The sequence below is a fragment of the Pseudomonas sp. LTJR-52 genome, from assembly GCF_003691465.1.
GTDB classification, from domain to species: Bacteria; Pseudomonadota; Gammaproteobacteria; order Pseudomonadales; family Pseudomonadaceae; genus Chryseomonas; species Chryseomonas luteola.
Genome location: NZ_CP033105.1, coordinates 1203486 through 1433502, shown reverse-complemented (window position 1 = coordinate 1433502; position 230017 = coordinate 1203486). Strand labels below are relative to the sequence as shown.

Annotated in this window: 210 protein-coding genes, 3 tRNA genes, 3 rRNA genes, 3 pseudogenes and 2 riboswitches (1 of these 221 running past the window's edge); of the genes and pseudogenes, 89 read left to right on the top strand and 130 right to left on the bottom strand. The window is 56.5% G+C overall.

Annotation, left to right across the window (positions count from 1 at the left end; translation table 11 throughout):
- Positions 1 to 25: 25 nt before the first annotated feature.
- Positions 26 to 973 carry a serine O-acetyltransferase EpsC gene (gene epsC, locus EAW52_RS06535; RefSeq protein WP_122041849.1) on the bottom strand — a complete coding sequence of 316 codons (948 nt, stop codon included), beginning with the start codon at positions 971 to 973 and terminating at the stop codon, positions 26 to 28.
- Positions 974 to 1177: 204 nt separating this feature from the next.
- Here epsC and sseA point away from each other — a divergent pair, with 204 nt between their 5' ends.
- The gene (sseA, locus tag EAW52_RS06530; RefSeq protein WP_122041848.1) at positions 1178 to 2029 is read left to right on the top strand and encodes a 3-mercaptopyruvate sulfurtransferase; all 852 of its coding nucleotides are present in this window, start codon (positions 1178 to 1180) and stop codon (positions 2027 to 2029) included.
- A 569-nt stretch (positions 2030 to 2598) separates the two neighbouring features.
- The gene (locus EAW52_RS06525) at positions 2599 to 3882 is read left to right on the top strand and encodes an OprD family porin (protein ID WP_122041847.1); all 1284 of its coding nucleotides are present in this window, start codon (positions 2599 to 2601) and stop codon (positions 3880 to 3882) included.
- A 55-nt stretch (positions 3883 to 3937) separates the two neighbouring features.
- Here the strand turns inward: EAW52_RS06525 and pcaC are convergent, their stop codons facing one another.
- The 7 genes from pcaC to EAW52_RS06490 form a co-directional block, all read right to left on the bottom strand.
- Positions 3938 to 4348 carry a 4-carboxymuconolactone decarboxylase gene (gene pcaC, locus EAW52_RS06520; RefSeq protein WP_010795464.1) on the bottom strand — a complete coding sequence of 137 codons (411 nt, stop codon included), beginning with the start codon at positions 4346 to 4348 and terminating at the stop codon, positions 3938 to 3940.
- Positions 4349 to 4359: 11 nt separating this feature from the next.
- Positions 4360 to 5148 (bottom strand): 3-oxoadipate enol-lactonase, encoded by a 789-nt coding sequence (pcaD, locus tag EAW52_RS06515; RefSeq protein ID WP_122041846.1) that lies wholly within the window; start codon positions 5146 to 5148, stop codon positions 4360 to 4362.
- Between the two features lie 10 nt (positions 5149 to 5158).
- On the bottom strand, positions 5159 to 6529 hold the full coding sequence (locus EAW52_RS06510) for a 3-carboxy-cis,cis-muconate cycloisomerase (RefSeq protein WP_122041845.1): 1371 nt from the start codon (positions 6527 to 6529) through the stop codon (positions 5159 to 5161).
- A 15-nt stretch (positions 6530 to 6544) separates the two neighbouring features.
- A complete protein-coding gene (locus EAW52_RS06505) occupies positions 6545 to 7834 on the bottom strand; it encodes an MFS family transporter (protein ID WP_122041844.1) in 1290 nt (429 codons plus the stop codon).
- Between the two features lie 256 nt (positions 7835 to 8090).
- Positions 8091 to 9296 carry a 3-oxoadipyl-CoA thiolase gene (gene pcaF / locus EAW52_RS06500; RefSeq protein WP_073449465.1) on the bottom strand — a complete coding sequence of 402 codons (1206 nt, stop codon included), beginning with the start codon at positions 9294 to 9296 and terminating at the stop codon, positions 8091 to 8093.
- A 254-nt stretch (positions 9297 to 9550) separates the two neighbouring features.
- The gene (locus tag EAW52_RS06495; RefSeq protein ID WP_122041843.1) at positions 9551 to 10891 is read right to left on the bottom strand and encodes an MFS transporter; all 1341 of its coding nucleotides are present in this window, start codon (positions 10889 to 10891) and stop codon (positions 9551 to 9553) included.
- Positions 10892 to 11099: 208 nt separating this feature from the next.
- Positions 11100 to 11945: an IclR family transcriptional regulator gene (locus EAW52_RS06490; protein WP_010795470.1), complete on the bottom strand. Its 846-nt coding sequence runs from the start codon at positions 11943 to 11945 to the stop codon at positions 11100 to 11102.
- Positions 11946 to 12157: 212 nt separating this feature from the next.
- On the opposite strand from EAW52_RS06490, the gene EAW52_RS06485 reads away from it, so the two are divergent.
- Entirely contained in the window at positions 12158 to 13078 is a 921-nt protein-coding gene (locus tag EAW52_RS06485) for a dihydrodipicolinate synthase family protein (RefSeq protein WP_019364291.1), read from the top strand.
- Here EAW52_RS06485 and EAW52_RS06480 read toward each other — a convergent pair.
- The 10 genes from EAW52_RS06480 to pcaQ all read right to left on the bottom strand — a co-directional run bounded on the left by EAW52_RS06480 (position 13075) and on the right by pcaQ (position 23229).
- The gene (locus EAW52_RS06480) at positions 13075 to 13836 is read right to left on the bottom strand and encodes an AraC family transcriptional regulator (RefSeq protein ID WP_218567939.1); all 762 of its coding nucleotides are present in this window, start codon (positions 13834 to 13836) and stop codon (positions 13075 to 13077) included. The two genes, EAW52_RS06485 and EAW52_RS06480, sit on opposite strands and share 4 nt — an antisense overlap.
- A 99-nt stretch (positions 13837 to 13935) precedes the next feature.
- On the bottom strand, positions 13936 to 15201 hold the full coding sequence (locus EAW52_RS06475) for an FAD/NAD(P)-binding oxidoreductase (protein WP_122041841.1): 1266 nt from the start codon (positions 15199 to 15201) through the stop codon (positions 13936 to 13938).
- Positions 15198 to 15434: a 2Fe-2S iron-sulfur cluster-binding protein gene (locus tag EAW52_RS06470; protein ID WP_019364288.1), complete on the bottom strand. Its 237-nt coding sequence runs from the start codon at positions 15432 to 15434 to the stop codon at positions 15198 to 15200. Before EAW52_RS06470 ends, EAW52_RS06475 begins: the two co-directional genes overlap by 4 nt.
- Positions 15431 to 16567 carry an FAD-binding oxidoreductase gene (locus tag EAW52_RS06465; protein ID WP_122044740.1) on the bottom strand — a complete coding sequence of 379 codons (1137 nt, stop codon included), beginning with the start codon at positions 16565 to 16567 and terminating at the stop codon, positions 15431 to 15433. Before EAW52_RS06465 ends, EAW52_RS06470 begins: the two co-directional genes overlap by 4 nt.
- Positions 16568 to 16572: 5 nt before the next feature.
- The gene (locus EAW52_RS06460) at positions 16573 to 17505 is read right to left on the bottom strand and encodes a 4-hydroxyproline epimerase (protein WP_122041840.1); all 933 of its coding nucleotides are present in this window, start codon (positions 17503 to 17505) and stop codon (positions 16573 to 16575) included.
- Positions 17506 to 17761: 256 nt separating this feature from the next.
- Entirely contained in the window at positions 17762 to 19471 is a 1710-nt protein-coding gene (locus EAW52_RS06455) for a subtype B tannase (RefSeq protein ID WP_122041839.1), read from the bottom strand.
- A 321-nt stretch (positions 19472 to 19792) separates the two neighbouring features.
- Positions 19793 to 20851: a cell division protein ZapE gene (zapE, locus tag EAW52_RS06450; RefSeq protein ID WP_122041838.1), complete on the bottom strand. Its 1059-nt coding sequence runs from the start codon at positions 20849 to 20851 to the stop codon at positions 19793 to 19795.
- Positions 20851 to 21453: a protocatechuate 3,4-dioxygenase subunit alpha gene (pcaG, locus tag EAW52_RS06445; protein WP_122041837.1), complete on the bottom strand. Its 603-nt coding sequence runs from the start codon at positions 21451 to 21453 to the stop codon at positions 20851 to 20853. Before pcaG ends, zapE begins: the two co-directional genes overlap by 1 nt.
- A 10-nt stretch (positions 21454 to 21463) precedes the next feature.
- A complete protein-coding gene (gene pcaH / locus EAW52_RS06440; RefSeq protein WP_010795480.1) occupies positions 21464 to 22186 on the bottom strand; it encodes a protocatechuate 3,4-dioxygenase subunit beta in 723 nt (240 codons plus the stop codon).
- 107 nt (positions 22187 to 22293) lie between these two features.
- Positions 22294 to 23229, bottom strand: a complete 936-nt coding sequence (pcaQ, locus tag EAW52_RS06435) for a pca operon transcription factor PcaQ (RefSeq protein WP_122041836.1) — start codon at positions 23227 to 23229, stop codon at positions 22294 to 22296.
- Between the two features lie 126 nt (positions 23230 to 23355).
- On the opposite strand from pcaQ, the gene yidD reads away from it, so the two are divergent.
- The 8 genes from yidD (at position 23356) to EAW52_RS06395 (ending at position 27912) form a co-directional block, all read left to right on the top strand.
- Positions 23356 to 23610, top strand: coding sequence for a membrane protein insertion efficiency factor YidD (gene yidD / locus EAW52_RS06430; protein WP_122041835.1), 255 nt, complete (start codon positions 23356 to 23358; stop codon positions 23608 to 23610).
- A gap of 120 nt (positions 23611 to 23730) precedes the next feature.
- Positions 23731 to 24228: a hypothetical protein gene (locus EAW52_RS06425; RefSeq protein WP_122041834.1), complete on the top strand. Its 498-nt coding sequence runs from the start codon at positions 23731 to 23733 to the stop codon at positions 24226 to 24228.
- A gap of 243 nt (positions 24229 to 24471) precedes the next feature.
- A complete protein-coding gene (locus EAW52_RS25875) occupies positions 24472 to 24609 on the top strand; it encodes a hypothetical protein (protein ID WP_019364279.1) in 138 nt (45 codons plus the stop codon).
- A gap of 58 nt (positions 24610 to 24667) precedes the next feature.
- On the top strand, positions 24668 to 24796 hold the full coding sequence (locus EAW52_RS26360) for a hypothetical protein (RefSeq protein WP_256680748.1): 129 nt from the start codon (positions 24668 to 24670) through the stop codon (positions 24794 to 24796).
- A 161-nt stretch (positions 24797 to 24957) separates the two neighbouring features.
- Positions 24958 to 25455, top strand: coding sequence for a hypothetical protein (locus EAW52_RS06415; RefSeq protein WP_122041832.1), 498 nt, complete (start codon positions 24958 to 24960; stop codon positions 25453 to 25455).
- Positions 25456 to 25687: 232 nt separating this feature from the next.
- Positions 25688 to 26191, top strand: a complete 504-nt coding sequence (locus EAW52_RS06405) for a hypothetical protein (RefSeq protein ID WP_256680747.1) — start codon at positions 25688 to 25690, stop codon at positions 26189 to 26191.
- An 83-nt stretch (positions 26192 to 26274) separates the two neighbouring features.
- Positions 26275 to 27417: a hypothetical protein gene (locus tag EAW52_RS06400; RefSeq protein ID WP_122041829.1), complete on the top strand. Its 1143-nt coding sequence runs from the start codon at positions 26275 to 26277 to the stop codon at positions 27415 to 27417.
- Positions 27418 to 27534: 117 nt separating this feature from the next.
- On the top strand, positions 27535 to 27912 hold the full coding sequence (locus tag EAW52_RS06395) for a hypothetical protein (protein WP_256680746.1): 378 nt from the start codon (positions 27535 to 27537) through the stop codon (positions 27910 to 27912).
- A gap of 14 nt (positions 27913 to 27926) precedes the next feature.
- Here EAW52_RS06395 and EAW52_RS06390 read toward each other — a convergent pair whose 3' ends face one another.
- The 15 genes from EAW52_RS06390 to EAW52_RS06320 all read right to left on the bottom strand — a co-directional run bounded on the left by EAW52_RS06390 (position 27927) and on the right by EAW52_RS06320 (position 40270).
- The gene (locus tag EAW52_RS06390) at positions 27927 to 28352 is read right to left on the bottom strand and encodes a DUF1810 domain-containing protein (protein ID WP_010795489.1); all 426 of its coding nucleotides are present in this window, start codon (positions 28350 to 28352) and stop codon (positions 27927 to 27929) included.
- Between the two features lie 5 nt (positions 28353 to 28357).
- Positions 28358 to 28513, bottom strand: coding sequence for a hypothetical protein (locus EAW52_RS25870; RefSeq protein WP_010795490.1), 156 nt, complete (start codon positions 28511 to 28513; stop codon positions 28358 to 28360).
- Between the two features lie 77 nt (positions 28514 to 28590).
- Complete coding sequence (locus EAW52_RS06385; RefSeq protein WP_019364270.1) at positions 28591 to 29487, bottom strand: MurR/RpiR family transcriptional regulator; 897 nt, start codon at positions 29485 to 29487, stop codon at positions 28591 to 28593.
- Positions 29488 to 29706: 219 nt separating this feature from the next.
- Positions 29707 to 30240: a hypothetical protein gene (locus EAW52_RS06380; protein WP_162997600.1), complete on the bottom strand. Its 534-nt coding sequence runs from the start codon at positions 30238 to 30240 to the stop codon at positions 29707 to 29709.
- A complete protein-coding gene (locus EAW52_RS06375; protein ID WP_122041827.1) occupies positions 30206 to 31000 on the bottom strand; it encodes an SDR family NAD(P)-dependent oxidoreductase in 795 nt (264 codons plus the stop codon). Before EAW52_RS06375 ends, EAW52_RS06380 begins: the two co-directional genes overlap by 35 nt.
- 98 nt (positions 31001 to 31098) lie before the next feature.
- Complete coding sequence (locus EAW52_RS06370; protein WP_122041826.1) at positions 31099 to 31407, bottom strand: hypothetical protein; 309 nt, start codon at positions 31405 to 31407, stop codon at positions 31099 to 31101.
- Between the two features lie 367 nt (positions 31408 to 31774).
- Complete coding sequence (locus EAW52_RS06365) at positions 31775 to 32182, bottom strand: DUF3301 domain-containing protein (protein ID WP_122041825.1); 408 nt, start codon at positions 32180 to 32182, stop codon at positions 31775 to 31777.
- Between the two features lie 253 nt (positions 32183 to 32435).
- Positions 32436 to 33185: a type III pantothenate kinase gene (locus tag EAW52_RS06355; protein WP_122041824.1), complete on the bottom strand. Its 750-nt coding sequence runs from the start codon at positions 33183 to 33185 to the stop codon at positions 32436 to 32438.
- Entirely contained in the window at positions 33175 to 34131 is a 957-nt protein-coding gene (birA, locus tag EAW52_RS06350; RefSeq protein ID WP_122041823.1) for a bifunctional biotin--[acetyl-CoA-carboxylase] ligase/biotin operon repressor BirA, read from the bottom strand. The genes EAW52_RS06355 and birA overlap by 11 nt, the downstream gene beginning before the upstream one ends.
- A gap of 62 nt (positions 34132 to 34193) precedes the next feature.
- A 5S ribosomal RNA gene (rrf, locus tag EAW52_RS06345) occupies positions 34194 to 34309 on the bottom strand.
- 118 nt (positions 34310 to 34427) lie between these two features.
- Positions 34428 to 37318: ribosomal RNA gene (locus EAW52_RS06340) — 23S ribosomal RNA — on the bottom strand.
- Positions 37319 to 37568: 250 nt separating this feature from the next.
- Positions 37569 to 37644 (bottom strand) — tRNA-Ala (locus tag EAW52_RS06335).
- Positions 37645 to 37650: 6 nt separating this feature from the next.
- Positions 37651 to 37727: transfer RNA gene (locus EAW52_RS06330), tRNA-Ile, on the bottom strand.
- Between the two features lie 98 nt (positions 37728 to 37825).
- Positions 37826 to 39362: ribosomal RNA gene (locus EAW52_RS06325) — 16S ribosomal RNA — on the bottom strand.
- The 16S, 23S and 5S rRNA genes sit together here with 2 tRNA genes alongside, the layout of an rRNA operon.
- A 506-nt stretch (positions 39363 to 39868) precedes the next feature.
- Complete coding sequence (locus tag EAW52_RS06320) at positions 39869 to 40270, bottom strand: hypothetical protein (RefSeq protein WP_122041822.1); 402 nt, start codon at positions 40268 to 40270, stop codon at positions 39869 to 39871.
- Positions 40271 to 40587: 317 nt separating this feature from the next.
- On the opposite strand from EAW52_RS06320, the gene EAW52_RS06315 reads away from it, so the two are divergent.
- The 4 genes and pseudogenes from EAW52_RS06315 (at position 40588) to EAW52_RS06300 (ending at position 44078) form a co-directional block, all read left to right on the top strand.
- Positions 40588 to 41385, top strand: coding sequence for an outer membrane protein OmpK (locus tag EAW52_RS06315; RefSeq protein WP_122041821.1), 798 nt, complete (start codon positions 40588 to 40590; stop codon positions 41383 to 41385).
- A gap of 105 nt (positions 41386 to 41490) precedes the next feature.
- A pseudogene (locus EAW52_RS06310) lies at positions 41491 to 42021 on the top strand (TetR family transcriptional regulator C-terminal domain-containing protein); the annotation flags it as partial.
- Positions 42018 to 42608 carry a YigZ family protein gene (locus EAW52_RS06305; protein ID WP_122041820.1) on the top strand — a complete coding sequence of 197 codons (591 nt, stop codon included), beginning with the start codon at positions 42018 to 42020 and terminating at the stop codon, positions 42606 to 42608. The pseudogene EAW52_RS06310 and the gene EAW52_RS06305, both read left to right, overlap by 4 nt.
- A gap of 261 nt (positions 42609 to 42869) precedes the next feature.
- The gene (locus EAW52_RS06300; protein ID WP_122041819.1) at positions 42870 to 44078 is read left to right on the top strand and encodes an ammonium transporter; all 1209 of its coding nucleotides are present in this window, start codon (positions 42870 to 42872) and stop codon (positions 44076 to 44078) included.
- Between the two features lie 381 nt (positions 44079 to 44459).
- Here EAW52_RS06300 and EAW52_RS06295 read toward each other — a convergent pair whose 3' ends face one another.
- On the bottom strand, positions 44460 to 45563 hold the full coding sequence (locus EAW52_RS06295; RefSeq protein ID WP_122041818.1) for a calcium:proton antiporter: 1104 nt from the start codon (positions 45561 to 45563) through the stop codon (positions 44460 to 44462).
- Between the two features lie 331 nt (positions 45564 to 45894).
- Between EAW52_RS06295 and EAW52_RS06290 the strand changes: the two genes are divergently transcribed.
- Positions 45895 to 46842, top strand: coding sequence for an adenosine deaminase (locus EAW52_RS06290; protein ID WP_122041817.1), 948 nt, complete (start codon positions 45895 to 45897; stop codon positions 46840 to 46842).
- A gap of 70 nt (positions 46843 to 46912) precedes the next feature.
- Positions 46913 to 47704 carry a histidinol-phosphatase gene (hisN, locus tag EAW52_RS06285; RefSeq protein WP_122041816.1) on the top strand — a complete coding sequence of 264 codons (792 nt, stop codon included), beginning with the start codon at positions 46913 to 46915 and terminating at the stop codon, positions 47702 to 47704.
- A gap of 7 nt (positions 47705 to 47711) precedes the next feature.
- Here the strand turns inward: hisN and EAW52_RS06280 are convergent, their stop codons facing one another.
- On the bottom strand, positions 47712 to 48632 hold the full coding sequence (locus EAW52_RS06280) for a LysR family transcriptional regulator (RefSeq protein WP_074822670.1): 921 nt from the start codon (positions 48630 to 48632) through the stop codon (positions 47712 to 47714).
- Positions 48633 to 48725: 93 nt separating this feature from the next.
- Here EAW52_RS06280 and EAW52_RS06275 point away from each other — a divergent pair, with 93 nt between their 5' ends.
- The 4 genes from EAW52_RS06275 (at position 48726) to EAW52_RS25865 (ending at position 53680) form a co-directional block, all read left to right on the top strand.
- Positions 48726 to 49019 (top strand): putative quinol monooxygenase, encoded by a 294-nt coding sequence (locus tag EAW52_RS06275; RefSeq protein WP_010795508.1) that lies wholly within the window; start codon positions 48726 to 48728, stop codon positions 49017 to 49019.
- A gap of 10 nt (positions 49020 to 49029) precedes the next feature.
- Complete coding sequence (locus EAW52_RS06270) at positions 49030 to 50049, top strand: zinc-binding alcohol dehydrogenase family protein (protein ID WP_122041815.1); 1020 nt, start codon at positions 49030 to 49032, stop codon at positions 50047 to 50049.
- A 149-nt stretch (positions 50050 to 50198) separates the two neighbouring features.
- Positions 50199 to 53432, top strand: a complete 3234-nt coding sequence (locus tag EAW52_RS06265; RefSeq protein ID WP_122041814.1) for an EAL domain-containing protein — start codon at positions 50199 to 50201, stop codon at positions 53430 to 53432.
- Positions 53433 to 53509: 77 nt separating this feature from the next.
- Complete coding sequence (locus EAW52_RS25865; protein WP_010795511.1) at positions 53510 to 53680, top strand: hypothetical protein; 171 nt, start codon at positions 53510 to 53512, stop codon at positions 53678 to 53680.
- Between the two features lie 5 nt (positions 53681 to 53685).
- Here the strand turns inward: EAW52_RS25865 and EAW52_RS06260 are convergent, their stop codons facing one another.
- On the bottom strand, positions 53686 to 54864 hold the full coding sequence (locus EAW52_RS06260) for a Bcr/CflA family multidrug efflux MFS transporter (RefSeq protein ID WP_122041813.1): 1179 nt from the start codon (positions 54862 to 54864) through the stop codon (positions 53686 to 53688).
- Positions 54865 to 54993: 129 nt separating this feature from the next.
- Here EAW52_RS06260 and EAW52_RS06255 point away from each other — a divergent pair, with 129 nt between their 5' ends.
- Positions 54994 to 55626, top strand: a complete 633-nt coding sequence (locus EAW52_RS06255; RefSeq protein ID WP_010795513.1) for a TetR family transcriptional regulator — start codon at positions 54994 to 54996, stop codon at positions 55624 to 55626.
- Here the strand turns inward: EAW52_RS06255 and EAW52_RS06250 are convergent.
- Entirely contained in the window at positions 55605 to 55802 is a 198-nt protein-coding gene (locus tag EAW52_RS06250) for a heavy-metal-associated domain-containing protein (protein ID WP_122041812.1), read from the bottom strand. The two genes, EAW52_RS06255 and EAW52_RS06250, sit on opposite strands and share 22 nt — an antisense overlap.
- Before the next feature lie 167 nt (positions 55803 to 55969).
- Between EAW52_RS06250 and EAW52_RS06245 the strand changes: the two genes are divergently transcribed.
- The 4 genes from EAW52_RS06245 (at position 55970) to cyoB (ending at position 61572) form a co-directional block, all read left to right on the top strand.
- Positions 55970 to 56503 carry a cytochrome b gene (locus EAW52_RS06245; RefSeq protein ID WP_122041811.1) on the top strand — a complete coding sequence of 178 codons (534 nt, stop codon included), beginning with the start codon at positions 55970 to 55972 and terminating at the stop codon, positions 56501 to 56503.
- Positions 56504 to 56554: 51 nt separating this feature from the next.
- Positions 56555 to 58954 (top strand): heavy metal translocating P-type ATPase, encoded by a 2400-nt coding sequence (locus EAW52_RS06240; protein ID WP_218567922.1) that lies wholly within the window; start codon positions 56555 to 56557, stop codon positions 58952 to 58954.
- Entirely contained in the window at positions 58951 to 59361 is a 411-nt protein-coding gene (gene cueR, locus EAW52_RS06235; protein ID WP_122041809.1) for a Cu(I)-responsive transcriptional regulator, read from the top strand. Before EAW52_RS06240 ends, cueR begins: the two co-directional genes overlap by 4 nt.
- A gap of 186 nt (positions 59362 to 59547) precedes the next feature.
- Positions 59548 to 61572 (top strand): cytochrome o ubiquinol oxidase subunit I, encoded by a 2025-nt coding sequence (gene cyoB, locus EAW52_RS06230; RefSeq protein WP_122041808.1) that lies wholly within the window; start codon positions 59548 to 59550, stop codon positions 61570 to 61572.
- A 76-nt stretch (positions 61573 to 61648) separates the two neighbouring features.
- Here the strand turns inward: cyoB and EAW52_RS06225 are convergent, their stop codons facing one another.
- The 5 genes from EAW52_RS06225 to EAW52_RS06205 form a co-directional block, all read right to left on the bottom strand.
- A complete protein-coding gene (locus EAW52_RS06225; RefSeq protein WP_019364929.1) occupies positions 61649 to 62512 on the bottom strand; it encodes an oxaloacetate decarboxylase in 864 nt (287 codons plus the stop codon).
- A 146-nt stretch (positions 62513 to 62658) separates the two neighbouring features.
- On the bottom strand, positions 62659 to 63288 hold the full coding sequence (locus tag EAW52_RS06220; RefSeq protein WP_073449899.1) for a phosphatase PAP2 family protein: 630 nt from the start codon (positions 63286 to 63288) through the stop codon (positions 62659 to 62661).
- Between the two features lie 166 nt (positions 63289 to 63454).
- Positions 63455 to 64192 (bottom strand): ABC transporter substrate-binding protein, encoded by a 738-nt coding sequence (locus EAW52_RS06215; protein WP_122041807.1) that lies wholly within the window; start codon positions 64190 to 64192, stop codon positions 63455 to 63457.
- On the bottom strand, positions 64189 to 66105 hold the full coding sequence (locus EAW52_RS06210; RefSeq protein WP_256680745.1) for a GGDEF domain-containing protein: 1917 nt from the start codon (positions 66103 to 66105) through the stop codon (positions 64189 to 64191). Before EAW52_RS06210 ends, EAW52_RS06215 begins: the two co-directional genes overlap by 4 nt.
- Positions 66096 to 66854: an ABC transporter substrate-binding protein gene (locus tag EAW52_RS06205; RefSeq protein WP_122041806.1), complete on the bottom strand. Its 759-nt coding sequence runs from the start codon at positions 66852 to 66854 to the stop codon at positions 66096 to 66098. The genes EAW52_RS06210 and EAW52_RS06205 overlap by 10 nt, the downstream gene beginning before the upstream one ends.
- 186 nt (positions 66855 to 67040) lie before the next feature.
- On the opposite strand from EAW52_RS06205, the gene ada reads away from it, so the two are divergent.
- Together ada and EAW52_RS06195 are read left to right on the top strand one after the other, a co-directional pair.
- Entirely contained in the window at positions 67041 to 68102 is a 1062-nt protein-coding gene (gene ada / locus EAW52_RS06200) for a bifunctional DNA-binding transcriptional regulator/O6-methylguanine-DNA methyltransferase Ada (RefSeq protein WP_122041805.1), read from the top strand.
- A 25-nt stretch (positions 68103 to 68127) separates the two neighbouring features.
- Positions 68128 to 68367 carry a hypothetical protein gene (locus tag EAW52_RS06195; protein ID WP_010795525.1) on the top strand — a complete coding sequence of 80 codons (240 nt, stop codon included), beginning with the start codon at positions 68128 to 68130 and terminating at the stop codon, positions 68365 to 68367.
- 31 nt (positions 68368 to 68398) lie between these two features.
- On the opposite strand, the gene bfr is transcribed toward EAW52_RS06195, so the two are convergent.
- The 6 genes from bfr to EAW52_RS06165 all read right to left on the bottom strand — a co-directional run bounded on the left by bfr (position 68399) and on the right by EAW52_RS06165 (position 73308).
- A complete protein-coding gene (gene bfr, locus EAW52_RS06190; RefSeq protein WP_010795526.1) occupies positions 68399 to 68890 on the bottom strand; it encodes a bacterioferritin in 492 nt (163 codons plus the stop codon).
- A 44-nt stretch (positions 68891 to 68934) separates the two neighbouring features.
- Positions 68935 to 69828 carry a PA4780 family RIO1-like protein kinase gene (locus EAW52_RS06185; protein WP_122041804.1) on the bottom strand — a complete coding sequence of 298 codons (894 nt, stop codon included), beginning with the start codon at positions 69826 to 69828 and terminating at the stop codon, positions 68935 to 68937.
- A gap of 94 nt (positions 69829 to 69922) precedes the next feature.
- Positions 69923 to 70876, bottom strand: a complete 954-nt coding sequence (locus tag EAW52_RS06180; protein ID WP_122041803.1) for a biotin-dependent carboxyltransferase family protein — start codon at positions 70874 to 70876, stop codon at positions 69923 to 69925.
- A complete protein-coding gene (locus EAW52_RS06175) occupies positions 70873 to 71553 on the bottom strand; it encodes an allophanate hydrolase subunit 1 (RefSeq protein ID WP_122041802.1) in 681 nt (226 codons plus the stop codon). Before EAW52_RS06175 ends, EAW52_RS06180 begins: the two co-directional genes overlap by 4 nt.
- Positions 71550 to 72296, bottom strand: coding sequence for a 5-oxoprolinase subunit PxpA (locus EAW52_RS06170; RefSeq protein WP_010795530.1), 747 nt, complete (start codon positions 72294 to 72296; stop codon positions 71550 to 71552). The genes EAW52_RS06175 and EAW52_RS06170 overlap by 4 nt, the downstream gene beginning before the upstream one ends.
- 97 nt (positions 72297 to 72393) lie before the next feature.
- The gene (locus EAW52_RS06165; protein ID WP_019364920.1) at positions 72394 to 73308 is read right to left on the bottom strand and encodes a LysR family transcriptional regulator; all 915 of its coding nucleotides are present in this window, start codon (positions 73306 to 73308) and stop codon (positions 72394 to 72396) included.
- Between the two features lie 359 nt (positions 73309 to 73667).
- Here EAW52_RS06165 and EAW52_RS06160 point away from each other — a divergent pair, with 359 nt between their 5' ends.
- The 3 genes from EAW52_RS06160 to pcp are packed head-to-tail and all read left to right on the top strand — an operon-like array spanning position 73668 to position 76004.
- Positions 73668 to 74399: a DUF969 domain-containing protein gene (locus tag EAW52_RS06160; protein ID WP_010795532.1), complete on the top strand. Its 732-nt coding sequence runs from the start codon at positions 73668 to 73670 to the stop codon at positions 74397 to 74399.
- A gap of 4 nt (positions 74400 to 74403) precedes the next feature.
- On the top strand, positions 74404 to 75354 hold the full coding sequence (locus tag EAW52_RS06155; protein WP_122041801.1) for a DUF979 domain-containing protein: 951 nt from the start codon (positions 74404 to 74406) through the stop codon (positions 75352 to 75354).
- Positions 75355 to 75362: 8 nt separating this feature from the next.
- The gene (gene pcp / locus EAW52_RS06150) at positions 75363 to 76004 is read left to right on the top strand and encodes a pyroglutamyl-peptidase I (protein ID WP_074822501.1); all 642 of its coding nucleotides are present in this window, start codon (positions 75363 to 75365) and stop codon (positions 76002 to 76004) included.
- 58 nt (positions 76005 to 76062) lie between these two features.
- Here the strand turns inward: pcp and EAW52_RS06145 are convergent, their stop codons facing one another.
- A complete protein-coding gene (locus EAW52_RS06145; protein WP_122041800.1) occupies positions 76063 to 76914 on the bottom strand; it encodes a DUF1989 domain-containing protein in 852 nt (283 codons plus the stop codon).
- Positions 76915 to 77082: 168 nt separating this feature from the next.
- On the opposite strand from EAW52_RS06145, the gene EAW52_RS06140 reads away from it, so the two are divergent.
- The 6 genes from EAW52_RS06140 to EAW52_RS06115 all read left to right on the top strand — a co-directional run bounded on the left by EAW52_RS06140 (position 77083) and on the right by EAW52_RS06115 (position 82749).
- Positions 77083 to 78444, top strand: a complete 1362-nt coding sequence (locus EAW52_RS06140) for an MATE family efflux transporter (RefSeq protein ID WP_122041799.1) — start codon at positions 77083 to 77085, stop codon at positions 78442 to 78444.
- Positions 78445 to 78618: 174 nt separating this feature from the next.
- Positions 78619 to 79653, top strand: coding sequence for a sensor domain-containing diguanylate cyclase (locus EAW52_RS06135; protein ID WP_122041798.1), 1035 nt, complete (start codon positions 78619 to 78621; stop codon positions 79651 to 79653).
- A 71-nt stretch (positions 79654 to 79724) separates the two neighbouring features.
- Positions 79725 to 79865 carry a hypothetical protein gene (locus EAW52_RS06130; protein ID WP_162997549.1) on the top strand — a complete coding sequence of 47 codons (141 nt, stop codon included), beginning with the start codon at positions 79725 to 79727 and terminating at the stop codon, positions 79863 to 79865.
- Between the two features lie 131 nt (positions 79866 to 79996).
- Entirely contained in the window at positions 79997 to 80524 is a 528-nt protein-coding gene (locus EAW52_RS06125; RefSeq protein ID WP_010795539.1) for a hypothetical protein, read from the top strand.
- A gap of 473 nt (positions 80525 to 80997) precedes the next feature.
- Positions 80998 to 82047 carry an acyltransferase family protein gene (locus EAW52_RS06120; RefSeq protein ID WP_122041796.1) on the top strand — a complete coding sequence of 350 codons (1050 nt, stop codon included), beginning with the start codon at positions 80998 to 81000 and terminating at the stop codon, positions 82045 to 82047.
- Positions 82048 to 82161: 114 nt separating this feature from the next.
- Positions 82162 to 82749, top strand: coding sequence for an O-methyltransferase (locus tag EAW52_RS06115; RefSeq protein WP_010795541.1), 588 nt, complete (start codon positions 82162 to 82164; stop codon positions 82747 to 82749).
- 47 nt (positions 82750 to 82796) lie between these two features.
- Here the strand turns inward: EAW52_RS06115 and EAW52_RS06110 are convergent, their stop codons facing one another.
- From EAW52_RS06110 to EAW52_RS06080, 7 genes are all read right to left on the bottom strand, one after another.
- Positions 82797 to 83204: a hypothetical protein gene (locus EAW52_RS06110; protein ID WP_010795542.1), complete on the bottom strand. Its 408-nt coding sequence runs from the start codon at positions 83202 to 83204 to the stop codon at positions 82797 to 82799.
- Positions 83205 to 83362: 158 nt separating this feature from the next.
- Positions 83363 to 84373, bottom strand: coding sequence for a class 1 fructose-bisphosphatase (locus EAW52_RS06105; protein ID WP_010795543.1), 1011 nt, complete (start codon positions 84371 to 84373; stop codon positions 83363 to 83365).
- Between the two features lie 123 nt (positions 84374 to 84496).
- Complete coding sequence (gene glgX, locus EAW52_RS06100; protein WP_122041795.1) at positions 84497 to 86596, bottom strand: glycogen debranching protein GlgX; 2100 nt, start codon at positions 86594 to 86596, stop codon at positions 84497 to 84499.
- Positions 86597 to 86654: 58 nt separating this feature from the next.
- Positions 86655 to 89093 carry a glycogen/starch/alpha-glucan phosphorylase gene (locus EAW52_RS06095; RefSeq protein ID WP_122041794.1) on the bottom strand — a complete coding sequence of 813 codons (2439 nt, stop codon included), beginning with the start codon at positions 89091 to 89093 and terminating at the stop codon, positions 86655 to 86657.
- A gap of 187 nt (positions 89094 to 89280) precedes the next feature.
- Positions 89281 to 91215: an esterase EstP gene (gene estP / locus EAW52_RS06090; protein ID WP_122041793.1), complete on the bottom strand. Its 1935-nt coding sequence runs from the start codon at positions 91213 to 91215 to the stop codon at positions 89281 to 89283.
- 133 nt (positions 91216 to 91348) lie between these two features.
- Positions 91349 to 92161: a bifunctional DNA-formamidopyrimidine glycosylase/DNA-(apurinic or apyrimidinic site) lyase gene (mutM, locus tag EAW52_RS06085; protein WP_010795547.1), complete on the bottom strand. Its 813-nt coding sequence runs from the start codon at positions 92159 to 92161 to the stop codon at positions 91349 to 91351.
- A gap of 30 nt (positions 92162 to 92191) precedes the next feature.
- A complete protein-coding gene (locus EAW52_RS06080) occupies positions 92192 to 93016 on the bottom strand; it encodes an HDOD domain-containing protein (RefSeq protein ID WP_372238906.1) in 825 nt (274 codons plus the stop codon).
- Positions 93017 to 93230: 214 nt separating this feature from the next.
- Here EAW52_RS06080 and EAW52_RS06075 point away from each other — a divergent pair, with 214 nt between their 5' ends.
- Both EAW52_RS06075 and EAW52_RS06070 read left to right on the top strand, forming a co-directional pair.
- Positions 93231 to 93770, top strand: a complete 540-nt coding sequence (locus EAW52_RS06075) for a type 1 glutamine amidotransferase domain-containing protein (protein WP_010795549.1) — start codon at positions 93231 to 93233, stop codon at positions 93768 to 93770.
- Positions 93771 to 93928: 158 nt separating this feature from the next.
- On the top strand, positions 93929 to 95122 hold the full coding sequence (locus EAW52_RS06070; protein WP_122041791.1) for a class I SAM-dependent rRNA methyltransferase: 1194 nt from the start codon (positions 93929 to 93931) through the stop codon (positions 95120 to 95122).
- A 39-nt stretch (positions 95123 to 95161) separates the two neighbouring features.
- Here the strand turns inward: EAW52_RS06070 and EAW52_RS06065 are convergent, their stop codons facing one another.
- Together EAW52_RS06065 and EAW52_RS06060 are read right to left on the bottom strand one after the other, a co-directional pair.
- Positions 95162 to 96067: an AEC family transporter gene (locus EAW52_RS06065; RefSeq protein ID WP_122041790.1), complete on the bottom strand. Its 906-nt coding sequence runs from the start codon at positions 96065 to 96067 to the stop codon at positions 95162 to 95164.
- Positions 96068 to 96145: 78 nt separating this feature from the next.
- Entirely contained in the window at positions 96146 to 96916 is a 771-nt protein-coding gene (locus EAW52_RS06060; protein ID WP_122041789.1) for a CPBP family intramembrane glutamic endopeptidase, read from the bottom strand.
- Between the two features lie 129 nt (positions 96917 to 97045).
- Between EAW52_RS06060 and EAW52_RS06055 the strand changes: the two genes are divergently transcribed.
- Complete coding sequence (locus EAW52_RS06055) at positions 97046 to 98311, top strand: Hsp70 family protein (RefSeq protein WP_122041788.1); 1266 nt, start codon at positions 97046 to 97048, stop codon at positions 98309 to 98311.
- Between the two features lie 119 nt (positions 98312 to 98430).
- Positions 98431 to 98886: a GyrI-like domain-containing protein gene (locus tag EAW52_RS06050; RefSeq protein ID WP_162997599.1), complete on the top strand. Its 456-nt coding sequence runs from the start codon at positions 98431 to 98433 to the stop codon at positions 98884 to 98886.
- Positions 98887 to 98895: 9 nt separating this feature from the next.
- Here EAW52_RS06050 and EAW52_RS06045 read toward each other — a convergent pair whose 3' ends face one another.
- The 3 genes from EAW52_RS06045 to EAW52_RS06035 all read right to left on the bottom strand — a co-directional run bounded on the left by EAW52_RS06045 (position 98896) and on the right by EAW52_RS06035 (position 101669).
- Positions 98896 to 99183, bottom strand: coding sequence for a PAAR domain-containing protein (locus EAW52_RS06045; RefSeq protein ID WP_328296304.1), 288 nt, complete (start codon positions 99181 to 99183; stop codon positions 98896 to 98898).
- A gap of 71 nt (positions 99184 to 99254) precedes the next feature.
- A complete protein-coding gene (locus EAW52_RS06040; protein ID WP_122041786.1) occupies positions 99255 to 100466 on the bottom strand; it encodes an N-acetylmuramoyl-L-alanine amidase in 1212 nt (403 codons plus the stop codon).
- A 318-nt stretch (positions 100467 to 100784) separates the two neighbouring features.
- Positions 100785 to 101669 (bottom strand): triacylglycerol lipase, encoded by an 885-nt coding sequence (locus EAW52_RS06035; RefSeq protein ID WP_122041785.1) that lies wholly within the window; start codon positions 101667 to 101669, stop codon positions 100785 to 100787.
- A 183-nt stretch (positions 101670 to 101852) separates the two neighbouring features.
- On the opposite strand from EAW52_RS06035, the gene osmE reads away from it, so the two are divergent.
- The 3 genes from osmE to EAW52_RS06020 all read left to right on the top strand — a co-directional run bounded on the left by osmE (position 101853) and on the right by EAW52_RS06020 (position 104314).
- Complete coding sequence (gene osmE, locus EAW52_RS06030; protein WP_010795560.1) at positions 101853 to 102185, top strand: osmotically-inducible lipoprotein OsmE; 333 nt, start codon at positions 101853 to 101855, stop codon at positions 102183 to 102185.
- A gap of 70 nt (positions 102186 to 102255) precedes the next feature.
- Positions 102256 to 103005, top strand: a complete 750-nt coding sequence (locus tag EAW52_RS06025) for a Mut7-C RNAse domain-containing protein (RefSeq protein ID WP_122041784.1) — start codon at positions 102256 to 102258, stop codon at positions 103003 to 103005.
- Between the two features lie 13 nt (positions 103006 to 103018).
- Complete coding sequence (locus EAW52_RS06020) at positions 103019 to 104314, top strand: GDSL-type esterase/lipase family protein (protein WP_122041783.1); 1296 nt, start codon at positions 103019 to 103021, stop codon at positions 104312 to 104314.
- 8 nt (positions 104315 to 104322) lie between these two features.
- Here the strand turns inward: EAW52_RS06020 and EAW52_RS06015 are convergent, their stop codons facing one another.
- From EAW52_RS06015 to EAW52_RS05990, 6 genes are read right to left on the bottom strand one after another with little or no spacing between them, the layout of a single operon-like run.
- A complete protein-coding gene (locus tag EAW52_RS06015) occupies positions 104323 to 104772 on the bottom strand; it encodes a type IV pilin protein (protein WP_122041782.1) in 450 nt (149 codons plus the stop codon).
- 3 nt (positions 104773 to 104775) lie between these two features.
- The gene (locus EAW52_RS26355; RefSeq protein WP_256680744.1) at positions 104776 to 108768 is read right to left on the bottom strand and encodes a pilus assembly protein; all 3993 of its coding nucleotides are present in this window, start codon (positions 108766 to 108768) and stop codon (positions 104776 to 104778) included.
- Positions 108765 to 109373, bottom strand: a complete 609-nt coding sequence (locus EAW52_RS06005; protein WP_122041781.1) for a PilX N-terminal domain-containing pilus assembly protein — start codon at positions 109371 to 109373, stop codon at positions 108765 to 108767. Before EAW52_RS06005 ends, EAW52_RS26355 begins: the two co-directional genes overlap by 4 nt.
- Positions 109370 to 110092: a PilW family protein gene (locus EAW52_RS06000; protein WP_122041780.1), complete on the bottom strand. Its 723-nt coding sequence runs from the start codon at positions 110090 to 110092 to the stop codon at positions 109370 to 109372. The genes EAW52_RS06005 and EAW52_RS06000 overlap by 4 nt, the downstream gene beginning before the upstream one ends.
- Before the next feature lie 2 nt (positions 110093 to 110094).
- Positions 110095 to 110679: a type IV pilus modification protein PilV gene (pilV, locus tag EAW52_RS05995; protein ID WP_256680743.1), complete on the bottom strand. Its 585-nt coding sequence runs from the start codon at positions 110677 to 110679 to the stop codon at positions 110095 to 110097.
- Position 110680: 1 nt separating this feature from the next.
- Entirely contained in the window at positions 110681 to 111190 is a 510-nt protein-coding gene (locus EAW52_RS05990; protein ID WP_162997598.1) for a GspH/FimT family pseudopilin, read from the bottom strand.
- Positions 111191 to 112103: 913 nt separating this feature from the next.
- Between EAW52_RS05990 and ilvD the strand changes: the two genes are divergently transcribed.
- The 3 genes from ilvD (at position 112104) to EAW52_RS05975 (ending at position 117593) form a co-directional block, all read left to right on the top strand.
- On the top strand, positions 112104 to 113942 hold the full coding sequence (ilvD, locus tag EAW52_RS05985; RefSeq protein WP_122041779.1) for a dihydroxy-acid dehydratase: 1839 nt from the start codon (positions 112104 to 112106) through the stop codon (positions 113940 to 113942).
- Between the two features lie 343 nt (positions 113943 to 114285).
- The gene (locus EAW52_RS05980) at positions 114286 to 116937 is read left to right on the top strand and encodes an EAL domain-containing protein (protein ID WP_256680815.1); all 2652 of its coding nucleotides are present in this window, start codon (positions 114286 to 114288) and stop codon (positions 116935 to 116937) included.
- 86 nt (positions 116938 to 117023) lie between these two features.
- Positions 117024 to 117593, top strand: coding sequence for a hypothetical protein (locus EAW52_RS05975; RefSeq protein ID WP_122041777.1), 570 nt, complete (start codon positions 117024 to 117026; stop codon positions 117591 to 117593).
- Positions 117594 to 117614: 21 nt separating this feature from the next.
- Here the strand turns inward: EAW52_RS05975 and EAW52_RS05970 are convergent, their stop codons facing one another.
- Positions 117615 to 118241 carry a DedA family protein gene (locus tag EAW52_RS05970; protein WP_122041776.1) on the bottom strand — a complete coding sequence of 209 codons (627 nt, stop codon included), beginning with the start codon at positions 118239 to 118241 and terminating at the stop codon, positions 117615 to 117617.
- A gap of 317 nt (positions 118242 to 118558) precedes the next feature.
- Here EAW52_RS05970 and EAW52_RS05965 point away from each other — a divergent pair, with 317 nt between their 5' ends.
- On the top strand, positions 118559 to 119935 hold the full coding sequence (locus tag EAW52_RS05965) for a nucleobase:cation symporter-2 family protein (RefSeq protein WP_122041775.1): 1377 nt from the start codon (positions 118559 to 118561) through the stop codon (positions 119933 to 119935).
- 108 nt (positions 119936 to 120043) lie between these two features.
- Entirely contained in the window at positions 120044 to 120526 is a 483-nt protein-coding gene (locus tag EAW52_RS05960) for a metallophosphoesterase family protein (protein WP_010795569.1), read from the top strand.
- A gap of 9 nt (positions 120527 to 120535) precedes the next feature.
- Here EAW52_RS05960 and EAW52_RS05955 read toward each other — a convergent pair whose 3' ends face one another.
- The 3 genes from EAW52_RS05955 to EAW52_RS05945 all read right to left on the bottom strand — a co-directional run bounded on the left by EAW52_RS05955 (position 120536) and on the right by EAW52_RS05945 (position 123508).
- Positions 120536 to 122026 (bottom strand): NCS1 family nucleobase:cation symporter-1, encoded by a 1491-nt coding sequence (locus EAW52_RS05955; RefSeq protein WP_122041774.1) that lies wholly within the window; start codon positions 122024 to 122026, stop codon positions 120536 to 120538.
- A gap of 391 nt (positions 122027 to 122417) precedes the next feature.
- Complete coding sequence (locus EAW52_RS05950; RefSeq protein WP_019364887.1) at positions 122418 to 123038, bottom strand: TetR/AcrR family transcriptional regulator; 621 nt, start codon at positions 123036 to 123038, stop codon at positions 122418 to 122420.
- Positions 123039 to 123103: 65 nt separating this feature from the next.
- A complete protein-coding gene (locus tag EAW52_RS05945; protein WP_010795573.1) occupies positions 123104 to 123508 on the bottom strand; it encodes an acyl-CoA thioesterase in 405 nt (134 codons plus the stop codon).
- 186 nt (positions 123509 to 123694) lie between these two features.
- Positions 123695 to 123790, top strand: a riboswitch (S-adenosyl-L-homocysteine riboswitch).
- 69 nt (positions 123791 to 123859) lie between these two features.
- Between EAW52_RS05945 and ahcY the strand changes: the two genes are divergently transcribed.
- From ahcY to EAW52_RS05930, 3 genes are all read left to right on the top strand, one after another.
- The gene (gene ahcY, locus EAW52_RS05940; RefSeq protein WP_010795574.1) at positions 123860 to 125266 is read left to right on the top strand and encodes an adenosylhomocysteinase; all 1407 of its coding nucleotides are present in this window, start codon (positions 123860 to 123862) and stop codon (positions 125264 to 125266) included.
- Positions 125267 to 125383: 117 nt separating this feature from the next.
- Positions 125384 to 126232 carry a methylenetetrahydrofolate reductase [NAD(P)H] gene (gene metF, locus EAW52_RS05935; RefSeq protein WP_122041773.1) on the top strand — a complete coding sequence of 283 codons (849 nt, stop codon included), beginning with the start codon at positions 125384 to 125386 and terminating at the stop codon, positions 126230 to 126232.
- 147 nt (positions 126233 to 126379) lie between these two features.
- Entirely contained in the window at positions 126380 to 128320 is a 1941-nt protein-coding gene (locus tag EAW52_RS05930; protein ID WP_122041772.1) for a DEAD/DEAH box helicase, read from the top strand.
- An 85-nt stretch (positions 128321 to 128405) separates the two neighbouring features.
- Here EAW52_RS05930 and adeC read toward each other — a convergent pair whose 3' ends face one another.
- From adeC to EAW52_RS05900, 6 genes are all read right to left on the bottom strand, one after another.
- Complete coding sequence (adeC, locus tag EAW52_RS05925) at positions 128406 to 129926, bottom strand: AdeC/AdeK/OprM family multidrug efflux complex outer membrane factor (RefSeq protein ID WP_122041771.1); 1521 nt, start codon at positions 129924 to 129926, stop codon at positions 128406 to 128408.
- 2 nt (positions 129927 to 129928) lie between these two features.
- Entirely contained in the window at positions 129929 to 133066 is a 3138-nt protein-coding gene (locus tag EAW52_RS05920; protein WP_122041770.1) for an efflux RND transporter permease subunit, read from the bottom strand.
- A gap of 14 nt (positions 133067 to 133080) precedes the next feature.
- Positions 133081 to 134295: an efflux RND transporter periplasmic adaptor subunit gene (locus tag EAW52_RS05915; protein WP_122041769.1), complete on the bottom strand. Its 1215-nt coding sequence runs from the start codon at positions 134293 to 134295 to the stop codon at positions 133081 to 133083.
- A 383-nt stretch (positions 134296 to 134678) separates the two neighbouring features.
- Positions 134679 to 135257 carry a YceI family protein gene (locus EAW52_RS05910; protein WP_026003820.1) on the bottom strand — a complete coding sequence of 193 codons (579 nt, stop codon included), beginning with the start codon at positions 135255 to 135257 and terminating at the stop codon, positions 134679 to 134681.
- A gap of 30 nt (positions 135258 to 135287) precedes the next feature.
- A complete protein-coding gene (locus tag EAW52_RS05905) occupies positions 135288 to 135836 on the bottom strand; it encodes a cytochrome b (RefSeq protein WP_010795581.1) in 549 nt (182 codons plus the stop codon).
- A gap of 196 nt (positions 135837 to 136032) precedes the next feature.
- Positions 136033 to 137607, bottom strand: a complete 1575-nt coding sequence (locus EAW52_RS05900; RefSeq protein WP_122041768.1) for a flavin monoamine oxidase family protein — start codon at positions 137605 to 137607, stop codon at positions 136033 to 136035.
- Positions 137608 to 137738: 131 nt separating this feature from the next.
- On the opposite strand from EAW52_RS05900, the gene EAW52_RS05895 reads away from it, so the two are divergent.
- Positions 137739 to 139142, top strand: coding sequence for an adenosylmethionine--8-amino-7-oxononanoate transaminase (locus EAW52_RS05895; RefSeq protein WP_122041767.1), 1404 nt, complete (start codon positions 137739 to 137741; stop codon positions 139140 to 139142).
- A 56-nt stretch (positions 139143 to 139198) separates the two neighbouring features.
- Here EAW52_RS05895 and trxB read toward each other — a convergent pair whose 3' ends face one another.
- Complete coding sequence (gene trxB, locus EAW52_RS05890; RefSeq protein ID WP_122041766.1) at positions 139199 to 140161, bottom strand: thioredoxin-disulfide reductase; 963 nt, start codon at positions 140159 to 140161, stop codon at positions 139199 to 139201.
- A gap of 178 nt (positions 140162 to 140339) precedes the next feature.
- Positions 140340 to 140939: a peroxiredoxin gene (locus EAW52_RS05885; protein ID WP_010795585.1), complete on the bottom strand. Its 600-nt coding sequence runs from the start codon at positions 140937 to 140939 to the stop codon at positions 140340 to 140342.
- 236 nt (positions 140940 to 141175) lie between these two features.
- On the opposite strand from EAW52_RS05885, the gene cysZ reads away from it, so the two are divergent.
- The gene (gene cysZ / locus EAW52_RS05880) at positions 141176 to 141946 is read left to right on the top strand and encodes a sulfate transporter CysZ (RefSeq protein WP_122041765.1); all 771 of its coding nucleotides are present in this window, start codon (positions 141176 to 141178) and stop codon (positions 141944 to 141946) included.
- A 28-nt stretch (positions 141947 to 141974) separates the two neighbouring features.
- Here cysZ and EAW52_RS05875 read toward each other — a convergent pair whose 3' ends face one another.
- Together EAW52_RS05875 and EAW52_RS05870 are read right to left on the bottom strand one after the other, a co-directional pair.
- Positions 141975 to 142457: a glutathione peroxidase gene (locus EAW52_RS05875; RefSeq protein ID WP_010795587.1), complete on the bottom strand. Its 483-nt coding sequence runs from the start codon at positions 142455 to 142457 to the stop codon at positions 141975 to 141977.
- A 126-nt stretch (positions 142458 to 142583) separates the two neighbouring features.
- Positions 142584 to 143069 carry a peptidylprolyl isomerase gene (locus tag EAW52_RS05870; RefSeq protein WP_010795588.1) on the bottom strand — a complete coding sequence of 162 codons (486 nt, stop codon included), beginning with the start codon at positions 143067 to 143069 and terminating at the stop codon, positions 142584 to 142586.
- Here EAW52_RS05870 and EAW52_RS05865 point away from each other — a divergent pair.
- Both EAW52_RS05865 and EAW52_RS05860 read left to right on the top strand, forming a co-directional pair.
- Positions 143038 to 143338: pseudogene (locus EAW52_RS05865) on the top strand (DUF3565 domain-containing protein). The gene EAW52_RS05870 and the pseudogene EAW52_RS05865 overlap by 32 nt on opposite strands.
- Before the next feature lie 109 nt (positions 143339 to 143447).
- A complete protein-coding gene (locus EAW52_RS05860) occupies positions 143448 to 144377 on the top strand; it encodes an acyltransferase (protein ID WP_122041764.1) in 930 nt (309 codons plus the stop codon).
- On the opposite strand, the pseudogene EAW52_RS05855 reads toward EAW52_RS05860, so the two are convergent.
- Together EAW52_RS05855 and EAW52_RS05850 are read right to left on the bottom strand one after the other, a co-directional pair.
- Positions 144359 to 145145 (bottom strand): annotated as a pseudogene (locus EAW52_RS05855) (MBL fold metallo-hydrolase). The gene EAW52_RS05860 and the pseudogene EAW52_RS05855 sit on opposite strands and share 19 nt — an antisense overlap.
- A gap of 63 nt (positions 145146 to 145208) precedes the next feature.
- Positions 145209 to 145793, bottom strand: a complete 585-nt coding sequence (locus EAW52_RS05850) for an ACP phosphodiesterase (protein WP_122041763.1) — start codon at positions 145791 to 145793, stop codon at positions 145209 to 145211.
- A gap of 82 nt (positions 145794 to 145875) precedes the next feature.
- On the opposite strand from EAW52_RS05850, the gene EAW52_RS05845 reads away from it, so the two are divergent.
- From EAW52_RS05845 to EAW52_RS05835, 3 genes are all read left to right on the top strand, one after another.
- Positions 145876 to 146841 (top strand): 2-hydroxyacid dehydrogenase, encoded by a 966-nt coding sequence (locus EAW52_RS05845; RefSeq protein ID WP_122041762.1) that lies wholly within the window; start codon positions 145876 to 145878, stop codon positions 146839 to 146841.
- A 29-nt stretch (positions 146842 to 146870) separates the two neighbouring features.
- Positions 146871 to 147866 carry a class I SAM-dependent methyltransferase gene (locus tag EAW52_RS05840; RefSeq protein WP_122041761.1) on the top strand — a complete coding sequence of 332 codons (996 nt, stop codon included), beginning with the start codon at positions 146871 to 146873 and terminating at the stop codon, positions 147864 to 147866.
- A 56-nt stretch (positions 147867 to 147922) separates the two neighbouring features.
- Positions 147923 to 148068: riboswitch (yybP-ykoY riboswitch) on the top strand.
- Positions 148069 to 148105: 37 nt separating this feature from the next.
- The gene (locus EAW52_RS05835) at positions 148106 to 148690 is read left to right on the top strand and encodes a TMEM165/GDT1 family protein (RefSeq protein ID WP_162997597.1); all 585 of its coding nucleotides are present in this window, start codon (positions 148106 to 148108) and stop codon (positions 148688 to 148690) included.
- Between the two features lie 70 nt (positions 148691 to 148760).
- Here EAW52_RS05835 and EAW52_RS05830 read toward each other — a convergent pair whose 3' ends face one another.
- The 4 genes from EAW52_RS05830 to EAW52_RS05815 all read right to left on the bottom strand — a co-directional run bounded on the left by EAW52_RS05830 (position 148761) and on the right by EAW52_RS05815 (position 150827).
- Positions 148761 to 149582 (bottom strand): M48 family metallopeptidase, encoded by an 822-nt coding sequence (locus tag EAW52_RS05830; RefSeq protein ID WP_122041760.1) that lies wholly within the window; start codon positions 149580 to 149582, stop codon positions 148761 to 148763.
- A gap of 117 nt (positions 149583 to 149699) precedes the next feature.
- On the bottom strand, positions 149700 to 150317 hold the full coding sequence (locus tag EAW52_RS05825; protein WP_122041759.1) for an SOS response-associated peptidase: 618 nt from the start codon (positions 150315 to 150317) through the stop codon (positions 149700 to 149702).
- A 67-nt stretch (positions 150318 to 150384) separates the two neighbouring features.
- Complete coding sequence (locus tag EAW52_RS05820; protein ID WP_122041758.1) at positions 150385 to 150645, bottom strand: DUF2007 domain-containing protein; 261 nt, start codon at positions 150643 to 150645, stop codon at positions 150385 to 150387.
- Entirely contained in the window at positions 150645 to 150827 is a 183-nt protein-coding gene (locus EAW52_RS05815) for a CPXCG motif-containing cysteine-rich protein (RefSeq protein WP_122041757.1), read from the bottom strand. The genes EAW52_RS05820 and EAW52_RS05815 overlap by 1 nt, the downstream gene beginning before the upstream one ends.
- A gap of 159 nt (positions 150828 to 150986) precedes the next feature.
- Between EAW52_RS05815 and EAW52_RS05810 the strand changes: the two genes are divergently transcribed.
- The gene (locus EAW52_RS05810; RefSeq protein ID WP_010795599.1) at positions 150987 to 152153 is read left to right on the top strand and encodes a 1-acyl-sn-glycerol-3-phosphate acyltransferase; all 1167 of its coding nucleotides are present in this window, start codon (positions 150987 to 150989) and stop codon (positions 152151 to 152153) included.
- A 51-nt stretch (positions 152154 to 152204) separates the two neighbouring features.
- Here EAW52_RS05810 and EAW52_RS05805 read toward each other — a convergent pair whose 3' ends face one another.
- A complete protein-coding gene (locus EAW52_RS05805; protein WP_010795600.1) occupies positions 152205 to 152789 on the bottom strand; it encodes a YajG family lipoprotein in 585 nt (194 codons plus the stop codon).
- 153 nt (positions 152790 to 152942) lie between these two features.
- On the opposite strand from EAW52_RS05805, the gene EAW52_RS05800 reads away from it, so the two are divergent.
- Complete coding sequence (locus EAW52_RS05800) at positions 152943 to 153380, top strand: acetyltransferase (RefSeq protein ID WP_122041756.1); 438 nt, start codon at positions 152943 to 152945, stop codon at positions 153378 to 153380.
- Positions 153381 to 153427: 47 nt separating this feature from the next.
- On the opposite strand, the gene EAW52_RS05795 is transcribed toward EAW52_RS05800, so the two are convergent.
- The 3 genes from EAW52_RS05795 to EAW52_RS05785 form a co-directional block, all read right to left on the bottom strand.
- Positions 153428 to 153715 (bottom strand): PA4642 family protein, encoded by a 288-nt coding sequence (locus tag EAW52_RS05795; RefSeq protein WP_010795602.1) that lies wholly within the window; start codon positions 153713 to 153715, stop codon positions 153428 to 153430.
- A 90-nt stretch (positions 153716 to 153805) separates the two neighbouring features.
- A complete protein-coding gene (locus EAW52_RS05790; RefSeq protein ID WP_122041755.1) occupies positions 153806 to 154282 on the bottom strand; it encodes a WbuC family cupin fold metalloprotein in 477 nt (158 codons plus the stop codon).
- Between the two features lies 1 nt (position 154283).
- A complete protein-coding gene (locus EAW52_RS05785; protein ID WP_122041754.1) occupies positions 154284 to 154841 on the bottom strand; it encodes a hypoxanthine-guanine phosphoribosyltransferase in 558 nt (185 codons plus the stop codon).
- 175 nt (positions 154842 to 155016) lie between these two features.
- On the opposite strand from EAW52_RS05785, the gene upp reads away from it, so the two are divergent.
- A complete protein-coding gene (gene upp / locus EAW52_RS05780) occupies positions 155017 to 155655 on the top strand; it encodes a uracil phosphoribosyltransferase (protein WP_122041753.1) in 639 nt (212 codons plus the stop codon).
- 2 nt (positions 155656 to 155657) lie between these two features.
- Positions 155658 to 156923 carry a uracil-xanthine permease family protein gene (locus EAW52_RS05775; protein WP_256680742.1) on the top strand — a complete coding sequence of 422 codons (1266 nt, stop codon included), beginning with the start codon at positions 155658 to 155660 and terminating at the stop codon, positions 156921 to 156923.
- 45 nt (positions 156924 to 156968) lie between these two features.
- On the opposite strand, the gene hemH is transcribed toward EAW52_RS05775, so the two are convergent.
- Both hemH and EAW52_RS05765 read right to left on the bottom strand, forming a co-directional pair.
- Positions 156969 to 157994 carry a ferrochelatase gene (hemH, locus tag EAW52_RS05770; protein WP_122041752.1) on the bottom strand — a complete coding sequence of 342 codons (1026 nt, stop codon included), beginning with the start codon at positions 157992 to 157994 and terminating at the stop codon, positions 156969 to 156971.
- Entirely contained in the window at positions 157991 to 158899 is a 909-nt protein-coding gene (locus EAW52_RS05765; RefSeq protein WP_122041751.1) for a TIGR01777 family oxidoreductase, read from the bottom strand. The genes hemH and EAW52_RS05765 overlap by 4 nt, the downstream gene beginning before the upstream one ends.
- Before the next feature lie 176 nt (positions 158900 to 159075).
- Here EAW52_RS05765 and EAW52_RS05760 point away from each other — a divergent pair, with 176 nt between their 5' ends.
- The 4 genes from EAW52_RS05760 to phrB all read left to right on the top strand — a co-directional run bounded on the left by EAW52_RS05760 (position 159076) and on the right by phrB (position 163577).
- On the top strand, positions 159076 to 160062 hold the full coding sequence (locus tag EAW52_RS05760) for an NAD(P)/FAD-dependent oxidoreductase (RefSeq protein ID WP_122041750.1): 987 nt from the start codon (positions 159076 to 159078) through the stop codon (positions 160060 to 160062).
- A gap of 161 nt (positions 160063 to 160223) precedes the next feature.
- Positions 160224 to 161195 carry a DUF523 and DUF1722 domain-containing protein gene (locus tag EAW52_RS05755; protein ID WP_122041749.1) on the top strand — a complete coding sequence of 324 codons (972 nt, stop codon included), beginning with the start codon at positions 160224 to 160226 and terminating at the stop codon, positions 161193 to 161195.
- Between the two features lies 1 nt (position 161196).
- Positions 161197 to 162144, top strand: a complete 948-nt coding sequence (locus tag EAW52_RS05750; RefSeq protein ID WP_256680741.1) for a MerR family transcriptional regulator — start codon at positions 161197 to 161199, stop codon at positions 162142 to 162144.
- Positions 162141 to 163577 carry a deoxyribodipyrimidine photo-lyase gene (phrB, locus tag EAW52_RS05745; protein WP_122041747.1) on the top strand — a complete coding sequence of 479 codons (1437 nt, stop codon included), beginning with the start codon at positions 162141 to 162143 and terminating at the stop codon, positions 163575 to 163577. The genes EAW52_RS05750 and phrB overlap by 4 nt, the downstream gene beginning before the upstream one ends.
- Positions 163578 to 163621: 44 nt before the next feature.
- On the opposite strand, the gene EAW52_RS05740 is transcribed toward phrB, so the two are convergent.
- The 6 genes from EAW52_RS05740 to hemA form a co-directional block, all read right to left on the bottom strand.
- Positions 163622 to 164146 carry an acyloxyacyl hydrolase gene (locus tag EAW52_RS05740; protein WP_019364858.1) on the bottom strand — a complete coding sequence of 175 codons (525 nt, stop codon included), beginning with the start codon at positions 164144 to 164146 and terminating at the stop codon, positions 163622 to 163624.
- A gap of 89 nt (positions 164147 to 164235) precedes the next feature.
- Positions 164236 to 165030: a glutamate racemase gene (gene murI / locus EAW52_RS05735; RefSeq protein ID WP_122041746.1), complete on the bottom strand. Its 795-nt coding sequence runs from the start codon at positions 165028 to 165030 to the stop codon at positions 164236 to 164238.
- A complete protein-coding gene (locus tag EAW52_RS05730; RefSeq protein WP_122041745.1) occupies positions 165020 to 165778 on the bottom strand; it encodes a molybdopterin-synthase adenylyltransferase MoeB in 759 nt (252 codons plus the stop codon). Before EAW52_RS05730 ends, murI begins: the two co-directional genes overlap by 11 nt.
- Entirely contained in the window at positions 165772 to 166602 is an 831-nt protein-coding gene (prmC, locus tag EAW52_RS05725) for a peptide chain release factor N(5)-glutamine methyltransferase (protein ID WP_122041744.1), read from the bottom strand. The genes EAW52_RS05730 and prmC overlap by 7 nt, the downstream gene beginning before the upstream one ends.
- 1 nt (position 166603) lies before the next feature.
- Positions 166604 to 167686 (bottom strand): peptide chain release factor 1, encoded by a 1083-nt coding sequence (gene prfA, locus EAW52_RS05720; protein ID WP_122041743.1) that lies wholly within the window; start codon positions 167684 to 167686, stop codon positions 166604 to 166606.
- Positions 167683 to 168951, bottom strand: a complete 1269-nt coding sequence (hemA, locus tag EAW52_RS05715) for a glutamyl-tRNA reductase (RefSeq protein ID WP_122041742.1) — start codon at positions 168949 to 168951, stop codon at positions 167683 to 167685. The genes prfA and hemA overlap by 4 nt, the downstream gene beginning before the upstream one ends.
- A 133-nt stretch (positions 168952 to 169084) precedes the next feature.
- Here hemA and EAW52_RS05710 point away from each other — a divergent pair, with 133 nt between their 5' ends.
- The 8 genes from EAW52_RS05710 to ychF all read left to right on the top strand — a co-directional run bounded on the left by EAW52_RS05710 (position 169085) and on the right by ychF (position 175958).
- Positions 169085 to 170815: a tetratricopeptide repeat protein gene (locus tag EAW52_RS05710; RefSeq protein ID WP_122044732.1), complete on the top strand. Its 1731-nt coding sequence runs from the start codon at positions 169085 to 169087 to the stop codon at positions 170813 to 170815.
- 26 nt (positions 170816 to 170841) lie between these two features.
- Positions 170842 to 171435: a lipoprotein insertase outer membrane protein LolB gene (gene lolB / locus EAW52_RS05705; protein WP_372238905.1), complete on the top strand. Its 594-nt coding sequence runs from the start codon at positions 170842 to 170844 to the stop codon at positions 171433 to 171435.
- Positions 171432 to 172280, top strand: coding sequence for a 4-(cytidine 5'-diphospho)-2-C-methyl-D-erythritol kinase (gene ispE, locus EAW52_RS05700; RefSeq protein WP_122041740.1), 849 nt, complete (start codon positions 171432 to 171434; stop codon positions 172278 to 172280). Before lolB ends, ispE begins: the two co-directional genes overlap by 4 nt.
- Positions 172281 to 172311: 31 nt before the next feature.
- Positions 172312 to 172386 (top strand) — tRNA-Gln (locus EAW52_RS05695).
- 44 nt (positions 172387 to 172430) lie between these two features.
- On the top strand, positions 172431 to 173372 hold the full coding sequence (locus EAW52_RS05690; protein ID WP_019364854.1) for a ribose-phosphate pyrophosphokinase: 942 nt from the start codon (positions 172431 to 172433) through the stop codon (positions 173370 to 173372).
- A 107-nt stretch (positions 173373 to 173479) separates the two neighbouring features.
- The gene (locus EAW52_RS05685) at positions 173480 to 174097 is read left to right on the top strand and encodes a 50S ribosomal protein L25/general stress protein Ctc (RefSeq protein WP_010795623.1); all 618 of its coding nucleotides are present in this window, start codon (positions 173480 to 173482) and stop codon (positions 174095 to 174097) included.
- A 152-nt stretch (positions 174098 to 174249) separates the two neighbouring features.
- Complete coding sequence (gene pth / locus EAW52_RS05680; RefSeq protein WP_010795624.1) at positions 174250 to 174834, top strand: aminoacyl-tRNA hydrolase; 585 nt, start codon at positions 174250 to 174252, stop codon at positions 174832 to 174834.
- Positions 174835 to 174857: 23 nt separating this feature from the next.
- The gene (ychF, locus tag EAW52_RS05675) at positions 174858 to 175958 is read left to right on the top strand and encodes a redox-regulated ATPase YchF (RefSeq protein WP_019364853.1); all 1101 of its coding nucleotides are present in this window, start codon (positions 174858 to 174860) and stop codon (positions 175956 to 175958) included.
- A gap of 79 nt (positions 175959 to 176037) precedes the next feature.
- Here ychF and EAW52_RS25860 read toward each other — a convergent pair whose 3' ends face one another.
- The 19 genes from EAW52_RS25860 to iolC all read right to left on the bottom strand — a co-directional run bounded on the left by EAW52_RS25860 (position 176038) and on the right by iolC (position 196675).
- Positions 176038 to 176214 (bottom strand): hypothetical protein, encoded by a 177-nt coding sequence (locus EAW52_RS25860; RefSeq protein ID WP_162997596.1) that lies wholly within the window; start codon positions 176212 to 176214, stop codon positions 176038 to 176040.
- Between the two features lie 244 nt (positions 176215 to 176458).
- A complete protein-coding gene (locus EAW52_RS05670) occupies positions 176459 to 177238 on the bottom strand; it encodes a type IV pili methyl-accepting chemotaxis transducer N-terminal domain-containing protein (protein ID WP_010795628.1) in 780 nt (259 codons plus the stop codon).
- Between the two features lie 303 nt (positions 177239 to 177541).
- The gene (locus tag EAW52_RS05665; RefSeq protein ID WP_122041739.1) at positions 177542 to 177781 is read right to left on the bottom strand and encodes a hypothetical protein; all 240 of its coding nucleotides are present in this window, start codon (positions 177779 to 177781) and stop codon (positions 177542 to 177544) included.
- A 155-nt stretch (positions 177782 to 177936) separates the two neighbouring features.
- Positions 177937 to 178959 carry an ABC transporter permease gene (locus EAW52_RS05660; protein WP_019364849.1) on the bottom strand — a complete coding sequence of 341 codons (1023 nt, stop codon included), beginning with the start codon at positions 178957 to 178959 and terminating at the stop codon, positions 177937 to 177939.
- A 101-nt stretch (positions 178960 to 179060) separates the two neighbouring features.
- Positions 179061 to 180629, bottom strand: a complete 1569-nt coding sequence (locus EAW52_RS05655) for a sugar ABC transporter ATP-binding protein (protein ID WP_372238886.1) — start codon at positions 180627 to 180629, stop codon at positions 179061 to 179063.
- A 62-nt stretch (positions 180630 to 180691) separates the two neighbouring features.
- Positions 180692 to 181603, bottom strand: a complete 912-nt coding sequence (locus EAW52_RS05650; protein WP_122041738.1) for a sugar ABC transporter substrate-binding protein — start codon at positions 181601 to 181603, stop codon at positions 180692 to 180694.
- Between the two features lie 415 nt (positions 181604 to 182018).
- Positions 182019 to 182180 carry a hypothetical protein gene (locus EAW52_RS25855; RefSeq protein ID WP_162997595.1) on the bottom strand — a complete coding sequence of 54 codons (162 nt, stop codon included), beginning with the start codon at positions 182178 to 182180 and terminating at the stop codon, positions 182019 to 182021.
- Positions 182181 to 182243: 63 nt separating this feature from the next.
- On the bottom strand, positions 182244 to 183179 hold the full coding sequence (locus EAW52_RS05640; RefSeq protein ID WP_122041737.1) for a sugar ABC transporter substrate-binding protein: 936 nt from the start codon (positions 183177 to 183179) through the stop codon (positions 182244 to 182246).
- A gap of 27 nt (positions 183180 to 183206) precedes the next feature.
- Positions 183207 to 183419: a hypothetical protein gene (locus EAW52_RS05635; RefSeq protein WP_122041736.1), complete on the bottom strand. Its 213-nt coding sequence runs from the start codon at positions 183417 to 183419 to the stop codon at positions 183207 to 183209.
- 224 nt (positions 183420 to 183643) lie between these two features.
- Positions 183644 to 184666 carry a Gfo/Idh/MocA family protein gene (locus EAW52_RS05630; protein ID WP_122041735.1) on the bottom strand — a complete coding sequence of 341 codons (1023 nt, stop codon included), beginning with the start codon at positions 184664 to 184666 and terminating at the stop codon, positions 183644 to 183646.
- 141 nt (positions 184667 to 184807) lie between these two features.
- Positions 184808 to 185665: a sugar phosphate isomerase/epimerase family protein gene (locus EAW52_RS05625; RefSeq protein ID WP_122041734.1), complete on the bottom strand. Its 858-nt coding sequence runs from the start codon at positions 185663 to 185665 to the stop codon at positions 184808 to 184810.
- 62 nt (positions 185666 to 185727) lie between these two features.
- Positions 185728 to 186738 carry a Gfo/Idh/MocA family protein gene (locus EAW52_RS05620; protein WP_122041733.1) on the bottom strand — a complete coding sequence of 337 codons (1011 nt, stop codon included), beginning with the start codon at positions 186736 to 186738 and terminating at the stop codon, positions 185728 to 185730.
- Between the two features lie 95 nt (positions 186739 to 186833).
- Positions 186834 to 188771: a 3D-(3,5/4)-trihydroxycyclohexane-1,2-dione acylhydrolase (decyclizing) gene (gene iolD, locus EAW52_RS05615; protein WP_122041732.1), complete on the bottom strand. Its 1938-nt coding sequence runs from the start codon at positions 188769 to 188771 to the stop codon at positions 186834 to 186836.
- A gap of 90 nt (positions 188772 to 188861) precedes the next feature.
- Positions 188862 to 189704 carry a TIM barrel protein gene (locus EAW52_RS05610; protein ID WP_122041731.1) on the bottom strand — a complete coding sequence of 281 codons (843 nt, stop codon included), beginning with the start codon at positions 189702 to 189704 and terminating at the stop codon, positions 188862 to 188864.
- Positions 189705 to 189754: 50 nt separating this feature from the next.
- Positions 189755 to 191257, bottom strand: a complete 1503-nt coding sequence (locus EAW52_RS05605) for a CoA-acylating methylmalonate-semialdehyde dehydrogenase (protein WP_122041730.1) — start codon at positions 191255 to 191257, stop codon at positions 189755 to 189757.
- A 76-nt stretch (positions 191258 to 191333) separates the two neighbouring features.
- Positions 191334 to 192800 (bottom strand): sugar porter family MFS transporter, encoded by a 1467-nt coding sequence (locus EAW52_RS05600; RefSeq protein ID WP_122041729.1) that lies wholly within the window; start codon positions 192798 to 192800, stop codon positions 191334 to 191336.
- A 145-nt stretch (positions 192801 to 192945) separates the two neighbouring features.
- Complete coding sequence (gene iolB, locus EAW52_RS05595; RefSeq protein ID WP_122041728.1) at positions 192946 to 193755, bottom strand: 5-deoxy-glucuronate isomerase; 810 nt, start codon at positions 193753 to 193755, stop codon at positions 192946 to 192948.
- An 11-nt stretch (positions 193756 to 193766) separates the two neighbouring features.
- Complete coding sequence (gene iolE / locus EAW52_RS05590) at positions 193767 to 194678, bottom strand: myo-inosose-2 dehydratase (protein ID WP_122041727.1); 912 nt, start codon at positions 194676 to 194678, stop codon at positions 193767 to 193769.
- A 53-nt stretch (positions 194679 to 194731) separates the two neighbouring features.
- Positions 194732 to 196675: a 5-dehydro-2-deoxygluconokinase gene (gene iolC, locus EAW52_RS05585; RefSeq protein ID WP_122041726.1), complete on the bottom strand. Its 1944-nt coding sequence runs from the start codon at positions 196673 to 196675 to the stop codon at positions 194732 to 194734.
- Between the two features lie 319 nt (positions 196676 to 196994).
- On the opposite strand from iolC, the gene EAW52_RS05580 reads away from it, so the two are divergent.
- Entirely contained in the window at positions 196995 to 198140 is a 1146-nt protein-coding gene (locus EAW52_RS05580) for a DUF1624 domain-containing protein (RefSeq protein WP_122041725.1), read from the top strand.
- A 58-nt stretch (positions 198141 to 198198) separates the two neighbouring features.
- Here EAW52_RS05580 and EAW52_RS05575 read toward each other — a convergent pair whose 3' ends face one another.
- Complete coding sequence (locus EAW52_RS05575; RefSeq protein WP_010795645.1) at positions 198199 to 198714, bottom strand: dihydrofolate reductase; 516 nt, start codon at positions 198712 to 198714, stop codon at positions 198199 to 198201.
- Between the two features lie 106 nt (positions 198715 to 198820).
- Here EAW52_RS05575 and EAW52_RS05570 point away from each other — a divergent pair, with 106 nt between their 5' ends.
- Both EAW52_RS05570 and EAW52_RS05565 read left to right on the top strand, forming a co-directional pair.
- A complete protein-coding gene (locus EAW52_RS05570; RefSeq protein ID WP_122041724.1) occupies positions 198821 to 200218 on the top strand; it encodes a DUF2868 domain-containing protein in 1398 nt (465 codons plus the stop codon).
- A gap of 72 nt (positions 200219 to 200290) precedes the next feature.
- Positions 200291 to 201670, top strand: coding sequence for a DUF3482 domain-containing protein (locus tag EAW52_RS05565; protein WP_122041723.1), 1380 nt, complete (start codon positions 200291 to 200293; stop codon positions 201668 to 201670).
- Between the two features lie 3 nt (positions 201671 to 201673).
- On the opposite strand, the gene EAW52_RS05560 is transcribed toward EAW52_RS05565, so the two are convergent.
- Complete coding sequence (locus EAW52_RS05560) at positions 201674 to 202627, bottom strand: LysR family transcriptional regulator (RefSeq protein ID WP_074822273.1); 954 nt, start codon at positions 202625 to 202627, stop codon at positions 201674 to 201676.
- A 163-nt stretch (positions 202628 to 202790) separates the two neighbouring features.
- On the opposite strand from EAW52_RS05560, the gene EAW52_RS25850 reads away from it, so the two are divergent.
- The gene (locus EAW52_RS25850; RefSeq protein ID WP_159435093.1) at positions 202791 to 202943 is read left to right on the top strand and encodes a hypothetical protein; all 153 of its coding nucleotides are present in this window, start codon (positions 202791 to 202793) and stop codon (positions 202941 to 202943) included.
- 64 nt (positions 202944 to 203007) lie between these two features.
- A complete protein-coding gene (locus EAW52_RS05555; protein WP_122041722.1) occupies positions 203008 to 205212 on the top strand; it encodes an FUSC family protein in 2205 nt (734 codons plus the stop codon).
- Positions 205213 to 205276: 64 nt separating this feature from the next.
- Here EAW52_RS05555 and EAW52_RS05550 read toward each other — a convergent pair whose 3' ends face one another.
- Positions 205277 to 206071, bottom strand: coding sequence for a thymidylate synthase (locus EAW52_RS05550; RefSeq protein WP_010795651.1), 795 nt, complete (start codon positions 206069 to 206071; stop codon positions 205277 to 205279).
- 386 nt (positions 206072 to 206457) lie between these two features.
- Here EAW52_RS05550 and tkt point away from each other — a divergent pair, with 386 nt between their 5' ends.
- From tkt to EAW52_RS05530, 4 genes are all read left to right on the top strand, one after another.
- Positions 206458 to 208551 (top strand): transketolase, encoded by a 2094-nt coding sequence (gene tkt, locus EAW52_RS05545; protein WP_122041721.1) that lies wholly within the window; start codon positions 206458 to 206460, stop codon positions 208549 to 208551.
- A complete protein-coding gene (locus tag EAW52_RS05540) occupies positions 208551 to 211373 on the top strand; it encodes a bifunctional transaldolase/phosoglucose isomerase (protein WP_122041720.1) in 2823 nt (940 codons plus the stop codon). Before tkt ends, EAW52_RS05540 begins: the two co-directional genes overlap by 1 nt.
- A 25-nt stretch (positions 211374 to 211398) precedes the next feature.
- A complete protein-coding gene (gnd, locus tag EAW52_RS05535; protein ID WP_010795654.1) occupies positions 211399 to 212376 on the top strand; it encodes a phosphogluconate dehydrogenase (NAD(+)-dependent, decarboxylating) in 978 nt (325 codons plus the stop codon).
- 90 nt (positions 212377 to 212466) lie between these two features.
- A complete protein-coding gene (locus tag EAW52_RS05530; protein WP_122041719.1) occupies positions 212467 to 213279 on the top strand; it encodes an HAD family hydrolase in 813 nt (270 codons plus the stop codon).
- Between the two features lie 46 nt (positions 213280 to 213325).
- Here the strand turns inward: EAW52_RS05530 and EAW52_RS05525 are convergent, their stop codons facing one another.
- The 8 genes from EAW52_RS05525 to EAW52_RS05490 all read right to left on the bottom strand — a co-directional run bounded on the left by EAW52_RS05525 (position 213326) and on the right by EAW52_RS05490 (position 222889).
- Positions 213326 to 214219, bottom strand: coding sequence for an ABC transporter permease subunit (locus EAW52_RS05525; RefSeq protein ID WP_010795656.1), 894 nt, complete (start codon positions 214217 to 214219; stop codon positions 213326 to 213328).
- Positions 214216 to 215112, bottom strand: a complete 897-nt coding sequence (locus tag EAW52_RS05520) for an ABC transporter permease subunit (RefSeq protein WP_010795657.1) — start codon at positions 215110 to 215112, stop codon at positions 214216 to 214218. Before EAW52_RS05520 ends, EAW52_RS05525 begins: the two co-directional genes overlap by 4 nt.
- Complete coding sequence (potA, locus tag EAW52_RS05515; protein WP_122041718.1) at positions 215109 to 216263, bottom strand: polyamine ABC transporter ATP-binding protein; 1155 nt, start codon at positions 216261 to 216263, stop codon at positions 215109 to 215111. Before potA ends, EAW52_RS05520 begins: the two co-directional genes overlap by 4 nt.
- A gap of 175 nt (positions 216264 to 216438) precedes the next feature.
- Positions 216439 to 217509 carry a polyamine ABC transporter substrate-binding protein gene (locus tag EAW52_RS05510; protein WP_051370210.1) on the bottom strand — a complete coding sequence of 357 codons (1071 nt, stop codon included), beginning with the start codon at positions 217507 to 217509 and terminating at the stop codon, positions 216439 to 216441.
- 450 nt (positions 217510 to 217959) lie between these two features.
- Entirely contained in the window at positions 217960 to 219057 is a 1098-nt protein-coding gene (locus tag EAW52_RS05505; protein ID WP_122041717.1) for a polyamine ABC transporter substrate-binding protein, read from the bottom strand.
- Positions 219058 to 219274: 217 nt separating this feature from the next.
- Positions 219275 to 220645 carry an aspartate aminotransferase family protein gene (locus EAW52_RS05500; RefSeq protein WP_122041716.1) on the bottom strand — a complete coding sequence of 457 codons (1371 nt, stop codon included), beginning with the start codon at positions 220643 to 220645 and terminating at the stop codon, positions 219275 to 219277.
- A gap of 46 nt (positions 220646 to 220691) precedes the next feature.
- Entirely contained in the window at positions 220692 to 222050 is a 1359-nt protein-coding gene (locus tag EAW52_RS05495; protein WP_122044730.1) for a glutamine synthetase family protein, read from the bottom strand.
- Positions 222051 to 222136: 86 nt separating this feature from the next.
- The gene (locus EAW52_RS05490) at positions 222137 to 222889 is read right to left on the bottom strand and encodes a gamma-glutamyl-gamma-aminobutyrate hydrolase family protein (RefSeq protein WP_122041715.1); all 753 of its coding nucleotides are present in this window, start codon (positions 222887 to 222889) and stop codon (positions 222137 to 222139) included.
- A 279-nt stretch (positions 222890 to 223168) separates the two neighbouring features.
- On the opposite strand from EAW52_RS05490, the gene EAW52_RS05485 reads away from it, so the two are divergent.
- The 5 genes from EAW52_RS05485 to EAW52_RS05465 all read left to right on the top strand — a co-directional run bounded on the left by EAW52_RS05485 (position 223169) and on the right by EAW52_RS05465 (position 228754).
- Positions 223169 to 224545 (top strand): glutamine synthetase family protein, encoded by a 1377-nt coding sequence (locus EAW52_RS05485; protein WP_074822246.1) that lies wholly within the window; start codon positions 223169 to 223171, stop codon positions 224543 to 224545.
- Positions 224546 to 224688: 143 nt separating this feature from the next.
- Entirely contained in the window at positions 224689 to 225744 is a 1056-nt protein-coding gene (locus EAW52_RS05480; protein ID WP_122041714.1) for an extracellular solute-binding protein, read from the top strand.
- Positions 225745 to 225889: 145 nt separating this feature from the next.
- Complete coding sequence (locus tag EAW52_RS05475; protein WP_122041713.1) at positions 225890 to 226552, top strand: TetR/AcrR family transcriptional regulator; 663 nt, start codon at positions 225890 to 225892, stop codon at positions 226550 to 226552.
- Between the two features lie 219 nt (positions 226553 to 226771).
- Entirely contained in the window at positions 226772 to 227881 is a 1110-nt protein-coding gene (gene aguA, locus EAW52_RS05470) for an agmatine deiminase (protein WP_122041712.1), read from the top strand.
- 192 nt (positions 227882 to 228073) lie between these two features.
- Positions 228074 to 228754: a type 1 glutamine amidotransferase domain-containing protein gene (locus EAW52_RS05465; RefSeq protein WP_122041711.1), complete on the top strand. Its 681-nt coding sequence runs from the start codon at positions 228074 to 228076 to the stop codon at positions 228752 to 228754.
- A 99-nt stretch (positions 228755 to 228853) separates the two neighbouring features.
- Here the strand turns inward: EAW52_RS05465 and EAW52_RS05460 are convergent, their stop codons facing one another.
- Positions 228854 to 230017, bottom strand: partial view of an OprD family porin gene (locus tag EAW52_RS05460; RefSeq protein ID WP_208825586.1) — the 3' portion only. 147 nt of this gene lie beyond the right edge of the window; 1164 of the gene's 1311 nt are visible here — the last part of the coding sequence; its start codon lies beyond the right edge, outside the window; it ends in the stop codon at positions 228854 to 228856.

Here is a 230017-nt window from a genome sequence, read left to right as displayed (position 1 = left end):
AGCGTTAGCCTGCCGAGCGACACCTTTACTGATCGCTGTTGGAGCATCCTTGCAAGTTGGCCTGGGTCACGTTGCTGAACGCCGGAACACTACGCGTCAGCCAGACATTACCGCCAATGGTGGAGCCTTTTCCGATAGTGATGCGTCCCAGAATGGTCGCGCCGGCGTAGATCACCACATCGTCCTCGACGATCGGATGACGTGGATGCCCTTTTTGCAGATTACCGGACTCATCGGCCGGGAAGCGCTTGGCACCTAAAGTCACTGCCTGATAGATCCGGACCCGCTCGCCAATGATGGCTGTCTCACCGATAACCACGCCGGTACCATGATCGATAAAGAAGCTGGGGCCGATCTGCGCCCCTGGATGGATATCGATACCCGTGGCTGAATGAGCCAGCTCTGCAATCATGCGCGCCAGTAGCGGCAGGTCCGAACGATAGAGCTGATGCGCCAGACGATGGTAGATAACAGCCAGGATACCGGGATAGCACAGCAGCACTTCATCCACACTGCGCGCGGCCGGATCGCCCCGGTAGGCTGCCAGCACATCGGTATCCAAAAGACGGCGTAGATCAGGCAATGCCAAAGCAAAGTCCTGCACGATGCGCTGCGCCGGGTCTTCGACCAAGCATTCAGGCATCCCCCGCTGTCGGGCGGTATAGCACAGCTCCAGCCGCACCTGCCCTAACAGAGCATTGAGCGCACGGTCCAGCACGTGCCCTACGAAAAAGTCTTCGCTTTCCGCACGTAAGTCACTGGGTCCTAGACGGAGCGGAAACAAGGCGCTACAGAGCGACTCAAGGATCTCGCTCATTACCGCTCGCGAAGGCAGTTCACGGCTGCTCAGTTCTCGCGTTCGGCCATGCTGGCTACGCCATTCGTTACGAGCGTCATGCAGCTCATCTACGATTCGTTCCAGTTGCCAGTTGATCCCCGGGGCTTTACCCCGCACCGCATTTGAATCGCTCATTACCACGTTCCTGGAAAAAGAACCGGCGCGGGCCGGTCCTGGGTTCGACAATAAAACGTTGCGGCTGATCGAGCGCGCCCCAACGCCTGTTCGTACCTTACCGCATCGCCTGCCCGATCGGATAGGATGGGGACAGACCTGCCAACGCCGCACCGCCTGGCGTCAAGGCAACCATAAGTGGAACATTCATACAGGAGAACTCTTATGACGTTTGGCCCCCTGGTCAGTACCGAGTGGCTTGCCAACGCATTGGGCAACAAAGACCTGGTGATATTCGATGCCAGTGTCTACCTGCCTAACGAGTCGAAACATGCACGCGCCGAGTATGAGGCTGCTCACTTACCTAATGCTCGCTTCTTCGATATCGAAGAGATTTCGGATCAGGACACGACACTGCCGCACATGGTGCCCTCTCAGGGTCGTTTCGCCCGGCTGGTAGGTGAGCTGGGGGTCAACAACCAGTCCCGCGTTGTGGTTTATGACCAGAAAGGGTTGTTTTCAGCAGCGCGTGCCTGGTGGATGTTTCGCCTCTTCGGCCATGATCAGGTCGCAGTGCTCGATGGAGGCCTTCCCAAGTGGCAGAGCGAACATCGACCTGTAGAACAAGGCCCGGCACCTGTCGTACCGGCCCAGACGTTCGAAGCCACATTCCATGCCAGAATGCTACGGGGCCTGGGCGATATCCAGGCCAACCTCGACAGCCGCCTCGAACAGGTACTGGATGCGCGCGCGGCCAATCGCTTCGAGGGGTCGGTGCCCGAGCCGCGTGCAGGCCTGGCCTCCGGGCATATTCCAGGTAGCGCCAGCCTGCCTTATACCGACCTTCTCAATGCTGACGGCACGTTCAAGGATGTCGATACGCTCCGCGCGCGCTTTGCACATGCGGGTGCGGATGGCTCACGATCAGTGGTTACCAGTTGCGGCAGCGGCGTGACAGCAGCCGTTCTTCTCCTGGGACTGGCAGTGGCAGGCCTACCGGAAGGGGCCCTGTACGACGGCTCCTGGACAGAATGGGGCTCACGCCCAGATACCCCCAAAGCGACAGGACAGGCTTGAGCATTCCTGCGGTATCGCTCCTCTGACGGTACCGCCCCACCACCGCGGCGTAGGCTCCAAAGATTATTCTTTAGTCTAATAGACGCCTTTTCTAGGGTCTCGACCAAGACAGATCTTCTTCCCTGAGCCACGCTGTTTCAGGGCTCGGCCGCTTATGTGCTACTTAAAAGTGTTATCAGGCATACAGTTAAGCCATTTGTCTCATACGGTCTTTCAAGTGCGATAAACGAACAAATGGCTATTGCTTTAGGTAGCGAATCGATAGCATTATCGCGGCACGTCATCGTACAACCCTGGCCTTAAGGCACAAGGGTGAATTCCACAATAAATTTAATAATGGAATAACCTGAATGTTGAAGATCGCACCCTGCACGGCCTTATCTTCCCCACCCGATATTCCCCCCTCTTCCAGATTTCGCGGAGGCGTTTGCGCGTCCGCTTAGGTTCGGCTGCCTATTCAGGCCGGACATGAAATGCCCTGAGGATCAGGGCCTCTCCGCCTCTGATAAATCAATCCGTAAGAGATTGCGCTCAGGTGCGGCACCATTACTCATGGGAGTACAACAATAATGACCCTTCGCTATCTCTCTGTTCCTGCGTTTATCGGACTCACACCGCTTGCGCTGGCCTTGGCGTTACCGATGGCTGCTCATGCCGAAGGTTTTCTGGAAGACGCCAAAGTCAACGTGATGACCCGCAACTATTATTTCAATCGGGATTTTCGTAATAGCAGCAATATTCAGCAGAGCAAAGTCGAAGAATGGGGCCAGGGTTTCATTATGACGGCAACCTCGGGCTACACGCCGGGCGTTGTAGGTTTTGGTCTGGACCTGACCGGGCTCTATGGGATCAAGCTGGATAGCGGTCGGGGCCGCGCTGGCACTCAATTGCTGCCGGTACATGATGATGGGCGTGCCGCGGATGATTTCGGTCGTTTGGGCGCTACCTTCAAGGCTCGCATTTCCAAGACTGATCTGTTGTTAGGCGAATTGATGCCTAACGTACCCGTGCTTCGCTTTAACGATGGTCGCCTGCTTCCTCAGACATTCCGCGGTGCGACACTGACCTCCAAGGAACTGGACGGCTTCACGTTCTATGCTGCGCAGATTCGCCAGGTGAGCCTGCGTAACTCCTCTAACATGGAGGATCTGTCCATCACGACCGGCGGTGCCCGTCAGATTCGTGCAGCCTCTTCGGATCGCTTCAATTATGTAGGGGGTGAATACACCTTCAACGAGAAGCGCACCATGGTTGGCGTATGGCACGCGCAGTTCGAAGATGTCTACAAGCAGAACTTCTTCAACCTGACCCATACCCAGAAGTTCGGAGACTGGAGCCTGGGCGCGAACCTGGGTTACTTCACCGGTGAAGAGGAAGGCCAAGCGCGCGCGGGCAACCTGGACAACAAACTCTTCACTGGACAGTTATCCGCCGGTATTGGCGGCCACAAGTTTACCGTGGGTTATCAGCGCGTCAGCGGTGATAACGGCTGGCTGAGCGTTAACGGTTCCAGCGGCGGCAGTATCGTAAACGACATGTTTACCCAGAGCTTTGACAATGCCAAGGAACGCTCGTGGCAGCTGCGTTACGACTACAACTTTGCTGCTATGGGTATTCCGGGTCTGGCCTTCATGGCACGTTACGGTCATGGTGACAACATCTACGTCAACGCTGCCAATGATGACGGCTCGGAATGGGAACGTAACTTCGATGTGGCCTATACCTTCCAGAGCGGCCCGCTCAAGGACCTGAACATGCGTTGGAGAAACTCCATGGTTCGTCGCGACTATGGCAGCAACAACGATGTCGACGAGAACCGCCTGATCTTCAGCTACCCGATCTCGATTCTGTAAGCGCCAGGTCGATACAAAAAGCCCGTCTTTCGACGGGCTTTTTTTAACGCCTTGCCTACTGCCCTTCATATTGAGTTTGGCGCGACTCCACGCCCAGCTCATCCCATACCGACTCGGCCAAATGGAAGGTCGCGTTGGCCGCTGGGATACCGCAATAAATGGCGCTCTGCATGATCACTTCCTTGATCTCGTCGCGCGTTACACCATTGTTGGCAGCGGCGCGCAGATGCAGCTTGAGTTCTTCGCTCCGGTTCATCCCAATCAGCATGGAAATGGTAATCAGGCTACGGGTATGCCGCGGCAGGCCCGGACGGGTCCAGATATCACCCCAGGCATGCCGGGTGATCATCTCCTGAAACTCCTCGTTGAATGGCGTGAGCTTTTCCAGGCTGCGATTCACATGGGCATCGCCCAATACCGCGCGACGGACCTCCATGCCCTTTTCATAACGTTCGCGTTCGTCCATCTCGAGATCTCCTAAGCCGTCAGGAAAGCCAGAACACGGCGACTGAATGCTTCGCCGGCCTGTACATTGGAAAGATGCGCAGCATCGAATTCCGCATACTCGGCATTCGGAATTTGAGCCTGCATGTAGTGACCGTCGGCCGGTGTGGTGACGGCATCGTGCGTACCCGCCACGATAAGCACCGGAACGGTGACGGCCTTGAGATGCTCACGAAAATCACCGTCACGCACGGCAGCACAATTGGCGGCATACCCTTCTGGCGAGGTAGCTGCGAGCATGTCGGTAATGCGCTTGACCTTGGCTGGCTCTGCCTGAGAGAACTCAGGTGTAAACCAGCGCCCAATAGAGGCATCACGCAGATTGACCATGGCCGCCTGGCCGCCCTTCAAAACCGTATCAATACGGTCATTCCAACCGTCTGCCGTTCCGATCTTGGCGGCGGTATTACAGATAACGACACGCTGGATACGGTCACTGGCGTTTACTGCCAGCCACTGCCCGGTCAGTCCACCCATGGACAGTCCACAGAAAAAGGCTTTCTGAACCTTGAGCGCATCCAGCAGCGCCAAGACGTCATGGCCCAATTGCTCAATGGTGTACGGACCGGGCGTAACGGTGGAGCCGCCGTGGCCCCGTGTGTCATAACGCAGTACGCGAAAATGCTCGGTAAAAGCGGGAACCTGGTCATCCCACATATGCAGGTCAGTGCCCAGCGAGTTGGACAGTACCAGAACCGGCGCGTCTTCACGGCCATCGAAACGGTAATTCAGTTCGCCCTCGGCGAGTTGCACAGTTGGCACAGGAATCCTCCTAGCGAGCAGACGTCAGTGAATGGTGTTCGGCACAGGCGCGTTCTACCCAGGTGCGGGCCTGCCCCAAGTAGTGCGCAGGATCGAGCAGATGATCCAGCTCATCGGCAGACAGCTCGGCGGTCACGGTCTCGTTCTGCCCGAGCGCCTCACGCAGGTGGCATTTCTGCTCGACCGCACGACGGCAGCACTGCTCGACCAGCTGATGCGCCTGCTCACGGCCGACACGTTGGCTAAGGGTAATGCTGACAGCCTCGGCCAGTACCAGTCCGTGGGTCAGCTCCAGGTTTGTGCGCATGCGTTCGGCATCAACCTCCAGCCCTTCGGCTACCAGCAACGCCTGTTCCAGCGCACCCGCAGTCAGGCAGAAGATATCAGGCAGGGTGTCCCATTCGGCATGCCAGAGACCCAGGCTGCGCTCGTGTTCCTGAGGCATGGCTGCGAACATGGTGGCGACAAGGTTAGGAATGCGGGTCGCAGCGCTGATCAGGACTGCCGCGCTGACCGGATTGCGTTTGTGAGGCATGGTCGAGGAACCACCCCGCCCCAGCCCGGCCGGCTCGAAAACTTCCGCCGCTTCTGTCTGCATCAACAGGGAAAGATCACGCCCCAGCTTGCCGAGGCTTCCGGCAATCATGCCGCACACACTGGCGGCTTCTACCAAGCGGTCCCGCTGGGTATGCCAGGGTTGATCAGGCAGTGTCAGGTCAAGTTCTTTAGCCAACGCCTCGGCGACCGGCATGGCCTTGTCACCGAGCGCCGCCAGTGTGCCCGACGCCCCACCGAACTGCAGCACCAGAACACGCGGCTTGAGCTCAGCCAGCCGTTGGCGATGACGGGTAATTGCGCCTAGCCAGCCGGCAATCTTCATACCCAGCGTGACGGGCGTTGCATGCTGCAGCCATGTCCGTCCGGCCAAGGGCGTGTCTACATAGCGCTGAGCCTGTTTGGCCAGGGCATCAGCCAAGGCAGCCAGACCGTCTTCCAGCAGCGCGAGGGCTGCGCGGACCTGCAGCACAAGCCCAGTATCCATGACGTCCTGACTGGTGGCGCCCATGTGCACATAGCGCTCGGCCTCGGGGCTTGTACGCTTGATTTCACGTCCCAGTGCCTTGACCAGCGGAATGGCCGAGTTGCCGCTGCTCACGATGGCCTGCTGCAACTCGGCAAGGTCATAGGCCTCGGCGCGGCAAGCCGCCTCGATCGGTGCGACGGCATCCTTGGGAATCAGGCCGACCGCGGCTTCGGCTCGCGCCAGGGCGGCTTCGAAATCCAGCATGCCCTGCAGGCGCCCGCTATCACTGAAGACATCACGCATCGCAGCCTGGGTAAAGTAGGCATCGAAGAGCTGATGGGTCGGACGCTGACTCATATGCATTTATCCTTGTTAGTGATCGTCATGCAGATAGCTGGCTCTGCGCGGCAGGCGCAGGCTTACCAGGAAGGCTACTACCAGCATGCAGGACACATAGATGTAGAAGAGATTCTCATGCCCCATGGCTTTGAAGTTCAGCGCAACGAATTCGGCCGAACCGCCAAACAAGGCATTGGCTACGGCATAGGAGAGCCCTACCCCTAGCGCACGCACCTGTGGCGGAAACATCTCGGCTTTTACCAGGCCACTGATCGAGGTGTAGAAACTTACAATGGCCAGCGCGAGAATGATCAAGCCAAAGGCAATGACCGGGCTGGTCGTGGTTTTCAGAGTTAGCAGGATGGGATAGGTACACAGTGCGCCGAGCGCACCGAACCACAACATGGAAGCGCGGCGGCCGATACGGTCAGACAAGGCACCGAACAGCGGCTGCATCAGCATGTACAGGAACAGCGCACCGGTCATGATGCCGCTGGCCGTCTTGGCATGCATGCCTACGGTGTTGACCAGGTACTTCTGCATGTAAGTTGTAAAGGTATAGAAAATCAGCGAGCCACCGGCGGTATATCCCAGCACAGTGAAAAACGCCGCCTTGTGATGTTTGAACAGAGCCGACAGCGAACCCGCCTCTTTGGCGGCACGGCTTTCTGCCGTCGTAGTTTCCTCAAGCGAGCGACGCAGCAACAGCGAAATCACGGCAGCAACCGCACCCACTGCAAAAGGAATACGCCAGCCCCAGGCACGCAGCTCATCTTCGGACAAGACCTGCTGAAGGATGACCACCACCAGCACCGCCAGCAACTGTCCGCCAATCAGCGTCACATACTGGAACGAGGCATAAAATCCGCGCTTACCCTTTAGCGCCACCTCACTCATATAGGTTGCAGTAGTGCCGTATTCACCGCCGACCGACAAGCCTTGGAAAAGTCGCGCCATGAGCAGAAGAAGCGGCGCCCAGAAGCCAATGCTGTCGTAGGTGGGCAGGCAGGCAATCACCAGTGAGCCGGCGCACATCATGAGCACGGAGATCATCATTGACGTACGCCGCCCATAACGGTCGGCTACCCCACCGAAGATCCAGCCACCGATGGGTCGCATCAGAAAGCCTGCGGCAAATACACCGGCAGTGTTAAGCAGTTGAACGGTGGGGTCGTCTGAGGGGAAAAACGCGTGAGCAAAATAGATGGAGCAAAAGGAGTAAACGTAAAAGTCGAACCACTCGACCAGGTTGCCGGATGAGGCGCCGACAATGGCGAAGATTCTTTTACGACGCTCTTCCAACGTATAGGAACTGGTAGTCATTCGATCCGCTCTTGTCATTGAAATAGCAATAATCCGGCACGCAATCGATCCTGACGTGCCGGTGAATGACCCTACAGAGGGCAGCCTTTGCCCTGTCGCAGGGTGTGCCGCCTACGCGTGACGGATTCGCAGGCCTTGGTGAGACATGTCCTTTTACAATTCTCTCCTTTGCAAAGCCGCAAATCCTTCGCGCTGGCGCAGATCACCCTTATTCCTCATCAGCGCCCCGTTGTACGAGGCGCCCAAGACATTGACCTCAAACGCGCTCGACTGCCAGCGCCAGACCTTGTCCAACCCCAACACACATGGTCGCGAGCCCCAGCTGCTTGTTGGTCTTTTCCAGCCAATGCACGGTAGTCATGACCAGGCGTGCACCACTCATCCCCAGCGGATGACCCAGTGCAATGGCGCCGCCCTGCGGATTTACTTTTTCACTGTCGTCCGGTAATCCCAAGCCGCGCACTACCGCCAGGGCCTGGCTGGCAAAGGCCTCGTTCAGCTCAACCACATCGAAGTCTTCAATGGTTTTCCCCAGACGAGTCAGCAGCTTTTGCACCGCCGGCACTGGGCCGATTCCCATGACACGTGGCGCAACGCCGCCACTTGCCATACCGAGAATGCGGGCGCGAGGCTTGAGGCCATACTTCTGCACGGCCTCGGCCGAGGCGATGATCATGGCCGCAGCGCCGTCATTCACACCCGAGGCATTACCCGCCGTGACGGTCTTGTCGGGCCCATTGACGGGCTTGAGCTTGGCCAGCATCTCCAGCGTGGTATCAGGGCGTGGATGCTCGTCCTTGTCGACGATCGTCTCGCCTTTCTTGTGGACGATTCGCACCGGCACGATTTCTTCGGCAAAGAAGCCGCTCTCCTGGGAAGCCGCCGTGCGCTGTTGGCTGCGCAACGCAAAGGCATCCTGATCGGCCCGGGAAACATTGTGATCCTGCGCGACATTGTCTGCCGTTTCCGGCATGGAATCGGTACCGTACTTCTGTTTCATCAATGGGTTCACGAAGCGCCAGCCGATGGTGGTGTCTTCGATCTTCTGTCCGCGGGAAAACGCAGTGTCCGCCTTGCCCATCACGAACGGAGCGCGGGACATCGATTCCACACCGCCGGCAATGGCCAGCTCCATCTCACCTGTGGCAATGGCGCGGTAAGCCGTCCCTACAGCGTCCATTCCCGACGCGCAAAGGCGGTTCAAGGTAACGCCCGGTACGGTTTCCGGAAGGCCTGCTAATAGAAGCGCCATACGCGCCACGTTACGGTTATCCTCGCCCGCCTGGTTGGCGCAGCCCATGAATACCTCATCGACTTCCGCCCACTGCACTCCAGGGTTGCGCTCCATCAGCGCCTTGAGCGGAATAGCCGCCAGATCATCGGCACGGACGCTGGACAGCGCACCGCCAAAGCGTCCAATAGGTGTACGAACGGCATCGCAGATGAATACATCACGCATCATGAGTCTCCTGATACCGCTCCTGGTCGGGCCGATGGCCCATGGGTAAGGAGGCGGTGTGACGGTCATGGCAGCACCTGAAATCGAGGGTGCCAGCTACCTGGGTCGTACTCGCCCGGACGGAAGACCAGGCGAGTGATGTTGAACGGAACAGTAAGCCGCAAGGCTGTAAGCAGACAATCCGATAATCGAATCTACGGTCGATTATCGAACACGTTTATCTATTCCCGTATGCGGTTGCGTGAATCGAAAAGGCCTTATGACGCATCAGAATGACTGACGATACCCTTGATCACTACAGCCGCCGTAGCCAGCGCAGCAGGCACCACCAGCGCAGTCAGCACCTGCTCGAAATTCCATCCCAGCCCCAGTAGAGTGGCCCCCATCCAGGCCCCCAGAATGGCACCGAAGCGTCCGATACCCAGCATCCAGGACACCCCTGTGGCACGACCCTGGGTCGGGTAGAAGCGCGCCGCCAGTGAAGGCATGGCGGACTGCGCACCGTTGATGCACATCCCCGCAACCAGTACCAGCGTAGCCAGCAACGTCACGTGACCCAGGCTCTGCCCGACACAGTACGCAAAGACACCGGCGAGCAGGTAAAACGTGCCAATGACCCAGTGCGGATTGACCCGGTCCATCGCCCAGCCCACGGCTACCGCGCTAAGCACGCCACCAAACTGGAACAGGGCTCCGATGAATGCAGCCTGCTCCATACTTGCCCCGCTGTCGCGCATCAGGGTAGGCAACCAGCTTGTCAGCAGGTATACGATGACAAGTCCCATGAAGTAGGTCAGCCAGAGCAGCACCGTGCCCAGCCCACACGCCTTGGAGAAAATAACGGCAAAGACATTGCGCGCCTTGACTGTGCGCTGCTCTGGTACGCTGAACTCCCTGGCCTGCTGCACGATACTTGGGCCGATGGGCAGCAAGGCCTTGCGAATCCGTGCCACGCCCCGGTTATGCACCACCAGATAGCGGGCCGATTCCGGCAACCACAGCAGCAGCACCACTGCCAGAGCTATCGGTAGCAAGCCCCCGAGCAACAGCAGGCTATGCCAACCGAACGCCGGAATCAGCTTGGCAGAGATGAACCCGCCACACGCCATGCCCAAATTGAAACCACAGAACATGCTGGTTACCAGTAACGACTTGAGCCGCTCCGGGGTGTACTCAGACAGCAGCGTCGTGGCGTTCGGCATGGCGGCGCCTAGGCCAAGGCCGGTCAGAAAACGCAGGATCACCAGTTGATCCACCGTACCGCTGTAGGCCGAGATCACGCTGAAAAATCCAAAGATGGAAACGGCAGCAACCAGGACGACTTTACGGCCGAAGCGGTCCGCCAACGGTCCCGAGCCCAACGCACCAAACACCATCCCAACCAGGGCAGCGCTCATGACCGGTCCAAGGCTTGCTCGATCGATACCCCAGTCCTGGGTCAACGCCGGCGCGATAAACCCCATGGCAGCAGTGTCCAGGCCATCCAGGAAAACGATCAAAAAGCACAACACCACGATTCGCCACTGATAGCGGCTCAGCGGCTGGGCATTGATAAACGTCTGAACATCAAGCGTCGAATTGGTCGAAGACCCCGTCATGACAAGGCCCTCAGCATCCACGAACCGAAAGAAAACGCATCGGGGCGATGCGCATGCACCATCCCGTTCACGGGAGAAATCATGCAGAACATAGGCGGACTCTGTTGTTTTTATCAGGCGTGCCGGCTGGCAACGTGCCTCTACCCTACGGAGCAGCCACGTACTGCACAATTCGATTAACGGCTAAAGGTTCGATTAACGAACAGTTTTAGTGAAAGAGCTTGGAGCTGAGTTCCTGGCTGGCCTTGAGTAAAAGAGGGAGGAAGCGGCGCTCCAGCTCCTGCCGGGTAATACGGCTAGCATGGGTGCCCACGTTCATGGCAGCCATGACCTGACCGGAGGCATCCAGTACCGGTACGGCCAATGAACGGAGCCCGACCTCCAGTTCCTGGTCAACGACGCACCAGCCTTGCTGCCGGATCTGCTCGAGACAGGGCAACAGCTTTTCTGGCGTATGCAGTGTGCGACTGGTCTTGATCTGCAGGTCAGCACGCTCGAAGTAATCCTGAAGGGCAGCATCATCCAGAGCCGCCAGCAGAATACGGCCCATGGAGGTGCAGTAGGCCGGAAGCCGGCTGCCAACGCTCAGATCGACCGAAATCAGCCGCAGCGGTGTAGCGGACCGGGCGATGTACAACACCTCATCCCCCTCAAGCGTGGCGACGGAGCAGGCCTCATGCAGCTGCTCGCTCAGGCGATCCAGAATGGGTTGGGCGGTGAGCGCCATGGGCGTGGATGACAGATAGGCATGGCCCAGCGTCAGCACCTTGGGTAATAGTGAATAGGTCCGTCCATCGGTGGTCACGTAGCCCAGCTTCATCAACGTATGCAGGCAACGCCGAACCGCCGCACGGGGGATCTCGGTTCGGTGGCTGATCTGTGCAATGGTCAGATGCCGCTTGCGCTCCTGAAAGGCATGGATCACAGCCAGGCCACGTGCAAGGGACGTCATGAAGTTTGGATCGCCCGTAAAGGCCTCGATCCGCTTGGCCGGCGATGCAATGATAGGCGGTGCGCCAAAGCTGTGAGGGTCACGCGAATTCGAGTTATCCATGATCTCTGCCCGGCCGCTGTCTGATTTGGCCGATTATCGAAGCATCTGATCGATAATCGCAATACGACAAACGCAGTCTTGTTCGTTTATAGGCCACTTACAGATCGTCACTGTGCCGATTTCGTCCTCGCACCTAGGGAAAAATCTCAAGCCATAAGAACAGTAGCGGTTCACCCTGTAGGCATCTGTCTATTGCCAAAGGGATAACGACCATGGGGCATCAAGCGATCAACTGGCGCGGCGTCTTTCCGGCTGTCAGCACTCAGTTCAAGCCTGACTTTTCTCTGGACCTGGACGCCACTCACCGCGTGATCAGCAATCTCGTGGCGGATGGTGTGTCCGGGCTTGTAGTGTGCGGCACCGTTGGAGAAAACACTTCGCTTACCACGACGGAAAAGCTATCGGTCATCGAGACCGCCAAGGCCGCGGCGGCCGGACGCGTACCCGTGATTGCCGGCGTAGCCGAGTTTACTACCGCCTTCGCACAGAAGATGGTTAACGAGGCGCGCTTTGCTGGCGTGGACGGTGTGATGGTTATGCCCGCGCTAGTCTACTCTGCCAAGCCCCACGAAACCGCCATGCACTTTCGCAGCGTTGCGACTTCGACCGATCTTCCGGTCATGGTCTACAACAATCCGCCGGTGTACAAGAACGACGTTACGCCGGACATCCTGGCCTCGCTCAAAGACTGCGAGAATATCGTCTGCTTCAAAGATTCCTCAGGTGATACTCGCCGCTTTATTGACCTGCGCAACGCTGTGGGTGATCGCTTCGTACTCTTTGCCGGCCTGGATGATGTAGTGCTCGAAAGCATTGCTGTAGGGGCCGTCGGCTGGGTATCCGGCATGTCCAATGCGTTTCCCAGGGAAGGCGAAACCCTGTTCCGCCTCGCCATGCAAAAGCGTTTCGACGAAGCCCTGTCGCTCTATCAATGGTTCATGCCCCTGCTACATCTGGACGCCCGCCCTGACCTGGTCCAGTGCATCAAGCTCTGCGAAGAGATACTAGGCCGTGGTTCAGCCGTCACCCGCCCTCCTCGCCTGAGCCTCGAAGGGGCTGCCCGTGATGAAGTGAAAGCGATTGTGGACAACGCGCTGACCCAACGTCCTGCGCTGCCTGACGTCGGGCTTTAAGCTGCGTCGCTGGCAGCCTGCCGAAACTGCCGGGGCGTGAGTCCCGTCAGCGTCTTGAACTGGCGGCTAAAGGCGCTGTGATCGGTGTAGCCGCACTGCAAGGCAATATCGGTGATCGGCATCGTCGTCCCCAGCAATTGAGAGGCTTTTTCCAGACGCACCTTATGGATCATCTGGCGGGGCGTGAGATGAAAGATCCGCTTGCAATAGCGCTCCAACTGAGCCACGGAAAGCTCTGCGATGGCGGTCAGCTCTGCCAGTGCGATCGGACGGGTGTAATGGGCACGAATGTGTTTATCGACCGCTGCAAGCCGTTGATACGCCGGGTGGTTATCCTGCGCGGCTTGCAAGTCATAGGAAATGCCAGCCATGCCCAACACCTGCCCTGAATGCCCTTTCAAGGGCAGCTTGTAGGTCAGACACCACCCTGGCTCACGACCGTTGTAAAAATGCAGCTCAAGCTTGTCCTCGATGATCGCTCCGCGAAGCACCTCGTGGTCCTGCTCGGTATAGAGCGGTCCTAGATTCGCCGGAAAGACCTCAGCGGACGTCTTGCCCAAGAGAGGCGCAACCGTCTTGAACCCACACCGTCTCGCCAACGTCAGGTTGGCCAAGAGGTAACGTGCGTCTAGATCCTTAATAAAGAAGACCACATTGGGAATCGCATTGAGAAGCGGAGCAATCAGCGCAACGCTGTTAAGCAAGGTTTCTAAGTCTTCAGGGCGCTCTGCGGCAAGCCCCTCACACCAGGCTGTCATCTGCTCAGGGGCAAAACCTGGAGCCTGCCTGTCGCGTTCGGCTATAGGAGACATCATCTGAAGCATGAGCACCTCTTATGAGTGGTGGCGCGAATGCGCTCAGGATATATCCGTCTCTGAGCATGCCATAAGCGTCTCGACCCGTGCAGGGACCAACGGAATACGGGGCTCCGGCAAGGCCCAGCCAAACAATTCGCGAGCCGCCGTGCCACAGACACGCCCTTGGCAGGCTCCCATACCGCACCGGCTCTGAAGCTTTGCCGCATCCCATCCTTGCTCTCCCACCAGAGCAGACAGGGCGACATCCTCGCAGCGGCAAATCAGCGTATCCGCACGGGCCAGTTGCCTGACCTCAGGTCGCAATCTGAAATGCGCTTGCACATGTCGGGCAAACCGCTGCCAACGCTCGCGACGTGTAAACAGAGTCTCTGCCTGTTCAACCTTGCCAATAGCAGCCAATCCGGCGATTTCGCCCTCGATCAACGCCAACTCACTACCACCAACGCCTGTACATTCACCGGCCGCATAGAGACCTGTCTGACTCGTCTGCTGATAGCGATCGACCGCTACAGCATCACCCTCAAGCTGACACCCCAGATGACTCGCCAGTCCAGTATTGGGCACCAGACCAAACCCACAGGCCAGACGCGTACAGGGTACGACCTTATCATGGCCACCCTGGCGAATACGCACAGCCTCCAGACGATTATCCCCCAGGGCCTCAACGACATAATTCGCCCAGCGGTAGTGAGTCGAGAGCAACCTGAATGCCTGGGTGAGCTTGTCAGGCCAGCGCAGCAACCCGGTACCGAACGATATAACTTGCTGACGGGCCGCCTGTTCATAGACGCCTGTAAGCACAGCGCCGGCTGCTCTGGCCGTTCCGGCAGAAGCCAGCAATAACGGACCGCTTCCCGCTACCACCAGCCGCTCACCTACCACAGGTGCGCCCCCTTTGATCAAGGCCTGCAACGCTCCGGCGCCCGTCACGCCGGGTAATGTCCAGCCCGGAAACGGCAACAGCAATTCCCGTGCGCCACAGCACAGGATCAATTGCCCATAGTCCAGCCGGCAACCTGACTGTGCATCCTCCAGTAACAAGGCCCCTGGTGCCAACGCAGCTACGATGCGCGTTCCTGCCAAGTACCGAACATTAGGCTGAGATAAAACCTTTCGATAACTCTGCGCCGATGCAGGTAGTACCACCCCTGGCCCGTCGCGCCATATCTGCCCGCCTAGCCGGGGGTTATCATCGATGACCACAATGGAGCGCTGGCTGGTGGATGCAGCCCTGGCCGCTGCCAGACCTGCCGGCCCAGCGCCTACGATAGCAATATCGCAAGACAGCCTGCTCAGCCCCGTCATACCGTACGCTCTACCTGCATGCCCTCACGGCACAGCGTCTGGCAGGCCAGCTGCCGGCGACCGTCAATCGTTACCCGACATTCCTGGCAAATACCCATTCCACAAAACGGTGCACGTGGCTGACCTGTGCAGGACAGCCGTGCCACCGGTGATTCGCTCAATGCCAGCAAGGCGGCAACCGTCAGTCCGCCCGTAACGACTATAGGTTGCCGGTCGAGATACACCGTGATCATGCCGTTGCCTCCTGGGTAGTGGAAGCCGCATTTACAAAGCGCTCAGGCCGGAACGGAGTGGAATCGAGAGGAAGCGCCTCACCCAGTAACTGAGCAGCGATCATCCGTGCACTGGCCGGTGCGGTGGTAACGCCCAGCCCTTCATGGCCCAGCGCCAGCCATAGGCCCGGTTGACCAGGATATTGTCCGAGCAAAGGCAAACCATCCGGTGTTGCAACACGAAAACCTGTCCAGCTGCGAATGGCATTCAACTCGCCCAAGGCGGGTAAGTAATGCTGTGCACGCGTGAGCATACGACCTAGCACATCGAGCTCGACGCGCTTATCCAGGGTATCGAATTGTCGGGATGAGCCGATCAGCAACTGTCCTGTAGGCCTTGGCTGCACATTGAACGCGACGGAGGTTCCATCACTGGCGTGAGCGCTGGCAGCATACCCAAGCTCCACCAGTTGATGGGTGACACAGGCGGGGTATCGATCTGTAATCAGTAAATGGCCTTTCTTCGGCCTTAACGGCACCTCCGGGAGTAACCGGCAGGCACCCAGCCCATTGGCAAGCAGAATAGCGGGTGCCGTCATCCAGAGACCATCGCTCAGACATAACCGATTACCCTCGACCCGGATGACCTCCTCCTCCTGAACGGTGATTCGATTGCCGTGCTGGCCGAGCAGCCAGCGCGCGGTTGCCGGAGCGTAGAGGATCCCGTCGTCACCCACCTTCAGCGCACCTGCCAGATCAGAGCGCAGCATCGGCTCTAATTGCCGTAGCGAAGAGGCAGTGACCCAACCCGACTGAACGCCATGCTCAGCCAGCCTGGCTTGCTTTGCCTCTGCTAACGCGCACTCATCATCGTTCGCCGCCAGCCACAGTGTCCCGCAGTTACGATAGGCGCATGCTTCAGGCAAGCGCTCACGCAACGCATTCCAGAGCTCTATGGAATAATGACTGAGCGCAAGCTCGGCAGGATTGTCATCCATGGCAACCAAGTGGCCCATCCCCACGCCGGTAGCACCACCGCTTCGATTGTCGATGACCCGAACGCACAAGCCTCGGGCAGCCAATTCATAGGCACACATAGCCCCTACGATACCGGCTCCCACGATAACGATATCTGCTGCAGCGGTGCGTGCCAGAAAGCTCACAGCCGAATTCCCCAGGCGAAGGGATCAGCCTCATCAATCAATAACGTGGCCTCGGCGCTGATATGGGCAGTGCCTCGAATAGTGGGAATGATCCGCTCCCCTTCCCACGCATAACTGGCTTCGAAAAGGCTGCCGATTACGCTGGCCTGCCGCCAGAGCTCACCCGGCTGCAGATGCCCATCCGCAGCAAGGCAGGCAAGTTTGGCGCTGGTTCCTGTCCCGCAGGGCGAGCGGTCATAGGCTTTGCCTGGGCAGAGCACAAAATTGCGGCTGTCCGCGCATTCATCGCCTCCAAACAGCTCGATGTGATCGATCACACCGCCGTTTTCGCCGCGTACGCCTTGCGCCTCAAGCGCCTGCCGTACTGCCCAGCTGTACTCGGTCAGCGCGTCGAGATTGCCGCTGTTCACCTGCAGGCCATGATCGGCAATTAGATAAAACCAGTTGCCACCCCAGGCAATGTCACCCCTCACTATGCCCAGGCCGGGCACCTCCAACGGAACATCCTTGCGATAGCGGTACACAGGTACATTACGCACACTGACGGAAAGGTCCTCATGCAGCGTTGCCTCTACTGTCCCTACAGGGGTCTCGATCCGGTGCCGCCCTACGTCGATCCGACCGAGATGATAAAGCGATCGCACCAGCCCAATCGTGCCGTGCCCACACATCCCCAAATAGCCGGAGTTGTTGAAAAAAATAACGCCGGCGCAGGCCTCAGGATCGACCGGCTCGCACAGGAGCGCACCCACCAACACATCGCTCCCACGGGGTTCAAGCACGCAAGTAGCCCGCCAGTCATCATATTCATGCCGCAACAGTTTCAACCGCTCCGCCATGGAGCCTTTCCCCATATCGGGAAATCCCTCAATGACCAAACGAGTCGGCTCACCGCCCGTGTGGGAGTCGATGACCTGGATACGTCTCATGGCGCCACCTCCGCAAAAGAGGCTTACAGCGTGGCGTGTCAACGCAAAATCGGCTTGGTGTTTTTCGCTCGGCGGGAGGACGAAATCAGCACAATTGACTGAGTGATATACAGGAGCGGCACGTCTGTCTTGTCTAACCGTATTAATGAACTGCTCCGCCATAAAGACGGAGCAGTTACTGCAAACAAGAGAGCTAGGCCTTTGCAAGTTAAACGTCAAACATACTCATGTAGGCTGAGCGCTTCAGAAAGCGGATCTAGTTGGAAAGGCCAGCAATCCAGTCAATCATATCGGTATTGTCATAGTTGCCAGAGTGAGGTTGGTTCCAGGCAATTTTGTAATCTACGTTCAATCCTCGATTCTGCAGGGCGATTGCCAGGTTGGCCGAGACGAAGGGTGAAGAATCGCGATCATAAGAGCCCACCCGAATACGCCAATGCTTGGCCACCGAGCTTGTTCCGTACACAGTGGCAGCATAAGGATTCACATTAATACCACCATACCCGTTGTACCTCAGTACGTAATACATCGGGTTCATCATGGCGGCCCAACGGGCAACGTCACTGCGTACGCGGAAGTTCTTGATGCTGGTATAGCCCTCAACTTTGCTCAAGCCGGCCTTCGCAATCGCGTCCTTAAGGTTCGGGTCAAAATGATTCCAACCCTCGGCAACGGTAATATCATTCTTCAACGCGGCAGGATCGGTATTGAACAGATCCATCTCACCCGTCACGTTGTAGAACCCGTTGTCGAATGCACCGACCGGCTTCATACGGTTCATGTAGACGAGAAGGTTTTTCCAACTCTTCAGGGTTGCCGTGCGGGTATTTGCATTCCACGTAATGACGCTATCGGGTGTCAGGCCCGATTTGACACCGTTTACCGTCTCGGCAGTTGCCATATAGGTCTGACCAGCCTCATTCAGGCTGCCATCTGCGCTCACATAACCGGAGTCAATAATAAAACGCGTCGCAGATGCACTGAAAAGACTGTACACGTAGTTTCGATAGGAACCGCCCGCTACCGCATCAGGGCTGTAGCTGTTCAGCTTGAGCGGTACACCCGTATCAGGATGCTTCAGTCCTAACCGGTTGAGATAAGTTGGATACATCTGCGCCATGACCGCAGAAAGGCGCTGATCATTGTTACTGAGCGTGATTGGTGCCGTACGGCCAGGATTAGCCGTAGTAATGCCAGAGCCATAAAAAAAGTACTCATAGGCCGCATTGGCATTATCCAAGTCTGTGATCGGGCAGAATGGCGAAGCGGCATACACGCTATCACTGCTGGGTGCAGCACCGATTTCATCCAGGTACGGCTTGAAAACAGCACTGTCTCCAGTAATGCCCAGCAGAGAGGTCATTGCCCCACCGCCACTGGTGCCGCTTACTACGATCTTATTGGCATTACCCAACATGACCGAATCGTTGTATTTCAGATATCGCACCGCTGCCTTCAGATCCACAAGTGCAGCCGGGCCATTACCGACCTCTGTGGTCACGCCATTGACAAGCATGGTGGTATTACGGCCCCGGCCAGCCGGAGACACTACGACAATTCCTTTGGACAGGGCCAAGGCGGCGGCAATAGCTGAGCCTGAACCACTACCTGAAGAGTTGACATTATCAGTGGTGACATCCGCGGGTGTCAGGAGATCGAGCTCCATGTAGCCACCTGTATTAAGCGGCATGAAGATGGGGGAGCCTTGCGTAGCATTCGCAGGGATATAAATGCTCATGACCTGTTTGGCAGGATCATTGGGCTTGGCAACATAACTCACTGTATAGGCAGTGTAGGTGACGGTCTGCCCATACACAGTGACCTGCCCCACTGTTCCGCCACTGGCAGGATTGAAGCGAAGCGATGCCTGATGACTACTTGCATGGGCAGACATAGCCGCCATTACACCAAGCATGCCGCACAAGGCCAATGTGCCAGCGCGACGCTTCAAAAAGGTACTCCGCATAGTGCTCTCCTAACGAGGTCTATTATTGTTTTCCCACAATGAGGGCTTACTGGCTGTAGCTATACAGTTGAATCGTGGGGCAACTATGTCAAAGGCTTTGCAGGCATAGTGCGCCATGATCCCGGCTACAGTAGAAGCCATCCCATACGCTGTAATCCAAGCATGGGAATTGCGAGACAGGAGTACATTCGGATTGTTGAGATATGCCTTTTCCTTATCGGCATCTGCAGTAAAGCACTGCTCCAAGGGTAAAGGGCTTGGCGCTGCCTCACCGCTTCATAACATGAAACCTATTGGCCTATCCTTCTGTTGAGTCCTGATTCAAAGCCGCTCTACTCCCAGCTGCCTCAACCGGCTCAGCGTCCGGGCAAAGTCCACGGTGGCATCCCCGGCCAGCTCATCCATAGGCACTTCGCTGGATAGGATCAGAGTCACGCCCCGGTCGTAAGCGATATCCACCAGGTTTAGAAATCGCTGTCGAACGGCATCAGACTGACGCGCCAGGCAATCAAGCCCGCTGACGCCAACGTGTGAAAAATGCTCGAAAATCCAGAGGTAATCCAAGGTCGAATGAGGCTGCTCACAGAGGTCGGCAAAATCCAGCCAGATCCGCTCCCCTTCATACGCGCGCACCGAAAGGGGATGATGATTGACGTCCAGGGTAGCGTCCGTCGTAGCGGCAGCAGACAGGTCCAGCAGTGTTTGCAAACGCTTCACACCGCCCGCTGACTCTGGCCAGAGGTAATACCCCCATAGGGTCTGCTCGTCGCTGCGCTGCCGATAATCGACCTTACCGTTGATGGCAAGCACATCGAAGCGCTTTTCGATCAATGCAATGATCGGCTTGAAGCGCTCTCGATACAACGGGTTTGGACACAGGCCCTCCGGCTTATAATTGGATGTCATCACCAGCCCGACACCCTCATCTACCAGCACCTTGAGCATACGACCCAACAGCATGGCATCGCCAATGTCATGCACATGAAATTCATCAAAGCACAGCAGACGTACTTCCCGAGCGATTTCCCGGGCTACCTGTGCCAGAGGATCGGCTTGGCCGGCATAGTCACGCATCCGCCGCTGCAACTCTTGCAGAAAGGAATGAAAATGCACACGACGCTTTTCCGTAATGGGGACGGCCGTATAGAAGGCGTCCATGACAAAGCTCTTGCCTCGCCCTACGTCGCCCCAGATATAGACGCCCGCAGACGGCTTTTTAAACCAGGATTTACGATCGGCCAGAAAGCGATCAAGCCAGTCAGCCAGATGCACCAATGCCGCCTCTTGGGCGGCATCGGCCTGATAGTGACGGGCGGCCAGTTCGGCAGCGAAATGTTGCCGAATTAACTCGCCCGCGTTGAGCGGTTCAGATGTAGCCATCAGAAATCGAAAAAGACAGTTTCCTGTGGACCTTGCAGATGCATGTCGAAACGGTAAATCACTTTACCGTTTTCTTCAAAGCGCTTGGCGATCAGAGTCGGCCTGCGAGGTGGCTCGACAAGGTTGAGCACTGGACAAATCGCATTGGCTTCCGCTTCGTCCTCAAAGTAGATACGGGTCTGCAGATGGATATTGATGCCACGGGCAAACAGCGCCAGATTGATATGCGGCGCCATGGGCCTGCCCTGGCTATCCATCACCTTACCCGGCTTTATCGTTTGCACCGACCACTCACCGGCATCAAAGGTAGTAGCCGTACGGCCAAAGCTGTTGAATGCCTTTTCCGGATGATAAACCGGATCGTAGACACCGTCGTGATTGGCTTGCCAGACCTCCAGAAAGGAGTCGCGCACCAGATTGCCGTTGCCGTCAAACACCTGCCCCGTCAGCACGATGTGCTGGCCTGGCGCATCCGGCTTGGCAAGATCATTCCAGATTTCCATGTCACGCGTCGGATTACCAGCTGCGGCCAGCGCAAGACCGATGTGAACGTAAGGGCCTGCGGTTTGTGAAGGCGTCTCTGGCAGAAATGTCGTAGTCATGATCGCCTCCTCACAGGTTCTCGAAATGGGTTTGACGTGCGCCACGCGTCACAATGTCAAAACGGTAAGCCAAGCAGTCCATCGGGTTGGCCATGGTCATGTCCAGACGTGCAATAAGTGTCTGCACGGCCTCCGGGTTCGCAATCGACTTCACGATCGGACAGATCGGTATCAGCGGATCACCTTCGAAATACAGCTGCGTAATCAATCGAGTGGAAATCGAAGGTCCCATGACCGAAACATGGATATGGGCGGGCCGCCAATCATTCACCCCATTACGCCACGGATAAGGCCCCGGCTTGATGGTACGGAATACATAGTTGCCATCATTGTCGGTCAGGGTACGTCCTACACCGCCAAAGTTGGGGTCGAGCGGCGCCAGGTAGACATCATTCTTGTGGCGATACCGTCCACCAGCGTTAGCCTGCCAAATCTCTACATACGTCTTCGGTACGGGCTTACCAAACTGATCGACTACTCGTCCAAACAGAATGATTCGCTCGCCCTGTGGCAAGCCCCCATTATTGAAGTTCAGCAGCAGATCGTTATCGTGCTTGCCCAACTGAAGATGAGAAAAATCCGGGCCGGTACGTTCAGAAACCGTTTGCTGAATGCTGACCAAGGCCTGTCGGGGTGAACGGGGTACAGACGACTTATAACCAGGCGTATAGGCATGGGGATGCCAGTTACGGTCACGGGCGACAAAGCGAGTGTCATTGGAATTATTATTCATGGCTTTACTCCACTAAGAGCCTTACCCATCAAAAGGGTTGCCCGGAGTGTGGCGCAATGCCGCAGGCCAGCCAATTGAAATGACGGCAATCATTCATAACCAAATGGTTATGAAGCTGATCGCTCGGCAACCAGCTCGCTGGCGACTTCCCGTAGAACCTCACAGAACCATTGCGCCGCCAGCGGAAGCGTTGCCGTATTATTGCGGCACAAGCCAATCGAGCCACCCGGCTCCTGAACGCCTAGAGACAGCTCAGCCAGCACACCAGCCTTGATGTCGGTCTCCACGGCATCCAGAGGCGCAATCCAGACGGCATCACTTAACAGTACATAGCGCCGGCTCAGCGCTGGCGAAAGCGTCTCCAGCCGCTGCGACATCAGGCTGATCCCACACTGCACCAGAAAGCTTTCGGCGTACTGACGAATTGTGGTGCCTGTCAACGGAAGAACCCAGGGATAGTCCGCCAGTCGTTGCCGGTCAATGCTAGTAGCTGCTTGCAACGGATGACCGTTTCGAACCACCAGCGTCATCGACTCGCTATACAGGTGCTCGAAGTTCAGGCCGCGGATTTCAGGGTTATCCGTCATGCGCCCCACCACAATATCCAGCTCACCTACTCTCAGTTTATTGAGTAGATAGGTACTCATGCCTGTCGTAACACTGATAGTGAGCCCGCTGTAGCGTTCGTGGAGTCGCCTGATGACCTCCGGTATAACCAGACTTTCCACTGTCGAAAGTACACCGACCCGTACCTGGCCACCCTGCATCCCGCCGCTGCGTACCGTATTGACCCCATCTCGCAATGCCTGGACGCAGGGGCCTGCATAACGCATAAAGGCCTGACCGGCTTGCGTCAGCACTACGCCATTCTTGTCCCGCTCGAACAGGCGCGCCTCAAGAATGCCCTCAAGCTCCTTAAGGGTCTTGGAAATGGCAGGCTGAGAAACCGACACCGCATGGGCCGCCTTGGCGAAACTGCGGTGCTGAGCCACTTCAATAAAGCACAGGAGATGTCGAAACTTGATACGTGTATCGATGTTCATATCGCGCCAGCGTCAGGAGCAGACTGCCATTGTTAACCTCAACCCGTCGGCAAGTCACTCGACCCAACTGCCATACCCGGTAAAATGACCGTCCCACGCCCTGCTGCCAGATAAGCCCCTCAGCTCATGAAGAAAGTGTTGATCGTTCTGCTACAAGGTTACCAGCTCTTCATCAGCCCCATGATTGGCCCACGCTGCCGTTTCTATCCCTCCTGCTCGCATTACGCTATTGAGGCCCTACAGACCCACGGTGCCTTGCGTGGCAGCTGGCTGACCATTCGCCGTTTGTTGCGCTGCCACCCGTTTCATCCGGGCGGTATCGACCCTGTTCCTCCCTGTCATTGCAAAACCCAGGATAAACACTCGAACCGCTGCCACTAATACGAGATCAGCCTAGTTCCTCTCCTCTTTAAAAGGCGAGCAATTTCACCCTTTAGAGCGATACCCAAGTGGCCCGCCCTGCGCGATAACGTAGTACGAAGCGCTATTGAGGAAATAGCCATGAATGTACTGCAGCGGATCAGTTTGAGGTTTGCGTTGCTGGTTTCATGTCTCGGCTTTTCCATCGAGACGCCCAACGCGGCGGACCTGCTCAATAACTTCGATCTTTCTACGGTCTCGGATGTAGCCGCCCGGCAGGCCCAGGGTTCCCTTGGTCAATCGACTGCCGACCGCATAGCGGCCACCGTTATCCAGCAGGGCAGCGACAGCCAGGCCTTTCTCACCCAAACCGGATTAGGCAGTCAGGCACTTATCCAACAACTCGGTGGAAATCATCAGGCAGCCATGCTGCAAAGTGGTACAGAGCTGACCGCTGTCATTCTGCAAAGCGGCCAGGGCCATAACGCTTCTATCATTCAGCGAGGCTCGGCTAATCAAGCCGCTATTTATCAGTATGGCGCCTATAACGAAGCGCTGATTGACCAGAACGGCACCGGTTTACAGGGCAGTATTATCCAGTTCGGAAACAACCAGAGCATCACTGTTCAACAGCGCTAGCGGCTCAATGCCGCTTGTTCATGAAGTCAAAGGAAGATGTCATGTGCAAGGTCCAATCTATTCCTGTGCTCTCTCCCCCGATTCCCAGCCGGCAGAGACTTGTTTGACCAAGGTTGGAAAAAACCGCATCCCGCCCTAGCTCACTTCTACAGCTCGCTTGCAGGCAATGCTCTGTAGCGTTCGGCTGTCTGCCTGTTAGAGCTGTATGGCTTTTACCCTCCCGATAACTACAAGGAGCACGTCATGTTTATGGTGAAACCTAGCGTTGCGGCTGCTTTGTCCAAGCTTGGCCTGCCTGCTCTAGCCGTCATTAATAATGCAAGCCTCAACCAGGCAGGCAACAACGCCTTCCTCCCCGAGAATGGGAAAGCCCTATCGTAACCGCATCGACTACGGGCAATGGCAACACGCTGCTTTCCCTGGAGCAGCCAATCGTGCTGTGTCGATCAACACTGCCACGGTAGAGGAGCAGAGAATAAACAATCAGGCCATGCTGACTCAGAGTGGCAATTTTAACGAGTTGGACTATCGTCAGGAAGACAATGGCACCAGCCAGCGATCACCATGAATGGATAGGAGTTGCGCTGCTCTATAACGCAACGCCTGCTGTTGGCCATACCAGAGAATTAAGTCTTTTTTATTTCGCTTTGATTAAAGTTTCAATCTTTAGATTGATAGCGAAGCGGGAACCCGTCAGCAAAACTTGTAAGTGCTAAACAGGAGTTAGCCATGACCATGTTGCAACGACTGCTTTCTCAAACGGCCCTGGTAGTAAGCTGCCTTGCAGCGCCACTGTATTTGCAGGCTGCTGACCTGCTCGATAACTTCGATATCGCCTCCTCATCGACAGATTTGGCTGGCACACCCGACGTACGTGCATTGGCTGCCGCCTCGGTCAATGGTCTCGTCGCTCAGGTCCAACAAAATGGCAATAGCAACCAGGCCACCTTGAGTCAGCAAGGGCTTAACTCCCTGGCAACCATTACTCAACAGGGTAATGACCAGCAGGCTTATATTCTGCAGCAAGGCTCAGACCTGGCTGCCGTTATCAAGCAGGTAGGAGAAGCCAATAGCGCACTGATCTCCCAGACCGGGTCAGCAAATGCTGCTGTTATCAGTCAGTACGGCAACGCTAACAATGCCGCCATCGAACAGAGTGGTACTGGTCAGCAAGCCAGCATTATCCAATACGGAAACAATCAGAATGCTGTCATTCGCCAATACTGAGCCCAAGGAGCCATCAATGCGTAGCAAAAGCCAGATCAGTTAACGCCTCTTGATGGTAGAGGTTGCCTAGGTATACCGTTCATCGGGCCTGGCCAGCTCTAGATCCGCCTCCTCCGGCAGCCATGGATTAATCCCTCTATGGCTTAAATGCCCCATCTTTTCAATCTTTTGGTTGATACCCAGTTTCGCCTGTACGGCCAACAATCCGCACAGCGCTATACAGGGATTAGCCATGAATTCGCTGCAAAGATTGTGCTCAGGACTTGCGCTCGCCTTTTCTGGCATGAGCCTTGTTGTACCGCCGCTCCAGGCGGCTGATCTGCTTGATAATTTCGATATCGCCACGACGACTTCAGACCTTGCCGGTACGCCTGACCCGCGCGCACTGGCAGCTGCAGCATCGGCTGGCGGATTGGTTGCTCAAATCCAGCAGAACGGTAACAACAACCAGGCCACCTTAAGCCAACAAGGCCTTAACTCACAGGCGCTCATCTCACAACTTGGTAACGATCAGCAGGCCTTTATCCTTCAGCAAGGGGCTGACCTCTCCGCAGTTATTACCCAGGCTGGTTATGGCAACACGGCTTCCATTACTCAGATCGGCTCGGCAAACATCGCGCTGATCAACCAGTACGGCGCTTATAACAGCGCTTCCATTGAGCAGAACGGTACCGGTCAACAGGCCAGTATTACGCAATACGGTAATAACCAAACCGCAGTGGTACGTCAGTACTGATAACAACGGATGTTTAAACATCACGCATTAGAACGTCGACATTTTCATTTCTCGTTATTGTGATTACTACGAAGGGAATAATCATGCACAGCTTCAAGCCTCTTGCTGCCGCCATCCTGATCGCTCTCAGCTCACACGCCTTTGCTGAGATGAACTCCGCTGAAACTACTCAGGATGGAGACAACAACTCCATTACGACCGAACAAATCAACGGCACTCAAAACAGCAAGAGCATTCAGGAGCAGATCGGTAATGGTAATGCTGCAACCCTGACCCAGAGCGCTGCCCTGAATAGCACTTCCTATCAGTACCAGGACGGATCAAATAACGTTGCCAACACTGCGCAGGAAGGCAGCGACAATTACTCGAGTATCTATCAGGAGGCTCAGGAGAGCAGCCAGGTAGCCGTAACACAAACTGGCGACACTAACTCGTCTACGGTTTATCAGTTGACCGGCAACGGCAACCAAGCCCAGGTTGTCCAGCTGGGTAACAACAACGTAGCTGAAGTCACCCAGGGTGGTGGCGTTGCTTACGGCATGTCCAACAGTAGCGTGGCTACCATCGACCAGAACGGCAACGACAACTCCCATATCGTAAACCAGGATGGCTATGCCCATCAGCTGAGCGCTACCGCGACCGGCAATGGCAACCAGGTTGAAGTAACGCAAAGCGGTATGACGGCTTCTGCAACACTGGCCCAGACAGGTGATAACAACGCCATTACCCTGACCCAGACAGGCGACGGCCAAACAGCGACCGTTACTCAGGACGGCACTGCCAATACCGTGGCCATGGTCCAGGATGGGTACAGTGGTCCAGACTTCGCCACCATCTCCCAGCGCGGCGATAACAACGCCATTACCAGCTTCCAGGATGGCAAGTTCAACGAGTTGTATTTTGATCAGAACGGCACAGCCAACACGCTGAGCGTGTCCCAGATTGGTCGTGGCAACAACTTGACTGGCGCCACTTCAGGCACCAACAATTCGGCTGATGTAAGCCAGAGCGGCGACAGCAACTACACTAGCGTTACTCAGGATGGCAGCGACAACATCGCTACCGTTCAACAGCTGGAATCGCAGCTGGCAGCCAATGCCGTTGTCTACCAGTCCGGGGTAGCTAACCAGGCTGCTATTACGCAGCGTGGTGAGTTTGCCATCGGCAACTCTGCAACCATCTCGCAGACGGGTACTGGCAACAGCGCTGTCATTACCCAGCAGTAAGCGCTTGCATCTGAGCAGTACCTTGGACGCTCTCATTTAGAGGGCGTCCGCACAAGGAGGTCAAAGATGCGCTACTCTGATCTCCAGCCTGTTCATATGATCGTAACGTAGACTGACATGCCTGGACTCTTCGCCCTGCCTATGACTGCCATGTTACTTGCCGCCTCGACTCTACCTGTAGAGGCCAATCTGAACCTGAGTGCAATTTCACCACAGCAAGCCTCCATAGAGCTCTGTTTCAAGGGCAGCGGGCAAGCCGTACGGTTTGAGATGATTGTTCAGGCCAGTGGCAAAGCCGGCAATAACCGATCCCGCCAAGCTGGTGAGGTCAAGGCAAGCGAAGATGGAGCCTGCCCTGTACGTAACAAACTGGGCTTCGCCTCTCAGACAATGGTCAGTGCTCATTTGAAATGGTGGGTCGATGGAGTTGAGCAACCTGAAGTCCATAAGCAACTAGGCGACTCTCTGCAAGAAAACAAAGACACCCGCGCCTAAGCACGTAGCGAGTATTATTGCTTCAGCAACCGCAACGTTTGAGCGTCCTCCTGGCCATTGAAATACTTGATCAACGCCGCCTGATAAGGGCTCTGCTCCCCTGCAACGTGTGCGAATAACGTCATTGATGAATGAAATTTCAAATCGTCAGGATGACCAAAAACCTGCGCTACCGACGCCCCTTCCAGGCTATTCACAATCTCACAACACGTTTTCAGCCGACTCCCTAGAAGCTCATGCTCAAGGTAGGCAGTAGCTTCATCCAGCCCGGATATGGCATACCGCCTCGCCATGGCGCTATGCCCAAGTCCTTGCAACTGCGGAAATACGAACCACATCCAGTGGGTACGTTTATGACCTGAGCGGAGCTCTGCAATCACTTGTTGCCAAACAGTCTCTTGAGCGCTCACGAAGCGTTGCAAATCATGACGATCTGACATGTGGATTACCGTGAGCGCTGCGCCTGTGGATCCTCTGGCTCGTTGAATTTGGTACGGCGCTGCTCTCCCCCCTTCTCATTCTGGGACTTGTTCACCTCACCTACCTTGCTGGCTTCCTCGGGCGTTTCCGCCGTGCTGCGCTTCGCATGTTCGTCGGCCATGATGCACCTCATTGATTCAATACGTACTGCTTAGGCAATATCCTCAGCCAGTAGTGCCCAACAGTTGAAGAGCAAATTCAGTCATCGAAACCCACCTGCTCATGCATTTCATCCACTTTCATTTCCAGGCGGTAGGCCAGAGCAATGAACAGTGCCTGGCAAAGGCATAGCGTTGCGCTCAGGGAACGAAAAGCGAATGCACTGCCCTCGTTGACCAGCAACAATGCGCTGGCTCGCTTGGCCAGGGGTGACAACTGGCTGTCTGTAATGATGAGCGTCTTGGCTTGATTATGCTGAGCGATACGTACGCACTGCTGGCTTTCCTTGCCATAAGGCGTAAAGCTAATGGCTACGATGAGGTCGTTGGCTCGGACGCTACGCATCTGTTCTCGATAGCTACCGCCAAGGCCAGACACGAGATGAATACGCTTGTTGGTGTGTTGCAGGTTATAAACAAGGTAGTGCGCTACCGCAAATGAACGACGAACCCCCACTACATAAATGTTCTCCGCATTGACCAGCAGGTCGACCGCTTTCTCGAACGCCTGATCGTCCAGCTCTTCTCCCAATCTATCCAGTCCTGAACGTGTGGCACTAATGCATTCACGCGCCAAATCGCTTCCGGCAGCCGGTTGAGACTTGTTGGCAATCATTCGTCGGATACGCTGCTGATAATTCTGGACAGGTGTTGCCTTATGCGTATAAGCCTCACGAAACAGGGATTGCATTTCACTGAAGCCTTTGAAGCCGAAACGCTGAGAGAACCGTACGATTGCCGAAGGGTGTACTTCGCATTGGCGGGCAATATCGCTAATACGATCAACCATGACACGATCACTTTGCTGGCTCATGTAGGCCGCTACACGCTTGAGCTGACGAGGCAGAGACTCGTACTCAGCCGTAATCATCTGCTGCAGAGTTTCCACACTAGTAGGCGCTACAAGGGAAGAGCTTGAAGAATCAGTATTAAGCATTTCGAATCCTTTAGATGAATCGTTACAGCAAGCACTTAGCGAAACCAGACGCCAACGTAGTCGAAAATGCTTTCATTCTTCAGGAATATTTGCAAAAGAAAGGAATTTAAAGGCGGCTCGCTTCGTTGTCATTCGCCGGAATATCAGCTTAGAACATAGGATTATTTTTCTAAACAAAATTTTTTAGAAAAATAATTTATTGACTTGTTCTGGACTAGATTATCGCTGTACAACCAGCTGAACAGGGGCCAGCCGTACTTCAAATGCTGTAAAAAAATACAGCTGACTATAAGGCTCGCTTTGCGCAAGTCTCCAAAGCTGTTTTGAAGACGATAAAGCCAAATGCGAAACTGAATACTTAGGTTCCACCGCACGCATCAGCGCATAAGTTATGCACCGCATATCGCGCAGCACTGCATCAGAAACAGGCGCTGCTGCTTTTACAGTGATACGCGTAAGCTGCTCGCCTGTAGTCTCTACTGACATGTCAAAGCTGGACGCGCCCCGAGCGGAATATACCCACCCGGCCTCATCCTTCATTGGGTGTGGCGCTCCCAGCATCAGGGCTTTGCAGCTAGGCAGCACCGCTAAATAGGCAGGAATTCTCCGTTCGAGCTGCGCCTTGTCCAATCCAAGAGACAAAGGCGCAGCCTCACTGACGGTCGCTAAGACAATACTGCCAAGAAGCCACACCCCTAGCCAGTTTAACAATGACATATCAGGCGATAGTGTCGACAACACCACCATCAACACGCAACGCGGCACCCGTTGTCGCTGAAGCCAGAGGAGAAGCTGTGTAGACAACCAGATTAGCGACTTCCTCTGTAGTTGCTGCACGCTGGAGAATGGAACTAGGCCGGTTTTCCCTTACAAAATCAGCGGCCACCTCCTCCAGAGTCTGACCTGTACGCTCACTCGCCTCCTTGAGCATCTCCGCCACGCCTTCAGAAAGTGTTGGACCTGGCAGAATGGAATTAACTGTCACGCCTGTACCAGCCATCCGTTTGGCCAACCCACGTGCCACGGACAGGTTGGCCGTTTTGGTAAAGCCGTAATGAATCATGTCGGCCGGAATATTGAGCGCTGATTCAGAAGAAATAAAGATTACGCGCCCCCATTGCCTCGAGACCATGCCAGGCAAATATTCCCGAGAGAGCCGAACGCCAGACATCACGTTGACCTCGAAAAACTCCATCCAAATATCATCGCCCGTTTCAAAAAAGTCGCGAGGCCCGTATATACCCGTGTTGTTGACTAGAATATCAACCTCAGGCTCAGCAGCTTTCAATACAGCACATCCGTCAACGCTCCCGACATCCGCAACCACTCCACGTAATGTCGCATCCGGTGCGTACTGCTGCAGGAGACTAACAGCCTTGTCTACTGATGGAGCCGATCGACCGTTTATAACTACAGTCGCTCCTGCCTGAGCCAATCCTTTCGCAATAGCGAAACCAATACCACGGGTAGAGCCGGTTACGATTGCCGTTTTTCCAGAAAGATCGATCTGCATGAAAAATCTCCAGACACGTTAAAAGAACCAATGAGCACAATGGCTAGTCCATTATTCGAGTCTGACGAAAAATCCAGCACAAAGGTCCCTGGCGCCGCTCAGGCTGTTGCAGCGTTCATGGCTGCTTTGAGTAACTCACGACCCTCCAACGATCCTAAGGCTTCAACGACACCGGGAGTAAACACGATCTGAATCTCATCGCCGCTGGTCCTCCAGCGCTCTAGAACCAATAGGGTCGCCTTTGTACCGTTGCGATGCATCAATCTCAAAGAGGCCTTTTGCAAGAAACTCAGCTGGGCCTCTAGCTGCTCTTGATCTTCTAAGCTGTCAGGTTTGATCGAGACGACATTGCTGCTCAACGGTGCGATCTCCAAGTCAGAAATAGATGTGGTTGTTTGCTCCAGCATAAAGCCGAATCGTCCAGCCCAATTGAACGCAGGATAAAACTGTCCTGATGTTCGGCAGCTATAAATGGTCGCATAAGACAAAAAACAGATTCAAACACTTCGGATGCATGTCACTACACTGCTAGCTCATGAGTCTTGCCAGCTTATAAACTGGCTAGCTAATTATGAGGTGCTAAAGATTTCTACAGCAATGATGCTAAAAGAAGCCGATAAAGAATGATGAGGCGTTTGCTGAAGTGCTGATTGCAGAACCGTTTCCAGCCTGGCGATGTTACGTTGGCTACAAGGCCTAAGCGACCCAAGAGGCTCAACAGCGGCTATTACAGTAGGAGAAGGATCATTGGTAACATGATGCAATTACAATGGATCAGTCGGCTCGGCGGCGATCCTCTTTTTCTTCACGGGCACGTCGCCATGAGGCCATATCAACCACACGCGGATCCTTGAGCATTGGCGCTTCAGGTACCGCATAAGGGGCAAATTCAATAAGCCCTAAGCGGTAACCAAACAGCACTACCTTACCTGCCAGACGCTGCTCGCCAGTAGCGGTAAATTCAAAATCATAAACGCGAGCAAACCGCTTGAAGCCTTTAGCATCCCGCATAAAAGAAAACCGGCGGAACGCTACATTCTCATCCAACAGCTCTACATCACGCTTGCGACAATGCTCTTTGGCCAAAGCGAGCGCACGTTCACGCAAACCATGGGAATGCCATAGCCAAGCGCAAGCTGAGGCCGCCAGAAGAAATCCAAAAATGTTACCTAAGGTCAGCATGAATAATCACCTAAACCAAGCCGTCCCAAGCGCTTCAATACCAAGAAAGCCATTCAGCCCCTGCTAGCTTATTGCTTAGCCCCAACGCCCATTGAGGGTGCCTCAGGCTCATGTAGCAAACGTATGTTGTCACGCTCGCTCTTGTACAAGCTTAGCGGAGTAATTTCCTTTGCGCGCAAAGGCGCCTGCTGTTGGTTCCACACGTAATAGAACACATTCAATGCCAACAGGAAAACGAAAAGCCATCGCATATTTATGAGTCCACAGGGCAAGCCAAGGCCAAACCGTCAAAGACCAGATCAGGCACAACACGAGAAGTGGGAATGACGTCTTTTACCAGCTCAGCGTCTCCCCCTGTAAGAAAGACAGCAAAATCAGCCCCTAGCAGCTCAAGGGCTAAATCATATTGCGTCCTCACAAATCCGCGGAGCATATACACGCATCCGCCCTCAACAGCATGCATCGTATTTCTTCCAGGCAGAGGATGCCCGTTGGTGGCCTCAAGTTCTGGGTTATAGCGAATTCGACGAGTATGCGTCTGCAATTCTCGACGCATGAGTGGAATCCCCGGACAGATGAAGCCACCCGCATGCTGTCCAGTCTGATCAACAAAGTCTGAAGTAACGGCAGTTCCCAGATCAATCACGACACATGCTTTGTTACCCGCCAGCTTAAAGCCGCCTAAAAGGGCAAGCCAACGATCCATTCCCAGTCGTTCATAGTCTGAATATCCGTTCTTTACACCAAGAAACGATGCTACGGGTTTTGCCTGCTGACATGAAAAACCAAACGTGCTGTCTAGCCGTTCAATTAAGCCTGTAGTTTCCAGATCGCTACGAACGCTGACAAGGCGACCATGGTTGAGGGAGAGGCTCTCATAAGATTCAAGCGTTACGAGCAGCTCATCATCAGAATGAGCGATACCGCTGGCAACAACGCCATCAATTTTAGATAGAACGCGCCATTTGATCAGGCTGTTGCCGCAGTCAAGCTCAAGAATCATTACGCAATCTCAAACTGAGCTCGCCGCCATTAAAAGACTTTTCGTAGCCATCAACATTTAATCTAAGTGATCCGTCCAATCCAACACCCAGCACCTTACCTTCGATTTGATTGGCACCGGCAGAAAGAATCACCTCTCGTCCCTGCCATAAATGATTGGCTTCCCACGAATCCTTCAATGCAGCAAAGCCATGTGACTGATGCAGTTTCAAACAATCACTTAACTCATGCAACACATTAGAAGCTAACTGGTTTCTATCAACGGGCCTACCGAGCGCCTCGTATAAGGAAATCCATGGTTGATCGATATTGTCTGCATTTCTCATATTCACATTCAAGCCAATGCCGATAATTGCTGTACAGCTATCAGCAGGATCACCTGACAACTCGATGAGAATGCCAGATAGCTTGCGCCCAAACAGGAGAATGTCGTTAGGCCACTTCAAACCAGCATCAACTAAGCTCAGCTTTTTTAGTGCTGAAACAACCGCAAGCCCTACTACCAGACTCAATCCTTCAAGTTGCTTGATACCACCATGAATGGTAACAGCTGCTGTCAGGTAGAGATTTTTTGCATATGGACTAACCCAGGCCCTTCCCCGACGCCCTCTGCCAGAGGTCTGGTGCTCAGCCAACAGCACGAAAGGCGCGTGGCCACGCTGCCCCATGACACGCCGCAGCGCCTCAGCATTCGTAGAGTCAATCGTATCCAGGATTTCTATTGGCCACTCATCAAAGTCTATCCGGCTATTTGCCAGCAGATTGAGAGGTTCAGCGAGACGGTACCCTTTTCCAGGTACTTTAAAAAAAGATAAACCTGTACGTTGCTCTATTCCTTGCAGCTGCTTCCAGACGGCACTACGGCTAACACCTAGAAGCGCCCCCAACTCTTCTCCGGAATGAAACTGACCATCAGCAAGGCATTCAAGTAGCAGGGAAACAGCCATATTTTTTATCCGCACAAAGCAAAACCCCCAGGCGGTTAGGCCTGGGGGTTTTGGGTATAGGTGCTTGACGATGACCTACTCTCACATGGGGAAACCCCACACTACCATCGGCGATGCATCGTTTCACTTCTGAGTTCGGAAAGGGATCAGGTGGTTCCAACGCTCTATGGTCGTCAAGCAATTCGGGTGGGGAACCGGTGTCTAGTCGTTTCCCCGAATGGGTATGTGATCGGTATTTGCGGTTCAACCAAGCTTTCGGCTGGTCTTTACCAAACAACAGATTGTTTGGGTGTTATATGGTCAAGCCTCACGGGCAATTAGTATCGGTTAGCTCAACGCCTCACAGCGCTTACACACCCGACCTATCAACGTTGTAGTCTTCAACGGCCCTTTAGGAAGCTCAAGGCTCCAGTGAGATCTCATCTTGAGGCAAGTTTCCCGCTTAGATGCTTTCAGCGGTTATCTTTTCCGAACATAGCTACCCGGCAATGCCACTGGCGTGACAACCGGAACACCAGAGGTTCGTCCACTCCGGTCCTCTCGTACTAGGAGCAGCCCCTCTCAAATCTCAAACGTCCACGGCAGATAGGGACCGAACTGTCTCACGACGTTCTAAACCCAGCTCGCGTACCACTTTAAATGGCGAACAGCCATACCCTTGGGACCGGCTTCAGCCCCAGGATGTGATGAGCCGACATCGAGGTGCCAAACACCGCCGTCGATATGAACTCTTGGGCGGTATCAGCCTGTTATCCCCGGAGTACCTTTTATCCGTTGAGCGATGGCCCTTCCATACAGAACCACCGGATCACTAAGACCTACTTTCGTACCTGCTCGACGTGTCTGTCTCGCAGTCAAGCGCGCTTTTGCCTTTATACTCTGCGACCGATTTCCGACCGGTCTGAGCGCACCTTCGTACTCCTCCGTTACTCTTTAGGAGGAGACCGCCCCAGTCAAACTGCCCACCATACACTGTCCTCGATCCGGATAACGGACCAGAGTTAGAACCTCAAGCATGCCAGGGTGGTATTTCAAGGATGGCTCCACGAGAACTGGCGTCCTCGCTTCAAAGCCTCCCACCTATCCTACACAAGCAGGCTCAAAGTCCAGTGCAAAGCTACAGTAAAGGTTCACGGGGTCTTTCCGTCTAGCCGCGGATACACTGCATCTTCACAGCGATTTCAATTTCACTGAGTCTCGGGTGGAGACAGCGCCGCCATCGTTACGCCATTCGTGCAGGTCGGAACTTACCCGACAAGGAATTTCGCTACCTTAGGACCGTTATAGTTACGGCCGCCGTTTACCGGGGCTTCGATCAAGAGCTTCGCTTGCGCTAACCCCATCAATTAACCTTCCGGCACCGGGCAGGCGTCACACCCTATACGTCCACTTTCGTGTTTGCAGAGTGCTGTGTTTTTAATAAACAGTCGCAGCGGCCTGGTATCTTCGACCGGCATGGGCTTACGGAGCAAGTCCTTCACCCTCACCGGCGCACCTTCTCCCGAAGTTACGGTGCCATTTTGCCTAGTTCCTTCACCCGAGTTCTCTCAAGCGCCTTGGTATTCTCTACCCGACCACCTGTGTCGGTTTGGGGTACGATTTCTAATTACCTGAAGCTTAGAGGCTTTTCCTGGAAGCATGGCATCAACCACTTCCTCTTCATAAGAAGAGTCGTCATCAGCTCTCGGCCTTAACTGTCCGGATTTACCTAAACAGTCAGCCTACCGCCTTAAACTTGGACAACCAACGCCAAGCTGGCCTAGCCTTCTCCGTCCCCCCATCGCAGTAATTAGAAGTACAGGAATATTAACCTGTTTCCCATCGACTACGCCTTTCAGCCTCGCCTTAGGGGTCGACTCACCCTGCGTCGATTAACGTTGCGCAGGAACCCTTGGTCTTTCGGCGTGCGAGTTTTTCACTCGCATTGTCGTTACTCATGTCAGCATTCGCACTTCTGATACCTCCAGCAAGCTTCTCAACTCACCTTCACAGGCTTACAGAACGCTCCTCTACCGCTCATCTTGCGATGAACCCGTAGCTTCGGTGTGTAGTTTGAGCCCCGTTACATCTTCCGCGCAGGCCGACTCGACTAGTGAGCTATTACGCTTTCTTTAAAGGGTGGCTGCTTCTAAGCCAACCTCCTAGCTGTCTAAGCCTTCCCACATCGTTTACCACTTAACTACAACTTTGGGACCTTAGCTGACGGTCTGGGTTGTTTCCCTTTTCACGACGGACGTTAGCACCCGCCGTGTGTCTCCCATGCTTGCACTTCTGGGTATTCGGAGTTTGCATCGGTTTGGTAAGTCGGGATGACCCCCTAGCCGAAACAGTGCTCTACCCCCCAGAGTGATACATGAGGCGCTACCTAAATAGCTTTCGAGGAGAACCAGCTATCTCCGAGCTTGATTAGCCTTTCACTCCGATCCACAAGTCATCCCCTGCCTTTTCAACGGAAGTGGGTTCGGTCCTCCAGTCAGTGTTACCTAACCTTCAACCTGCTCATGGATAGATCGCCCGGTTTCGGGTCTATACCCAGCGACTAAAACGCCCTATTAAGACTCGCTTTCGCTACGCCTTCCCTATACGGTTAAGCTTGCCACTGAATATAAGTCGCTGACCCATTATACAAAAGGTACGCAGTCACCCAACAAAGTGGGCTCCCACTGCTTGTACGCATACGGTTTCAGGTTCTATTTCACTCCCCTCTCCGGGGTTCTTTTCGCCTTTCCCTCACGGTACTGGTTCACTATCGGTCAGTCAGTAGTATTTAGCCTTGGAGGATGGTCCCCCCATATTCAGACAACGTTTCACGTGCGCCGTCCTACTCGATTTCACTCAAAAGATCCTTTCACCTACGGGGCTATCACCCACTATGGCCGCACTTTCCAGAGCGTTCGGTTAAAATCAATTGAGCTTAAGGGCTAGTCCCCGTTCGCTCGCCACTACTTAGGGAATCTCGGTTGATTTCTTTTCCTCAGGGTACTTAGATGTTTCAGTTCCCCTGGTTCGCCTCTCACACCTATGGATTCAGTGTGAGATACCTGACTTATGTCAGGTGGGTTCCCCCATTCAGAGATCTCCGGATCACAGTCTATTTGCCGACTCCCCGAAGCTTATCGCAGGCTATCACGTCTTTCATCGCCTCTGACTGCCAAGGCATCCACCGTATGCGCTTATTCACTTGACCATATAACCCCAAAGAATCTGAAGTTATGTTTGGTTTGGAACACGACATTCGCCGAAAACTTGCGCTTGAACTCGCAAATTTACCTTGACCACATAGTCTGCAGTGAAACAGCCTATGTGTTCGTACTTCTATCACATACCCAAATTTTTAAAGAACAGTCTGAAAACAAAGTTCAGAAGTCAATGCTCCGACCCAACCCTTAGGGGGGGGGGGGTAAGCACTCAGTTCTGAGCTTTAACGCGGTGTTAGATGGTGGAGCCAAGGAGGATCGAACTCCTGACCTCCTGCGTGCAAAGCAGGCGCTCTCCCAGCTGAGCTATGGCCCCATCGATTGGTGGGTCTGGGCAGATTCGAACTGCCGACCTCACCCTTATCAGGGGTGCGCTCTAACCAACTGAGCTACAGACCCAATCGTCTAACGCTTGAGTCTTGACTCATCTCGCGTCTTTATTTCAGTGAATCAAGCAATTCGTGTGGGAGCTTATGCCAAAGCTGGGATCTATCGATTAAGGAGGTGATCCAGCCGCAGGTTCCCCTACGGCTACCTTGTTACGACTTCACCCCAGTCATGAATCACACCGTGGTAACCGTCCTCCCGAAGGTTAGACTAGCTACTTCTGGTGCAACCCACTCCCATGGTGTGACGGGCGGTGTGTACAAGGCCCGGGAACGTATTCACCGTGACGTTCTGATTCACGATTACTAGCGATTCCGACTTCACGCAGTCGAGTTGCAGACTGCGATCCGGACTACGATCGGTTTTATGGGATTAGCTCCACCTCGCGGTTTGGCAACCCTTTGTACCGACCATTGTAGCACGTGTGTAGCCCAGGCCGTAAGGGCCATGATGACTTGACGTCATCCCCACCTTCCTCCGGTTTGTCACCGGCAGTCTCCTTAGAGTGCCCACCATGATGTGCTGGTAACTAAGGACAAGGGTTGCGCTCGTTACGGGACTTAACCCAACATCTCACGACACGAGCTGACGACAGCCATGCAGCACCTGTGTCAGAGTTCCCGAAGGCACCAATCCATCTCTGGAAAGTTCTCTGCATGTCAAGGCCTGGTAAGGTTCTTCGCGTTGCTTCGAATTAAACCACATGCTCCACCGCTTGTGCGGGCCCCCGTCAATTCATTTGAGTTTTAACCTTGCGGCCGTACTCCCCAGGCGGTCAACTTATTGCGTTAGCTGCGCCACTAAAGTCTCAAGGACCCCAACGGCTAGTTGACATCGTTTACGGCGTGGACTACCAGGGTATCTAATCCTGTTTGCTCCCCACGCTTTCGCACCTCAGTGTCAGTATCAGTCCAGGTGGTCGCCTTCGCCACTGGTGTTCCTTCCTATATCTACGCATTTCACCGCTACACAGGAAATTCCACCACCCTCTACCGTACTCTAGCCAGGCAGTTTTGGATGCAGTTCCCAGGTTGAGCCCGGGGATTTCACATTCAACTTACCAAGCCACCTACGCGCGCTTTACGCCCAGTAATTCCGATTAACGCTTGCACCCTCTGTATTACCGCGGCTGCTGGCACAGAGTTAGCCGGTGCTTATTCTGCTGGTAACGTCAAAGCTGCAACGTATTAGGTTACAACCCTTCCTCCCAGCTTAAAGTGCTTTACGACCCGAGGGCCTTCTTCACACACGCGGCATGGCTGGATCAGGCTTTCGCCCATTGTCCAATATTCCCCACTGCTGCCTCCCGTAGGAGTCTGGACCGTGTCTCAGTTCCAGTGTGACTGATCATCCTCTCAGACCAGTTACGGATCGTCGCCTTGGTGAGCCGTTACCCCACCAACTAGCTAATCCGACCTAGGCTCATCTGATAGCGTGAGGTCCGAAGATCCCCCACTTTCTCCCGTAGGACGTATGCGGTATTAGCGTTCCTTTCGAAACGTTGTCCCCCACTACCAGGCAGATTCCTAGGCATTACTCACCCGTCCGCCGCTGAATCAGAGAGCAAGCTCTCCTCATCCGCTCGACTTGCATGTGTTAGGCCTGCCGCCAGCGTTCAATCTGAGCCATGATCAAACTCTTCAGTTCAAACATATCCGGGTTTTGAGAAAACCCTAAACTTGGCTCAGCAATCGCAAATAAACTCTCGAATTCACGAGTGTTACTTGTCTTGCTGATAATCTTGTCGATCCATCAGTCTTACAGCACAAGCACCCACACGAATTGCTTGATTCAACTTGTTAAAGAGCGGTTGGTTAAGACCTTGTCTCAACCGAGGCGCGCATTCTACGCTAACCTCTTGTCCTGTCAAGCTTTTTGTTCAACCGGTCTAACCAGCCGAACCGCTTGCCGGACCTGCCGGATCAGAAAACCTGTTCTGGCAGCGGGAGGCGTATTCTACACAAGCCCAGGGGCTTGTCAACTACCGCTTCCCTCTTTCCACTTCTGCCAGACCGGAGGCCTGACCTTGACTAAACAGCTAAGCCATTGATCTACAAGGCTTTTTGCTGTTCCGTTGCAGCGGAAGTGGGGCGCATTATAGGCCCCTCCGCTCACAGGTCAAGCTTTATTTGAAATATATCTGTAATCAACCTTTATCGATCTTGATAGAGATCGACAGGCGCCAGGAAGTAGCCCTGCTCACTTTGGACGACGCGGTATTGCTTTATCTCTCCGGGTGCAAGCAACAATGACTGACTCTTTATAGAAGCCATTGGAGCAGAGCAATAGCCAGCACCCAGCGAACGCAGCATAACAGTGGTTTCGCCCGGCGGCAGGTTAAAGGAAACGCTTTCGCCAGCCATCAAGCGAGCGGCCAGTTCGTTCTTAAGGTAAATGCCAACATCACAGGCGGATGTAGTGGCTGTATCCCCTCGCGTAATCATCAAGACTGAAGGAGAGCCGCCTGCAGCGCCCGGGCTAGTAATGGTCTGGGCACAGATAAAGCTAGCGTAAAATGCCAGAATGCCTGCTAACAGCTTTAGGGGATGCCGCATGTTGGTTTCTCCTGCTCACCTGTGGTGATGATTTTCTGCTCTGCTCAAGCATGGAACAGAGCCTTTCCTTTATATCGACAGAGCGCCCGAATTCTTATTACACGGTGCTCATTTTTTTGCACGGCGAAAAGCCTACCTGTCGGCCTTACCTACCGCTTACCTGATTGACTCAAAAAGCCCTTTCGCTTGGCTTAGACCTCTGTAGAATGCCGCCGCCCAAACCTTGGCTCTGTTCTTGCTAAAAGGGGAAAAGCCTGACCGAGCGGACAGGTTTGGAGCGTTTATTACTAAAAACGACTTTTCTTTAGGAGCAGACAATGAGCCGCGCCCTTTCTTCCGTTGTCTTAGCCAGCGGCCTGTTGTTAACAGGAAATGCTATGGCTGATGGCATGTTACATTGGCAGGACAATAGCCTTACCTACCTATACGGGCAAAATTACAAGGTTGATCCTGATACCCAGCAAACGATCACCTTTGAACATGCCAGTGACTGGTCATGGGGCGATATCTGGTTTTTTGTCGATAACAGTTGGTACAACGGTGTCGGGCGCTCCAACGCCAATGGCCATCACAGTTACTATGGCGAATTCAGCCCTCGCTTCTCGCTGGGTAAGCTGACGGGTACCAAATTAGAGCTTGGCCCGATCACTGATGTGCTGCTGGCCACTACCTATGAGTTTGGTGAAGGTGATGTCGATAGCTACCTGATCGGCCCTGGTTTCGATCTGAAGGTGCCCGGCTTCAATTTCTTTACTCTGAACTTCTACTATCGCAAGCCTGAAGGTAGCCGGGTTCGCTCAGGCGCCTGGCAGGTTACGCCCGCATGGTCCATTACTTTGCCGGCTGGGACTTCAGATATCCTGTTTGACGGCTACATCGACTGGGTCGTTAATAATAGAAACGATAACAAAACTCCTAGTCGCAGCTATCACGCCAATTTCCACTTCAACCCACAGATCAAATATGACCTTGGCAAGGCGATGGGCTACGAAGCCAAGCATATGTATGTAGGGGTGGAGTACGATTACTGGTCTGACAAATACGGCATCAAAGACAGCCAAGCTTTTCGCACGGACCAGAATACTTTTAGCGTAATAGCCAAATATCATTTCTAAGAGCTTAGGCGCAGCGCCTATTTGATGCGCTGCGCCTGCTTATGCTACTCATTTTATCAAGCGCCGTTCTCGAAACGCGGCACTCCTGAGCCCCTGACTGGCCTCATGAATACCATTGCCCAGCGGGTCGGCTTGCCCAAGGCCAACGTACATTACTGTTTCAATAACACGTTAGGCTTCATATGGCTCTGTTGGCCAATATCCTTGAGCTCTGGCAGTACATTTAACACGCTTGCGTTTGAAGAGCACCCTGCCGAAGCATTGGCTCGCTACATTCAAGCCAAAACGACGCTTTCTCGGCGGCATTTTCTAGCCTCGTGTATTTTTGCCATGGAAATTGTTGGTGACGGTACTTGCCTGTATGAATATTTCGATCAGGACTACCGGAACTGGTTTAGGCAGCGGGCAGCTGTCTTTGAAGCATGGATCAAACACGGCAAAATGGATCCTGTTGCCCCTGTACATCTTATTTTTGTGCTATGGGGCAGCACTTAGCACTATGCTGACTTTTCCAGCCGACTCTGCCATGTGACAGGACGCAACCAATTGACTGACCAGGATTTCGAGGCAGCGACCCATACGTTGACTCATATCATATTCAAGGGCTGTAGCCTTCAGCTGCCGGCTCGCATATGAGCGAAACACTATTAGTTGAAGCGGTGTTTCAGGAAGAGATCCGCAAGAGTCGCTTTCAGGCTTTTGCTGCGCCTATTTCAAGTGCTGCCGATGCGCAGACTTTTATTGACCGGGTCAGCGACCCTGGTGCTACTCATAATTGTTGGGCCTGGAAGCTTGGCCAACAATATCGGTTCAACGATGACGGCGAGCCTGGCGGGACTGCCGGCCGCCCCATCCTAACGGCCATCGAAGGACAGAACTGTGACCGAGTGGTTGTAGTGGTAACACGCTGGTTCGGTGGCATAAAGCTGGGGACAGGTGGATTGGTGCGCGCATATGGAGGCTGTGCTGCCAAATGCCTTCAACAGGCTGAGCGTGTGGAGTTAGTACCTCGAGTTCTGGTGGCCTGCCACTGCACTTATTCTGAGCTTCCCCTGCTCGAATCCAGACTACGTGAGTTTGATGCTCTTCTAGACGACAAAGCATTCGGTGCCTCGGGTGTCGATATTCGCCTGGCTTTGCCGGAAGAGCATCTTTCTCCTCTAGAGCGCTTTCTGGCAGATGTTAGCCGGGGCCGCATAGCGTTGCACCGTATCCAGGAATAGAACTGCCCAAGCGAAGCGTATAGCTTCGCTCTTCACCGCTTCGAACGGCACAAGAATTGCTGCCTTATGGTGCGCAGGAGAGAGACCCTGCCCTGCAAGCGTGCAATTGAGGCTTGTGGGCTCGCCTTCTCTGCCATTTAACATCTGCACCAAACATAAAAGCATGTAAATCACGTCAGGCAAAATGCGCCGTTCTAGTGCACTGACCTTGATTACTGACTGTTTTTGGTGCCGTTATTCATTCTTGTGTAATTGCCAATCATGAACGAACTGCAAAGCGCCGTAAGCATTCTGATCCACGGATCCAACACATTATTCATTCTGGTAGGCGCTGTCATGGTTTTGGCCATGCATGCTGGTTTTGCCTTTTTGGAAGTAGGCACGGTTCGCCAGAAAAACCAGGTCAATGCGCTATCAAAAATACTGGCCGACTTCGCCATTTCTACCCTGGCTTATTTTTTTATCGGGTATTGGATTGCCTATGGCGTCAACTTCTTTGGCCCGGCTGAAGCGCTAATGGCCGATAACGGCTACGCCTTGGTGAAGTTTTTCTTTCTGCTGACATTTGCAGCCGCTATTCCGGCGATTATTTCTGGCGGTATTGCTGAGCGGGCACGGTTTGCACCACAGCTCTGCGCAACGGCTCTAATCGTGGCTTTTATCTATCCGTTTTTTGAGGGAATCGTCTGGAATAACAACCACGGCGTACAAGCTTGGCTTGAAGCCTCTTTTGGCGCGAAGTTTCATGACTTTGCCGGATCGGTTGTGGTGCACGCCGTTGGGGGTTGGCTTGCATTGGGAGCCGTCCTGTTACTCGGCCGCCGTAACGGTCGTTATCGTGATGGGCGGCTGGTGGCGTTCCCTCCCTCCAATATTCCTTTCCTCGCACTTGGCTCATGGATTCTGATTATTGGCTGGTTTGGCTTTAATGTCATGAGCGCTCAGACACTGGACGGCGTAAGCGGTCTAGTTGCCGTAAATTCATTGATGGCCATGGTAGGCGGTGTCGTGGCGTCGCTTATCTTTGGGCGAAACGATCCAGGTTTTCTACACAACGGTCCGTTAGCTGGGCTGGTTGCAGTTTGTGCCGGTTCGGATTTGATGCATCCTATTGGTGCATTGGCAACAGGCTTGGTTGCTGGAGGGCTCTTTGTATGGGCATTCACTGCCACCCAGGTGAAATGGAAAATCGATGACGTTCTGGGCGTCTGGCCTTTGCACGGCCTATGCGGCGTCTGGGGTGGTATCGCATGTGGCATCTTCGGGCAACCCGTGCTGGAAGGCCGTGGAGGCGTAAGCCTTGTAAGCCAGCTGATTGGCACATGTATGGGCGTAGCGATTGCACTGGCAGGCGGACTGATCGTTTATGGCGTCATCAAAAAAGTGCTTGGTCTGCGTCTGACGCAAGAGGAAGAGTATTACGGAGCGGACTTATCCATCCACAGGATTTCTGCTACCAATCCAGAATAAGTGCTTGTTTCAAAGCGTGTATAGGATTAGCAGGCACTTTGAGAGGCTCGACTTGCTCACACTTAACGTGGATGGGGCTGTGGATAAGCCAAGGATACATGTGCCAAACGCATACGTTGCGCGGCCTAGGGAAAATTGATCACTTTTTGATCACTTCATGACGGATTGCTCCTTTATCTTGCTCCCTTATAGATTTTCAGCCCTAACCCTAGTGCTAATGGCCTACAGGCCTTCCCTTGCCTAGCCGTTTATTAGGAGTCTAGTAATCCCAATTGTCACCAAGAATATGGCAGGCCGAAAATAAGGTGCATTGAATTTTCAAGCTGCCACTTTCTGAACGATGCATAGAGCGGGCAAGCATTACCAAGCCCGCCCTCAGGATCAGAGACCGATGATTGTCAGCATAATAAAGGTCAGGAACAGTACAAAGTGAGTCATGCCTTCAATTGCATTGGTCTCACCGTCATTGAGATTGATGGCAGCAATGATGAGGGTGACACCCATCATGACCGTCTGCACTGGGGTCATAGCCATTTGCATAGGCTGCCCGGTATAAAGTGCAATGGCCTCAACAACCGGCACCGTTAGAATAACGGTGGAAAGCGATGCTCCCAACGCGATGTTGATAACAGACTGCATGCGGTTGGCCATAGCTGCACGCAAGGCAGTAAGAATCTCTGGACTGGCTGAGATAACAGCAACCACCAAGGCAGACACCATAGGCGGAACCGGCAGCCCTTCAAGACCAGCATCCAGTGATTTTGACATGACTTCAGCCAATGCGCCTGTCACTATCACGCCTACAATCAGCAGACCAACCGATAATCCTGTATTCGCTGGCGCTTCATGCTCTACGGCAGGTGAGTCACCAGCAGGCTTCTTTTTCTTCTTTTCTGGATAGTTGTAGCTGAAGAAGTAACTATGGGGACCAGTCTGCATCCGCAGAAACAGGGCATACATCAAGACCATTACGATAATGGTAAAGCCAGAGTAGACATGCCAGCGCTCAACCGGGATAAATTCCGGCACCAGCATGGAGATACTCACTGCGGTCAGGATCATTACCCCATAACTACGGCTGGAATCATCATTGTAGCGCTGCTCGCCATGCTTGAGCCCTCCAAGAAGAGCGGCCAAGCCGATCAGTCCATTGATATCGAGAATAACAGCTGCGTAGATCGTGTCTCGCGCCAGGGTCGGCGAATGATCGTGCCCCATCATAATGGCTAGGATGATCACTTCTACCAGCACCGCCGAAAGCGTCAGGATCATCGTACCGTAGGGATCACCTACTTTTTCAGCAAGCACCTCTGCATGGTGAGCAACACGCATGGCAGCGCAGATGATGGCTGCGATCAGGGCCACCGCCCCGACCAAGGCAATCGTCTGGCCGCTTCCTATCAATTGATGCTCGAAGACATAGGCCAGCACGCCGGCCATAATGGCGATCAGCAGAAATGCTTCGCCCCTCAATGTTGAAACCATGTAAGTCGTATCCTTTGAAAGACTCGCCTCATGCGGCGAAAGGCCAGCCAATTGACGGCATAGGGTTACGACATGTTTCAGCGCGTGATTTCGCCATCGGCCTGCAAAAAATCATTGCACTCCGCTAAAACGCTCTCGTGCCCCTGGGCCTCTTCCAGAAACCAGAGGTGGTTATGAGACTGCCAGACTGCAAGGCGTCGGCCTGACGCTCTGCACAGGCATTAATAGCGCTTTGCCTGCTTCAATGCCCCGCTCAGGCAGTAAAGACCTGCGCAGCGCCGGTGGGCATGACATAATTCCGGGCAAATCGCTGTTAATGAGTAATCCCACCATGTACGACTGGCTCAATGCCCTCCCCAAAGCCGAACTTCATCTTCATCTGGAGGGCACGCTCGAGCCCGAGCTCATGTTCAAGCTGGCTGAGCGCCATGGCATCCAGCTGCCTTTCGAGAATGTCGAGGCGCTGCGCAAAGCCTACTCCTTCAACAACCTTCAGGAATTTCTGGACCTGTATTACCAGGGCGCGAATGTTCTGCGCACTGAAGAAGACTTTTACGACCTGACTTGGGCCTACCTACTCAAGTGCAAGGAACAAAACGTCATTCATACCGAGCCGTTCTTCGACCCACAAACGCATACGGACCGTGGTATTCCGTTCGAAGTAGTTCTGCGCGGTATCCAGCAGGCGCTCAAGGATGGCGAGCAGAAGCTGGGTGTAACCAGCGGCTTGATCCTGAGCTTCCTGCGTCATCTGTCTGAAGACGAAGCCCAGAAGACACTGGATCAGGCGCTTCCCTTCCGTGACGCCTTTATTGCGGTTGGCCTGGACAGCTCCGAGATGGGTCATCCGCCAAGCAAGTTCAAACGTGTTTTCGACCGAGCGCGCAGCGAAGGCTTTGTTGCTGTGGCACATGCTGGCGAGGAAGGCCCGCCCGAGTACATCTGGGAAGCTCTGGATCTGCTGAATGTGGTCCGTATCGACCATGGCGTCCGTGCAGCCGAAGATGAGCGCCTGCTGCACCGCCTGATCGACCAGCAGATTCCGCTGACGGTCTGCCCGCTGTCCAACACCAAACTGTGCGTGTTTGATGACATGAGCCAGCACAACATTCTCAAGCTGCTTGAGCGTGGCCTGAAAGTGACCGTGAACTCTGATGATCCAGCCTATTTTAATGGCTACGTGACTGAAAACTTTATGGCCTTACATGAAAGCCTGGGCATGACTCAGGATCAGGCCAAGCGCCTAGCCCAGAACAGCCTGGACGCCCGCCTGGTCTGACAGGTACTACCGGCCGCCCTCGTGCGGCCGGTTTTCATTGTGCTATCCGTAATCGCTATCGAGAACTTCAATGCCTTTGAATGCCGCTGAAACGACCCAGTATCAACAGTTCGCCGAGCGCCTGGCCGATGCCGCCGCCGTGGCTATCAAGCCGTATTTCCGCTCGCAGCTTCAAGTGGATGACAAAGGCGGTCGCCTATTCGACCCCGTCACGCTGGCCGACAAGGCCGCCGAGCGCGCCATGCGTGAGTTGATCCTGAGCGAATTTCCAGAACACGGCATTCTGGGTGAAGAAGAAGACGCTGTTACCGGAAGCAGTTCGCTGACTTGGGTGCTGGACCCTATCGATGGCACGCGCGCCTTCATTACCGGGCTACCGCTCTGGGGTACCTTGATCGCCCTGAACGATGGCTCTCGCCCCGTCATCGGCGTAATGAATCAGCCGTTCACAGGCGAGCGCTTTGTCGGCACACCAGAAGGCGCCTGGCTCAATGGCGCCCCGCTAAAGACCCGCGCCTGTGCCAGCCTCTCCAAGGCCCGTGTGATGTGTACAAGCCCCCAGATCCTTGATACACCAGAGCGTCTGGCAGCGTTTGAACGCATTGCCGAACAGGCCCAGCTGGTTCGCTTCGGTGGTGACTGTTACGCCTATTGCATGCTGGCGTCGGGCTTTGTGGATGTCATTATCGAGGCGAGTCTACAACCCTATGATGTCCAGGCGCTGATTCCGATCATCGAAGGCGCTGGCGGTGTCATGACCAGTTGGAATGGTGGCGACGCGCAGAATGGCGGTGCAATCATCGCCTGTGGTGACAAGACGCTGCATGCCGAACTCATTCAGCAGCTTGCCCCCTACGCCTGATTTCTGTCTATAGGCCTTGCCAGGGCGCTTTTTCCAGAAGCCTCTGGCAATGCAGCCGGATCAGATCCCTCAATTGCGTCACGGCGCTCGATAGTTGGGCGCGGTGTGGACAGAGCAGGTTAAGCGGCGTTACTTCGCCATGCCACTCCGGTAGCGCCAGTTCCAGTAGCCCCGCTTCGACATCACTCGCGACATCCAGCCACGACTTATAAACAAGCCCCTGCCCGGCCACGGCCCAGCGTCGAATGACATCGGCATCATCACTTATGCGGTCTCCCTGAACGGTGACCGTTACCTGTCGCTTGCCATCATCGAATACCCATCGATCATGAGCCCTGGAACCACGCATATAGCAGAGGCAATTATGCTGACGCAGTTCATCCGGCTGCTGAGGATGGCCCCGTCGTTGAAAGTAAGCAGGCGACGCACACAGTACACGTCGATTGAGCGGAGCGAGGGGCAAGGCCACTAGGGAAGAATCTTCAGGTGCGCCATACCGGATGGCAATGTCTACAGACTCACGAAACAGATCGTTCAGGTGATCGGACAGGAGCAATCGAAAGCTTACCTCAGGATGCAGCGCCTGAAATTCGTCCAGCCATTCTAGTAGATGATTGCGACCCAGATCCGAAGGTGCCGACAGATGCAGCACACCCCTGATCCCAGCCTTGCCGCTTTCCAGCAGGCGCTGCCCTTCCTCAAGGCTCTGCAAGGCTTGTCGGGCGTGCTCCAGATACATCTGCCCTTCAGAGGTTAGCCGAAGGCTTCGGGTCGAGCGCGCCAGAAGCCTGGTATCAAGCGCATCCTCTAGACGCTTCAGCGCCGCGCTCGCTACCGCTGCCGATAGACCTAATTCTCGCGCAGCGGCGGAAAGACTGGCGCATTCCACAGTCCTAACAAACAGTTGCAAGTCAGCCAGACGGATCATTTTCAAGATTTTATTGAAAGAGCCTTGCTTTATAACGGCTTTTATCATCCAACGAAAGAGAACACCATTACTGCATTTCACAGGAGAAATACGATGACTACTCCCCTGACACTGGTTGCTACCCTGGTTGCCAAAGAGGGTTCCGAAGCTGAACTGGAACAAGCCCTACGCGGTCTGCAGCCGCAGAGCCGCGCAGAAGATGCTTGTATCCAATATGACTTCCATCGCGATGCCGAGCAGCCACGCACGTTTCACATGATCGAACAATGGCGTGACGAAGCGTCCCTAGCCCAGCACGAGGCAACACCACACTTTCAGGCCGCCCTGCCGGTTATCGAGCGTACCGCTGAGAAATTCAGCGTAACCAAAATGTACCGTATCTCCTGAGGAAAACAGCATGAAAGTCGTTGCGCATTACAAGTGCCTGCCTGTCGATAACCCGGATAGCCTGCAGGACATAGAGCTCCCCGAACCAACCCCAGGCCCGCGTGATCTGTTGGTTGAAGTCAAGGCCGTCTCGGTGAATCCGGTGGATACCAAGGTTCGTCAGGGTTACGTTCCCCATGCCGATGAGTCGCAGCCGCGCATTCTGGGCTGGGATGCTACCGGCATCGTCAAATCGGTAGGCCGCGATGTCACCCTGTTCAAGCCGGGCGACAAGGTTTGGTATGCCGGATCACTAGTACGTCCGGGCAGCAATAGCGAGTTTCAGCTGGTCGACGAGCGCATCGTAGGTCGCATGCCTGAATCGTTGGCGTTCGCTCAGGCGGCTGCGCTGCCGTTGACATCCATTACCGCATGGGAACTGCTATTTGATCGCCTGGGTGTCACGCGTGACAAGGCCGATCGTGGCGAAACCCTGCTGATCGTGGGCGCTGCGGGCGGTGTGGGCTCAATCATGACGCAACTGGCTCGCCAATTGACCGGGCTGACCGTCATCGGTACGGCTTCTCGTCCTGAGACGCAGACCTGGGTAACCGAACTCGGCGCGCATCATGTGATCGATCACAGCAAACCGCTCAGCGAGGAGCTCAAGCGCATCGGAATTCCGCAGGTTACCTATGTCGCGAGCCTGACCCAGACCGATCGTCATTATGAGCAGATCATCGAGTCTCTGATGCCTCAGGGCAAACTCGGCCTGATCGACGATCCTGAGTCGCTGGACGCCGTACCGCTCAAGCGCAAGAGCCTGTCGCTGCACTGGGAACTGATGTATACCCGCTCGCTGTACGAGACGTCGGACATGCAGGAGCAGCATAACCTGCTCAACGAGGTGGCTCAGCTGATCGATAGCGGTGTACTGCGCACTACGTTCGGTGAGCATTACGGAAAGATCAACGCCGAGAACCTGCGTCGCGCCCATGCCCTGCTGGAAAGCGGCAAGGCCAAGGGCAAGATCGTATTGGAAGGCTTCTGATCGCCAGCAGCCCGGTAGTGAAAGGCTGCCGGGCTGCTTTCAGAGAGCTATCAAGCGTCAGGCCAATGGCATGGCAGTGAACCTCGTCACACGCTACCCTGTCCACTGTGGATATCAGCTTTCGCTTCGCGCGAACGATGGGGACACGGATGCGGACATTTCATCCATTTCGCTTGGCTGGTCTGTACGCCCTGATCGGCATTGCGTGGGTAGCTGTCACTGACTACCTTCTAGATCATGCGTCATTCAATACCAGTACACTTAGTACTCTGCAAACGACCAAGGGCATTCTTTTTGTCTGTGGCATTGCCGTCCTGCTCTATTTCTATGTTCGTCGAGAGCAGCACGCGCGCCAACAGCTGCTCGATGAGTTGCAGCGGCATGTAGAGCAACTGCAGCAAACATTAAACGCCACTGAACAGGCTGCCGATGCCCCCTCCCCGCCTCAGCCTGTCGATCAGACGCATGCTAAAACACATCATTATCAGGACATAATCGCTCATCTTCCGATTGTGGCCTTTCTGGTCGATATAGACGGACATTGGCGTTTTCTCAGCTCAGCCTGGGAGCGGATGACCAATAAACCGATCGCTCAAACAATAGGCGTTTCGGTTTTCCAGTGTTTCCATAGCCAGGAAAGCCAGCCCATCCGCCAGATGCTCAATGAGTTTCGTGACGGTACGCGACAAGACTGGTCTGCCACGCTGCGCCTGTGCCAAGCGGATGGCGCGCATCGCTGGGTTTCGTTCAGGATTCACAAGGTCATTGATGATGGTCTTCAGGGAACCCTCACCGATATCCACCATCAGTTTCAGGCTGACGCCTTACAGCGCGCCCGCAATGCCGTGCTCGACGAGCTCCTATTGGGGCACTCCAAACGCAGCATCCTTACGGGTATTGCCAAGCGTCTGGAAGACATATTCCCTGAAATGCGCATTATCATTCAAATAGCGGATTACTCTCGAAACAAACTCCGCGTTAGCGCAGCGCCTAGCCTTCCGGATGCGTATATCAATGCCATGGAAGACTCACCTATCGCTCCAGACTCAGGCACTTGTGGTGCAGCGGTCTACCGTAACGGGCTGGTTATCAGCCAGGACATCGAGCACGACCCGAACTGGGAGGGTTTGCGCGCGGCTGCCCGGCAGGCCGATATCCGCTCCGGCTGGTCCTTGCCGATTCGTGATGAGACCGAGAGTGCTGTTGGGGTATTTGGCATCTATTACCACACACTCACCTCACCCGAGCAGACCACCATTGCGCTGGTCAACGAATTTACCCGCCTGGCCGCACTGGCCATCCGGCAACAGCGTCATACTCAAGAGCGGGACGAGATTGAGCACCGTTTTCGCGCTACGTTCGAACATGCGGCCATTGGGATTGCCTTGGTAGGGCTCGACTACAAATGGATGCAAGCCAATCGATACTTTTGCCAGATGGTGGGATATTCGCACGACGAGTTAAAAAACCTGACGGTTCATGACGTAACCTACTCCGAGGACTTTTCCTCCGGTGCCGAGCGGATCCGGGAACTGCTCGCCGGCACAATAGATAGCTATGAACTTCAAAAACGCTATGTGCGTCGGGATGGGCACATCATCTGGGTCGATCTAAACATTACCCTGATTCGAAGTACGCAGGGCGAGCCACACTATTTTATTGCAGTCATCGAAGACATAACGCTACGTAAAATGCAGGAGCAGTCGCTGCGTCAGGCAGCGGCTCTTTTCGAAAACAGCCGTGACAGCATCGTAGTGCTCGATCAGCGACGCCGTATTCTCGTGGCTAACCCGACCTTCCAGGCCTTGTGCAACCGCTCCATCACCGAGCTGCAAGGTCAGAAACTGCCGCTGCCGCTGGGTGGTCGTCAGGATCATCATTTCTATCGCACCCTGTGGCGCACCTTGCTAAGGGAGGGTCACTGGGAAGGCGAGGTGCTATGGCGCCGGCCCAATGGCATGAATTTCCCTGGTTGGCTCAACATCAGACAAATCAGCCAGCAGGACCAACATCAGTTCGTGATGGTGCTGAGCGATACCAGCCAACTCAAGGAAAGCGAAGCACGGCTGGCCCATTTGGCCCATTTCGATCCACTGACTGACCTACCCAACCGCTTGCTCGCCCGGACCCGACTGGATCATGCCTTGAAGCGGCTTCAGGGCGAGGGTCAACTGGCCGTGCTGCTGCTTGATCTCGACCATTTTCGTACCGTTAACGAAAGTTATGGCCATCCCGCAGGGGATGATTTGATCAACGCAGTAGCCAATACCCTCAGATCCGGCCTGAGGCCCGAGGACACGCTGGCCCGCATTGGAGGAGATGAGTTTCTGGTCATCCTTGAGCAATTCGAACGGCTCGATGAAGTGGCAACGCTGGCGCAAACGCTGCGCCAGCTGTTAGAAGCCCCGTTACGTCTGGAAGATGGCGAGGAGGTCTTTCTTAGCTTGAGCCTGGGTATCAGTGTCTACCCCAGCGATGGTAGCACTGCCGACGAGCTGATTCGCAATGCAGACGCGGCCATGCACTTGGCTAAGAACCAGGGTCGCGACACCTACCGCTTCTATACGCAGGCGTTAACAGAACAGGCTCGTCGGCGGTTAAGCTTGGAATCGCGCCTGCGCGTAGCGTTGCAACGCTGCGATTTTGTCTTGTATTACCAACCCCTGATTGATGTCGCAACGGGCCAACCCATTGGCGCAGAAGCGTTGGTGCGCTGGCGCGACCCCGAATTTGGAATGATCTCCCCGGCCGACTTCATTCCCCTGGCCGAGGAAACCGGGCTGATCGTCCCTCTGGGCTTCTGGATCCTGGAGCAGGCCTGCTACCAGATCCGGGAGTGGCTCGACAAAGGTATCGAACTCGACATCGTCGCGGTCAATCTATCTCCACGGCAATTTGCCCAAGCCGATCTGGCCGAGCGCATTACCAGAGCACTGAATCGACAACATCTGCCTGCCAATAAGCTGGAGCTGGAAATCACAGAGGGAACGCTGATGGAAAATGTCGAGATGGCATTAACCAGCCTTGCGGCTCTGAAAGCGCTTGGGGTGCGCATTGCAGTCGATGACTTTGGCACTGGCTACTCGTCGCTTGCCTACCTGCGCCGTTTCCCACTGGATAAACTCAAGATCGACCAGAGCTTCATGCGCGATATCCGTACCGATAATGGTGAACATGGCAATCAGGCCATTGCGTCCGCCATTATTGCCTTGGGGCACAGCCTGCACCTGGATGTTCTGGCAGAAGGTGTTGAAACCGACGAACAGCTTGAAGTGATCCGTAAACTCGGCTGTCAGCAATGCCAGGGGTATCTGTTCAGCCCTCCGCTTCCACCGGAAGCGTTCGAGAAATGGTATTACGATTACCACCGGTCACTAACTTGATCCACGTCACGCTTCTGTAACCTAAGTGAGGTCTACACTAAGCGCCCACCGACAACCGAGGGAAGGGGGAATACGCAATGAAAATTGAAGTCCGCCCGTTGACGCGCTCGCCTCAAAGTAGTTGGCAAGTTCGTCTGGATGATCAAGCCATCACCTTTAGAACCGAGGACGAAGCGCGTACATACGTCGACAAGCTCAATGCTCGATTGAAAGCCCCTCATAAGCTGCCGGAAAGCCTTCCGGCCTGATCGGATCAGTGGGGTGCTGGCCTTGTACGTGTTGTCAGCCAGGCCAGCACCGCTGCTGCCACGCCACAGATTGCAATGATTGCCGCCATTGGCCGTGCCGTACCGTCATGCAGCATTCCTACCGCCGCGGACGATAAGGCCGCGATGGAAAACTGCAGGCATCCCAACAGTGCAGACGCACTGCCTGCGTTGCTCCCCTGACCAGCCATCGCGCATGCCGAAGCGTTGGGAATGATGCCGCCCAGCGAGGCGATGCAGCAAAACAGCGGCACACAGATCCACCACAACATGGCGGGCTGAAAGGCCGCGATGACGAGCAGCACAAGGCTTGCCGCGCCGTAAAACCGCGTGACTCTTGTCAGCAGCCAGGATGGGCCGTGCCGGCTCAAAAGGCGCGCATTAATCTGACTAAATAAGATGAATCCTGCCGCATTGCTGCCAAACACCCAACCAAAATGCTCTGCCGGTATACCGTACAGGTTGATGAACACAAACGGAGAGCCTGCGATATACGCAAACATACCTGCCATGGAGATGCCGCCGATAAGCGCAAACCCCATGAAGTTCCTGTCACTCAACATTTGCCAGTATTGCCGCAGCGCGTTGCGCAACAATGGACGCGGTGCCTCGGGCGGCAGGGTTTCTGGTAGCCAGCGCGCAACCGCGCTGCCACATAGCAGGGCAAAGACCACCAAACTGATGAAAATGGCTTGCCATCCAACATGATTGAGTAGGAAGCCTCCGCCAATCGGCGCGAGGATCGGCGCAACCCCGGTCACCAGAACGATCTGGGAAAAGGCCTTGGCAGCATGAATCGGATCGCACAAGTCACGCACTACGGCACGCGAAATCACCATGCCTGCGCAACCGCCTAATGCCTGAACGAAACGCGCCGCAATCAACCACTCCAGCGTAGGCGCCATAGCACAGGCCAATGAGGCAAGGGTAAACAGAACGATACCTGTGAGCAGCGGTATACGTCGGCCGAACCGATCTGCCAGCGGTCCGTAGAACAGTTGCCCAATGGACAAGCCTGCGAAATACGCCGAAAGGCTTAACTGGACGTGTTCCACATCTGTTGAAAAGGCTTTTGCCAGTGACGGGAAAGACGGCAGGTACATATCGATGGCAAACGGCGCAAACGCGCTGAGCGCACCCAGCATTAACAAAATGCGAAATGTCATTGAGGAGATCCGGAGAGGGCCAGCGGCCCAAAAGCGATGAACTGCCATGCTGTTACATACAACAATGTTTGTAAATACACGGCCAACCGTTAAACTATCGTTTTAATCCTTGATTTTCATACGAACCTTATGCGCAGAACCAAAGAAGAAGCCGAGCAGACCCGACGCGACATCATTGAGGCCGCTGAACAGCTCTTTCTCGCCAATGGCGTGGCGCATACTAGCCTTGAGATGATAGCTCGTGAATGCGGAGTCACACGTGGCGCTGTGTATTGGCACTTCCAGAACAAGGCACATCTGTTCCATGAGATGCTCAACGAGGTTCGTACCCCCATGGAAGTGCTTAATCAGCAACTCTGCGGTTGTCAGGGGCGAGATCCGATTATTTCCTTGAAAGATGTCTGTGTGAACGGCATGCACCGGCTAACTCAGGATGAGCGCAGTCGCCGGGTTATGACCATTCTGCTGCATCGCTGTGAATTTACTGACGAGTTGCGGGAGGCCGAGGAGCGCAATAACGCCTTTATTTCACAGTTTATAGGTTTGTGCGAGCAGCTATGGAAGCATCAGGAAAAGCGGCTGCAACCGGGCGTCACGCCTCGCATGGCTGCCTTTGCCGTGCATTCGATGTTCATTGGCCTGATCAGCGACTGGCTACGCGACCCCGGCCTGTTTGACCCGGTCAAGGATTCGACCGCAATGTTCGATATCCTCTTCCGGGGCCTGGTGCGGGACTGGGATCAGGCGATTTCGGCGGAATAACCTTCTTCGCGAATCGCCTCCAGCAGCGGCTCGGGGGCTTCGCGACTGTCTACCGTGACCTTGCCGGTTGGCAGATCCACGTCGACCCTGGCCGATGCGTCCAATGCAGTAATCGCCTCGGTAACCGCCTTGACACAGTGGCCACAGCTCATGCCTTGCACATTGAAGGTATGCATGGTGTATCTCCTGACAGGAAAATTTCATTCTCAACCTTCCCATGAGGTCAAGGTCAAGTCCGGCAGCTTCTGTTAATACGGTAAGTCACTTATTATTGCGAAAGGTCGCCTTACCCTTTCGGAAGAACGGCCTATCACCACTACACCGTGCGGATAGGGACTCGCTCATGGCTACACTGCCGCGTTATTCGAATGCACAGATTCTTTTGCATTGGCTGACGGCCCCTCTGGTCATCCTCATCATTTCACTTCCCTATTTCGAAGACTTCTTCAGTGGGCTACTGGGCGGGAGCGCCGGCGTCTTTATTTTGCATAAATCGCTGGGCATTACCGTTCTGGCTCTAACCGTGATCCGCTTGCTGGTTCGCTTCAAACATGGCTCACCAGCCCTGTTGCCGCCGGATGCCGTGCTTCAGCAGAAACTGGCCAAGCTGGGGCATGCAGTACTGTATGCCCTGCTTTTTCTCATGCCCATCACAGGACTTATCTTCAGCGTTCGCCCCGTCAACTACTTCTGGTTGTTCAGCTTTGGTCCCCTGCCCTTGCCTGAAGCGCTTCGCGGTGCAGCCAAGCAATTTCATGTCACCGTGCAGTATGCGTTTATCCTACTGATTCTGGGACATGCCAGCATGGCGATCTGGCACTACGTGGCGCGTCGGGACCGTGTATTGCCCGGCATGTTGCCCCTGATCAAGGATTGATCGGCAGGGCTTGACCTTAACACGAGGTCAAGGTTGATCCTCTATCCTGTGATGAGGAGATTAACCATGACCGAATTCGATCTACCCGTACACGGCATGACATGCGCGGCCTGCGCCGGCCGGGTGGAGCGTGCGCTCAGAAAAGTTGAAGGTGTGGAAAACGCCAGCGTCAATCTGGCCAATGAGCGTGTCCGGGTCCACGCACCAGAGGGATCGCTTCCTATCTTGCAGCAAGCCATTACGCGCGCAGGATATAGCGTTCCTACCGAGTCGCTCGAACTTGATATCACCGGCATGACCTGCGCCAGTTGCGTCAACCGGGTCGAGCGCGCGCTGCGCAAGGTTCCGGGCGTCAATACCGTAAGCGTGAACCTGGCCTCCGAACAGGCCCATGTCGAGCTGATACCGGGAACAGATTCGAGCCTGCTCCTGGCCGCCATCGGCAAGGCGGGGTATGAGGCCCGACTTGCCACTACCCATGATGACAAAACGGCTGAGCAGCGTTTGGCCCGGGAACGCGGTGCCCTGATACTCGCTTTGTTATTGGCCCTTCCCCTCATTGTGCCGATGCTGCTGCAACCACTGGGTATCCACGCCATGCTGCCACCTTGGGTGCAGTTTGCACTGGCAACACCCGTTCAGTTCCTGCTGGGTGCTCGCTTTTATGTGGCTGCATGGAAGGCTGTACGGGCCCGCTCCGGCAATATGGATTTGCTGGTTGCCCTTGGCACCAGCGCAGCCTATGGCCTTAGCCTGTACCAGTGGTGGAGCGCACCGCCTCACAGTACGCCGCACCTGTATTTCGAGGCGGCTGCCGTAGTTATCGCCCTGGTCCGCCTGGGCAAATACCTGGAAAGCCGCGCCAAGCAGCAGACCGGTGATGCCATCCGTGCCTTGCAAGCCTTGCGACCGGAACGAGCTTTTAGGTTATCCAACGACGGACTGGAGCAGGAGGTCAGTCTGGCGGAGCTCAAGATAGACGATCGGGTACGTATCCGTCCCGGTGAACGGATACCCGTCGATGGTCTCGTGGAGTCTGGAGACAGCTACGCCGATGAAGCCTTGATCAGTGGAGAAAGTCGTCCAGTAGCCAAGGGACCGGGTGATCGTGTCACGGGAGGCTCCATCAATGGCGAGGGTATGCTGACGGTTCGCATAACCGCATTAGGCAATGAAAGCGTTCTGTCGCGTATCATTCGGCTGGTAGAGGACGCCCAGGCCGCCAAGGCGCCCATTCAACGCCTGGTCGATCGCGTCAGTGAGGTGTTCGTCCCCGTCGTGCTGTGTATCGCGTTGTTGACGCTGGTTGGCTGGCTGCTGGCAGGCGCAGGCTGGGAAACATCGCTCATCAATGCCGTCGCCGTTCTGGTGATTGCCTGCCCCTGCGCCCTGGGGTTGGCCACGCCTACGGCCATTATGGCCGGAACAGGCGTCGCGGCACGCCACGGCATCCTAATCAAGGATGCGCAGACGCTGGAAATAGCCCACGCCGTGGATACCGTCGCATTTGACAAGACCGGTACCTTGACCTCGGGGCAGCCTCGCCTGATTCATCTAGCAACTCACATGATCAACGAACAGGAAGCGCTGGTCTTGTCGGCCCGCCTGCAACGCGGCAGCGAACATCCTTTGGCTCAAGCCGTTCTCGCTGCCTGCGAGCGGAACCTGCTGGACGCACCTGCTGCCCAGAATATTCGCGCCCTGCCGGGGCGCGGTATTGAGGGCCAGATCGAACACCGGCAGTTGGCGTTGGCTAACGGGCGATTGCTCTATGAGCTAGCGCTCGATAAAGGTCCGCTTACCGCTCAGGCCAACGCCTGGGAAGAAGAAGGTCGCACGCTTTCCTGGCTGATTGAGCAGCAGCCCGAACCAAGGGTACTGGCCCTTCTGGCCTTTGGCGATGAGCTCAAGCCGGGAGCGAGTCATGCAATTGCCACGCTTGAAAAGCACCATATCAGCAGCCATCTGATCACAGGTGATACCGAAGGCAGCGCAAGGGTTGTTGCACGGCAGACCGGTATTCGAGACGTTCATGCCCAAGTGCTGCCAGCCGATAAGGCCGCGGTCGTACAACAGCTCAGGTCGCAAGGCCGCTGTGTGGCAATGGTGGGTGACGGGATCAACGACGCACCCGCCCTAGCGGCCGCCGATGTGGGTATCGCCATGGGCAGCGGGACGGATGTGGCCATGCATGCCGCCGGGATTACCCTGTTACGTGGCGACCCGGCATTGGTGCCAGGGGCGCTGGATATCTGCCGTCGTACGTATCGCAAGATTCGCCAGAATCTGTTCTGGGCCTTTATCTACAACGTCATTGGCATTCCGCTGGCAGCGTTTGGCCTGCTTGACCCGGTCTTCGCCGGGGCTGCCATGGCCTTTTCCAGCGTGAGCGTTGTCAGTAACGCTTTACTGCTCAAACGTTGGCAACCAGAGAAGATGAGTCAGTCATGAACATCAGCCAAGCCGCCCGCGCCAGCGGGCTTACCCCCAAGATGCTCCGGTACTACGAAAACATCGGGTTGCTGGACCCAGCCGGGCGCAGCGCCAGTGGTTATCGACAGTACCGCACCAGTGATCTGGAGACGCTGGCCTTTATCAAGCGCTCACGAGACCTGGGATTTTCGCTTGAGGAAGTCGGCAGGCTCCTGGGGCACTGGCGTGATCGACACCGCGCCAGTGCCGAGGTCAAGGCCCTGGCCAGCGCCCATGTGGATGAGCTGAACCGCAAGATCGCTGAACTGGCGAGCCTGCGTGACACTCTTCAACAGCTGGTGGATCAGTGCCCGGGCAACGAACATCCTGAATGCGCCATTCTGGACTCGCTGGGAAATGCGAGCTGTCGACATTGCAGTTCTTGAGCGATACCAGGACCAGCACTGAAGGCATGCGCTCTTTTCGCTTCGTGCCGCCAATGTTCGCTAAGCCTCACCCTAGACACCGGCCTGCAAAAGACCTGAGGCGGGTTCGATAGGGTATTGAGTGGAACTAACGAAATCTCCAGCGTTCAGGTCATTACGCCTAGTTACATTGGAGGAGCAACGCGAATGTACGGAAGATTCAGTGTATCGGACATTCCGATTCATGAACCTATTATCATGGGCGCCATCGGCTTCATTATTCTGGTGGCCCTCTCCTCTGTGGGTGCACTCACCTATTTTCGTAAGTGGCGCTGGCTGTGGTCGGAGTGGCTGACCTCGGTCGATCACAAGCGAATTGGCGTGATGTACATCATCGTCGCCATGGTAATGCTGCTTCGGGGGTTCTCGGATGCAATCATGATGCGCGCCCAGCAGGCCATTGCGGCGGGTGGCGCAGAGGGCTACCTGCCCCCGCATCACTACGATCAGATCTTTACCGCCCATGGCGTGATCATGATTTTTTTCGTAGCTATGCCATTGGTGGTCGGCCTGATGAACGTGGTAGTACCGCTGCAGATCGGCGCACGTGACGTGGCCTTCCCGTTCCTCAACTCGCTCAGCTTCTGGCTGTTCGTTGTCGGGGCAGTACTGGTCAACCTGTCGCTCGGCCTGGGCGAGTTCGCCAAGACGGGTTGGGTGGCCTACCCGCCGCTTTCCGGGATCAAGTACAGCCCTGGCGTTGGCGTGGACTATTACATCTGGAGCTTACAGATCTCAGGCCTCGGCACGCTCCTGACCGGTCTCAATTTCTTCGTCACGATCCTGAAGATGCGTACCACCGGCATGACGTTGATGAAAATGCCGATCTTTACCTGGACGGCCTTTTGTACCAGCGTGCTGATTCTGGCCGCCTTCCCGATCCTGACCGTAACCCTGGGGCTACTGAGTCTGGACCGCTACCTGGGAATGCACTTCTTCACCAATGAACTGGGCGGCAACGCCATGATGTACGTGAACCTCATCTGGGCCTGGGGCCATCCCGAGGTGTACATCCTGATCCTGCCGGCGTTCGGCGTGTTCTCCGAAGTGACCGCGACGTTTACCCGCAAGCGTCTGTTCAGCTACAACATGATGATCTGGGCTACGGTGGCAATCACGGTACTCTCGTTTCTCGTTTGGCTGCACCACTTCTTCACGATGGGCTCGGGTGCCAACGTCAATGCATTCTTTGGCATAGCCACCAGCATCATTGCTATTCCAACCGGCGTAAAGATCTTTACTTGGCTCTTCACCATGTACAAAGGGCGGATTCAGTTCACTACCCCAATGCTGTGGACCGTTGCCTTCATCGTAACCTTTACCATCGGTGGCATGACCGGTGTGCTGCTGGCCGTCCCGGGGGCTGATTTCGTCCTGCACAACAGCCTGTTCCTGGTGGCGCACTTCCACAACGTAATCATCGGCGGTGCCTTGTTCGGCTACTTTGCCGGCATCACCTACTGGTTTCCCAAGATGTTTGGCTTCACCCTAAACGAAAGGCTTGGACGCTATGCCTTGTTTTTCTGGGTGGTCGGCTTCTACCTGGCCTTTATGCCGCTTTATGTGCTGGGCTTCATGGGCATGACGCGCCGCCTGAATCATTATGCCAACCCGGACTGGCACCCTTGGCTCATTGTGGCCGCTATCGGCGCACTGACGATCCTGTGCGGCATCATCTGCCAGATTGCACAACTGCTCGTCAGCATTCACCAGCGCGCCCATAACCGGGACCTGACCGGTGATCCCTGGGATGCCCGGACGCTGGAATGGTCAACGTCCTCTCCTCCGGCGCCCTATAATTTTGCCGAGCTTCCGGAGGTTCAGGGGATCGATGCTTATCTGGACATGAAGGAACATGGCGTCAGGGAAAAACACCAGGCGGATTACAAGGATATCCACATGCCGAGCAACACCGGCGCCGGGCTGATCATCGCCGGATTCAGCTTTGTGCTGGGCTTTGGTCTGATCTGGTACATCTGGTGGATGGCCATTCTGGGATTTGTGGGCATGATTGCCACTGCCATCCTGCATAGCTTCAAGGACGATCACGGCTATTACATCAAGGCTGCAGATGTGGCCCGCATGGAGGAAGCGCACAAGGCGCAACGGGAGCAGTGTACAGGGGTGAGTCAGGAGGATGCGGCATCGCCCAAGGCGTATACGATGGTTTAAGCGGCCCGCCTGCTGAGTGGAATTTCTCCGTTCAGCAGGCAGTCGGGCTCACTGGAGTCAGACGTGTAGAAGCGCCTTACTCTTTCACGTTCATGTAGTCACGTGCCCAGACACGGTACTCATCAAGCGTGGAATACTTCGTCGAGAGTTCGGAAGCACTCAGGTCGGAAGCATGGATGCCGCGCTGTTCACGCAGGCAGTCGTAGGTGGCCTTGATAGCGGCGAAATAGGCCGCATGACCATTTAGAACGATACGCACGCCCAGGCTGGCCAGACGCTCGAAATCACGCAGCTCAGGATTGCCATAGGCAACCAGCATCAGCGGCACGCTCAGGTGCTGCGAAATCTGCTCCAGATGATCGAAGTCCTTGATACCCACCATGCAGATGCCATCGGCGCCTGCATCCTGATAAGCACGGGCGCGCTCGATGGTTTTCTCAACGCTCAAGACACCGGCATTGGTCCGGGCAAACACGCTTAGTGCCGGATCGATACGGGCTGCCAGAGCAGCCTGGATCTTGCCAACAGCTTCATCCAATGGAATCAGGTCAGTAGACTTGCGACCATACTGGGCAGGCAGCAGGGTGTCTTCGATGGTCAAGGCTGCCACACCGGCGCGCTCAAGCTCGACGATGGTACGCATGACGTTCAGGGCATTACCGTAGCCATGATCTGCGTCGGCAATGATGGGCAGTGTCGCAACACGACCGATACGGGTCGCCTGCTCAACGAATTCGCTTAAGGTAATGAGGGAAAAGTCAGGTGCAGCCAGAACCTGGAGCGATGCGACAGATCCACCCAGGATACCCATTTCGAAGCCTAGATCGGCCGCTATGCGGGCAGACATCGGATCGAATACCGAACCAACGTCATAGCACTTATTGGATTCAAGCAATGCACGAAACTGCTTTCGCAACTCATGCTGCGAAGGTGTGGCCATAAGACCTCCATTGGACAGGGCTGATGGATTCGAAGCCGATGACACACGAGCGCACCATCTATGCTTCTATGACAGCTGTACGGGAGAAGATTGCTCCATGGCAGCTGTCACTCCTCGGGATACACCATCATACACCCTACTAAGGTCTAATCGCCTATCGGCTTAACACCTGCACGCTGATGAGCACGCGTATAGGGGTTCGCACCGTTGGCCAGCTTGGTTGCGACATCCTCCATGAAATGTTGGGTTGGTGCATTGAGCCCATAGAGCACCAGCAAGGGGGCCAGCAGGCTGGCAATGACAGCCAGGTTTGATTTCACCACGACCGCTCGATCACGCATGAGCCAGAGAAAGACACCACTGGCTGCAAAGCCGATCGGCACCCCGGTAACCACTTCGGAAACCGAGTGAAACCCCAACTTGATTCGGGTGACCGCAATCGCGAGGGCGAAGAGCGCCCCGGCTCCGGCACAGACCCAGCGCACGACAGACCGGGCCTTGGCTGCCAACAGCCAGAACAGAACCGGTATGACACTGCAGGCCAGCATGGAGTGTCCACTAAAGCCGGTGAAGTCGTAGGCGCGGATGCCAATACCCCAGCCAAAGAAAGCCATCTTGGAAATTGCTACCAGCAGGCATGCCCCACCAAACAACGACAGCCAGAGCAGTGCCGTACGGCGTGAAGCGCCAAGCCACAGCCATAGAGCAATAATGAATGCGCACGGCAACATGACCGAGGAATCACCAAAATTGGTAATGGTTGTCAAAGCCTGCATCGCTCAATCCCTTAATTACAAAAACAATCCTCAGACACCCTAGGATAACGGCCTGTCGGCCCAAGTGATCACCGGATTGCCAAGGTGTGTATTCCTGCAAATAACCGGCAATGCGTTACGGTAAAGACGAGACCTGCATCAACTCGTAATGCAGCGAGCAGGTTTATCAGTGGTTATTCGTGAGCGTACCAATGATCTTGTCGACAACACCTTCCTGCTGGAGCTGTCCGAAGGCGGTGCGGGTCCTTTCCACGACAGCATCATCCGTTGCCACGCTATAAGCCATGTACAGTTCCGCCTCAATGGTACCTAGCGCTGCAACCTGTTCCAGTTCGGTACAGTCAAAATGCTTTCGGGCGCACTCATGGGCGGCGCTGCTTTCTGTCAGCGGTGCCAGCTGCACCTGCCCATTGATGAGCTTTTGAAAGTTCTCCTCAGCCCCAGCCGATATTACCAACCGGGAAAACCCATGGTGCAGCAGATACTGGTGCCGGAAATCATCACGCATCACGCCTACGCTGTATTTTTGCGCATCCTCCAGGCTCTGCGGATCAATATCCGTACGGGACTTCAGCTTGTAAAAGTAATATTGCATGCTCGTCACATGCCCTACCCATTTGAATAAGGGTTCACGCTGCGGTGTCCGGGCAACCAGATAGATAAGAACGTTTGGCTGGTTGGTCGCGATATCGTAGGCCCTTGCCCAAGGGTAAAGACCAATCCTGTAGTCCGTCTGCCCGGCCCGACTCAGCGTGAGCTCAACGACCTCTGTTGCCGCTCCTCCAATACGCCCATTTTTGACTGTAATGAACTGGCTTTCTTCAGTAACCACCTGAATCGGCTCGGCCATGACATGAGTAACAACCATCCCCGCCAGCAGTGCCATCCATTTTCCGATTTTCATAACGTCTCCCTGAATGTAGCGCTCACCACCCGATTACGACCATCCCCTTTCGCCTGGTACAAGGATCGATCAGCCAGTTCGAGCAGCTCATGAAAGGTGCTGGAAATGCCTGCTTCGAACGTGGCCAGTCCGATGCTCAGGGTGACGATGGGTGCGACAGACGATTCGTCATGGGGAATAGCCAAGTCACAGACAGCCTGACGCAATCGCTCTGCCAAGAGATACGCCGCAGCCTTGTCTGTAGCCGGCAGCAGAACAGCGAACTCCTCCCCACCCAGGCGCGCGACCAGATCACCCGCCCGCGCAATGCTGGCCTTCATGGCCGCCGCCACCAGGCGCAGACACTCATCCCCCTGGGCATGGCCATAGGTGTCGTTGTAGCGCTTGAAGTAGTCGATGTCGCACATCAGCACGGACAGAGGTTGGCCCGAACGCTGAGCACGGCTGAACTCAACGTCCTTGACCTCATCGAAATGCCGCCGGTTGGGCAACCCCGTCAGCGGGTCGCTCCGCGAAAGTGCTTTCAACTGAGCATTGGCTTCCCGCAACGCCTCCTGGGTTTGCATGATGTCGCCCAGCTGCACGCGATGCCGGGTACTGTGCAACAGCATTTGCGCTGTCATGGCCAACAAAGCGTGCTCATCGGGTTGCCAGACGTCGATAACCTGCTTGCGAATGAACACCAGAAACCCCAGCTGCTCATCGCCAGCTCCTACCGGGACAAATGCAGTGGCTTCGGCATTCAATAATTGGAAGGCGGCAGCACCATACGCTGACAGCACATCGGTAAGCGCCTTGCCGGAAGTGAACGTAACCGGCTCGCCCTGATCAAGAAGTACTTCCAGATGCGCCAGCTGCGCTGCGTTGATCTGGTTTTCCGGGACGGCGTGGGTTTCACAGCACCAATGCATGGCCAGACGAAAATAAGCACTCGACTCCTCACGGATATACCAAAGGGCATAACAGGCCCCCAGGCGCTGGGCCACTTCGCTCAGGCAGGACTGCTGATACAGCTCCAGCCGCTCATACGGCGCACGGATAAGCCGATTAGACAACAACAGCACCATGTGCTGCGCCTCGGTCAGGCGTTGCAACTCCGCCGTACGGGCCTGTACGCGCTCGGCCAACTGATCCCGGTGCGCGGCCAGCTCCTTTTCGTACACATGTTGCCGCCCCAGATACCCGGACAGGTTGTTCTGTAGCTGATTAATTCCCTGTACCAACAGGGTCAATTCGTCCTCGCGCCTGGCAGAACGAAAAAGCCGTAAGGGAAGGTGAAGCCGCTCGGGGCTCAACTCAGCCAAGTGAAGCGCAATACGCCGGATATGTACCGTGACCAGACGGCTGAACATAAGAATGATCAGGCCGGCCAGCAGCATGGATTGCAGGAGCTGGAACCCGACGATTGACACCACGACCGATTTTAGTTCAGACCAGAGCAGCTCTTCATTACCATAGAGTCTCAGCTCCCCAACAGTCTCCCTACTCCCGGCGTACGGTGAAAAGACCAGAGGAACTTGGCGCATCGGAGCCAGGTTTGACTCGATCCATCCGGTACGAGAGCGCACCTGAACGATCGGCGTTTGCTGAGCGGAAAACACGGTCAGCTGCACGCGCGCCACCGACGCGATATGAACGGCGCTGTCCAGATGCGCCTCGACCGACTCCTGATCCATGTCCCAGATGGCCTTGGTCAGGGTGCGCTGGTAGACCTGCTCGATCAGCCCCAACTCAATCTCCATTTGATGGACATTCTCGTGCCACACCGCCCAGGTCCTGACGCCAACGCTAATTAACGTGAAAAAGAAGCAGAATCCGAGCGTGACGATTACCAGACGCCAACCTAGCGAACCCCGACCCTGCTGCCACTGCTCTGGCAGGTCTACACGAGCGTTATGCAGATCTACAGCCACTTTTTCTTCAATGCCTCGTAGATTCCGTTACGCTTGATCTGCTCCAGTCCCTCGCGAGCACGAGCCACGATTTCGTCGGATGTCTGGTTGCTGAAGGCCATGTGTAGTCCTTCGTTACGCCCGAAATCGGTAAGCGGATAGGCCAGAGTCATGACATCACTCCAGTTTTCCCCAGCCTGGCGGGCCAGATATTTAGCCATGACGGCATTGGCCATCCATAGATCCACTCGCCCCCGCTTGAGCTTCTGATAGTTTTGCTCATAGGTATTGTTGGATTGAAGATTCAGACCGATAGAGAAACCCCTGGACTGCAGGTATTGCTCCCCTACATCGCCATGAACAGTCGCGATCTGATAGGGTCTGGCCTCTTCGAGCGTATGAAGCGGAATATCCCGAGCGCGGGTACTGAAGAGTCCCCACTCTGCCGGGGCAATGACGCCAACCCATTTGAACAGCAGGTCTCGCTGGGGGATACGCACAATGGAGTAGATCAGCACATTTTCATCGTGCAGCGCCGTCTCGTAGGCGCGGGCCCAGGGCATTGACTTAAAGGCCCCGTTGAGTCCGGCCTGGGCCAATACAGCCTCTACAACTTCTGTACTAAAGCCGGTCAGCTTGCCGGAAATGGTCATGTTGTAAGGCGGCAGCTCTTCCGTCACGACGCGCAGCGCTACCTCGCGGGCCTGAACAGGTTGCAGACCGCCCATGAGAAGCGTCAGAAAAAACAGTGCGGTCTTGATCTGGCTCATTGCCTGGTCTCAGAAGCCCAGAGGCTAGTTTCGTGTTAACTGTGAGAAGGTATCGCTCGAGTGATACAAATCTTTATTCGTCTCGGACGGAGCGTGCCTGTACGGATTTGAAAGCGTGAATCGGATTGCCCACCGCGGCCTGCAAGCCGACAATCATCCAAACCCTGACGAGATGAGATCCCCGCCATGCTCGACATCGACCTCTGCTGGAACGCTGTCTGTACCCGCGATACTGCCCATGACGGCCGATTCGTGTTTGCGGTCCAGACCACCGGCATCTATTGCCGCCCCTCCTGCCCTGCCCGTCGCCCTCGTCAGGAGCGTGTGACGTTCTACACAACGCCACGCGAGGCAGAGGCAGCCGGGTATCGCGCCTGTAAACGCTGTCAGCCTGACCGGGAAAGCCCCGTTAAGCAGCAGGACGCCTTGATTCAGGCCGCATGTGCCCTGCTCGACCAGGCCGAGCAGCCGCTCTCCCTGGATCAACTGGCCTCGCGCATTGGGCTTTCACCCTCGCATCTGGCCCGGTTGTTCAAACAGCGTACCGGGCTTACACCCCGCGCCTGGGCTGAAGCCCGTCGCCAGCAGCGTCTGCAGGCCAACCTGCCTCGAGCGGAGACTGTTCTGGAAGCTGCGCTAGCCAGTGGGTATGGCAGCAGCCGCGCTGTCTATGAACAGCCCAACGCCCTGGCGCTGGCGCAACGTCGGCGCAAGGGTGCAGGAGAGCACATCCGTTATGGCATTGCTATCTGTTCACTTGGGCTGGTATTAGTCGCCAAGACCTCCCGTGGTCTCTGCGCCGTATTGTTTGGGGACGAGGCATCAGCGCTTGAACGGGAATTGGCCGAGCGCTTTGCCGCCGCCCATTGCGAGCATGACGATGCCGCCCTGGCCGATGAGCTTGCCCATGTCCATGCTCAGCTCGATAAGCCGACCCAGGTGCATGCCCTGCCGCTGGATATGCAGGGTAGTGCCTTTCAGCAACGGGTCTGGCAGGCCCTCATGCAGATCCCGCCCGGCGAGACCCGGCGCTACGGAGAGCTTGCTGTAGAACTGGACAGTCATCCACGCGCCATTGCCCGCGCCTGTGCCAGTAACACCCTGGGCCTGCTGGTGCCTTGTCATCGCGTCATCGGCGCCAGCGGAGCGTTGACCGGTTATCGCTGGGGCGTTGCGCGCAAGGAGACGCTACTCAAGCGCGAGGCCGAAATGATTGAAACGAGTAAGGCGCCGCCGCGGTCCATCTAGGTACAGGCCCTTCAAGGAGATCGTTATGCATAACCTGCACCGTTACGCCATTCACTACCGCTTTAATGGCGAGCCGCTCGAAGAACAGATGGAGAGTTTTGAACCCATCACTCAGGAGCAGGCCATCATGCAGCTACTGATCAAGCATGTCCCCGAGCCCACCGGTGTGGTGGATGCCCCTTGGGAGCTGCATGCTCAGCCCAGCATCGAGCGACGTGCCGTTGAGGTTGGGCTAAGTGATGTCTGTATTCAGGAAGTGGCCTGAGGCGCTGTATTGCGCCTCATAACCAGGCGCGCTATACCGCCTCGGAAGGCTCGCCGGCCTTCATTTGGGATTGCAGGTAATTTTCCAGCCCCAGCTTGTCAATCAGGCGCAGCTGTTGCTCCAGCCAATAGGCGTGGTCTTCTTCGGTGTCCTCAAGCTGTGCCACCAGGATTTCACGACTGACGAAATCACCCACGCTGTTACACAGCGCAACGCCTTGGGCCAGTGCCTCACGCACTTCGTATTCCAGCGCCAGATCGCTGCGCAGCATGTCCGGCACTGTATGGCCTACATTGATGTCCTTGGGGCGCATGTCCGGCTGCCCTTCCAAAAAGAGGATACGACGCAGCAGGGCATCTGCATGTTGGGTTTCCTCTTCCATTTCATGGTTGATGCGCTCGTAAAGGCGCAGATACCCCCAGTCTTCATACATACGGGAATGGATGAAGTACTGATCGCGTGCGGCCAGCTCACCACGGAGCAGGTCCTTTAGATAATCAATGACTTGCGTATGACCTTTCATGGTTACTACCTAATAAAATGATCGCACCGGACCGAGCATCAGGCTCAGCTCAGCCATGGTGGGGGTGGAGGCTCATCGCTGGACGACGGTGCCTCGGCCTCTTTACGAGCCGCTTGGCGACGTGCCTCTTCGCGCCGGGCATCTTCGATTTCGCGCATGACGGATGAAACATCGGTCTGCCCCTCAGGTTCAGCATAGATGCCCGTAAGCGGGGTATGCGGGTATAGCTCGCCCTTCTGATAAAGCGCCCACATTTCCGGTGCGTACCGGGTCTGCTTCAGCTCAGGCGCAAAACGCCCAAAATACTGGGCCATGTTTTCCACATCACGGGCGAGCATACGGAAGGCATGGTTGTTGCCCGCCGCATCGATTGCCTGAGGGAGGTCAATGATCATCGGCCCATCGGTCGCCAACAACACGTTGAATTCGGACAAGTCGCCGTGTACCAGTCCGGCACACAACATAAGCACCACCTGCCGGATCATCAGCTCATGGTACTCACGGGCCTCGTCGGGCGTCAGGGTCACGTCATTCAAACGCGGAGCGGCATCCCCCCGCTCGTCCGTCACCAGATCCATCAGCAGGACGCCATCCAGGAAGTCATGCGGCTTCGGTACGCGAACGCCGGCACCTGCCAGCCGGTACAGGGCGGCAACCTCGGCGTTCTGCCAGGCCTCCTCCCGCTCCTTCTTGCCATATTTGGTGCTCTTGGCCATGGCACGCGCCTGACGGCTGTTACGCACCTTGCGACCTTCCTGATACTCGGACGCCTGACGAAAGCTGCGCTTGTTCGCTTCCTTGTAGACCTTAGCGCAACGGATCTCGTCGCCGCACCGAACTACATATACGGAGGCCTCCTTGCCGCTCATCAGCGGGCGCAGCACCTCATCAATCAGGCCGTCTTCGACCAGAGATTCCATGCGCTTGGGTGTTTTCATCTGTTTGTACGTTGATCACTTCTGGCCATACTTACATAACGTTATACGTCATGACGCACGGCTCAGCAAAAATCACTCGCACAAACGGCACCCTCTAGTCCGCACATAAGTTCATTTCATGGTGCTTGAAAAACCGATAGAACCGCTTGAGGTCACCCTGGGCCTCATCTAACTCGATCGGCCTGAAGCGCACTTCATGGTGGGCGGGGCATTGCGCCAGCCGGCAGAGATCCAGCGGATGCACGAAGCCGAGGACCGGATATCCCCCCATGGTCTGACAGTCTGCCATGAGCACAATGGGCTGGCCTTCCGGCGGAACCTGAACCGCTCCGGCCAGAACCCCCAGAGACCACTGACGGACTGGCGCTGCAAGCGGTGCATCGCCCTGTAGACGAATCCCCATCCGATCGGCCTGAGGACTGATTCGCCAGGATGAACCAAAGAACCGATCCCGCTGCTCGACCGCAAAGGCTTCTCCATCGCCCCCGACGACCAGACGTAACACCGGAGACTCACGGTAGTCGGGAATGAAGCGGCTCGCCGCACCCAGTGCCTTGTCGAAAGCCTCAAGCCCAGGGCTGCAAACCAGAATGTCATCGGCCTGCAACGCCTGACCATCGCCATTGAGTCCGCCCAGACCTTCGCGACGATGTGTGGCCACGCTACCCAGCACGGTCTTACCTCTGAAGCCACCCACTACGCCCAGGTAAGCGCGTTGCCCGGCCTGGGCAAATCCCAATTGCAGCCGCTGCCCGGCCTTCATGCAGAAGCGCGACCAGGCAGGAACCGTCTGTCCATCTACCGTCGCGCCCAGCGGCGCCCCGGTCAGTGCCAGCCAGGTATCGACCTGGGCTTCCATCTCTACGCCACCCAGGGCAATTTCCAGGACCGGACTGCCATAGGGATTTTCGAGCAGATGATTGGCCCAGGCCGCCGCCTGACGGTCCATCGGACCTGATATGGATACGCCCAGATGACGCCACCCATAACGACCGACGTCCTGCAGCAGGCTCAGCGGCCCCGGTTTTATGACTTTCAACCCTTTCATACCTGACCTCCCGCGGCGCGATAGGCGGCCTCGTCAACCGCAACGAACCGAACCCGATCGCCCACAGCAAGCGGACATGGCGGCTCGGCCTGTGCGTCAAAGAGCGGCCAGGCACTTAGTCCAAGGATATGCCAGCCCGCGGGTGACGCTTGGGGATAGATGGCGGTCATGCGTTCGGCAATCGCCACGCTACCAGCCTCCACCCGAGGCCGCGGTGAGGCCAGTCGAGGCAGGACGATTCGCTCATCCAGCTCGCCCATATAGGCAAAACCGGGCGCAAAGCCGATGGCACCGACCAGATAATCGCGTCCGCTATGCAAAGCAATCAATTCCGCGACCGTCAGCGAGCAGGCCTTGGCCACCGGCTCCAGGTCCGGCCCGCAGTACCAGACGGGCACTTCATGCCGGCGTGAAGAGCTCTGTACGGTTTCCGGCTCCTTGCGCCACCGCTCGACGATCGCCGTGACGCGAGCCTGAATGTCCGTCAGGTCGTAGCGCAGCAAGTCATAGTGAATGAGCAACGTGTTCCAGCCCGGCACCAGATCGATCACACCGTCGCCCAGTGTGTGTTTAATCAGATCGGCCAGATGGGCAATACGTCCGGGGAGATCGGGCGTGGGTGTATCCGCCAGGGTCAACATCAGCGCCTCGGCGCCGTAGGGCTCAATCCGGATCATGCCGCATCCAGAGCCGCCCGCAGGCGACGTAACACAGCGAGTGACTCGGCGTTGTCTCCATGGACACACAGGCTGTCTGCCGTCAGGCACATGGGTTGGCCATCGAAACCGGGAAAGGCATCCCCGCGGGAAATAGCGATCGCCTGGGACAGAATACGTTCAGGATCATGATGGACCGAGCCCGTTTCCCGGCGAGGCGCCAATTGCCCGTCGGGCATGTAGGCGCGGTCGGCGAAGGCCTCACGCAGCAAGGGTACGCCGACTTTCTCCGCCAGCTGCTGCTCACGGGTGTTGTCCGTCTTGGCGAGCACCATAAGCGGTAGCCCCTCACGAAACTGCAAACAGGCCTCGAGCACGGCATTGAGCAAGGTATCGTTACGCACCAGATCGTTATACAGGGCACCGTGAGGTTTCACATATTGCACGGTCGTTCCTGCTGCGCGGCAGAAGGCATCCAGTGCACCGATTTGATAGAGCACCAGCGCCTTCACCTCCTCCGGCGAGCACACCATATGCCGGCGGCCAAAGCCGACCAGATCCGGATAGGCCGGATGAGCACCGATTCGAGCACCATGTCTTACGGCCAGGGCCACGGTTTTCTGCATCGTCAGCGGGTCCGAAGCATGGAAGCCACACGCGAGATTGGCCTGGTCCACCAGTGGCATGGCATGAGCATCGTCGCCCATCGTCCAGACCCCGAAGCTTTCGCCCATATCGCAATTCAGAAGGATACGCGTGCTCATATCAGGATTCCCTTGATGCGGAAAAACCAGTCTTTGAGGAAATCATGCCGGCTGTCCAACAAAACTTTCCGGCCCCCGGCGATAAGGCTTTGTTGCTTCAGGCCGGTAATGCCTGTTCAGGTCCCACCTGCGCACAGAAGCCGCCGACCACCTGCTGGCTGAGCGCTACAATGGCCTCGTTCAACGTCAGTCCCACGCCCGTATGCCAACTGGCATACACGGCAAACGGCGGCGGTGCCTCGAAAGGCAGAAGCGCCAGGGCCCCGTGCTTCAGCGCCTCGCTAACGAGGGCCGGGGGTAATGCACCAATGCCAAATCCGTCCCTGATCAACTGGATGATGGCCGCCGCCGAGTTGACGCAGGAGACCCGGGGCGTTGAAATCCCGTGCTGATGCAGAAAGTTAAGCAGGTCCTGATGGGGACGCGAATTACGCGAGAAGGTAATCAACCGCTCGCGGGCCAGCTCATCCAGACTCGTGTACGCACGGTTGAGCGGCGAGTCGGTTGCAACCACCCAGCGGATGGGATAACTGGCCAGCTTCAGGTTACGCACGCTTTCGGCGCGCAAGAGATCGGTCTGGAATACCAGATCAAGCTGTCCCTTGAGCAGCTGGTCGCTCAAGTTGAGCGCTGTATCGGCCAGCAACTCGATTTCCACGTTTGGATGGGCGTCGGTTACACAGGTGAACAAGGCGCTCAGCCAGCTGTGGATGACCGTGTCCATGGCGCCGATGCGTATCCGTCCGCTCAGCCGGGTTTCCTGCCCAAGCACTTTGCGCAGGTCGTGCCAGGTATCAATCATCTGCTCGGCGTACCCCAAGACCTTCTGGCCATCAGCTGTCAGCGTGACGCCTCGTGGATCGCGCAGGAACAGCTGGACACCCAGCTCGCCTTCAAGCACGGCGATACGGCTGGAAATTGCCGCCTGGGTGCTGGACAGTTTTTCAGCTGTCAGCCGAAAGCTGCCCAGACGCGCCACCCAGACAAATGTTTCGAGAAAGCGAAGGTTCATGCTGGCTTACCATCCCCGTAGAGCATTTCACTCTACCCCCTTTGAACGACCTCTCACCACTGGCCGTCAGTCGCCTCGCCCCTGAAAGGCCACGCTTTTTATCAATCAGCTGTGAACACTTTTATTTGTTGGACGTTCTTCACTATCCATACAAAAAATGGGGACGCTTCGCCTTGAGCGAGCCACTGCAGGTTTCAGGTATCGCAGATTGATACCTTTGGCGCGATCGTGCCCGTTGCAGTCATAACAAGAACTGACGCCGGCTCGGGCGGCGTAAACATCAAAGGAGGCGCTCCCGATCGCCTCCACACAGCCGTCAAACCCACCTGCCTGGGCATAACCGGCGAGGGAGACTCCCTATGCAAACCACAGTCAACCTGTGGCCACTGATCGGTGTGCTGGTCATCGTCATCGGCTTTGTGCTGCGCTTCAATCCCATGCTGGTCGTGGCCCTGGCAGCCCTGGCGACCGGTTTTGCGGCATCCATGCCGTTCGAGACCATTCTTGCCACTATTGGCGCCGGGTTCGTCAAGACACGTGCCCTGCCCCTCATCATCCTCCTGCCGCTTGCCGTAATCGGTCTTCTCGAACGGCATGGCCTGCGTGAACATGCCCAGAACTGGATTGCCAAGATCCGCACCGCCACGGTGGGCCGGCTCCTAATCTTTTACCTGTTTGTACGGGAGCTGACGGCTGCGCTGGGCCTGACCAGTCTGGGCGGGCATCCGCAGATGGTGCGCCCTTTGCTCGCGCCCATGGCCGAAGGGGCTGCAGAAAACCGCTACGGCAAGCTGCCGGAGAAAATTCGCTACAAACTACTCGCCTTGTGCGCTGCTACCGATAATGTCGGCCTGTTTTTTGGCGAGGACATCTTTGTCGCCTTCGGCGCCATCGCCCTGATGCATACCTTCCTGCTCGGCTCCAATATCGATGTCGAGCCGCTGCACATTGCGGTCTGGGGCATTCCTACCGCCATCTGTGCGTTCATTATCCATGCCATTCGCCTCAAGCGTTTCAACAGTCAGCTGGAGCGCGAGCTGGGCGGAAAACGTCCGGACGCCGACCATACGCCTATCGGCCGTCAGGAGTGATGCCATGATCCTCTCGATTCAATACCTTTACTGGCTGGCCGGCATCATCCTGGCAATCACGGCAATCATGACCTTTGCCGATCGCGCTCATCCCAAGCGCTGGACGACAGGTTTTTTCTGGGCGCTGTTCAGCCTTGTTTTTTTGGTAGGCGATCTATTGCCGCCCGCCTGGGTAGGCGTAGGCGTGCTGGTCATGGCCGTCATTGCAGGCACAGGTGGCGTCGGACTGGGCAAGCATGGGGAATTGCCTGCTGAAAAACGCCAAGCCAGTGCGCTGCGCCTCAAGAACAAACTGTTCGTTCCCGCCCTGGCCATTCCGCTGGTCACCGTTATCGCCTCGGTAGTGGTCAAGGACGTGCAGATCGGTGGCCTTCCACTGCTGGATCCTAAAAATACGACCTTTGTCTCCCTGGGTGTCGGCTGTCTGGTTTCCCTGGCCCTCGCCTGCTGGCTGACGCGCGATACGCCTGTGCAATCCATGCGCGAATCACGCCGCCTGACCGAGGCCTTGGGCTGGGCCCTGGTACTGCCGCAAATGCTCGCTATGCTGGGGCTCCTGTTCAACGATGCGGGCGTTGGCAAGGCCGTCGCACACCTCACCACCTCCTATATCAATATGGATTTCCGCTTCGTGGCGGTGGCCGTGTATGTCGTGGGGATGGCGCTGTTTACCATCATTATGGGTAACGGCTTTGCGGCTTTCCCGGTGATGACAGGCGGTGTGGGCGTTCCGGTTCTGATCGGGCAGTACGATGCCAACCCGGCGGTGATGGCGGCCATAGGCATGTTCTCAGGCTACTGCGGCACGCTGATGACACCTATGGCAGCCAACTACAACATCGTGCCAGCCGCCCTGCTGAATCTGCCGGACAAGAATAGTGTCATCAAGGCACAAATCCCCACCGCCTTGAGTCTATTGGCAGTTAATATCATGCTGCTATATATCCTGATGTGAGGACCACCATGACTACCATCCTATTGACCGGATTCGAACCGTTCGAGAACGAGCCCGTGAATCCTTCCTGGGAGGCCGTGCGCCAACTGGATGGTCTGAATCTGGGCGATGCCTACATCATCACGCGCCAGCTGCCGTGCGTCTTTGGTGCTGCCCTGGTCTCGCTGGATCACATGCTGGCAGCTCATCGGCCCGCCCTGGTGATCGGTGTAGGCCAGGCCGGGGGCCGTACGGACCTGACCCTCGAGCGCATAGCCATCAACGTGAACGATGCCCGTATTCCCGACAATAATGGTCAACAACCCATCGATACACCTGTAGTGCCAGGCGGTCCGGCGGCCTATTTCTCGACGCTACCTATTAAAGCCATTGTACGGGCACTCAGGGATGCCGGTATTCCTGCCTCGGTATCGCAGACGGCTGGCACATTTGTCTGCAACCATGTGTTTTATGGACTGATGCACCGGCTCGCCGGCACGAATGTGCGCGGCGGCTTCATCCATATCCCTTATCTGCCCGAACAAGCGGCCCGACACCCAGGCCAGCCTTCCATGGCGCTCGAGACCCTGGTAGCGGGTCTTGGAATTGCCGTGAAGGCGGCTATGATGACGCCCACCGATCTCAAGGAAACCGGTGGACAACTGAACTAGCTGTTTACCGTTACGCGGAACAACGGCTGTGCAGTGCAAGCCTTAAAAAAGTAACCGCTCACCGATCCCATGCAGGCTTCACCAGCTCCAGGCCGTGGTTTCCCTTATAACCCGCCCGCTCCGGGGGTGACCAGCCTGCCAGCAAGGTGTTATCCAGCGAATAAATCTCAACGCCTAGAGGACGGCAGACTGATAGCGGATCTTGCGCGTCCGGCCCCCACAGCGCAACGGACAGGTCACCACCCGGGCAGGTCGACAGGGCGCACAGCACGTCGATCTCCGTGAAAAACTCCAAGTAGTCGCCCTGTTTTGCCGGGCAGGCCTTCATGAAGTACATGTCCTCATCGTTGAGCCCGGTCACCTGAAAGATGTTCAGCACATCATGTACGTCAAACTCGGTCAGTCCATAGGGCAATACTGCGCGGGTCAGGTTCGAATGGCAGTGATGATGGAAATCTTCTCCGGTCAGGAGCTTGTTGACGTAAGGATCGCAGCGGGTGCCCAGCAGGTCATGAACGCGCCCGCCATGTTCGTCGATGCCATAACTAGCCAGGGTGTCGTCCGTGATGGTGACCATTGGCCGCAGAAAGGGCAGGTTCGACCACAGTCGATCATAGATAGACACATGAGCGCCCTGTAGCTGACGGGTACGGGCTGCCCATAACCGCTCGCGTGGATCATGGGCATTCCAGATATTGAAGTCGCCCACTTGCGGCCCTACAGGCGTTGTCACTCGAAAGACATGCCCGGCCGGCACCCGCCACGCCCGCCCAGTACGGATCGGAACCTCAAAGGATTCAATAAGCGTGCGCTTGTCCTTGGCTTCCCGGATACGGTCATAGAAGGCCGTATCCACCGACAGGGCTGAACCGTGGCTCGCTTGATAGGCAGCAGGGTAATGCTTATACATGTCAGCTCCTTTCCCAAAGAAAAATCACTACACACTGGTAATGCCATGCCGCTGGCGCACCCTCAACACTAGCCCTGCCGTCCCTGCCCGGCCAGCACTGTTTTCTCAGCCACGAAACATGATGACCGGTAAGCCTTTACACTAGGGGTTCTGCTGACTGGAGCCCTTATGTCCACCCTGCTTGCCGATTGGCGCTACCGTCCAATGCATCGTCGTGTCTGGCTGCTGGCCGGCCCGATGATTCTGTCCAACCTGACCGTACCACTCGTGACCCTGGTAGACAGCGCCATTGCAGGTCATCTGCCAGATGTACATGATCTGGGCGCCGTGGCGGTGGGGGGAAGCCTCTACACTACAATGGTCGCGGTGCTGGGCTTCCTACGCATGGGAACGACCGGCTTCGCTGCGCAAGCCAGCAGCCGTAAGGATGGCAGTGCGCTTCGGCAAATTCTGTTGCAAGGTCTGTTGCTGGCCTGTGTGCTGGCGCTGGGATTGATCAGCCTTTCACTGCTAGGCCTTCCTCTGCTGCTAAACAGCATGACCTCCTCGACAGCGTTGAGCGAGGCCACCGAGCGCTTTTTCCAGATTCGCCTGTTGGGTCTGCCTGCCGCCCTGTCGAGCTATGCCCTGATCGGCTGGCTGCTGGGCACCCAGAATGCGCGTGCGCCGCTGGCGATGCTGCTGACCACCAACATCGTCAATCTGCTGCTCGACGCGTTGTTCGTGTTCGGCTTTGGCTGGGGAATTCGCGGTATTGCAGCAGCAACCGCCCTGGCTGAGTGGTTCGGCGTGGGGCTTGGCCTATGGCTGGCGCGCCAGACACTGAATCACAAGGCAGGCGCGGTTCGCATCAAGCGACTCAAGCGCTGGTCCACCTGGCGCCCCCTGCTGGCGGTTAACCGCGATATCTTTATCCGCTCGCTGGCCTTGCAAGGCGTCTTCTTTCTGATCACATTTCAGGGCGCACGTCTAGGTAATGCCACGGTGGCCGCTAACGCCCTTCTCCTCAATGGCCTGATGGTGACCGCATTCGCCCTGGATGGACTTGCCCATGCGGTGGAAGCGTTAGCAGGGCACGCCATTGGGGCTCGTGATCGCAAGGCCCTCCGGCAAACCCTGGTCATTGCCGCCGGCTGGTCGCTGCTGGCCAGTCTCTTATTTGCCCTGGGGTTTGCCTTGTTCGGTGCACGCTTCATCGACTTGCAAAGCGATCTTCCCGCGGTACGTGAAGCGGCTTATACATACCTTCCGTATCTGGCCGCACTGCCAGTCATTGCCATGAGCAGTTACCTGCTGGATGGGCTGTTCATCGGAGCAACCCGAGCCCGGGAAATGCGCAATGCGATGGTCATTGCCGTCCTGCTCGCCCTTCCGCTAGGCATTGCGCTCAAAGACCTGGGCAACCATGGGCTGTGGTTGTCGTTTCTGGGCTTCATGGCCTTGAGAGGTATCGTCCAGGGCTTTCAGGCGTGGCAGATGACCAGACGCAACGCCTGGATACCTGATCAGCACTATCAAGACCCTTCTTGATGCCTAGCAAAGGTTGGCACAGGTAGCCCGGCGGAGAGACGACAGCCGGGCTTCGCCCCTCGCCTCCTACACGCCGCCTATTTTCCTTGGCAACACCGCGCGTTTCCAAGGGTCATATCAAGCGGAACGCCTTCTGGAACAAGGTTATCGCACCTACCTGCCACAGGATTCACCATGCAAGCTGCGCCCGCACACCCTCGTGAAGCCGAGCGCCAAAAAGCGCTGGAGTCGCTTGAAATACTGGATACCCCGGCGGATGCCTATATGAATGCCCTGGTGCGGATCGCGCGGGACCTGTTCAAGGTCGACCGCGTGCTGATCAGCTTGATCGACCGTGAACAACAGTGCATCAAGGCCCACTGTGGATCACCCTTCAGCGCTACAGCACGCAGTGTTGCCTTTTGTGCCCATGCCCTGCTCGATACCCATCGCCCGCTGATCGTACCGGACGCCTTGAGCGATGAGCGTTTTGCATCCAACCCACTGGTGATCGAGCCCCCGTACATACGGTTTTATGCCGGGCATCCCCTCGTGGCGCCATCAGGTCTGCCCATTGGCACCTTATGCCTGATGCATTCCGAGCCCAAGCAGCTGACGGCTCAGGAGCGTGACCGCCTGAGGGACCTTGCCCAAATGGCTGACGGCTACTTGAAACTACGCAGCCTTTCAGAGCAGACCCGCTACCTGCGCACCGTTATCTCACGCGAACGCCGCAGGGCGATGCTCGATCCGCTGACACAATTATGGAATCGTGCGGCGCTGGAGCACTTCTATCCGGTCGAGCAAGCTGCCGCACGGCGCAACAACGAGCGAATCGGCGCATTGTTCATCGACCTGGATCACTTCAAAGCGGTCAACGATCAGCATGGCCATGCCGCAGGCGATCAGGTGCTTATCGAAACCGCGCCTCGGATCGCCACCACGCTTCGCCCCCATGACCTGTTACTCAGATTGGGAGGTGAAGAGTTTGCCGTGATTACCCGCATCGACAAGGCGGAGCAGCTGGATAGCATCGCGGAACGCATACGCCTTGCCATTGCCGATACTCCCTTTTTGACCGTCAACGGCCCTGTTGCGGTTACTACCAGTATTGGCGGTGCAAATGGGGATGCCGATGAGCCTGCCGAGTCACTGTTGAAACGCGCTGATGCGGCTCTTTATCAGGCCAAGCACGAGGGCCGTAATCGAGTCGTGATGGCCTCTGAATAAAGTTCCCAAGGAACCTGATGGGCATTTATCGGCCCAAACAAGAGACCCCGTATCCATTGGAGGACGCCTGTATGCCTGAAGCCGATGACTATCCCAAGGACGATACCCAGCCTGAAACCCTGGATGACACGACGCCGGAACACAGCAAGAAAGAGAACATCGACAAGATCAAATATGACTCTGACGACATCATTCCTCCTGGCGTCTGGTAATTCACCTCTGAACGGGTAAGCCTAGGTTCCCCTCCCGGCTTACCCGGCGACTGCACCACTTCTTTCAACATCGCTGACATGAGGTATGATGCGCGTCATCATCGTTCAACCTTACGTCGGAATGTCATGTAATGCGCAAGTCAGGGTATCTGCTAGGCGTTATCGCTTCGCTGCATGCAGGCCTTTCCCAAGCCGTAGACGGCTATAAGGATTTGCACTTTGGTGATAGCAAGCAAACGGTACTGGAAAGCAAGATCTGCACCCTGACACCGCGTACTGCACCTATCGAGGGGCTGGAGTATTACAGCTGCCCCGATCTTAAGCTGGGCAAGGATAGCCTTGAGGCTGGGCTGTTCTTTATCGACAACCGCTTCTTGCGCCTTTCGATTGTCACGCCGGTTGAAAAGAGCTTTCTCATTGCTCAAGGCCTGACCGAGAAATATGGGCCACCCTCCTCGCAATCGCCGTCCGATCACTTCATCAAACTGGAAAGTCAGCCCAACAGTCATGCGTTCATGGCGTTCGATAACAATACGGTGTTCTACAGGTTTTCCACCAACGCAGATATGAAGCGGCAGGCACTTCTGATCTACACCTCACCCGATTACGAGAAGATCCTCGTCAAACAGCAGCTCAAGGGCATCAATCCAGACCTCTAGACTGCCAGTGAGCACTCCAGCATGCAGATGTCCAGCCTCAAATGCTGATTTGGCGATCTGCCAGACAGAACAGCGAAATCTTTTCAAAGCGCCACGGAACAATAGCACATCGCCATTGTCAGACCTCGTCGCTGGAGTTGTGATTGTTCCATAAACACGTTTTTATCTTGTTATAAAACCCGTTCTTTATTCAGGGTTTTATTGGCGTATTTAATTTTGCCAATAACAATAAGCGTGTGTAGGTCTGGCCAGACTTTAAAGCAAATCCCGATTGTCGGAATTATTTTTTAGACTTTTCACTATACGTTTCACATTCTAATTTATGATGGCTTTACGATCTCGCGTTGTTATTAAAGCGGCCAAGCCTGACCAAGGAAGCGGAACTCCTCGGGCACAGGGACGAGCAGTTGGATCCCAACTTACCACCTCTAAAAAATCGTCTTAGTTTCAACCTTTGAATCAAGGATAGTTCAATGAATAACCGAAATGTGTGGGTCGATTATGCCAAAGCCATTGGCATAATCCTGGTTGTCTATGGCCATGTGCTCCGCGGGCTTTTAAATGCCGGCATCATCAAGACCGATGTCGAGACGCACATGCTTGTGGACAGCATCATCTACAGCTTCCACATGCCGTTGTTCTTCTTCCTGTCTGGCCTGTTTTTCTTCAAATCGTTAACGAGTCGCGGCGGCAAGGGCGTGTTCGTCAACAAGCTGGACACGGTTGTCTACCCTTTTCTTGTCTGGTCAATCCTGCAGGGCGTAATTGAAGCCTTCCTCTCTCGCTATACCAATGGCGATGTGACGCTGGGTGAGGTGTTCTCCCTCTTGTGGCGGCCCAGAGCGCAGTTCTGGTTCCTGTATGCGCTGTTCTTTGTATTTGTTCTGTCCATCGTGCTGTACGGCAGCAAATCGAAGAAGGTTTTCCTACCCATCTTCCTGCTGTCCGCCGTGGCCTACGGGCTCCAGCAATACGCGCCGCGCCAGATGCTGGTCGACTTTCTGATCCAGAACTTCGTGTTTTTCGCCTTTGGCGTCTGGTTTACCAATATTGCTGCTGCCATCGAAGCGCAGCCAGGTCGCATAGCAGCCTTTACGCTTCTGGTTACAGCGGGGCTGGAGTATCAGTTCCATATCATCTCGCATCACACTTATACTGACCGCGGATGGATGTCGCTGATGGTGGCGCTATCGGCCATTCTGCTGGTTACGAGCCTGTCCATGCTGCTGGCCCGCAAACCTGTTCAGTGGTTCATTACCATCGGCACGCTATCCATGCCGATCTATCTCATGCACATCCTGGCCGGGAGCGGCGTACGCGTTATCCTGAGCAAGTTCCTGCATGTCGATAACGTCTATCTGCATATTTTTGCAGCATGCCTTGTTGGCATTGTCGTACCGATTATTGCTGCCAAAATCATGCTGAAACTGCACATGGACTATATGTTCCAGGCACCAAAGTTAAACTTCCTAAAAAAGCACCCAAAGCAGCCGAGTAACGATACACCCCCGGTTGCTTCTTAAAGCGTTAACTAAAAGCCCCGCTAACTATATTGGCGGGGCTTTTTTATTATCCAAACACTTACTATTATCCAGCAGTATTAATTCCCTAAAACAAAAACAGTGAGTGGATACTTAATGCCTTCAGATCTGGATACTTTATTAAAAGAACTGGAAACCTTTGGGGAAATTAACGATAGCCGTACACATGAGCGGCCAAGTCGCATGCTGAACATCACACGTGATACGGGTGAGTTTCTTTATGTCATGGTTCAGGCTACCAATGCCAAGCGTGTCTTGGAAATCGGGACCTCCAATGGCTACTCCACTTTATGGCTGGCAAAAGCAGCTCATACAGTGGGCGGAACCATTCGCACCGTGGAGCTTTCCGAAGCCAAAATCGAGCTGGCACGGCAGAACTTCAAGCGCTCCGGGCTCGAGGCGCTGATAACACAGCTTCACAGTGACGGCGGTGCCATCCTGGCTGCACAGGACAAGTACTCACTGGACCTTGTGTTTCTTGATTCCGAGCGCTGCCAATATTGTGGCTGGTGGCCTGACCTCAGAAGAGTCCTGCGCCCGGGCGGCCTTCTGATCGTGGACAATGCCTTGTCCCATGCCGATGAAATGGCGGCCTTCAAGGCTCTGGTTGAGAGCGATCCGGACTTTTCGACTTGCCTTGTGCCGGTAGGCAAAGGTGAGTTTCTGGCAACCCGTCGGCCTTGAACCTGCCCTGCCGGGAGCACTACGCTCCCGTGCAGAGGTTTACGCCGTCAGATTGTCCCTTTGCCAGATGAGTACGGTGTCGACTGGTGAGCCGATGTGCTTTGCTCAAGGGACAGAACCTCGAAAGTTACAGTACCCGGCGGGTTTGTGGCCGAGACACCGGAGTAATGCCCGGAGAGGTTATGCGGCTCAATAGCCTTACCGTTGAAGCGTTGGGTTGCGATTGTATAGCGCTGACCGGAGCGCCCAAGGCGCTGACTCCAGTGTGGATTTTGGGAAACCCCATCGCCGGTATCGGATTCTTTGGCTGTTTGCAGTAAGTCACGGGTATCCATCACATCACCGCTCGTAGAGCCGACCGGGGTTTCAACAGAAGCATCGCGATCTGCTGCCAGGGCGGTGTAGCTTACGGTATTGATTACTGCAAACGCTGCCATTTTCTGAAAGAGATTCATAATGCTGTCCTCGCTGGCCATGAATGAGCAAGCAGGGTCAGAGTAGAAAAAGAGCCCTTAACAGCGTCTGAATCGCGGCTTAATACAGGCTGAACGAAGCCTGCATTAGCGAGAGAAGAGAACTGGCCAACGGTAAATGACCATTGGCCAGTCGGCCATCAGGCGTCCTGATGGTAACGGGTAACGCGTTCGACTTCTTCTTTGGAGCCGAGGAAGACGGCTACACGCTGATGCAGGCCTTCCGGTTGCACTTCCAGAATACGCTGGTAACCATTGGTGGCCGCACCGCCTGCCTGCTCGACCAGCATGGCCATCGGGTTGGCTTCGTACATCAGACGCAGCTTGCCGGGCTTTTCCGGTTCACGAGCATCACGTGGGTACATGAAGATACCGCCACGGGTGAGAATACGATGCACATCAGCCACCATGGAGGCGATCCAGCGCATGTTGTAGTTCTTCTCCAGCGGGCCTTCCTTGCCAGCCAGCAGCTCGCTTACGTAACGCTGTACCGGCGGCTCCCAGTGACGCTGGTTGGACATGTTGATAGCGAACTCGGCAGTTGTCTCCGGAATGGAGATGTTTTCGTGTGTCAATACGAAGCTGCCCAGCTCACGGTCCAGGGTAAAGCCTTTGACGCCATCACCCAGGGTCAGAATGAACATGGTCTGGGGGCCATAGATGGCATAGCCTGCAGCGACCTGCTCAGTGCCCTTTTGCATGAAGGCTTCTTCAGTGGTATCACCGTAGGTGGCACCTCCATGATCCTTACGCAGAACGGAGAAGATGGTGCCAACCGACACGTTCACGTCAATGTTGGAGGAGCCGTCTAGCGGATCGAACATCAGCAGATAAGCCCCCTTGGGGTACTCACCGGGGATCTGGTGAACCTGGTCCATCTCTTCGGACGCCATGCCCGCCAGGGTGCCGCCCCACTCGTTGGCTTCAAGCAGGATTTCGTTGGACAGGACGTCCAGCTTCTTCTGAACTTCGCCCTGAACGTTTTCAGTGCCCATGCTGCCCAGTACGCCACCTAGCGCACCCTTGGATACCTCATAGCTGATTCGCTTGCAGGCACGGCCTACGACTTCGATCAGAAAACGCAGATCGGCTGGGGTTTTATGACTACGGGTCTGTTCGATCAGATAGCGGCTCAGCGTAATACGGGACATGTGAGGCTCCGGTAGAAAAGGTTCGCGCAGTGTAGCGCGGATGCTCAAGCTCCGTCTCAAGCGAAGCGGCCTACAAGCCCCACCCAACGTTCTGATTGTTCGAGAGACAAGGTCTGCACGCCGCTAGGGACGCAGCAACTCCACGGCTATGCTAACACCGCGGCCGAGCGCTAGGCTTTCGGCGCTGGAGTAGACTGCATGACCGGCTTCCAGTTCAGGTCGTGCGCTATCTAGAATGAGCGACCAGTGATGGCCGTCACGAGATAGCGCTAACCGACACGTCTGAGGATGGTTAAGCGGCTGGAAACAGAGCCATAACCGCTCTGCCCTGAGGTGCCCGGCACCGTTCATGGGCGAGAGCACCAGTGCCAATGGTGCAGATTCGGGCCTATTCCAACCCGCCTCGTCCAGAGGTTCACCCTCTGCATCGAGCCATTGCACGCTAACCCAGTCACCGTGAGCGGGACGCCCGATGAAGTGCTCGGCTTGCAACGCCTTGTATTGACGGCGCAGCGCAGCCAGCCGGGCGACAAAATCGATCTGGCGTTTGCCGGTTGGGCTGCTGGCAAGTGCCCAGTCCAACCATGACAGCGGATTATCCTGAACATAGGCATTGTTGTTGCCATGCTGAGTGCGACCGAATTCGTCGCCAGCCGTCAACATTGGCGTGCCACCGCCCAGCAGCAGCGTTGCCAGCAGGGCACGCTGATCAGCTGCACGCTGCTCATTGATGTGGGGATCGTCGGTCGGGCCCTCGGCACCGTTGTTCCAGCTGTGATTGTCTTGAGTCCCGTCGCGATTTTCTTCGCCATTGGCTTCATTATGCTTATGTGCATAAGTCACAAGGTCTGCCAGCGTGAACCCATCATGAGCCGTCACGAAGTTGATGCTGGCGTCGATGTTCCGGCCGTGCCGGTCATACAGATCGGCGCTTCCTGACAATCGGGTCGCCAGTGCGCCACGCATGCCGTCGTCGCCCCGCCAGAACTTGCGAACATCGTCGCGAAAATCATCATTCCATTCAGCCCAAGGACTGCGGAACTGTCCGACCTGATAGCCGCCCGGGCCAATATCCCAAGGCTCGGCGATCAGCTTGACCTCCCGCAGAACCGGGTCCTGGGCAATAGCCAGCATCAATGGTGCATCGACGCTAAAGCCGGTCTCAAGTCGTCCAAGTGCAGGCGCCAGATCGAAACGGAAACCGTCTACACCTGCCGCCTGCACCCAATAGCGCAGCGAGTCCATTGTCAGCCTCAGCCCCGGCTCGCGTTGCAGCGCCAGGCAATTACCGCAACCTGCATCATTGATGTAAACCGAAGGATCGTCCGGATGCAGCCGGTAATAGCCTCGGTTATCCAGTCCTCGCATACAAAAGGTCGGACCCAGCTCGTCACCTTCACCGGTGTGGTTGAACACCACATCAAGGATGACCTCGAACCCTGCCGCATGCAGCGCTGCCACGGTTTCACGTAACTCAATAATGGCGTCACGTCCTGCCAGACGGGGGTCGACAGCCATCATGGTGACGGGGTTATAGCCCCAGTAATTGCCAAGCCCAAGCTTGGGCAGATGACGATCATCCGCCCAGGCCGCAATAGGGAGCAGCTCCAGCGTAGTCACGCCAAGCTTTTGCAGATACTCGATCACGGCAGGCTGCCGAAGCCCGGCCAGTTTGCCGCGCATGGTTTTAGGAACTTTGGGATGCTGCATGGTCATGCCACGCACATGCAGCTCATAGATGAGGCTCTGGCTACCCCTATAACGCGGGCCATCCAGCTCAAGCGGTGTTAGCGGTGCCTGAACAATGGCCTTAGGAACATGGGCCGCGCTGTCGCGATGGTCCGGGCGATCATGATGGTCTGGATCGAAGCCATAGACGCTGGGATGCAGCACGAACGGCCGATCTACTGCCCTGGCATAAGGATCGACCAGTAGCTTGTGAGGATTGAAGTAAAGTCCTTGAGAAGGCTGATAGGCACCATAAGCCCGCAGCCCATAACGCTGCCCCGCCTTACCTCCCGGAAAATGCCCGTGCCAGACACTGCCTGTCTTTTCGTGGAAGACGAGCCGATGGGTTTCATGCTCGCCCTTGGCATCGTACAGGCAGAGCTCTACCCGCTCGGCCTCTGGCGCCCACACGGCAAAGTTGATGCCATCGCCGACCAGTGTCGCGCCCAGTTCAGCAGGGTTTCCGGTTTCGAGATGAGTCACGTGACGGGGCACAGAAAATCTCCGTAAAGCAGAAAAAAGCCGGCACGCGAGAGGTGCCGGCTATTGAGACTTACAAGACTTGCCAGATATCCGTGGCGTATTCACGAATGGTTCGATCGGAGGAGAACCAGCCCATGCTGGCTGTGTTGAGTACCGCTGAGCGCCACCACTCGTCCGGCTGATTCCAACGCTGTTCGACAGCCACCTGAGCATCCCAGTAGGCATCAAAATCAGCACAGACCAGAAAGCGGTCGTGCCAGGTCAGCACGTCCAGCAGCCCGTTATAGCGAGAGGGATCATCCGGTGAGAACTGCCCGCTGCGAATGGCCGAAAGCACGGCCGACAGCCGTGGCGAGCTGTTGATGATGTCCGAAGAGTTGCCCCCCATGCGCTGGCGCTCTTCAACCTCGGCTGCCTTTAGGCCAAAGATGAACATATGTTCCTGACCGACAAACTCACTCATTTCAACGTTGGCGCCATCGAGCGTGCCAATGGTAAGTGCACCGTTCAGGCCAAATTTCATATTGCTGGTGCCTGACGCCTCGAGACCCGCTGTGGAGATCTGCTCGGAAAGGTCGGCCGCCGGGATAATGACTTCAGCCAGGCTCACATTGTAGTTAGGCAGGAACACCACCTTGAGCAGGTCACGAATGGACGGGTCATTATTAACTACCTTGGCCACGTCGTTGGCCAGCTTGATGATGAGCTTGGCCTGGTGATAGCTGGCAGCTGCCTTGCCCGCGAAAATCTTTACACGAGGCGTCCATTGCCCGTTGGGGTTGTCCTTGATGGCCTGATACAGCGCAATGGTCTGTAACAGGTTCATCAGCTGCCGCTTGTATTCATGGATGCGCTTGATCTGCACATCAAAGATGGCGTCGGTACTGAGGGAGACGTCCAGCGTCTTTTTCACCAGTTCGGCAAAACTGTTCTTGTTATGCAACCGCTGGTGGGCAAAACGCTCTCGAAAATTGGCATCGTTGGCATAGGGCTTGAGCCCGGGGAGCGCTTTTTCAGGATCGTGCTGGACATCCTCGCCCAATACATCCACCAGAAGATCGGTCAACGCAGGGTTGGCCTGATAGAGCCAGCGGCGGAAGGTAATGCCGTTGGTCTTGTTGTTGATTCGATCCGGGAAGAGCCGGTGCATGGAGCGGAAGACGGTCTTGCGCATCAGCTCGGTATGCAATCCGGACACGCCGTTGACCTTGTGCGAACCGATAAAGGCCAGGTTGCCCATACGTACCCGACGGCCGTGGCTTTCATCGATCAGGGACACGTAAGACAGCATGGAGCCATCTGTCTCGCCCCGTGCACGGAGCGAGTCGAGGAACTGGGCATTGATCATGTAGATGATCTGCATGTGGCGCGGCAGGAGGCGCTCCATCAGATAGACCGACCAGGTTTCCAATGCTTCTGGCAGAAGGGTGTGGTTGGTATAGGACAGCGTGTTGACGGTGGTGCTCCAGGCAGCGTCCCATGGCAGACCGTACACATCCACCAGCAAGCGCATCAACTCGGCTACGGCAATGGCTGGGTGAGTATCATTGAGCTGGATGGCCGCGTATTCGGGCAGGCTCATGATGTCGCCGTGCTGCTTGATATGGCGCCGGGTAAGATCCGCCAGCGAGGCGGCCACGAAGAAATACTCCTGACGCAGGCGCAGCTCCTGTCCCGCCTCGGTGCTGTCGGCCGGATACAGCACCCGAGAGATGCTTTCAGCCCGGGCCTGATCAGCTACGGCCCCGACATGGTCACCTGCGTTGAAGGTATCCAGCTTGATGTTTTCCAGCGGGCGGGAGCGCCATAGGCGCAGCGTATTGGCCCCTTCCCCACCCCACCCCATGATGGGCGTGTCATAGGCAACCGCACGAACTTTCTCACCCGGCGTCCAGACCTGGCGCAAGGAGTTGCCTTCATAGGGTGTGACATGACCGCCGAACCCGATCTCGTACACGACCTCGGCACGCTCGAATTCCCACGGATTACCGAAATCAAGCCAGTTCTCCGGCTGCTCGTGCTGGAAGCCATCAGCGATGACTTGGCGGAACAGGCCGTGCTCGTAGCGAATACCATACCCATGGGAAGGAATACCCAGCGTCGCCATGCTTTCCATGAAGCATGCCGCCAGACGGCCCAGACCACCATTACCCAAGGCAGCGTCCGGCTCCAGTCCGCGGATACGCTCAAGGTCAACACCCAGGTCTGCCAGTGCGCGACGGGTTTCCTCCAGTATGCCCAGATTGGACAGGCTGTCGATCAGCAGGCGGCCAATGAGAAACTCCAGGGACAGGTAATAAACGCGCTTCTGGTTGGCCCGGTAAGCCTCACGCGTCCGACTCATCCAGCGATCGACGATATAGTCACGCGTCGCCAGGGCAGTCGCCATGAACCAGTCATGATCCAGGGCGTGCTCGGGGTCCTTGCCTACGTCATAGGTCAGCTTGGAAAGAATGTTTGAACGCAGAGCAGCAACTTCGTTGGGCGAGATAAAACGGGCTCTCGTCATCTAGCAACAACCTCGGCATAACGAACACTGATAGGCTGACCGGCAAGCGTGTCTGGAAGGTATTGGTGAGACACATCGTCCGGCCCATGATTAAGGGTGCATACCTATCTTTGTAGGTCGAAACGGCAAATAGGTCCAAGGAATCGACGACTTTTTTATGCGTCGACTCCCATTTCAGACCTCTTTATTACCACTGCCACGACACGCTGAGGCCTACAGACTGCTGGGCATCCTCTTCCCGGCTCTTGCGATAGGAATAGCTCGCATGCACTGCCACATCGTTGGTCAGCTGCTGGCTAACCCCTAGCGAAGCACGGTCCAACCGATCCGATGGCGTATAGCCCTGCAACGTATAGCTGAGTCCTGGCAAGTCAACCTGAGACATCGTAAGGTCCTGCGTACTGTCCTCGAACTCCTTTTCCCGAGCTACTTCTGCGAAAACCTGCGTTCTGGTGGTCAGCTCGAACTGCCCCTGCAGACCAGCGCCCAGGCGCCGCGAGCGGCGCTTTTGCTCGTCGATATTCAGCGCCGTTGCTCGATCACTGTTTTCCGAATAACTGTCCACGGTAATTCGCGCGTAGTCGGCACTGATGAACGGCGACAGGTGCCAGGCGCTTTGTGGCTGGGCCAGATCAAAGCCCAGTCGCCCACTTGCCGCCCACAGATGACCGTTGGTATCGCCTTTTTCGCTACGCTCAGTCGGCCCCAGGGCGAAGGTACGCTTGAGATCATGGTAATCCAGGTGTCCCCCGGTCAAGGCCAGGTCGGCCCACCAGTGATTCTGCTGATATTGCGCGAAGGCGGTAGTGAAATAACTGCGCAGGTCATAGCGAGAATCAGCAGCGCCCACGTTCAGATCCTGCTTGTAAAACCCGGCGGCCACGCCCACACGCCAATAGTCATTCAGGCGGAAACTGCCTCCCAAGTCCAGGCTGTAGCCGTCGCCATCACCGCTCACGCTGCTGGACTGTCCATCAAAGTTCTGACGCAACCCGCCCGGCGATACGAAGGAATTCCATGTGCCTACTGGCTGCCAGTGATTGCGGTCACTCAGCCATTGCGAATACAGCTGTCCCTGATGGGCAGTCAGCGAACCGTAGGCCATTTCCGGCAGCAAGGTCAGCTCCCAGGGGGCCGCCAGAATTGAATAGGCATAGTCGGCGATCAGGCGCTGACCAGTAATCGTAGGGTGCACACGGTCGTTGTAGAGCAACCGGGTCGGATCAGGGTTGGCGCTGTCGATGCCGTAAACAGCGTTCTGCTGCGTGCACTCATCGAAACAGGTAGCCGTCAGGTTCTGGTCGGCCGCCAGGCCGTAACGGGCAGGATCGGCCAACACTTCACTCAGAAGTCGTGGCACATTCAATGGAATGATTTGCGCATCAATGGTGGAAAGCTGTGACACCAGCTGATTGTTGAACACAGCACTGAGCTGGGACGCAGCCGCTTGCTGTGGGGTTCCGCTCAAGGCAGGCGTAAGGCCGATATCAGGCAGCAGCCAGACCATGATGTAGCGGGCACCGGCCTGCTGCAATGCGCTGGCACTGGCAGCCAGTTGATTGGCCGCTGTCTGGGCTGTCGCAGGCGATGTGACCACACCCTGCAGGAAGTCATTTCCCCCTCCCGTCAGGTAATACAATGCGTTGGAATCAAGGCGTTGGCCCTGATCCGCCAGATCGACCAGATAGCCATCCCGGCGGCGAAGCGTCAGACCATTGGTGGCCACAACAGAGCCATTCTCCTCGGTAATCGACGCAAGGATCTGGTCGGTTCGATAACCGCCTACCGCCCAGTTGTTGCCGTCGGGAAGTCCCAACACGGAATTGATGAGCGATGTGGAAGGCCTAAGCTCCTGGCTGGAAAAGCCTAGCCGGCCGCCCAGTAGCATGACGCTGGTAGGCCCGACCGGCTCACCACTCCCCGGTTGGTATGTGGGCCCTACCCGATTGGTAAAGCGCAGCGAGGAGCCTAACGGGCCATTCAGGTCGGGAAACTGTCCCGAGTCGCTCAGGCTATCGCCAAAGACGACCAGATGACTGTAAGGGTTCGGAGCAGCATGGGCGGCGCTGGCGCAGGAAATCGCAGCGCACAGGGAGGCAAGAGCGAGACGACGGACTGACATGGCTTATCCTTGATTTTGTGGGTCAGTTCTGCTGTTTGGCAAGCGACCACAGCCTAGATCAGGATTCCGCCCTGTGCAGCCCGTACGTTAACCGGCTGACTTATAAAAAGAGAAATAGCTCACGCACGTTCACTTATCGCTGGCATTTGCCGCAATAGACACTGGCGCGTTGCCCCAAACGTATCTCACGTAGCCCTGAGCCGCAGTTCTTGCAGAACTCACCTGCCCGGCCATAGACAAACAGCTCCTGCTTGAAATAGCCCGGCTTGCCGTCGCCACCCACAAAATCCCGAAGGGTCGTGCCCCCGGACTCGATAGCCAGTGCCAGAATGCGCTTGATCTCTTGGGCTAACCGGTCGTAGCGCGCACGGGAAATGCTACCCGCCGCCCGACGCGGATCGATACCGGCCGCAAACAGGGCCTCCGTCGCGTAAATATTGCCAACGCCCACCACAACGGCGTTATCCATGATGAAGGGTTTTACCGCCATGGAGCGACCACGCGACATTTCGTAGAGTCGCCGCCCGTCAAACGCCTCGGTCAGAGGCTCCGGTCCGAGCGACTTGAGCAGCACATGCTCCAGAGGCTCATGGGACCACAGCATGGCGCCGAAGCGGCGAGGGTCGGTATAGCGCAGCGACAATCCTGACTCGAGTTCGATATCCACATGCTCGTGCTTAACCGGCGGCGTCCCGACCGGCACCATTCGCAGGCTGCCGGACATGCCCAAATGAGCAATCAGCGTACCTGCCTCGGCACGAATCAACAGGTACTTGGCGCGCCGCTCGACCGCCTCGATCCTCTGGCCGGACAGGCGAACATCCAGGTCTTCCGGAATGGGCCAGCGCAGCCGGGCATCACGAATGATGACGCGGGACACACGCTGCCCTACCAGGTGCGGCGCTATTCCACGCCGGGTCGTTTCGACTTCAGGTAATTCAGGCATTCAGCCCTCGACAGAGAAAACAATATGCTCTTAAAAATGGATGTGCCCAAGCCCCATTTCAAGGATGTTGTTCTTGAGCATATCGAAGTCATACTCGGAAAGACCGATGTAATCCAAAACCTGATTACTGACCAGATTCCACTCGGCGTCCTGAGCCTGATTGCCCAGCACGCGATAACAGCCACAGATATGCTCGGCCATTTTCAGAATGGCCAATAGATTTTTCATCGGCACACTGCTGGCGTCACCGTCGACAAAAATCCGGTGGGCATTGTGATGATTGGAAATGGCCTCGGCGACATGGGCCGGCAAACGCCATGAGCGGGCCGTGTAATAACCAACGACCGCATGGTTGGTGTTGAAGTAATAGTTTTCCGTATCCACGACACGCCTTTCGGGCCCAACCCGCCCATAGGCCTCCTCCAGCACTTCCATATAATGAGGAAAGCGCCCTAGCATCAGCGGTATGCCGCAGTTGTGAAAGAGCCCAAGGGCGTATGCCTCATCCGGAGCCTGATAGCCTGTCCGCTTGGCCAGTGTCAGGCAGGTTTCCGCCACATCCTGGGCGGTGTCCCAGAAGCGGTTGAGCGTCACGATCGTCTCATCACTCATCTCGCTCTTGATGGACTGCGCGTTGATGAGATTGACGACGGAATTGATCCCCAGGAGGTTGACGGCCCGCTGGATAGACGTAATCCGGTTGGCCAGCCCGAAACAGGGTGCATTGACGAGCTTGAGCAGCGCGCCTGCCAAGCCGGGGTCCTGGCTGATCAGCTGCGCAATCACCTTGAGACTGGGATCCGGGGCAAGCTGCTCAAGTTGTAGATCAACCATGACCTGCGGTTGAGGCGGGATGGTGATTCCCTGAAGCGCCTGGCGAATCTGCTCGGGTTGAAGCTCTAGCGACATGGATCAGATACCTGTGAATGACCTCACATTTTAGCCCACCCTACGCTCAGCAACCACTGATCACTGGAGGAACTTGCCTGCTTTCCCGGGTTCGACTCATACAGAAGCCGTGGAAACGCATCTCCACTTAATCCTAGATCACATAGCTTACGGAGGTTCCATGATGGCATCGTTAGAAGGCAAAAAAGTAGCAATCCTGGTAACTGACGGTTTCGAGCAGGCCGAGCTGACCGGTCCCAAGGAGGCCCTCGAGAAGGTAGGCGCCAAGACTCATATCATTTCTGCCAAGTCTGGCACCGTCCAGGGTTGGAACCACACCGACCCGGCGGACACATTCAATGTCGACCTGACGTTCGATGCTGCCAACATCGGCGACTATGACGCTGTGGTTTTACCAGGCGGCGTCGTCAACTCAGACACCATTCGCACCGATGAGCGCGCGCAGACTTTGGTCAAAGAGGCCAGCAGCAGCGGCAAGCCGATCGCCGTGATCTGCCATGGTGCCTGGCTGCTGATTTCCGCCGGTCTGGTGGATGGCAAGACCATGACTAGCTGGCCTTCACTGACCGATGACCTAAAAAATGCCGGTGCCCAGTGGGTGGATAAGGAAGTCGTCGTGGACGGAAAACTGGTCAGCAGCCGCAAGCCTGATGACATTCCCGCGTTCAATCGCGAGCTGATCAACATGATCGCCGCCTGATCCCCAGCCTGCCTAATCCATGGCCCGCGCTGTGTCAGCCGGGCCATTTTTCACCCGTACGTCGCGTTTCTCTCTATCTTTTAGACTGATCTTCAAGCGTGAAGGCGCCATGCCGCCGGGGCAGGTATACTTCGCCCCTTTTTCTTGGAGTCCCTCAAATGTCCTTGCCCAGCCTGCGACTGAAAGCCAATGCCGAGCGCCGTCTGCGCGCCGGGCACCTTTGGATCTACAGTAACGAAATTGACGTGGCAGCCACTCCGCTGACCGCTTTCCAGGCCGGCGAACAAGCCGTTCTCGAAGCTGCTGGCGGCAAGCCGATCGGTATCGTTGCCCTGTCCCCGCACAACCTGATCTGCGCCCGTCTGATCTCCCGCGATACCAAGCATGTACTGGACAAATCCCTGCTTGTTCATCGCCTGAAAGTCGCCCTGAGCCTGCGTGAGCGCCTGTTCGATAAGCCGTTCTATCGCCTCGTCTACGGCGACTCGGACCTGCTGCCTGGCCTGGTGGTGGATCGCTTTGGCGATGTCATCGTGGCTCAGCTGGCATCGGCCACCATGGAGCGTCACAAGGATGATGTGCTGGCTGCACTGCTTCAGGTGCTCAAACCAGCGGCCGTATTGTGGAAAAATGACTCCAGTGCTCGAGAAGCCGAGGGCCTGCCCCGCTATGTCGAGTCCGCCTACGGTGACGTACCGGAATGGGCTGCCCTGGAAGAAAACGGCGTGAAATTCGAAGCGCCTATCGTTGAGGGCCAGAAGACCGGCTGGTTCTATGACCATCGCATGAACCGTGCCCGTCTGGCACCTTATGTACAAGGCAAGCGCGTTCTGGACCTGTTCAGCTACATTGGTGGCTGGGGCGTGCAGGCCGCTGTATTCGGTGCCAGCGAAGTGATGTGCGTGGATGCCTCCGGCTTTGCCCTGGATGGTGTAGAACGCAATGCGGCCTTGAACGGCGTTGCCGAAAAGATGGCCTGTGTAGAAGGCGATGTGTTCGAGGCCCTGAAGGAGCTAAAGGCTGCTGACGAGCGCTTCGACGTGATCGTGGCCGACCCGCCCGCCTTCATCAAGCGCAAGAAGGACGTGAAAAACGGCGAGGCCGCCTATCGTCGTCTCAACGAGCAGGCCATGCGCCTCTTGAACAAGGACGGCATTCTGGTCAGCGCCTCCTGCTCGATGCATCTTGTTGAAGAGAACCTGCAGGAAATCCTGCTCAGCAGTGCACGTCACCTGGATCGTCATATCCAGCTGATCGAGCGTGGTGCCCAGGGCCCTGATCATCCGGTCCACCTTGCCATCCCCGAGACCCGCTACATCAAGAGTCTGACCTGCCGCATTCTGCCCAGCTGATCCCACGCTCTGGCCGTCCGATTTTTACCGGACGGCCAGTCACCGATTCAGTCCGACCAGTGCCATCCACAACGGCACGGTTACGACAGCCAGAACGGTTGAAAGAAACACCGTTGAGCTGACGACACGGTTTTCCTCAGGCGTCCGGGCAAATGCCAACACGTTTACCCCGCTCGGGCAGGCGGCCATCAGCATCAGCACACTTCGTGCTGCACCGCTCAAGCCCGGCAGCCACAGGCATACCATCCAGACCACGAAGGGAAAGACCAGCAGCTTTATTGCCGTCAACCCGACAACGGAAAGGCTCGGCCTTAGCCGGTAGCGTGAAAGGTTCACGCCCAGCACAATCAAGGCGCAAGGCAGACCGGCTTGTGCCAGCCAGGTCGCGATTTGCCATATCGGGCCCGGCAAAGTTAGCCCCGATACATTCACGGCAGCCCCCAGCAAAAGCCCGACGATCAACGGGTTTGCCAGACTCATCAGCAGCTCTGGGATGCTAACCTTTTCCGTGCCGCCAAAGGCTGTATAAAAGCTCTGCATGGCAAACAACGTCAGGCTATGCAGCGCCAGAATGGCGAACACATAGACGAGATTTTCCTCCCCCATCAAATTGACGACCAGAGGAATACCGATCAGGACATTGTTCGAATAACTGGCCGTCAACCCGAACGCCGTAGGCTCACGCCGGCGCCAATGCACAAACAGATTGACCAGTAGAAACACCAGCAGGACCGGGCCGAAATATCCGAGCAGCAGTAAAGGTGACAAACCATGGCGCAAGTCTGCCTTGGCAATTCCCGTGAACAGCACAGCCGGCATGAACACCTTGAACGCCAGTTGGGTCAGCCCACCCATAGACTCTGGCGTCAACCACTGCCGCCACCCTAATACATAACCCAGCACAATCAGTCCGAATACGGGCATGATTGCGAGGACAACCACCATGTACGTCTACTCCTTGCCTTAACCATCGGGACGCCGGACTGAGGATTCAGACGCCATGAACATGCCTACCGATGCAAGCTAGGACAATCGCAGCGGATAGCTGAGCAGCAGAACATGCAGCACATTGACAGCCAAATGCAAGGCCACGGCCATACTCAGTCGCCGTCCACTCCGCTCGAATATCGCACCGTACCCCAGAGCCGCCACGGCAGCGACCAAGGCAAAACCGGCACTGAATGGCCAGTGCGCCACGCCAAACAAGACTGCCGTTACCAACAGACCTGCCCAGAACCCAAACCGATCAATCAACCCGCGCTGCAGCAGGGCTCGAAACAGCAGCTCCTCCGCCAGTACCGCAACGCCCAGATTAAGAGAAAACCAGGTCCAGAACAGTGCTGGCCATTTGGGCTGGAGGGCCACTAATCTCATTCCTAACGCTAGGGCAGGCACTACGGCAAGGGTACCGACAGCAATCAGCACGCATGGCCTGACCTGCAGCATACGCCGCGTATCGTACGGAACCGCCTTGCCAAGCCACCAGGCCAGTAGCGTCACTCCCACCAGTGCCTTATCCCAGCTTAACCTTAGCCACACTGGCCCGGCGTCCGGGCTGTATTGCAGCGGCCCGCCGAGCACATGAGGAGAGAATCCCGGCGCGACATGAATGGCGAGCGCAACACTGGACGCCAATGCCCCAAACCACCATAGCCAGGACGGCAACCGCTCCTCGCTCAGCACCCAGCCGACATAAAGTGCTCCGGTCAACAACCCCGCTTCGTCAATATCGCCCAGCCCATAGCCCAGCGCCAGCAAAAGTCCGGGAAGCAACATTTGTAGATGAAACGGCATGGCTACTCCCAAACAGAAGATGACAACGTAACATCGTGCAGCATGCTAACCGAGCCTTTTGCCTGACCGAGCGGACAGGTCCGGCAAGTCGCGATAAACTGTGCGGCTGCTTCTGGATGGACCAGCACCATGACTATCGCTTTACCCGCACGTGCCTGCGGTATCGACTTTGGCACGTCGAACTCCACTGTCGGCTGGCTGCGCCCCGACTCGGATATCCTCATACCTTTAGAAGACGGCAAGGTGACGCTTCCCTCAGTCATTTTCTTCAATGTGGAAGAGCGCCGTCCCGTCTACGGCCGTCTGGCGCTTCATGAATACTTGGAAGGCTATGAAGGCCGCCTCATGCGCTCGCTCAAGAGCCTGCTCGGCTCCAAACTGCTCAAGAGCGAAACCAGCATCCTAGGCAGCGCCCTGCCCTTCAAGGACCTGCTTGGCCTGTTTCTCGGCACGCTGAAAAGCCGCGCCGAAGCCACGGCCGGACGTGAGTTCGACAGTGTCGTGTTGGGCCGCCCTGTCTACTTTGTGGACGATGATGAAACCGCCGACCGCGAAGCCCAGGACACCCTGGTTGCCGTAGCGCAAAAGCTAGGCTTTAAGGACATTTCCTTTCAATTCGAGCCCATCGCGGCAGCATTCGACTACGAGCGAACACTGAATCAGGAAGAGATGGTGCTGATCGTCGACATTGGCGGCGGTACGTCCGACTTTTCCCTGGTACGTCTGTCACCCGAGCGCCGGCAGCTGGCGGATCGACAATCGGATATTCTCGCCACCGGCGGGGTACACATCGGTGGTACCGACTTTGACAAGCAGCTTAGCCTGCAGGGCGTCATGCCGCTTTTCGGCTATGGCAGCCTGATGAAAAGCCAGGCACTGATGCCCACCAGCCACTTTATCAACCTGGCGACCTGGCACACTATCAATACCGTATACAGTCAGAAGGCACAGCTTGCCCTCAAGGACATGCGCTACGACGCTCAGGACACGGCCGGGATGGATCGGCTGTTCAAGCTGATCGAGCAGCGCGCCGGGCACTGGCTCGCGATTCAGGTGGAAAACAGCAAGATAGAACTGACCCATGCCGATCGGTTGAACCTGGACCTGTCGCATATCGAGAAGGACTTGTCTGCTGAACTGACCCGCCCATTGTTCGAGGAGTCGATCGCTCAGCTACTGGCGCGTATTCAGGCAAGCGTCAATCAACTGCTGGCCTCGGCAGGTGTTTCCCATGAGCAGATCAATACGGTCTTTTATACCGGCGGCTCGAGTGGTATTCCGGCGCTGCGCCAAAGCATTGACCAATTGCTGCCCCAGGCGCGCAAGGCAGAAGGCGATCAGTTCGGCAGCATTGGTAGCGGTCTTGCCATCGAGGCCTTCAAGCGCTACGGCTAGGCCATACAGTAACCTGACCTATCAAGGCAGTTGAACTCGACCAATCGAAACAGGCTCAACTGGAGATATTCCTCATGGGCCTGTCCGGGCGAGACGCCTCTATCTACAAGGAGACCACCATGCCGCTCAGTATCACCGAGCTTCCAGCGTTTACCGTCGTGGGCCTGGAGTACACGGGCAATGGCGAGGGCGGCAGCATTGCACAGCTCTGGCATGACGTTACGCATCGGCTAGCCGAGCTGCAATTGCCTAGCGCTCCGCAACAGTGGTTCGGTCTGACACTAAGTCCGCCCCCGGGTGTGCTGCGCTATATGGCCGGTATAAAGGTCGACGAGAACACACCCGTACCGGAAGGCATGCTCGGTTACACGGTGCCTGCGCAGAAATATCTGCAGTTCACTCACATCGGAACGGCAGACACGCTCCCAGATACCTACGAGTATCTGTATGCCCGTGTCCTGCCTGAACGTGGCCTGGAACCGAAGAAAGCTGTCAGCTTCGAGCGGTACGACGAGCACTTCAAGGGGCCGGATAACCCAGCCTCTGAAGTGAACCTGTACATCCCGATCTACTAGGCCTTCCGATCAGCCTGTCAAGACATCACCGGAGCCTGTGATGATCACGCCACCATGGGCGGTTGCGCTACCCAGGTAAGCCAGCGGCTGGCCATTGACGAATACGGTAGCACTTCCTACCGCCACGGTATCACCGCAAGCGCTGGAGTCACCGACACGCAAGGCAGGTAGGGAGTTGATCAGAACGTCTGGGGAGCCAGTCACGGTCGGGTTGGGGCCGTGGCCCGTCATGGGGCAGGCGTTGACGTCGGAGAGACGAGCAGCAGGGTTGGCCATGTGCGCTTTCCTTGTGGACATGAAAGCGCACACTTTACCGCGGATCAAGAAAAAATACCGTGCCCGTGCACAGAAACCCAAGCGTCTTTTTCTTAGCCGGTGGCCTGTTCCTTGATACTGGACAGATAGGTTCCTGTCGGCGGACGCTCACTGAAATAATGATGGATACCGCCAAAAATGGATTGGGCTAACGCCCTCTGATGACGTGGGTTCAGAAGCTTTTGGCTGTCCCGATCATTCGACATGAAGCCAGTTTCCACCAGAATCGACGGAATATCTGGCGACTTGAGCACTGCAAAACCGGCCTGCTCGACGCGCTTCAGATGCAGGCCTGTGACATTGGATAGGCTGTTCAGGACACGGTCTCCCAGATCGAGGCTCGACGAGATCGTGGCATTCATGGACATATCCAGCAGTACGCCCGCCAGGACCGGATCCTTGTTTTTCAGGATCTCATTGGCACCAATCAGGTCGACATCGTTTTCCTTGTTGGCCAGCCAGCGTGCCGTTGTCGAGGTCGCCCCATGTTCGGACAGGGCATATACCGAAGCTCCTGAAGCCGTGCGGCGCGGCGCAGCATCGGCATGCACGGAGATGAACATGTCTGCGTTGTACTTGCGCGCAACATCCACACGCTTGCGCAGCGGAACGAAGAAATCATCGTTACGTACCAGCTTGGCCTTGTAGCCCTTCTGCTGATTGATCATGCGCGCAAGATTTTGCGCAATGATCAAGGCGACATCCTTCTCGCGGTCCCCGCGTTGGCTCAGCGCGCCTGGGTCCTTGCCACCGTGACCGGCATCGACGACCACAATAATGTCGCGGCCTTTGCCAGCCCTTGTCACGACGGGGGCGGATGCGAGCATTGCCTCAGGCTCCGGTACAGGGATGCTCGGTACCTGGGCAGGCTTGAGATCCAGCACCAGACGATGCCCTGCATTCTCGGCAGGCCCGAGCAGGAAGCTATCCAGGGTAACCGGCTGGGAAAGTTCGAGGACGACACGGGTATCGGATGAGCCGAACGGGGCACTTCGAATGGAGCGCACCGGGGTATTCTTGAGCGGCACATTGTTGAGTGCGGCTACCTGTTGCGTATTGGCTAGATCCAGGATGATCCGGTCAGGCGCACTAAGTCTGAACGTCTTGAATCGGACAGGGCCGCTCAGATCGAAAACCAGGCGAAATTTATCCGAATCCAACCAGGCGCGTGCGCTGGTCAGACGCTGAGGAAGCGCCAGCACTGGAAAAGCAGCGGGTAGTGTCAGGCTGGCCAGGAGCAGGTTGAGCAAGCGGCGGCGATTCATGCGACCCTCTGACGTAGCAAGTAATATTTTGAAATATTATAACGATACCAATGCGGCGCATGTTTAGATAGCGCGCACGACGTCCAAATCAGTATTTCTTCCTTTTAAATCGGAAGGATAGGCACTTTTTTTAATGTCATCTATAGATAGACCAACAAGCCGACAAGGGGTCATTTCAGCGCGTAAACGGCAGACAGGACTCTTCTTGAGCAGTAGGAGGAATCAGTGTGCTGACCAACCGGTATTTCGAGTGCCAGATTGAATAACGAGCTCAGATCGGCAAGCTGTTGAGTCTGCACGACATTTGGCCGTGCGCTATCAAAGTCCGTCGGCTTTCAGGCGAAGCGCATGGTCGGTGTAGAGCGCTACCGGATTGACGCCATGCCCTATCGCACCGGCCAGTTGATTGATGATATCGAGGTGATCAAGCGGATAATCGGAGCGGATGACTTTCCCCAAATGTGAACTGAATCGCCCAACGAATCCATCGTTTTGATCTGCTTCCAGCTCGAAGCAACGAGACAGTCGTACACACATGCTATGGGTAGGGTCGAGCCGATTGGCACCTCGGTCCGTCAGCTCCGGCACCAGAATGCCGGACCAGGAGTAATAACGGACGTCATTGACGACAGGAGCACCTTCACCGCCCCAGGTAGCGGGAAGTCCTTGCGGGTATTTATCGTTGAATGCTGCCACGCCTTCGGTAGTAAGTGACTCATGACTGGCAATCGCGCTCTGGGGATAACCATTACTGCGATCCAGAAAGGCCATGAACTTGGCCATGCATTGAACATACTCAGCGGCCAGATGCGCCTTCAGGCTACTGGTACGCATGGAGAGCTGGAGCATATCGGCCAGCTCCGACCCATGATTGGGACCTGCTACAGAGGTGACTGACGCAACCCGCTCAGGACAAATGGCGGCTGCGTAGCGCGCGGTCAGAGCACCCTGACTGTGACCGATCAGATTGACCCGCTCGGCCTTGCTGTCGCGCACGATATCCTCGATAAGCGCAAGCAGCTGTTCCCCCCGCACCTCGTTGCTATGAGCACCGGAAAGCCGTACCGGATAGACCTTGACCCCCATGGACTCCAACGCCGAAACGATGCCATACCAGTATGGATAGCCTGCAATTTCCACAAACCCCAGCAGACCATGAACCAACACTAGCGGATAGCGGGTCAGGTTTTGATACTCGCTCATACCACTCCCAGGTTTGCCCTCTAACCAGTCAACCGTTGGACTTCAACGATCACGGTTATTTCTTTCTAGGGTACGCCTCTTTATTTGAGACCGTTTCGTTGAACATCACGAATTCAGTGAATTTCTGGGCAACGGCATGCTCAAAGAAATGACCGGTCATCAACGACCTTATAGGAGAATCATATGTACAAGAAGACACTCGCCGTTGTTGCTCTCGCTGCCGTGGCCGCTGGTTGTAGCTCTGTCAAGGAAAACGTCGATACGGCCAAGGATCGTATTGAATACCGTGAACAACCACTGGTTCGCGACGTGAAGACAGGCATGACTAAAGAGCAGGTGCTGCAGATTGGTGGTACCCCATCCACCCAATACACACGCAAGGTCAAACCAGGCTCCTGCAATAACTACGTGCTCAACAGAGACGGCAAGGAGCAGGTGTTTTCGGTAGGCTTTGACAGCGCGGGTCGCGTCGACAGCAAAGGTTTCGAAACATGCGAATCGGCCGATCATTACTGATTAGCCGCTCTACGCTTTCGGTAACGACCGATTCCGGTCGTGTCATGTCTGATACGACCGGATTGCATGCATGAACAACGCGACATTTCGTTTCTACGCACGCCTCAATAACTTTTTACCTCCGGCTCGCCGCCAGCGTAGCTTTACGCTCAGCTGCAACCCGAACTCTAGTGTCAAGCACATGATTGAGGCTCTGGGCGTTCCGCATCCAGAAGTCGAATTCATTCTGGTCAATGGTAAATCCGTAGGATTTGACTACCTGATACAACAGGATGATCGGATAGCGGTCTACCCGCCCTTTTATCGTTTGGAACTGGAGGATGCAGTCCCCTTGCGCGATCGGCTAACGGCGTTTCGCTTCATTGCCGATGCCCATATGGGCGCGCTAGCGCGGCTGCTACGACTGGCTGGATTCGATACGCTGTATTATCCGGCCATTCATGACAATGAAATTGCCAATTATTGTGCGCGAGAACCTTATATTGTCCTGACCCGGGACCGCGAACTGCTCAAGCGAAGCCAGATTGTCTACGGCTGCTACGTCCGCTCAAACAAGCCTGAGGCACAGCTGCGCGAAGTATTCGAGCGCTACAACCTGGCTGACCATGCTGCGCCCTTCAGCCGGTGCTTGGTCTGTAACGATACCCTTCATTCCGTCGATAAGAGTGTCGTCCTCGATAGCCTGCCGCCACTCGTGCGGGAACGTCATGATTATTTTTTGAAATGCTCGGGCTGTGATCGTGTCTATTGGGAAGGCACCCACTGGGAGAACCTGCAAGCCCAGCTGAAAAGCCTGCTTAATCCAACGTCCGATACCTGATCAAGGAATCCTCATGCGCCTGTTAACCCTTCTGGCTGCCGGCCTGTTTGCACTCGCGTCCAAGCCCGGACATGCCGATGATTGGAAAACAGCCTGGACAGCCCCCGTGCAGGCAGCCTACCCCAACGGTTCGCCCATCGCCCAGCCAAAGCTGGAAGGTATTATTTCGGCTAGTGGGACTCAAGATCAAAGTATCCGGCAGATTATTCGACCTAGTGTATGGGGAAGCCAGGCACGCCTGCGATTCTCGAATACCTTTGGCAACAGGCCCATTACCTTGCGCAGTGTCTATATCGGACAACCTTTAGGGGGTGCAGCTCTGGTACCGGGCAGTAATCGCCCGGTCAGCTTTGACGGCCAGAGCGAAATTCAGCTTCAACCTGGTGAGACTCGCTGGACTGATCCGGTCCCGCTACCCAAAGCACCTTCCCACACCCTGGCGGTAAGCTTTCATCTCGCTGGGAACAGCGGCCCGCTGAGCTGGCATGCTGCAGCGCTCGCAACCTCCTATTTCAGTGTTCGCGGCACCGACCACGCCACCGAGGAGCAGGAAAGCGCCTGGCCCTTTACTACGACCTCAACGTTCCTGCTCGACGCGGTTGATGTCCAGGCACCAGACGTTGCGCGAGTCATCGTGGCCTTGGGCGACTCTATTACCGACGGTACCGGCTCAACACCCAATGGATATGACAGCTGGCCAGACATCCTGAATCGTCGCCTCGCCCAGTTGGCACCGGGACAGTACTCGGTCGTGAATGCCGGCATTTCTGGCAACGAGGTCGCAGGCCCTCTGGATGAAAGCACCCGGCAAGGCTACGGTGGCGGTCCATCTATCATGGATCGTCTGGAACGGGATGTATTAAGCCTTTCTGGTGTAACAGACGTTATCTGGATGGAAGGTATCAATGATTTTTCACCGGGTACTGGTGCGTCCATCGAGGTCGTCGAGACAGCCATGCGCAATGTAGTTGAGCGTATGCGCAAAGCGTTGCCCGGCGTACGCCTTCACGGCGCGACCCTGACCAGCAGCCTGGCGGCCAATCCTGCAGACCCGGCCTTTCAGGAGCAAGATCAGAAACGTATGGCACTTAATCGCTTCATAAAGGAAAGCGGTCTGTTCGACTCGATCATTGACTTTGATGCGGCCACGCTCGACCCTGCTACGGGCGGCCTGCGTGCAGAGTTTATTCCCAGCAGCGCAGGCGGCCCTGGCGATGGACTGCATCCCAACCGGGCAGGTTATGTGGCGATGGCAAATGCCATTGACTTGAAACTATTTACTCAAAAAAGCACAAATCTTTTGCCTTAGTAAGCTTACTATCGCCAGCACTCAATCGCCGTACTACTTCCTGTGGTGCCTTTGCCCCCTTGAGCGCTCAAAGTCAGGTTACCGCACTCAGTATCCTTGGCTTGCGTACCGGCTGCTGTGGCGATCAATAAATAAGGGCCATAACTAGAGTAAGCGCTGCTGGTGGTATCAGTATTAACCGTGATAGACAGCGTGTAATAACCGTTATCGCTACTGACTGTGCCATTGCTCGTATTGCGCATAGCCAGACTTGTTGCCGTGCTGGTGTATGTATAGTTCTGTGCGTAGTACCGCTCCATCCGCGCTGCCGCCTCAGTGAGCAGCGCCTGCCCCTCGCTGCGATGTGCCCGGATAACGTAACGGCCATAACTGGGAATAGCCACTGCCGCCAGGATAGTGATGATCACGACTGTGATCATCACCTCGATGAGTGTAAAGCCTTGAATCCGTCTTCGCATATGTCAGTCAGCCTGGTTGGAGATAACGCGCCAGGTCTGGCGGCGATTAGAAGTACCATCGAGTTTCACGCTTGAGTTGAGATCGCTGCTGCCATCTGCACTCGTCCCGCTGAGCGATATGGTGCCATCGCTATAGACGAAAGGCGTTACTCCACTCAAAAGTCCTGACAGGGCTAGCCGCGAATAAGAGGTTGATGTGCCTAGCAGCAGTGAATCAGTACCCCCTCCGCTATAAGGATCTAAGGCGTAAAGATAGGTCGACGCACCTGACTCGCAGGGGTCATCGTTAGGCATCAAGGAACTCATTATCAACGTATCGCTCAGCACGAAAGGCTTGCTGACTACCATTTCTCCCGTAAGCGGCAAATTGATGTACCAGCCATACTGACCATTCTTATTAGTCGAGGCGTCATACCAGCTGACTGTATTGCTGGATACTGTATTCGCCGTTGTGCTGACACTAGTGCCCGTCGTACTCGTATAGGTAATCGTCTCATCGCTACCAATGGTTTGCTGTTGCAGATTGGCATAGGTCAGCGCAGGCGTACTGGTCGCACTACTGCCATCGGTCTGCCGATCCCAAACCCCATAAATGGTCATGGCCTTGGTCGTATCTGCTGCCGCATCGCCACTTTCCAGGTACTTTCCGGTCCCGAAGATCACAATATAACCGGTCCCCGTAGGATGCTTGACTAGATAAGGGCTGGCGGTAATGGGCTGAACAAGCGTTGTCGCCCCGCTTTGACTGCTGGCCTTGGCGGTATAGAGCGGATTATTGGAAAAGGCTACTTTTAGATTGCCTGTGGTGGCAGTACTCGTCAGGCTGTCGCCGATCAGGTCGAAGCGCCACAGGTTGCCATGCAGGTCGCCTGCATAAACGTAGTCGGCAATCAGATCACCATTGATATCAGCAACATAAGGCGAGGACAGTCCGTTGGCTGTCGTACTGCTGTCGCTGACTTCAAGAGCGTTACCAATCCGACTACCATCCGCCACGTTCATGAGATACAGCACAGCCTTGTCGTTGGTGCTGTTGTAACCATTAGCCAGCACAACACCCCACTCGCCGGTGTGCAGACGAGTGATTACTGGCTTGGAGTAGGTAAAGCCTAACTCACTGTACTGGCTATCGCTGGCGCTCTTTTCCCATAACAGCTTGATGTTGTCCGGATCAGTAATATCGAGCGCGAACACAGCGCGACCACCGCCACGAAGGGTTCCAATCAGAACCGTGTGCCAGGCTCCGTCGAAATACACATCACCAGTGACGGGCGTACCGTCTACATAATACTGGTGTGTATTAGCGTAATCGGGGTCGCTAAGCTTGTAGAGGTTGTCAACCACAGCACTGGGAATGAAAGCGAAGACTTCTTCACCGTCATCGTTGAAAGCATGCAGCATACCGTCATTGGCGCCCACATAAATGCGGGTTTCTCGATTGGCCCATGTGGCCTTGAAGTCGCTGTAGCTGGTGCTGCTCGAACTGACCGTAGCATTCATGAGCGCTGTCGAACTGCTAGGCGCCGCTACGCGAGCGGGGGTCGAATCAATGATATCGCCTAGAACATGCCCACGAACCCGGAACGAAGGCGTCGTAGACGAGCTTTCATAGGTACGGTCGCCAAGTAAGTAGTCGACACGCTTGGAGCCGTAGGAATCGGCAGTACCGCTTAAAGCCTTGTTCAAGGCGCTTTGTTGCGTGGAGGTGAGGTTACTCCAGGCAAACGAGGCCAAGCCATGAGTGGCAGTACTCTTGGCCATGTAGACCTTGCGTGAGGAATACGCCTTGTTACCGCTGGCGTAGAGCGTGTCCAACTGGCTCTGCGAACTCCACTGCGCCGTACTGCTGGACGTGCTGCGCAAGTACTTTGTTACGTCGCCGCTCCAATCCGAGCTGGAAAAGGTCGGCACGTAGGTGTAAGTCGAGGTGTAATCGCTTTCCAACAGCGGAGAAGAGGTCTGGCTAGCGCTTGCGCTATTGGTCTGGGTAATACGTGTGGCGATGCTATCTAAAGCATCGACCAGATCCGTAGAGCTTTCCGCGCTGAAAAACTCACCCCGCCCGTTGATTGCCGCATGCCAGAGATCGTATACATTATTTTGACTGGCCGAACTGGCAGATGGCCAGGCTAGCGTTCCCGCCAACAGCTGGCTGTAACCGCCTGAATAAGTGTCTCCGTCCCACGCTGGATTGGTCAGCGCCTTGCTCAATCCGATACCTACGAAAAAGCTGGTCAAATGCTGCCAAGTTGCCGGGTCATTCTTAGGGTTCCAGTACTGACTAACAGTCGTAGTCGTGGCTTCCTTCGTATAGCTAGGTACGTTGTTATCCAGTGACGTCTGCGCGTCTGTTGCCCAATATTTGAAAGCTAAATCGGCTAGAGTGCCTGAAGCAGAATCTTTATAAGGTGCCATCGGTGAATAAGCAGCACCGTCCGGCAGAGTTCTGGCCGTATTGTCGTAGTTGGCGTTATCCGGAAGCGTGCTATCACTCCATACCCCATCCGTAATGGTAATGGCGTAACTAGGCCGGCAGCTGCGGATTGGCTTTTCGGCACTTCCCAGGGTAGCGGCATAGGGTGCGTTAACACCGGTACTTTTTAACAGCGTACCTACACGGTCATAAGCTGCCAGCAAAGGTGTTCCCTGGTTGAAGTTGATATCAGCCAGCCAGGTGAAGAAATTCACTCGATGCTGGCCTGTAAACGGACGCAACCGGTTGTCGTAACTGCTGGTAAGACCTGCACAGCTATAGCTACTCAAATAGCTATTGCTCAGTACGCACGAGGTTCCCAAGCCTTGCCAGCCGAAGCGCATGTCTTCTGATAGGGTACTAAAGGCCAAGTTAGCCGATGTCTGGGCCAGTAGCTCTCGGTTCCGATAGAAACTGTACCAGTTGGCAAAGTTCTGCCGTTCATCCGTTCCGTTTAGTCCTGATGTATCAGAAACTGTGACGAGCTTATAGCAGTTGTCGTTTTCTTTGGATGCTGTGGTACAGGTCGATAGCGTCGTATCATAAACATAATAGTAGGCAGGGACCGCTGACGTTGTTCGATCAGATGAGGATACAGTAGTAGTCGTGACCGGCGTTGACGTAGCGGTAGCAGTAATATGATAAGTATTACCTGACTTGTTACACGCTACATTTGAATATGATGTCGTCGTAACAGTTTTAGTTGTTGTAGTTACCCCATTAGAGGTAGTCGATGAGCTTGCACTGGATGAGGACGAACTTATTGTAGCTGTACAACTGCTACCTGACTTGCTAACCGAAACAGTTGCATTATTTAAAGACTGGTTACTACCTGTCTTGTCTGTCGACGCACTATATGAACTCGCTGTAGAAGAACCTGTAGTAGACGTGCTGGAAGAGGTCGCCCCAAAATCTGCAGATGGGTTAGCAGCCAGATAATAAACCCTGTTGGGATTCGTATAGCTGGTGTAGCCCGTGTAACTGGTTGCATTCGTAGACGATGATGTCCAACTGGTGTCGTACTCCCATGTCACACGATAAGTGGAGCTTAAGTCGAAATAGCCTTTACTGGTCTTGTAACCATTGATCCAGGCCTTGGTAAAACTTGTACTCAGCGCCGCATTAGTTACCGTTCCGTCGCTATTCAACGTTACGGTATATGGCGGCGTATAGGTCAAGTCCGGATTGTAGTAAAGCGGATTATAGGTCGAGGACTTGGCTCGACGACTGGTCCTGATCGCATCGACACTATAGCCGTTGTACGTCGTGGTGCAATCCGAAACGGAGCTGCCGCTACAGGTCGTCGACGGGTTCATCGAATCCGGCATGAATCCCCAGCGCATACTCTGGGAGTTATCGATAGTCACGAACAGGTTCGGTGCCACACCCGTGGTCAGGAATAGCGGCTGCTGACTCAGGCTCAACGACGCCGCCTGCGCCTGTGCCGTCCAAGCCAGGACCCAGCAGAAGCCAAAGCCGATGAGAAAACTGCGCACGCTGCGCTTGTCCATGTGCTTATTCATTTTTCTACCTTGACGATACTTTGCAGAATCACCGGAATACGATTACCACTATCTTTGGCAGCAGCCGTGACGCGGTAGTAATAGACGCCCTTACCTTGGGAGGTCGCGCTGACATCGGTCGTGGTCTTGGACGTCTCTGGAATCGCTGTTATGACCCAGCGCGGTTCTACAGAAAAACTAGAGTTACCGTCGTAACCGCTATAGGCCACCGACTGGTTGGCCGTCCCGCTCGCCCCCAGCGCCGTACCCGCCCATGTCAACGCCAGCTCGGTCGTACTCAGGTCGTTTGCCTCCGTCAGGATGCACAGATTGCTACCAATGGCCGTCACGCTGGACGAGCAGCTGGCGTAGCCCGCGCTGGATGAAGAAAAGAGCGTCTCGTTTTTCGAAGACATGTCGAGCAGACGCCGCTCCCCCTCCCGTAAGGCTGACTCAGCGGCATTGAACGCCCGGATCCGCTCGGCCACGTTGCCGCTGACATGGGTTTGCAGCGTAGTGGTGCGCATGCTCGACGTAGCGATCAACGTGATCAGCAGCAACATGATTAGGGCGATGAGCAACGTCGCCCCACGCTGGCGATGCGGCACAAGCAGACAGGCCTTCATTGCATGAGATTCCTAAGCATGACGCTTCCCTGAACGATCTGCATGGCGTGCGAAGTGTCGGTAAGCGAGCGGCTGGTCAGTGCATTCCAATGGGTCACGACATTATTGCTAACGCCATCAAGTACGGCCGATTGCGTAGAAAACAGCGCGGCATAGCGAATAGCCTGATTACCATCGGTGCTATCCGGCAAGGCGAACCAGAGAAAGTCTGCTAATCCACTAACCAAAACTTGGGCGTTGGAACCTTGGGCTGAGCACGTCAACGTACCAGCACCAACCGTAGTGCTGCTTACGTAACTGATACGGCTCAAGACGTTTGTACCCGCCGCGACCGTCTTACCCAGACAATCCTGATCCTTGCCGTCCTCGGCACCCTGATAACGAAAGCAGATACCTGTTTTGTCTGTTGTGAACTGGACGGTTTGCCCTGCAGTAAAGGCGGGGCATCCGTCACTGCTTGCAAGGGCAGGAAAAGCCACCCCCATCGTAGTCTGGTCAAGGACATTGGCACGAAAGCCTGTCCGTGCAAGCTGCTGATCAATAAGAGTCAGAGCAAAGAAACCATTCTCCTGATTGTTAACCTGCCCTTGGTGATAGAGATAACTGCGCTTGTTATCCAAATAAATCTGAGTGACACCCAGAATCAAGAAGGCTCCCAAGGTTAGGGCAATCATCATTTCGATAAGCGAGAAACCGTGTTGAACAGAGTAAGACTTCATGATCACAACTCCGCCCGTACGGTGTAATAGCAAATGCTATTGGTGCAGCCGGCACCGCTCTCGGTGTCGTCCTGCCACGCCAGGACAATCATGACAACTGAGCGACTGGTACTTTCGCAGGCGCTGTAAGGCAGGCTGCCCGAGGCTGGCGGAGTCTTGCTGGGGCACACAGCAAAATTGGCCTTGATCATGGCATCCGTAACAGGCAACAGCGCCTTGACCTGCTTGAGCCAACACGTCATGTCTTTACCTGCTATGGTGGAACCGCCTGCGCCACGCTTCAGAGTGGCGCAGGTTTCGCCTGAAGCGAGCGCAACCGTAGTAAACGTGCTGCCCACTACCTTGTAGTAGGAGCTGGTTGTACCAAACAGGTCGCTACTTAAAGCACTGTCCGGATTACTCCGCATGATTTCAAGTAGATCATCAGCCAGCATCACGGCATTACTGCGCAACGTAGAACTCTGCGTCAGTTGCATGCTCCGCACTTGCAGCGAGGCCATGCCTAACAGGCCAACACACAAGATCAGCAAGCTCACCAGTATCTCGATCATACTGAAACCCGCCATGGCGTACGGATGACGGACCATATCAACTGCACCCTGTCGCAAGGCTGGAGGGCGTGAAATCGCTCATGACGATATTTCCAGTGGTTGAAAGCGTTAGTAGCTTGCCCGTACTTGAACTATCGCTCGCGCTGCATACCTGGATAGTTACTGTCTTTTCCAGGGTGCCATTAGGCCGGAAGACCACGGTATCAACGCTACCGGTCGTATTAGTGCCTGCGGGCGCCAAGCCAGCCGTGTCGTATCGGCGCAGAACGTGAGTCGACATTACGGGTGTCGCCACTGTCGAGACTGTTATCCCTTTCGTCCAATCAGTCGCGGTCGGCGCCTTAACCGTGACGCTAACTCCTCGGCTTACTGCCTCACTACGGGCATATAGCAAAACACTGCGCAACTCGTTGGCTGCGGCCTGGGTATGATTTGTATGAATCAGGGATTTGAAGCTAGGTACCGCCACTGTTACGAAAATACTGATCAGGCTGATCACAACCAATAACTCGATTAATGTCAGCCCTTTACTATGGTTACCGCTCATTTTCGAATACCCACGCGAAAGCTCAGCCATCACTGCCGGTTTTCTTATAATTTCCTGATTGAATCGCTATGAAAATAAAGACATGACGCAAACTAACGCCATGCTCTTATTAATGTCGCTATAGTAAGGATTAGACCGTCTCGACACAGCTCACAAAGGACAACCGGACTAACGCAAATGATGACTGGCGCTTTGTATTAACTCTATTTCAGAAATGTATCAACCTTAATACAAATCTATTATCATCGCCTCCCATAAAATGCTTAAAACCTTGCAACAGCCACTTTTTAAAACAATCTCAACCAATAAAGCATAACAAAAAGCCTTTCCAACTAACCGCCCATTAAGCTCTACCTAATCATTAAACACCAATAGAAAACTTTATATAACAGCACCCAAAAGCATTTAGACACCAAATAAAATAGATCAAAGAATTAAAACCAATGAAATTTACAACTCAATATTTGAAAGCTTTTTATTATTTAATAACTGTTTATAACTTTACGAACTTATAAACCAGCGATAGTGAATGCTGCAGCCTTTGGGCCGAAGTATTGGCACAACACTGCTCTAGGCTGTTGCCATAGAACACCTTGACGGTGGTACAGCGGGTATTGCTTTCCCCTGCTCTTGGGTAAGCGTACAATGCAGGATTCCTCGCCATTATCCCCGGCGGGTCTGTGAGCCCAAGCCAGTCACGCGGAGATCCCGCGCTATCCGACCGGCCCAGAGCACGGCACTCGGTCCACTTCCGTTTGCTTTGCGCTCCATCCGCGCTCACGATAGCCCTGAGCCTATTCAATGCTCGCGTGCCCTAAGCCTCCACTGCTACCTTTACAGTTATACGGTGGATACGCCGCAGTGTTTGAACAGATTACCGTGATAAGCAAAGCCGCCCCGGAGAGCAGCCTCCATGCCTGATTACCGCTCGAAAACCTCCACCCACGGCCGCAATATGGCTGGTGCCCGCGCACTTTGGCGTGCCACCGGCATGAAGGACGAAGACTTCAAGAAGCCGATCATTGCGATAGCCAACTCCTTTACCCAGTTCGTGCCAGGTCATGTTCACCTAAAAGACCTGGGCCAGCTGGTCGCCCGCGAGATAGAAAAAGCCGGTGGCGTTGCAAAGGAATTCAACACTATCGCTGTGGATGACGGCATCGCCATGGGTCACGATGGCATGCTCTATTCCCTGCCGTCCCGCGAGATCATCGCTGATGCCGTGGAGTACATGGTCAATGCTCACTGCGCCGACGCGCTGGTATGCATTTCCAACTGCGACAAGATCACCCCCGGCATGCTGATGGCGGCCCTGCGCCTGAACATTCCGGTCGTATTTGTCTCCGGCGGCCCCATGGAAGCTGGCAAGACAAAGCTGGCTAGCCACGGCCTGGATTTGGTCGACGCTATGGTCATCGCCGCGGATAGCACCGCCTCTGATGAAAAAGTAGCCGAGTATGAGCGCAGCGCTTGCCCAACCTGCGGCTCTTGCTCCGGCATGTTTACGGCCAACTCCATGAACTGTCTGACCGAGGCACTGGGTCTGGCACTGCCGGGTAATGGCTCGCTGTTGGCAACCCATGCCGACCGCAAGGAGCTATTCCTGCAAGCCGGCCGTACGGTGGTCGAGCTGTGCAAGCGCTACTATCAGGAGAACGATGCCTCCGTACTGCCGCGAAACATTGCGTCTTACAAGGCCTTTGAGAATGCAATGACGCTGGATATCGCGATGGGGGGCTCCACCAATACCATCCTCCACCTCCTGGCGGCGGCTCAGGAAGCCGAGGTCGACTTCGACCTGCGCGCCATTGATGCCCTGTCCCGTAAGGTGCCCCAGCTGTGCAAGGTGGCGCCGAACATCCAGAAATACCATATGGAAGATGTTCACCGTGCCGGCGGGATCATGAGCATTTTGGGTGCACTGGCTCGCGGCGGTCTGCTCAATACGGATCTGCCAACCGTGCACAGCAGAACCCTGGGCGAAGCCATCGAGAAGTGGGACATCACGCTTACTCAGGACGAAGCGGTCAAGACCTTTTTCCGCGCAGGTCCGGCCGGTATCCCCACGCAGGAAGCCTTCAGTCAGGCGACTCGCTGGGACACCCTGGATGACGACCGCGCCGAAGGCTGCATCCGTAGCGTCGAGCATGCTTACTCTCAGGAAGGCGGTCTTGCCGTGCTGTATGGCAATATCGCGCTGGACGGTTGCGTAGTGAAAACGGCGGGCGTGGATGAATCCATCCATGTCTTCGAAGGCTCGGCAAAGATTTTCGAAAGTCAGGATGCCGCGGTGAAGGGCATCCTGAACGACGAAGTGAAAGCCGGCGATATCGTTATCATCCGCTACGAAGGTCCCAAGGGCGGCCCGGGCATGCAGGAAATGCTCTACCCCACCAGCTACCTGAAGTCCAAGGGACTGGGCAAGCAGTGCGCCCTGCTCACCGACGGCCGTTTCTCGGGCGGCACGTCAGGACTTTCCATCGGCCATGCTTCACCAGAAGCGGCGGCTGGTGGTGCGATCGGCTTGGTGAAAGACGGCGACAAGGTTCTGATCGATATCCCCAATCGCAGCATCAACCTATTGGTCAGCGATGAGGAGTTGTCTCACCGCCGCATCGAGCAGGACAAAAAGGGTTGGAAGCCTGCCACGCCACGTGCACGCCGCGTGAGTACGGCGCTCAAGGCGTATGCCCTCTTGGCCACCAGCGCCGACAAGGGTGCCGTCCGTAATAAGGCGATGCTGGAAGACTGATCTGGGATCGTGTTGAACGCGCCGCCTTCGGGCGGCGTTTTTGTGTCTGTTCCGCAAAAAGCGCAGCCTCTCCGCTGGTCTGGTTGGGACTATCTTACTCTTGGCAAAAAGCCTGTTTCAGGCAAGATGGCGGCGCCTGCAGAACACCGTCCTTTCTGCGCGATGATAGCCCTCCGACAGCATGGTAAATCGTTACCTTCGTATCTCATGGATGATTATGAATTAAGTCATTGCCCAGAACGACTACGCTTCCTATAGAGTCCTGTTCTAGACGCACCGCTGCCGTGCCGCGCCCGCAAGACATGGCAGATCAATCGATAGTTGGAAACTTCGAGTGAACGATATGCCGGACACCAATGCCGAGCCCAGGGTAAAAAAGGATGTCAACGCCACCCCCTCGCCTTCCTCCTCCGCTGCTGAACTTGAGGCACGCCTGCAGTTCGCGCTCGATGTAGCGGATCTGGGTGAATGGGAACTGGACGTCGCTAGCGGAACTCTGACCTGCCTGCTGAGAAACGGGCCAGATTTCGGTACGTCCATACAGCCGGACACATGGGCGCTCGAGGAGTTTTTCGAGCGTATCCACACGGATGACCAGAGGCGTGTACGCCGCGTCATCGAAACGGCAGCGAAACGTGCCGAGCATTGGCATTTCGACTGCAGGTTGCTGCTATCAGACGGCCGCACTCGCTGGATTAGCGTCAAAGGCAAGGTGCTGAGCGACGCTGACAGCCTCCGGCTACGGGGCATTGCGTCAGATATCAGTGATCTGAAACGCACCGAGGCCCTGGCCAACGGTCAGCAGCAGGCGCTGGCACAGGCCGTCGCGGGAGCCCCGCTCAAGCAGATTCTCGATACCCTGGCCCGCTCTGCGGAAGAGCAGGCAGGTGGCAACATCTGGGCATCGGTCATGCTCATGGATACCGATGGCCTGCACCTGCGCTTTGGCTCGGCCCCCTCGCTCCCCCAATCGTTCAATCAGGCCTTAGAACGTATACTCATTGGCCCCCTCGCCGGCTCCTGTGGGGCTGCCGCGTATACCGGCGCCACGACTATCGTCAGCGATATTGAGAAAGATCCGCGCTGGGTTGAAGCCAAGCCTGTGGTGCTCGGTTATGGTTTCCGCGCCTGCTGGTCTCACCCGATCCTGTCATCCTCTGGAAGAGTATTGGGAACCCTGGCCTATTATTGCAGGGACGCGCGCGAGCCGAGCGGTTCGGAGCAGGAGTCCATGCGCCTGCTGGTCAATACTGCGGCGCTGGTTATCGAGCGCGACCGGGAAACCACGGAACGCAAAGCGGCAGAGTTGGCGCTTCAAGCCAGCGAGCAGCGCTTTCGCTCACTGGTAAATGCTACAGGTGCCATCGTTTGGACGGCTTCGCCTACCCTGGAAATTGTTTCTCCTCAGCCGGACTGGTGTGCCTTTACCGGCCAGACTCAGGAGGAAATGCAGGGGTTTGGCTGGATAAACGTGGTTCACCCGGACGATCAGGAGCCCACCGCAGCGCTGGGAGCCAAAATGTTGCAGGACCGCCAGCCGGTATACGCCCAGTACCGGCTACGCCGGGCCGATGGTCAATATCGCCATGTCAGTGGTTATGCCGTTCCCATTCTTGATACGGAAGGTCAGCTTATCGAATGGGCAGGCAGCTATACGGATGTCACCGAGCAGAAGCTGGCCGAAAGTCGCCTGCACCAGCTGGCCAACCATGACATGCTGACAGGGCTGCCCAATCGGGCGTACCTGAACGAGCATTTGCAGGCTCTGATCAATTTCACGCCGCTTAATAGCTGCCTTGCCATCATGCTGATCGACCTGGACCGCTTCAAGCAGGTCAACGACTCGATGGGACATGATGCAGGCGACACAATGCTGCGCGAAGTGGCGCAGCGATTGAGGGCAGCGGTACCGCAGGGTGATCTGGTGGCGCGCCTGGGTGGCGATGAGTTTGTCGTGGTGGCCCACGCCCCGGAAGGTGAAACCTCCGTTCAAGCGGTGGCTGACGCCATCATCCGGGCGGTTGCGGCTCCGATAGAAATCAATGGCAGCCGTGTTTTTTCCGGTGCGTCGGTAGGGGTAGGACTCTACCCTGAGCATGGCCATACCAAAGAACAACTGGTCCAGCATGCAGATATTGCGATGTATCGTGCCAAGGCGGCAGGAGGCCATTGTTGCCGCATCTTCTCAGAAGAAATGAGTGTCGAAGCCAAAAACCGCATGGTGCTGGAAACAGCGTTGTACCACGCCTTGGAGCAGAATCAGTTTTCGCTTTACTACCAGCCGCGCATTCGGCTGCCTGAGGGCACCCCCCAGGGCGTTGAGGTCTTGATTCGCTGGCATCACCCGGAGCGGGGTTGGATTTCGCCTGTGGATTTCATTCCGATTGCCGAAGAGATTGGGATGATAGACGAGCTGGGACTGTGGGTTCTGCAAAAGGCCTGTCAGGAAATTCACGACCTGTCCAGTCGACTTGGGCAGTCGCTGGAACTGTCCGTGAACCTTTCACCCCTCCAGCTCAAGTCACCACATTTGAAGGACAGGATAGAAGCGATTCTGCACACAACCAAACTGAGACCTTGTCACCTGGAACTCGAGTTGACCGAGGGGGCTTTCATTGAAGACATGGATGCCTCCAATCAGGCGCTCAGAGCGCTGAAAACTTTGGGTGTCAAACTGGCGGTAGACGACCTGGGAACCCGCTATTCCGGCCTGTCCTATCTGAGGCGTTTTCCTATCGATACCGTCAAACTCGACCGCACGCTCATTACTCATCCCGCCGAGGGGCTGGACCGCTACGTGTTCATCAAGGCTATTACCGACATGGCCCATGCCTTGAACCTTGTTGTCGTGGCGGAAGGTGTGGAAGACGAAGAGACGCTCGAGCTGCTCAAGCGCGCGCGTTGCGACGAGGCGCAGGGGTATTTTCTGGCCGAGCCACTGCCTCTGGAAGGCTTGTTCGATTTTCTGTCAGCAGCGCGGCACTCCCTGGCCTAACCTTCACGGTTTTCTTCAGTAACCGTTTAGATGACCCGACCTGCAAGGTGCTAGAGTGGCATGCAGGTACGTTAGAGGGGATTGCTATGAAGTGGGCAATTCTGGCGGTTGCGGTCTCAAGCCTGAGCGGCGTTACCCATGCCCAGGCAGACACCATACTCAAATGCGTCGACAAGACAGGCCAGATCACGTTTACACAAGGCCATTGCCCATCTGATCAATCCCTGGCCGACCGTATCGAAGTTGATAACCCTCCGCCAAGAGGCAGTGGCCCGGTCACCCGTATGGCCGACCCGACGCCACCACCGGTAGTGGAAAAGCCCAGCATCAAGCCTCGGGACGAGACGTCTCAGTCAAGCACTCGTACACCATCAGACGCTGATCGTTATTACGATCTCGACGATGATGACTATGATGCCCTGCCACCGATCCGGCAGGACCGCTACTATCCCTATCCAGATCCCTATTACGATTATGGCGGACACCGTCCGCCCTGGCATCATTACCCCAGGCCAACCCCGCCAGCGCCCCAGCCAGCCCCTGAGCCCGCACCGCGCCCCAGCGTAACAGAGCGTGGACGCGCCGCGATCGAGCAGAAAAAGGCGCAGGTAGAAGCACAGAAAGCCGAGCGTAAACGCCTGCTCGATCAGCGCTAGGGCTCATTCCTGAGTGCCGCTCTAGCCTCCCGCGTAACCTTCCCGGCATTCTTCCCGGTTGTTGGTTTTGAATAGGCGATACAGGTAAACGAGTACAATCACTGCCAGAACTATTTTGGAGGCCGGATCCAAAAGCGTCGCGACACGCTCGTATTCAGCATTCAGCAGGTAACCCGCCAGTGTCAGCACCGTTGTCCAGATCAGAGAACCCGCCAGGGTATATCCGGCGAAGCGACGAAACGGCATATGGGCAATACCGGCCGGTACAGAAATCAGGGTACGGATTGCCGGTACCAGGCGGCCAAAGAAGACAGCCTTACTGCCATGCGACCTGAACCAGAGAGAGGCCTCACTGACGTCCTTGGCCGAAAGAGTCAGCCAGCGCCCGTAACGCTGCGCCAGCTTGCGCATGCGCGCCTCTCCCCATACCGCACCAGCGTAATACCACGGTAGCGCGCCCAGAAAGGACCCCAGCGTTCCCGCCAGCACCACACCGATGAAATTCAGCTCCCCTCTCGCCGCTAGAAACCCTGCCAGCGGCATAATGACCTCCGATGGAATCGGCGGAAACACGTTTTCCAGAAACATGAGCAAAAGAATGCCCAGGTAACCCCCCTGTTGAATCAACCCTGTGATCGCGTCAAACACGCAAAAGCCCTCGGTAAAAGAAGAAGGTATAGGCAACCTGGCTGCTGGATCTGCATGGCATGACTGCTGAAGTGCTTGCCATGAAGCCCGGCGGGATTGGAGTTGTGAATGCCAAGCGCCTGCCATCAGAACAAGGCCTAAGACCCTGGATACTGGTAAAGTTAGGCCGTGGGACTTTCGTCTTTATTACTGAACGTTAACGCCATGCCCAAGGCGCATGGCAGCAGCCTGTCCTATCGCCCGTCTCTTTTATGGGATGAAGACTGTGCGGCGCATCACCGGAACAGTACACTTGCCGCCTTTTGCGGAACCGCTACATGAGCCAGCCGGACGCCTCTCCCTCCCGCCATGAACTGGTCTACGGTCTCGACGATCGGCCTCGCCTGCCTATCGCCCTGCTCGCTGCGTTGCAGCATCTGCTGGCGATTATCGTGCCCATCGTCACTCCAGGCCTTCTAATCTGCCAGGCACTGGGTGTCTCACCACGGGATACCAACCTGATCGTGTCCATGTCCCTGGTGATTTCAGGCATTGCCACGTTCATCCAGTGTCGCCGTTTCGGCCCGTTCGGGGCAGGGCTACTAATCGTTCAGGGTACCAGCTTCAACTTTGTCGGCCCCTTGATCGCTGGCGGCGCGCTGATGGTCAAGCAAGGCTCGCCGGTCGAAGCCGTAATGGCTGCCATTTTTGGCGTGGTCATGGCGGGCTCTTTCGTCGAGATGGGTATCTCCCGGATATTGCCTTTCGTTAAGCGCCTGATTACTCCGCTGGTAACCGGCATCGTGGTGCTGATGATCGGTCTTACCTTGATCAAGGTCGGACTCATCAGTATGGGCGGCGGCTTCTCAGCCATGAGCCAGGGCACCTTTGCCAACGGCGAGAATCTGCTGCTGTCCGGTGTGGTGCTGGCAATCATCGTCGTGCTCAACCGCGTTCGCGTGGTATGGGTGCGTAGCGCGGCCATCGTCATTGCGCTCCTGGTCGGCTACGGCCTGGCGGCCTATCTGGGACGTCTGGACTTTACCGGCATGCATGAAGCTCCTCTGTTCCAGGTGCCGGTTCCCCTGCATTTTGGGCTGGGTTTTTCCTGGGCACTGTTCGTTCCCATGTTAGTGATCTATCTCGTCACCTCCCTGGAAGCCATCGGTGACGTGACCGCAACCAGTAAAGTGTCCCGCCAGCCGGTAGAGGGTCCGGTCTGGATGGCTCGGATCAAGGGCGGTGTACTGGTCAATGGAGCCAATTCCTTGTTGGCCGGACTGTTCAACAGCTTTCCCAGCTCGATCTTTGCGCAAAACAACGGCGTGATCCAATTGACGGGCATCGCCAGCCGCCACGTGGGGCTGTGGATTGCCGTCTTTCTCGTTCTGCTCGGCCTGTTTCCAGCCGTTGCTGGCATTATTCAGGCCGTACCAGAGCCAGTATTGGGTGGCGCCGCACTGGTGATGTTTGGCGCCGTTGCAGCTTCGGGGATCAACATTCTGGCCGGCATTCAGCTGGACCGCCGTGCCCTGTTGATTATTGCCGTTTCCCTGGCACTGGGTCTGGGTGTGTCCCAGGTCCCTGAGTTTCTCGCCCACATGCCGGCAGCGCTACGTGATGTGCTGAATTCAGGTGTGGCCACAGGAGGGCTTTGCGCTCTGATCATGAACTGGTTCCTGCCAGACAGCACCAAAGACATAGCGCAGAAATAAAGGACGCTTGTGATCGACGCCTGCATTGGGCGTCGATCACACTCATTCAACCCTTACACACTTTATCGGTCAAAGGTTACACAGACCCAGCCTGTGCAAGGGAGAACCATGCCTGCCTCCAACCATCCGATTTTTCGCATTGGCGTTATTGCCGATACGCACAATCTCCTGCGTCCCGGCGCATTGAGTGCACTTGAAGGGAGCGACCATATCATCCATGCCGGTGATATCGGCAAGCCCGAAATCCTTGAGCGACTTCGGGAAATAGCTCCCCTTACCGTCGTCCGCGGCAATAACGACACGGACGACTGGGCCCAGACCCTACCTGAAACAGCTACGCTTCGTTTTGGCGAGGTCGACCTCTACGTGATCCACATCCTCCAGGATCTGGTGATTGATCCGGCGGCCGAAGGTATTCGCGTCGTAATCTGCGGGCATTCACATAAGCCAAAACGGGAGGAGCGCGAGGGCGTACTCTACTTCAACCCAGGCAGCCCTGGCCCTCGCCGCTTCAAGCTGCCTGTCTCTCTGGGACGCCTGACCATACAGGGTACTGAGGTCAACGCCGAACTCATTACCCTGGAAGTCTAGTCAGGGCCTTCACAGCGAAGGTCTGGCCAGCGGCGCCGGGCTGCGATGACGCTGCCCGGCACAGGCAAAGTAGATCACCCCACCAAGTGCCGAACCGGTAAACCAGCCGTAATCGTAAAACCAGGTCATGACGCCCGTTGTCAACGCCATGAGCGTCAGCACGACAGGAATACCGAACGCAACGAAACCCGCCACGTTGTAGGCTGGGTAATAGTCGTCACGGTATAACCCGGCCAGATCAAGCTGCTGCTTTTTCACGATGAAGTAGTCCACCACCATGATGCCGGCGATGGGTCCCAGAAGACTGGAGTACCCCAGCAGCCAGTTCGAATACACGCTCTCTAGGCTGACATCCGAGACAATCCAGCCTAGTTTCTTGAGCAGTTCATGGGCCATCAGCGCCAGGCCCACCAACCCAGTTATCAATACGGCTCGGGTCCGATTGATGAGCCGGGGCGCAAGATTCTGGAAATCATTCGTGGGCGAAACGATATTGGCAGCTGTATTGGTCGACAGCGTCGCAACTACGATCAAGGCCATGGCCAGGGCAACCCAAACAGGGCTCTGGATATGACCAATAAGCGAAACCGGATCAGACACCGTCTCGCCCACCAGGGCCGCCGAAGCGGCCGTCATTACCACGCCCAGGGAGGCAAACAGGAACATGGTGACCGGCAGGCCAATTACCTGCCCTATGATCTGATCCTTCTGGCTTCTGGCATAGCGACTGAAGTCTGGAATGTTTAACGAGAGAGTCGCCCAGAAACCCACCATGGCAGTCAGGCCTGCCAGAAAATATTTGGTCACCCCCTCGCCTTCCGGTCGTTTGGCTGGCTGGGACAGGAGCTCCGTCATCGACACATGGGGCATCGCCCACATCAGAAGACCGACCCCGACAAGTAACAGGAGCGGCGCAGACAAGGTCTCCAGCCACTTGATCGACTCGGCGCCTCGAATGACCACCCATAGATTGGCCGTCCAGAACACCATGAAGCCAATGACCTCACCCGTACTGCCCAAGGCCTTCCAGCCCTCGAAAAGTGACCCGAGAAACAGGTGAATCGCCAAACCGCCAAACATCGTCTGGATGCCAAACCAGCCGCAGGCCACGACTGCTCGAATCAGGCAGGGCACGTTCGAGCCCAGAATGCCAAAGGAGCTGCGCAGAAGGACTGGAAAAGGAATCCCGTACTTGGTGCCTGGAAACGCGTTCAATGTCAGGGGAATCAGCACGATCAGGTTGGCCAGCAGAATGGTAACCAGCGCCTCGCCCACTGATAATCCAAAGTAAGCCGTCAGTACGCCACCCAGGGTGTACGTGGGTACGCAGATGGCCATGCCCACCCACAGCGCTGCGATATGCCACTTATTCCAGGAACGCTCCGCTACCTGAGTAGGCGCCATGTCGTGGTTATAGCGTGGGCTGTCCAGAACATCCGAGCCGGCATGAAGCTCATGAAGACCATCGCGCACAATCACTTCGGATCTGTTGTATGGCATGGCATGCTCTCCCTGTTTTCTCTCATAGGGGGTGAGTAGGTCCTGCTAGCAGGCTGATCGCCCTTTCTCTCAATAAGCGTGCCGGAACCGTGATCGAAAATAGTCAGGGGAGCGGGCCTTGCGCTAAGTCATTGATATCGCACCTGGAATATTGGTTTGCCTAGCAAGGAAATGACAGCTGATCACCGAAGCGAAGCGTCCTAACAGCATTGTCAGGAATCAAACTGGTGCAGAAAAAAGCAGTGTGATCGCTTGCACGCGTTGCAAAAGCAACCAACTCATTGATTAAGTTCAGAAAAGCCAAGCCATAGCCTGTGCAACAATTTGGTGAGCGGCGATCACCAAGGCAGCGCCGGATACCCTTTATTCCTGACAGCTACGTTAGGAATGCTCAAGGCTCCAGACCAATTCCGCGCAGGACAACCGCCGTCACTGTCTGTACAGCCTGCTCGAACTGGCGATCGCTCAAGGGCGTATGACCGTTGATTAGGTCGATCTGATAATTGAAGTCTGCATAGTGCTGAGTCGAGGCCCAGATCATGTAGAGCAGATAAGCCGGCTCTACCGGCAGGATACGTTTGTCATCCACCCACTGCTTGATCTTGGCCTGTTTGAGTCTGGCCCACTCCATCAGGTGTTCATCCAGAGCGGCCCCCAGCAGCGGTGCACCATGCATGATTTCGTTGGCCCAGATCTTTGAGCCATAGGGACGCGTACGGGAGTGGTTCATCTTGGCGCGGATATAGCTCGTCAGCACTACCCGGGGGTCATCGAACTGCTCGAAACAGATGGCATCCTGTTTCCAGAGTTCCAGTAATCCGAGCACCACCTCACGGTATAGGTCATCCTTGGTCGAGAAGTAATAATGCAGGTTCGACCGCGGCAGCTCTGCTTCCTGGGCAATATCGCCCATGGAAGCAGCACCAAACCCTTTCTCGGCAAACACCTTTTCGGCAGCCAGCAATATCTTCTGCGTATTCCTGCGGCGGATCTCGATCTTGTGATTAGCCATGGCATTTCCGATACGAGCAGTAAACGCCAAGGCTACTCCAAGGTCTGTCGCGAACCTAGAGCGACTCAGGCGCCCTTTTCTTCATCCTTGAATTGATCTTCGATGTACGTGATCTTCGTCTTGCCATGGGGAGTCGGATTACCCTCCTCGTCCAGGTTGACGAAGACGATCTTGTCGATGGTCAGAATGCTCTTGCGGGTAATCTTGTTGCGGACTTCACAGCGCAGGGTAATAGAGCTGCGGCCAAATTCAGTAGCCGTGATCCCTAGCTCGATGATGTCACCGATACGCGATGCGCTAACAAAATTGATCTCGGAAATATATTTGGTGACGACCCGCTGGTTGCCCAACTGAACGATGGCATAAATCGCAGCCTCTTCGTCTATCCACTTCAGCAGGCTGCCGCCAAACAGAGTGTTGTTGGCGTTCAGATCCTCGGGCTTTACCCACTTGCGTGTATGGAAATTCATGTCGTCTCCTTGAGTAATAGCGGTCCACAAGCTTAACCCCTTCCGCCGGTTAGAGAAGCCATCGAAGCGGTCGTTCCTCTCTATGCAGTCAATTACTGATCATCATGAATCCGGTACACCTACAAAGCCTGAGGATTGCCCGCTATACTTCGAGCCCATGGCGATTTTCAAATCGCTACCCGCCATCCTACCGAGGGGCGCTGCAGCAGGGTTTCCCTGTCAGGCTCGGGGGAGCGTAGCCGCAGGCCTGGCCTGCACACGCATCAACGGCGCCCATTCGCATTTACAGCTGTCCTGCAGCGGCACGTTATCGCCGGGGCAGCCAACAACTTAGAACGAATGGAGAGCTTAATGAGCGCTGTTATCACGCCCGCTGGTTTCAACGACTACAAGGTTGCCGACATTTCCCTGGCTGACTGGGGCCGCCGCGAAATCATCATCGCCGAGTCCGAAATGCCTGCCCTGATGGCCCTGCGTCGCAAGTACGCCGGCGAGCAACCGCTCAAGGGTGCCAAGATTCTGGGCTGCATCCACATGACCATCCAGACTGCCGTGCTGATCGAAACACTGGTCGCGCTGGGCGCAGAAGTGCGTTGGTCCTCCTGCAACATCTTCTCTACCCAGGATCAGGCCGCTGCCGCCATTGCCGCTGCCGGTATTCCGGTCTTTGCCTGGAAAGGTGAAACCGAAGAAGAATACGAGTGGTGCATCGAGCAGACCATCCTGAAAGATGGCCAGCCTTGGGATGCCAACATGGTCCTGGACGATGGTGGCGACCTGACCCAGATCCTGCATGACAAGTATCCGCAGGCCCTGGAAAAGATTCACGGCGTTACTGAAGAAACCACCACTGGTGTACATCGCCTGCAGGACATGCTGAAGAAAGGCACCCTGAAGATCCCGGCGATCAACGTCAATGACTCCGTTACCAAGAGCAAGAACGACAACAAGTACGGCTGCCGTCACAGCCTGAACGACGCCATCAAGCGCGCCACCGACCACCTGCTCTCCGGCAAGCAGGCGCTGGTTGTCGGCTATGGCGACGTAGGCAAGGGTTCTGCTGCCTCCCTGCGCCAGGAAGGCATGATCGTGAAAGTGTCCGAAGTCGACCCGATCTGTGCCATGCAGGCCTGCATGGACGGCTATGAAGTCGTTTCGCCCTACAAGAATGGTCAGAACGATGGCACCGAAGCTTGCGTTGATGCCGACCTGCTGGGCAAGATCGACCTGATCGTCACCACAACCGGCAACGCCAACGTCTGCGACGCCAATATGTTGAAAAAGCTGAAGAAGCGCGCCGTGGTGTGCAACATCGGCCATTTCGACAATGAAATCGATACAGCCTTCATGCGCAAGAACTGGGGCTGGGAAGAAGTGAAGCCGCAGGTTCACAAGATTCACCGCACCGGTAAGGACATCGATCCGGCCAACGATGATTATTTGATCCTGCTGGCCGAAGGTCGCCTGGTCAACCTAGGCAACGCGACCGGCCATCCAAGCCGCATCATGGACGGCTCCTTTGCCAACCAGGTTCTGGCGCAGATGCACTTGTTCAATGAGAAGTTTGCCGACCTTCCTGTAGTCGAAAAGACCAAGAACGTCACGGTCATGGTTCTGCCCAAGAAGCTGGACGAAGAAGTGGCGCTGGAAATGGTCAAGGGCTTCGGCGGTGTCGTGACACGTCTGACCAAAGAACAGGCGGACTACATCGGCGTTGAGCAGGACGGCCCGTTCAAGCCGGAAACCTATCGCTACTAAGCGGTAGGCAACAATCGACACGGAGAAGGTTTTCCCCTTCTCCTCGGCAGTTCAGGACAACACCGCCCAAGCGGCGGTGTTTCTTGAGGAAGCGCCAATGCGCTCCAGGGATTACCCATGACTCGTACCACACCCAACGTCAGTTTCGAGTTCTTCCCGACGAAGACCGAAGCCGGCCACGAAAAATTGCTCAATACTGCTCGCCAGCTGGCCGGCTACTCCCCAGAATTCTTCTCCTGCACTTATGGTGCTGGCGGCTCGACCCGGGATCGTACCCTCAATACCGTTCTTCAGCTCGACAGCGAGATTCGGATTCCTACAGCGCCCCACCTCTCCTGCGTAGGCGACTCCAAGGCCGAATTACGGGACCTGCTGATTCGCTACCGTGAAGCGGGCATCACGCGTATCGTGGCACTACGCGGTGATCTTCCTTCCGGCATGGGGATTTCCGGCGGCGAACTGCGTTACGCCAACGAGTTGGTTAGCTTTATCCGCGAAGAAACCGGTGATCATTTTCACATTGAAGTTGCCGCTTATCCGGAAGTTCATCCGCAGGCACGTAACTTCGAAGCCGATCTCGCCAATTTTGTTCGCAAAATCAAGGCTGGAGCCAACGGCGCGATCACACAATACTTTTTTAATGCCGACAGCTACTTTCATTTTGTCGACAGAGCGTGCAAGCTAGGCGCAGACGTACCCATCATTCCTGGCATCATGCCGATTACCAACTACAGCAGCCTGGCTCGCTTTTCCGAAGCCTGTGGCGCCGAAATCCCACGCTGGATTCGCAAGCAGTTGGAAGCGTATGCTGACGATGTCAAAAGCATTCAGGCGTTTGGCCAGGAAATCGTGACAGATATGTGTGAACGCTTGTTGGCTGGCGGAGCGCCTGCCCTGCACTTCTACACATTGAATCAGGCTGCACCCAGTCTGGCTATTTGGAATAACCTTGGCTTTAAAAGCTGAACATCATCGCCTGGAGCCATTTTCCAGCCTTCCACCCAGCGCAGGGCGGTAGCGTGTGGAGAAGACGAACACATTATTGTCGTCAGTTTCAGGCGAAACCGCGCCCCAACGTCGGCGGGACGCCGACTTAGTAGACAGGAACCCCGCATGTCCTTCACTTCCCTCGGTCTCTCCGAGGCCCTATCCCGCGCAGTAAACGACGCGGGTTATGTCAACCCGACTCCCGTTCAACAACGGGCCATTCCCGCTGTACTGCAAGGCCGTGACCTGATGGTTGCCGCCCAGACCGGTACTGGCAAGACGGGTGGATTCGCCCTCCCCGTTCTCGAGCGGCTCTTTCCGAACGGACAACCTGACGGCAAAAAAGCCGGTCCGCGCCAAGCCCGCGTGCTGGTATTGACGCCTACCCGGGAGCTGGCCGCCCAAGTGCATGATAGTTTCAAGATCTATGCACGCGACCTTCCCATGCGTAGCACCTGCATCTTTGGTGGTGTTGGCATGAAGCCCCAGGTCACTGCGCTCTCTAAGGGCCTTGACGTCCTGGTAGCGTGCCCTGGTCGCCTTCTGGACCTCGCCGGTCAGAATACTGTCGATCTGTCAGCCGTTGAAATTCTCGTGCTGGACGAAGCTGACCGCATGCTCGACATGGGCTTCATTCACGACGTGAAGAAGGTTCTCGCCCTGCTTCCCAAAGAACGGCAGAACCTGCTGTTTTCGGCAACGTTCTCCAAGGACATTACCGATCTGGCCGACAAGCTCCTGCGTAATCCCGAGCGCATCCAGGTCACGCCGCCAAACACCACGGTCGAGCGTATCGAGCAGCGTATCTTCCGTATTGCCGCCGCCCAGAAACGCGCCTTGCTGGCTCACCTGATTACCGTTGGTGCTTGGGAACAAGTGCTGGTTTTCACACGAACCAAGCATGGTGCCAACCGCCTGGCCGAGTACCTGAACAAGAACGGCCTTCCGGCTGCGCCGATCCATGGAAACAAGAGTCAGAACGCACGCACCAAAGCGCTGGCCGATTTCAAGGACAACGCCATTCGTGTACTCGTGGCAACCGATATTGCCGCTCGCGGCCTGGATATCGACCAGCTTCCCCATGTCGTCAACTTCGAGTTGCCGAACGTAGAAGAAGACTATGTACACCGCATAGGCCGTACGGGTCGTGCGGGTCGTAGCGGCGAAGCCATTTCTCTTGTATCTCCCGACGAGGAGAAATTGCTGCGCGCCATCGAGCGCTTGACCAAGCAGAATATCCTCGACGGCGATATGCAGGGTTTTGATCCTGCCAGCGCACCGGTTGAAAAAGTGGAAGCACGCGAACCACGCGAGCCTCGTCGGCAGGCACGTCAGCCACGCGCGCCTCGCAAAGAACAACCTGCCAGAACAGCGAACGGCGAAACTTCAGCTGGGCACGCAGCACCGCAACAGCAGGAAGAACGTCAGGCACATCAACCACGCCGTGGTCGCCAGCAGAGCCAGGATCAGGAACAGGCACGTGCGGGTAGAAACAAGCCACGCCAGGAGCGCAGCGGCGAGCGTCAGCCCCAGCAGACACCCCAGCGCTCCCAGAATCGAGATCCGGAAGAGTTTCTGGATGACGATTTCGATAACTTTGGTAACCGGGTTGATTATGTCAGTCCTTACCAAGGCAAGAATCGTCGTAATGGTGGTCCGCGCCGTCCAGGTCAAGGGCAACCGCCGCGTACCCATAGCCAAGGCGCAGCGACTTCAGGCGCTACGGCTCAAGCACGCCCGCCTCGTCCTAGACAAGGTACGGCCAATGCTAGCAACGCGCCTGCAACCGACAGTCGTGGCCCAGCTCAGAACAAGCGTCGCAACAAGCCGGCCGGACAACGTCCCCGTCAGGAGAATCGTCCTTACCAGCCACGCGAACCCCGTGAGCCGCGTCCCGCTATGACAGAGGAGCGTGCACCCAGCAAGCCGCAACCCCGCATTCTGCACAAGCCTTCTCGTGCAGACCGCATGCTGACGCCTGAGCAGTTGGATTCGCTCCAGGTTCGTCCAAAGGCTGAAAAGCCTGCCTTGCTGACACGCAATCGCTCGGCTGACGCTGACGCTTGATGTGTTTCCCTCCAGCGCAGGATGGAGGGAAACACAGGCATAAAAAAGCCGACTCAATCGAGTCGGCTTTTTCGTGTCCGCCTTATTAGCGTCTAGGCGTAGCGGTCGGCGTTGCACTGACGTTGTTATCCGTCGTACGCTCCAACCAGCCACCGCCTAACGCCTTGTACAGCGTCACACTGCTGCTGAGCTGATTAAGGCGGTCTGCAAGCAACTGCTCCTGAGCCGAATACAAGGAACGCTGCGCATCAAGCACGGTCAGGTAGTTATCGATGCCCTGACGGTAACGCTTCTCAGCCAGATCGTAATACTCCTGACTTGCCGTCACTAGATCACGCTGGGCCTGAAGCTGGTCATCATAGGTTCCCTGTGCGGCAAGAGAATCAGACACTTCCCGGAAGGCTGTCTGGATGGCTTTCTCATACGCAGCGATATTGATGTCCTTCTGGATCTTGGCCGCATCAAGGCTTGCCTTCAGACTACCGGCGGTAAAGATCGGGATATTGATGCTGGGTGCGAACGTCCAGTATCCCGAATGGGCATCAAACAAGCCAGAAAGCTCACTGCTACCCGTACCGCCCTGTGCCGTCAGGCTGATGCTCGGAAAGAACGCTGCGCGAGCCGCACCGATATTAGCATTAGCTGCCTTGAGGTTAAGCTCGGCCTGCAAAACATCCGGACGGCGCTGCAACAACTGCGACGGCAAGCCAGCTGGCAGCTTGGCCAGTAGGTCATTGTCATCTAGGCTCTTGCCGGCTGGTAGATCGGTCGGCAAGGGTGCGCCCAACAGCAACCCCAGCGCATTGCGATCCTGCGCCTCCTGACGAGTGTACTGCGCAAGACTCGCCCGAGCGCCTTCCAGCGCCGTACGGGACTGACGTAGATCCAGACCGCTACCCACCCCATTATCCAGCAGACGCTTGGTCAGATCGAATGAGCGCTGATAAGCGTCCAGTGTATCGCGGGTAAGCTGGAGCAGTTTCTGATCGGTTTTCCAGGTGAAGTAGGCGTTGGCCACTTCGGAAATCAGGCTGATCTGCGTACTGCGCCGCGCCTCAACGGTTGCAAAATAACTTTGCAAGGCCTGCTCATTCAGACTGCGCAGCCGACCAAACAGATCCAGCTCATAGGCCGACATGCCAAGCGTTACCGTGTATTGGCTGTTGATCGAGCCGCTACGAGAGCTTCCCGCGCCAGCTTGGCCGGTGCTCTGCAACAATTCTTGAATCGCCGCTGCCGAGCTCATGTCTGCTGGCGTACGCGTCCGCGAACCATTGGCATTGACGCCAATGGTCGGGAACAGCTCTGCACGCTGGATACGATACTGAGCCTGATACAGGCGAACATTCAGAGCCGCCTGCCGCAGATCACGGTTGTTATCCAGAGCGACTTGAATCAGACGCTGCAATTGCGGATCGCTGTAGAACTCACGCCAGCCGATGTCAGCCGTGTATTCCGAACCACTGCTGGTTGGATTGCCCTTGTACGCCTCGCCTTGCGGCCAGGCGTTTTCAACAGGCGATGCAGGCCGCTCGTAGTCGGGAATCAGGGTGCAGCCCGAAAGCAGCACTGCACCTATTGCGATGGATAAAAGAGACTTCTTCATACTCAATGTCTTCCCTCGGCGCCTGATTCCTGATCACGTGAAGCCTTGTCCTTGAACAGACTGCTGACCACGACGTAGAACATGGGAATCCAGAAGATCGCCAAAACGGTTGCGGTTACCATCCCGCCAATCACGCCCGTACCAACCGCATGCTGACTACCGGAGCTGGCACCATTGGAGATGGCCAGCGGAACCACGCCCAAGATAAAGGCCATGGACGTCATGATAATCGGGCGTAGACGCATCCGTGCGGCTTCTACGGCGGCATCGACGATGTTCTTGCCGCCCTCGTGCAATTCCTTGGCAAACTCCACGATCAGAATCGCGTTCTTGGCTGACAAACCAATGGTGGTTAGCAGGCCCACCTGGAAGAACACGTCGTTTGCCAAGCCTCGGAAGTAGGTAGCCAGGAGCGCACCGATCACGCCCAGCGGCACTACCAGAATGACCGCAATCGGGATCGACCAGCTCTCATACAATGCTGCTAGGCAGAGGAAGACCACTACCAGGGACAAGGCATACAAGGCAGGTGCCTGCGAACCTGAAAGTCGTTCTTCATACGACATGCCGGTCCAGGCAATACCAACGCCCTGCGGTAGCTCCTTGGCCATGTTCTCGATTTCGGTCATGGCATCGCCCGTACTGTAACCAGGCGCAGGAGAGCCCTGGATCTCGACAGACGAGATACCGTTATAACGCTCGAGCTTGGGTGAGCCGTAGACCCACTCGCCATGGGCAAAGGCCGATACCGGCACCATCTCGCCATTGCTGTTACGTACGTACCACTTGCTCAGATCTTCCGGGTTCATCCGTGAGTCGGCTTCGCCCTGTACATACACACGCTTTACGCGGCCTCTGTCGATGAAGTCATTGACGTAACTGGAGGCCCAGGCAATTGACAAGGTCTGGTTGATATCGGTCTGGGACAGACCTAGCGCACGGGCCTTTTCATCGTCGATGATCAGCTTGTACTGCGCTTCGTCATTCAAACCATTGGGGCGAGTCTGAGTCAGCTTCGGATTTTGTGCCGCCATGCCCAACAATTGATTCCGCGCCTCCATCAACTTCTCATGGCCAAGGCCGGAGTTGTCCTGAAGATAGAAGTCGAAACCGGTAGCGTTACCCAGCTCAAGTACCGCTGGCGGAACGATAGCGAAGATCATGGCATCCTTGATCTGCGACAGATAACCCATGGCGCGTCCGGCTACAGCACTGGCGCGATCCTTGGCATCCGGACGTTCCTCCCATGGCTTGAGCTGAACGAACGCAAGGCCGGAGCTCTGACCACGGCCGGCAAAGCTGAAGCCGTTGACCGTGAACATGGAGCTGACTGCCGACGGCTCGTTTTTCATTATCATTTCACGCATCTGATCCAGCGCAACCTGAGTACGGGCCGCAGACGAGCCGGTCGGCGTAGTCACCTGCACGAAAATCACACCCTGGTCTTCTTCAGGCAGAAAAGATGATGCAATGCGGGTAAACATGAATACCATGCCAGCCAAGATCACGACGTACACCAGCAGGAACGGTACCTTGTGACGGATAACAGTAGCGACACTGCGTTCATAACGGTTCACGCCACTGTCGAACTTGCGGTTGAACCAGCCAAAGAAGCCACGCTTCTCGTGATGATTCTTGTCGACCGGCTTGAGGATCGTGGCACACAGCGCTGGCGTCAGGATCAGAGCGACCAGCACCGATAGGGCCATAGCGGAAACAATTGTGATCGAGAACTGCCGATAGATCACCCCGGTCGACCCGCCAAAGAAGGCCATCGGCACGAATACCGCTGACAGCACCAGAGCAATACCCACCAGCGCGCCCTGGATCTGGTCCATGGACTTGCGGGTCGCTTCCTTGGGACTCAGCCCCTCTTCTGCCATGACCCGTTCGACGTTTTCCACCACAACGATGGCATCGTCCACGAGCAGACCAATCGCCAGCACCATCCCGAACATGGTTAGGATATTGATGGTAAAGCCTGACGCAAACAGGATACCGAACGTACCCAGCAGAACGACCGGAACTGCAATAGTCGGGATCAAAGTGGCTCGGAAGTTCTGAAGGAACAGATACATCACGAGGAATACGAGCAGAATCGCCTCGCCCAGTGTCTTGACCACCTCATGAATGGAGGCAGTTACTACAGGTGTGGTGTCGTACGGATACACCACTTCCATACCTTCGGGCATGAACGGCTTGAGTCGTTCAATGGTCGCACGAACGGCCTTGGACGTATCCAGAAGGTTGGCCCCAGTTGCCAGACGCAGCGCCATACCCGACGCAGGCTTGCCGTTGAACTGAGCGTCGATCGAATAATTTTCACCGCCCAGCTCGATACGTGCGACGTCACGCAGCCGCACCTGGGAACCATCGGGATTGACCTTCAGGAAAATGTTACCGAACTGCTCTGGGGTTTCCAGACGGGTACGGCCAATGATCGTAGCGGTGAGCTGCTGGTTTTCAACGGCAGGCAGACCGCCCAGAGAGCCCGAAGCCAACTGGACGTTCTGGCTCTGAATAGCATTGGAAACATCGCCAGGAATTAACTGATATTTATTCAGTTTAGCCGGATCCAGCCAGATACGCATGGCGTACTGCGAGCCGAAGATCTGGAAATCACCTACACCCGGGGTCCGCGCGATGGGGTCACGCATGTTGGATACGATGTAGTTGGACAGATCTTCACGAGTCAGGGAGTCGTTGTTTGACACCAGACCCACCACCAGCATGAAGTTACGCTGATACTTGGCCACCCGAAGGCCCTGCTGCTGCACCTCCTGAGGCAGAAGCGGTGTCGCCAGCTGCAGCTTGTTCTGTACCTGAACCTGCGCAATATCCGGGTCCGTGCCTTGGTTAAAGGTCACGATAATGGTCATGCTGCCGTCGGAATTGGACTCTGAAGAGAGATAACGCAGGTTGTCGATCCCGTTCATCTGCTGCTCGATGACCTGGACGACCGTATCCTGAACGGTCTGTGCCGACGCGCCGGGATAGCTCACCTGGATCGAAACAGCCGGTGCCGCGATGTTTGGGTACTGGTTGATCGGTAGGTTAAGAATGGCGAGACCGCCCGCCAGCATGATCACCAGGGCAAGTACCCAGGCGAAAATGGGGCGGTCAATAAAGAATCTTGACATCGACAGCGGCTCCCTTATTGCTGCTTGTCGGCACTACCCTGCTGAGCAGGTTGTGCCGAATCGCCAGGCCCAGCCACATTGGTGGCCGGCTTGGTCGTAACCGAAGCACCCGGGCGAATACGCTGCAGGTTTTCCGTAATCAATTGGTCGCCCGCCTTCAGGCCATCGGAGATCAGCCAGTTGGTGCCGATCGTACGCTCGGTCTTCACGGTACGCTGCTCAACCTTGTTGTCCGGCGTAACGACCATCGCTACGGCATTACCTCTCAGGTCGCGCGATATGCCCTGCTGTGGCGCCAGGATAGCCGTCTGACGGACTCCTTCCTGCAGTTGCGCACGTACGAACATGCCTGGCAGCAACAAACGGTCAGGGTTGGGGAATTCTGCACGAATGGTAACCGAGCCGGTTCCCTGATCCACGGACACCTCAGAGAACTGAAGCTTGCCCAGATGCTTGTATTCGGAGCCGTCTTCCAGCATCAGCTTCACCTGGGCGGCATCGTCACCCGCCCGCTTGATCAGACCGCTGTCCAACTCGCGCCGCAGACGAAGCATCTCGGTGCTGGATTGCGTCACATCCACGTAAATGGGGTCAAGCTGGTTGATGGTAGCCAAGGCAGTAGTCTGATCGGCAGTTACCAACGCACCCTCAGTTACCAGTGAGCGGCTGATCTGTCCTGAAATCGGTGCCGTTACCTTGGTATAGGCTAAATTGATCTCCGCAGTACGCAAATCAGCCCTGGCAGTCTCCACCTGGGCTTCGTTCTGCTTGAGAGTCGCCTGGGCGTCATCCGCTTCCTGGCGGCTGATCGCTTCGTCCTTTACCAAGGCAGCATAGCGCTGGGCCTTGAGCCGGTTGGACGCCATGGTCGCCTGCGCCTGTGCCAAGGTGGCCTTGGCTGCATTCAGGTTGGCCTGATAGGTGCGAGGATCGATCTGATAGAGCTGCTGGCCAGCCTTGACCTCAGAACCTTCCTTGAAGTAACGCTTTTGGAGAATACCACCGACCTGAGGTCTGACTTCCGCTACACGGAATGCCGAGGTCCGGCCAGGTAATTCAGTGGTCAGAGTAACAGGCTGTTCCTTGAGCGTAACCACGCCCACTTCAACCGCTTGAGGCTGTTGTTGCTGAGCCTGCTGATCCTGATCCTGCTTACCGCATCCATTGAGCGTCAGCGTCGCCAGCAATAAAACCGGGACAAAATAAGCATGCGCCGACTTGATGTGCATATCGGAGTCCTTGAACAAAACCTTTGAATAGGGTGCTAGGCAACGCGACGCTATGCGGCCGCATCATTCTTGGCAGATTCTTGTGATCACCCAATATACTTACGTACATGGTTGTTTGTAAACAGGAACAAGTCGCCTGCGGGGACTTATCCAAGCGATTGAAAAAACCATTTGGCATCTTGCTCCTGAGCTTTCAACAGACCCGCATTCGATGTGATGCGTTTCATGGTTAACAGGCTAGAGCACTGCTGAACTTGGTTATTTAGCCTAGACAGTGTGCAGAAGTTATGAAGATTTAAAGGCTATTATCACGTTTGTCAGACTAGGCCCATAAAAAAAGCGCAGCCCTTGCGGAACTGCGCTTTGTGTATCGAAATATTTAGTTACTGGCGTACACCTTCCAGTGACAGGGTCAACTCAACCTCTTGCGAAGCCGGACCCAGGTCACGTTGGATGTTGAAATCCTTGAGCTTGAGCTTGGTCGAGCCTTCAAATCCGGCGCGGTAGCCACCCCACGGGTCATTGCCCTGCCCCATCAGCTTGGCCTTGATCACGACAGGCTTGGTCACGCCGTTGAGCGTCAGATTGCCTTCGATGTCAGCTGCATTATCACCTGTCGGCGTCACCTTAGTGGACTCGAAGGTTGCCGTCGGATGCGCTGATACGTTCAGGAAGTCGGCGCTGCGTAAATGCTTGTCACGTTCGGCATGGTTGGTGTCAACGCTATCGGTCTTGATCGTAACCTTCACCTTGTCTGCAGACGGATTTTTTTCGTCATAGGTGAAATTGCCGTCAAAATCCTTAAATGTCCCATAGAGCCAGCTGTAGCCCAGGTGCTGAATACGGAACTGAATAAAGGCATGCTGCCCTTCCTTGTCGATCTTGTAATCGGCGGCCATGGCGTGGCCGGCGGTCAACAGTGCAGTTCCCAATGCCAGAGCAGCGAAGCTTTTCTTCAACATCATGATGTCTCCCTTCTAAAATAGGTCACGTCATGCCCGGCGTCGGCCGAACATGCGTAACAATGTGGCATCGCGGTCGATAAAGTGGTGCTTGAGCGCGGCAAGTACATGCAGTCCGCTCAGAATGATCAACGTCCAGGCCAACCAGAGATGAATCGCCCCAGCCCAATCAGCCTGATCACGCAACCCACTGACGGTAGCCGGCACATTGAACCAGCCAAATACGTTGATCGGTTGGCCTTCAGCCGTCGAGATGAAATAACCGGCGACCATAACGCCCAGCATGAGTGCATACAGCGCCAGGTGGCCAAACGTGGCAGCCAATTGAGTCGTTCGGCTTCCTTCGATGGCAGGCGGCCGGCTGACGAAACGCCAGACGATACGCATGAGCAGAGCAATCAGCAGAATGATGCCGATGCCCTTGTGAATCTCGGGTGCTCGGTGATACCAGGGACTGTAGTAATCAAGTCCCCGCATCCACAGTCCAAGCCAAAAGAGGGCAACGATGGCGATCGCCATCACCCAATGCAGGGTTACGCTGACAAGCCCATAGCGATGCGGATCGTTACGCCAATTCATCATGAATCCCCTTGTTCATGCTGCTAGCAAGCCTAGCGATAAACGTATCGAAATGAAGCGGAAAAAGTTGCTTTAATCGATCGTTTTATTAGATAGAACAAGATGACAACGCTGGCTGAACGGAAAACATAGGCGCTAGAGGGGTAAGGTTAGAAGACCGCCGGGCAGGACGCCAGGCGGTGAAACATGTCGTAAATCAATGCATCCAGGAGAACATGCGAGAAAAGAAGCCCTTTTTCTCGTCAGTAGCTTTAGGTGCTGCGTCAGGCGCAAGGCTGGCAGGCTTGGCATCGGTAGGCTTGGTCTCAGGCGCAGCGGATTTGCCTGCTGCGAGATCTTCGACCTGTCGAGCGGCCCGCTGACCGCTGGCCAAGGCGCCTTCCAATGTCCCCGGATGCAGCGCATCGGTATGCTCGCCAGCAAAGACGACGCGCCCCTGAGGCTGCTCCCATACACGCCAGTAACGGCTGACCTGCCCCGGGCCATAGGCTAGATAGGAACCACCTACACCTGGGTCGGTGCTGTAGCGACGCACTTCGTAGCCGGAAAATGCACCGCGAGCCTTGGGATAAAAAGCGTTCAGACGGATCAGGACTTGATCTGCCAACTGGCGATCTCCGAACGCCTGCATCACACGGGCATTATCACCGGACAGGTTGATCAGCACGTTGGCGCCACCTTTCACGGCCGGCTCGATCCACAGCATGCCCAGCCCCTGATCACTATAGATTTCGCCAGACAGACGAGATTTGCTGTCCCAGACCGGCGTCTTGAACTTCAGAAGAATCTGGTCTCTCCATCCATAGTTCGTGCCTTTGAGTGCAGCCCGCTGTGCCTCGGCCAGTTCCGGCGTCATTTGGATCGAGCTTAAGGCACGCAGGGGCACTGCCATGACCACATAATCGGCATGGTATCCCGTAGGCCCTACCTTGACGGTCACGCCATCCTTGTCCTGCGTGATAGCCGACACCTTGGAGTTGGGCTTGAGCGTCTTGATCTGCTTGACAAATGCCTGGGCCAGCACGGTACTACCACCCGGCAGACGGGCCGCACGCAGATCGGCGTCACTGATATCCCGGTAGGCGCGGGTCTGCTGAGCCAGATACAACAGCGACAGGCGCGATGGCTCATCATAGCGGCTACGGATACGCTGATTGATCAGTTTGCGCGCCAATGGCGGTAGGTTCTGCTTATCCAGCCAGCTGGCCACGTTCGTCTGATCCAGTGCGAACAGGCCTTTTCCAGCGGTCGGCTTGAGCGGATCGCTGATTGATGCCGCAAGCTCATCCAGCGCCTTGTCGACGCGCTTGAGTGCAGCGCTCACGTCCGGCATTTTTTGGGCAAGATCTTCTGGCGAATAATACTGCCCATCGATTAGATAACCCGGCGTGCGCACATAGCTAGGTGCATCGACCGTCTTGATCTTGAAGGTATCCAGATAGCTATTGAGGGCCGGCTGAGCCTTGGCATTACCGATCCACTCACTGGTCGCCAGCGCTGAACGTCCGCCAACACTGGGCTTGGCTTCAAGTAGCGTCACCTGCCAACCGGCTTTTTGCAGCTCATAGGCCGAGGCCAGACCGGCCATGCCGGCGCCGATTACGATGGCCGACCGGCCATTACCTTTGGCAACAGGCTGCTCCGCTTCCTTTGCGGTCGGTTTTTCCGCATGCTTTTCAACATGCTTTTCCACCTTGCCTGCAGCCAGCGCAGATACGCTGAACAACCCATAAACAGCAAGCGCTCCGAGACGCGCTACACGTACCGACATCTTTCAGACTCCTCAGCCCCAACGGCGGTGCGCAGCATACGCCAGCGAAGCGGCATCCACTAGACGCGCCTTGCTACCGTTCGGAGCATTGCATAGGCTTGCCAGTCAAATGTGTTTGGAGGATGACCTTTATGGGCCTGAATGCCGAGTGGATGCAGCGTGACCTGGATGTGTTGTGGCATCCCTGCACTCAGATGAAAGATCATGAGCGCTTGCCAGTCATCCCAATCAAATCTGGTCGTGGTGTATGGCTGGAAGACTTTGAGGGCAACCGCTATCTTGATGCGGTCAGCTCGTGGTGGGTCAATGTATTTGGTCATGCCAACCCACGTATCAACCAGCGGATCAAGGATCAGGTTGACCAACTGGAGCATGTGATTCTGGCCGGCTTCAGCCACCAGCCTGTGATCGAGTTGTCCGAACGACTGGTACAGCTGACCCCGGCGGGCCTTGATCGCGTTTTCTATGCCGATAACGGATCGTCCTGCATCGAAGTTGCGTTGAAAATGAGCTATCACTACTGGCTCAACAGTGGAAAGCCAGAAAAGAACAAGTTTGTCACCTTGACCAACAGCTATCATGGCGAAACGGTAGCGGCGATGTCGGTAGGCGATGTTGCGCTTTTCACCGAAACCTATAAATCGCTCTTGCTGAATACCTTCAAGGTTCCCAGCCCCGACTGTTATCTGCGCCCGGAAGGCATGGATTGGGAAACGCATTCCCGCGCCATGTTTGCCCATATGGAGCAGACCCTGGCGGAGCATCATCAGGAAGTAGCCGCTGTCATCGTCGAGCCGCTGATTCAGGGCGCTGGCGGTATGCGCATGTACCATCCGGTTTACCTGAAACTACTGCGTGAGGCCTGTGACCGCTATGGCGTGCACCTTATTCACGACGAGATCGCCGTCGGCTTTGGCCGCACCGGAACGATGTTTGCGTGCGAGCAGGCCGGTATCCGCCCGGACTTCCTGTGCGTATCCAAGGCCCTGACAGGCGGCTATCTGCCTCTTGCAGCCTGCCTGACTACAGATGATGTCTACCAGGCGTTCTATGATGAATACGATACCCTGCGTGCGTTCCTGCATTCCCACAGCTACACAGGCAACCCGCTGGCCTGCGCCGCTGCCCTGGCAACGCTGGATATCTTTGCAGACGACAAGGTAATAGACGCCAACCAAGCACTGGCTGCGCGCATGCAACAGGCCACCCGGCATCTGGTGGATCATGCCAATGTCGGCGAAGTGCGCCAGACCGGAATGGCTCTCGCTATAGAGATGGTTCAGGACAAAGCCACCAAGACGCCATTTCCCTGGCAGGAACGACGTGGCCTCAAGGTATTCCAGCATGGACTTACCCGGGGAGCCCTGCTTCGTCCGCTGGGTAACGTGGTCTACTTCTTGCCGCCCTACATCATCACGCCGGAGGAGATTGATTTTCTGGCCGAGGTCGCCAGTGAAGGAATCGACATAGCCGCTCGTGAAACCGTACAGGTTCCAGTGAGCAGCTTTTATCCGAATCATCGCGATCCAGCTTGATTCAGCCAAACAAAAAAGCCCCGCACAAGCGGGGCTTTTTCATGAAGCCACAGGGCTTACCAGAGGTTATCGCCCAAGCCATCGAGGTAACGCTCGACATCCAGCGCAGCCATACAGCCAGCGCCCGCCGAGGTAATCGCCTGACGGTAGGTATGGTCGGCGATATCACCGGCAGCAAACACACCCTCAATGCTGGTTGCCGTAGCATTGGACTCACGGCCGCCCTTGACCACTACATAGCCATCCTTCAGCTCAAGCTGACCTTCGAACAGCGAGGAGTTTGGCGTATGGCCAATCGCGACGAACAGACCGGCAACCTGGATTTCATCCATGCTGCCATCGTTGTTCTTCAGGCGAACACCGGTAACGCCCATATTGTCGCCCAGCACTTCGTCTACAGCTGCGTTGAGCTTCAGCTCGATTTTGCCTTCGGCCACACGGGACTTCAGCTTGTCCTGCAGAATCTTTTCAGCGCGGAACGTATCGCGGCGGTGGATCAGCGTGACTTTGCTGGCAATGTTGGCCAGGTAAAGCGCTTCTTCCACTGCAGTGTTACCACCGCCCACCACAGCCACTTCACGATTACGGTAGAAGAAACCGTCACAGGTGGCGCAGGCCGATACGCCCTTACCCATGAAGCTCTCTTCGCTGGTCAGGCCCAGGTAACGGGCACTGGCGCCGGTTGCGATGATCAGTGCATCACAGGTATAGGTGCCACTGTCACCCTTGAGGGTGAAAGGCTTGTTGGCCAAATCCACACCGTTGATATGGTCGAACACGATCTCGGTTTCAAAGCGCTGGGCATGCTCACGCATCCGCTCCATCAGCGCAGGCCCTGTCAGATCGTGGGGGTCGCCCGGCCAGTTGTCTACCTCGGTCGTGGTAGTCAGCTGTCCGCCCATCTGCATGCCAGTAATCAGTAACGGCTTGAGGTTGGCGCGTGCAGCATAGACTGCCGCGGTGTAACCGGCAGGGCCGGAACCGAGAATGATGACTCGAGCATGACGAACTTCAGACATGTTTGTCTCCATGCCGCGCATAGGGCGTCGGCACACGTGCTAATAATAAAAAGGGCTGTCGAAGCACCAGGGGAAGGCTTACAAAGTCGACAGCCCGCGAACCGTGCGGGATTTCCCGCTTATTATCCAGAACCTTGTTCTGGATGGCAGGTCCGTGTAGGACCTGCCTGCCCAATAGTTACAGATTATGAGCATTCTCAGCTAGGTAGTTGGCGACGCCCTCTGCGTCGGCCTTCATACCTTTCTGCCCCTTGCGCCAGCCAGCCGGGCAGACTTCGCCATGCTCTTCGGTGAACTGCAGTGCCTCAACCAGACGCACCATCTCATCCACCTCCCGGCCCAGCGGCAGGTTGTTGACCACTTGATGCTGCACGACGCCTTCCTTGTCGATCAGGAAAGACGCTCGCAACGCCACGCCATCCGAATGCTCGATACCATAGGCGCGAACTACTTCGTGCTTGACGTCAGCCACCATGGTGAACTCGACCGGGCCAATGCCGCCCTTCTCTACTGGCGTATTACGCCAGGCGTAGTGCGTGTAGGTAGAGTCAATGGACACACCAACGACCTCTACGCCCAGCTCACGGAATTTAGCGATGCGGTTATTGTGGGCAATGATTTCCGACGGGCAAACAAAGGTGAAATCCAGCGGCCAGAAGAACAGCACAACGTATTTGCCACGCAAAGTGGACAGCTGGAAGTTCTCGACGATAGTACCGTTAGCTAGAACAGCTGGAGCTGTAAAATCCGGGGCCTGCTTGTTTACCAGAACGCTCATTAGCCTCTCCTTAACGCGATAAGGCAGCAGCCTACGCGGCTTGCCGCTTTGGATAAAATGGCGAGTTTCAATCCAAATCATAGGCATAACCTATGCGGACCCGCCTGATGTCGGACACTATGGTACGCCACAACGCACATCCCTAGAATCACGTCACGGCTGTTTACAGGTCACTATTGGCATTCGACCGTAATAAGGCTTCATTATTGCGCTCTTACTCGCTACCGGAGTTTTGAATGAGCAAGCCTTTATCCGGCCTTTTGTATTTCAGTGAAGGCCTGAAACTGATCCTGCGGCCTGGCCTGCGTCGCTTTGTCGTGCTGCCCCTGTCGATCAATCTCATCCTGTTCATCGCAACGATCAGCTTTGCGCTAAGCAAGTTCAATGGCTGGGTGCATCATCTGATGCCCTCCATTCCTTCATACTTAAGCTTTCTGGATTATGTACTGGTACCGTTGCTGTACGTTTTTTTCTTCGTACTCGTCCTGTTCATGATCTATTTCACGTTCACCATGGTGGCTAACATCATTGCGGCGCCTTTCAACGGCTTTCTCTCTGAGAAGGTTGAGGTCGTGGTACGCGGCCAGGACGACTTCCCGCCGTTCAGCACGGGAGAGTTAGTTGCCATCATTCCCAGAACCATGGTGCGGGAATTCAAAAAACTGCGGTACTACCTACCCCGTGCACTGGGGTTATTGGTGCTCTCGTTCATTCCAGGGCTTAATCTGATTGCTCCACCGCTTTGGCTGCTGTTTGGCGTCTGGATGATGGCGGTGCAGTACATCGACTATCCAGCGGACAACCACAAGCTGGGCTTTACCGAAATGCTGGCCTGGTTACGTAGCAAGCGGACACGCTGCCTGGGATTTGGCGGAATTACGTACCTGGCCCTTTTGGTCCCGGTCGTGAACGTGCTGTTCATGCCTGCAGCAGTGGCCGGCGCGACGCTGTTCTGGGTCAGAGAGGGTGGCGCAAAGGCATTGCCTGCAGCGGGGGAGCCTCGGTAACTGCGCGGCTCGCCCCGCCGCCTTTGCGCTAGGGAAGCGCTTTCTCGATGGCCTGAACCAGATTGGGATCATCCGGCGCAGTTCGTGGGCTGAAACGAGCCAGAACCCGGCCATCGGGACCTACCAGGAATTTCTCGAAATTCCAGGTGATCTCTCCGGGAAACTCCGCACCTTCACCAGCCAACTGCCGGTACAGGGTATGACGTGTCGGGCCGTTTACCTCGATCTTGCTCGACAGAGGAAACGACACGCCATAGTTCGTGCTACAGAATTGTTGAATATCCGCATCGCTTCCAGGCTCCTGGCCTGCGAATTGATTGCATGGAATGCCCAGGATGACCAACCCGCGGTCGCGGTAGGTCTGATACAGCGATTCCAGGCCCGCATATTGCGGGGTCAATCCGCATTTGGATGCCACATTAACCACCAACACCACCTTGCCTTTGTAAGGTGCCAGGGGGAGATCCTTCCCATCCAGCCCTTGCAAGGTGAGATCGTGGAACGCACTCATGATGTGCTCCTTGTGAATACAGTAGGCGTAAAAAAAGCGTCCGACCGGGCTGTTCCCTTTCGGACGCTCTCGCTTGGACATTCTAGTGTGGGTTCGTTCCCGCCACACTAGGATTTCCGTCGCGTTTTAGTGCTGATGACCACCTTCACCGTGTACGTGACCGTGAGCGACTTCTTCAGAAGAGGCATCACGCACGTTCACAACCTTGACCTTGAAGTTCAGGCGCTGGCCAGCCAGCGGGTGGTTGCCGTCAACAGTCACGTCATCGCCATCGATGTCGCGCACGGTAACGATCTGCATGCCGCCGTCTGGACCGGAAGCGTGGAATTGCATGCCCACTTCCAGCTCGTCCACACCTTCGAACATGCTGCGGTTCAGGGTAGCGACCAGCTCAGGGCTGTACTCGCCATACGCATCTTCAGGCTCGACGGCAACGTTGAGCTCATCGCCAGCCTGCTTGCCTTCAAGCGAACGCTCAAGGCCCGGAATGATGTTGCCTGCACCGTGCAGATATACCAGCGGGGCGCCGCCAGCGGAACTGTCGATAACCTCACCGGCGTCGTTGGTCAGGGTATAGTCGATGGAGACCGCTTTGTTGGCCGCAATCTGCATGGTAAAAACCTTTGAATAAGATGAATGAAAGGTCAAGTGTACGCGGCAATCGCCCCGATTGCGACCCACCGCCATCAAAGCAGACGAGTGTCATTCTGGATTTTTATCAGGATGAAGAGGGTCATTGGGTAGTTTTATTGAGTTGTGGACACAGCCAGCACCTCCGCCACGACCCACCCTGGCAAACCCGTACCTGGGTAACCGACGAGGCGCAGCGCTTGAAGCATATCGGACAATCATTTCCATGCGGCTGGTGCGCCAAAAGCTGAATGGCATGAGGCCAATCCGGTTTAATCCTGCCGTGAGCGCTTATGAAGCATGTCTCCCGACGCTGGCTTGTTTTATGATTTGCCGCCTTTTTGCTGTTGGGAACGCTTGATGCTTCATTATCTACCTAGCCTGGTCCGTGGTCTTGTGGGCGGCCTGCTCCTGGCGGTCAACACCCTGTTCTGGTGCTGGCCGCTGTTTGCCGTAACGCTACTCAAGCTGTGCCTGCCCTTCCCGACTGCACAACGGCTGTCCAGACGCCTCATGAATGCCATCCACGAGGCCTGGATCAGTGGCAATCATCTCTGGATTCGCCTGACGGGTCGCATCCACTGGGATGTCCGCGGGCTCGCCAGCCTTGATTACAAACACTCCTATCTGGTGACCAGTAACCATCAGAGTTGGGTTGATATCTTTGCGCTACAGTACCTGATGAATCGCCATATCCGTCCGCTCAAGTTCTTCCTCAAACAAGAGCTTATCTGGGTGCCTGTCATTGGATTGTGCTGGTGGGCACTCGACTTTCCCTTCATGAAGCGCTATTCGAAAGCGTATCTGGCCCGCCATCCCGAAAAGCGTGGCAAGGACCTTGAGACTACGCGTCGGGCCTGCGCGCGCTTTCGCGATACGGCGGTGGGAATCTTCAATTTTCTGGAAGGAACCCGTTTCACCCAAGCCAAACATGACGCCCAGCGCGCGCCGTATCGTCACTTGTTGAGCCCGCGTGCGGGCGGTATCGCCTTTGTGCTGGATGCGATGGGAGAGCAGTTGCATTCGCTGGTCAACGTTACCATCCACTATCCCAACGGAACGCCGAGCCTTTGGGATCTGCTCTCCGGCCGGATTGCAGCCATTGTCGTGCGTGTCGAAGAGATTGCCATCCCCGCAGCCTTTCTGGGCAAGAGCTACGACCTGGACAGCGAATACCGCGCAGCCTTTCAGGCCTGGGTTAACCAGCTTTGGACAGCCAAGGATGAACTGCTGGAGCGGCTACATCAGGAGTATCCGCCCAAGCATTACCTTCATGCAGGCAAGCGATAGTCTTCCTGCGTCATTAGGTCGATCCCGCACTCCAGGGTTTCGATCCAGTCCAGAAACGCCTTGATCACGGGTGGCGACGCAAAGGGCCGCCCGTGCTGAGGCACGATCATGGCAACATTCATTTCCCTGACCATGCCTGCCCATAGCCGGCAGGCTTTGTTGCAGGCCATGTAGCGTCGATGAAAGCACTCCATGCTGGGCATGTGAGCCTCGAAATTCTCGACCGGTGCCGCATTATCCACGAGTGAGGCACCCATATCGCCCGAAAAGAGAATTCGACTGACAGGATCGTATAGCTGGAAATTACCGACTGAATGCAGAAAGTGGGCGGGAACGGCCATGAGGGTGCATCGGCCCAGCCGGAAAAGATTGGCCCCGATCAGGCAAGGGTATGATTCGCTCAAAGACCGACAGGTTGTGACTAATGGACAGATAGCCAGCCGTCAAATGAGGCAGAAAGCGTGCCCACAGCTTCGAGCAGATGACCTGAGCCCGCGTATGCAGCAGCCATTTGTCCAGCGCCGCGATAATGCCGGGGTCCTGGTGCGATGCAAAGATATAGGTCAGATCCTGCAGCGGAATATGCCTGGACAGCTCCAGCGACAGCGGCGTATAGGTCAGATCACCGCCGGGATCGAATAGTAGATATTCATCATGATCGATGATGAGAAACTGGTTGGATTGCACTCCGTCTCCTGTAACCAGGCTATCGAAGCACAAACATTTATGGGAGCCGTTATCAAACAGCACAATTGGATCGCGGCGCATAGGGACCTCGCGTAATAGCGCGGTGACTCTATGCGCACAAGCCGTTGTGCATGTTGACCTGAATCAATAGCGATCCCGCTGCGCCTGACGAACGAACGCCAGCAGTTCGGGATAAAAGTCAAAGAAGTCCTGCTCAAGCAGCGCATAACGTGCTTCTACTTCCGCAAAGGCGCCCTCAAAGAGTACAGGCCGGGACAGTCGACTCGCCATACCATTGATGACCTGTTCGATGATCCCGAACTCCTGATAACTGCCTAGCCAGTCCTGAGCTGCCATACGCGGCGCGATCCTCGCCAGCCGTGGCGGCAAATCAGGCTCCGACAGCAGAATACGATAGAACCGCGCAATAAAAGCTTCCAGCGGCTGGTCGGCGTAAGCAGCCCAGTGCCGGCTGAGGCAGTGATCGAAAAAGACATCGACCAGGATACCGCTGACGCGCCGGCGCGCCTCGGGAAAGCGTGCACGGGCACGATCAATCAAGGGATGGCTGTCGGTAAAGGCATCAATACGGCGATGCAGGCGGATAGCCTGTTCGATAGCCAAGGGCCAGCGATTATCGAGAGGACCTTTGACGAAGTCACCGTAAAGACTTCCCAGCAGCTGTTCACGATCTGAACCGCCAAGATGGAGATGAGCGAGATAATTCATGCCTGTCAGCTTACTACCTTGCCCCTGCGCCAGGGGCTTCTGCTAGGCTGGCAGTTCCGGCCAATAATCATAAGGACACCCCATGAGCCTAGCCCGTCGTGCCGCCTTTCTGGATTATGCCTCATTGGACCTGGGAGATCTGGATCCAGCTCCGTTGAAGGCAGTCTTCAGCGAATTCCACGTCTACCCGGCCACCGCGCCTGACGAGATTATCGAGCGCCTGCAGACGGTGGAGGTGGCTATCGTGAACAAGGTCAGCCTGACCGCTGACTGCCTTTCTGCATGCCCATCGCTCAAGCTGGTACTGGTCAGCGCCACCGGCACCAATAATGTGGATCTGGACGCAGCACGCCAATATGGGATAACCGTCTGCAATTGTCAGGGGTACGGCACGCCTTCCGTTGCACAACACACGCTCGCGCTCCTGCTGGCCCTGGCCACGCGACTGTCGGATTATCAGCGCGATGTTCAGGCCGGACGTTGGCAGGAAGCCAAGCAGTTCTGCCTGCTCGACTATCCCATCATGGAGTTGGAAGGCAAGACGCTTGGCATCCTGGGTCACGGTGAGCTTGGCGGTGCAGTTGCTCGCCTGGCGGAAGCATTTGGCATGCGTATCCTGCTGGGTCAGTTGCCTGGACGGCCAGTGCGCGAAGGCTACATACCGCTGGAAGCGCTACTGCCCCAGGTAGACGCGTTGAGCCTGCATTGCCCCCTTACCGACGCCACGCGCAACCTGATCGATGCTCCGCAACTGGCTGCCATGAAGCCCACCGCTTTTCTGATCAATACGGCTCGAGGCGGTATCGTGAACGAACAGGCATTGGCCGACTGCCTGCGGAGCGGTCATCTGGGAGGCGCCGCCACGGACGTCCTCACCCAGGAGCCGCCAAAAGACGGAAATCCCCTCCTCGCCCACGACATTCCCAGGCTTATCGTGACGCCTCATAGTGCATGGGGAAGCCGGGAGGCTCGCCAGCGGATCATCGGTCAGCTGACCGATAACGCAACCGCCTTTTTTGCGGGCGCGCCGACTCGCACGGTCTGCTAAGCTTCGCGCTTTTTTTACCGAGGACGCCCATGGATCCACGCAGCGAAGTCCTGCTCCGTCAGCCCGAGCATTTTCAAGGCCGAACCTTGCTGGCAGGATTACCTGCAGATGATCTATTGAGCCACCTCCCGGAGGCACATGGCTGGACCTGGCATGCAGGCGATGAGGCCTATTTCCAGGCTCGCTTTCCCGGGAGAGTCGACTTCGGAACCTCTACACCTGCTCAGCCATACGATACCGCCGTACTATTCCTGCCCAAGTCCAGAGAGCTGACGGATCACCTGCTCAGCGTCTTGGCGGCCATGGTCCCTCAAGGGACACTGTATGTGGTAGGCGAAAAGCGGGGTGGAATCGAGCGGGCTGCCAAACAGCTGGCTCTGCTGGGGGCCGCCAGCAAGCTGGACAATGCTCGGCACTGTCAGTTGTGGAAGGTCTCACATCCTGAGGCAGCCCCCGTCATGCTGCATGAGCGGGCCGAGCGCTTCGAGCTGGATGTTGCCGGTTCAATGCTGCATGTAGTCAGCCTGCCAGGTGTGTTCAGCCACGGGCGGCTCGACAAGGGGAGCGCCCTTCTGCTCGAACACCTCGATAATCTACCTGCTGGTGCGCTGCTGGATTTCGGATGCGGCGCAGGTGTAGTAGGTGCATCGCTCAAACAGCGCTATCCCCAAAATGACCTTCATATGCTCGACGTGGACGCATTTGCGGTAGAGAGTAGCCGCCTGACCTTGGCTGCCAACAAACTGGACGGCACCGTATTGGCTGGCGACGGTATCGCTGCGGCGCCCATTGGGCTGGCCGCCATTATCAGCAACCCGCCGTTTCACCAGGGCGTACATACACATTATCAAGCCAGCGAGACCCTGCTACGCGAAGCCGTCCATCACCTGCGCCCAGGCGGCGAGCTGCGTATTGTGGCCAACAGCTTTCTCAGGTATCCCCCGCTGATCGAGCAACATCTGGGGCCCTGCAAGGTATTGGCAGAGCGTGACGGCTTTCGTATCTACCAGGCCTTCCGCCGCTGATAGAGACAGCGTATCGCTCTTTTGAATTGCACCTGCCTGGATGTTTGGGCAGAATGCGCGCCGTCCTAGGGGAGTAGTCTCTGGCCATCAGCGCCAGGCGTCCGTCAACATACTTGGTCCTCGACCATGGCGTTCGCGACCTGCGGGTTTGACAAGACCTATGACATGCAGCCTTTACCCGGGGTGGGAAGGCATGCATGTCATTTGTCTAATTAATGCCCGCCCCTTTTGGAAACCTGATGGAATCCCTGTTAGTCCCTACGCTGGTCGTCGCCCTTGCAGAAATAGGTGACAAGACTCAGCTGCTTGCTCTGCTGCTGGCTGCCCGATTTCGTAAGCCCTGGCCTATCATCATGGGAATGGTGGCTTCGACGCTGGCCAACCACTTTGTTGCCGGCGCCGTTGGCAGCTGGGTCAGCCGCTTCTTCAGCGAGACGGCCCTGAGTTGGATTCTGGCGATTTCATTTGTAGCCGTCGCCCTCTGGACGCTGATCCCGGACAAGCTGGACGAAGATGAGGCATCAGGCCTTAAAAAAAGCTCTGGACCTTTCCTGACAACGCTGGTGGCGTTCTTCCTGGCGGAAATGGGAGACAAGACACAAGTCGCCACGGTGATGCTGGCGGCCCAATACCCTCATTTCATTCTGGTCGTCATGGGCACGACACTGGGCATGCTTGTGGCCAACGTACCCGTTGTACTCGCAGGAAACTTTGCCGCTGACCGGTTGCCATTGGTGTTGATCCGCCGACTTGCCGCTACAGCATTCGGCATTCTGGCTCTCGCGGCGGCTTATCACGCGCTTGAGCTAAGCGGTGTGCTCTAACTTCTTCTCTGAATACAAAAAGCCCCGGCCATCAAGCAACCGGGGCTTTTTATCTCGATGAAGCCGCCTGTTACGACTTGCGGCTGGCCTCGTAGAACGGCATAACCCTTGGAATCGCAGCTTCCAGGTTGGCCATCCGCTTGTCATCGGATGGGTGGGTACTGAGTATCTCTGGCGATTGATTGCCATTGCTCAGTTTGGCCATCTTCTGCCAGAGCGTCACGGCGGCATTGGGGTTATAGCCAGAGCGCGCGGCCAGTTCCAGGCCAATAAGGTCAGCTTCGTTCTCGTTGGAGCGGCTGAACGGCAGGCTCAGGCTAACCTGAGTGACCTGATCCGCCAGCTGCATGCCACCTTGACCAATGCCCAGCAGCGCCCCGCCAATGCTCTGTCCCATCTCGATGGCATAAGCGCGGGACATCTGTTCGCGGCTGTGTTCACGCAACGCATGGGCAATCTCATGCCCGATCACGGCTGCCAGTTCGTCGTCCGTAGGCTTTAGCTGATCAAGCAGGCCGGTATAAACAAAGATTTTTCCACCCGGGCCGCAGTTGGCATTCACTTCATCATTCTGGAGCACGTTGACCTGCCAATCCCAGTTGGCTGCATCCGCCCGCAGCGCAGACGTATGAGCAATCAACTGCTTGGCTATTGCCTGTACTCGCTTGCCCTGAGCCGTATCGTTGGCCAGCTTGCCGGCGTTTTTCGCCTCGGTAACCGTCTTCTGGTACGACTGCGAGTACATCTGGTTGACCTGATCAGCCGACAACATGCTGAACATATACTGCTTACGCTCAACCCCAACAGCATTTCCGCTAGTGGTATTCACCGCCTGACATGCGCTGAGCAGTACTGAAAGCGAAAGACCGACGATGGGTAAAACACGACGCATGACACTCTCCTGATTGCGCGACTGCGCAGATGGTAGGTCGCCCCGCCAGTCTCGACAACTCCTACCGACCAAGCGACGAGTGACACGGCTAGCAGTTCGGCATTGCCAGCCCAACGACTAGAGCGGCGTCAGGCACTCCGGCCCGTCTACTGAGGGATCATTCACAATACCGGCAAGCACTCTCTCACGCAGCGGCATTGAGGGCTTCAGCAGGATCTCATTCAGGACGTGCGGCTCTGTCGTGGGCGAAAGCCAGGCGTCCCGTTCGGCCTCGGCCAGCACCAGCGGGCGACGGAGTCCTCCGGCGGGCTGAGTCAGCATGGCCACACTCAAATAGACCTGCCCCATGACCGGATAGGCCTCCCAGATGCCTGCAAAGAAAGCCAGCGGCTCGCCATTGATCATCCAGAAGGCCCGCTTGCGCGAAGTCCCTCGCCATTCATAAAACCCATTGGCCAGCAACAGGCAGCGGCGCTGGGCAAATGCTTCGCGAAACATAGGCTGATCCGCTACCGTTTCCGCCCGGGCATGGGTGGGCGTGCGCGAGAGATCCGTGAGCCAGGCGGGCGTCAGGCCCCAACGGCCACTGTCGACACGACACTCGCCCTCATGGTGCCGCATGAATAGCACCTGGGCATGGGGAGAGATGTTCCAGCGCGGCTGATAGTCCGCTGGGAAACCGGTCATCCGAGTTACCTCGGGAGGCCAGCGAAACAAGGCGTAGCGTCCAGACATACACAACCAGGCAAGAAAACAAACAGGGCGATTCGGTTCGCTTTTTCAGGCAAAGCCGACTACCGGTTCAGCACAATAACACGGCCGGCCCGCTGTCCGGGTCTTCACAAGGCAATGGCTGAGCAGCGTTGTAATCGGCAATCAGCTCGCGGGCGCGCGGAGCATCTGCATCATGCACGGCAATTCCCAGCAGCCCAATAGCAGGCAACTCGCCAATGGCGCCTATCAAATGGCGCCCCGCCAAATGCGCGTCAATACCCTCACTATCCAGCATGGCCAGCAGCATTTCTGCCTCCAGGAGATCTCGCGGCTCATAGATCCGGAGCATCATTCATCCTCTCGCCGACTTTCGAGAGACCATGTCATACCCTCTGTGTGTAAGATAAAAAAGATAGGTCTGCGACAGACGGGGCAATCCTCATAGTACGACTGATCGCCACCCGACAGGTCTACCACCGCCTCGGCAGGTTCTCCGCAGTAAGGACACTCATACGGTTGGCTTTCCAGCATAATGGGCTCCTAATAGGCTCCGGCACCGTGTTTTTGCGATGATTGGAATCGCCAGGGGCGACATTAACGCCGTATTCGGCTTGCATCTCTCGCTGCGCGCTCTACTATGGCCGCCACTTTGCGACACGTGTCGCCACTTGTTATTAAAAAGAGAACGATATGGGCGAGTTCGAAGCCATTCGACCCTTCAACGATACAGAAGTCCCTGCCGTCTTGGCCCGACTCATCAATGATGAGCAGTTTATCGACATCCTGACCCGCTACCGTTTCCCCAAACTGTCCAGCCCGTTTGGATGGCTGTTAAAGCCTATGCTGCGCCATCGGCTGCGTCAGGAAGTGTCCGGTATCACCAGCGTCAGCATGCTTCAGGACAAACTGGAGCCTTATGTCGATCGTACGATTGAGAAAGCCACCGATGGTGTGACTTATTCGGGCCTGGATAATCTACGTAGCGGCTGTGCCTACTTGTTCATGGCTAACCACCGTGACATCGTCATGGACCCGGCTTTTGTAAATTACGCTGTGTATCATGCTGGGCTGCCAACCCCGCGCATCGCCATTGGCGATAACCTCTTGCAGAAGCCCTTCGTCAGCGACCTCATGCGCTTGAACAAGAGCTTTATCGTCCACCGCTCCATCACCGGACGGCGTGAAAAGCTTGCGGCGTATCAGACGCTTTCGGCTTATATCAATTACTCCATTCGCCAGGATGGCCAGTCCGTCTGGATCGCCCAGGCCGAAGGCCGGGCCAAGGATGGAGACGACCGCACCGATTCAGCCATCCTCAAGATGTTTCACATGGGCTGCAAGGACGACTCCTTTGCCGATATGGTAAAGGCGTTGCACATCGTGCCTGTGTCGATCAGCTATGAGTATGATCCCTGCGATCTGGCCAAGGCCCGTGAACTCTATATTCGTGAAACCACCGGCACCTATGCCAAGGCGCCTGGCGAGGATGACGTCAGCATTGCCCTGGGCATCACGGGCTACAAGGGACGCGTGCATGTGGAGTTTGGCGAGATGCTGACCGGCGAATTCAGCGATGCCAAGCAGCTGGCAACCGAAATGGACCGCCGCATCCTGACCAACTATCGACTTTTCCCTGCCAACCACCTGGCCTATGAGCGCTGGGACGGCCGTGACGAGTCACTGACCGTACCCTCGGCAGAAAGCCTGTTCCCAGCAGACGAGTTGGCTGAAGCTCGGCAGAAGTGGCAGGAGCGACTCAATAATTGCCCTGCCGAATACCGCCTGCAGATGATCCGCCAATATGCCCAGCCTGTACTGAACAAGTATCGGCTCCTGGCAGGGCGACCACTGGATTAAGTTGGTTGAATCAAAAAAGCCCCGTTGCCGGGGCTTTTTCAGATAACAGGCTTACTGCCCGTTAAGAACCTGGGCGATGGTCTGGTCCTTGAAGACACGGGTCAACGCATCGCTCAGCACATCGCTTACCAGCTTGGTATTGGTTGCCGTATTGGGTGCCATACCGAAACGCTGCTCCAGCGAGGCGCCATAGCGACCACTGTAGCCACGCATGCTGTTACGCACATCCACCTTGAAGGTTGCGCCAATATTGGCCGAGGTGACGTACAGCTCCTTGGGCGACTGATACTTCAGCTCTGCCAAGGTCAGCGTCAGCTGGGGAGCATTGTAGGCATTGGGCGTTGGCGTGAAGCCCAGCAGACGAACCGCTGATTCCGCTTCAGCCTGAAGTTTTGGAATAACATCGTTGCTCTGGACCGACACGGTACTGGTTTCAGGATACAAACCGCCCCGAGTTCCCAACGAGAATGACGAGCGACCGTCCACGACACGTACCGAAACAGGCTGCCCGTGCCCGACCGCAGCGATTGGGGCTGTCAATTTGGGTTGCGGACTCAATTGCTGTGGACTGCTGGCACAGCCGGCAATAGCCAGTCCGGCAACAGCGATCAGACCAAGCAACAAGCGATTGCGCATGCTCTACTCCATCTTCATGTGGGTCGTTGATGGCAGGCAGTATACCCAGCCCGTGAATGCCTGACAGCACTGTATGAGCCGCCGCAAGCGAAACGCTGCAAACAGCAGGGCGACGTGCTCAAATAAATGCATCACGTACACACGAGGCATACCATGTCCATAAGACGCGCAACGCCTACAGACATTCCCTTGCTGGTCGAGATTTGGGAACAGGCCGTCAGGGCAACCCATCGCTTTTTACCTGAGGACGACATCGACTTTTTCCGCCCGCTGGTGCGTGACAGCTACCTGCCCAGCCTGGAAACGTGGGTCAGCTTGTCCGATGACGGTCAGCCTGCGGGATTCATCGGCCTTACTCAGAGCAGCGTGGACATGCTTTTTGTTGATCCAGCCCGACATGGTCAAGGACATGGGAGGCGACTCTTGCGCCATGCGGCCGGGCTGCACGGCCGACTAACGGTAGACGTCAACGAGCAGAACGATGGGGTCAAAGGCTTTTACCTGGCACAAGGGTTCACCGTGACAGGGCGCTCTGCCGTAGATAGCCTCGGCAAGCCTTACCCTATTCTGCACCTCAAGCAAAAGGCGTAAAAAAGCCCGCGTCCTTATCACGGAGGCGGGCTTTTCAGAACAGGTGATCAGGCGTGAGCGCCACGCACCGCATCCACGTACGGCTCAGCCTTGCGATGGGCACGGATCAGATCGATGAAGTCCTGACCCTCTGCATCACGAGCGTCCAGGTCATAACCCGCTTCGACGAAGAAACCAACGAAACGCTCAAAGTCGTCAGCTCTCAATCCACGGTATGCCTTTACCAGTTTATGCAGGGAAGGCGGCGTATCATCGGCCGGTTCGACTGCGAGAAACAGCTTGATCTTATCGTCGCTGATTTCCTCGCCGATTACCTGCTTTTTGTCCTTACGCATCGCAAAGTACCTGTGCGGAAAACGAGAGGGCCGCATATTACTCCGCCCCACCCCGTCACTCAACGCCCAAAATCATGCTCAGCCGAGCGGTCAGGACTCGAAGCGGGCCGCCATCCAGTCTCGATAGGCCTGGGTTCCCGGCTCGCCCTCGCGCGGCGCCCAGGGACCATACTCGTTATCCTGCAAGGCGCGGAAAGGGCCTGCCTTGCATTCGAAGATAACAGTATCGGCTTCAAGCACCACCAGCGAATGATAGAGGCCTGGAGGAAAATCGACCCCCACACAATCACCACCCGCCTCAAGCAGACGCTGTCCGGTCAGCGCTCCCTCTTCATCAAAGAACAGGACACCAATACGTCCCTTGAGCACCAGCAGCGTTTCGGCCTTGGTCAGGTCCAGATGCCGGTGAGGCGCAATGTAGGTGTCTGGCTGCATGCCGATTGACAGGCGATGACAGGGCTCATCCATGGTATGAAAACCATGGTGGTAGCGCAGGCGAGGACTGTCTGCCGCCTGTTGGGTAAGCCCGGCGAACAGTACCTGATCGATGAACGCCGGACCCCGCATATTAGAGACCTTTTACCGCGTAGATACCGGGTGCGTTGCGCCAGTAGCCCTTGTAGTCCATACCGTAGCCAAAAATGTAACGATCGATACAGGACAGCCCGGAATAAGTAGCTTTCAGGCCAGGAACGGCCTTGCGATCATGATCCTTATCGATCAGTACGGCCGTATGCACTGCCTTGGCACCGGCATGCTTGCAGAATTCGATGATGGCATTGAGCGTATGCCCTTCGTCGAGAATGTCGTCGACGATCAGTACATCACGGTCAATAAAGGAAATTTCCGGCTTGGCCTTCCAGAACAATTCACCGCCAGTTGTCTGATTGCGATAGCGGGTCGCATGCAGATAGGACATCTCCAGCGGAAAATTGAGCTTGGTTGCCAGCTTGCCGGCAAAGATCAAACCGCCATTCATCACGCAGAACATGACAGGATTACGGTCAGCCAGATCAGCCGTAATTGCCTCGGCCACCTTGCCAATGGCTGCCTCTACCTGGCTTTCGTCGAACAGGCAGTCGGCCTCCGCCATGACATTACAGATATGATCGAGATCGGCGGACATAGGGGACTCTCCAGACATGGTACACACCTGCCTGCGGGGCAGGCTTGGGTAAAAGGCGGCAAAGTTACCGGGCTAACCGTCGGCGAGCAAGCCAATCGCGACAAAACATCTGCCCGAAAGGGACCCTAATGATTTAATCTAGCGTAATTTTGCCAGTACGCCGGAGACCATTCCCATGCCCATCCATGAAATTCGACATCCGCTGATCCGCCACAAGCTTGGATTAATGCGGCGGGCCGATATTAGCACCAAAAATTTTCGGGAATTGGCACAAGAAGTCAGCGCCCTGCTCACCTATGAGGCCACCAAAGACCTGCCTGTCGAAAACGTTGATATCGAAGGCTGGTGTGGCACCGTAGCGGTCGAGAAGATTTCTGGCAAGAAGGTAACCGTTGTTCCTATCCTGCGCGCGGGTATCGGCATGCTGGATGGTGTGCTCAGCCTCATTCCCAGTGCAAAGGTCAGCGTAATCGGTCTGGCTCGTAATGAGGAGACCCTGGAAGCCCATACGTACCTAGAAAAGCTCGTGGGTGAGCTAGATCGCCGCCTGGCGCTGATCATTGATCCGATGCTGGCGACTGGCGGCTCCCTGATTGCCACCATCGATATGCTCAAGAAAGCAGGCGCCAAGGAAGTTCGTGCCCTGGTCCTCGTGGCGGCACCGGAAGGCATTGCCGCAGTTGAGAAGGCTCACCCCGATGTCAGCATCTATACCGCCTCCGTAGATCAGCGTCTGGATGAGCATGGCTACATCCTGCCTGGACTTGGTGATGCCGGTGACAAGATCTTCGGCACCAAGCAAAAGGACACCTGATAGTGCAGTCTCATAACGATCCGCTATGGCGACAGATTTTGTCTGGCGCACAAATGCTGTTTGTCGCCTTTGGCGCATTGGTCCTGATGCCACTCATTACCGGCATGGATCCAAACGTTGCGCTCTTTACTGCCGGATTGGGCACGCTCTTGTTCCACCTCGTGACAGGCCGTCAAGTGCCGGTCTTCCTGGCGTCAAGCTTTGCGTTCATCGCTCCGATCATTGCGGCCAAGGCCGAGTTCGGTCTGCCTTCCGTGCTGGGTGGCGTGGTCGCGGCCGGTTTCGTTTATACCTTCCTGGGCCTGGCCGTTAAGCTCAAGGGGATTGGCTTCATCGACCGGCTCCTGCCCCCGGTCGTGATTGCACCAGTCATCATTTCCATTGGTCTTGGCATGTCCCCGGTGGCAGCCAATATGGCCATGGGCAAGGCTGGCGATGGCAGTGCGCAGCTGGTCCCCTATGCCACCGCCATGCTGGTTTCCATGCCTGCGCTGATAACCACGCTGATTGTGGCTATCTACGGCCGCGGCATTTTCAAGCTAGTACCGATCCTGGCCGGAATCATCGTGGGTTATACCCTTGCGTTCCTATTTGGCCTGGTGCATACCGATGCGATTGCTGCAGCCCCCTGGCTGGCCGTTCCCCATTTTGTCGCCCCTGAATTCCACTGGGGAGCGATCCTGTTCATGGTGCCGGTCGCCTTGGCGCCAGCCATCGAACACGTGGGCGGCGTCATTGCCGTGGGCGGCGTCACCGGCAACAACTATCTGAAAAACCCCGGCCTGCACCGTACCCTACTGGGTGATGGTATCGCCACTTCATCGGCCGGCCTGTTTGGCGGACCGCCCAATACGACCTACGCCGAAGTAACCGGCGCGGTCATGCTGACCAAGAATTACAACCCCAAGATCATGCTTTGGGCGGCCGGCTTTGCCATTGCCCTCGCCTTCGTCGGTAAATTCGGTGCCGCCTTGCAGAGCATTCCGGTGCCAGTCATGGGCGGCATCCTCTGCCTGCTGTTCGGTTCGATTGCCGTGGTCGGCCTCAATACCCTGATTCGTCATCAGGTCGATCTGTCCGAGGCACGCAACCTTGTAATCGTATCGGTGACCCTGGTCTTTGGGATCGGCGGCATCGTGATCGGTAATGGCGAGGTTGGTCTGAAGGGCATTTCGCTTTGCGGCATTGTGGCCATTGGGCTCAACCTGCTGTTACCGGGACACAATCACTGGCGTAAGGACGCACCGCCGCCGGATAGTCTTCTGTAAAAAAAGCCCCGCTAGAGCGGGGCTTTTTATATTCAGATTCTAGACTCACACCGCACGGGGCACCCGCTCACACAAGGTAGTGAGCGCATCAACCCACGCGGGATGATCATTTAGACAGGGCACCAGTACCAGCTCCTGACCACCGGCTTCTTCAAATTGCTCCTTGCCGCGCATGCCAATTTCTTCCAGCGTCTCGATACAGTCCGCGACAAACGCAGGACACATTACCAGAAGACGCTTCACTCCCTGGGCAGCCAGCTCATCGAGGCGTGCCTCGGTGTAAGGCTCGATCCACTTGGCGCGGCCAAGGCGCGACTGGAACGAGAAGGACCACTGATCCGGCCTCAGGCCTGCCTCGCGGGCAAATCCTTCCGCTGTGCGGATACATTGCGCACGGTAGCAACTTTCCAACACCGCGCCCTTGGCGTTCTGGCAGCAGTCAGCGCCCTTCAGGCAATGTGTACCGCTTGGGTCGGACTTGTGCAGATGCCGCTCGGGCAGACCATGAAAACTCATCAATACATGATCGAACGGCTGCTGGAGATAGGATTCGGTGCTCTTAACCAGCGCCTCCAGGTACTCAGGCTGGTCATAAAACGGCGGCAGCATATGCATCTTCAGTTTCAGACGCTGCTCCAGAATGACCTTGCGGGCCAGCTCCACAGCGGTAGTGACCGTGCTGTCGGCAAATTGAGGATAAAGCGGCGCAAAAGTAACTTCGGAAACGCCCTGCTTCGCCAACCGGGTCAATACCGACTCAATGGAGGGTTCGCCGTACCGCATCGCCAACTCCACCGGGCCATGGGTCCATTTGGCGCGCATGGCATCCTGCAGGCGACGGCTGAGCACAACCAGCGGAGAGCCCTCTTCCCACCAGATGGACGAATAAGCATGGGCCGAGGCCGCCGGCCGCTTGGCCAGGATCAGGGAGACCAACAGGCGACGCGCGGGCCATGGCAGATCTACTACGTAGGGGTCCATCAGGAACTGGTTGAGATAGCGCCGTACATCAGGTACCGACGTCGACGCCGGGGAGCCCAGGTTGACGAGCAATAATGCGTGATCAGTCATGAATAGTCCTTAGCGCGCAGCAGGTCGTTCAGTGCCGCGTCCAAATCGGTAAAGCGAAAGGTATAACCTGCTTCCAGCAATCGCTGAGGCAAGGCTCTCTGCCCACCCAGCAGCAGACTCGACATCTCTCCCATCAGGCGCAAGGCAAAGGCGGGAACAGGTATTCGTGCGGGACGATGCAGTGCACGTCCTAGAGCCTGTGCAAAATCGGCATTACGTACCGGTTGTGGTGAACACAGATTATAAGGGCCACTGGCCGACTCCTGGTTCAGAAGAAAATCGATGGCCCCGATTTGATCTTTCAAATGAATCCAGGGCATCCATTGACGTCCGCTGCCCAGGCGCCCGCCCAGGCCCAGGCGAAACATAGGCAAAAGACGCTGCATAAAGCCATCATCCGCGGCCAGCACCAACCCTGTCCGAAGCGTGACGACACGAACACCCAGAGCCTCTGCCTCATTAGCGACCTGTTCCCAGGCTACACATAGCTCGCTGGCAAAGTCATGGCCAGGGACCGCATCACCCTCCTTGAGCGGCTTCTCTCCCCCATCGCCGTAATAGCCGACAGCAGATCCGGAAAGCAGCACCCTGGGCGGTTTTGGCTGCGCCCTCATCCAGTCCACCAAGGATTCGGTCAGCGCAATCCGGCTCCGCCAGAGCTCAGCCTTGCGCGATGACGTCCAGGGTTTGTCCGCTATAGGCGCGCCGGCCAGGTTGATAACCGCATCGACCGGCTCGCCGTTTATTTCGTCCAGCCGGGCAATGGCGCGCACCGCAGCGCTGCACTCACGGGCCACTTTGTCGGGCGAGCGGCTCAACACGGTCAGGCTATGCCCTTTCGTCAGCCAGTCATGACACAACGCCCGGCCGATCAAGCCTGTACCGCCGGTCAGCACTATATGCATGTCGTCGTTCCTTCTTCATTTGGGGCCACATTAACGCGTCGCGCTGAAGACCTCTTCAGGTTTGTTTGTTAAGGTCATAGTGCAACTGGATCAGCTTTGTCACAGTCGTACTCGTAGAGCCTGCTTAATTGCAAAACGTTCGTCGACAGGTTCTGCCAAGACAAGCGAGGCCTTTCATGACAGCACCCATCGCCATCGTCGGCGCCGGCATTGCCGGGCTTTCCGCCGCCCATGTCCTCAACGCGGCAGGACATGAGGTTCATCTGTTCGAAAAAAGCCGTGGAAGTGGAGGCCGTATGGCCAGCAAGCGGAGCGATTTCGGCTCGCTTGACCTGGGAGCCCAATACTTCACTGCCCGTGACCGCCGTTTCATCGATGCGGTCAGCCAATGGCGCACCCAAGGCTGCGTAGCGGAGTGGGACCCAGCCCTGTACCAGTACCGGGCGGGCGCGCTCACACCCTCTCAGGATGAGCAGCCGCGCTGGGTCGGCATACCCCGTATGAGCGCTATTACCCGAGCCATGGTAGGGGATCTGCCGGTGTCCTTTGGCTGCCGGATTACCGAAGCATTCCGTGGGCCCCAACATTGGTCCCTGCAGGACGCCGACGGTCACAACCACGGCCCGTTCAGCCACGTTATCATCGCAACACCTGCACCCCAGGCGACGCCGCTCTTGGCCACTGCGCCAAAGCTTGCCGCAGTAGCGGCCAGTGTGGTGATGGATCCGACCTGGTCGGTTGCACTGGCCTTCAAGACGCCGCTTGATACGCCTGTTGAAGCCTGCTTCGTTCAGGAAGGTGAGCTGGACTGGTTCGCTCGCAACCGCTGCAAGCCAGGCCGGGAAACCGACTACGACACTTGGGTTCTCCATGGAACCAGCGCCTGGAGTCGAGAACACTTGGATGCATCCAAGGAACAGGTTATCGAACAGCTTCATGGTGCCTTTGCCGAACTCATCGGTTGCGCGGTACCTGAACCGGCTTTCACGCTGGCTCATCGCTGGCTTTATGCGCGTCCGGCGCAAGGCCATCAATGGGGCACACTGGCTGACGCGGACCTGGGTATTTATGCGTGTGGAGACTGGTGTGGTACAGGCCGTGTAGAAGGTGCCTGGCTGAGCGGCTTTGATGCCGCCAGCCGTTTGCTTGATCATCTAGAATGACCTCATCCAGCGCCGCGCAAGGCTCGCGGCGCTCCGCAGCACACCTACCTTGCGTCTGATTTGTCGAATTATCACCGCCACCTCTGGTCAATAACGATATTGAACTTGTACAAGAATAATAGTTTGTATAAGTTTTGTACGTTCAATTTTGGAGGTGGCGCATGCCTTTTCGCCAATCGACGTCATTACCTCGTCCCAAGCTAGGAATCAGCGCCTGCCTGCTGGGCGAGCCGGTCCGCTACAACGGCGGACACAAGGAATCCCGCTTGTGCAGCCACACGTTTGCCGAGCATTTCGATTTTGTACAGGTGTGCCCGGAAATGGCGATTGGCCTGGGTACGCCCCGTGAACCGATCCGTCTGGTTGGCACACCTGAACAAACGCGAGCCGTAGGTACAGTCAACCGGGAACTCGACGTAACGGATGCGCTGGCTAACTATGGTAAGAAAATGGCGGCCGAGCTGGATGATCTATCTGGATTCATCTTCATGCAAAAATCGCCTTCCTGCGGAATGGAGCGCGTAAAGATTTATTCAGAACACGGCATGCCCAGTCAGCCTGAAGGCCAGGGTGTATTTGCTCGTGTCTTCTGTGAGCTTCGCCCAGAGTTACCGGTTGAGGAAGCAGGTCGGCTGAATGACCCTGTGCTCCGGGAAAACTTCGTGACACGTGTGTTCGCCTATGCACAGTGGCAACAGCTGTTGCGCGAAGGCCTGACACGCAAAGCGATCCTCGGCTTTCATTCCCGCTATAAGTACCAGCTGATGGCCAATGCCCCCGAGCAGTTCAGAACACTGGGACGCATGTTGGGTGAAATCGGGCTACACGATCCACAGGAGCTGGGCCCTCACTACTTCAAGGGTGTGATGAGCGCACTCAAGCGTTGCGCTACCCGGGGAACCCACTGCAACGTCCTGTATCATCTGTTTGGTTATTTGAAGAATGCGCTGAGCCCGGCGGATAAAGAAGAAATGCAGCGCCTGATCGAGCAGTATCACAGCGGTATTGTTCCACTGGTGGTGCCCCTGACACTGCTCAAGCATCACTTCCGCCGCCATCCCCATGATTACGTGATCGAGCAATCCTACCTGCAACCGCACCCGGAAGATTTGAGCTTGAGAAATGCCATCTGACATGCAGTCCATACCCAGCAAGTCCCTAACAGAAATCGAAGGGGACGGTGACTATCAGGCCGCCTTGAATGAAGGCTGGCTTCCCATACGTGAAGTTGCCCGACGCACGGGGGTCAATGCCGTCACACTTCGAGCCTGGGAGCGACGCTACGGGCTGATCATTCCCAAGCGAACACCTAAAGGGCACCGCCTTTATGGTGAAAGCCATATCGAGCGCATCAAAAACATTCTGGCCTGGATCAACCGTGGCGTTGCTGTTGGCCAGGTCAAGGCACTGCTGGACAGTCAGCGCCCGCTTTCATCGCCCAATGACACCCCCTGGGTCGCGCTGCGCCAGGAAATGCTGGACGCTGTGCGTGAGCTGGCTGGGCGACGTCTGGATGAAGCTTATAACCGAACGGCAGCCCTTTACCCGCCCCGGGTGCTGTGCGAACAATTGCTGATGCCGCTGGTCGAGCATCTTGAACAGCACCGCAAGGCGCCTCTGATTGGCTCCCTGGAGCAATCCTTTTTTCTGTCCTGGCTGCGTAGCAAGCTTGGGGCACGGATTTACCACAATAATTATCAACTCAAAGGGCAGTCCGTTCTGCTGGCCAGTCTGGCTGAAACACCAATGAATGCCGGACTCTGGCTCAGCGCCTGGCTATTGAGCAACGCCGACTGTCCAATTGAAACATTGGAATGGCCGCTTGCGCTGGATGCCTACGCACTGGCCGCCGAACGCATGTCGCCGCGCTGCCTTGTACTGTATTTAAATGCTCCGCTGGAATCACAGCAGATACAACAGCTGCGCAGGTTGGCTGAGACATGCCCTGCTCCCGTCATCATTGCCGGTCCGGCCGCCAAATTACTGGATGACGTCAGCAAAAACGCATTGAATGTGGCCTATGACCCTCTGGATGTCTTTAGCCGTCTTCAGGCATTGGGGTTGATGGCAGAACACGTATGACCCAACTCGTCTGGTTCCGTACCGATCTTCGTGTACGGGACAATACGGCATTGGCTGCAGCCTGCGCGGCCGGACCAGTGCTGGCCCTTTATCTGATTACACCGGAACAATGGCAGGAACACGATGACTCTCCTGCCAAGGTCGACTTCTGGCGCCGGAACCTGAAAGTCTTGGCCGAGACGCTGCATACGCTCAACATCCCCCTGTTGATTCGTCAAGTGGCTCGCTGGGCTGATGCGGCCGCTATTGTCGCCAAGCTAAGCCAACAACATGGTATTCAGGCCGTTCATGTCAATGCTGAATATGGTGTCAACGAACAACGTCGTGATGAGGCAGTAAAGGCAGCGCTGGACTGCAATCGAATAGACTTTTATTGTCATTTGGACCAACTGTTTTTCGAGCCTGGCTCAGTGCTGACGAAAAGCGGAGGCTACTTCAGGGTCTTTGGCCAGTTCCGTAAAACCTGCATCAACCTCCTACAGCATAGCCTTCCACCGCTTAGCCCGCCGCCCCATGTCCAGACTGCGCGCTCCATCGAATCGGATCCCGTACCTAACCAGATAAACTCCTATACGATGGTTTCAAGCACGATACAGCAGCAATGGCCCGCGGGTGAAAATGAAGCGCATGCCAGACTGCGTCGCTTTGTCGATGAGCGCATGGAGGTGTATCACCACGACCGGGACTTTCCTTCTCACCCTGGCACCAGTGAATTATCCTCTTATCTTGCAGCAGGCGTGCTCTCCCCTCGCCAATGTCTGCACGCCGTATTGAGCGCCAACCGGGGCGAGCTGACGGCCGGAGCGCTAGGCGCATCGACCTGGATCGACGAGTTACTATGGCGAGAGTTCTACAAGCACATTCTGGTAGGCTATCCCCATGTTTCGATGAGCAGAGCGTTTCACCCGCATACCGAAGCGCTACCCTGGCGGCGAAATACAGACGATCTTGACGCATGGAAATACGGCAAAACCGGCATTCCGATCATTGATGCAGCCATGCGCCAGATGCGTGAAACAGGCTGGATGCATAACCGGCTGCGCATGATCACTGCCATGTTTCTGAGCAAGAATCTGTTGATTGACTGGCGCGAAGGTGAACGCTGGTTCATGCAAAACCTGATCGATGGCGATCTGGCTGCCAATAATGGTGGATGGCAGTGGAGCGCCTCGACTGGCACTGACTCCGTGCCCTATTTCCGAATATTCAATACCTATTCGCAATCGGAGCGGTTTGATCCCAAGGGACGCTTCATTCGTACCTGGGTTCCAGAGCTGGCCTCGCTCAATGACAAGGCTATTCATAACCCGTTCAAGCGGTGGCAGCGTGCTATCAAGGACTACCCAGCGCCTATCGTCGAAGTCAAGGAGAGTCGTGAACGCGCCTTGATGGCGTTCAGAAACCTGCCCAAGCCTGCCAAACGCCAAGCATGAAAAAGCCGGACTTCAAGGTCCGGCTCTAGCGAAACGACTATGAATCAGATCGTGTGGCTGTAGAACAGCGCGTACGATTCGATACCGTCGTTAGGCTCCTTGATACCTGCATTGGAGTAATGCGTCGCGCGAATGCCAACTCGCTGGGTTTCGCCGATCTTTACGCCTGCGCCAATGCGGTCTTCAAAATTGAAGGCTGAGCCCAGGTCCTGTTCACCGACACGAGTGCTCGAAAAGACAGACACACCGATACCGGCTTCAATAAAAGGCTTAACAGAGCCATTACCGAACTCGTATACGAATACCGGAGCGAAAGACAGGGAATGCTTGGCGGAAGAGTAATGGTCAGCGCCTTCCCAGTAGGTATAGCCAGCATCCCAGTAACCTGTCAGGCGTCCCGTGGATGTCTCCCACCAGCTCTTGTTCCAGTCGAAGCCCATTCCCAGACGATACGTCATATCGCCTTGGCCCGTTACACCTACTGCACCGGACACCTCAGCCGCTTGAGCGGAAAGAATGGATCCGGCAGAAAGCGCGGCCACAATGGCCAGTGGAAGCAATTTTTTCATCTGAAAGTCCTTGTATTATTTTGTAACACGTACAACGTTACATTATGGGAGACACTTCTCATCCTGAAAAGGTAGCAAACTAACTGATTTCAGAAAGGCAGCGTTTCCACTGACGCAACTTTGCCCCATAGGCTAGGCAACACCGTCGAAAACTGCTCAACATGCCCACTTGTCCAGAAACGGCATTCAAAAGGAGTGTCCGTTGCCATCTGGTCTTTTTCATGGATCAACGAACTCAGTCGACGTGCAACCGCCGATCCGGTGTCGATGAGAGTAATTTCAGGAGGCAGCAGTTCCCTTAGTAAAGGCTTCAGGAAGGGATAATGCGTACATCCCAGAATGATCGTGTCACAACCAGCCGCCAGCAGTGGAGCTACATACACTTTCAGCAGCGCCCGGGTCACAGGACCAGTCAGGTCCCCAATCTCTACCCGCTCCACTAGCCCCGGACAAGGCTGAGTGACGACTCTGACCGTACTGGCGAAGCGATCCAACAAGGCGGCAAATCGTGCGCTTTGAAGCGTTCCAGTAGTTGCCAGAACCCCCACCACACCCGACTTTGTCGCTGCAGCCGCCGGCTTCACCGCAGGCTCCATACCAACGATAGGCCACTGTGCATGACATTCGCGCAGGTCGTTTACAGCCGCTACGGTAGCTGTATTGCACGCCAGCACCATTGCCTTGGCGCCTTTCTCGAGAAAGAACTCAGCTACCTGCTGACAACGCTCACGAATGAAAGCCGGCTCTTTTTCCCCGTAAGGAATATGAGCACAATCCGCTACATATAACAGCGACTCACCCGGTAGAAGCGCATGAATTTCCCGCAGGACGGACAATCCACCCACGCCAGAATCAAAGACACCAATAGGTGCATTACTCGGCATGGCGTTTCCCACATACCTCACAAGCAGGGTCACGGCGCACTTTCAGCTCTCTGAAGCGTGACGTGAGTGCATCAATCAACAGCAGGCGCCCCACCAGAGGAGAGCCGAACGCTGCAAGCAGTTTCAAGGCTTCCAACGCCTGAAGGCTTCCTACCAGCCCTACCAAGGGCCCTACGACCCCAGCTTCACTACAGGTTAGCTCCGTCTCGCTACCATGACCGTAGAGGCAGTGATAACACGGACTGTCTTCACGTCTTGGGTCGAATACGCTGAGCTGCCCTTCAAGTCGAATGGCGGCACCACTTACCAAAGGCCGAGCCGCGGATACACATGCGGCATTCACGGCCTCTCGAGTGGAAAAATTATCGGAGCAGTCCAGCACGACGTCTACGCGTTCGACCGCTGCAGCCAGGGAGTCGGCATCCAAGGCAGTTCGGTAAGCGTTATAGGTGATTTCAGGATTGATCGCCTGCAGCCGATCCAGCGCCGAATCGACTTTGCTACGCCCTACCTGGGCCGTGTCATGGATGACCTGCCGCTGCAGATTGGTCATGTCGACCGTGTCGAAATCGGCAAGATGCAACTCACCCACACCAGCGGCGGCCAGATACAGCGCAACCGGGGAACCCAGGCCACCCAGGCCTATGATCAGCGCCCTGCCCTGCTTGAGACGCAGCTGCCCTTCTATATCGATCTGAGACAACAGAATCTGCCGGCTGTAGCGCAACAGCTCCGCATCGCTCAGCACGGCCGCTGCCCCAGTGTCACGCGCTCATGCCCACCCAGATCGCGACGGCTTTCAACCGATATGAAGCCCTGCTCAGTCAGTAGCGACCTGACCGCTGGAGCCTGATCGAACCCATGTTCCAGAAGCAGCCATCCACTGGGTGACAAATGTTCCGGGGCCTGCTGAACGATAAGGCGAATATCATCCAGACCATCATCACCCGCAACCAATGCAGAGGCAGGCTCGTAGCGAACATCCCCTTCATCAAGGTGCGGATCATTGTGTGGAATATAGGGAGGATTGCTGACAATGACGTCAAACCGCTCTGCGGAAAGCGCAGCGAACCAATGACTTTGCTTAAAAGAGGCATTCGAAATGCCCAGTCTTGCCCGATTTCGCTCAGCGAGCACTACCGCACCGTCTACACGATCCACCCCTATTACCTGCCACTGCGCACGCTCATGGGCCAGCGCCAAGGCGATGGCACCAGTACCTGTTCCCAGGTCAAGCACGCGTCTGTGTTCAGTACCTGTCAGAGCCAGCGCGGTTTCAACCAGAAGCTCCGTGTCAGGGCGAGGTATCAGGGTATCAGGCGAGACTTCGAGATCGAGCGACCAGAATCCTTGATGGCCCAGGATATAAGCTATCGGTTCCCCGTCTCGACGACGCTCGATAAAGGTGCTGTAAAGATCCTTGGCTTCGCGCGTCACAATACGTTCAGGCCAGGTACGCAGGAAGCTACGCGGCTTTCCCAGCGCAGCCGCCAACAGCAATTCGGCATCCAGGCGCTCGCTGGGTGAATCCGGCAGGCGCGCTTCCTTGAGCAATGCCCCGATAGTGGCCATATCAGTCCCCCAAGGCCGCCAGTTGGTCGGCCTGATATTCCTGCAGGAGAGGCTCGATGACCTGTTGCACCGCGCCCTCCATGACTTCACCCAGAGAGTACAAGGTCAGGTTGATACGGTGATCGGTCACACGGCCCTGTGGAAAATTATAGGTCCGGATACGCTCGGAACGATCCCCTGAGCCTACCAGCAATTTACGGGTGCTGGCGATAGCCTGCTGATGTGCCGCCTGTTGCTGGTCATTGAGCTTGGCCGCCAACCACGCCATGGCCTTGGCGCGGTTCTTGTGCTGTGAACGCTCCTCCTGGCACTCGACGACAATACCGCTGGGAAGGTGCGTGATACGAATGGCCGACTCGGTTTTGTTGACGTGCTGACCACCGGCGCCGGAGGAGCGATAGGTATCAATACGCAAATCCGCCGGGTTGATCTCCACAGCTGCCTGCTCATCAGGTTCCGGCAGCACAGCCACCGTACAGGCCGATGTATGAATTCGCCCTTGAGACTCGGTCTCGGGAACCCGTTGGACACGATGGGCGCCAGACTCGAATTTGAGCTTGGCGTAGACGTTGTCGCCCTCTACACGGGCAATCACTTCCTTGTAGCCACCATGCTCGCCCAGATTCTCGGACATGACCTCTATGCGCCAGCCTTGACGCTCGGCATAGCGCGAATACATGCGGAACAGATCCCCGGCAAAAATGGCGGCTTCATCTCCACCGGTTCCGGCACGAATCTCAAGGAAAACGTTGCGACTGTCATTAGGATCGCGAGGCAGCAGCATTCGCTGTAGCTGATTTTCCAGGTCGATCAGCGCGGCTTCTGCCTGCTCGGCCTCTTCTTCGGCCATGGCCCGCATTTCCGGGTCGCTGTCCTTTAGCAGGGCACGAGCGCCTTCCAGATCGGCCTGCACCTTGCGAAATTCCCGAAGCGCCATGATGACCGGCTCGATTTCCGCATATTCCTTCGAATAAGCACGAAACTGGGTCTGGTCACTGATTACGTCGGCATCACCGAGCAGCGCTGTCAGCTCCTCGAAACGATCATTTAATCCATCGAGCTTTTGCAGCAGAGAGGCTTTCATTTTTTATCCACGCCCTCGTCGAGAGCGAACAGTTCCTGAGCCAAAGCCAGCGCATCGATGCGCCCTTCAGCAGACAATTTCTTGAGTTGCACACTAGGCGCATGCAACAACTTGTTGGTCAGGCTACGTGCCAGCGCGGCCAGCACCTGATCAGGCGCAACACCATTGGCGAGCTGCCGCTGAGCACGAACCAGTTCGTCATCACGCATCTGCTCGGCCTGTTGCCGGTAGGCTCGCAATACATCCACCGCTGCCAGCTCACGCAGACGATGCATGAACTCATCGACTCCAGCCAGCACCAGTTTTTCGGCCGCCTGGGCAGCGCCCTGCCGGCTCTTAAGGTTCTCGGTGATGACCTCATGCAGATCGTCGACGGTATACAGGTACACATCGTCCAGCTCGCTGACCTCCGGCTCGATATCGCGCGGCACTGCAATATCCACCATGAACATCGGCTTGTGCTTGCGCTGCTTGAGCGCACGCTCAACGGCCCCTTTACCCAGGATGGGCAACTGGCTTGCCGTCGAGCTGATCACGATGTCGCTATTGGGCAGCTCTTCCGGAATATCGGCAAGCAGAATCGTATGCGCCCCGAACTGCTCTGCCAGGTGACTGGCGCGCTCGAGTGTCCGGTTGGCGACCACAATCCGCTTGACGCCCTGCTCGTAGAGGTGCCTTGCCACCAGCGTAATGGTTTCTCCTGCGCCAATCAAAAGCGCCTGGCTGCGATTGAGATCACTGAAGATCTGCCTAGCCAGGCTTACCGCAGCAAAGGCAACCGAAACCGGGTTTTCGCCAATGGCGGTATCGGTACGGACACTTTTCGCCGTGTTGAACGTTGCCTGAAAAAGACGCCCTAACAAGGGGCCTACGGTGCCCGCTTCACGTGCTACCGCGTAGGCTGATTTCATCTGGCCCAGAATCTGCGGTTCGCCCAGGATCATGGAGTCCAGACCGGACGCTACACGCATCATGTGCTGGACCGCCTCGTCATCCTCATGAATGTACGCGCAGGCACGCAGCTCATCCAGCGAGAGATGATGATAGTGGGCGAGCCATGCCAGAACGTTGTCCGGAAGGGGCTGCTCCATTTCCAGATAGAGCTCACTACGGTTACAGGTCGACAGAATGGCCGCCTCGCGACTCAAGGTCTCCCGGCACAGTTGCCGTAATGCCTCTACCATTTGCTCAGGGGTGAACGCTACGCGTTCGCGTACATCCACTGAGGCGGTCTTGTGATTGATGCCAAGCGCGAGGAAAGCCATGCAGAATCGCTAAGTTTTTTGGAAAGCCGGTAATTGTCCTACGTCGTCGATTGAACGACAACTATCAGGCCCATGTGCTTGCCTAATACCTTGTGGCATGATGGGCTGAATGCAGAGAGGCCGTTTCGATCTCATGACTAAATATCTCGCGCTGCTGACCACTGCGCTGCTATTGGGTGGCTGCCAAAACCTGGCCAGCCACACGAATTCTGAACAAACCAAACCTGAACAGGCTGCACCTGCTGCTGCGCCAGCCCAGCCGGAAAAGTACGGCTCCTTCAGGGAAGACACCTTATATGACCTGCTGGTTGCAGAACTGGCCGGGCAACGCAATCGATTCGATATTGCATTGGCCAATTATGTCGAACAGGCCCAGAGCACTCAGGATCCCGGCGTAGCCGAACGTGCGTTTCGCATCGCAGAATACCTGGGTGCAGACAGTTCCGCCTTGGATACCTCTGTTATATGGGCGAAGAACGCGCCAGACAACCTTGATGCCCAACGCGCTGCTGCCATCATGTTGGCACGTGCCGGCCAGTACGACGAATCCATGACCTACATGGAGAAAGTTCTGCAGGGCCAGGGCGACACCCATTTTGATTTTCTTGCCCTGTCGGCAGCCGAGACGGACGCAGACACCCGCGCGGGCCTGCTCAAAAGCTTTGATCGCCTTCAGGCCAAGTACCCCGAGAACGGCCAGCTGTTGTTCGGCAAGGCATTGCTGCTTCAACAGGACGGACGAGTCGACGAGGCGCTGACGTTACTGGAAGATCACCCTGCCGCCAGACATGAAGTGGCACCGCTGCTGCTCAGAGCCCGCATGCTTCAGAGTCTTGGTCGTAGCAAGGAAGCCCTTCCGCTGCTGGCAAATGGAATCAAGGAGCACCCGGACGATAAACGTCTGCGCCTTGCTCATGCCCGCCTGCTGGTTGAGCTAAACAAGCTTGATCAGGCCAAGCAGGAGTTTGCGGACCTGGTCGCACAGTTTCCCGACGATGACGACCTTCGCTTTTCCCTGGCATTGGTATGCCTGGAAGCCGAGGCCTGGACTGACGCACGCACCTATCTGGAAGAACTGGTCCAGCGTGGTAGCCACGTGGACGCGGCCCACTTCAACCTGGGGCGTGTCGCCGAGGAATTGAATGATCCCGAACAGGCGCTGACCCAATACGCATTGGTCGGCCCGGGTAGCGACTACCTACCCGCCCAGCAGCGTCAGGCTGAAATCCTGATGGGTCAGGGGCGATTCGAAGAAGCCAAATCGCTTCTTGCAGCCTCTCGCCAACGCCAGCCTGACTATGCGGTCCAGCTCTACCTGCTCGAGGCCGAGAGCCTAACCAACAACAATCAGTCGGAGGCGGCCTGGAATACCATCCAGCAGGGCCTCAAGCTGTATCCAAACGACCTCAATTTACTCTATACCCGTGCCATGGTATCGGAGAAGCGCGGAGACCTTGGTCAATTGGAAAGGGATCTACGCCTTATTCTCAAGCAGGATCCCGACAATGCCATGGCGCTCAATGCGCTCGGCTACACCCTGGCCGACCGTACGACCCGCTACGCCGAAGCACGCACGCTGATCGAGAAAGCTCATCAGATCAATCCTGATGATCCCGCTATCCTCGATAGCATGGGATGGATCAATTACCGCCAGGGCAAGCTTGATCTTGCAGAGCAGTATCTACGCCAAGCTCTTCAGCGCTTCCCTGATACCGAGATCGGCGCACATCTGGGCGAAGTTCTCTGGGCGCGAGGCAAGAAGCAGGAAGCACGCAAGGTATGGGCGGCAGCGGCTGAACAGTCCCCTGATAACGCTGTGCTACGTAGCACGCTTAAACGATTGACAGGCTCAGAAACACTGTGAAACTCAATATCCGCTTTATCCTTATAATGGCATTTCTGGCATTCCTGGCCGGGTGCGCGGGTCAAGTGCCCCATGAAACGGTCGAAGGGCATGGCAACAGCGCGGCCTGGAAGGCTCACAAGGCACGCATTACGACGCTGGACGGTTGGCAGATCAACGGCAAGGTAGGTATCCGTGCTCCCAATGATTCCGGCAGTGGCACCCTATTCTGGCTTCAGCGGCAAGGGTATTTCGATATACGCCTGTCGGGACCTCTAGGCCGTGGCGCAGCTCGTCTGACGGGACGCCCAGACGACGTCACGCTGGAGGTAGCCAATCAGGGGCGTTACCACGCAGACTCCCCCGAGGCGCTTCTTGAGCAGCAGCTCGGCTGGCGCTTACCCGTTTCCCATTTGCTCTGGTGGGTGCGTGGACTTCCAGCTCCAGACAGCCGCAGCCAACTTACACTGGACGGCGACAGTCACCTGTCCCGCCTCGTCCAGGACGGCTGGATCGTGGAGTACACCCGTTACACCGAACAGAATGGCTATAGCCTGCCCGAGCGCTTGAAGCTCAAAGGTCAGGACCTCGATGTGACACTGGTTATCAAGGACTGGCAGCCACGCCAGCTAGGCCAATGAAAGACGTGTTGACCTTACCGGCCCCAGCCAAGCTGAACCTTTTCCTTCATATCCTGGGTCGGCGCGACGACGGCTACCACGACTTGCAGACACTGTTTCAGTTCGTGGACTATGCCGATGAGCTCAAGTTTGCGTTGCGTGATGACGGTCAGATCCGGTTGCATACCGTCCTTCCCGGTGTTGAACATGATTCCAACCTGATCGTTCGTGCCGCTCGGCTTCTCCAACAGACAACTCACTGCTCTCTTGGAGCGGATATCTGGCTGGATAAGCGGCTGCCTATGGGCGGTGGTATCGGAGGCGGCAGCTCGAATGCAGCGACTACTCTGCTCGGGCTGAATTACCTCTGGAAGCTCAACGTCAGCGAAGAGGCACTGGCAGAGCTTGGCCTTACCCTTGGCGCGGACGTTCCGGTATTCGTGCGAGGCAAGGCAGCCTGGGCGGAAGGGATTGGTGAGCGACTGATGCCTGTGGAGATAGAAGAGCCCTGGTATCTGGTAGCTGTTCCGCAAGTGTCTGTAAGTACAGCAGAAATTTTTAACGATCCCCTGTTGACACGTGACACGCCTCCCAGTAAAGTTCGCCCCGTTCTCGAGTGGGGCGGTCGAAACGATTGCCAGAGCGTGGTAGAAAAGCGTTATCCAGAAATACGTAACGCTTTGATCTTGCTAAACAAATTTGTTTCAGCTAGATTAACCGGCACTGGTAGTTGCATATTTGGGGGGTTCCCAAATCAGACCGAAGCTGTTAAAGTTGCGGACCAACTTCCAGCTACCCTACCAAGCTTCGTAGCTAAAGGAAGCAACACTTCAATGTTGCACCGTGAACTGGGAAGTTTGTTCTGAGAAACAGATACAAGTGTATCTGAAACGTCACAGGGGCGTCGCCAAGCGGTAAGGCAGCAGGTTTTGATCCTGCCATGCGTTGGTTCGAATCCAGCCGCCCCTGCCATTTCCTTTTCATCAGGTCCACCCTCAGCCGGCAGGTACTGCAGCGTGTCCAAGATGATGGTCTTTACGGGGAACGCTAACCCCGATCTGGCACGGCGCATTGTGCGTCAGCTGCACATTCCTCTAGGTGATGTTTCCGTCGGCAAATTTTCCGATGGCGAAATCAGCGTCGAGATCAACGAAAACGTTCGTGGTAAGGACGTTTTCCTGATTCAGCCGACCTGTGCACCTACGAACGATAATCTGATGGAACTGGTCGTGATGGCTGATGCCTTCCGTCGTTCTTCAGCTACCCGAATCACCGCTGTTATCCCCTACTTCGGCTATGCACGTCAGGATCGCCGCCCGCGCTCCGCACGCGTTGCTATTAGCGCTAAAGTAGTGGCCGACATGCTTACCGTTGTCGGTGTCAACCGAGTTCTGACTGTCGATCTTCATGCCGACCAGATTCAGGGTTTCTTTGACATTCCCGTTGATAACATCTATGGCTCCCCCGCTCTGGTCGACGATATCGAAGACCAGCGTTTCGAGAACCTGATGATTGTTTCTCCCGACATTGGTGGTGTTGTTCGCGCACGCGCCGTGGCTAAAAGCCTGGGCGTAGATCTTGCGATCATCGACAAACGCCGTCCGAAAGCCAACCAGTCCGAAGTGATGCATATCATTGGCGACATCGAAGGCCGCACCTGCGTGCTAGTCGACGACATGGTTGATACAGCCGGTACACTTTGCCATGCCGCCAAGGCTCTGAAAGAGCATGGTGCATCCAAGGTATTGGCGTATTGCACGCACCCCGTGCTTTCCGGACGCGCAATCGAGAACATCAACACTTCCGTTCTTGATGAGCTTGTCGTTACCAACACCATTCCGCTTTCTGCTGCTGCGCAAGCCTGCACTCGTATCCGCCAGTTGGACATTGCTCCAGTGGTAGCCGAAGCTGTGCGTCGTATCAGCAATGAGGAATCCATCAGCGCCATGTTCCGTTAAGAACTGGTGCTGGTATAACGGCCCCGCATCATGCGGGGCTTTTTAGTCAATGGTCTGATCGCTGGTCGCAAGTGACTCAGGCAATTGTCTTTTTTAGGAGACTACAAATGGTCGACTTTACTCTGAATGCCCAAGCGCGTTCCGACCTGGGGAAAGGTGCGAGCCGCCGCCTGCGTCGTAATGCCGAACAAGTTCCTGCCGTAATTTACGGCGGTGAAAAAGCGCCTGTATCCGTTACGCTGGAAGGCAAGGATCTGGCCAAGCTGTTGAACAACGAGGCTGCGTTCAGCCACGTAATCAACCTGAACGTTGACGGCCAGAACGAAAGCGTTCTGATCAAGGCACTGCAGCGTCACCCTGCCAAGGGCTACGTTATGCATGCTGACTTCCTGCGTGTAGTGGCTGGCCAAAAGCTGACCGCAACCGTTCCGCTGCACTTCATCAATCAGGAAGCTGCCATTGGCGTTAAGCAAGGCGGCGGTGAAGTTTCGCACAACGTGAACGAAGTAGAAGTCTCTTGCCTGCCAAAAGACCTGCCTGAGTTCATCGAAGTCGACATGTCCAAGGTCGAGCTGAACCAGATTGTTCACATGAGCGACCTGAAGCTGCCGGCTGGCGTTGAGCTGGTATCCCTGGCTCATGGCAGCGACCTGCCAGTAGCAAGCATCCACCTGTCCCGCGTCCAGGCTCCGGCTGAGGGCGAAGGCGAAGGTTCTGCTGAGTAAGGCATTGCCTAAGGCTTGTTGAGGAGAAGGTAACGCCTCTACAGCAGACTATTATGAGCGCATCGCCCTGATGCGCTTCTCGATAGGGTTACTCTGTCTGTATAGTCGCTGCCTTAACCTCATAGACAAACTTAGGAAGAAGGGCTCCCGTTATGACTGCCGTACAACTGATCGTTGGCTTGGGTAATCCAGGCGCTGAATACGAACAGACGCGGCATAATGCGGGGGCCCTTTTCGTTGAACGTCTTGCTGCTCAACATCATGTCAATCTGGTCGCTGATCGCAAGTATCATGGCCTGACGGGCCGATTTACACATGACGGCCATGATGTTCGCCTCTTGATTCCTACGACCTACATGAACCGTAGCGGCCAAGCGGTTGCGGCGCTTGCAGGTTTTTACCGTATTCCTGTGGAATCCATTCTGGTCGCCCACGATGAGTTGGATATGCCGCCGGGTGTTGCCAAGTTAAAAAAAGGTGGCGGGCACGGTGGTCATAACGGCTTGCGCGATATCATTGCCCAATTGGGCAACCAAAACGGTTTTCATCGCCTACGGCTTGGCATTGGCCATCCGGGGCATAGCAGTCTAGTCTCCGGCTACGTATTGGGCCGCGCGCCACGTGCCGAACAGGAACTGCTGGATACCAGCATCGATTTTGCCCTCGGCGTGCTGCCGGACATTCTGGCCGGGGATTGGACCCGTGCCATGCAGCGCTTGCATAGCCAGAAGGCCTAACCTACTCCGCGAGGGACAATTTCATGGGATTTAACTGTGGCATCGTCGGCTTGCCCAACGTTGGCAAGTCCACTCTATTCAACGCCCTCACCAAGTCCGGCATTGCTGCAGAAAACTTTCCGTTCTGCACCATCGAGCCGAACAGCGGCATAGTGCCAATGCCTGATGCTCGACTCAATGCACTGGCCGAGATCGTCAAGCCCGAGCGCGTAATCCCTACAACCATGGAGTTCGTGGATATCGCCGGCCTGGTAGAAGGCGCGTCCAAAGGCGAAGGCCTCGGAAACAAGTTCCTGGCCAACATCCGCGAAACCGATGCCATTGCCCATGTGGTTCGCTGCTTTGAAGACGAAAACGTTATTCACGTAGCCAACTCCGTTGACCCCAAGCGAGATATCGAGGTCATTGACCTTGAGCTGATCTTTGCGGACCTTGAAAGCTGTGAGAAGCAATTGCAGCGAGTGGTTCGCAGCGCCAAGGGCGGTGACAAGGAGGCAGTGGCTCAAAAAGCACTTCTTGAAAAGCTGATTCCTCATTTCGAAGCAGGAAAGCCTGCGCGCAGCCTGTTGAAGGACATGGATGACGAGCAGAAGCGCATGGTACGCGGCTTTCATCTGTTGACCAGCAAGCCAGTCATGTATATCGCCAACGTGGCTGAAGACGGATTCGAAAACAATCCTCATCTGGATATCGTCAAAGGCATTGCTGCCGAAGAAGGCGCAATTGTCGTTCCGGTATGCAACAAAATCGAAGCTGAAATTGCCGAGCTGGATGATGGTGAAGAAAAGGACATGTTCCTTGAGTCGCTAGGCTTGGAAGAGCCCGGCCTGAACCGCGTAATCCGCGCTGGCTATGAACTGCTGAATCTACAGACCTATTTCACTGCCGGAGTGAAGGAGGTTCGTGCCTGGACTGTCAAGGTGGGCGCTACCGCGCCACAGGCAGCTGCCGTGATTCACACTGACTTTGAGAAAGGCTTCATCCGCGCCGAAGTGGTCGCCTATGACGACTTTATTCAGTACAAGGGTGAAAATGGCGCAAAGGAAGCAGGCAAATGGCGCCTGGAAGGTAAAGACTATATCGTCAAGGATGGCGACGTCATGCACTTCCGCTTCAACGTCTGATCCGCTCAGCGGACCTGCGACGCAGGTCCGCTCCCTTTTCCTTCTACCTGCACATGCTCAAGACAGCAGCAACTTACGCCTACTGGTTGACTGGCAAAGCCGCATGCAGCTGAGTCAGGTCGTTGACCTTGTCGTATAGCTTGTCGGCACTGGTAGCCATGGCGGTAGGCACAAACTGGTTAGGCTGGGAAAAACCAGCAGCCATGGTGGTAAATTTCCACTGCACCTTAACCTTGCATAAGGCAACAGCAGTCACTTGATTTGGCGTTCCTGCTTGCCAAATAGTGCTTCAAAGTCTCTTACCAATGCCTCGAATGCTCTTCCCAGATCAGGCACAGTTGCTCATAACGACTCCATCACGACAACTCACTTCAGCTCTTTTACAGAAGTGCTGCGTTAATCTTTCAGGAATGAATAAAGGTAGCGTGAGCAGAATGGAGGACGAAGCAATAAAGGCCATTCTACCGATACGACAGAATGGCCCTCAGCATAGGTATCGGTCAGTTGCCAGCAGATAGTCCCGCATACAGCCGTGTCAGCTCGTTCATTTGCTTGAACAGCGTATCGGCACTGGAGGCCATTGCTGTGGGGACATAGTTGTCGGGAGTGGTAAGGTCTACCGCTGTACGGGTGAATTTCCATTGAGCTTCGGCTTTACGCAGCGAAGTGGCAATTTCAGGATTAGGCGTGCCCGCGGTATTAAGCTCCGTCATGACGGTATCGAACTCACCGACGGACTTGTCAAACGCCTCGTCCAGCCCGGGCGCCTGCACACCCCAGTTCTTGGCCATGTACAGCATGGCGATCCGTTGGCTTAGCACTCGGTTCCAGCCACTACGGTTCACCAGACGGGAAGACTCACCACCGTTGTTCTTTGCCACGAGATCCGTCAGCTTTTGGCACTGATCCAGGAGCTGATCACTGACGCCCAGCATGGCGACGGCCTGGTCCTTGTCAGGATTAGCCTGAACCAGCTGCTTGTACTCCTGCCAAGTCTTCTCTATCTCGCTGAGTTTGCTGCGAATTTCAGTATTCGGTGCGAACTCGACAAGCAATTTGTGATGGTTGTCGAACAGTGTAACGGTGTCCTTGAGCTGCTTGGCTGCAACGTCAACGCGAACACCGGACCCCATCATCAGGTAATCCTTGGCCATGCGTTGGCCAAGCGTGCGCTGAAGGCCAGCCATGTTCATCGCTTCTTCAGGGGTAATGGCCGCCCAGCAAGAGGCACTAACAAGACTGACGCCCAAAACGGCTACACGCAAAAAATCCTTTAGCATTTACTTCTCCAAAAGGGCCATTCGCTGGCCAGGCAAAGCGGGGCCTTTTTTAGAAACAGCAAGGCGCCGCGAATAGTTAAGCTCCGCGGTTATCGATTTAATTAGTGCGGGATTTGGTATGAAGGCGAATCGTCATGACAGCTGATGTCATAACGCCATCGAATCATGAGGTCGCTATTGTAGCGTCTTGAAAAGTCAATAGGACGTTTTTACTAGGACATAATGTCGCCCCTGCCCAGAAGCGTGACAGCAACAGCACCTCCGCTGGAACAAGGGCACATTGGAAGCAGGCCGCTTACATGATCAACCGCTAACCCGCAAAGGACCGCCAACCGGAACATACTCAACAGGTGTCTCACCTGGGAAGTCTTGGACAGGGTCGTCCTGATAGCCGAACCCTTCCTCCTTCAGGTTGATGGAATGCGTGCTGTGTTCTCGGGCACTCGTATTGCTCAGCTTGGTAAACAGGCGATCATCATCCTGCAAGGTGAAGCGGTCTCCTGGGCAAAGCTGTGCGAAAGTAATCGTGGCGGCGGTACTCATCAAGCAGTCTCCTTATAACCGTTGAGGTCTCTTATGAATGGAGAGTTTCCGGTCGATCAAGGTTCCGAACAGCGACCGGAACTGACTTGCAGAGCACACATTGCAGAATAAAAAAGGCTCGCCTGGAAACGACGAGCCAAGACGTAGAAAGCCGTTTAACGCTTGGCCTTGCGCTTATTTCGGTATTGGTCGATGACAACGGCCACCACAATGATGATGCCCTTGATGATGTCCTGGATGTAGGCGTCGACCCCGAGGAAGGTAAAGCCGCTGGCCATGACACCCAGAATCAGGGCGCCGATGACCGTTCCGGTAATACGTCCTACGCCGCCCGCCAGGCTGGTACCGCCAATCACGGCGGCGGCAATCGCATCCAACTCGTAGGACATACCCATCCCCGCCTGACCTGTAGCGGCTCGGGCCGAGGCAACGACACCAGCGAGGCCTGCTAGAAGGCCAGCGATGCTATAGACGATGATCAGATGGCGCTTGACGTTGATGCCCGAGATGCGAGCCGCCTGCATGTTGCCGCCAATGGCATAGGTGTACTTACCGTATTTGGTATACCGCAGGGCGATATGGAAGATGACGGCCACAACCAGAAAGATGATGACCGGCATGGCACCGCTGCCAATGGCGGTGTACGAGTCGGACAGCATGCTGATGGGCTGACCTTCGGTGTAATAACGCGCCAGACCGCGGGCCGACACCATCATGCCCAGCGTGGCGATGAAAGGAGGAATGCCGGTAGCGGCAATAATGCTTCCGTTAATGACGCCGGCCAGCAGTCCCACGCCTAATCCGGCCATGATCGGCACCCAGACCGGCATGTCGGTCAATGAAGGGAAGACCGCGCGGCCAAAATCAGACGTTTGCGCCAGACTGGCCGCAACCATTGCGGAAAGCGCAAGCACAGAGCCCGAAGACAGATCGATTCCTGTGGTGATAATGACCTGGGTAACGCCAATGGCCAGAAGACCAATGATGGAAACCTGGAGAATCATCAGCACCAGGCGCTGGGAGTTCATGAGAAAGCTCTGATCACGCATGACCCAGCCGAACAGCTCGAACACCAGGCCAATACCCAATAGTACGAGCAGAATACCCACTTCAGTAGGAATACGCCGCTTGGTCTTCCTGGGTACCTCAGCTGTTTTGTTTTCAGTGATAGCATTCATAGTAATTTCCTCTTCTCCTGCTTTCGCCCAGGCGAACGTGCCCGCTGACTACTGCCAGGCCGCTATGCGTATCGATATGCGGAGAAAACCTCCGCCCCTACTCAGTGAATCGCTCTGATTCCGGATGCGTGATGCATGATCCGTTCTTGCGTGGCCTCGTCGCGGTCGAGCACGCCAGTCACTTCCCCTTCATGCATGACCAGGATGCGATCGCTCATGCCGAGCACTTCAGGCAGTTCGGACGAGATCATGATGACGGCCATGCCTTCACTGGCCAGCAAAGAGATCAGCCGGTAAATTTCAGCCTTGGCACCCACGTCGATCCCTCGCGTCGGCTCATCCAGAATGAGGACACGCGGGTTGGTCATCAGCCACCGTGCCAGCAATGCTTTTTGCTGATTACCGCCGGACAGGTTGGCAATGCACTGCTCCAGCGAAGGCGTCTTGACGCGCAGCTTCCTGCACATGTCTTCGCAGAGATCGCGCAGTGGTTTTTGCTGGACGAAACCGCTACCGCTGTAATTGGGCAGGACCGCGACCTCCATGTTCTCCAGAACCGACAGGCATGGAAAAATGCCGGTGTCCTTCCGGTCCTCGGTCAGGAGCGCTAGTCCTTTCTGAATCGCCAGACAGGGGTCGCTCATGGTGATTTTTTCACCGTCCAGGTAGATTTCCCCGCTGGTGGCTGGCGTGACACCAAACAGGGTTTCGGCTACGTTGGTACGCCCCGACCCCATAAGGCCGGCGATGCCAAGGATTTCACCTGCACGCAGGTCGAACGATACGTCTTTGAAGATACCGTCCAGGGACAGGTTGCGTACCGAGAGCATGACCTTGTCGGTCGGAGCGGTACGTTCGGGAAACAGCTGAGTCAGCTCACGGCCTACCATCATGGAGATCAGGCTGTCGCCATCCATGCTTTCCGCACGCTGCAGGCCGATGTAGGAACCATCCCGGAAGACCGCGACCTCATCGGCAATCTGGAAAACTTCATCCATCTTGTGCGTGATATAGATGATGCCCTTTCCCTGCGCCTTAAGGTCAGCAATGATCGAGAACAAGTGAGCCACTTCCTTTTCGGTAATGGCTGAGGTGGGCTCGTCCATGATGAGGATATCGGAGTCGTAGGAGACCGCCTTGGCAATCTCGACCATTTGCCGGCCAGCAATGCTGAGGTTGCCGACCGGCTCTTCAGGATCGAGATCAATCCGCAGGCGCGCCAGCAGCGCTTCGGTATTACGGTGCATGGCACCATGATCGACCATGTGCAGGGCGTTGAGCGGTTCACGGCCCAACCAGATGTTTTCGGCAATGGTCATGTGGGGCATCAGGTTGAGCTCCTGATGGATCATGGCGATGCCTGACTGCAGGGCGGCCAGCGGCGTTTCGAACGTCACGGGCTTGCCACGCAAGCGAATCTCGCCACTGTCGGGCTGATGAATTCCTGCAATGATCTTCATGAGGGTGGATTTACCCGCCCCGTTTTCTCCCATCAGCGCCAACACAGTGCCTGGACGAACACGGAGCTGCACATCGGATAGAGCCACAACGCCTGGAAAGCCTTTGCTGACGTTCAGGATTTCCAGCAGGTACTCCGTACCCATGGGGTCGGCTTCGTAATTGATCTGTTTGTAGGTTGAAGGCGTTACAGCAGTAGTTGAGCCGAGCATCTTATTCTTCTCCTCGGAACGTTCGTGAGCGCCAGCTGAAGCAGGGCGCTGGCGTCTGATCGTTATTTACTCTGGAATTGCTGATAGTTCTCGGGGGTAACCAGCTGCACCGGAACCCAGATGTCGCCTTGCAGGTTTTCCTTGTTGACGAGGCGGACAGCGGCATCTACCGAGCCGGCCCCGATACCGACGGTATCGCGGTACACCGTTACACTCAGCAGTCCGCGCTTGATGGCAGCCAGGCCGTCAGCCGTGCCGTCGACACCGCCTACCATGATGTCCTTACGACCGGCCTGACGCAGCGCCATGGCTGCACCGATACCCATCTCATCGTTATTGGCCGCAACAGCATCGATCGCCTTGCCGGACAGGAGCCAATTGCTCATCAGATCCATGCCTTTGTCACGTTCCCAGTTGGCGGATTGCTCTTCTACCACTTTGATATCGGGATATTTAGCCAGAACATCCTTCACCCCAGTCGTGCGCTTGCGCGTATCATCATGGGCCAGTCGGCCAAGGATGATGGCGAGGTTTCCCTTGCCGCCCATCTTTTCAGCGAGATACTCCATTTGCATCTGGCCGATGCGACGCTCATCCGTGCCTACAAACACAACACCTGCCGGGAAACTGTCTACTTCAGGGCGGCTGTTGAGATAAACCAGCGGGATACCCGCCTGGGTAACGCGCTCAGTGATCTTGCGGGTCGCGGCCGTATCAGCCGGGTTGACGATGATGGCATCAACTTTCTGGCTGATGAAGTTTTCAACCTGCCCTAGCTGACGCACTACATCACCACCCGCATCCTCAAGTTGCAGGGAGGCGCCACCGGGTATCTCTTTGGCACGCGCCTGCATGGCCTGTACAAGGTAGGCGATGTAGTTATCGTACTGTGCGACCGCGACACCGATTTTCATATCGGACCAAGCCAGCGGAGAAATAAGCAGGCAGAACAGCAAACCCAGACAGCGCTTCATGGTGGCTCCTTAAGCCTTATGCACCAGCATCATGCTGGCATCGAAAAAGGCAAACCCCGTCGCGGCAGAGCACTGAGCCGGAACGGTTCTGTTCGGAGTGCGACGTGAGCAGGACGAAGGACCATGCTGGTTGCACGATAGGACATGTGCGCTGAGCAAGCTGAGGCTCGAAGCGAGTACGCGACGGTCTACGGCTGGTAGACCGCTCGGAGTCGTCCTGTAAGGAAGAGAGGGTTTCATCGACAGTACCTGTTTGTTCTTGTTGGTGTGCACGCCTCCTGTGGAGGAGGTGCGTTACAGTCGTCAACCTTGGATCAGAATCTACTAGAATAAATTTTCCATTACAACGCAATTTCCGAATTTATTTTTCATTATATAAATAACCCGCTCTACCATAAGCGTTCCAGCTGAACACCTATATGAGCGCTGTGCCGGTCAGCGCTAAAGACACCTGTGCTCGATAATGCCGAGCCGGGTGCCAGAGGATCAGCAGCCCGTTGCGCACCACGGCTCCGTACTGGACTGCCAAGGTGTTGCCGCCGCCCCACCCTATGCACAGCAGCAAAAGCCAGTCCATGGCGCGTACTGGAATCAATGAGGGAGTAGCGCCGCAGAACGCGGCGCAAAAGACGGTGTTGCGTTAGTGCTTGATGCGGCTCTGGAACGAATCCACATTCTCGGGCGTGATCAGCTCATAGGGAATCCAGACGTTTTGCTCAACCGGCTCCTTTCTCGCCAGCTTTACGGCTGATTCCACAGCGCCATCAGCCTGCCCTTTGGCATCCTGAAAGACAGAGGCTGCCAGCATGCCGCGCTTGACCGCGGCCAGACCATCCGGCGTGCCGTCAACGCCTCCGATCAATACCGAGCCCTTTGCCTTGCCGGCCTGCTGTAATGCCATGGCCGCGCCAATTGCCATTTCATCGTTGTTGGACGAAACCGCATCGAACTCCTTACCTGACAGGAGCCAGTTGCTCATCAGGTCCATGCCCTTGTCACGCATGTAATTGGCCGTCTGCTCTTCCACTACCTTGATATCGGGATATTTGGCCAGAACCTCCTTTACCCCCTTGGTGCGGTTGTGCGTGGAATTGTTGGCCAAATCGCCCAACATGATGACCAGATTCCCCTTACCGCCCATCTTATCGGCCAGGTACTGCATCTGCAGGCGTCCGGCTTCCAGGTCGTTGGATGTCACTGTAACCACGCCTTTTGGCAGGTTTTCCTCATCCGGGCGGCGATTGACATACACCAGCGGAATCCCGGCTTTCGTCGCCGCCTCGGTGATATTGCGGGTAGCTGCAGTATCGACCGGGTTGACGATAATGGCGTCGACCTTCTGGCTTACAAAGCTTTGTACTTGGTTGAGCTGCTTGACCACATCGCTGCGAGCATCCTCGAACTGTAACTGAACGCCTTCATCCTTGGCTTTTCTGGCCATCGACTCGCGCAGGTACGTCAGCCAGTTGTCATCAAACTGCGCCATGCTGACCCCGACCTTGATATCGGCTGCCATAGTGGTTGTAGCCATGAACAGCGACAGGGCTGCGGCGGCGATTCGTTTGCTCATCTGCATGATGAATGACTCCAGATATTGTGAGTGTTATGGGTGGAAGTGCATCACGATCAAGCAGAGCCCCAGGGCGGGACTCCCCTTTCTTACGAACAGGAACGCGTCATTCTTGGCGATTACCCAGGCAAGCCAGAAGGCAGCAGGCAGCAGGCAGCAGGAACCAGTCAGGTAAAAGACCGGGTAGGAAAAGCGAGGCGGCGCGGCCAGAAAGGCCGCTTGAGCGCAGAGAGGATTATCGTTCATCGACGGCACCTTTTTGTTTTTATCGGCCTGCCCGTACAAGCCCTGTACAGGTCGTGAAATCGTCAATCTGATTCAGACTGTATTGGAATTTAATTTCCAAAGCAACAGCATATAGAATTATCTTTGTTTATCGTAACAGTGGCAGAAAATGGCAGTTTGCAGGCGTTGTAAAGCCGGGAAGCAATTCTCGGCTCCAGGCTTCTATAAGGATGAGAACGAGATGATCAGCCCAGCGTAATAACCTGACCCTGCTGAGCACTGCGGCGGGCGGCATCAAGGATGCGTGTGGTTTCCAGGGCGTCTTCCAACGAAACAGGCAGTTCGCCTTTTCCGCTCAGGGCAGCTGCCAAGTGCTCATAGAAGAGGTCCCAGCGGCCCCGCTCGGAGGGCACCAGCTCACGCTCTTCGCCATGCTGCATCCAGCCCCAGCGCAGGTGGTCCTCAACGCCCCAGCGGTCCCGCTCGGTCTTGGGTGAACGTCCCGCCAGGAGTGCCTGATCCTGCCCATCCAGGCACTCGATCCGATAGCAGCCTTCGGTGCCGTTAACCTTGAGTCGAGGCCCTGGATTGTGCTGAATCGTACTGCCCCAGAGACGTGAGATGACACCGTTTTGATGGGTAAGCGACAGGAAGAAGTCCTCATCGAGTTGCTGCTGCTCATCCATGAAACGGACCTCGGCATAGACCGAGCGTACCGATCCGAACAGCCAGAGCGCCTGATCGACCAGATGACTGCCCAGATCCCGCAATAAACCTCCACCACTGGCGTTGCCCCGAGTGCCGGATACAAAGGTTTCCACACGCGATTCGAATGTAAGGACTTCGCCCAACTTGCCTGACGTAATCATCCGGCGAGCGGTACGAATGTCCGAGTCCCAACGGCGGTTCATGTAAACCGTGAGTGGCACGCCAGCTTCGCGGGCGGCTGAGATCAGTAGTTGAGCACGCGATTCGTCCAAGGCAAACGGCTTGTCGCTGACGACGGAAACACCTCTGGAGACAGCCTCCAGAATCATGCCTTCCCGGGTTTCGGGCGGCGTGGAAATTACCACAGCATCAACACCAGCATCGATCAGCTCGGCTAGCGTGTCGTAGGCGGGTACGCCGGGATAATCCTGTTGCAATTCGGCGCGGCGCTCAGGTGAACGTATCACGACACCCACCAGGGCGATAGGTGACACTGACGTGATCAGGGGCGCATGGAAAAACCGTCCGCCCTTACCATAACCCACCAAGCCAACACGCATAAAACCTCCGAGCAATAACAGGCCTACCCTGTGTCCGACAACGAAGCGCGTCAGGGTCCTTTTTTAGTAGGGGAAATAGCCGTCTTGCATGACGGCTGCGCAAGCCGGGAGCCTGCAAACACTCCCGGCCAGAAGGACGTATTAGCCGAGTTCCTGCTTGACGCGCTCCAGCATGAAGCGGCTCGACTCATCGGCCCGGTCTTCAAAGCCGAAGACGGCGACGGTAGCGATACCGTCGAATTTCATTTCCCGCAACGTAGAGAAGAAGGCCTCCCAGTCCACTTCGCCTTGCCCGATATCCAAGTGCTGGTGGACGGTGGCGTTGACGCCTGGTGGGTTGACGATATAGCGCAGACCCGACGAAGCTCGATGATTCCAGGTGTCGGCAATGATCACGTGGGTCAGTTTGTCCCCGGCGTAATGCAGCATCGAGGCGATATCGCCCTTGCCGTCATCGTAGAAAAAGGTGTGTGGCGCAGCGTACAGGTAGTTCACGAAGTCTTTGTCGAGGCCACGGATCAGGTCGACCGACTCGTTGTTGCGCTCGCTGAAGTCATAGGGATGCGCCTGGATGTCGAGCTTGATGCCTTCGCGTTCGAAGATTGGTAGGAGCTCTTCCATGGACTTCATGAACTGGTTTTCGCACACCAGCGGCTGGTCCGACTGACCACTGAATTCGGTGTTCATGAGATCGCAGTCCATTTCTACGGAGATCTCGATAGCGCGCTTCCAGTTACGAACCGCTGCCTTGCGCAGCTCCTCATCCGGTGCAGCCCAATGATAGACCGGTAGCAGCGAGGACAGCTTTACACCGGTATCGCTCAGTGCCTTTCTGAATTCACGGATCCGAGCCTTGTCGACGCGTGGGTACTTGTAGAACGGCAGGAAATCGTCCCGCGGGGACAGTTCGATGTATTCGTAACCCAGCTCCGCTACTTTATCCACCATCTTGGGGATGGGCAGGAAACGGTACATGTTCGGGTCCAGACAAATACGCATGATCTGTTCTCCTGTGGCGGCCCCTCCCCTGAAGGAGAGGCCTTTTATCTGTTATGGAAGGCTTACTCGTAGAAGGCAGGACGCTGTGGCAGGCGGATCGGCTCGATGGCGCCGCTGCGCTGGGCAGCCACGCAGGCATCGGCGGTCACGGCGGCGGTGTAACCATCCCATGAGGATGGACCGGTGATCTTGCCCGCCTTGATACCGTCAATGAACGCCTGCAGCTCCACGTCGTAGGCATCGATGAAACGCTGTTTCCAATCCATGAGGATTTCAGTGGACAACTTGGCACCGCTGCGCAACTGAACGGAAGCAGGCTCCGGCAGCTTGGCAATGCCACGCTCGCCGACGACTTCGCACTGGATGTCGTAGCCGTACTGGCAATTGACGAAGACTTCCACGTCGATACGGGTCCCCTTGGCAGTTTCCAGCAGGACAATCTGTGGGTCCTTCAGATGAGCAAATGCCTGGGACGTCTTGCGGGGATAAATGACCTGGGCTGACACATACTGATCGTCCAGCAGCCAGCTCAAGACATTAATCTCATGGATCAGCGTGTCGACGATGGCCATCTCGGTGGTATAGGACTCGCCTACCGTCGGGTTGCGGTGCGCCGCGTGAATCATCAGCGGCTCGCCGATCTTATCGCTGTCGATCACGGCCTTGAGCGCGCGATAGCCTTGATCGTAAGGACGCATGAAACCGACCTGCACCAGCCGCTTGCCATGCTCTATCTCAGCCTCGACGATTTTCTTACAGCCCTCTGCCGTGACGGCCAGCGGTTTTTCGCAGAAGACCGGCTTGCTGGCCGCGATGGCCGACAGCACGAACTCTTCATGGCTTGGCCCCCAGGAGGTGACGAGAATCGCGTCCACTTCCGATGCATTGATCAGGTCGTGGCCGCTGGCATAGACCTCAGCCTCGATGCCCTGCTGTTGGACAACCTTGGCGGCCTGCTCCTGATTGATATCGTTGACCGCCACGACTGTACTGCCCACCAGTGCATGACTGCACCGACGAATATGATCCTGTCCGATAGCCCCTGTTCCGATTACGCCGATACGCAGTGTCATGGTCATTCTCCGTTTGGAATTCTTGTTCGAAAAACGTTGGGGTAATACCGGGCGTGATAGGCATCGCTGCACTCAACCCATCGGCGCCCTGCAAATCAGTACTGTCGCGCTTTGGCAGTGTTCTCCTTGAGCATGCGTGACACTGCCTGGACCTTCTCGCTGGTGGAGACTTCGGCACCACCGACGCGCCACCAGGAGAGGTATTTATGAATCATGGTCTTGGGCAGGACCTTGATATCGATCAGCGTGGAGACCGTCTGCCGACGCGCGTCTTCCAGCGCGGTATGAAGTTCGTCCAGCGTCTTCACACGGTAGGTTTTGCAGCCATAGGCGGCGGCGCTCATGGCGAAATCCACCGGGACAAAGCCGCCATCGAGCTTGCCGGTCTCTGGATTGCGATAGCGAAACTCGGTACCAAAGCTGTCCATGCCGTGCTCCATTTGCAGGTTGTTAATGCAGCCGAACGTCATGTTGTCCAGGAGAATCACATTGATCTTCTGGCGCTCCTGAATGGACGTTGCCAGCTCGGAGTGCAGCATCATGTAGGAGCCATCCCCAACCAGGGCATAAACCTCTCGCTCGGGCTCGGCCATCTTCACGCCCAGCGCTGCATTGATTTCATAGCCCATGCAAGAGTAGCCGTACTCCAGGTGATAGGTATTGGTGCCCTTGCTGCGCCAGGCGCGTTGCAGGTCTCCCGGCAGGCTTCCGGCGGCCGCGACAATAATGTCGTCGTTAGCCAGGGTTTCGTTCAGTGCGCCCAGCACGCGGCTCTGGGTAAGGCTGGAACCGGTCAGCTCAACAAACTCTTCCAGTACGGCACGTGGCAGGTGATCATCGATCTCCGGCACAAAGCCCTCAGTGGCATATTCAACACTGTAGACACGGTCGATCTCCTCCTTGAGCCTGGCACGAGCCTGCTGCGGTGCGTCGCTCCACTGCGCTTTGTAACCGGTGCGGCCCAATGCCTCGCCTAGCGCCTCCAAACCTACCTTTGCGTCAGCCACGACCTGTACGGCGTCGAGCTTGTAGGCATCAAAGGCACTGGCATTGAGGTTGATGAACTGGACGTCTGGATTCTGGAAGATCCACTTGGACGAGGTGGTGAAATCCGTATAGCGGGTGCCAACGCCAATGACCAGATCAGCTTCCTTGGCCAGCAGGTTAGCTGCAAGACACCCCGTTTCGCCAATGCCGCCCACGTTCAGCTCATGGGCCGAGACGATAGCGCTCTTACCCGCCTGGGTCTCGGCGAACGGAATTTCGAAGCGCTCGGCAAAGCGCTGCAGGGCTTCGGCTGCGCCTGAGTACTTGACCCCACCGCCACAAATCAGCAGCGGCTTGCGCTTGCCCTGGAGCAGCGCCACGGCATCGTCCAGCATGGCCTCAGTGGCTGGGCGGCGGTCGATGCGGTGCACGCGCTTCTGGAAAAAGTAATCCGGGTAATCGTAGGCTTCGCCTTGCACGTCCTGCGGCAGGGCCAGGGTTACGGCACCGGTTTCGGCCGGGTCGGTCAGCACGCGCATGGCATTGATGGCAGCGGTCATCAGTTGCTCGGGACGGGCGATGCGATCCCAGTATTTGCTGACAGCCCGGAAGGCATCGTTGGTACTGATGGACAGATCATGGGACTGCTCGATCTGCTGCAGCACCGGATCAGGCTGACGGCTGGCGTAGACGTCCCCCGGCAGGAGCAGCACCGGAATACGGTTGGCGGTTGCAGTGGCTGCCGCCGTGATCATGTTGGCCGCCCCCGGGCCGACTGACGATGTGCAGGCATAGATCTGGCGACGCAGCTTCTGCTTTGCATAGCCCACGGCGGCATGAACCATGCCTTGCTCATTGCGGCCCTGATGGACGATGAGCTCACCCGGGTCCTGTTCCAGTGCCTGTCCAAGCCCCAGCACGTTGCCGTGACCAAAGATGGTAAAGATGCCTTTGACGAACTTGGTTTCAACCCCATCGACGCTCACGTACTGGTTATCGAGAAACTTCACCAGCGCCTGGGCCATGGTCAGTCGTGTTGTACTCATGTTGTCACCCTTTCAATTCCACGCCTGGGGTCGAGTACAGGGCGACATGTGCCGCCCTGCCTTGCCCTTTGTTATAGGTACTGTCTCTGCTTAGGCCGCCTGCCCTTCGGCAGCGTCTACACGTGCTTTCAGATGCTGCATACTGGCTAGCAATGACGGCTGAATATCCGTCAGCGCATGGACGCTTTCGGCGAACGGCTCGAACGACAGGTGGCCGTTATAGCCCAGCTTGAGCAGCTCACGAACCTGTGCGGCATTGCCCAGGATGTCGGCCTCGCCCACCAGCACGCGGTGGCCATCACGGATGGTGTTCAACGGCAGCGCACCGTCCTCCACACCCGAGATGTGCACCAGACCGGTCATCTCAGGGAAGAACTCCTGCTCACCTGCCAAATGATGGTGGAAGGTGTCATGCACGACACGGAACACATCGCGCCCGCCTACGGCATTGATAGCGTCTACGGCATCACGCTTGCGGCGCAGCGAGCATTCCTCAAAGCCCAGCGGCTCCACAAAGCCCAGGATGCCGTGCTCACGCAGGATAGGCGCCAGTTCGGTCAGCGCCGTACGCAAATCACGAGCGCGTTCGGCTTCGCTGCGTGGATCCTTGGGATCATTGAGCGGACACATCACCAATCCTTCGGCGCCGCAGTCGCGGGCGTAGGCGGCCAGCTTTAACGTCTGGGCACGACGCTCGTCATTCCACACATCGAAGGGATACAGCGCATTGATCGACAGCACACGGATGCCCTTCTCCTGGCACAGCTGGCGTACACGCTGGGCTGGGGTGCCGTCCTCGATCTCGATACCTTTCAAATCATTGCGGATTTCGATGGCATCGGCATTGAGGGTAGTGGCAAGCGAAATGAACTCTTCCAGCGGCAGGCGTGGGGCAACCATGCGGTTAAGGGCAAAACGTAAGGGCTGGCTCATCTTGTTGTTCTCCAGGATTCGATAAACGCAGTGCTGGTTTAGGGTATGGGTTATTTGGCGGTCGGCATGCTGAACTCGGCACCCTTGGCGATGCTATCGGGCCAGCGCTGCATGACGCTCTTGTAACGGGTATAGAAGCGGATGCCCTCCTCGCCATAGGCGTGGTGGTCGCCAAACAGGGAGCGCTTCCAGCCACCAAAGGAATGCCAGGCCATGGGAACAGGAATCGGTACGTTGATACCGACCATGCCCACCTGGATGGAGCGGGCAAACGCGCGGGCCACGCCACCGTCGGTGGTAAAGCAGGACACGCCATTGCCAAATTCATGGGCATTGATCAGCTCGACGGCCGAGGCAAAGTCCGGCACGCGCACGATGCCCAGCACTGGGCCGAAGATCTCGTCCTTGTAGATGGTCATCTCGGGCTTGACCTGGTCGAACAGGGTTGCGCCAACAAAGAAGCCATTCTCGGCACCCGGCACCTTGAAGTTGCGACCGTCAACGATCAGTTGCGCACCTTCCTCAACACCTTTGGTGATGTACCCCTCGACCTTGGCCTTGTGCTGAGCGGTCACCAGCGGGCCCATGTCGGCGTCGCCTTCCATGCCGTTGCGTACGCGTAAATTGTCGATGCGGGGCAAAAGTTTCTGGATCAACTTGTCGCCCACATCACCTACGGCCACGGCGATGGAAATCGCCATGCAGCGCTCACCGGCGGAGCCGTAACCCGCACCGATCAAGGCATCGGCCGCCTGATCCAGATCGGCATCCGGCATGACGATCATGTGATTCTTGGCGCCACCCAGAGCCTGAACACGCTTACCGCGGCGGGTCCCTTCCTGGTAGATGTATTCGGCGATGGGTGTGGAACCCACGAAGGAGATGGCTTCGACATCCGGGTGTTGTAGCAAGGCGTCCACAGCTTCCTTGTCGCCCTGTACCACGTTGAACACACCATCGGGCAAACCGGCCTGCTTGAGCAGATCCGCCATGAGCAGGCTGGCGGAAGGATCGCGCTCGGAAGGCTTGAGGATAAAGGTATTGCCGGTGGCCAATGCCATCGGAATCATCCACAGCGGCACCATGATCGGGAAGTTGAACGGTGTGATCCCGGCACAAACGCCCAGCGCCTGACGCATGTTGTAGTTGTCGATGCCACCACCGATGTTGTCGGTGAACGCTGTCTTCATCAGATGGGGCGCACCGCAGGCAAACTCGACAACCTCGATGCCGCGGGTGACTTCACCCATGGCATCGGACAGGACCTTGCCATGTTCAGACGTGATGAGCTGCGCCAGCTCCTTGTGGTGCTTGTCCAACAGCTCCTTGAACTTGAACAGGATGCGCGAACGGCGCAGAGCCGATTGTTCGGACCAAGCCGGAAACGCGGCTTTGGCGGCTGCGACAGCTTCATTCACCGTTTGGTTGGTCGCCAGGGCTACACGGGCCTTCACTTGCCCCAACGCCGGATTGAACACATCGCTGTAACGCTCGGTGCCCGCTTCCTGGACCTGACCATTGATGTAATGGCCGATGACTGTTTCTTGACTCATGTCGAACTCCTTCGGGGCCGCTCGAAGCACGGCGTAGCTAACAAAACCAATGGATCCTTACCGCGATCCGCTCTTATCAAATAGGCTTGGATGACAAGGCCTGACCGGTTTTCCGAGTACTAGCTGGCATGGGCTGACGGCGAATCTTGGTCAGCATCACGCCTTCCATTTTTTCCAGCGATACACCACGGGTTTCAGGGACGAAACGGATGACGAACCAATAGCTGAACACGCCAAAGCCTGCGAACAGCCACATTGGGAAGGCACCATTGAATGTGCTCATCAGGTAGGGATGGTCATTGATCATCGGGAACGTCTGGGTCACCAGGAAGTTGGCAATCCACATGCTGCACACGGCCACACTCATCCCCATCGAGCGCAGACGATTCGGGAAAATCTCGGAGATCAGAACCCAGGTGCCGATCCCCCAGGACAGCGCATACAGCAGCATGAACAGGAGCATCCCGAACAGCGTCAGGTAGCCGTCCTGATGGGTGTACATGGCGTAAGAGGTGATCAGGAGTCCGCTGACCGAGCCGATGGTGCCGTACTTCATCAGCGGAATCCGGCCGACGCGGTCGATCAACCAGGCGCCGATCAGCGTGCCCACTAGCTGCATCACACCAATCCAGATGGTCTGGAACAACGCGGATTCGGTGCTGGCGGTGACGCCCTTGAGTACCATGGGTGCGTAATACATCATCACGTTCACGCCGCTGACCTGCTGAAGCATGGCCAGCATGCACCCGACAAACAGGATCACCCCCAAGCCGGACCTGCGCAGCTCCACTTTTTGCGGGCAGCCCTGGCGGTCCTGCTTCAATGAGTCCTTGATCTCTGCCAGGAGATGCCCGGCATGCTCGGCGTTGGAAATACGTGTCAGCGTCTTCAGGGCCTTATCGTCCTGACCGACCATCACCTGCCAGCGGGGCGACTCCGGAATGGTGAATACCATGATGCAGAAGAGAATGCAGGGCACGACTTCGGAGCCGATCATCCAGCGCCAGCCGTAGTCGACCAGCCACTCCGCTGCTACATCACGGGCAATCAGGTAATTCACGGTAAAGACGATCACCTGGCCGGCGACGATGGCAATCGACTGCATGCCCAGGGCGCGCCCCCGCATGCCTTTGGGCGAGACCTCGGACATATACATGGGCGAGACCGTAGCCGCCAGACCCACGGCCAACCCGCCAATCATGCGGTAGATGACAAACCAGACGAAGCTGTCGACCACCGCAGCCCCTACCGCCGACACGGTAAACAGCACAGCGGCCAGAACGAGCGCTTTCTTGCGACCCAGGCAACCGGCTACCCAGCCTGCACTCAAGGCACCGACGATGCAGCCGATGACCACATTGGAAACTGCCCAACCGGTCTCGGCCGCAGACAAGGAAAAATACGCACGCAGCGAGTCCACGGCGCCGGAAATGACGGCAGTGTCATACCCGAACAGAACGCCGCCTAACGCCGCCACGGCGCAGATTCTCAGCACATAACCGATGTCATGGCGATGTGCATGGGTGGAAGTAGGGATCGTCATATCGCTCGCTCTGGTTCTTGTTCTTGGGTTTCCAGAAGTCAGCTACTACGAAGTTGCTTCTGATCGTGCATTCGGCTCGTGCACTCCCTGAGGCGCGTTGTAGTGGCTCCCGCCAACCATGGCGGGAGTTCGGTGTTGAAGCGGATCAGCCCTGAAGTAACCACTCGTGGGCCGGGTCGTTATGGAATTTCCAGACACGCTTGGGCCCGGCCATCACGTTGAGGTAGTAGGAGGTGTATCCCCAGGGTACGGAAACCGGGTGGTAGCCCTTGGGAACGAGTACCACATCGTTGTTCTCCACAGTCATCGCCTGGTCGATGCTGCGGTCATCGGTGTAGACACGCTGGAAGGCAAAGCCCTGGGGCGGATTCAGACGGTGGTAGTAAGACTCCTCCAGAAAGCTCTGTGCCGGCAGGTCATCCGTTTCGTGCTTGTGAGGCGGATAACTGGAGGAATGACCAGACGGCGTGATCACTTCCACCACCAGCAGCGAATGCGCCTCGGCCGTGTCCGGCAGGATGTCGCAGACGTAACGGGTGTTGGCGTCCTTGCCTCGGGTTGAACGCTTCATGGTCGCCGGCTCGATCAGCCGGGGCGGCAACGTTTCTTCTGGATTGCCCGGCGCCAGACATACAGCAATTTCCGCATTACCGTGGGCTACCACCAGGGCTTCGGTAGCGGGCGGCAGATAAGCTGCATAGGGTGACTTGTCCTCGAACACGCTTTGGCGATCGCCAATGTGTTCCCAGGCAAACGCACCCTTCTGCGGGTGGTTCGCCTTGATGGTCGCCTTGCCAGTCAGCAGTACGATGCACACTTCCCTGTCCTGTCCGTTCACAGGCAGCTCATCGCCATCCTTGAGCTTATGGGCCGAAAAGCCCACGTATTCGAGTGCGTTGTCAGGTACCTGGACCAGCGTGCGGCGTTCAGCGGAGCCTTTGACGAGCAAATCCATACAACCTCCTCTTAATAAAGGGTGAGTCGAGCATTGGCGCGGGATACCAGTGCGCGCAGCGTTTCATACCCTTTCTGGGCGTAGAGATAGCTGGGTGCCACGGCCGGATCCTGTTCGGCCTCCACTACCAGCCAGCCGCGGTAATTAGCGGCATACAAGGTGTCGAGCAGTGGCGCAAAATCGATATCGCCATCGCCGGGCACCGTAAAGGTGCCGTTGACGATGCAATCCGGGAAACTCCATTGGTTGTTACGGGCCAGCTGCACGACATTCTTGCGAACGTCCTTGAAGTGCACATGGCAAACGCGGTCGATATGTTTCTTTAATACGGCCAGCGGATCGCCACCGCCCATGTAACAGTGACCAGCATCGAACAGGAGCCCGACTTCCTCGCCAGTCACCTCCATCAGCCGATCAATGTCCTCGGGGGACTCCACATAGGCACCCATATGGTGGTGGTAGGCCAGACGCACCCCTTGGGACTGGGTGAAGCGTGCCAGAGCCGTCAGCTTGTCGCCGTAAACCTTCCACTGCTCGTCTGTATAAAAGCGTGGACGCTCAACCAGAGGGACCCGCTTGCTCTGAATGGAACCGGCCACTTCGCCATATACCAGGACCTTGGCGTTATTTTCGGCCAACAGGCGGCAATGCTCGGCAATGCCCTTGATTTCATCTTCTGCGCTGCGATGCGCCATGAGGCTTGAGTACCAGCCGGACACCAGCTCCAGCCCGTACTCGCCCAGCACGTCACGCACACCTTCCGGCGTTTTGGGAAACTTGCCGTTGAGCTCAAACCCCTGGTAACCGATCTCCTTGCCCTCGCGCAGCGCTGTGCTCAGCGGGGTTTCGCCACCCAGCGAAGGGAGGTCGTCATTGCTCCAGGAGATCGGATTGATCCCGATCTTGACCGGTGAATTCGTCATGGTTGCCACACCTAATCTTGTTGTTGTCTGGTAGTGCGAAAAGTCGAGACGTATCAGCCCAGGCGGCGAGCCTCACGCCAGGATTTGATCAGGAACTCGAAGGTCGACTGCACCCGGCTGATCAACGCTTCGTCATCGATCTCACCGGCAAGCCAGGCGCGGCTCGGCTCCTGAAAGATCGTCCGGCCAACGGCAAACCCGCGACAGGTCTTGCTGGCACTGGCATGACGGAACCCTTCAGCCAGCTCTTCGGCCGGTGCATTGAGTCCCAGCAGCACAACCCCATGGCAATACGGATCGCGCTCGGTGATAAGTTCATCCAACTTTTCCCACACCGCCTCAGGCTGGGACTCGATCTTCCACCAGTTGGGGTAGATTCCGATGTTGTAGAGCCGCTTGATGGCGCGGTAGAGCACATCCGGCTGATCGGAGGTGTGGTTCTTCGGCGGAATCACCTCCAGCAGCAGCTCATGCCCGCTGACCTGAGCCGCTTCGTATAACCCCTTGAGCTGAGCTTCCTGCTCAAGGCGAAGCTCAGGCTCATCGTCCGGGTGAAACTGCACCAGACACTTGATGATCTGCTCCTGAGGCCACTTGATGAGATTGCTGCCAATGGAACGGCCATGCTCGAACGCCAGGGGACGCGATCCCTGCAATTCCACCGGACGGGCAATCCACCAGCCACGCCCCGTTGCCGTATTGAGGGCATCCTGGCCGAAACGCTCATCGGCCAGCAAACCAACATCGCCCTGCACGCCTTTCTCCCTCAGATCCGCTTCCACCCGCTCGATGGCACGGATGAACAGCTGCTTCAGCTCGGGAATGGCCTTGAGGTCGCGCCCGGCCTGCTGCGCCAGCTCCACCAGCTGACCGCGGTGATCGAAGGCAAAGATGTACAGCGGTTGCCAGGTCTTGCGCGGCACGCTTACCTGATGCAGGCGATTGAGCGCAGGGTCCAGATCCGGTCGGGTAATCGGTATTGGGCTGTTGAAGAAATAATCGAGCTCCGCCAGGGTAGGCATGGCCGGTGCACAGGCATGACGGGAGACGACCAGACCACCACAGGCATTGGCCAGCTGGCAGCAGCGCTCATCATCACCGCCGGTAAGCCACCCGCGCAGGAAACCGGACATGAACGCGTCACCTGCGCCCAGCACGTTGAGCACTTCCACACGGATGCCTTGGTAGATGCTACCGTCCTCCAGGCGCTCTGGAATCTCGCCATGGATCACGGTGCAGCCCAGGGCGCCCAGCTTGACCACCAGTGTCGCCTCGCTGACTTCACGCACCTTGCGAAGGGCAGTCAGCAGATCATCCGAGCCCCCGGCAATCATGAACTCTTCTTCAGTTCCGACGACCAGATCGAAACGCGGCAGGATACGCTGAACATGGGCGCTTACCTGTGCATTGGCAATAAAACGGGTCTCACCATCCGCCTTACCGGTGAGACCCCAAAGTACCGGACGATAGTCAATGTCCAGTACACGCTTGACGTTGTGCTTCTCGGCATAGTCCAGCGCACGGCTGCTCGCCTTGTAGACGCCCTCGGTGGAGAAATGCGTACCGGTGATGAGCAAGGCCTTGCTTGAAGCGATGAAGGATTCGTCGATGTCTTCCTCGCGCAGCGCCATGTCGGCGCAGTTTTCGCGATAGAACACCAGAGGAAAGGTTTCACGGTCCTTGATTCCCAGCAGGACCATGGCGGTCAGCCGCTCGGGGTCGACCTTGATGGCCCGGGTATCACAGCCTTCCTTGTTCAGAGATTCCACCAGGAAGCGGCCCATATGGTCATCGCCGACGCGGGTCAGCATGGCGGACTTCAACCCCAACCGGGCGGTGCCGAAGGCGATGTTGGCGGATGAGCCGCCCAGGTACTTGGCAAAACTGCTCACATCTTCGAGCCGTGCCCCGATCTGCTGTGCATACAGATCGACGCCAAGGCGCCCAAGACAGATGACATCCAACTGACGTCCATTGGCAAAGGTTGTGTCGCCCATGGTGGCTCCTATTTATTTTTATCGGCCTGCGGTCTTTCGCACCGGGGTGCTGAACGAGTTGAAATCAGCCTAAAACGTCTTCACGCATTAATCAAACATTTTTTCCATGTTTTCTATTTTGGAATTTTATTTCCACAAGCGAAGCGAAAAAGTCCTTTTGGCTTGAAGGTAGAAAAATCAGGATCTTGAGCGTTATTCAGATAATCACAGGGGTCATCCAAACCGTAACCAAATGTGGCAGAACCAGGGATATATCATTGAAATAAGATAACATTACAGATCGCACTATCTGCTGATGTGTCTCATGGAACGACCTTAAATGACCTCAACGTCCCACCGCCTCAAAAGCATCGATGCCCTGCGCGGGCTCGTGATTGTATTCATGCTGCTCGATCATGTTCGCGAAACGTTCTTCCTGCATCGGCAGGTCATCGACCCCATGGATGTCGCCTCGACCTCACCTGACCTGTTCTTCAGCCGGATTGCCAGTCACCTGTGCGCACCGGTCTTCGTCTTCCTGACAGGCCTGGGTGCCTTTCTTTATGGCGCAAAGCACAATGATCGGGCTGCGGTTTCCAGCTTCCTGTTCAAGCGCGGGCTATTTCTGGTCATTCTGGAATTTACGCTGGTCAGCCTGGCCTGGACGTTCCAGTTCCCACCCAAGGTGATCTATCTGCAAGTGATGTGGGCCATTGGCCTGAGCATGATCATGCTGTCAGCACTGGTCTGGTTGCCCCGCGTAGCGCTGATCGCCATCGGCCTCGTGCTGGTAGCCGGGCACAATCTGTTGGACGGGGTGCATTTTCCGGCAGGCTCGCCCTTCCATGTCCCATGGGCGATATTGCATGACCGCGGCTGGATCGAATTGGGCGAAAGCCTGCGGCTGCGCACGTCCTATCCGCTTCTGCCCTGGATTGGCGTGATTGCGCTGGGCTATGCCGTGGGCCCGTGGTTTACCCAGCTGAACCCGTCCGAGCGCCAGAAGCGTCTGTTAGGCTGGGGAATTGGCGCCCTGTTGCTCTTCCTGGTATTGCGGATGATCAATGGCTATGGTCAGGCGCAGCAGTGGGTCACCGGAGAAACACCCCTGCTGACGGTGATGAGCTTTCTGAACATCACCAAGTACCCACCCTCCCTGCTATTCCTCTCGCTCACACTGGGCCTGGGCCTGTTATTACTCGTGCTGTTCGAGCGCAAGCCGGAAAGCCGTCTGCTGCACTGGTTTACCGTGTTTGGCGCGGCACCGATGTTCTTCTACATCCTGCACCTGTACGTGTTGGGCGTGCTGTACCGGATTGCCGTTGCCCTGTTCGGCCTCAATCAGGGAACGTACTTCGGCTTTGACCATGTCTGGGCCTTGTGGATCGGTGCCATCGTGCTGGCTTTTGTGCTCTACTGGCCGGTTCGCTGGTTTGCCCACCTCAAGGCGCGCCGCCGCGATATCACCTGGTTGAAGTATTTCTAGAACGAAACGGGGCGCCTGATAGGCGCCCCGTTTTACAGGCAATCAACATGAGCAGCGCCTAGCGCTTGCGTTCCCATACTTCCAGCGCATATGCCGGACGGCCATCCTCGGACGGGTGCTCGTCACGCGATACCCGCTGCCACTGCTGCTCATCCCATTCGGGGAAATACACATCCCCTTCCGGCTCCAGCGCCACACGGGTGAGGTAGAAACGATCCGCATCAGGCAGCGCCTCGATGAAGAGCTGCGCCCCGCCGATCAGCATAACCTCACTGGCGCCCTGCTCCCGGGCCCAGGACTCGGCTCGCGTCACCGCATCATCCAGCGATGTAAAGGTTTCGGCACCTTCGAGCGTCAGATCGGTCTGACGGCTGACGACCAGATTCAAACGCCCTGGCAATGGACGACCCAGCGAGTCCCAGGTCTTTCGACCCATGATCACCGGCTTGCCCAAGGTCACGGCCTTGAAGTATTTGAGTTCTGCCGGCAAGTGCCAAGGCAGACGATTTTCGTGGCCGATCACGCCATTGTCGGCGACCGCCACGATCAAGCTGAGAGGAAGTGTCTTGTTCATAGCCGCGCAGCATAGCAGAGCACAACCGCCTTGCCAGTGGCTTGCCAGTTAACACGCCGGATGCCGACCCGTTATCCTCCGCGCATCCCCAGGACGAGTTTGACGAGTGACCGAACCCACTACTGCCCCTTCCGATTCCACCCTTGATGCACTCTGGCTGACCGAAGCCGTCCGCCTGACCGAGGAAGAAGCCGGTCCGCTGGAAGACAGCGAGGCCAACCGCCGTGCGCGTGCCGCCGGCGGCAGCTTTGTACAGCGCCTGAACCTGCGCGCCTATCTGTTAGGCCAGCGTGACGGCCTCATCGAAGCCCGTCGCCATTGGCGTCAGGGTGCCACCCTCGCCTTCTGGCTGCTCGCCTTTCTGGCCATATTGTCCGGTGCCGGCCTCGGTTTTGGCGCTCTGGGCGATGGCATGCGCCCGGTCAATGTCTTCTGGGCCCTAGGCAGTCTGTTGGGCCTGCACCTGTTGACCCTGCTGTTATGGCTGATCGGCTTTTTCGGCGGTGGACGCAGCGCCAGTGTGTTGGGCCGCCTCTGGCTGTGGCTGGCCGGCAAGCTGGCCCGGGATGCTCGCGCAGCCCAGCTTGGCCCGGCACTGCTTATTCTCCTTGGTCGTCAACGGCTGGTGCGCTGGGGGCTAGGCACACTGGTGCATGGGCTCTGGCTGCTGGCCTTGAGTGCAGCACTGGGCATCCTGCTTGCCCTGCTGGCGACCCGCAGCTACAGCTTTATCTGGGAAACCACCATTCTGAGCAGCGATACCTTTGTCACCATGACTCACGCGCTGGGTGCGCTGCCTGCATTGCTGGGTTTTCCCATGCCGGATATCGAGACCATTCGTGCCAGTGGCAACGCGGCACAGGGGCTTGAGGCGGCACGTCATGCCTGGGCCGGTTGGCTGGTAGGCGTGCTGATTGTCTATGGCCTCATTCCCCGCGCGCTTCTCTTTGCCCTCTGCCTCTGGCAATGGCAACGCCGCCGCCAGCAACTGATATTGGATATTGAGCAGCCCGGCTATGTACTGCTGCGTGAAAAGCTGATGCCCACCACCGAGCGTCTGGGCGTCAACGACGCTGCGCCTGAGCAGCTGCCGGAGCCGTCTGCCGGTAACCTCGAAATTGCCGGTGAAAGTGCTGTGCTGGTCGCGATTGAGCTGGACGACACACACACCTGGCCACCCGCGCTGCCGGACACGGTGCGCAACGCCGGTGTGCTGGACGACGGACAGCAGCGTCGCCGCCTGCTGGAGCAACTCACCCGTTATCCGCCCGTACGCCTGGTGATTGCCTGCGATCCCCGTCGTTCACCGGACCGAGGCACCCTGTCCCTGATCGGCGAACTGGCCCGCTGCGCAGGGACTACCCGCGTCTGGCTGCTACCTGCGCCTGCAGACGCCCAACTGGATGCCGACCGCCTCGATGATTGGCGCCAGGGGCTGGATCGAATGGCACTTCCCCACGGAGAACGGTCTCCGCTGGAATGGTTGGAGACTGGACATGAATAAGTGGCGTTTGAACGCGGTTGGAGTAAGCGAGGCGATGCCCAACAACGCCTGCTGCGCCTCAGGAGAACGTCCATGACCCAACCGCTCGTTCTGGCTGTTGTGGGCCATACCAATGTTGGCAAGACGTCCCTGCTGCGAACACTGACCCGCGACATCGGATTTGGCGAGGTTTCCCATCGCGCCAGTACCACGCGTCATGTAGAGGGTGTCCGGCTTTCCGTGGACGGCGAAGCCCTGATCGAACTCTACGATACGCCGGGTCTGGAAGATGCCATCGCTCTACGGGATTACCTTGACCAGCTCGAACGCCCCGGCGAGCGCTTGGACGGCCCCGCTCGCGTGGAGCGTTTCCTCGATACCGCCGAGGCCCGCAACCGCTTCGAGCAGGAGGCCAAGGTACTGCGCCAGCTGCGCAGCTCGGATGCCGGGCTCTATGTCGTCGATGCCCGCGAGCCGGTACTCGCCAAATACAAGGATGAACTGGCCGTGTTGGCCGGGTGCGGCAAGCCGCTGCTGCCCGTCTTGAACTTTGTGGCAGCCGAGCAGCATCGCGAGGAAGAATGGCGCACCGCACTGGCACGCCTCGGGCTGCATGCCCTGGTGCGCTTCGACAGTGTTGCTCCGCCTGAAGATGGCGAGCGCCGTCTGTATGAAAGCCTGGCCTTACTCATCGAGCCGGCGCGTCCACGCCTGGAGCGTTTGATTGCCGATCACGAAGCCCAGGCAGTGGCACGTCAGCACAGCGCGGCACAGCTCATCGCCGAACTGCTGATCGACGCCGCCGCCTGCCGCTATGTAGTGCCGCCAGAGGACGACGCGGTAAAGGCCGCGACTCAACGACTGCGGGACGATCTGCGTAAGCGTGAGCAGCGCTGCGTGGAGGACTTACTCAAGCTGTACGGTTTTCGCTCGGGCGATGCACGCGCCGCTGACCTTCCATTACTGGATGGCCGCTGGGGAGATGATTTATTCAACCCCGAAACCCTGCGCATTCTGGGTATCCGCCTGACCGGGGGTGTTGCTGCCGGTGCTGCGGCAGGTGCCGGTATCGACCTATTGGCGGGTGGCTTGATGCTGGGTGCTGCAACAGCGTTGGGCGCCCTGGCAGGCGGGCTGCTGCAAACCGGCGGTCATTATGGTCAACGCCTGCTCGGCAAGCTACGCGGCCAGCGGGAGCTGACCGTGGACGATGCCGTGTTACGCCTGCTCGCCCTACGCCAGCGTCAACTGGTCAAGGCACTCGATGCCCGCGGTCACGCAGCCATGAAGGCTATCGAAGTGGAAACACCTGAGGATCAGCGCTGGCGTGAGGGCAAGCTTCCTGCCGCCCTGAATCACGCCCGCGCCCATCCGGAGTGGTCTTCGCTCAACGCTTCCCACAAGCTACGAGACGCCAACCGCCGCGAGCAGATCAAAGACCTGGCCGAGCAATTGGCGCAGCAGCCTGACTAATCATCAGGCGCTGACCGGGCCTTCTTCATACAGCCGCTTCACAGCCTGCTCGTCGGCCTTTAGAAGCCCCGGCAAGGTATCGCGCAGGAAGTCCACCAGCGTCCGGATCTTTGCATCCAGGTACTGGCGAGACGGATACAACGCATAAACGTTAAGCGGGTACAGGCTGTGGTTTGGCAGGACCTGCTGTAGCGTCCCGTCCTTGAGCCCCTTGACGGCGGCATAGATCGGCAGCGCCCCGATGCCCATGCCAGAAGCGATGGCTTCCATCAGGGCATCCGCCGTATTGACCTGGAACAGGGTCTGATCAATCGTGACCAGCTCTTCGCCCTTGGGCCCCTGGAACAGCCATTTATCGAGCGACATAGCCTTGTTCACCAAGCGCAGACAACGGTGTTGACGCAAGGCAGCCGTCGTCTGGGGGGTGCCGTATTTTTCCAGGTAAGCTGGCGATGCGCACAGAATGCTGTGGGTACTGCCCAGTCGCTTGGAAAAGTAGCCTGAATCCTTGAGCTGGGAGGCCAGGATTACAGAGACGTCGTAGCCGTCCTCCAGGATATCGGTAAACGTATTGGTCAGCCGCAGGTCGAAGTTCACCTCAGGGTATTGCTCGCAGTAGCGGGCAATCGTCTTGATCAGGTAATGCTGGCCCAAGCCGGTCATGGTATGAACCTTGAGCTTGCCCACCGGATGCGCATGGGCATGGCTGGCTTCGGCTTCCGCCTCCTGAATGTAGGCAAAGATCTGTTGGCAACGCTGCAGGTAACGTTCCCCCGCCTCGGTCAGCGCGATCCGACGGGTAGTGCGGTGAAGTAAACGGGTTTGAAGGTGTGTTTCCAGATTGGTGACCGCCTTGGAAACGTAGGCGGTGGTAAGCTCAAGGCGTTGGGCCGCCGCGGTAAAGCTGCCGGCTTCCACAACACACATGAAAGCACGCATGTTAAAGAGATTGTCCATCGTACTCCTCTCAGAGCGGCAAATTCTGGCACAACTCCCTACCCTTTGATTACTCGCTTTACAGTTAATAATCCTTCACGATTTTCCTGCTTATTCCCGCCACCCTGCTCTACATAGAATGGATAGCGCTCGTCTGAGCTAGTGACTGTTTGAGTAGGCCACCGTGCTGCAACTGTTTCGGAAAACGCTTCCGCTTCCCGCTCCGCCTTATCTGATCGTAACGCCCCTGTCAGCTCGTCTGTTCAGGCCGCTGTCTCGTCTGTTCAAGAAGATCTTGCCGCCGCTTCACGGTCAGTGCGCTATCGCCCTGCGCTGACTGCAACGCTGTTCTTCACCCTGACTGATTCACTCCGTGCGCCCTTTGAGCGTCGAGGTTACCGTTGCGCGCTATTTCTCTTGCCAGTCGATTACCGAGCCGCTCGGCCTGGCGCCGTGCCCTGCTGGAATGGGCCCGTACCGATGGCATTACTTGGGCCTTCATTTTCAAGGCGCTGCTGACAGCACTGATTGCACTCTGGCTGGCCTACCGGTTGCAGCTACCCCAACCCAGTACGGTACTGGTCACCGTCTTTATCGTCATGCAGCCTCAAAGCGGACAGGTGCTGGCCAAGAGTTTCTATCGCATCATCGGAACGCTGGTCGGCCTGAGCGTGATGGTGTTGTTCATTGCCCTCTTTGCCCAGGAGCGGGTCCTGCTGCTTGGCTCGCTGGCCATGTGGGTAGGCCTGTGTACGGCGGGCGCTGCACGTTATCGCGACTTTCGCGGTTATGCCTTTCTACTGGCCGGGTACACCGCCAGCCTGATCGGCTTGCCAGCCACGAGCCATCCGGAAAATGCCTTTATGCAGGCCCTGTGGCGTGTACTGGAGATTGGCCTGGGCATCTGCTGCACCGGTGCAGTCAGCGCTATCGTCCTGCCGCAGACGACCCGCACCGTGCTGCGTAATACGCTTTCCCTGCGTTTTCGTGATTTCGCCCGCATGGCTCATGAGGGTCTGAGCGGCACGTTGACCCGCGAACAGTTCGAAACCCTGGCGGCACGCTTTGCGGCCGAGTCCGTAGGCTTTGAAAGCCTGCGCAGCGCCAGCGCCTTTGAAGATCCACACCTGCGTCAGCGCAGCGGACGGCTGGCTAATCTGGGTAGCCAGTTCATGCAGCTCAACACCCGCTTCCATGCCTTGAATCAATTGCTGACCCGGATGCGCCAGCGCCCGCTCCTGTTGGACGCCTTCTCGCCCTGCCTTTCGGAGATCACCACATTGCTTGCACCGTTCGGTGAGCGGCTGACTACCGAGACCGACGCGGCCCGTCTGGCAGAAAAGCTCGCGCTGCACCGTGAGCCGCTGATGCAGTCTATTCGCGAGGGCCGAACGCAGCTTCAGGATCAACAGATTGGGGACAGCGACCTGCTGGACTTCAACACGGCCGCCGAACTGCTCTACCGCTTTGCCGAAGACCTCTACAGCTACTGCCTGGCCTATGCCACCCTGAACGGTCCCAAGCCACCCAAGACGCCGCCCCCGGAAAGCTTCACCCCCGTGGCCAACCGCATGGCAGCGGCCATTTCCGGTATACGCAGCGCCCTGGTGGTTCTCGTGCTGGGGCTGTTCTGGATCGAAACGTCCTGGCCCAGCGGTGATACCTGTGCGCTGGCAGCCGTCCTGATCTCGGCGCTTTCATCTACTTCGCCCAACCCACGCCGTTACTGCCTGCAATTGGCCGTCGGGACATTGGCCGGCTCGTTGGCCGGCTTTTTTCTGGTGTTCTGGGTGCTGCCCCAACTGGATGGCTTTCCCCTGTTGTTCTACGCGCTCTCGCCGGTGTTTGCCATTGGCGCGTTTTTCATCACCCGTCCCCAGTGGGCAGGCTATGGCACAGGGCTGATGGTGTGGTTCTGCTCGGCGGCCTTGCCGGCCAACGTCACGCTGTATGATGCCAATGCCTTCTTCAATCAGTACCTGTCCTATCTGCTCGCCGCTTTTATCGCCACGGTCGCCGCTGCGGTGATCATGCCGCCTAATCGCCCATGGCTATGGGGACGTCTCGAGCAGGATTTACGCATTCGGGTCGTCTATGCCATCAGCGGCAAGCTCAAGGGGTTGGCATCAGGCTTCGATAGCAGTACCCGCGACCTGCTCAACCAGGCCTATGTACTTTCCACCGGTCATACCGCCGTGCAGCGCCAGCTTCTGCGCTGGATGTTCCTGTCATTGGAAATTGGTCATGCCATCATCGAGTTGCGCTACGAACAGGAAAACCTGCCCCTGCACCCCTGCTATCAGGAATCGAGACCCTGGCGACAGGCTATTCGCATCATGGGACGCGCCCTGATCCGCCTGTTCGTGCAACCCAGCCTCAAGCATATGGAGCGGGCCTTGTCAGCAGTAGACCATGCCATCGAGACGGCACAGGCCGCCCAGATTCATCAGGAGCCCAACTCGGGTCAGTTCGAACGCTCGCCGCTGCGCCGCGTGTGCAGTTACCTGCACTTCATCCGAACTTCGCTGCTGGACCCTAACTCGCCACTGAGCAAGCATAACCGAGGCTTCACGCAGACACGTGCCACGCGGCTGGATGAGCTGTAAGTCGAGCGGATGAACAGTTTCAGAACCGGAACGCCCTACCCAGGCAGGGCGTTCCGGTGGCGTATCAAACGGCGACGGGCGCCTTGATGTGGGGATGGGATTCGTAGCCGACCAGCTCGAAGTCATCGAACGTGAACTCGAACAGGTCTTTGACCGCTGGGTTGAGCTTCATGGTAGGCAGGGGCAGCGGCTCGCGGGTCAGTTGCAGGTCCGTCTGCTCCAGATGGTTGGCGTACAGGTGGCTGTCACCGCCCGTCCAGATGAACTCGCCCGGCTCGTAACCCGTGACCTGCGCCACCATCATGGTGAGCAGCGCGTAGCTGGCAATATTGAAAGGCACACCCAGGAAAATGTCCGCCGAGCGCTGGTAGAGCTGGCAGGAGAGCTTGCCATCTGCCACATAGAACTGGAACAGCGCATGGCACGGCGGCAGGGCCATCTCATCCACCAGGGCAGGGTTCCAGGCGGAGACGATCAACCGGCGCGAGTCGGGATTCTTCTTGATCATCTCGATAACGTTGGCGATCTGGTCGATATGACGGCCATCCGGCGCGGGCCAGCTCCGCCATTGATAACCGTAGACCGGGCCGAGGTCACCGTTCTCATCGGCCCACTCATCCCAGATGGAAACGCCGTTTTCCTTGAGGTAGGCGATATTGGTCGAGCCTTTGAGAAACCACAGCAGCTCATGAATGATGGAACGCAGGTGCAGCTTCTTGGTGGTGACCATGGGAAAACCATCGGCCAGGTTGAAGCGCATCTGATAGCCGAACACGCTGTAGGTGCCGGTGCCGGTGCGGTCGCTTTTGAAGGTGCCGTGCTCACGCACGTGTCGCATCAGGTCTAGGTACTGTTTCATGCTGGGCTCGGTGCGGCGCCCCGAAGGACGCAGGAGAAAAGTCAGCGCCTATGATAACGAAGCTGGCTGTTTGGATCACGTGCCCGGTCGTCGCGTATCGGCCTGATACCTTTAAAGACCTTCAACGCACTCTCTCGCAAAATGAGAGGAACAAACGCCCGCCTGAAAGCTCACACCTCCTAGTACTGTTCCGTCGCATGCGAATCAGCTGTCGAGAAGTAGCTTAAGGCTAGCCTATCGGTCGGATCGCCAGCCCAGGCCCTGCGCCTGGACAACCCGCATGCCCGGTCAGCCGAGCTGCTGTCCTTGCCTATCGCCTGCACCATGACGAGCCGCGAGACGGCATCCCGGCCATTCGCTTCCACGCTCCAATCGAGGAATCCGCAATGTGCTCTGCCAACACCACTTTTTCCAACGACCCCAACATCGAGCGTGATCAGCTGTGCGTGAACACCATACGCACCCTTTCCATGGACGCCGTGCAGAAGGCCAACTCAGGCCACCCTGGCACACCAATGGCCCTGGCGCCCGTGGCGTATACGTTGTGGAGCAAGTACCTGCGCTACCACCCTGAGCATCCGGACTGGCCCAACCGCGACCGCTTTGTGCTGTCTGTAGGTCATGCGTCAATGCTGTTGTATTCGCTGCTGCATCTGGCCGGTGTGACCGAGATCGACGAGCATGGCCAGCCCTCCGGCAACCCGGCCGTCAGCCTGGATGACATCAAGCAGTTCCGCCAGATGGATTCGAAGACGCCCGGCCACCCTGAATACCGCATGACTACCGGCGTGGAAACCACTACCGGCCCGCTGGGCCAGGGGTGTGCTAACAGCGTTGGCATGGCGATGGCCCAACGCTGGCTCGGACAGCGCTTCAACCGTGACGGCGCTACCCTCTTCGATTACAACGTCTACGTGCTATGTGGCGATGGCGACATGATGGAAGGCATCAGCGGTGAAGCGGCTTCGGTAGCCGGGCACCTGAAGCTGTCCAACCTGTGCTGGATCTACGACAACAACACCATCAGCATCGAGGGCCACACGGACCTGACATTCAGCGAAGACGTTGGCGCACGTTTCAAGGGTTATGGTTGGAACGTGGTCCATGTCAAGGACGCCAACGACGCCCTGACCTTTGGCCAGGCCATCGAGTATTTCCAGGCCCATGATGATGCGCCAACCCTGATCATCGTCGACAGCATCATTGGTTATGGTGCACCCAACAAGCACAACACGGCCGCCGCCCATGGCGAGCCACTGGGCGCTGATGAAATCCGCCTCGCCAAGAAATCCTATGACTGGCCTGAAGACGCTGACTTCCTGGTGCCGGACGATGCACGAACCTGGCTGCGCGACCAGATGGTTGAGCGCGGGCAAAGCCAATACGAGCAATGGCAGGCAGCGCTGAAAACGCTTGAGCAGCAGGAGCCTACCCTTGTAGACGAGCTCAACCGCATGCGCGCCGGTCAAATGCCTGAAGGCTGGATGGATGCACTTCCAGAGTTCGAAGCCAACGCTAAGGGCGTAGCAACTCGTGAATCCGGTGGCAAGGCACTCAACGCCTTCGCCAGCAAGATCCCGTGGCTGATCGGCGGTTCGGCGGATCTGGCGCCCTCTACCAAGACCAAGCTGACCTTTGACGGCGCTGGAAGCTTCTCAGCGCAGACACCCGCCGGTCGCAACCTCCACTATGGCGTACGTGAACACGCGATGGGCGCTATCGCCAACGGCCTTGCCCTCTGCTACCTGCGCTCCTTTACGGCGACGTTCCTGGTGTTCAGCGACTACATGAAGCCGCCGATTCGCCTGGCCTCGATCATGGAGCTGCCCGTGGTGTTCGTCTTTACCCACGACTCCATTGGTGTCGGCGAAGACGGACCTACTCACCAGCCTATCGAGCAGCTGGCTCAGCTCCGGGCAACCCCCGGTCTTCTGACCCTGCGTCCCGGTGATGCCAACGAAGCCGTCCAGGCTTGGAAGGTTGCGCTCGAGCAGACCAACCGCCCCTCCTGCATCGTCCTCTCCCGCCAACCCATGCCGACGCTTGACCGCACTCGCTACGCCTCGGCGGAAGGTACGGCGCGTGGTGCGTATGTCTTGGCGGATGCCGAAAACGGCAAGCCAGATGTCATCATCATGGGTACCGGCAGTGAAGTCGGTCTGTGTGTCGAGGCTTATGAGCAGCTCAAAGCAAACGGTATAGCGGCGCGTGTCGTCTCCATGCCGTGTTGGGAGCTGTTCGAGCAGCAGGATGAAGCCTATAAAGAAAGCGTGCTGCCTGATGACGTAACCGGTCGGGTTGCCGTCGAGCAGGCTGGCCCGATGGGGTGGGAGCGTTACGTAGGCCGCAAGGGTGCCATGGTCGTCATGAACAGCTTTGGTGCCTCTGCACCGATCGGCAAGCTACAGGCGAAGTACGGCTTTACCGTTGAAAACGTTGTCAAACTGGCCACTGAACAGGCGAACGCCGGGAGGTCATGATGAGCAGCCTCTTGCGAGAGTTGGGTATGGCCGGTCAGGCCGTCTGGCTGGATTTCGTCAGCCGGGAATTTCTTCGCAAGGGTGAGCTGCAGACGCTCATCGAGCGGGATGGCCTGACCGGCGTTACCTCCAATCCATCCATCTTTGAAAAGGCCATGGGGCATGGCACCGATTACGATGCCTCTTTGGAGCGCTTTCTCAATCGCGCCGATGCCTCACCGGTCGACGTATATGAATACCTGGCGGTCGAAGACATCCAACAGGCCGCCGATATTCTGCGGCCTGTCTACGACCGTTTAAACGGCAAGGACGGCTACGTCAGCCTGGAGGTATCGCCTTATCTGGCCATGGATACCGAGTCCACCCTGTTAGAGGCACGTCGGCTCTGGAAGGCTGTCGATCGACCGAACCTGATGGTCAAGGTGCCTGGTACCGAAGCGGGCGCAGCAGCCATCCAGCAACTGATTGCCGAAGGGATCAGCGTCAACGTGACACTGCTGTTTTCCCGCGAATCCTATCGCGCTGTTGCCGAGGCCTACATGGCTGGGCTGGAGGCGCGTATTCAGGCCGGAGAAGACATCAGCCGCATAGCCAGTGTCGCCAGCTTTTTCATCAGCCGGATCGATTCGGAAATCGAGAAAAAGATTGATGAGCAGCTGAAAGCCGGGAATGACGACGCAACGCTCAAGTCCCTCAAGGGTCGGGTTGCTATTGCCAACGCCAAACTGGCCTATGCTGATTATCAGGCCATGATAGCCAGCGAACGCTGGCAAGTCCTGGCTGCCAAAGGTGCTCAACCTCAGCGATTGCTATGGGCCTCTACCGGCACCAAGAATCCCGACCATCCCGATACACTGTACGTCGATGAGCTGATCGGACCGGACACCGTTAATACCATGCCGCCCAAGACCATGGATGCCTTTCGTGATCATGGTACGGTCAAGGAAACCCTCACTACAGGGTTGGATGAAGCCCGCGCCACACTCGAAGCCACCGAGCGGTTCGGGCTGGATCTGCCGGGCATAACGACAGACCTAGTAAAGGCAGGCGCCAAACTTTTCTCCGATGCAGCTGACGATCTGCTCGGTGCTGTGGGTGCCAAGCGCGTCAAACTGCTGGCCGGTAAACTCAACCAGGCTAAGTTCAGCCTGCCAGAAGACCTGTCCCAAGCCGTCGAGCAGCAGCTTGAGCAGGCCCGCCGCGAAGGCTGGTCACGTCGGCTATGGCACATGGATGCTTCCCTCTGGACCGGTCAGGACGAAGCGAAATGGGGCGGCTGGTTAAAAGCCGCTACTGAGCCGCATATCAATACCTCCGCTCTGGTCATACTGGAGCAATCGCTCAAAGCCGAAGGCTATACCACCGCCGTTCTACTGGGCATGGGTGGCTCCAGCCTGGGACCGGAAGTGCTGGCGAAAACCTTGGGCACCACACCTGAAGGCCTGCGCCTGCTGGTGTTGGACTCCACCGACCCGGCTCAGATTGCCGCCGTGGAGCAGTCTATTGATTATGCCTGCACGGTGTTTCTGGTATCGAGCAAATCCGGCTCGACCCTGGAACCTGAAATTCTCAACGCCTACTTTTTCGACGCTGCCTGCAAAGCGCTCGGTGAGGATCAGGCCAGCCATCATTTCATTGCTATTACCGATCCCGGCTCCAAGCTCGAGGTCAGCGCCAAGGCGCAGGGCTATCGCACCCTCTTCTATGGCGACCCGACCATTGGCGGGCGTTACTCGGTGCTCTCGGCCTTTGGGCTCGTACCGCTGAGCCTGCTTGGACACGATGTAGACAGCCTGTTCGAGATTACCCGCCCCATGGTGCTGGCATGCGATCCCAGTGCACCGCCTGCAATCAATCCGGGCGTTTATCTGGGTGTAGTCATGGGCGAAGCCGTCAAGGCCGGGCGGGACAAGCTGACCCTGTTCGCCTCGCCCCAGATCGCCAGTATCGGTGCCTGGCTTGAACAACTGCTGGCTGAGTCCACAGGCAAACAGGGCAAAGGCATCATTCCGGTCGACCTGGAGCCCCCGGCTGATCCCTCCCATTACAGCAATGATCGTTTATTCGTCTATCTGCGTGCAGATAACGACGGCAGCGAACTGGATGCCCAGGTCGAGGCATTGGAAAAGGCCGGCCAGCCTGTAATCCGCATAAGCCTGATGCGGCCTGACCTTATCGGTCAGGAGTTTTTCCGCTGGGAAGTGGCTACGGCCATTGCGGGCGCCGTGATAGGCATCAATCCTTTCGATCAGCCTGACGTCGAAGCCAGCAAGGTCAAAACGCGCGCGCTAACCGATGAGTATGAAAAAACCGGACAGCTTTCCAGCGGCAATCCCTTCTTCACCGATGGCGAGCTGGTGTTCTACAGCGATTCCCCCCTGAGCGGCGACTCGGCCGAGCAGGTACTTCGGGAGCATTTTGCTCGCCTCAATCCGGGCGATTACGCTGCCGTGCTTGCCTATATCGAGCGTAACGGCGCCCACGAAACCCTGATGACGCGGCTGCGGACCCTGTTACGGGATCGTTACCGTGTCGCCACCGTTGGCGGCTTCGGCCCCCGTTTTCTACACTCCACAGGCCAAGCCTACAAAGGGGGACCAAACAGCGGGGTTTTCCTGCAGATTACCGCCGAACCCCAGCAGGATCTGGCCATTCCCGGACGCAAGGTAAGCTTCGGCATCGTCGAAGCCGCTCAGGCACAAGGGGACCTTTCCGTGCTCGCCGAGCGAGGTCGTCGACATTTACGTATTCACATTCAGCACGGCAATAGCGAAGCAGGGCTGCAACGTATCGTACAATTAGTCGAGGCGGCTATCGCCTGACGTAAAAGCTCGTGGAGGCAACAACATGCAACTTGGCATTATCGGACTGGGCCGGATGGGCGGAAACATTGCCCGCAGGCTGATGAAAAACGGGCACGAGGTCTTCGCATACGACCGCAGCGCCGACTCCATCGAGACGCTGGCCAAAGAAGGCGCCAAAGCAACAACCGGTCTTGAGGACATGATCCAGCAGATGGCTAAGCCACGCGCGCTGTGGGTCATGCTTCCGGCGGGTGACCCGACCGAACAGACCATCAACACCCTGGGCCAGATGCTGGAGCCGGGCGACACCATTATTGATGGTGGCAATACTTACTACAAGGACGACCTGCGCCGCGCCAAGGCGCTGGCCGAGAAAGGTATCCACTACCTCGACGTAGGCACCTCTGGAGGCGTCTGGGGCCTTGAGCGCGGCTACTGCATGATGATTGGCGGCGACAAGGAAACCGTGGACCGCCTGGATCCCATCTTCGACACCCTGGCCCCTGGCTATGGCGACATCGAGCGCACCCGTGGCCGCAACGCCCCGGACGAGCGTGCCGAGCGTGGCTATATCCATGCAGGCCCGGCTGGTTCCGGTCACTTTGTGAAGATGATTCACAACGGTATCGAATACGGCATGATGCAGGCGTATGCCGAAGGCTTTGACATTCTCAAGATGCGCGGCTCCGAAAATGTACCGGAAGAAGAACGCCTGCAATTGGATTTGGCAGACATCGCCGAAGTATGGCGCCGTGGCAGTGTCGTTTCCTCCTGGCTTCTGGACCTGACCGCTCAGGCACTGGCTCAGGACGTGGAACTAGAGAAATTCAGCGGATTCGTGTCCGACAGTGGTGAAGGTCGCTGGACCATCGAGGCCGCTATTGAGGAAGCCGTACCTGCCCCGGTACTGACGTCCGCACTGTATGCCCGTTTCCGCTCACGCCAGAAGGCGACCTATGGCGACAAGCTCCTGTCGGCCATGCGCTTCGGCTTTGGTGGGCATGTAGAAATCCCGCAGTAACGCTTTCCGAGCAGGCTTGGAGGTAGCGCATCGAGGCGCACCTCCAGGCAGCCTGTCGCTCTTTTCTACTATGGCTCGACAGGAACGATAATGACGAACCACCCCTATCAACTTATGCTGTCGGATGTCGATGGCACCCTTTTGCGTACCGATAAGCAATTAAGCCAAGCTACGATAGAGGCCGTACAGCGCCTGCGTGAGGCTGGAATCGACTTTACGCTGGTCAGCAGTCGCCCGCCACGGGCCATGCGTTGGCTGATCGAAGCGCTTGATCTTACCCTCCCCGTCGGCGCCTTCAACGGCGGCACCCTGCTCAAGCCGGATGGCACGCTCTTGCAGGCACACCGTATACCCCGGAATGCCGTGGACAGCGTGTTTGAGCAGCTTGAGGACGAAGACCTGGATATCTGGCTCTTCGCCGATAATGAATGGATCATTGCCAATCCAGACAACCACTACATCGGCCATGAGAAAAGAGCCCTGGGCTATGATCCGCTGATCGTCGACCGCTTTGATGACTACCTTGACCGGGTCGACAAGCTGGTAGCTGTCAGTAAGAACCATGATCGCCTCGCCAGCCTGCAACCCGAGCTGGATCAGAAGCTGGGGCAGTATGCCCATACCGTACGTTCCCAACCCTACTATCTGGATATTACAGCCGCCCAGGCCAGTAAAGGCCATGCGCTAGTGGCACTGGCGGAGCATCTGAGCATTCCACTCACGCGTACCGTCGCCATTGGAGACGGTGAAAACGATATTTCAATGTTCAAGAAAGCCGGGCTCTCCATTGCCATGGGACAAGCCGAGGAAGACGTCAAGGCTCACGCCATGCAGATCACCGCCGAAACCGACAGGAACGGTCTGGCCGAGGCCATACACCGATTCATTCTGGCAACAGGCTGATCCACCCCAGGCATAAAAAAAGCCACCTTTCGGTGGCTTTCTTGTATCAGCTATTGGTAGGCGGCGCGGTGAAACGCTCAACGTCCCGCTCATTGGCAGTTTCCGTCACCGTCGACTCCATGGCCTCCTTCAACCCCTGCAGCCGCTTCTTCTCAGCCCGACGCGTGAAATACCACGCGAGGAAGGTAAACAGCGAGACCGCCAGCAGAATCAGGCTGGCAATGGCATTGATCTCCGGCTTGACGCCCAGGCGCACAGCGGAGAACACCTCCATTGGCAAGGTGGTTGAGCCAGGGCCGGACACGAAGCTTGCAAGCACCAGATCATCCAGCGATAACGCAAAGGACATCATTCCACCCGCTGCCAGAGAAGGCGCAATCATCGGGATGGTGATCAGCATGAACACCTTCCAGGGACGCGCGCCCAGGTCCATGGCGGCTTCCTCGATGGACAGGTCCAACTCGCGCAGACGCGCCGACACGACTACCGCTACGTAAGACGCGCAAAAGCTGGTATGGGCGATCCAGATCGTGACGACACCCCGATCCTGCGGCCAGCCGATGAACTGTGCCATGGAAACGAACAGGAGCAGCAGCGACAGACCGGTAATCACCTCAGGCATGACCAGCGGTGCAGTGACCAGACCGCCAAACACCGTACGCCCGCGAAAGCGAGGAATACGCGTCAGCACGAACGCCGCCAGCGTTCCCAGGATGACCGAGGAAATCGCCGTGTAGAACGCGATTTCCAGGGAGCGCCCTACGGCGCCCATCAGCTGGTTATTGTCCAGAAGCCCTGCATACCAGTGCACCGACCAGCCGCCCCAGACAGTCACCAGACGCGAGGCGTTGAACGAATAGATCACCAGGATGACCATCGGCAGGTAGATGAACAACAGGCCCAACACCAACATCAGGTTTGTGAACTTCAGGCTTCTCATAGCTTGCCCTCCAGCTCCTTCGCCTGATTCCTGTTGAACAGGACAATAGGCACGATGAGGATGATCAGCATGACCACTGCCAGAGCCGAAGCCACCGGCCAGTCGCGGTTATTGAAGAATTCCTGCCACAACACACGGCCAATCATGAGCGTTTCCGGCCCGCCCAGCAGTTCCGGAATCACGAACTCGCCTACTGCTGGGATGAAGACCAGCATGCAGCCCGCGATGATGCCGTTCTTGGACAACGGCACCGTGATACGCCAGAAACTGGTAAAGCGACTCGCTCCCAGGTCAGATGCCGCCTCCAGCAGTGTCAGATCGTGCTTCACCAGATTGGCGAACAGCGGCAGGATCATGAACGGCAGATAGGAGTACACAATCCCCAGATACACCGCGAAATTGGTATTGAGCAGGCGCAGCGGCTCGTGAATCACACCAATGAACATCAGGAATTCATTGATCAGGCCGTTGGTGGACAGCAGCCCCATCCAGGCATAGACCCGGATCAGAATGGCCGTCCAGGTCGGCATCATGATCAGGAGAAGCAATACCGTCTGCACATCCTTGCGTGCCCGAGCGATGGCATAGGCCATCGGATATCCAATCAGAAGACAGATCAGCGTACTGATGCCAGCGATCTTGAGTGAGCCAAGGTACGCGTCCAGGTATAGCGGATCGTCCGTGAACATCAGGTAATTCCCGAAATTCAGGGCAATATCCAGCTGCTGGTCGGCATAGGTCAGCAGTTCGGTATAGGGTGGAATCGCGACGTCCGCAATGGCGAAACTGATCTTCAGCACAATGGCGAACGGCAGCAGGAAGAACAGGAACAGCCACACGAACGGGACGCCAATAACCAGGCGGCGGCCATCGAACAGTTTCTTCAGACTCATGATTGCAGTACCACGCCGCTGTCATCTTCCCAATACACCACTACCGGATCGTCCCACGTCGGGCGTTTGCCCAGGCGCACGGCGTTGGCGATGAAGCACTGGACCAGTTGCCCGGACTCCAGCTTGATGTAATACACCGAATGCCCGCCCAGATAGGCGATGTCATGCACGGTCCCGCGTAGCCAGTTGTAGTTGGGGTGTTCATGGTCTTCCGGCAGGCGGCTGGCCATCAGGAGCTTTTCCGGGCGAATCGCATAGGTCACGCGCTTGTCTTCAGCGCGGGTGCTAATCCCGTGGCCCACGTAGATATGCCGCTCGAGCTGCGGCGAGGCAATGATGGCGTGATCCGCATCGTCCTCGATCAGTTCACCGTCGAACAGGTTCACGTTGCCGATGAATTCGCAAACCAGGCGGCTGGCTGGCGTTTCATAGATATCCATCGGGCTACCCACCTGAGCGATCCAGCCCAGGTGCATGATTGCGATGCGCTGAGCCATGGTCATGGCTTCTTCCTGGTCGTGCGTCACCATCACACAGGTCACGCCCACACGCTCGATGATCTCCACCAGTTCCAGCTGCATCTGCGAACGCAGTTTCTTGTCGAGCGCCCCCATCGGCTCGTCGAGCAACAGAAGCTTGGGCCGCTTGGCCAGTGAGCGCGCCAGGGCCACCCGCTGACGCTGTCCACCAGAGAGCTGATGCGGTTTACGCTTGGCATACTGTGTCATGTGCACCAGCTTGAGCATTTCGGCCACGCGCTGGTTGATCTCTTCCCTGGGCAGCCTGTCCTGCTTCAAGCCGAACGCAATGTTCTGCTCGACCGTCATGTGCGGGAACAAGGCATAGGACTGGAACATCATGTTGATCGGCCGGTCATACGGCGGCATATTGGTGATGTCCTGCCCGTCCAGGAAGATCCTTCCCTCGGTGGGTTGCTCAAACCCCGCCAGCATGCGCAGCAGCGTGGATTTACCAGAACCGGAGCCACCAAGCAGCGCAAAGATCTCGCCTTTGTTGATGGTCAGTGAAACATCATCAACTGCCACCGTTTCATCGAATTTCTTGGTTACCCGATCGATCTTCACCAGCACTTCTTTGGTCTGCTGAACACCGGTCACGGCTTTTTTAAAGGCACCGGAGGCTATCGCCATTATTTACTCCCCAGGGGTCTTGAAATCCTACCTGACAGCTACGGCATGAGGTTCTAGAGTCGGTGCGGAAAACCCCTCCGCCCTTCTTGCCCTAGCGCCGACCGTGCCTCTTTTCGCCTTGCTGTCAGCCAGGCATTCAGCCTGACTCAACGGTCAGGCTATCGAATATGGAACGCTATTTACCGGATTTGATCCGGGTCCAACTGCGTGTACTGATCCGCAATATCTGCGGAGGCAGTTCCGCCATTACATACAGCTTGTCCATCACCTCTTGGGGTGGATAGACCGTTTCATCCTGGCGCACCTTCTGATCCATCAACTCGCCTGACTTGGGATTGGGATTAGCGTAACCAACGGAGTCGCTTACCTTGGCAATCACCTCAGGCCGCAGCAGGTAGTTGATGAACGCATGTGCCTCTTTCGCATTAGAGGCATCCTTGGGGATGGCCAACAAATCAAACCACAGGTTCGCTCCCTCTTTGGGAATGGCATAAGCGATCTTGACGCCCTTTCCCGCCTCCTCGGCACGTGACGCTGCCTGGAAAACATCACCCGAATAGCCAAAGGCCACACAGATATTGCCGTTGGCCAGATCGGAGATGTATTTCGAGGAGTGGAAATAAGTCACGTACGGGCGAACCTGCAGGAGCTTCGCCTCGGCTTTCTTGTAATCGTCAGGATTTGTGCTGTTGGGGTTGAGCCCCAGGTAGTTCAGCATGGCCGGGATGACTTCATCCGGCGAGTCCATGAAAGAAACACCGCACTTGGTCAGCTTCTTGATGTTTTCCGGCTCGAACAGCACTGCCCAGGAGTCGATCTTGTCGGTGCCAAGCACCTCCTTGACCTTGTCGACATTGTAACCGATACCGTTGGTTCCCCATAGGTAAGGCACGCTGTGCTCGTTACCCGGATCGTTGGTCTGAAGCTGCTTGAGCAAAGCAGGGTCCAGGTTCTGCCAGTTGGGCAGCTGGCTGCGGTCCAGCTTCATGAACGCGCCAGCCTTGATCTGCTTGCCCAGGAAATGGTTGGACGGCACTACCACGTCATAGCCGGTCCGCCCGGCCAGAAGCTTGCCCTCGAGGGTTTCATTGGAGTCGAACACGTCATAGACCGGCTTGATTCCGGTTTCCTTCTGGAAATCTTCCAGCGTGGTCTCACCGATGTAATCGCTCCAGTTATAGATGTGCACGACTTTCTCGGCATGGGCCAGTGGTGTAAAGGCCAGCGCAGCGGCAGTGGCAAGCAGCGTCTTACGAAGGGAAAGAAACACTCGGTCGTCCTCTTGGTTAGTGGCCAGTCCATACCTGACTGTGCGGCCGATTTCCTTGTGAAGAATCTATGAATGAATACAGGTTTAACGCGACGGCCCTACCATAGGGCTCTTACCTAACCCTGGAACGCATCCGGCATCGGCTAATATGGCCCGCACATGCACGGTTGCAGACATGCGAATTCCCGGCGGCTACCGCCAGTGGCAATAGTGCCTTCACCTGCTTACCGTACGGCCTGCCTGATAACGGGCCGCGTTGATACAGGATGAGCGCGGAAATGTCACGGATAAACTGATTTTTCGTATCGGTACAGCTCACCGAAGCTGCAATCAGATTCGAGCGTGGGTCGGATAATCGCTGCGTTGTATACATGCCCTATCCTTCCAGAAGGCCCCTCCAACAACTGCCGGAGGGGCCTGCATCGCTTATTTGCCGGACTTGATCGTTGTCCAGGCACGGGTCATCGCACGCTGCACCTTGGCCGGCAGGTCCGGGAAGGCGTACAGCTTGCCCATCGTCTCCTGAGTCGGGTAGATGCCCGGGTCGTTGCGAACCTCGTCGCTGACCAGCGGTGTCGCTTCCTTGTTGCCGTTCGGGTACTGCACGTAGTCGCTGATCTCGGCAATGATCTCCGGCTTCATGATGAAGTCGATGAACTTGTAGGCGCCCTCGGTATTGGTAGCGTCCTTTGGAATGGCCATGGTATCGAAGAACGTACCGGCACCTTCCTTGGGAATGTTGTACTTCACCGTCACGCCATTCTTGGCATCAGCGGCACGGGCCTTGGCCTGGGCGATGTCGCCGGAATAGCCGACCGCCACGCAGACGTTGCCGTTGGCCAAGTCAGAGATGTACTTGGACGAGTGGAAATAGGTGATCGACGGACGAATCTGCATGAACAGATCCTGCGCCGCCTTTAGCTCTTTAGTGTCCTGGCTGTCAGGCTTGTAGCCCAGGTAATGCAGACCGGCAGGAATGATCTCGGTTGGCGAGTCCAGCAGTGCGACACCACAGCTCTTGAGCTTGGAAATATTTTCCGGCTTGAAAATCAGGTCCCAGGAGTCCACCGGGGCGTTGTCGCCCAGTGCAGCCTTTACCTTGTCAGGGTTGTAGCCAATACCGATGGTACCCCACAGATAAGGAATGGCGTACAGGTTACCCGGATCGCTGACTTCCAGGGTCTTCATCAGCTGGGGATCCAGATTTTTCCAGTTGGGCAGCTTGTTCCTGTCCAGCGTCTGGTAGACGCCAGCCTTGATCTGCTTGGCCAGGAAAGAGTTGGAGGGGACAACTACATCATAGCCCGACTTGCCCGCCAGCAACTTGGCTTCGAGTACCTCGTTGCTGTCATACACGTCATAGACCACCTTGATGCCCGTTTCCTTTTCAAACTTGGCAATGGTGTCTTCAGCGATGTAGTCGTTCCAGTTGTAAACGTGCAGAACCTTGTCGTCTGCCATCGCGTGACCGGCGAAGGCGCCAGCCAGACTGAGTGCGAGCAGTGTCTTGCCAAAAGCTTTCATGCGGAAATGCTCCTAAACAGGGTCGTATAAGTATTCCGGAGGAGGCTTTTCAATCCTCCCCTGGTGCGTCTGGCCAACGCACCGGCGCAGTCTGGCAAGGTCCGGCGCGCGGCTCAAGAGTGCGCCACCATTCCTTTTGATTTTTGCCATCATCCAAGGGTGCTGTTATGTCAGACAAACACCCCTGGACGCTCGTTCTGCTCGCGACTCGTCTTCACTACCGATGCAGGTCGGCAGCCGTCAGGTCCAGGCACTTGCGCACCAGCACCATCAGCTCATCGATCTGCGCGGGCGTGATGACCAGCGGTGGCGAAATGATCATGGTATCGCCCACGGCCCGCATAATCAGGCCATTGCGGAAGCAATGTTCCCGACAGATCATGCCTGCCTCACGTCCCGTGAAGCGCGCCCTTGTCCGCTTGTCCTGTACCAGCTCCAGCGCGGCCACCAGGCCCACACCTCTCGCCTCGCCTACCAGTGGATGATCGGCCAGCGTCTGCCAGCACTTCTGCAAGTAAGGTGCCGTTTCGCTTTTGACTCGCTCGATAATGCCCTCGTCGCGCAGGAGACGGATATTCTCCAACGCCACAGCGGCCGCAACCGGATGCCCCGAGTAGGTGAAACCGTGGTAGAACTCGCCGCCCTGGTTGAGCACCTCGACGATCTCGTCCCGCACGATCACACCTCCCATGGGGATATAACCGGAGGTCAGCCCCTTGGCGATGGGCATGAGGTCTGGCGTCATGCCGTAGTGCTGACTGCCGAACCATTCTCCGGTACGCCCGAACCCACAGATAACTTCATCGGAGATGAACAGAATGTCGTATTTCGCCAGTATTTCGCGAATCCGTGGCCAATAGGTGTCCGGCGGAACGATTACACCTCCAGCGCCCTGAATTGGCTCGGCAATAAAGGCGGCCACCTTATCCTCGCCGAGTTCCAGGATTTTTTGCTCCAGCTGATCGGCGATGCGAATCCCGAACTCATCCGGGCTCATGTCGCCGCCCTCGCCATACCAGTAAGGCTGGTCGATGTGCTCGATTCCCGGAATGGGCAGATCACCCTGCTCGTGCAAGGCTTTCATGCCGCCCAGGCTCACGCCGGCCACGGTTGACCCGTGATAACCATTCCAGCGGCCGATGATGATCTTCTTCTGTGGCTGCCCCTTGGTCGCCCAATAATGACGAACCATGCGCAGGACAGTATCGTTGGACTCCGAGCCCGAGCCGGTAAAGAACACGTGGTTCATGCCTTCGGGTGCGATATCTGCAATCGCCTTGGCCAACTCGATGGCTGGCGGGTGCGCAGTCTGGAAGAACAGGTTGTAGTAAGGTAGTTCGCGCATCTGCCGGGTAGCGGCCTGAACCAGCTCTTCACGGCCATAGCCGACATTCACACACCACAGCCCGGCCATCCCATCGAGGATGCGATTGTCATCGCTGTCCCACAGATAGATGCCTTCGGCACGCGTGATGATGCGCGAGCCCTTTGCATTGAGCTGCTTGTAATCCGTAAAGGGCGGCAGGTGATGGTTCCGGCTGAGTGCCTGCCAGTGCGCGGTACGCTCGCTGACGGTCCTGTCGTTCATAACACCTCCTGGGTTGGAATGCGCCAGCTGTGCTGGCGCGATCAGGTCATACGCTCATCAACAGGAACTCGCGCTCCCAGGAACTGATGACCCGCTTGAAGTTTTCATGCTCGGCGCGCTTGACGGCCACATAGCCCCGCGTGAAGCGTGTGCCCAGGTATTGCTCAATGGTCACGGACTGCTCCATGCGCTCCAAGGCTGCTTCCAGCGTCAGCGGCAGGCGCAGGTTACGACGCTCGTAGCCACGCCCCTTGACGGGAGCGCTAGGTTCGATGCCTTCGATCATGCCCAGATACCCACACAGAAGACTGGCAGCCAGCGCCAGATAGGGATTGGCGTCCGCACCGGCCAAACGGTTTTCCACGCGGCGATTCTGCGGGTCGGAATCCGGCACCCGGAGGCCTACAGTGCGGTTCTCTTCGCCCCACTCCACGTTTACCGGAGCAGAGGTGTCCGGCAGGAAACGACGAAACGAGTTCACATTGGGCGCAAACAGAGGCAAGGCTTCGGGGATGTATTTCTGCAACCCACCGATGTGATGACGGAACAGCTCGCTCATCGTGCCGTCTTCTTCCGAGAACACCGTCTTGCCTGTCTTCAGGTCCACGACGCTCTGGTGCAGGTGCATCGCGCTGCCGGGCTCACCGGTCATGGGCTTGGCCATGAAGGTAGCCGTGACGTTGTGCTTCAGGGCGGCCTCGCGCATGGTTCGCTTGAACACAATGATCTGGTCCGCCAGATGCAGGGCATCGCCATGACGGAAATTGATTTCCATCTGGGCCGTGCCTTCCTCATGAATCAGCGTATCCAGATCCAGCTTCTGAAGCTCGCACCAGTCGTACATGTCTTCAAAGAGCGGATCGAACTCGTTGGCGGCATCGATTGAGAATGACTGGCGGCCCGTCTCCTGGCGACCGGAACGGCCTACCGGGGGCTGCAGGGGATAATCCGGGTCATCGCTACGCTTGGTGAGATAGAACTCCATCTCGGGCGCGACGATCGGCTTCCAGCCTTTGTCGGCATACAGCTTGAGCACCTTCTTCAGGATATTGCGTGGAGACAGTTCGATCGGGCGACCCTGCTTGTCGTAGGTATCGTGAATGACTTGCGCCGTGGGCTCGATGGCCCAGGGCACGAGGAAGACAGCGTTCTCGTCAGGCCGGCAAAGCATGTCAATATCGGCCGGATCGAGAAGCTCGTAATAGATGTCATCCTCGACATAGTCTCCCGTCACGCTCTGCAACAGAACGCTCTCCGGCAGGCGCATGCCTTTTTCATTGATGAATTTCGAGGTGGGCGAGATCTTGCCGCGGGCGATGCCGGTCAAATCGGAAATCAGGCATTCGACTTCGGTGATCTTGTGTTCTTTCAACCACTGGGTGAGCTGGTCAAGCTGGTTAGCCATAAAGACCTCAAGGTTTTGAAAAACCTGCCCGGAAGGCATATGGACTTACCGTCCAGGCAGGATGATACGGCGGTCAAGGACCGCCGTCAGCGCTGCCCGGCCCGCTGTCGGCAGGCATCGCCAAAGGCGTTGAAAATCGCCAGATAATTCGAATTGGAGCGTACCTGCCATTCAGGGTGCCACTGCACCCCAACGGCAAAGACAGAGGCGCCCTCTACGGAAAACGCTTCCACCAAGCCATCCGGCGCCAGAGCCTCGGCCCGAAGACCTGGTGCGAGACGCTCGACGCCCTGCCCATGCAGGGAATTGACCTGGAACTGCTCGGGCAACCCCAAGCGCTCGAATACACCGCCCGGCTGAACATGAACGGCATGACTGGGCGCATACTGCACGTCAAGCGGATTATCCGGTCGCTCGCGGTGGTCGGCAAACGGGCCAACCTCGTGCACCTTCTGATACAGGCTGCCGCCCATTGCCACGTTCATCTCCTGAAAGCCGCGGCAGATACCGAGCACAGGAACGCCTGCATCCACGGCCGCTCGAATCAGCGGCAGGGTGGTACGGTCACGATCAGGATCATGGGCGGTGCCCGGCGCACTGGGAGGCCCCTGGTAGTGATGCGGCTCCACGTTGGAAGGCGAGCCGGTAAACATCAATCCATCGAGACGTGCAAGCAGGGTAGGCTGGTCAAGCAGGTCAGCCAGCGCGGGAATAACAAGTGGCAGGCCACCCGCTCCGGTCACGACGGCACGCAGATACTTGTCGCCGGCGATGTGGAAGGTATGCAAACCGATCTGCTTGGTGCAGGCGGTCACGCCGATCAACGGCAGGCACGACATGGGACACCCGTTACGTTTGCCATGGTTGGATGAATTGGAGAGTAGTCTTGTTCATTTTTTTCCACAACCGTTCTTTCAAGACCGCTTATGCGGTTCGCACATTCTCTTCCAGCCGGCGTGTTACGGGGACTCAAGCGAAGCCCTGTGCCCCAATGAAAGGCCTTGATCAGGCCTTCGAGCACCAATAACGAGCAAAGTTGACTTTAGGTCCCCTTTCGGATTGACTCCTAGGTGAAGTCCCCGCTGATTGATATTTTTAACAACTATAGGTGTTGCATCATGTCGGTACCCCCGCGTGCCGTTCACTTGAATGAAGCGACCGACTTCCTCCAGGCACATCCTGAAGTGCAGTTCGTCGACCTTCTGATCTCGGACATGAACGGCGTGGTGCGTGGTAAACGCATCGACCGAAACAGTCTGCCCAAAGTCTTCGAAAGAGGAATCAATCTACCCGCCTCACTCTTCGCACTTGATATCACCGGCTCCACCGTAGAAAGCACAGGCCTCGGCCTTGATATCGGTGACGCCGACCGCGTCTGCTATCCCATCGCCGGCACGCTCTCCATGGAGCCCTGGCAGAAACGCCCTACCGCACAACTCCTGATGACCATGCACGAAATGGAAGGCGCGCCATTCTTCGCCGATCCTCGCGAAGTGCTGCGTCAGGTCGTTGAACGCTTTACCGAGATGGAACTGACGGTCGTCGCGGCCTTCGAGCTTGAGTTCTATCTGATCGATCAGGAAAACATCAACGGCCGGCCCCAGCCGCCCCGCTCGCCTATTTCCGGCAAGCGCCCGCAGTCCGTTCAGGTGTACTCCATCGATGATCTCGACGAGTACGCCGATTGCCTGCAGGACATCATCGATGGTGCCCGTGCGCAGAATATTCCTGCCGATGCCGTCGTGGCCGAGTCGGCTCCCGCGCAGTTCGAGGTCAACCTCAATCACGTGGCCGACCCGATCAAGGCATGTGATTACGCAGTGCTGCTCAAGCGGCTGATCAAGAACATCGCCTACGACCATGAAATGGACACTACCTTCATGGCCAAGCCCTATCCGGGGCAGGCAGGTAACGGTCTGCATGTGCACATTTCGCTGCTGGACAAGAATGGCAACAATATTTTCACGAGCGAGGATCCCGAGCAGAACGCCGCGTTACGTCATGCCGTCGGCGGTGTGCTCGAGACCCTGCCCGCCTCGATGGCCTTTCTATGCCCCAACGTGAATTCCTATCGTCGCTTCGGCTCGCAGTTCTACGTACCCAATGCACCGAGCTGGGGGCTGGATAACCGCACCACGGCGCTGCGCATTCCGACTGGCACGCCCGATGCCGTACGCATCGAGCACCGTGTGGCGGGCGCTGATGCCAACCCCTACCTGCTGCTGGCAGGCGTACTGGCAGGAATCCATCACGGTCTGACCAATCACGTCGAGCCGCCGCCGGTGACCGAAGGCAACTCCTACGAGCAGCACGAGCAAAGTCTGCCGAACAACCTGCGTGATGCCTTGCGGCAACTGGACGACAGCGAAATCATGGCGCGATACATCGATTCGAAGTACATCGATATCTTCGTGGCTTGTAAGGAGCATGAACTGGAAGAATTCGAGCATTCCATTTCGGATCTCGAATACAACTGGTACCTGCACACCGTCTAGCACGTCGGTTGTAGACAACGTCCGTTCGTCCTCGCCGGGCGGCCGTTGTCTGTTTACGAGAACGCCGTCACACTTTGCAGCTTTTCGTACCGTCCTGGCCTTAGTTCCACGGAAGGTCCCATGATGGAACACAAGGAGTTTCCATGCGAAAGCTGCTCATGGCACTGGCCATTCTGCCCTTGCTCGCACAGGCCGAAGAGGTTGTGCACGTCTATAACTGGGAGGATTACATTGACCCTCAGGTCATCAGTGATTTCCAGAAGGACACCGGCATCCGTGTCGACTATCACACCTTTAGCACTTCTGAGGAGGCGAATGCCCTCCTTGATGGCGACACGCCGATCGATGTGTATGCGCCTTCCCATGACGAGCTCAAACGACTCATCCGGGAAAACAAGCTGCAAAAACTCAACACCCAGCAGCTGCCCAATACCAGCAAGCTGGACCCCTACGTTTCGGGCATTCTGAATTCCGTGGACCCGGGCAACCATTATGCAGTCCCCTATTTGTGGGGTGCGGTAGGTCTGGCAATCAACGTTCCTAAGGCGCAGGAAGCCTTTGGCGGTCCGCTGCCGGAGAGCTGGAGCGTGCTGTTCGATCCCGAGCAGATCAAGCGTCTTTCCAAATGCGGAGTCAACCTGCTCGACGATCCCATCTATGTCTCATCAATCATGATGAACTATCAGGGCAACATTCCCGAGCGCAGCTCTCCCGCGCAGATGGAGAAAATTGCCAAGGACCTGATGAGCATTCGCCCCTATGTTCGCTCCATCGATAACGACGCCACGGTTGATGCATTCAAGAATGGCCAACTATGCGTAGCAATGGTGTACAGCGTAGGCGATGTAATCAATACGCGTAAGACAGGCCAGCCGATCAGCTATGTTGTACCGCAGGAGGGCACATATGTCTTTGTGGACACTCTGGTTATTCCCAGCAAGACGCGCAATCCCGAGCTGGCGCACCGCTTTATCAACTATGTGATGAGCGCTCGGTCCATGGCCCGTATTACCGAGGAAACCTCTTATCCAAACGCCAATCTCGACTCGATGAAGTTGCTTTCACCTGAGCTTCAGAAGGAAAATGCGCTTTACCCCAACGGAGCGTTGCGCCGTCGCCTGTTTGCTCTGGTTCCGCCACCTGCCGAGACTCGTCAGACATTCGAAGGTCTCTGGCAGACATTCAAGCAAGCCCGGTGATCTTCAAGATCAGATCGTAGTACTGAACGGGCAGGCTACCCCTGAATGGGCCGTATCAGGTTCTGGCGAGGCGCGATAACGCGGCGTGTCCGTACAGGCATCGTCAGAACCTCATCACCTTTACGACCAGGACACCGGTACAGTAATGGCCCGAACCTCCAGCCCACGCAAGGCGCGCAGCAGCAGCCGCCAGCGTATCGAGCAGATCCTGGCAGCGGCTCGGCACATGCTGATAGATCAAGGGCCTGCACGCCTAAGTATCTATGGCATCGCCGAAAGGGCGGGCCTTCCGCCGTCCTCGGTCTATCACTTCTTTCCCAGCGTTACCGCACTGCTCGAGGCCCTTACCCAAGAGGCTCATGCAGCGTTTCGCGCCTGTCTTCAGGCTTCCGTCGACCATGACAGCCTTAACGACTGGCGTGATCTGTCGCGGATCGTCGAGGCACGCATGCTGGAAGTATATGAACAGGATGCCGCGGCCCGGCAATTGATCCTGGCCAATCATGGCCTGACCGAAATAGTCCAGGCCGACCGACAGCATGACACCCGGCTAGGCGAGCAGCTTCAGGCACTGTTCGCAGCCCATTTCCATCTGCCTCCTCTGCCAGACGATATCGATATCTTTACCCTTGCCATGGAGCTGGGTGATCGCGTCTACGCAAGATCCGTACAACAGCACGGCGTTATTACGCCTCGCTGGGCAGCAGAAAGCCATCGGGTTTTCGATGCCTACCTTAGTCTTTACCTTCCGCCCTATTTGCCCAAGCGAAACACGTACCTGCCAAACGACTTAACAGTTGCCCAATAAGCCGATAGTTATCCGTCCAGTTATCGCATGCCGTAATGGTATTGCTTAAATTCATTTTTAAGTCGGATATTTATCCGTTATAAAGCACGCCTTTGCCTGTCGGCATAACGGCCAGCCAGTAATGGCACTCGAATCTGCTACCGTTAACGGGATGTCCCGCTCATTCGCGACCGTTGCCTGAACCTGTACGACCTACCCCTTCGATGGAGAATCACAATCATGAGTCTGCTCGCCTCGACACCCCGTGCTGAAGGCTTCCGTATGCCCGCGGAGTGGGAGCCCCAAAAGCAGGTCTGGATGATCTGGCCCGAGCGTACCGATAACTGGCGCCTGGGTGCCAAGCCAGCCCAACTGGCCTTTACCGAAGTCGCACGAGCCATTGCACGCTTCGAGCCGGTCACCGTTGGTGTTTCTGCTGCTCAGTTCGACAATGCCTGTGCACGACTCAACCACCCGGCCATTCGTGTCGTCGAGATCAGCAACGATGATGCTTGGGCGCGTGATACCGGCCCGACTTTCGTCATCAACGATCAGGGGGAAGTGCGCGGTGTGGACTGGACCTTCAACGCCTGGGGCGGGCTGGTTGGCGGGCTGTATTTTCCCTGGAAGCGGGACGATCAGGTCGCCAGTAAAATCCTGATGATGGAAAGCTGCCCCCGCTACCGCACTGAGGATTTTGTGCTGGAAGGCGGTTCTATCCATGTCGATGGTGAAGGCACGCTCATCACCACCGGCGAGTGCCTGCTCAACCGCAACCGCAATCCGCATCTGTCCCAGCGTGAGATTGAGGCGATCCTGAGTGATTATCTGGCTGTGGATAAGGTTATCTGGCTGCCGGACGGTTTGTATAACGACGAAACCGACGGTCATGTGGATAACTTCTGCTGCTACGTGCGTCCTGCCGAAGTGCTGTTGAGCTGGTGCGATGACGAAAATGATCCGAACTATGCGCGGTGTCGCGCAGCGCTTGAGGTACTGGAAACCAACACGGATGCCAAAGGCCGCAAGTTCACCGTCCACAAGATTCCAACGCCCGGCCCGCTGTACGCGTCGGATGAAGAATACGAAACCGTAGATGCTTCAGTGGGCAGTCAGCCGCGTAAGTCAGGCGAGCGTCTGGCGGCGTCGTACGTCAACTTCCTGATCGTCAACGGCGCCATCATCGCACCAACGTTCGATATCCCGGAAGATGCCGAAGCCCTGGAAGTTCTTCAGCGCTGCTTCCCTGAGCGCGAGATCGTACAGGTCCCAGGCCGCGAGATCTTGCTGGGGGGTGGCAATATCCACTGCATTACCCAGCAGCAGCCTGCCCCCAGAGCGCGAAGCTAAGCACCACGCGTGCTGTGGAATAAAGCCGGAGCCTCCCGCCAGGCTTCGGTTTTTGTGAACACGTCAGGCGCTTCATGTACAAACTGCCATCAGGCATGTGATAACGCTGAATTGTCCTCTCGGATGTGCTGTCCATACCCCTACCGCGCTCCATAAGGGGCTTATCGGCAACTGGATCGGTGGACCCATCACATGAATATCCTTCTCGTACTGACGTCCCATGACCAACTAGGCAATACCGGTAAAAAGACCGGCTTTTGGCTGGAAGAGTTTGCGGCACCTTATTATGTCTTCAAGGACTCAGGCGCTACGCTGACCCTGGCGTCACCCAAAGGAGGCCAGCCACCCCTGGATCCCAAGAGTGATGAGCCAGAGGCGCGCACCGAGGCGACAGAACGCTTCCGTAATGATCCCGATGCACAGGCGGCTCTCGCCAATACCGTGCCGCTCGCAAGCGTCAAGGCGGATGATTACGACGCTGTTTTCTATCCGGGAGGCCATGGGCCGCTCTGGGATCTGGCTGAAGATCAGGACTCCATTGCGCTGCTGGAAGCCTTTTATGCGGCGGGCAAACCCACCGCCCTGGTTTGCCATGCACCCGGCGTGCTGGCCAAGGTCAAGACTGCTGACGGTGAGCCTCTGGTCATGGGTAAGCAGGTAACAGGTTTCACCAATACCGAAGAGGAAGCGGTTCAACTCACCGACGTCGTACCCTTCCTCGTGGAAGATATGCTCAAGGCCAACGGCGGCCTGTACAGCAAAGGGGCTGACTGGGCGCCTTACGTACTGACTGAAGGTAATCTGATAACAGGCCAAAACCCCGCCTCTTCGGAGCCTGCGGCCAAGGCCGTGCTGGAACAGCTCTCTCGCTAAACCCGTGGAGCCTTCTGCAAAAAGAAAATGCCGCCCTCCCGAAAGGGAGGCGGCATTTCCAGTCTACGTACCATCGTAAAGGATGGTCTTACTTACGTCTTAGAGCAGCGGAATCGAATAGCTCAGCATCAGACGGTTTTCATCCTGATCGCGGGTGTTGGCGACATCGTTACGCCATACCGCGTTACGCCACTGAATGCCCAGCCCTTTCAAGGTTCCGGTAGGCACGGTATAGCCCAGGGTAAAGTCCCGCTCCCACTCGCTCGGATTGCTGCCAGCCGCCTCGATATGGTCTCCCTTCAGATAGACCACACCTGCCGTCAACCCCGGCACGCCCACTTGGGAAAAGTCATACGCGTAGCGCACCAGCCAGGTCCGCTCACCGGCACGCGTAAAGTTCTGATTCTGCGAGAAGGTGATCAGGTATGGCGTAGCACCATCTCCCTGGTTCAGGAAGGGAAAGTTACTGTCCCCGTTTATGACCTGATAGCCACCGCCAAAGGTATGGCCGGCCACGCTGTACAGGAACTGACCGCTGTACAAATCGTTATCGACCTTGCCCTTGGTTACGCCGCTGCCGTAGTAGCCATTGGAGTAGTAGTCCGGATTATGTCCATTGGCACCATCGTCGGTACTGTGGAAATAACGCAGGTCACTCTTAAGCACACCCGGACCGATCTGCCAGTCATGCACCAGACCCAGGAAATGCTGCTTGTAGTAATCTTCAAGGTTGGCGTAGTAGTAGCTGACCGTCAGGTCCTTGGTCAGCTTGTAGTCACCCCCCGCAAAGTAGAACGCGTTGCTGCGCTCGGTGCCGCCGAGAATGCGCAGGCTGTCCATGTTTGAAGAGTTACGCGCCTTGGAATGCTCCAGGCGACCGGCATTCAAGGTCAGACCTTCGATTTCCCTAGAGGTGATCATGCCGCCTTCAAAGGTCTGTGGCAGCATGCGGCTGTCATTGTAGGTCACCACCGGCAGCGTTGGCATAAGTGTGCCGTAACGCAGCTCGGTCTTGGAGATACGAACCTTGGCGGTCAGGCCCAGCGTTGAAAAGTTATCAACGCCAGTGCCGTGCCCGTTATCCGGGAACACACTGTTGGCATCAGTCCCATGCGTACCCTTGCCCGAGTCAAGCTTGAGACCGAGCATCCCCAGGGCATCAACGCCAAAGCCGACCGTACCCTCGGTGAAACCGGATTGATAGTTGAGCATAAACGCCTGCCCCCACTCCTCTGCCTTGGAGGCAGACTTGGGCGCAGCCGA

Excerpts from the sequence above, each read along its gene's own strand:
- epsC (WP_122041849.1), bottom strand. The coding sequence starts at position 973 with ATGAGCGATTCAAATGCGGTGCGGGGTAAAGCCCCGGGGATCAACTGG.
- sseA (WP_122041848.1), top strand. The coding sequence starts at position 1,178 with ATGACGTTTGGCCCCCTGGTCAGTACCGAGTGGCTTGCCAACGCATTG.
- EAW52_RS06525 (WP_122041847.1), top strand. The coding sequence starts at position 2,599 with ATGACCCTTCGCTATCTCTCTGTTCCTGCGTTTATCGGACTCACACCG.
- pcaC (WP_010795464.1), bottom strand. The coding sequence starts at position 4,348 with ATGGACGAACGCGAACGTTATGAAAAGGGCATGGAGGTCCGTCGCGCG.
- EAW52_RS06510 (WP_122041845.1), bottom strand. The coding sequence starts at position 6,529 with ATGAGTCAGCGTCCGACCCATCAGCTCTTCGATGCCTACTTTACCCAG.
- EAW52_RS06505 (WP_122041844.1), bottom strand. The coding sequence starts at position 7,834 with ATGACTACCAGTTCCTATACGTTGGAAGAGCGTCGTAAAAGAATCTTC.
- pcaF (WP_073449465.1), bottom strand. The coding sequence starts at position 9,296 with ATGATGCGTGATGTATTCATCTGCGATGCCGTTCGTACACCTATTGGA.
- EAW52_RS06495 (WP_122041843.1), bottom strand. The coding sequence starts at position 10,891 with ATGACGGGGTCTTCGACCAATTCGACGCTTGATGTTCAGACGTTTATC.
- EAW52_RS06490 (WP_010795470.1), bottom strand. The coding sequence starts at position 11,945 with ATGGATAACTCGAATTCGCGTGACCCTCACAGCTTTGGCGCACCGCCT.
- EAW52_RS06485 (WP_019364291.1), top strand. The coding sequence starts at position 12,158 with ATGGGGCATCAAGCGATCAACTGGCGCGGCGTCTTTCCGGCTGTCAGC.
- EAW52_RS06480 (WP_218567939.1), bottom strand. The coding sequence starts at position 13,836 with ATGACAGCCTGGTGTGAGGGGCTTGCCGCAGAGCGCCCTGAAGACTTA.
- EAW52_RS06475 (WP_122041841.1), bottom strand. The coding sequence starts at position 15,201 with ATGACGGGGCTGAGCAGGCTGTCTTGCGATATTGCTATCGTAGGCGCT.
- EAW52_RS06470 (WP_019364288.1), bottom strand. The coding sequence starts at position 15,434 with ATGATCACGGTGTATCTCGACCGGCAACCTATAGTCGTTACGGGCGGA.
- EAW52_RS06460 (WP_122041840.1), bottom strand. The coding sequence starts at position 17,505 with ATGAGACGTATCCAGGTCATCGACTCCCACACGGGCGGTGAGCCGACT.
- EAW52_RS06455 (WP_122041839.1), bottom strand. The coding sequence starts at position 19,471 with ATGCGGAGTACCTTTTTGAAGCGTCGCGCTGGCACATTGGCCTTGTGC.
- zapE (WP_122041838.1), bottom strand. The coding sequence starts at position 20,851 with ATGGCTACATCTGAACCGCTCAACGCGGGCGAGTTAATTCGGCAACAT.
- pcaG (WP_122041837.1), bottom strand. The coding sequence starts at position 21,453 with ATGACTACGACATTTCTGCCAGAGACGCCTTCACAAACCGCAGGCCCT.
- pcaH (WP_010795480.1), bottom strand. The coding sequence starts at position 22,186 with ATGAATAATAATTCCAATGACACTCGCTTTGTCGCCCGTGACCGTAAC.
- pcaQ (WP_122041836.1), bottom strand. The coding sequence starts at position 23,229 with ATGAACATCGATACACGTATCAAGTTTCGACATCTCCTGTGCTTTATT.
- yidD (WP_122041835.1), top strand. The coding sequence starts at position 23,356 with ATGAAGAAAGTGTTGATCGTTCTGCTACAAGGTTACCAGCTCTTCATC.
- EAW52_RS06425 (WP_122041834.1), top strand. The coding sequence starts at position 23,731 with ATGAATGTACTGCAGCGGATCAGTTTGAGGTTTGCGTTGCTGGTTTCA.
- EAW52_RS25875 (WP_019364279.1), top strand. The coding sequence starts at position 24,472 with ATGTTTATGGTGAAACCTAGCGTTGCGGCTGCTTTGTCCAAGCTTGGC.
- EAW52_RS06415 (WP_122041832.1), top strand. The coding sequence starts at position 24,958 with ATGACCATGTTGCAACGACTGCTTTCTCAAACGGCCCTGGTAGTAAGC.
- EAW52_RS06405 (WP_256680747.1), top strand. The coding sequence starts at position 25,688 with ATGAATTCGCTGCAAAGATTGTGCTCAGGACTTGCGCTCGCCTTTTCT.
- EAW52_RS06400 (WP_122041829.1), top strand. The coding sequence starts at position 26,275 with ATGCACAGCTTCAAGCCTCTTGCTGCCGCCATCCTGATCGCTCTCAGC.
- EAW52_RS06395 (WP_256680746.1), top strand. The coding sequence starts at position 27,535 with ATGCCTGGACTCTTCGCCCTGCCTATGACTGCCATGTTACTTGCCGCC.
- EAW52_RS06390 (WP_010795489.1), bottom strand. The coding sequence starts at position 28,352 with ATGTCAGATCGTCATGATTTGCAACGCTTCGTGAGCGCTCAAGAGACT.
- EAW52_RS25870 (WP_010795490.1), bottom strand. The coding sequence starts at position 28,513 with ATGGCCGACGAACATGCGAAGCGCAGCACGGCGGAAACGCCCGAGGAA.
- EAW52_RS06385 (WP_019364270.1), bottom strand. The coding sequence starts at position 29,487 with ATGCTTAATACTGATTCTTCAAGCTCTTCCCTTGTAGCGCCTACTAGT.
- EAW52_RS06375 (WP_122041827.1), bottom strand. The coding sequence starts at position 31,000 with ATGCAGATCGATCTTTCTGGAAAAACGGCAATCGTAACCGGCTCTACC.
- EAW52_RS06370 (WP_122041826.1), bottom strand. The coding sequence starts at position 31,407 with ATGCTGGAGCAAACAACCACATCTATTTCTGACTTGGAGATCGCACCG.
- EAW52_RS06365 (WP_122041825.1), bottom strand. The coding sequence starts at position 32,182 with ATGCTGACCTTAGGTAACATTTTTGGATTTCTTCTGGCGGCCTCAGCT.
- EAW52_RS06355 (WP_122041824.1), bottom strand. The coding sequence starts at position 33,185 with ATGATTCTTGAGCTTGACTGCGGCAACAGCCTGATCAAATGGCGCGTT.
- birA (WP_122041823.1), bottom strand. The coding sequence starts at position 34,131 with ATGGCTGTTTCCCTGCTACTTGAATGCCTTGCTGATGGTCAGTTTCAT.
- EAW52_RS06320 (WP_122041822.1), bottom strand. The coding sequence starts at position 40,270 with ATGCGGCATCCCCTAAAGCTGTTAGCAGGCATTCTGGCATTTTACGCT.
- EAW52_RS06315 (WP_122041821.1), top strand. The coding sequence starts at position 40,588 with ATGAGCCGCGCCCTTTCTTCCGTTGTCTTAGCCAGCGGCCTGTTGTTA.
- EAW52_RS06305 (WP_122041820.1), top strand. The coding sequence starts at position 42,018 with ATGAGCGAAACACTATTAGTTGAAGCGGTGTTTCAGGAAGAGATCCGC.
- EAW52_RS06300 (WP_122041819.1), top strand. The coding sequence starts at position 42,870 with ATGAACGAACTGCAAAGCGCCGTAAGCATTCTGATCCACGGATCCAAC.
- EAW52_RS06295 (WP_122041818.1), bottom strand. The coding sequence starts at position 45,563 with ATGGTTTCAACATTGAGGGGCGAAGCATTTCTGCTGATCGCCATTATG.
- EAW52_RS06290 (WP_122041817.1), top strand. The coding sequence starts at position 45,895 with ATGTACGACTGGCTCAATGCCCTCCCCAAAGCCGAACTTCATCTTCAT.
- hisN (WP_122041816.1), top strand. The coding sequence starts at position 46,913 with ATGCCTTTGAATGCCGCTGAAACGACCCAGTATCAACAGTTCGCCGAG.
- EAW52_RS06280 (WP_074822670.1), bottom strand. The coding sequence starts at position 48,632 with ATGATCCGTCTGGCTGACTTGCAACTGTTTGTTAGGACTGTGGAATGC.
- EAW52_RS06275 (WP_010795508.1), top strand. The coding sequence starts at position 48,726 with ATGACTACTCCCCTGACACTGGTTGCTACCCTGGTTGCCAAAGAGGGT.
- EAW52_RS06270 (WP_122041815.1), top strand. The coding sequence starts at position 49,030 with ATGAAAGTCGTTGCGCATTACAAGTGCCTGCCTGTCGATAACCCGGAT.
- EAW52_RS06265 (WP_122041814.1), top strand. The coding sequence starts at position 50,199 with ATGCGGACATTTCATCCATTTCGCTTGGCTGGTCTGTACGCCCTGATC.
- EAW52_RS25865 (WP_010795511.1), top strand. The coding sequence starts at position 53,510 with ATGAAAATTGAAGTCCGCCCGTTGACGCGCTCGCCTCAAAGTAGTTGG.
- EAW52_RS06260 (WP_122041813.1), bottom strand. The coding sequence starts at position 54,864 with ATGACATTTCGCATTTTGTTAATGCTGGGTGCGCTCAGCGCGTTTGCG.
- EAW52_RS06255 (WP_010795513.1), top strand. The coding sequence starts at position 54,994 with ATGCGCAGAACCAAAGAAGAAGCCGAGCAGACCCGACGCGACATCATT.
- EAW52_RS06250 (WP_122041812.1), bottom strand. The coding sequence starts at position 55,802 with ATGCATACCTTCAATGTGCAAGGCATGAGCTGTGGCCACTGTGTCAAG.
- EAW52_RS06245 (WP_122041811.1), top strand. The coding sequence starts at position 55,970 with ATGGCTACACTGCCGCGTTATTCGAATGCACAGATTCTTTTGCATTGG.
- EAW52_RS06240 (WP_218567922.1), top strand. The coding sequence starts at position 56,555 with ATGAGGAGATTAACCATGACCGAATTCGATCTACCCGTACACGGCATG.
- cueR (WP_122041809.1), top strand. The coding sequence starts at position 58,951 with ATGAACATCAGCCAAGCCGCCCGCGCCAGCGGGCTTACCCCCAAGATG.
- cyoB (WP_122041808.1), top strand. The coding sequence starts at position 59,548 with ATGTACGGAAGATTCAGTGTATCGGACATTCCGATTCATGAACCTATT.
- EAW52_RS06225 (WP_019364929.1), bottom strand. The coding sequence starts at position 62,512 with ATGGCCACACCTTCGCAGCATGAGTTGCGAAAGCAGTTTCGTGCATTG.
- EAW52_RS06220 (WP_073449899.1), bottom strand. The coding sequence starts at position 63,288 with ATGCAGGCTTTGACAACCATTACCAATTTTGGTGATTCCTCGGTCATG.
- EAW52_RS06215 (WP_122041807.1), bottom strand. The coding sequence starts at position 64,192 with ATGAAAATCGGAAAATGGATGGCACTGCTGGCGGGGATGGTTGTTACT.
- EAW52_RS06205 (WP_122041806.1), bottom strand. The coding sequence starts at position 66,854 with ATGAGCCAGATCAAGACCGCACTGTTTTTTCTGACGCTTCTCATGGGC.
- ada (WP_122041805.1), top strand. The coding sequence starts at position 67,041 with ATGCTCGACATCGACCTCTGCTGGAACGCTGTCTGTACCCGCGATACT.
- EAW52_RS06195 (WP_010795525.1), top strand. The coding sequence starts at position 68,128 with ATGCATAACCTGCACCGTTACGCCATTCACTACCGCTTTAATGGCGAG.
- bfr (WP_010795526.1), bottom strand. The coding sequence starts at position 68,890 with ATGAAAGGTCATACGCAAGTCATTGATTATCTAAAGGACCTGCTCCGT.
- EAW52_RS06185 (WP_122041804.1), bottom strand. The coding sequence starts at position 69,828 with ATGAAAACACCCAAGCGCATGGAATCTCTGGTCGAAGACGGCCTGATT.
- EAW52_RS06180 (WP_122041803.1), bottom strand. The coding sequence starts at position 70,876 with ATGAAAGGGTTGAAAGTCATAAAACCGGGGCCGCTGAGCCTGCTGCAG.
- EAW52_RS06175 (WP_122041802.1), bottom strand. The coding sequence starts at position 71,553 with ATGATCCGGATTGAGCCCTACGGCGCCGAGGCGCTGATGTTGACCCTG.
- EAW52_RS06170 (WP_010795530.1), bottom strand. The coding sequence starts at position 72,296 with ATGAGCACGCGTATCCTTCTGAATTGCGATATGGGCGAAAGCTTCGGG.
- EAW52_RS06165 (WP_019364920.1), bottom strand. The coding sequence starts at position 73,308 with ATGAACCTTCGCTTTCTCGAAACATTTGTCTGGGTGGCGCGTCTGGGC.
- EAW52_RS06160 (WP_010795532.1), top strand. The coding sequence starts at position 73,668 with ATGCAAACCACAGTCAACCTGTGGCCACTGATCGGTGTGCTGGTCATC.
- EAW52_RS06155 (WP_122041801.1), top strand. The coding sequence starts at position 74,404 with ATGATCCTCTCGATTCAATACCTTTACTGGCTGGCCGGCATCATCCTG.
- pcp (WP_074822501.1), top strand. The coding sequence starts at position 75,363 with ATGACTACCATCCTATTGACCGGATTCGAACCGTTCGAGAACGAGCCC.
- EAW52_RS06145 (WP_122041800.1), bottom strand. The coding sequence starts at position 76,914 with ATGTATAAGCATTACCCTGCTGCCTATCAAGCGAGCCACGGTTCAGCC.
- EAW52_RS06140 (WP_122041799.1), top strand. The coding sequence starts at position 77,083 with ATGTCCACCCTGCTTGCCGATTGGCGCTACCGTCCAATGCATCGTCGT.
- EAW52_RS06135 (WP_122041798.1), top strand. The coding sequence starts at position 78,619 with ATGCAAGCTGCGCCCGCACACCCTCGTGAAGCCGAGCGCCAAAAAGCG.
- EAW52_RS06130 (WP_162997549.1), top strand. The coding sequence starts at position 79,725 with ATGCCTGAAGCCGATGACTATCCCAAGGACGATACCCAGCCTGAAACC.
- EAW52_RS06125 (WP_010795539.1), top strand. The coding sequence starts at position 79,997 with ATGCGCAAGTCAGGGTATCTGCTAGGCGTTATCGCTTCGCTGCATGCA.
- EAW52_RS06120 (WP_122041796.1), top strand. The coding sequence starts at position 80,998 with ATGAATAACCGAAATGTGTGGGTCGATTATGCCAAAGCCATTGGCATA.
- EAW52_RS06115 (WP_010795541.1), top strand. The coding sequence starts at position 82,162 with ATGCCTTCAGATCTGGATACTTTATTAAAAGAACTGGAAACCTTTGGG.
- EAW52_RS06110 (WP_010795542.1), bottom strand. The coding sequence starts at position 83,204 with ATGAATCTCTTTCAGAAAATGGCAGCGTTTGCAGTAATCAATACCGTA.
- EAW52_RS06105 (WP_010795543.1), bottom strand. The coding sequence starts at position 84,373 with ATGTCCCGTATTACGCTGAGCCGCTATCTGATCGAACAGACCCGTAGT.
- EAW52_RS06095 (WP_122041794.1), bottom strand. The coding sequence starts at position 89,093 with ATGACGAGAGCCCGTTTTATCTCGCCCAACGAAGTTGCTGCTCTGCGT.
- estP (WP_122041793.1), bottom strand. The coding sequence starts at position 91,215 with ATGTCAGTCCGTCGTCTCGCTCTTGCCTCCCTGTGCGCTGCGATTTCC.
- mutM (WP_010795547.1), bottom strand. The coding sequence starts at position 92,161 with ATGCCTGAATTACCTGAAGTCGAAACGACCCGGCGTGGAATAGCGCCG.
- EAW52_RS06075 (WP_010795549.1), top strand. The coding sequence starts at position 93,231 with ATGATGGCATCGTTAGAAGGCAAAAAAGTAGCAATCCTGGTAACTGAC.
- EAW52_RS06070 (WP_122041791.1), top strand. The coding sequence starts at position 93,929 with ATGTCCTTGCCCAGCCTGCGACTGAAAGCCAATGCCGAGCGCCGTCTG.
- EAW52_RS06065 (WP_122041790.1), bottom strand. The coding sequence starts at position 96,067 with ATGGTGGTTGTCCTCGCAATCATGCCCGTATTCGGACTGATTGTGCTG.
- EAW52_RS06060 (WP_122041789.1), bottom strand. The coding sequence starts at position 96,916 with ATGCCGTTTCATCTACAAATGTTGCTTCCCGGACTTTTGCTGGCGCTG.
- EAW52_RS06055 (WP_122041788.1), top strand. The coding sequence starts at position 97,046 with ATGACTATCGCTTTACCCGCACGTGCCTGCGGTATCGACTTTGGCACG.
- EAW52_RS06050 (WP_162997599.1), top strand. The coding sequence starts at position 98,431 with ATGCCGCTCAGTATCACCGAGCTTCCAGCGTTTACCGTCGTGGGCCTG.
- EAW52_RS06045 (WP_328296304.1), bottom strand. The coding sequence starts at position 99,183 with ATGTCCACAAGGAAAGCGCACATGGCCAACCCTGCTGCTCGTCTCTCC.
- EAW52_RS06040 (WP_122041786.1), bottom strand. The coding sequence starts at position 100,466 with ATGAATCGCCGCCGCTTGCTCAACCTGCTCCTGGCCAGCCTGACACTA.
- EAW52_RS06035 (WP_122041785.1), bottom strand. The coding sequence starts at position 101,669 with ATGAGCGAGTATCAAAACCTGACCCGCTATCCGCTAGTGTTGGTTCAT.
- osmE (WP_010795560.1), top strand. The coding sequence starts at position 101,853 with ATGTACAAGAAGACACTCGCCGTTGTTGCTCTCGCTGCCGTGGCCGCT.
- EAW52_RS06025 (WP_122041784.1), top strand. The coding sequence starts at position 102,256 with ATGAACAACGCGACATTTCGTTTCTACGCACGCCTCAATAACTTTTTA.
- EAW52_RS06020 (WP_122041783.1), top strand. The coding sequence starts at position 103,019 with ATGCGCCTGTTAACCCTTCTGGCTGCCGGCCTGTTTGCACTCGCGTCC.
- EAW52_RS06015 (WP_122041782.1), bottom strand. The coding sequence starts at position 104,772 with ATGCGAAGACGGATTCAAGGCTTTACACTCATCGAGGTGATGATCACA.
- EAW52_RS26355 (WP_256680744.1), bottom strand. The coding sequence starts at position 108,768 with ATGAATAAGCACATGGACAAGCGCAGCGTGCGCAGTTTTCTCATCGGC.
- EAW52_RS06005 (WP_122041781.1), bottom strand. The coding sequence starts at position 109,373 with ATGAAGGCCTGTCTGCTTGTGCCGCATCGCCAGCGTGGGGCGACGTTG.
- EAW52_RS06000 (WP_122041780.1), bottom strand. The coding sequence starts at position 110,092 with ATGAAGTCTTACTCTGTTCAACACGGTTTCTCGCTTATCGAAATGATG.
- pilV (WP_256680743.1), bottom strand. The coding sequence starts at position 110,679 with ATGGTCCGTCATCCGTACGCCATGGCGGGTTTCAGTATGATCGAGATA.
- EAW52_RS05990 (WP_162997598.1), bottom strand. The coding sequence starts at position 111,190 with ATGAGCGGTAACCATAGTAAAGGGCTGACATTAATCGAGTTATTGGTT.
- ilvD (WP_122041779.1), top strand. The coding sequence starts at position 112,104 with ATGCCTGATTACCGCTCGAAAACCTCCACCCACGGCCGCAATATGGCT.
- EAW52_RS05980 (WP_256680815.1), top strand. The coding sequence starts at position 114,286 with ATGCCGGACACCAATGCCGAGCCCAGGGTAAAAAAGGATGTCAACGCC.
- EAW52_RS05975 (WP_122041777.1), top strand. The coding sequence starts at position 117,024 with ATGAAGTGGGCAATTCTGGCGGTTGCGGTCTCAAGCCTGAGCGGCGTT.
- EAW52_RS05965 (WP_122041775.1), top strand. The coding sequence starts at position 118,559 with ATGAGCCAGCCGGACGCCTCTCCCTCCCGCCATGAACTGGTCTACGGT.
- EAW52_RS05960 (WP_010795569.1), top strand. The coding sequence starts at position 120,044 with ATGCCTGCCTCCAACCATCCGATTTTTCGCATTGGCGTTATTGCCGAT.
- EAW52_RS05955 (WP_122041774.1), bottom strand. The coding sequence starts at position 122,026 with ATGCCATACAACAGATCCGAAGTGATTGTGCGCGATGGTCTTCATGAG.
- EAW52_RS05950 (WP_019364887.1), bottom strand. The coding sequence starts at position 123,038 with ATGGCTAATCACAAGATCGAGATCCGCCGCAGGAATACGCAGAAGATA.
- EAW52_RS05945 (WP_010795573.1), bottom strand. The coding sequence starts at position 123,508 with ATGAATTTCCATACACGCAAGTGGGTAAAGCCCGAGGATCTGAACGCC.
- ahcY (WP_010795574.1), top strand. The coding sequence starts at position 123,860 with ATGAGCGCTGTTATCACGCCCGCTGGTTTCAACGACTACAAGGTTGCC.
- metF (WP_122041773.1), top strand. The coding sequence starts at position 125,384 with ATGACTCGTACCACACCCAACGTCAGTTTCGAGTTCTTCCCGACGAAG.
- EAW52_RS05930 (WP_122041772.1), top strand. The coding sequence starts at position 126,380 with ATGTCCTTCACTTCCCTCGGTCTCTCCGAGGCCCTATCCCGCGCAGTA.
- adeC (WP_122041771.1), bottom strand. The coding sequence starts at position 129,926 with ATGAAGAAGTCTCTTTTATCCATCGCAATAGGTGCAGTGCTGCTTTCG.
- EAW52_RS05920 (WP_122041770.1), bottom strand. The coding sequence starts at position 133,066 with ATGTCAAGATTCTTTATTGACCGCCCCATTTTCGCCTGGGTACTTGCC.
- EAW52_RS05915 (WP_122041769.1), bottom strand. The coding sequence starts at position 134,295 with ATGCACATCAAGTCGGCGCATGCTTATTTTGTCCCGGTTTTATTGCTG.
- EAW52_RS05910 (WP_026003820.1), bottom strand. The coding sequence starts at position 135,257 with ATGTTGAAGAAAAGCTTCGCTGCTCTGGCATTGGGAACTGCACTGTTG.
- EAW52_RS05905 (WP_010795581.1), bottom strand. The coding sequence starts at position 135,836 with ATGAATTGGCGTAACGATCCGCATCGCTATGGGCTTGTCAGCGTAACC.
- EAW52_RS05900 (WP_122041768.1), bottom strand. The coding sequence starts at position 137,607 with ATGTCGGTACGTGTAGCGCGTCTCGGAGCGCTTGCTGTTTATGGGTTG.
- EAW52_RS05895 (WP_122041767.1), top strand. The coding sequence starts at position 137,739 with ATGGGCCTGAATGCCGAGTGGATGCAGCGTGACCTGGATGTGTTGTGG.
- trxB (WP_122041766.1), bottom strand. The coding sequence starts at position 140,161 with ATGTCTGAAGTTCGTCATGCTCGAGTCATCATTCTCGGTTCCGGCCCT.
- EAW52_RS05885 (WP_010795585.1), bottom strand. The coding sequence starts at position 140,939 with ATGAGCGTTCTGGTAAACAAGCAGGCCCCGGATTTTACAGCTCCAGCT.
- cysZ (WP_122041765.1), top strand. The coding sequence starts at position 141,176 with ATGAGCAAGCCTTTATCCGGCCTTTTGTATTTCAGTGAAGGCCTGAAA.
- EAW52_RS05875 (WP_010795587.1), bottom strand. The coding sequence starts at position 142,457 with ATGAGTGCGTTCCACGATCTCACCTTGCAAGGGCTGGATGGGAAGGAT.
- EAW52_RS05870 (WP_010795588.1), bottom strand. The coding sequence starts at position 143,069 with ATGCAGATTGCGGCCAACAAAGCGGTCTCCATCGACTATACCCTGACC.
- EAW52_RS05860 (WP_122041764.1), top strand. The coding sequence starts at position 143,448 with ATGCTTCATTATCTACCTAGCCTGGTCCGTGGTCTTGTGGGCGGCCTG.
- EAW52_RS05850 (WP_122041763.1), bottom strand. The coding sequence starts at position 145,793 with ATGAATTATCTCGCTCATCTCCATCTTGGCGGTTCAGATCGTGAACAG.
- EAW52_RS05845 (WP_122041762.1), top strand. The coding sequence starts at position 145,876 with ATGAGCCTAGCCCGTCGTGCCGCCTTTCTGGATTATGCCTCATTGGAC.
- EAW52_RS05840 (WP_122041761.1), top strand. The coding sequence starts at position 146,871 with ATGGATCCACGCAGCGAAGTCCTGCTCCGTCAGCCCGAGCATTTTCAA.
- EAW52_RS05835 (WP_162997597.1), top strand. The coding sequence starts at position 148,106 with ATGGAATCCCTGTTAGTCCCTACGCTGGTCGTCGCCCTTGCAGAAATA.
- EAW52_RS05830 (WP_122041760.1), bottom strand. The coding sequence starts at position 149,582 with ATGCGTCGTGTTTTACCCATCGTCGGTCTTTCGCTTTCAGTACTGCTC.
- EAW52_RS05825 (WP_122041759.1), bottom strand. The coding sequence starts at position 150,317 with ATGTCTGGACGCTACGCCTTGTTTCGCTGGCCTCCCGAGGTAACTCGG.
- EAW52_RS05820 (WP_122041758.1), bottom strand. The coding sequence starts at position 150,645 with ATGCTCCGGATCTATGAGCCGCGAGATCTCCTGGAGGCAGAAATGCTG.
- EAW52_RS05815 (WP_122041757.1), bottom strand. The coding sequence starts at position 150,827 with ATGCTGGAAAGCCAACCGTATGAGTGTCCTTACTGCGGAGAACCTGCC.
- EAW52_RS05810 (WP_010795599.1), top strand. The coding sequence starts at position 150,987 with ATGGGCGAGTTCGAAGCCATTCGACCCTTCAACGATACAGAAGTCCCT.
- EAW52_RS05805 (WP_010795600.1), bottom strand. The coding sequence starts at position 152,789 with ATGCGCAATCGCTTGTTGCTTGGTCTGATCGCTGTTGCCGGACTGGCT.
- EAW52_RS05800 (WP_122041756.1), top strand. The coding sequence starts at position 152,943 with ATGTCCATAAGACGCGCAACGCCTACAGACATTCCCTTGCTGGTCGAG.
- EAW52_RS05795 (WP_010795602.1), bottom strand. The coding sequence starts at position 153,715 with ATGCGTAAGGACAAAAAGCAGGTAATCGGCGAGGAAATCAGCGACGAT.
- EAW52_RS05790 (WP_122041755.1), bottom strand. The coding sequence starts at position 154,282 with ATGCGGGGTCCGGCGTTCATCGATCAGGTACTGTTCGCCGGGCTTACC.
- EAW52_RS05785 (WP_122041754.1), bottom strand. The coding sequence starts at position 154,841 with ATGTCCGCCGATCTCGATCATATCTGTAATGTCATGGCGGAGGCCGAC.
- upp (WP_122041753.1), top strand. The coding sequence starts at position 155,017 with ATGCCCATCCATGAAATTCGACATCCGCTGATCCGCCACAAGCTTGGA.
- hemH (WP_122041752.1), bottom strand. The coding sequence starts at position 157,994 with ATGACTGATCACGCATTATTGCTCGTCAACCTGGGCTCCCCGGCGTCG.
- EAW52_RS05765 (WP_122041751.1), bottom strand. The coding sequence starts at position 158,899 with ATGCATATAGTGCTGACCGGCGGTACAGGCTTGATCGGCCGGGCGTTG.
- EAW52_RS05760 (WP_122041750.1), top strand. The coding sequence starts at position 159,076 with ATGACAGCACCCATCGCCATCGTCGGCGCCGGCATTGCCGGGCTTTCC.
- EAW52_RS05755 (WP_122041749.1), top strand. The coding sequence starts at position 160,224 with ATGCCTTTTCGCCAATCGACGTCATTACCTCGTCCCAAGCTAGGAATC.
- EAW52_RS05750 (WP_256680741.1), top strand. The coding sequence starts at position 161,197 with ATGCAGTCCATACCCAGCAAGTCCCTAACAGAAATCGAAGGGGACGGT.
- phrB (WP_122041747.1), top strand. The coding sequence starts at position 162,141 with ATGACCCAACTCGTCTGGTTCCGTACCGATCTTCGTGTACGGGACAAT.
- EAW52_RS05740 (WP_019364858.1), bottom strand. The coding sequence starts at position 164,146 with ATGAAAAAATTGCTTCCACTGGCCATTGTGGCCGCGCTTTCTGCCGGA.
- murI (WP_122041746.1), bottom strand. The coding sequence starts at position 165,030 with ATGCCGAGTAATGCACCTATTGGTGTCTTTGATTCTGGCGTGGGTGGA.
- prmC (WP_122041744.1), bottom strand. The coding sequence starts at position 166,602 with ATGGCCACTATCGGGGCATTGCTCAAGGAAGCGCGCCTGCCGGATTCA.
- prfA (WP_122041743.1), bottom strand. The coding sequence starts at position 167,686 with ATGAAAGCCTCTCTGCTGCAAAAGCTCGATGGATTAAATGATCGTTTC.
- hemA (WP_122041742.1), bottom strand. The coding sequence starts at position 168,951 with ATGGCTTTCCTCGCGCTTGGCATCAATCACAAGACCGCCTCAGTGGAT.
- EAW52_RS05710 (WP_122044732.1), top strand. The coding sequence starts at position 169,085 with ATGACTAAATATCTCGCGCTGCTGACCACTGCGCTGCTATTGGGTGGC.
- lolB (WP_372238905.1), top strand. The coding sequence starts at position 170,842 with ATGGCATTTCTGGCATTCCTGGCCGGGTGCGCGGGTCAAGTGCCCCAT.
- ispE (WP_122041740.1), top strand. The coding sequence starts at position 171,432 with ATGAAAGACGTGTTGACCTTACCGGCCCCAGCCAAGCTGAACCTTTTC.
- EAW52_RS05685 (WP_010795623.1), top strand. The coding sequence starts at position 173,480 with ATGGTCGACTTTACTCTGAATGCCCAAGCGCGTTCCGACCTGGGGAAA.
- pth (WP_010795624.1), top strand. The coding sequence starts at position 174,250 with ATGACTGCCGTACAACTGATCGTTGGCTTGGGTAATCCAGGCGCTGAA.
- ychF (WP_019364853.1), top strand. The coding sequence starts at position 174,858 with ATGGGATTTAACTGTGGCATCGTCGGCTTGCCCAACGTTGGCAAGTCC.
- EAW52_RS05670 (WP_010795628.1), bottom strand. The coding sequence starts at position 177,238 with ATGCTAAAGGATTTTTTGCGTGTAGCCGTTTTGGGCGTCAGTCTTGTT.
- EAW52_RS05665 (WP_122041739.1), bottom strand. The coding sequence starts at position 177,781 with ATGAGTACCGCCGCCACGATTACTTTCGCACAGCTTTGCCCAGGAGAC.
- EAW52_RS05660 (WP_019364849.1), bottom strand. The coding sequence starts at position 178,959 with ATGAATGCTATCACTGAAAACAAAACAGCTGAGGTACCCAGGAAGACC.
- EAW52_RS05655 (WP_372238886.1), bottom strand. The coding sequence starts at position 180,629 with ATGCTCGGCTCAACTACTGCTGTAACGCCTTCAACCTACAAACAGATC.
- EAW52_RS05650 (WP_122041738.1), bottom strand. The coding sequence starts at position 181,603 with ATGAAGCGCTGTCTGGGTTTGCTGTTCTGCCTGCTTATTTCTCCGCTG.
- EAW52_RS25855 (WP_162997595.1), bottom strand. The coding sequence starts at position 182,180 with ATGGACTGGCTTTTGCTGCTGTGCATAGGGTGGGGCGGCGGCAACACC.
- EAW52_RS05640 (WP_122041737.1), bottom strand. The coding sequence starts at position 183,179 with ATGCAGATGAGCAAACGAATCGCCGCCGCAGCCCTGTCGCTGTTCATG.
- EAW52_RS05635 (WP_122041736.1), bottom strand. The coding sequence starts at position 183,419 with ATGAACGATAATCCTCTCTGCGCTCAAGCGGCCTTTCTGGCCGCGCCG.
- EAW52_RS05630 (WP_122041735.1), bottom strand. The coding sequence starts at position 184,666 with ATGCGTGTTGGCTTGGTGGGTTATGGTAAGGGCGGACGGTTTTTCCAT.
- EAW52_RS05625 (WP_122041734.1), bottom strand. The coding sequence starts at position 185,665 with ATGCGTATTTGTCTGGACCCGAACATGTACCGTTTCCTGCCCATCCCC.
- EAW52_RS05620 (WP_122041733.1), bottom strand. The coding sequence starts at position 186,738 with ATGACACTGCGTATCGGCGTAATCGGAACAGGGGCTATCGGACAGGAT.
- iolD (WP_122041732.1), bottom strand. The coding sequence starts at position 188,771 with ATGAGTACAACACGACTGACCATGGCCCAGGCGCTGGTGAAGTTTCTC.
- EAW52_RS05610 (WP_122041731.1), bottom strand. The coding sequence starts at position 189,704 with ATGAGCCAGCCCTTACGTTTTGCCCTTAACCGCATGGTTGCCCCACGC.
- EAW52_RS05605 (WP_122041730.1), bottom strand. The coding sequence starts at position 191,257 with ATGAGTCAAGAAACAGTCATCGGCCATTACATCAATGGTCAGGTCCAG.
- EAW52_RS05600 (WP_122041729.1), bottom strand. The coding sequence starts at position 192,800 with ATGACGATCCCTACTTCCACCCATGCACATCGCCATGACATCGGTTAT.
- iolB (WP_122041728.1), bottom strand. The coding sequence starts at position 193,755 with ATGGATTTGCTCGTCAAAGGCTCCGCTGAACGCCGCACGCTGGTCCAG.
- iolE (WP_122041727.1), bottom strand. The coding sequence starts at position 194,678 with ATGACGAATTCACCGGTCAAGATCGGGATCAATCCGATCTCCTGGAGC.
- iolC (WP_122041726.1), bottom strand. The coding sequence starts at position 196,675 with ATGGGCGACACAACCTTTGCCAATGGACGTCAGTTGGATGTCATCTGT.
- EAW52_RS05580 (WP_122041725.1), top strand. The coding sequence starts at position 196,995 with ATGACCTCAACGTCCCACCGCCTCAAAAGCATCGATGCCCTGCGCGGG.
- EAW52_RS05575 (WP_010795645.1), bottom strand. The coding sequence starts at position 198,714 with ATGAACAAGACACTTCCTCTCAGCTTGATCGTGGCGGTCGCCGACAAT.
- EAW52_RS05565 (WP_122041723.1), top strand. The coding sequence starts at position 200,291 with ATGACCCAACCGCTCGTTCTGGCTGTTGTGGGCCATACCAATGTTGGC.
- EAW52_RS05560 (WP_074822273.1), bottom strand. The coding sequence starts at position 202,627 with ATGGACAATCTCTTTAACATGCGTGCTTTCATGTGTGTTGTGGAAGCC.
- EAW52_RS05550 (WP_010795651.1), bottom strand. The coding sequence starts at position 206,071 with ATGAAACAGTACCTAGACCTGATGCGACACGTGCGTGAGCACGGCACC.
- tkt (WP_122041721.1), top strand. The coding sequence starts at position 206,458 with ATGTGCTCTGCCAACACCACTTTTTCCAACGACCCCAACATCGAGCGT.
- EAW52_RS05540 (WP_122041720.1), top strand. The coding sequence starts at position 208,551 with ATGAGCAGCCTCTTGCGAGAGTTGGGTATGGCCGGTCAGGCCGTCTGG.
- gnd (WP_010795654.1), top strand. The coding sequence starts at position 211,399 with ATGCAACTTGGCATTATCGGACTGGGCCGGATGGGCGGAAACATTGCC.
- EAW52_RS05530 (WP_122041719.1), top strand. The coding sequence starts at position 212,467 with ATGACGAACCACCCCTATCAACTTATGCTGTCGGATGTCGATGGCACC.
- EAW52_RS05525 (WP_010795656.1), bottom strand. The coding sequence starts at position 214,219 with ATGAGAAGCCTGAAGTTCACAAACCTGATGTTGGTGTTGGGCCTGTTG.
- EAW52_RS05520 (WP_010795657.1), bottom strand. The coding sequence starts at position 215,112 with ATGAGTCTGAAGAAACTGTTCGATGGCCGCCGCCTGGTTATTGGCGTC.
- potA (WP_122041718.1), bottom strand. The coding sequence starts at position 216,263 with ATGGCGATAGCCTCCGGTGCCTTTAAAAAAGCCGTGACCGGTGTTCAG.
- EAW52_RS05505 (WP_122041717.1), bottom strand. The coding sequence starts at position 219,057 with ATGAAAGCTTTTGGCAAGACACTGCTCGCACTCAGTCTGGCTGGCGCC.
- EAW52_RS05500 (WP_122041716.1), bottom strand. The coding sequence starts at position 220,645 with ATGAACGACAGGACCGTCAGCGAGCGTACCGCGCACTGGCAGGCACTC.
- EAW52_RS05495 (WP_122044730.1), bottom strand. The coding sequence starts at position 222,050 with ATGGCTAACCAGCTTGACCAGCTCACCCAGTGGTTGAAAGAACACAAG.
- EAW52_RS05490 (WP_122041715.1), bottom strand. The coding sequence starts at position 222,889 with ATGTCGTGCCTGCCGTTGATCGGCGTGACCGCCTGCACCAAGCAGATC.
- EAW52_RS05485 (WP_074822246.1), top strand. The coding sequence starts at position 223,169 with ATGTCGGTACCCCCGCGTGCCGTTCACTTGAATGAAGCGACCGACTTC.
- EAW52_RS05480 (WP_122041714.1), top strand. The coding sequence starts at position 224,689 with ATGCGAAAGCTGCTCATGGCACTGGCCATTCTGCCCTTGCTCGCACAG.
- EAW52_RS05475 (WP_122041713.1), top strand. The coding sequence starts at position 225,890 with ATGGCCCGAACCTCCAGCCCACGCAAGGCGCGCAGCAGCAGCCGCCAG.
- aguA (WP_122041712.1), top strand. The coding sequence starts at position 226,772 with ATGAGTCTGCTCGCCTCGACACCCCGTGCTGAAGGCTTCCGTATGCCC.
- EAW52_RS05465 (WP_122041711.1), top strand. The coding sequence starts at position 228,074 with ATGAATATCCTTCTCGTACTGACGTCCCATGACCAACTAGGCAATACC.